Origin of the sequence: Kluyvera sichuanensis, from assembly GCF_040930405.1 — a bacterium.
Taxonomy (GTDB): Bacteria; Pseudomonadota; Gammaproteobacteria; order Enterobacterales; family Enterobacteriaceae; genus Kluyvera; species Kluyvera sichuanensis.
Map to the genome: position 1 here is coordinate 2,849,848 of NZ_CP162271.1, position 230,686 is coordinate 3,080,533.

Sequence of the window (230,686 nt, forward strand, 5' to 3'; positions counted from 1 at the left end):
ATGCGGCGTATCTTCCGGCGTAATCAGCGCCAATTGCGGGGCCGCTGGCGAGCTGTTCGCCACGGCGATGGTCACGGTGGCCGTTTCCTGATGTCCATCCGGGGTGGTGACGGTGTAGGTAAAGCTGTCTACGCCAGTGAAACCCTGCGGCGGCAGATACTGCACCGTGTTGTCGCTCAGCACCCGCACCTGCCCGCCCTGCGCCGTGATGCCAAACAGCGAACCCGCCACTGGCGTGCCCGCAGTCAGCGTCAGGCTGGCGTCCGGGGTCGTGAAAGTGTCATTGCCGAGCACCGGGATGATCGCCGGGTTATCCGAGTGAACGACGGTGTAATCGTTGAACGCATCCCCGACCGGCAGCACGCCAATGTTCAGCGTGCTGTGGGTGAGGCCGCCGTCGTTGCCGTCGGACACCGTAAATTGAATGGCCGGCACCGCACCATTCCAGTCGGCGGCCGGGGTGAAGGTCCAGCTGCCGTCGCTGCGCATGACCAGGGTACCTGCCGTCATGACGGCGGTTTGCCCGGCACTGTAGGTCACGTTGTCCACCGTGAACCGGGTGAGCGTCAGGGCATCGTTATCCGCGTCGCTGACCCGGTCCATCACGTTGCCACTCACCGGCGTATCTTCTGCAGTGGTCAGCGTGAAGTCGGCGGAGGTCGGCGGGGTATTGCGGATATCCACCGTGACGGTAGCCGTCTCCCGCACGCCGTTACTGAATACCGTATAGGTATAAGTGTCACTGCCGACATACCCGGCAACGGGGGTATAGCGCACCTCGCCGTTTTCAATCGTGACGGTGCCATGCGTCCCCTGGGTAACGGACTCGATGGCGCGCTGCGGGTTGCTGAAGGTGTCGTTCGCCAGCACATCGGTCAGCACCGATACCCCGGCGTGAGTGCTAACGCTGTCATTGAAGGCATCCTGCACCGGTTGCACGGTGATGCGCAGTCGGCTACTCACCTGGCCGTTGCTGTTGCCGTCGGTCACCCGGTAGGAGATTTCCGGCACCGAGCCATTCCAATCCTCCGCTGGCATAAAGGCGTAGTTGCCGTCCGCCTGCAGCATAAAGACGCCCACCCCGGCGAGGGTGACAAGCGTCCCCGGCTGGTAGTGAGTACCCTGCACGGTGAATCCCACCACCCGTAGGGTATCGCCATCCAGATCCTGGTCGTTGGTCAGGACGTTGCCCAGCACCCCGGTATCTTCTGCGCTGACGACCCAATCCGGCTGAGTCTGCGGCGGGGTGTTACGCACATCAATGGTGATGGTGGCCGTTTCACTGCGACCGCCGCTCATTACCGTATAAGTGAAACTGTCGGTCCCTACATAGCCCGCGTCCGGAAGGTAGATCACTTTCCCGTTCTGGATAGAAGCCTGGCCGTGCAGCGGGTTGCTCAGCGAGATAATGTGCTGGTCGGAGTTGGCAAAGCCGTCGTTTTTCAGCGCATCGATGATCAGCGGTTTTCCCGCATGCACCGACACCGCATCCGGGGCGATATCAACCACCGGCGTGACCGTCAGATCCAGGTGCCCGGTGACCAGCCCATTCTGATGCCCGTCGCTGACCGTAAAGGTGATGGTCGGCACGCTGCCGTTCCAGTCGGCGATAGGCACAAAGGTAAACTGTCCGTTAGCCCGCAGGGTGAAGGTACCCATCCCAGGGATCTGGTACGGCACACCAACGTTGCGCGGGAGCGTCTCTCCCGGCAGGTTCCAGCTCTCGACGTGGAGCACGTCGCTGGCATCAACGTCGCTGGCGTTACCCAATACCGATCCTAACAGCGGGGTATCTTCCGGCCCGCTGAGAGCGGTATCCGCCACCACCGGTGCGGTGTTGGTCAGCGTGATCAGGACCGTCGCCGTCTCCGTTACCCCACCGCTGGTCACGGTATAGGTGTAGGTATCCTGCCCAACGTAGCTGGAAACCGGGGTGTAGGTGACGGTGCCATCGGCGTTGATGGTGACCGAGCCGTGCTGACCCTGGGTCACGCTGGTCACTTTGCGGTCGCTGTTGGTGAAGGTGTCGTTGGCCAGCAGATCGCGGGTATCGCTCTGCCCGGCGTGCAGCGTCACGGTGTCGTTACGGGCATCGCTCACCGGTTTGACGATCAGCGTCAGCGTACCGTTAATCTTGCCGTTCTGGTTGCCATCGGTGACGATATAGGTAATAACCGGCACGGTGCCGTTCCAGTCAGCAATCGGGGTAAACTGCCAGCTGAGGTCAGCATTGACCTCCAGCGTCCCCACTCCGGCAATCGTCATGGTTTTGCTCGTATCGTTCCCCATCACCAGCTTTTGACCATCGGCGCTAAAGGAGACCACTCGCAGTACGTCGCCATCGGCATCTTTAGCGTTAAAACGTCCGCTCAGGCTACGGTCTTCTGACAGCGTCTGGCGGTCGTCGATAGTGCCTGGCCTGCTGTTGGTCACCAGAATGGTCACCGTCGCCGTCTCCACCACGCCGGTATAGCTGGTGACGGTGTAGGTGAAGGTGTCAGTGCCGACAAAATTGGCCGGCGGCTGATAGCGCACCGTATTATCGCTCTGCACCAGCAGTTGGCCGCCCTGATCGGAGGTACTCAGGTTCGATCCGGTAACCGGGTGCCCGGCCACGATCGTCACCTGTTGTTTATTGCTGAACAGATCGTTGTCGAGGATATCGATCACTATCCCGTCGTCGGCATGGGTGACCACCTGATCATTTACCGCATCCACCACCGGGATCACGCTGATGCGCAAATTGCTGGTGGTAAAGCCGGTGTTACTGTCGGACAAGGTGTAGGTCGCTAAAGGAACGGTGCCGTTCCAGTCCGCCGCCGGGGTAAACACCCAGCTGCCGTCCGCGTTCATGGTCAGCGTCCCCGCCTCCACCGTCGCGGTTTGTCCGGCAGCGTAAGATTTACCCTCAAGGGTAAAGCCGGTCAGCACCAGCGTATCGCCGTCTGCATCCGTCCCGCTAACCGTACCGTTCAACACGTGGTCTTCGTTGGTGGAGAGTGAAACATCGCGGGAAACCGGGGCGGTGTTGGTCATCGACACCACCACGGTGGCGGTTTCGGTGACGCCGCCGCTGGTGACGGTGTAGGTAAAGGTGTCGCTGCCGACATAGCCTGCCTGCGGGGTGTAGACCAGCTGATTGCCAACAATGCTGACGCTGCCGTGTTGCGGCGTAGAGGTGGCGGTAATCGCTTTGCCGTTATTCTTAAAGCTGTCATTCGCCAGCGCGTCGATAGTGATAGCTTTCCCGGCGTGGGTGGTGGCGGTGTCGTCGGCCACATCGACCACCGGCGTGACGGTGATATCCAGCAGCGCGCTATTGGTGCCGCCCAGATTGCCGTCGCTGACCGTAATGCTGATGGTCGGCACTTTGCCGTTCCAGTCGCTGACCGGGGTAAAGATGTAGTTGCCCGCCGCGTCGATAACAAAGGTGCCCGCACCCGCAATCGTCGCACGCTGCCCGGCGCTGTAGCTGGCGTTATTGACGGTGAAGCCGCTGACCGTCATCGGGTCGCCATCCGGGTCGCTGAGGGTGGTCAGGATATTTCCGGTGGCATTGACATCTTCCGGCGTGGTAGCAACGAAGTTGTCGGTACCCGGCACGGTGTTGGTCATGGTCACCGCCACCGTCGCCGTCTCCGTCACCCCCCCGCTGGTCACGGTGTAGGTGTAGCTGTCGGTGCCGACGTAGCCTTTTTGCGGCACGTACAGCACGGTGTTGTTGGCGGTGATGGTGACGCGACCGTGAGCCGGCTGCGTGACCGCCGTGACTTTATGATCCGGGTTGCTGAAGCTGTCGTTGCTCATCACGTCGCGATCGATCGACTGCCCGGCATGGGCGCTGTAAGCATCGTTCTGCACGTCCGCGACCGGGGCCACCGTCAGGGTAAAGGTACCCTGCGCCGTACCGCCCATGTTGCCGTCGGAAATCTGGTAGCCGATGTCCAGCTTGCCGTTCCAGTCGGCCACCGGGGTGTATTGATAGGTGCCGTCGGCGAGCACCTGCAGGGTGCCGCGGTTGCCCGGCAGCACCACCGTAGCGCCCGCCGTGTAGGCCACGCCGTTCACGGTAAACTGGGTTAAGGTCAGGGGATCGCCGTCGCCATCTCTGTCGTTTTTCAGCAGGTTGCCGTCGATGCGCGGGCTGTCCTCGCTGATGGTGCGCGTGTCGTTCACCGCCACCGGCCTGATGTTGGTGACATCGATATTGACGGTGGTGGTTTCGGTCACGCCACCGCTGGTGACGGTATAGGTAAAGCTGTCCGCACCGACGTAACCCCCGGTCGGGGTGTAGACGAAGGTGGTGCCATCAAAGGTCAGCATGCCATGAGCAGGCTGGGTATAGCCGGTGATCTTCTGGTCCGGGTTTTCAAACGAATCATTACCGAGCAGGTGCGCTGCGGTCAGCGTCAGCGCGCGCCCGGCGTGTATCGACTCACTGTCGCTGACAATATCCACCACTGGGGTGATCGCCACACCCAGCAGCGCCGTGCCCGACCAGTGATTAGTGGCGGTGGACCAGCTTGCGGCATAGTCATAGAAGTTCACCCGGGAGTAGAGCCCCGCCCCACCGACCAGTGACGGATCGTCGGAGTCAGCCACGCGAAGCTGCAAACCGCCGGTGACCGGGCCGTTGTAATCGGCGGTCTGGATAAAGCGCACCTGAGTATCGCGGCTCAGGATCAGGGCGCTGTCTGCCGTCAGGTTAGTCGGCAGGCGCTCCCAGGTGCCGTTATGCAGATATTCCCAGTGGCCTTTGGTCGGGTCGGTCGTGTCGCCATAAATGCCAACCAAAGTCAGCGGCTGGCTAGCATTTCCGCCCCCCGGCACCGAGGTCTGGTTATCCCGTTGGTCACTGTAGCTGCCATCCAGCAGCTGGCCTAGCGTCGTCGGCACGTTGCCATCTTCCGGGAAGGTCCAGGTCGCGCCGTTGAGCAGCGGGCTGTCGTTCACGTTGTTCACCGGCTGGCTGAGCTTAACCAGCTGATCGCTGAACAGCGAGGTGCCGCCATGCACCTGGGTGCTACCGCTGCTGCCGTTCATCGGCTCGGTCGCCGTGCTGGTGGTGTCGCCGTTGCTGTTGTTCTCTACCAGCCGTACGCTGAGCTGATTCGGATCGCCGAAGAAGTTGGCCGCCGGAACAAAGCGCAGCTGCGCCGCGCCGTTCAGGAACAGGGCGTTGTTCTCGCTGCGCGCCCCGACCGCCGTCCAGCTCTGGCCGCCATCGGTGGAGTACTGCCATTCGCCCTGCTTCGCATTCAGCGTCAGGCCGCTGATGGCGATACCCCAGAAGGCATCGCTGCGGCTGCCGTCGGCACCGCCATTCTGGCTGTTATCAACGGTGTCGCGGCTGTCGTCAAACAGCGGTCCAAACAGACTGCCCACCGTGGTGCCGCCAAGGTTTGCCGCCGCGGTATCTTCGCTAATCGCCGGGAGCGTCACCTGAGTGCCGGTAGCCACCGGCGCATCGTTCACCGGCTTCACGGTAAAGGTGAATTCGCGGGTGGTGATGATCGCCGCAGAGGTCAGGTCGGCGTAATTCGCCCGACCCGGATCGTCGGTACTGCTGGTCATGTTTGCCGGTAAGGTCGCCGGACGGCTGCCAGAAGATCCGTTGTCATTGACCGTCACCACCACGCCAAAGCTACCGTTCCAGTCTGCGGCGGTGGCGGTGCCTGCCACATCCGGCAGATCAACGGTGATAGCTGCCAGGCGGCTGTTAATTTCGGCGAGCGTGCCGGTCAAGCGCACGGTACTGCCACCCAGTCCCTGCACCTGCCCGCCGCTGCCGCCCATTTTCTCAATCACAAAACCTTGCGGCACCTGAACGCTGACCGTCAGAGTGTTGCTGCCAGCGTCAACATCGGTCACCACGATAGGAGGCAGGACGATGGTGCTGCTGCCTTCGTCAACCTCGATAGTCGGTTTATTCCCCAGCCGGATCTCAGCGGCATCGTTGACGGAGCTCTGGAATACCAGCGTTGAGGCGCTGCTGACGTTTTTCTCCAGTCCCGTTGCAATAACGCTGTAAGGATCAACTTCGGTCGTCGGGGTTCTCACCACATTGCTGTTGGTCGCATCGCTGTTCAGCCCACCGTTAGCCTTGCCGGTTGGATCACCCTTGGCGTCGCGCAGGCGATCGTCGGCAATCACCTCCACCCGGTAGAAGCTGTCCGCATCGTCGGTATCCAGCCCCGTTATCTTCACCTGTAACTGTGCGAGCCAGGCGTTGATCTGCGCCCGGGTCCCCTCAATCACGATCGGAGAACGATCGCCATCGGTCGGCGGGAAGCCGCTAGTGATAATGGTGACGCCGCTGTTGGTCGCCCCGGAGGTAATGGAAATTGCGGTGTTGCCGCGATAATCGGCAATCAGCAACGGCGTACCGTTCGGATCGGTGAGGCGCACGGTCACCCGCAGACGATCGGTTTCACCATCGGCGATCCCCCCGCTGTCGGTGAGATCCGGATCGTCCACCGAGAAGCCCGGCACGAGGGTAAAGCCATTGCCGACGGAGTTGTCCAGATGGATGACGCTACTGCCTGCGTTCACCACCGGCGTGTCGTTCACGGCCTCGATGTTCAGTGCAATATTAAGATCGGTCGGGGCGGTACCTTGCGGAGCGCCCACCGTGGAAGCCTGCGTGTCGAGACTGACGGTGAGCGTCACGTCGCCATCGGCGCTACCGTTCTGATCGTGGTTGGCATTGAGCGCGCTGAGGTAGGTTAACCCCAGCGTCGGATCGTTCAGCAGTGCCTGAATGGCGCTGGCCTTGCCGGTTAACACCAGCGTGCCGCTGTTATCACCGCTGATGGTCACGCCGTTCATTGCGCTCTGTACGCCATCGCCACCGATACCAAGCTGGCCCTGCGCGACGTGCAAAGTGACGGTCACCGGCAGGCCGAAGGCGTTCGACTCTACGTCGCTGACGACGAATTTGCCGCCAATAAATGTCATCTGATCTTCCCGAACGGTTATCGACGTGTCGCCCGTCAGGATACCGGGATCGTTAATGCTCGACGCCAGCAGGGTCACGGCGCTGGCCGCAATATTGCCGTCGTTCACCGGCACGCCATCGGTGTACCAGTTGTAATCTTTGCCGTCCACCGCGCCAGGTTTCTGACCAAACGCCGGGGAGATGACTTCATTCACCGGGCCACCGTTGGCGCTGCCGGTAAGATTGCCGCTGTTATCGCGTAGACGGTCATCGGTGATGACCTGAATCTGGTACACCGCGTTGTGATCGTCACTGAAAGCGACGGTCAGCCCCGCCAGCGCGCTGTTGATCTGCGCCACGCTGCCGGTCAGCACCAGCAGATCGCCGTTGCCACCCGCCACGCCAAGCCCGGTTACGTTCGTAATGCCAAAGACAACATCGTGGTATTCCGCCTGAGTAAAGGCCGAACCATCGGCATGAAGCAGGCGTACGGTGGTTTGCAGGCGTTCAGTGACGTTGGTCGCACCGCTGCTCAGATCCGGGTCGGCTACGGTAAACCCGGTAACCGGCGTGGCCCCCGCCCCTACCTTAATGACGCCGCCAGGGTCGCTTACCGTTGGCGCATCATTCGCGGGGGTAATGTCGATCACAAACCGATTGCCAGCCTGCTCTTTATCGCCGTCGGATATACGGAAGGTAAATCCATCCTGAGCGCTGCTGCGGTCAACGCCGTCGTTAAGATAATAGATGTAGCCGTTGGCGATATCCTGCTGGGTAAAGGAGGAGCCGCCGCCCAGCACGTTAAAGTTAACGCCGTCGGTGGAGCGCGCCAGGCGGCCAAAGGCCGGGGACTGGGTGACCGTATACTGTACCTGTTCCGCGCTGCTGTCAGGATCGTAAGCCTGTAACATCGCGCTGGTGATCTTCTCATAGCCGCTTTCACGTACCGTTAACGGATTATTGGCCGGTGTACCGCCCGCCATATTCGGTGATTCGGCGCTGACTACCGGGTCTGCCTCCGTCGGCGTGGTCGCAATTTGTGGGCCATCGTTGATGTTGGTGATCACCAACCCCACCGTCGCGGCGCTGAGCGACTGCGCGCCCCAGCGGTCAATTGCTACTACCGAGAAGCTGGTGTTGCGGATCTCGGAGCCGTCGCTGACGAAACGTAACCCGCTGCTGCTGTCATTGGTCAGCAGCGAGGCGTCCAGCTGTAAGGTATTGAGGTCGGACGCGGTGATGGTGACCCAACTGCTGCCGTTGAAATACTGCAACGTTCCGCCCGTCGGCAGGGTTTTAAAGACCATCTTCAGGGCGTTCGCGCCGGTCGCCTCATTATTGAGGGCGTAGTTGGTCTTGCCGTTCAGGGTGTTGCTGTTTTCATACGGCGCGCCGCTATCGGCATCATCCGGGTCACCGACCGAGAGCATACCGCGGGTGATGACCAGGGTTTCACCTTCTGCCAGCACATTGCTGGACGATCCGCCGATCGTCGGCACATCGTTCACCGGCGTAACGAAGACATTGACGCTGATACGCTCAACCACAGGCACCGGGTCACCGTTGGCATTCAGGGTGACCCGCCCGGCGGTAACGGTAAAGCTGGCATTGAAGGTAAAGGTCTCCCCGCCGTCGTGGGCAAAACGGATGTGGCCGTTGTTGACATCAGCCTGGGTGAAGGTCTCCAGCGGCAGTAGGGCAACCCAGGCACCGTTGACCTGTTTTTGTACCGACAGACTCCCGCTGACGTTGGCATCGCCAAGCCAGGTATAGATAACCTGGCTGGCATCAACGCCCTGTAAGGTGTAGCTCAACCCCGGCGTGGCATCGGTGATGTTGCCGGTGCCCGCCAGTACCAGCGTTCCCCCTTCGTTCAGGGTCCCGTGGGTCAGCGCATTGGGATCGTTAACGTTGGTACCGAACACTGGCGAAACCGTGGTCACAACGGGCTGATCGACGGTCGGTACGTTCCCCGGCAGCGGATTCGACGCTTTGTCAGCCAGCGCGATGTTAAAGCGGAATGCAGTCAGCGCGTAACCTGGCGCATCGCCATCATAGACGCCACCTTCACGAATGTTGGTTTTACCGTTAGCGTCCCAGTAGAGATTCAACGCGTGGTCAATCACCTGGAAGTCAAAGCTGTCCTGCTCGTTAGCCGCGGTGTCCCGGTACTGCACGTAGCTAACACGCCCGGCTTTAATATCCGCCACGGAAAAGGTATCGCCGTTCTGCATCCGCTGGCCGTTGAGGGTCAGGTAGCCGTGCGACAGGTTGTTGGTGTTAACCACAAAACTGATCTGGCCGTCGCTGGAGTCCACATCGGTGGCATTGAGCATCGCCGGGGTGAGCACCACGCTGCCGTGCGTCGGGTCGACGGTGGCGGTCTGGCTGCTGTTGTGGTCAAAGATCGGGTTATCGTTCACGCTATCAACCGTCAGCGTGATTAACCCGTCGCTGCTGGCAGGCGTACCGGTGCCGCCCCCCTGATCGGTCACGCGCACGCCGAAGGTATCCTGGTTAACGCCTTCGGTGCCGTCATTGCTGTAGGTCAGTTTGTTTTTATCGGCATAGCTGAAGCTAAACCCGGCTTGGATCGGCTTACCGTCAAAATAGAGCGCGCCGTGAGCAGGCAACTGGGTAATGGTCAGCGTCAGTTGGCTATCCTGCGGGTCATCACCGCTGGTTGCTTCAATATAACGCCCCACGTTGCCCGATAAATCGGCGTTCTGCGGCTGGCCTTCAAACACGATGCCGCTGCCACTCACGCTCGGAGGCTGGTTTTCCGGCTGGATATTGAGCGTTACCGTGACATTGCTCGATTGGTTCACCGGGGTGGCGCCGTCGTTCAGGCTGGCAGAAAAACTGTCGGCGGTATTCTGGTCAGCACCGGTAGCGGTATGAACATACTTCACCGCGCCGCTTATCACATCCTGCTGGGTGAAGACCGAACCGATGCCAACGCGCTGGCCGTTGAGGGTCAGGTAGCCATAGCGCGGCAGCGCCGTCAGGCTATAGACCATCTGCACTGGGGTCTGCGCCCCCACGGCCAGGTCGGGATCGCGGATCGCCAGCACCGAGGCATCAATAACCGTGCCGCTGCCGTTACGTTCCGGCACCAGCAGGCTGCTATCGCTGATAACCGCCGGGTCGTTTGCAGGCGTAATAATAATGCGCTGCGTCAGCCAGGTACTGCCACCGGAATCATTAAACACATAAATATCGACACCAGTGGTGTCGGTGTGATTCCCGAGTTCCCTGTCGGCGGCGGTAAAGGTGAGCTGGTTTAGCCACGCCTGCGCCTCGGCAGCGGTGCCGCTGAAGCTCAGGAAGTGATTGTCAGCAGGCTGAACGCCATCGGACAATGTGCCTTTGGTGCCATCCTGCAGGTAGAGGTTAAGAATCACCTCCGCGGACGGGTTGCTCTGGTCAATCGTCCAGCCGCTAAAATGTCCCACGTCTTTGCCGGGGGTGAGCACCGACGGCTCGCTGACGATCAGGTCGCCCCCGGCGTTTTTTAACGTCGGAGTCTCAAGCAGGCCAGCATAGTCCAGCGCCAGCGTGCGGGCCTCAACGGTACCAACGGACGTTTCCAGCGCCCAGTTCCCGCCTGCATCGCGACTCCCCGTCGCATCGGAGGATGCCGCAACATCGGCATGGGTTAAGGCGGCTAACTGGCTGACCAGCGCCGTGTCGTTGCGGGTAACGGAGCAACCGTAGAGCAGAATATCGCCGTCGGCCGTCAACTTGTCGCCCAGCGCCTGTAGCTGCGGCTGCAGCGTCGCGACATTCTGCGCGGTAATGATGTCACTGCCCAGGGTGATTTCGTCACTTTCACCGTGGCTATAGATATGTATTGCGGAGATCTGCTTTTCGTCCGCCAGCGCCTGGTTGAGCTGACTCAGACCAGAGCTGCCCTCGTGGATAACCACCACTTTGCTGTTTGGTGGTAACTGCGATACCAGCGATTGCCAGTTTTTGATCTGGCTGTCGATAACAAAGACCTCTTTGCCCGCCGCCGGCTGGGCGGAGGCGGCGTGATCGACCGTTACCGGATGGAAGGTATCATGGGCGGAATCATGTGCGGCATCGCTGCCCGTATCGGCATGCTGGGCCGTTTCAGCAATGGCGGCGCCATCGAATAGCTGACGAGCTTCAAGAGCGAAACGGTGTAAACGCGGGCGACGCAATGTACTGCTGGCATTTTTTTTCATATATCCACACGAAAAGCATAACCTGTAAAAATATATTACCCCAATGAATAAACCAGCATATAGCACTTTTTATCAAGCCCACTTAAATAATGGGGGGCTATTACTTAAACATGCATAATTTCATAAAAAAACCTTATAAAACAACCACAAATAAAAGTCATTGTATTTTTAATGGGAAAATATAAAAGACCTTAAAAACCGCCAACTTATTAATAGCCGACGAATGAAATGATATTTCAAAACATTGCATTCATGTAAATTTTACTTTTACTCTAGTCAATTCCTTTGGCATTAACAAAGATAGCGAATTCGATTAAAGATCGAACAAAAACAACCAAGTGAAATAGTCACGAACGTGAACACTAAATGTTAACGGTAACATTAGGCGGGATAGGTATTTATCTGTGATAACCATGACATAACGAAGCACCAGGAAGATTTCATACCGTATTGTTTTTTTACGCAACGCTAAAGAATTAACCACCTGTTTTTAATATCATTTTCGTATTAATGCAAATATTCTCGATTGCGCTACGCGAAAACCAACTCGGCTTTTTCTGAAGGAATTGGTGACAACTTCCGGTATCTGGGGGTTTATTCTTGTCGAATGGACTTATTGAGGCGAGCACTGCGCTTTTTAGAGTGGACGCTAAACCTCAAATAACCGAAAGTACCCAGGACAGAACATCCAGAGATTCACCTGATGATTATTTCAAAAACAGAGTGCTATAGTGGTTGATTGTTCAGGGAAAAATTGAGTTTGGTAGACTTCAGGAGAAGTGAGTCTGGAGCGGGCGAAGGGAATCGAACCCTCGTATAGAGCTTGGGAAGCTCTCGTTCTACCATTGAACTACGCCCGCAACGGTGTGCGAGGAGCATTATAAACGTTACGCCTCGCCTGGCAAGCCTTTAGGCAACTAAGTGATGATAAAATAACCGCTTAGCACTTCGGCTTGCTGCCCTGCGGCGGCAAGTAGCGCAGCGGGTCGATGGCCGTGGCGCGATAGCGAATCTGGAAGTGCAGCCTTACCGAATCGGCGTCTGAGTTGCCCATAGTGGCTATCTGCTGGCCAATTTTTACGTTTTGACCGTTGTTCACCATCAGCTTATCGTTGTGCGCGTAGGCGGTAATGTAATCTTCATCATGCTTAATCATCACCAGGTTGCCGTAACCGCGCAGCTGGTTGCCGACATAGACCACTTTCCCCGCCGCCGCCGCGTAGACCGGCTGACCACGGCTGCCTGCGATATCAATCCCCTTATTACCGCCTTCCGAGGTGGAGTAACGCATCACCACCTTACCGGTAGCCGGCCAGCGCCAGCAGCGTTGGCCCACTGCTGGCCATGAAGATTGCGGAACGGCGGAAGACGGCGTGACTTTCGCCGTTTGCGTCGAGCTGGATTTTTTGCTGCCGGAGGATTTCGCCGAGCCGTTCACCTTCAGCTTCTGGCCGACGTTGATGTTATACGGCGGCGAGATACCGTTAAGACGAGCCAGTTCCCCGACGCTGGTGCCCGTCATCCGCGAAATACGCGACAGCGTGTCGCCTCGCTTGACGGTGTAAACCGAGCCACTGTAGCTGCCTTCCGAATTGGATGATTTTCCAGCACAGCCAGACAGCGCAAGCCCGATAATCAGGCACATTAACAGACGTATTGGGGAAGAGAGTTGGCGTCCTGCTCGCAAAACGAATCCTCAGGTCATAAACGTTCGGGTGGCCTATAATAGCAGGCTCGCGCTGGATGCCAAACCATCAACCCTGGGTGTTAATGGGAAACGGGTAGCCTTCCGCCACCAGCTCCATCACCTGCGGGCACCAGTTTACCGCCGGGATTTTCACCATGGCCGGGTAGAAAATCTGCGGTGAGGGGAACACATCCACGACATAACAGTTCTTAAGCTTTTCAGCGCAGACCTCAGACGACGGCAGCAGCGTCGCGGCGGCAAGCCCCGACTCCAGCCAGTCGAGGATCACCCCCGGTTGGGTGATATGCATAATCACCTTGGGGTTCACGCCCGCTTTACGGAACAAGTCGATCAGCATCTCGTAGGTGCCGGAATCTTTCGCCCGATGCAGCAGCACCAGCGGCAACGCCCCCAGTGTGGCATAATCAAACGGATTGTCAGGCGGCTCTGGCAGACATGTTTTATTGATAACCGCCACCAGCTTCACCGGGTCAAACGACACGTAGTCAAACCCTTCACTGCGGTAGGGGCGCTGAATAAATGCCAGATCGATAGCCCCTTCATTGAGCAGCATCTCCAGATGACTGGAGTCGGTTACCGAGATATTAATTTCAATTTCCGGGTGACGTTGATACAGCGCCAGCAGCAGCGGTTTGAAATAGGACTGGAACAGATGGCTCATCCCAAAACGCAGCTGAAGCCGGTCTTTCTGTGCGATCTCCATCGTTTCCCTGGCGGTATCTTCCACCTGACGCAGAATCTCACAGGCTTTTCGATAGAGAAAAAAGCCCGCTTCGGTCGGCTCAATGCGGTTGCCGTGGCGTAAAAACAGCGGCGTTTGCAGTTCGTCTTCCAGCTCCTGGATACGCTTGCTCAGCGGCGGCTGTGCCATGTTCAGCACCTTTGCCGCCTGGCTTATCGACCCCTGCTCCACCACCCGGCAGAAATACCGTAATCGCTTTAAATCCATGCCGCCCTCGCTGTATATCCGCTTTGCTATAGTTTACCCACGAAGCCTGTTGTTGTAGCCACATCTTTTTGATCTTGCCTGACCAAGCGAAACGGTATTTGCCCCTTATTTCCGTAAGGAATAGGGTTAGCGCAGACATTATTTCCGATTATCAACAGGAACAAACCGTGAAAAATACAACAACCGTTCGCGACCTGCGCTCCGCGCTAGCGTTGCTGAAAACGCTGCCGGGCGAATACGTTGAAACCGATACTGAAGTGGATCCGCATGCGGAGCTATCCGGCGTATATCGTTACGTTGGAGCCGGCGGCACCTGCCAGCGCCCAACCCGCAAAAATGGCCCGGTGATGGTGTTCAACAAGATCAAAGGTTTTAACGACATCAGCGTGGCGATCGGCATCAACGGCTCCCGTAAACGTGTTAGCCACTTCCTGGACTGCCCGCCCGAAAGACTGGGCCATCTGCTGAAAGATTCCGTACAAAGCCCGATTCCACCGGTTTTGACCAATGAAAAAGCCGTGGCTCAGGAAGTGGTTCATCTGGCCACCGACACCGATTTCGACCTGCGTAAACTGCTGCCTGCGCCAACCAATACCGAAGAGGATGCGGGCCCGTACATCACCATGGGTCTGTGCTATGCCTCCGACCCGGAAACCCACGAATCGGATATCACCATTCACCGTCTGTGCGTCCAGAGCCGCGATGAACTTTCTATGTGGCTGACGCCAGGCCGTCATATCGATGCTTTCCGCATGAAGGCGGAAGAGATGGGGCAGCCGCTGCCGATCTCTATCAGCATCGGCGTTGACCCGGCGATTGAAATTGCCGCCTGCTTTGAACCACCAACCACCCCGCTCGGCTTTGATGAGCTGAGCATTGCGGGCTCGCTGCGCGGCCAGGCCGTCGAGATGGTGAAGTGCCTGACCATCAATGAAAAAGCGATTGCCCATGCGGAAATCATTATCGAAGGCGAGCTGCTGCCAAACGTGCGCGTTCGTGAAGACCAGAACACCAACACCGGCCGCGCGATGCCGGAATTCCCAGGCTATACCGGTGAATCGAAAGATGCGCTGCCGGTGATTAAAGTGAAAGCCGTCACCCACCGCCATAACCCCATCTGGCGCACCACCGTCGGTCCAGGTGAGGAACACGTCAACATGGCGGGTATCCCAACCGAAGCGAGCATTCTCGATATGGTTGGCCGCGCAATGCCTGGCAAACTGCTGAACGTCTTCGCCCACTCCGCAGGCGGCGGCAAGCTGCTGGCCGTCATGCAGTTTAAAAAATTCTCCCCGGCGGACGAAGGTCGTCAGCGCCAGGCGGCACTGCTGGCATTCTCAGCCTTCCCCGAACTGAAACATGTGATTCTGGTCGATGAGGACGTGGATATCTTCGACAGTGACGACGTGCTGTGGGCGATGCAAACCCGCTATCAGGGCGATGTCGATACCATCACCATTCCGGGCGTGCGCTGCCATCCGCTGGATCCGTCTCAGGTACCTGAGTACAGCCCAAGCATTCTCCAGCAGGGGATGTCCTGCAAAACCATCTTCGACTGCACCGTGCCGTTCCACCTGAAGCATCACTTTGAGCGCTCAAAATTCAAAGAAGTGGACGTAAAACGCTTTCTGCCGGACTTCGAGTAAGAGGAATAGACAATGACACCACGCATCATCATCGGCATCAGCGGCGCATCCGGCTTTCAGTATGGCGTTAAGGCGCTGGAACTCCTTCAGCCGCTTCCGCTAGAGGTTCATCTGGTCGTCTCCAAAGGCGCAGAAAAAACCTGTGAACTGGAAACGGACTTCCGTCTGGATGAGGTGATGGCGATGGCTGATGTTGTCCATCCCATCGGTAATCTGGGTGCCGCGATCTCCAGCGGTTCCTTTAAAACACTGGGGATGCTGGTCGCCCCCTGTTCGATGAGAACGCTGGGCGCGATTGCACATTGTCTTACCGATAATCTGCTGACTCGGGCAGCGGACGTGGTGCTCAAAGAGCGCCGCCGTCTGGTGCTGCTGGCGCGTGAAACACCGCTCAACCTCGGCCATATTCGCAACATGGCCGCCGTGACTGAAATGGGGGGGATTATCTTCCCGCCGGTTCCGGCTCTCTATCAGCGTCCGCAAACGGCGGACGACATTATTACGCACAGCGTAAATCGTGCGCTGGATCTGTTCGACATCGACGTGGACAACATTCCGCGCTGGGGCGAAGGATCACTGCGCCACGACGGCTAGTGCGACGAAGGAAAATGATCTCATGTTAATCGGTCCTTATGTAAATGGGTCTGCCGTGATTATCGGCGGACTGGTCGGCGCCATTGCCGGGGGAAAACTCCCGGACCGCGTGAAAACGGCGTTGCCAATGACCTTTGGGCTTTGCTCAGTAGGCCTGGGTATTACGCTGGTGCTGAAGGTGAAATATATGCCTGCGGTGGTGCTGGCGATGATCGTCGGCGCGCTAATTGGTGAGTTGCTGCATCTGGAAAGCGGTATTGGTAAAGCGGCTGGCTCTACCCGCGGCCTTATCAACAAAGTCTTTCCGCCGGTGCAGGGGTTAAGCCACGAAGAGTTCACCGAGAAGTTTGTGGCGATTCTGGTGCTGTTCTGCGCCAGCGGCACAGGTGTGTTCGGGGCGATGACCGAAGGGATGAGCGGCGATCCGTCGATTCTGTATATCAAAACCATTCTGGATCTGTTTACCGCCGGGATTTTCGCCACTCTGCTTGGCTTTGCAGTGATGACCATCGCCATCCCACAGCTGGTGATTCAGCTGGCACTGGCAATGCTAGCGGTATTCCTGATGCCGATGATCACCCCATCGATGATGGCCGATTTCTCCTGCGCCGGTGGGCTGCTGATGGTCGCCACCGGGTTGCGTATCTGTAACATTAAGCTTTTCCCGGTTGCTAACATGTTGCCAGGGCTTGTTTTGGTAATGCCTTTTTCCCATTTATGGGCTACGCTGGTTGCCTGAGTATATGGCCCGGCGGGTTTATGCCGGGTCATCATTCATTTTCAGGAGTCGTCATGACAGGCGAACACGTCATTTTGCTCGATGAGCACGATAAACCTTCAGGTATTCTGGAGAAGTACGCCGCTCATACCCTCTCCACTCCCCTGCATCTTGCTTTCTCTTGCTGGTTATTCAACGAACGCGGCCAGTTTCTGGCAACGCGCCGCTCCTTAAGCAAGGTCGCCTGGCCCGGCGTATGGACCAACTCGGTGTGCGGCCATCCGCAGCAGGGCGAAACCTTTGAACAGGCCATTATCCGTCGCTGCCGTTTTGAGCTGGGCGTTGAGATTGCCGACATCACCCCCGTCGCCACCGAATTCCGCTATCGCGCGGTGGCGCCAAACGGCATCGTGGAAAACGAAGTCTGCCCGGTCTATGCCGCGCAGGTAACAAGTGAACTACAGGTAAATAGCGACGAGGTGATGGACTACCAATGGTGTGAGCTTGAAAACATTTTACAGGGATTGCGCGCAACCCCTTGGGCATTCAGCCCCTGGATGGTCAAACTATCATCTCAGGATGCTGCACGCACTGCATTACTGAACTATTGTCGCCAATAATAAAACTAAGCGCGTATCAAAATAATTGATAAGCGCTTATCAAAGATATGCTGATGAATATTTACAGCTTCCTATTTATTCACCGATATCTTATTTATACCTCCACCTTATTAAACTTCATCTTACTCTGCATAAAATCAATCATACCTATTATGTGTAAATAATAGAATTGAGACCCCTCCCGATTTTCCACTCCAATATGATATATAAAATCATACCAACAGTTAAAAACTATTACTCATAACCTAAAAGAAAATCCAGTACAAAGACATTTATAAAAACAATAATATTTCACCCATAAATTAAGGCCGACATAATTAACGCATTTAATATATTTATTTAATCAATGTAAACAGGACGCAGGAGGTCTGATGAAAACATCTTCACCCTACAAGCCATTGTTGCTCACATTAGTCGCACTCAGCCTGACGGTGCTTCCTGCGCAGGCCGGAAAAGGACGCTGGCAGCAGCATACCGGCAAGGGATACCTGATGTGCGACGCCATGTTCAAAGAGCTTAAGCGCCATGATTTCTCAAAGACAAAGTCTGAAACAGCATGCGCCATTTACCAGGTACTCCCGCAGGCAAAATCATTCCGACGGCCGGAATGGAAAAAACTGGACCCGAACCAATACCGGCCGCTTCTGCGCCGTATCTTTGCCAGAGACTACTATCGGCTTGATTTACCAGAAAAAGATCGAGGGATGTTACGACTGTTCGATAATGACCTGTATCAGCCAGATAGTGTTTTGGACTCACTGACTGCTGAGCAAAAAGACAATATTGAGAAAAAAATTGATAGTTTTATCGCCAACGGAAGATATCTGCAGGTCTGGAGCATGCCCCTCCCCACCTGGCTTGAAGAGGAGGCTAAACGCCTTGATATATCCACCGCCCCATTAACCTTTGTGCAATACGCTGGCCCATTTCCAGAACCCGTGAAGAGCATAATTAAGGACGAATGTAAAAGCCTCAGGCTGCCCATGCCCGACATTCTGGCACAAGGACTTATCCTTGTTAACGACAGCCTGACAGGGCTTGAACCGAGAGCAATACGTTCCGAAAACAAACAGAACACGCTTCTTTCAGGTGCCATTCGACAGGCTGCCTGGAAGTCAGATATCTATTTATATAAAGGCACACCTTATTTTATCGATAACATAGAAATAAGTGCTTATAGCTTCAAATACAGGAAATGGTCGTTTAATCCAAATAGCAGTTGTGACATTTTTTATAACCATGGAATTAAATAATATAAGGAATTATTTATTATGACACTTAAATGGCATTCCATTAATAATTTTACTGATACTCTCTATACTATGCTCTTAAAGACGTGCTGATAACCATTCATATCTTAATGCTTTATAGGTTCCGTTTAGTCTTCCTGAATGTCATTCATAAACACAACTTATAAAACACTCTATTATTCCATAGGAAATCAATCATGCATATTATGCATAAATGAGAAAACAGAGACGCCCCACAGTTTTTCACCCTGACATGGAATATAAAATCATATCAACAGTTAAAAAATACTTATTCATAACCTAAAAACAAACTTAGGATAGCAATATTTATAAAAACAATAGTATTTCATCCATAAATTAAGGCCGACATAAATAACGCATTTAATATATTTATTTAATCAATGTAAACAGGACACCGGAGGTCTGATGAAAACATCTTCACCCTACAAGCCATTGCTGCTCACATTAGTCGCACTCAGCCTGACGGTGCTTCCTGCGCAGGCCGGAAAAGGACGCTGGCAGCAGCATACCGGCAAAGGATACCTGATGTGCGACGCCATGTTCAAAGAGCTTAAACGCCATGATTTCTCAAAGACAAAATCTGAAACAGAATGCGCCATTTACCAGGTACTCCCGCAGGCAAAATCATTCCGACGGCCGGAATGGAAAAAACTGGCCCCGAACCAATACCGGCCGCTTCTGCGCCGCATCTTTGTCAGAGACTACTATCGACTTGATTTACCAGAAAAAGATCGAGGGATGTTACAACTTTTCGATGATGACCTGTATCAGCCAGATAGTGTTTTGGACTCACTGACTGCTGAGCAAAAAGACAATATTGAGAAAAAAATTGATAGTTTTATCGCCAACGGAAGATATCTGCAGGTCTGGAGCATGCCCCTCCCCACCTGGCTTGAAGAGGAGGCTAAACGCCTTGATATATCCACCGCCCCATTAACCTTTGTGCAATACGCTGGCCCAATTCCTGAACCCGTGAAGAGCATAATTAAGGACGAATGTAAAAGCCTCAGGCTGCCCATGCCCGACATTCTGGCACAAGGACTTATCCTTGTTAACGACAGCCTGACAGGGCTTGAACCGAGAGCAATACGTTCCGAAAACGAGCAGAACACGCTTCTTTTTTCAGGTGCCATTCGACGAGCCGCCAGGAAGTCAGATATCTATTTATATAAAGGCACGCCTTATTTTATCGATAACATAGGAATGAGTACTTATAGCTTCAAATACAGGAAATGGTCGTTTAACCCAGACGCCAATTGTGAAATCTTCTATAACGATGGAATTAAATAACATAAGGAATTATTTATTATGACACTTAAATGGCATTCCATTAATAATTTTACTGATACTCTCTATACTATGCTCTTTGCACTAGAGGCTAAAAGTAATAAAGACCGTCTTAAAAGTCTTGAGTTAAGTGACGTAGACGGCCACCCGACCATTGGTGTAGGTTTCGATCTGTATGCCGGAGAAGATGATGTAAGATATGCTGTTTTGAAAGAAATGGGGTTAATATGGACTGATGATCAAGGTCAGTTAACGGCATCACAAAGAATCGAAAATGGTTATATTTCACGCCTCCGTGCGCTAATGATAGCTCGTACTACAAATGTCACAAGATATAATGACATTTTACAAGAACGGCACGACGACACTAACCCAGACTTCGCCCCCGCAGAACCTCGTCGTCTTGAGTTTAAATTTAATAATGAAAATGAATCCAAGGCAGCCTTCAGTTCACTCTGGAGTAGTGTTTATAGGGACCGATTGAGTGGGATAATTAATATTGATGATGAAAAATTTGCAAACTCCAAAGAACAACTGGTTCTTGCCAGCTGTGTATGGGGGAATTCAGGCCTCGTTGGCCCGCGCTTAAGAGAAGCAATTGATACCGGCAACCGCGCTGCTGCCTGGTATGAAATTCGTTACAATTCAAATGACCCCGATCAGACAGTTCGCCCCGGAATTGCTAAACGTCGATTTATGGAGTCGCAAATATTTGGCCTCTATGATAACCCTAAAAATGTCAGTATGGCAGAAGCGGAAAATATATTCCGAACCCTTCAGAAGAACAGAGATAAAATTCTGAGTTATGAAACTGAATTTGGCCATGCGCCGGATATTACTACGCCAACGCAAAATAAAATCGCCGCTGCAAACAAAGATTACAAGGATATATTATATTTAGCGCAAAATGTTTCAGGAGAGGAAGTCAGTGAACTTATTGAGATACTCATTCCTGCCAAAAATGAATTCATTGAGTCGCTCAAAAAACTCGGCTGTCCGGATGTTGATAAATGGTTTAAAGGTAGTGAATTAATACCCACAAACATTTATTTCGCTAGTGACAATACCAGCCAGGTTATCAATAGCAGTACATATCAGAAAGAAAACTTTGCAAGTGGCGTAGCAGATCTGATGATGGGCGGCAGCGGGGATGATAGCATTTCAAGCTCCGCAGGTAACGATGTACTAATGGGCGAAAGCGGCAATGATAGGCTGTCAGCAGGGGATGGAGACGATGTACTTTACGGCGGTATGGGCAGCGACACATTATATGGTGGTAAAGGAGACGATATTCTTTATGCCAAAGGTGGCTTCCCGTTAGGTAATCTCATACTAGATAATAAAAATACGGACGCGCTTTATGGTGGCACCGGTCAAGATATTTTGCATGGTGATGACGGTGATGACTATCTCAATGGAGGAGATCTATATTCACCCTTTGATGGTAATGCTGACACGCTTTACGGTGGTGCGGGATTCAACACGTTTGTCGTTGATAGTTCTGATACTATTCGCCTTACCGGCGAAGATGATATTAACGGTGCTGTTTTCTTATCTGACAGTAGCAATAAGCTCGTAGAGTTGAAAGAAGCCACACATTATATCGAAGACCCGGAAGATACCTATATTGATGCTGATGAAAATATATACACTTTTGACAGCGATACTCTGGTCGTAAATGACGGCCTCAGGATCGTAGATTTTAAAAAATGGGCAAAAGTCGAGATCGATCCATTGGGGATTGAGGCCTGGTCAGCATTGGGGATACTTCTCCTGAATTATGGGGGCCTCAGTAAATTATCGGGTGGTGATATTAATGCGAATACCCTGTTTGGCGGTAGGGGTGACGACATTCTATCTGGTTATGAAGGTGATGATACCTATCTATTTACTGCCGGTGGCGGCTCAGATGAGATTTTTGAACATAATCAATTCGCTGTAGAACCCCCTTATATTGAAGGTGAGGATGACATCAGCAGACAAGCCAGGTTTGAACGCTTCCTTGCGGAACGCGCAGGCGATGACACGCTTCGTTTTGGAATAGGGCTGTCCCCTGAACAAACTATACTCAGCCGGGAGGGTTTCAGTTTAGTTATCACTTTTATGGACAGAAGTGACAGCGTGAAGATAGCAATGTATTTCGCCCGAGATGAACATGTCGTTGAAAACCTGGTTTTTGCAGACGGTACCGTTTGGCATAAATCTGATGTAGAAGCCAAAGTACGCAACTCATGAGTTGTATTGTGCAAAGGTTGAAGCAGCAAACGTCATCGCCCAGCAAAGGTGTTATCACTCTACAACAAAAAACCCCGGCACATGGCCGGGGTTTGTTTTATCTCACGCTGTCGCGATTATTTCACCGGGCGCATGGCCGGGAACAGAATCACGTCGCGGATGGTGTGGCTGTTGGTGAACAGCATCACCATACGGTCGATACCGATGCCCAGACCCGCGGTCGGTGGCAGGCCGTGTTCCAGCGCGGTGACGTAGTCTTCGTCGTAGAACATCGCTTCGTCATCACCCGCTTCTTTGGCGTTAACCTGATCCTGGAAGCGCTGCGCCTGATCTTCTGCGTCGTTCAGCTCGCTGAAACCGTTACCGATTTCGCGGCCGCCGATGAAGAATTCAAAGCGGTCAGTGATTTCCGGGTTCACGTCATTACGACGCGCCAGCGGAGAAACTTCGGCTGGATATTCGGTGATGAAGGTTGGCTGAATCAGGTGCGCTTCCGCCACTTCTTCGAAGATCTCGGTCACGATACGGCCCAGACCCCAGCTCTTCTCAACGTGAACACCGATGCTTTCCGCAATGGCTTTCGCAGAGTCGAAGTTATCGAGATCGGCCATGTCAGTTTCCGGGCGATATTTCTTGATAGCTTCGCGCATGGTCAGTTTTTCGAACGGCTTGCCGAAATCGAAAGTCTGGTCGCCGTAAGGCACTTCGGTGTGGCCCAGAATATCCTGCGCCAGCGTGCGGAACAGAGATTCGGTCAGTTCGATCAGATCTTTGTAGTCCGCGTACGCCATATAGAGTTCCATCATGGTGAACTCTGGGTTGTGGCGAACGGAGATACCTTCGTTACGGAAGTTACGGTTGATTTCGAACACGCGTTCGAAGCCGCCAACCACCAGACGCTTCAGGTACAGTTCCGGCGCGATACGCAGGTACATGTCCATATCCAGCGCATTATGATGGGTGATGAACGGACGGGCAGACGCGCCGCCAGGGATCACCTGCATCATTGGGGTTTCCACTTCCATAAAGTTGCGGCCAACCATGAACTGACGAATGCCAGCCAGGATCTGGGAACGCACTTTGAAGGTGTTACGGGAAGTATCGTTGGAGATCAGATCCAGATAACGCTGACGATAGCGCGCTTCCTGATCCTGCAGGCCGTGGAATTTGTCCGGCAGCGGGCGCAGTGCTTTGGTCAGCAGACGCAGCTCGGTGCAATGGATAGACAGTTCACCGGTTTTGGTTTTGAACAGTTTACCCTTCGCGCCCAGGATGTCGCCGAGGTCCCATTTCTTGAACTGCTCGTTGTAAACGCCTTCCGGCAGATCGTCACGCGCCACGTACAGCTGAATACGGCCGCCAACGTCCTGTAAAGTCACGAAGGAAGCTTTACCCATAATACGGCGAGTCATCATACGACCGGCAACGGAAACTTCGATATTCAGCGCTTCCAGCTCTTCGCTGTCCTTGCTATCGAATTCAGCGTGCAGTTGATCAGAGGTACGGTCACGACGGAAATCGTTCGGGAACGGGATGCCCTGCTCACGCAGTGCAGCCAGCTTCTCGCGGCGTGCCTTCATTTCGTTATTAAGATCGACTACCTCGTCAGCGCCTTGTGCGTTTTGTTCAGACATGTTGGTTCCTCATAACCCTGCTTTCAGACTTGCTTCGATAAATTGATCCAGACTTCCGTCCAGTACCGCCTGCGTATTGCGGGTTTCAACCCCGGTGCGCAGGTCTTTAATACGGGAATCGTCCAGGACATATGAACGAATCTGGCTACCCCAGCCGATGTCGGACTTGGTGTCTTCCATCGCCTGTTTTTCTGCATTCTTTTTCTGCATTTCCAGTTCATAAAGCTTCGCTTTCATCTGCTTCATGGCCTGGTCTTTGTTTTTGTGCTGAGAACGGTCGTTCTGGCACTGCGTCACGATCCCGGTTGGGATGTGGGTGATACGCACCGCGGATTCCGTACGGTTAACGTGCTGACCGCCCGCGCCGGATGCGCGATACACGTCGATACGCAGATCCGCCGGGTTGATTTCGATATCGATATCGTCGTCAACTTCCGGGTAAACAAACGCGGAGCTAAAGGAGGTGTGGCGACGGCCGCCGGAGTCAAACGGGCTCTTACGGACCAGACGGTGAACGCCGGTTTCCGTACGCAGCCAGCCGTACGCGTAGTCGCCGGAGATTTTAATGGTCACGGATTTAATCCCGGCCACGTCCCCTTCGGACTCTTCAATAATTTCGGTTTTAAAGCCACGCGCTTCTGCCCAACGCAGATACATACGCTCGAGCATGCTTGCCCAGTCCTGCGCTTCAGTACCGCCAGAACCTGCCTGGATATCGAGATAGCAATCGGCGCTGTCATACTCACCGGAGAACATACGACGGAATTCCAGCTGTGCCAGCTTCTCTTCCAGGGTATTGAGTTCTGCAACGGCTTCGTTGAAGGTCTCTTCGTCTTCGGCTTCTACAGCCAGTTCCAGCAGGCCGGAGACATCTTCCAGACCCTGAGACATTTGATCGAGGGTGTCGACAATCGCTTCAAGTGAGGAACGCTCTTTGCCCAGCGCCTGCGCGCGTTCGGGTTCGTTCCAGACATCCGGCTGTTCCAGCTCGGCGTTTACTTCTTCCAGACGCTCTTTCTTAGCATCATAGTCAAAGATACCCCCTAAGAACGTCGGAGCGCTCCGTGAGGTCCTGAATGCGATTATTTACCGGGTTTATTTCAAACATGGTCTATTTTCTTTTAATGGACGAGAAAAATGCGGTTATAAGAGCGGAATCTTAGCGGATTCCCGCTCTTAATTACAGTATAAGCGATGCTAAATCGGCCAGAGATGATCGATGATAAGCTGCAGGGTTCGGTTGCCGCGATATTCGTTGATATCCAGACGGTACGCCAGCGTCACTTCGCGCACGCCGTTATCCGGCCAGACGGCGGTATCAACGTTAAACGCAATGCCGTCCAGCAGCGGGCCGCCGCCGACCGGTTCAACCATCACCTTAAGATGACGTTCACCAACCAGGCGCTGTTGCAGCAGGCGAAAACGCCCGTCAAACAGCGGTTCCGGGAACATCTGCCCCCACGGCCCGGCTTCACGCAGCATCTGCGCCATCTCCAGCGTCATCTCCTGCGGGCTCAGTTCACCATCGGAGAGAATCTCACCCTGCAACAGCGCCGGATCCAGCCACTCGGTGACCAGTTCGCCAAAGCAGCGCTGGAACTCTTCGAAGCGTTCTTCTTCGAGAGAAAGTCCTGCCGCCATCGCGTGGCCGCCGAACTTGAGCATCAACCCAGGGTGCAGCGTATCCAGACGCTCCAGCGCATCGCGCATATGCAGCCCCTGAATGGATCGTCCCGAACCTTTAAGCTGACCGTTACCCGCCGGGGCAAAAGCGATCACCGGCCGATGGAAACGCTCTTTGATACGCGACGCCAGAATGCCGACCACGCCCTGGTGCCACTCGGGGTGATACATCGCCAGCCCGCCCGGCAGTTCGGCGCGACTGCGCTCGAGCTGTTCGCACAGGGTCAGCGCTTCTGCCTGCATCCCCTGCTCTATCTCTTTACGCGTCTGGTTTAACGCATCCAGTTCGTTTGCCAGCACGCGAGCTTCGCCGAGGTTATCGCACAGCAGCAGCGCCACACCGACCGACATATCATCCAGACGACCGGCCGCGTTCAGGCGTGGACCGAGCGCAAAGCCAAGATCGCTTGCCACCAGCTTCGCCGCCTCGCGGTTAGCAATCTCCAGCAGCGCTTTAATCCCCGGGCGGCAGTAACCGGCACGAATGCGGCTCAGCCCTTGCCAGGTCAGGATGCGGTTATTGGCATCCAGCGGCACCACGTCGGCAACCGTCCCCAGCGCGACGAGATCGAGAAACTCGACGATCTTCGGCACGGGGATCCCGCGTTTTTCAAACCAACCTTTCTCTTTCAGGTGGTTACACAGCACCAGCATCAGATAAAAGGCCACGCCTACGCCCGCCAGGGATTTTGACGGGAACGGGCAGTCGACGAGATTAGGGTTAACCATCGCATCCGCCTTGGGCAGCGTTTCGCCCGGCAGGTGATGATCCGTCACCAGCACGCTGATCCCAAGGTCATGCGCATGATCGACCCCGGCATGGGAAGAGATCCCGTTGTCTACCGTCATGATCATCTGCGCGCCGCGAGCGTGGGCCTGATCGACCACTTCCGGGCTTAACCCGTAGCCGTCCTCAAAACGGTTCGGCACCAGGTATTCGACGTTATGGCAACCCATCGCCCGCAGGGCGAGCACGCTCAGTGCAGTACTGGTCGCGCCATCAGCATCGAAGTCGCCCACCACCATGATGCGCAGCTCTTTCTCAAACGCGTCATGCAGCATCTCGACGGCTTTTTCCACGCCCGTCAGCGAGCGCCAGTGCAGCATGCCTTTCAGGCCACGCTCCAGATCGTCCGGGGTTTTCACCCCGCGGCTGGCGTAAAGGCGACGCAGCAGCGGCGACAGTTCGCCCGGCAACACGATTGAATCATCCACCTCACGGCGGCGAAGTTGAGTCTGTGGTTTCACGCGAATTATTTACCGCCGGTCTGTTTCTGGTGTTCGTCGAGGAAGGCTTTCATCTCTTTCGGCCCCTGATAGCCCGGAACCACGTAGCCGTTGTTGAGCACGATAGCCGGAGTGCCGGTCACGCCGAACTGCACGCCGAGCGCGTAGTGGTTGGCAATGTCGATATCGCAGGTGGCGGCCTGAACGCCTTTGCCGTTCATCGCATCGTCAAACGCTTTGTTGCGGTCTTTGGCACACCAGATGGATTTCATATCCTGCTCAGCCTGGCTCTGGATCCCCTGACGCGGGAAGGCCAGATAGCGCACGGTGATCCCCAGTGCGTTGTAGTCTTTCATCTCTTCATGCAGCTTGTGGCAGTAGCCACAGGTGATGTCGGTAAAGACGGTAATCACATGCTTTTCCTGCGGCGCTTTGTAGACAATCATCTCTTTTTCCAGCGCGTTCAGATGGTTCATCAGCAATGCGTTGGTGACGTTCACCGGCTGTGCGCCGCTGACGTCATACATTGGCCCCTGAATAATGTGCTTACCGTCATCGGTGACGTACAGCACGCCGCTGTTGGTCAGGACGGTTTTCATCCCGGCCACCGGCGCCGGCTGAATATCGGTGCTCTGCACGCCCAGTTTCGCCAGCGACTGCTTGATAGCGGCATCGTCAGCGTGCGCCAGGCCGGAAAATGCCGCCGCCAGCAGGGTGAACATCATTAAACCTTGTTTCATAAACTGTCCTTTTAAATCAGCATCATGCTCGTGGATGGTGCTGTTGATGAAGTTGTCGCAGCCGCTCTGTCGCGACGTGCGTATAAATTTGTGTGGTCGACAAATCGCTATGCCCCAACAGCATTTGTACGACACGCAGATCCGCGCCGTGGTTCAGCAAATGCGTCGCAAAAGCGTGGCGCAACACGTGCGGTGACAGTTTTTCGCTGTCGATACCCGCCAACTGGGCATAGTGCTTAATGCGGTGCCAGAAGGTCTGACGCGTCATCTGCTGAGCACGCTGACTCGGGAACAGGACGTCAATCGCCACGCCGTTAAGCATCCAGGGGCGGCCATGCTCCAGCCAGTTCTCAACCCAATAAACGGCCTCTTCGCCGAGCGGAACCAGCCGCTCTTTATTGCCTTTACCGATCACCCGAACCACGCCCTGACGCAGGCTGATATCACTCATCGTCAGCCCCACCAGTTCGGAAACGCGCAGGCCGGTAGCATACAGCACTTCAAGCATAGCCTTATCGCGAAGCTCCAGCGGCTGATCGACCAGCGGTGCCTGTAGCAAACGCTCTACCTGCGCTTCGCTGAGATCTTTCGGTAGCCGCTGGGGGAGTTTCGGTGATGCCAGTTGGGCGCTGGGATCGTCCGGACGGAATTTTTCACGATACAGATGCTGGAAGAAGCGTCGCATGGCGCTCAGCAGTCGGGCGGTGCTGGTTGCTTTATAGCCCCCCTGCTGACGTTCGGCGAGCAAATTTTGCAGGTCGTCGCTTTGCGCTGTTTCCAGCGAGAGTTCGCGGTGCGCCAGCCACTCTACCACCATGGTCAAGTCACGGCGGTAGGCGCTAAGGGTATTTTCAGCCAGATTGCGCTCCAGCCACAGCGCATCGAGAAACTGTTCGATTCGTGCAAGATCCTTATCCACCTCGGCCCCTCTGCGTGTTAAATCAGCACCATTATGCCTGAATTAGCCCCCTTTCTGGTACACTGGGCGCATCATCATCGCAAGAATCGAGAGCAGTACGTCATGAATATCGGCCTTTTTTACGGTTCCAGCACCTGCTACACCGAGATGGCAGCGGAAAAAATTCGCGACATTATCGGTCCGGAACTGGTCACATTACATAACCTGAAAGATGATTCCCCCGCCCTGATGGAGCAATATGAGGTGCTCATTCTCGGCATTCCAACCTGGGATTTCGGTGAAATTCAGGAAGATTGGGAAGCGGTCTGGGAACAGCTCGACACGCTAGACCTGGAAGGTAAAATCATCGCGCTGTACGGCATGGGCGACCAGCTCGGCTACGGCGAGTGGTTCCTCGATGCGCTGGGTATGCTGCACGATAAGCTGGCGAGCAAAGGGGTGAAATTTGTCGGCTACTGGCCAACTGAAGGCTACGAGTTCACCAGCCCGAAACCGGTGATTGCTGACGGGCAGCTATTCGTCGGTCTCGCGCTGGATGAAACCAACCAGTACGATCTTAGCGATGAACGCATTCAGAGCTGGTGCGAACAGATTCTCGGCGAGATGGCCGAGCAGTTCTCTTAGTGCTTCGTGGGCGCGGGCTGCTGCAGAAGAATTCTCCGCAGGTCGCGCCACTCTTCAGGATTCATGCTGTCAGCCGCCAGCCACAGATGCTGACGACGGCCACCATTCAGGCGACGAATCCGTAGCATCATCCCCGAATTCAGCATCCACGGCGTACCAAGCAGTTCGTAATCCTGATTGCGCCAGCGCAGCCTTGCGTCCATCAACAGCTTAATCTCCCCCTGATGCGAGTGAATGCGTCGTTGGCTACGTACGCAGTCAAACACCACCAGCGACAGCAAAAGCAGCCAGAGCGGCGTGTAGCTCAACGGCCACGGCATCAGCAGCACGAAAGCCGCCACCAGGCCGTGGAGCAATAAAGAGAGCCACTGTGAGCGCCAGGAGACGCGTAAATCAGATTGCCACAGGACCACGTTCCCGATTCCGTGTTTGAATGAGTTGTACCATGCGCTCAAGGTTAGCGTCGTCAGGCTTGCCGTGGTTCATCAGCCAGTTGAAGAGGTCAGGATCGTCGCATTCAAGAAGACGAATGAAGACCGCTTTGTCTTCATCGCTGAGCGTGTCGTACTCGTGCTCAAAGAACGGCATGATGGAGATATCGAGTTCGCGCATACCGCGGCGGCATGCCCAGTGGATACGGGCTTTATTATTGATGTCCATAATTTCCTTCCAGCATTACGTTGTGACTAGTTTAACGTGTTTTTTGCCGTTACCTTACTGGAATATCACGTTTCACGCGTCATATTCCGAAAAAAGCCCTGAAATATGAAAGGGATTATTTTTCTTTCGAGCCGCTTCGCAGAACGCGCAGAGGGCACAAAACGCCCTGCAAAAGCGCTTGCAATGGCAGGCATCTCTTTTACCATGAGTGAATAAGTGCGTTCGCAACTCTATTCAGGACATCAATATGGCTTTTACTCCGTTTCCTCCACGTCAGCCAGGCGTCTCTGCCCGCTTACCGCTGACGCTGATGACGCTCGATGATTGGGCGCTGGCGACCGTGACCGGTGCCGACAGTGAAAAATACCTGCAGGGTCAGGTAACGGCAGACGTGGCGCAATTGACTGAGCATCAGCATCTGCTGGTCGCCCACTGCGATGCGAAAGGCAAAATGTGGAGCAACCTGCGCCTGTTCCATCGTCAGGATGGTTTTGCATTTATTGAGCGCCGCAGCGTCCGTGAAGCGCAACTGACCCAACTGAAAAAATACGCCGTCTTCTCGAAGGTGGTGATTGCGCCAAACGATGACGCGGTGCTGCTGGGCGTGGCCGGTTTCCAGGCCCGCGCCGCGCTGGCTAACCTGTTCGCGGAACTACCAAACGCCGAGAAACCGTGCCTGCAGGAGGGTGAAACCTCCCTGCTGTGGTTTGCCCATCCGGAAGAACGTTTCCTGCTGGTGACCGATGCCGCAACCGCTGAACGCATCACCGAAGCCCTGCGCGGCGAAGCCCAGCTTAACAACAGCCAGCAGTGGCTGGCGCTGGATATCGAAGCCGGTCTGCCGGTGATTGATGAAGCAAACAGCGCGCAGTTTATTCCGCAGGCAACTAACCTGCAGGCGCTGGGCGGCATCAGCTTCAAAAAAGGGTGCTATACCGGGCAGGAGATGGTCGCTCGCGCCAAATTCCGCGGGGCCAACAAACGCGCGCTATGGACGCTGGCAGGCAAAGCCGCTCGCGTACCGGAAGCCGGTGAAGACCTTGAGCTCAAGATGGGTGACAACTGGCGACGTACCGGCACCGTGCTGGCCGCCGTACAGCTGGAAGATGGTCAGATACTGGTGCAGGTCGTGATGAACAACGATATGGAAGCCGACAGCGTGTTCCGCGTGCGCGACGATGCCAATACGTTGAGCATTAAGCCGCTGCCGTATTCGTTAGACGAAGAGTAGTTGAGTTTCGTGCCTCCCCCGAGGTCGGCGTAAACGCCTCGCCCGGGCTACCGATCAACCGTAGCCCGGCCAAGCGCAGCGCCGCCGGGGTTGCACCGAATCTATGCGTGTTGCCCCACGTACAGATAAATGGCCAGAAAATGGCAGGCGCTACCGCCCAGCACAAACGCATGCCAGATAGCATGGTTGTAGGGAATGCGCTTACAGACGTAGAAAATCACCCCCAGCGAATAAACCACCCCGCCGACCGCCAGCAGCGTCACGCCGCCAATCGCCAGCTTCACCGCCAGTTGATAGACCACAATCAGCGACAGCCAGCCCATCGTCAAATAGGTCACCAGCGACAGAATTTTAAAGCGGTGCGCAATGGTCAGCTTAAACAGGATCCCCAGCAGCGCCAGGCTCCAGATAACAATCATCAGCCCTTTCGCCAACGGCGAGTCCAGCCCTACCAGCAGGAATGGCGTATAGGTACCGGCAATCAGCAGATAGATAGCGCAGTGGTCGAATTTTTTCAGCCACACCTTGGCCCGCTGTGACGGAATGGCGTGATACAGCGTGGAGGCCAGAAACAGCAGGATCATGCTGCCGCCGTAGAGGCTGTAGCTGGTGATCGCTGTGGCGTTGGCATTAGCGTCAACGGCCTGAACCAGCAGTAAAACCAGCCCGACAATCCCCAGGACAAAGCCAACGCCGTGGCTGATGCTATTGGCAATTTCCTCTGCCAGAGAATATCCCTGCTTGATGAGTGGTTTCTTATCCATTACGCGCTCCGGGCGAACGACAAATTAAGCAAACACCCTAGCGTAACTGAGAATGGTTCCAGTGAACACATGTAAGCTAAAATAAAAAAATGAATTTTTATAAACTCAAAATAATCAGTTAGTTAACAAATCCATTCAGCTAACAGGTGTACACGTTTTTATTCAACGCATTTAAATTCAATAACATAAAACAGGTTCTCGCCCGGATAGATATCCGCAATCACCTTTTTCAGCTCCGGCAGACTCATGTTTTCCTGCTCTGCATGGCGCTCGGTCAACGTATCCATCGTGACGGTAGAGGTTGCCACCACGCGGATGGTGCAGAAGTAACCATCATCTTCATAGCGGCCAACGCGCAGCACGTCCCCAACCTTAAAGTGTGACTCTGCAGCATCGCGCAGGGTGATCGTTTTGCGTCCTGAGAGAATGTCGTCCTGAAAGCGTTGAAAAAAGGTAATGTCGTTTGGCTGCATGTTATCATTCCTATCAGGTCATTATTTTTACGAGTATCCATCACCGTGAGCATGTTCTCCCACGCCGCCGTTGCCAGCCTCAATAATCTTGAGATGATGGTCTATCACTACGTCATTAAAAATCGCGACACGGTGATGTACATGACCATCCGGGAACTGGCCGACGCGGCGGGTGTCTCCACCACCACGGTGATGCGCTTTTGTAAAAAGCTCAACTGCGAAGGTTACTCGGAGTTCCGCGTACGCTTCAAATTATATTTAGAGCAGGATGAACCGCAGCAGGCCAATTTTGGCGCCAGCGAAATTATCAGTTTTTTCAAAAGCGTTAATAATGACGAGTTTGATAAACTGCTGGATGACGCGGTGGATATTATTCTCTCTTCCGAACGTATTATTTTTGTCGGTGCAGGAACCTCCGGTTCGCTGGCAAAATATGGCGCACGATTCTTCTCAAATATTGGTAAATTCAGTAACCATATTGATGACCCTTATTTCCCGGTCACCAATGACATGGCGAAAAACGCGTTGGCAATCGTGCTCTCGGTATCGGGAGAAACTGAAGAGATCCTGCGCTTTGCCGGGCAGTTCAGCCTGCATCGCTGCAAGGTCATGTCCATCACCAGCCATGAACACTCACGGCTGGCAAAGCTTGCTGACTTCAACCTCTCCTGGCATGTGCCACAAACCCGCATTGCCGGCGTTTACGATATTACAACGCAGATCCCGGTTATCTATATTCTGGAATCGTTAGGCCGTAAACTGGCGAAGAAATTAGCATAAAAATACAGGGTGTTTTTTCGATGTAACATATTCCCTGGAGTGGGATTTGTTATATCGTGACATTTATTATCTCTTTGTTAGACTCAGATTTATTAAGTCCAATAACTGAGCATAGCAACGATGAAAAAACTGACCTTACCGAAAGACTTTTTATGGGGTGGCGCGGTTGCTGCCCACCAGGTTGAAGGCGGCTGGAATAAAGGCGGCAAAGGCCCCAGCATCTGTGACGTGCTAACCGGCGGTGCCCACGGCGTACCGCGTGAAATTACCCAGCAGGTCGAACCGGGTAAATACTACCCGAACCACGAAGCCATCGACTTCCACGGCCACTACAAAGAAGACATCAAGCTGTTCGCCGAGATGGGCTTCAAGTGCTTCCGTACTTCTATCGCCTGGACCCGCATTTTCCCGAAAGGTGACGAAACGCAGCCAAATGAAGAAGGACTGAAATTCTACGATGACATGTTCGATGAACTGCTCAAGTACAACATCGAGCCGGTGATTACCCTCTCCCACTTCGAAATGCCGCTGCACCTGGTGCAGGAGTACGGCGGCTGGACCAACCGCAAAGTCGTTGATTTCTTTGTTCGCTTCTCGGAAGTCGTCTTTGAGCGCTACAAGAATAAGGTCAAATACTGGATGACCTTCAACGAAATCAACAACCAGCGTAACTGGCGTGCGCCGCTGTTCGGCTACTGCTGCTCCGGCGTGGTTTACACCGAGCATGAAAACCCTGAAGAAACCATGTACCAGGTGCTGCACCACCAGTTCGTGGCCAGTGCCCTGGCGGTGAAAGCCGCTCGCCGTATCAACCCTGAGATGAAAGTCGGCTGCATGCTGGCGATGGTGGCGCTCTATCCGTTCTCCTGCAAACCGGAAGACGTCATGTTCGCCCAGGAGTCGATGCGCGAACGCTACGTCTTTACCGACGTGCAGCTGCGCGGCTACTACCCGAGCTACGTGCTAAACGAGTGGGAACGCCGTGGCTTCAATATCAAGATGGAAGAGGGTGACGAGGCAATTCTGCGTGAAGGCACCTGCGACTACCTCGGCTTCAGCTACTACATGACCAACGCCGTGAAGGCAGAAGGCGGCAGCGGTGACGCGATCTCCGGCTTTGAAGGCAGCGTACCGAACCCGCACGTGAAAGCGTCAGACTGGGGCTGGCAGATTGACCCGGTTGGCCTGCGCTACTCGCTGTGCGAGCTGTACGAGCGCTACCAGAAACCACTGTTTATCGTGGAAAACGGCTTTGGCGCGTACGACAAAGTCGAAGCCGACGGCAGCATCAACGACGACTACCGCATTGATTATCTGCGTGCACACGTCGAAGAGATGATGAAAGCAGTTACCTATGATGGCGTGGATCTGATGGGCTATACGCCGTGGGGCTGCATCGACTGCGTGTCGTTCACCACCGGCCAGTACAGCAAACGCTATGGCTTTATCTATGTGAACAAGCACGACGACGGCACGGGCGATATGTCGCGTTCACGTAAGAAAAGTTTTGAGTGGTATAAAGCGGTGATTGCCAGCAACGGCGAGAGTTTGTAAGTCTGTTTCCCCTCAGAGGGAGAAAACCGGTCGGTCCCCTCTCCCCCATGGGGAGAGGGTTAGGGTGAGGGGCATACACCACACTACTTCCCACCCGCCAACTCAATAAAACTCCCCGTCACATACGACGCCTTCTCGCTCAGTAGCCAGACAATCGCCTGCGCCACCTCTTCCGGCTGGCCGCCGCGCTGCATCGGCAGCACGGACTTCACCCGGTCAACGCGCCCCGGTTCCCCGCCGTCGGCATGCATCTCGGTATAGATAAACCCAGGCCTCACGCCATTCACCCGAATACCCTGTGCCGCCACTTCCAGCGACAGCCCGGTGGTCAGCGTATCAATCGCCCCTTTCGAGGCGGCATAGTCCACGTATTCACCCGGCGAGCCCAGACGTGCCGCCGCCGAGGAGACGTTCACAATCGCGCCGCCCTGCCCGCCGTGCGGTATCGCCATCCGCTTTACTGCTTCCCGGCAGCAGAGAAAATAGCCGGTCACGTTGGTGGTCAATACCCGGTTGATACGCTCGGCGGTTAACGCCTCTACGCGGCTTTGGGTGAACAGCACGCCCGCGTTGTTAACCAGCGCCGTTAGCGGTTCGTCCTGCTGGTCGAGGCGGGCAAACATCGCTTCCACCTGCGCTTCATCGCCAATATCCGCCTGAACGGCAAAGGCCTTGCCGCCCTGCGCAATAATCGTGTTTACCACGTCATTGGCGGCGGCTTCGTTGCGGTGATAGTTCACCGCCACCGTATAGCCTTCCTGCGCCAGCTGTAACGCCGTCGCCCGCCCAATCCCCCGGCTTGCGCCGGTCACTAATGCCATTGCCATTCGCATCCCCCAAAAAATAAAGGCGCCGAAGCGCCTTTAAAAGATAGCCTAATCAGAGCATTACTGATATTCGCTCATCGGCACGCAGGAGCAGAACAGGTTACGGTCGCCGTAAACGTCGTCGAGGCGTTTCACCGTCGGCCAGTATTTGTTCGCCATGCCTGCCGGGAAAACGGCGATTTCGCGGCTATAGCCGTGGTTCCACTCCGCCACCAGCTCATTCTGGGTGTGCGGGGAGTTAACCAGCGGGTTGTCTTCAAGCGTCCACTCGCCCGCTTTCACGCGGTCGATTTCGCTGCGGATCGCCAGCATCGCGCCAATAAAGCGGTCCAGCTCGGCTTTGCCTTCGGATTCCGTTGGCTCAACCATCAGGGTACCGGCCACCGGGAAGGACATGGTTGGCGCGTGGAAACCGTAGTCAATCAGGCGCTTAGCAATATCCAGCTCGCTGATACCGGTCTCTTCTTTCAACGGACGAATATCCAGAATACATTCGTGCGCCACATGACCGTCACGGCCAGTGTAGAGCACCGGATAGGCATCTTTCAGGCGAGTCGCAATGTAGTTAGCGTTGAGGATCGCCACCTGGCTTGCCTGCTTCAGCCCTTCTGCGCCCATCATGCGGATGTACATCCAGCTGATTGGCAGAATGGAAGCGCTGCCGAACGGTGCCGCGGAAACCGCGCCCTGACGGGTCAGCATGCCTTCAATGTGCACCACGCTATGGCCCGGAACAAACGGCGCCAGGTGTGACTTCACGCCGATAGGACCCATACCTGGGCCGCCGCCGCCGTGTGGAATGCAGAAGGTTTTATGCAGGTTAAGGTGCGAAACGTCCGCGCCGATGAAACCTGGGGAAGTAATACCAACCTGGGCGTTCATGTTCGCGCCGTCGAGGTAAACCTGGCCGCCGAACTGGTGAATAATTTCGCACACTTCACGGATAGTCTCTTCGTACACGCCGTGGGTGGACGGGTAGGTCACCATGATGCAGGAAAGGTTGTCCGCATGCTGCTCCGCTTTCGCGCGCAGATCCGCCAGATCGATGTTGCCGTTCTTATCGCAGGCCACCACCACCACCTGCATCCCCGCCATCTGCGCGGAAGCTGGGTTGGTACCGTGTGCTGAGCTCGGGATCAGACAGATATCACGATGACCGTCGTTGCGGCTTTCGTGGTAGTGACGAATCGCCAGCAGGCCCGCATATTCACCCTGTGCGCCAGAGTTCGGCTGCATGCAGAGCGCGTCATAGCCGGTCAGTTTCACCAGCCACTCGGAGAGCTGACCGATCATCTGATGGTAGCCTTCCGCCTGATCAACCGGGCAGAACGGGTGCAGTTCAGCAAATTCCGGCCAGGTAATAGGCATCATTTCCGCCGCGGCGTTGAGCTTCATGGTGCAGGAACCCAGCGGGATCATCGCCTGGTTCAGCGCCAGATCTTTACGCTCCAGCGAGTGCATGTAGCGCATCATTTCGGTTTCGCTGTGATAGCGGTTAAACACCGGATGGCTCAGGATGGCGTCGTCGCGCAGCATCGCTTGCGGGATAGAGCGGCTGTCGAGCGCCACGTCTTTATCCAGCGCGTCGATGTCCAGACCGTGGTTGTCGCCCAGAATCACGCTAAACAGCGCCAGCACATCTTCACGGGTGGTGGTTTCGTTCAGGGTCACGCCGACCGCGTTGAGGATATCGCTGCGCAGGTTGATTTCCGCAGCCTGAGCGCGCGCCAGTACGGCGGCTTTATCCGCCACTTCCACGCACAGGGTGTCGAAGTAGTGCGCATGGCGCAGCTTCTGCCCTTTCTGCTGCAGACCGGCTGCCAGAATATCGGTCAGGCGGTGAATGCGGTTGGCAATACGCTTCAGGCCAACCGGGCCATGGAAGACCGCGTACAGGCTGGCAATGTTAGCCAGCAGTACCTGCGAGGTACAGATGTTGGAGTTCGCTTTCTCGCGGCGAATGTGCTGCTCGCGGGTCTGCATCGCCATACGCAGCGCGGTATTACCAGCGGCATCTTTCGATACGCCGATAATACGGCCAGGCATGGCGCGTTTGAATTCATCTTTTGCGGCAAAGAAGGCCGCGTGCGGGCCGCCGTAACCCATCGGTACGCCGAAACGCTGCGCAGAGCCGAAGACAATGTCCGCGCCTTGCTTGCCCGGTGCGGTTAACAGCACCAGCGCCATGAAATCGCCGGCAACGCTGACGACGACTTTACGAGATTTCAGTTCAGCAATCAGCTGGCTGTAGTCATGAACTTCACCAGTGGTCCCGACCTGCTGCAGCAGCACGCCGAAGACGTCCTGATGCTCCAGTGCTTTGTCAGCGTCGTCGACAATCACGTCAAAACCGAAGGTTTCCGCGCGGGTACGGACCACATCCAGAGTTTGCGGATGCACGTCGGCCGCCACGAAGAAGCGGTTGGCGTTCTTCAGTTTGCTCACGCGCTTGGCCATTGCCATCGCTTCAGCGGCTGCGGTGGCTTCGTCCAGCAGAGAGGCAGAGGCCATATCGAGACCGGTCAGATCCAGCGTCACCTGCTGGAAGTTGAGCAGCGCTTCCAGACGACCCTGAGAAACTTCTGGCTGATACGGGGTGTACGCGGTGTACCAGCCCGGGTTTTCCAGCATGTTGCGTTGGATAACCGGCGGCAGCTGTACCGGGGTGTAACCCATGCCAATGTATGACTTAAAGCGCTTGTTGCGACCGGCAATCACCTTCAACTCCGCCAGCGCGGCGAACTCGGTGGTGGCCTCGCCAACCTGCGGCGGCGTAGCAAGCTGGATATCTTTCGGCACGATCTGCGCAATCAGTGCGTTTAATGAATCCGCGCCAACTGTTTTGAGCATCTCTTGCTGCTGCTGGGCATCCGGCCCGATGTGACGTTCAATAAACGCGCCACGGTTTTCAAGCTGGCTTAAAGTCTGTGTCATGAGCGATGGTTCCTGAAACGTGCGGTGATTTTAAGATTTCCTCTTCGAAGAAGAGGTTTGGGGCGACGGCGTAAACTCGCCCTCACCCCGGCCCTCTCCCACAGGGAGAGGGAGCAAATCCTTATTCGTCTTCTAACAGGGCTTCGTATGCGGTCGCATCCAGCAGCGCGGCAACTTCCGCTTCGTCGCTGGCTTTGATCTTAAAGATCCAGCCGCCCGCGTACGGTTCGCTGTTCACCAGCTCCGGCGAGTCGCCCAGTTCGTCGTTCACAGCAACGATTTCGCCGCTGATCGGGGCATAGATGTCGGATGCCGCTTTAACGGACTCCGCCACGGCACAGTCGTCGCCCGCGCTAACGGTCGCGCCAACTTCCGGCAGGTCAACGAAGACCATGTCACCCAGTAATTCCTGCGCGTGCTCGGTGATACCAACGGTGTAGCTACCGTCAGCTTCTTTGCGCAGCCATTCGTGTTCTTTGCTGTATTTCAGTTCTGCTGGTACGTTGCTCATCAAAAAATCTCCAGAATAAAAAGGGCTTACGCGACGGCCTTGCCGTTACGCACAAAAATAGGTTTTGTCACTTTGACCGGCATTTCACGGTTGCGGATCTGCACGATCGCCGTCTCGCCAATCCCAGCCGGGACGCGAGCCAGCGCAATACTATGGCCTAAGGTTGGCGAGAAAGTCCCGCTGGTGATCACACCTTCGCACGCGTTGCCGCGGGCATCGGTAAAGCGCACCGGCAGTTCACCGCGCAGGACGCCTTTTTCGGTCATCACCAGGCCGACCAACTGCTCGGTACCTTTCTCACGTTCCAGCTCCAGCACGTCGCGACCGATAAAGTTGCGTTCGGCCGGTTCCCACGCGATGGTCCAGCCCATGTTGGCCGCCAGCGGGGAGATGCTTTCGTCCATCTCCTGACCGTAGAGATTCATCCCGGCTTCCAGACGCAGCGTATCGCGCGCGCCCAGACCGCAAGGCTTCACGCCAGCCTGAACCAGTTTCTGCCAGAAATCGGCGGCCTGCTCTTTTGGCAGGGCAATTTCATAACCCGCTTCGCCGGTGTAACCGGTGGTGGCGATAAAGAAGTCACCCGCCTGCACGCCAAAGAACGGCTTCATGCCTTCCACTGCGTGACGTTGTTCATCGGTGAACAGCGTGCCGGCTTTCGCCTGCGCGTTCGGCCCCTGTACGGCAATCAGCGACAGGTCATCACGGACGGTGATGTCGATGGCATAAGGTTCAGCGTGTTGGGTAATCCAGGAGAGGTCTTTTTCGCGGGTGGCGGAGTTAACGACGAGGCGGAAATAATCTTCGGTAAGGTAGTAAACGATCAGGTCATCAATCACGCCGCCCGATGCATTTAGCATACCGCTGTAGAGCGCCTTGCCGGGCTTGGTGAGCTTGGCAACGTCGTTTGCCAGCAGATAGCGTAGAAACTCTCGGGTCCGCGGCCCGTGGAGATCGACGATGGTCATGTGCGACACATCGAACATCCCGGCATCGGTACGCACCGCGTGGTGCTCATCAATCTGCGAACCATAGTGCAGCGGCATCATCCAGCCGTGGAAATCCACCATACGCGCGCCACATAACACGTGCTGGTCATACAAAGGCGTTTGTTGAGCCATCATGTCCTCGTTGAATATATCGCACCACAAAACCAAACGCCGACACCCATCTGGGCACCGACGCAAACGTTCTCTTTTCCCTGAACTTACCACCGAACATCGTGGTAAACCATCCTGAAAAAGGGGACATCACATTAGCTTATGACCAAAAGCCGCGAAAAAGCATACAGAGGAATTGACTGCAAAAAAGCGAAATACACCCCATTTTATTAACAACAATGGTTAACAATTCAGCATAAGATAATATTTTATGCGTAAAACAGGGCGCTTTTTCCGTAACATGAAAATGCATGGATTAATAAAACTAATGCGAAAAACGGCGTGAAATTAGAATTTTTCAAATGAGAGAGGAGACTCCCGGTAGAACCACCGGGAGTAAAAGTGTGAGCGACTTAACGAAGCCACTCTGGCAGGTCGTTCAGGCCCATTGCCTGACGAATCAGTTGCGGCTTCACGCCGGGTAGCGTATCAGCCAACGCAAGACCGAGATCGCGCAGCAGTTTTTTCGCCGGATTTTCGCCAGCAAACAGCTCGCGGAAGCCCTGCATTCCCGCCAGCATCAGCGCGGCGCTGTGTTTACGGCTGCGCTCGTAGCGACGCAGATAGAAATGCTGACCGATGTCTTTACCCTGCATATGCAAACGACGCAGCTCTTCAATCAGCTCGGCGGCGTCCATAAAGCCCAGGTTCACCCCCTGCCCGGCCAAAGGATGGATGGTGTGCGCTGCATCGCCGACCAGCGCCAGACGATGGGCGGCAAACTGACGTGCATAGCGCCCGGTCAACGGGTATACCTGACGTTCGCTCTCCACCTTGCACAACCCCAGGCGATTATCAAAGGCGATATTCAGCTTCTGGTTAAATTCAGCGTCATCGGCCTGCTGCATCCGTTCTGCTTCCTGCGGCGACAGTGACCAGACAATCGAACAAAGATGCGGATCGGAGAGCGGCAGGAAGGCCAGAATACCTTCACCGTGGAAGCTTTGGCGCGCCACCGCCTCGTGCGGCTCTTCGGTGCGAACGGTGGCGACCAGCGCGTGATGGCGATAGTCCCAGAAGGTCAGCGGAATATCCGCTTTACTGCGCAGCGAGGAGTTCGCGCCGTCCGCCCCCACGACCAGACGCGCGGTCAGCATATTGCCGTCTTTCAGCGTCAGAAACGCTTCATTCTCACCCCAGACCACCTGCTGCAGTTCAGCGGGCGCCATCAGCGTGACGTCGGAACTGCGCTCCGCTTTCTGCCACAGCGCGTGATGGATCACCGCGTTTTCAACGATATGGCCGAGATGGCTGTAACCCATGCTGCGGTCATCAAACGTAATACGACCGAAGCTGTCTTTATCCCACACTTCCATGCCGTGGTAGCAGCTGGCGCGCTGGGCAGTGATTGCCGACCAGACGTCCAGCCTGGTGAGCAGCTTTTCGCTGCCCGCATTGATGGCGGAGACGCGTAGCGCAGGTGGCGCATCGGCGGCAAGCGCCTGCGGTAGCGACTGTTCCAGCACGGCAACCCGCAGGCCGCTGCCCTGTAAACCGCAGGCTACCGCCAGCCCAACCATTCCACCGCCTACGATGGCAACATCAACACTTTGCACATTAACTCCTTAAACTGCTGATTAGCGGGCGACCCAGCCCAGCGTCCGCTGTGCCAGCACATCGCGTGCAGGGGTAAATAATTCCATCGTCATCAGGCCCACGTTGCGCCCGACTACCAGCGGAGCCCAACGGTTGGCGAACAGATGCACCAGCCCGTCGGTTACGCCAATCGTGGCGGCTTTATCTTCCGCACGCTGACGCTGGTAATGACACAGCAGCGAGTAGTCGCCGATATCCTGATTGGCATCGTGCGCGCCTGCCAGATGTTCCGCCAGCGTCATGACGTCGCGCATGCCGAGGTTAAAACCTTGTCCGGCAATCGGATGCAGCGTCTGCGCCGCGTTGCCCACCAGCGCCAGGCGGTGCGATACCGTCCGGGTTGCGGTGGTCAGCGATAACGGATACACGCTGCGCGCGCCAGCGTGGGTAATTCGGCCTAAACGCCAACCGAACGCTTTCTGTAGCTCACGGCAAAACTCAGCGTCTGACCAGTTGAGCACATCGTCATGACGCGCCAGCGGATGGCACCACACCAGCGAACAGCGGTTCTGAGACATTGGCAGCATGGCGATAGGGCCATGCTCGGTAAAGCGTTCAAACGCCCGCCCCTGATGCGCCACGGCGGTGGAGACGTTGGCAATCACCGCCACCTGATTATACGGCTCCTGCTGCCAGGCAATACCGCACTGCTCGCCGAGCGTGGAGCGCGAACCGTCGGCGGCAACCAGCAGTTTGCCGTGCAGCGTTTCACCACTATCCAGCGTCACGCTTACACCATCAGCCTGACGTTCAACCCGCGACACCCGTGATGGACAATGCAGCGTGACGCCGCGCGCATGGCGCAGCAGGCCAAACAGGCGCTGACCCACATCGTGCAGTTCCACCACATTGCCGAGTGCAGAGAGACGATAATCCTGAGCATCAAGGGTGACAAAACCGGCATGGCCGCGGTCGCTGACGTGAACGGTGGTAATCGGCGTCGCACAGTCGGCAATCGCCTGCCACAGGTTAATCTTCGCCAGCTGTTGGCAGGTACCAGCGGCCAGCGCAATCGCCCGCCCATCAAAGCCTGGATGTTCGGCGGCGTGAATATCCGCCGCCTCTATCAGGTGCACCGGAAGGCGGCCCGCCGTCAGCTGCGAGATAGCCAGCGCCAGCGTGGCGCCGGTCATGCCGCCGCCGACAATAATCACGCTCATAGCTGACGTGCCGCTGCCATCAACGCTTCAATGGCATCAGCATCCTTCACGACGCTCGCGGTGAGGTTCTCGTTACCGTCTTCGGTAATGAGAATATCGTCTTCAATACGAATACCGATACCGCGATATTCCGCCGGCACGTCCGCGTCTGGCGCGATGTACAGACCCGGTTCAACGGTCAGCACCATCCCCGGCTCAAGCACGCGGGAGCGGTCTGCGCCGTAGACGCCAACGTCATGCACATCCAGCCCCAGCCAGTGGCTCAGGCCATGCATAAAGTACGGACGGTGGGCGTTGTCGGTAATCAGCTGATCAATTTCCCCTTTGAGGATCCCCAGGCCGTGCAGGCCGGTCACCATGATGCGCACCACTTCACCGGTCACTTCCTGAATGGAGGTGCCAGGGCGATACAGCTCGAGGGATTTGTACAGCGAGGCAAGCACGATATCGTAGATAGCGCGCTGTGCCGGGGTAAATTTGCCGTTCACCGGGAAAGTACGGGTGATATCGCCCGCGTAGCCTTTATATTCGCAGCCCGCGTCAATCAGCACCAGCTCGCCGTCGCGCAGCTCAGATTCGTTCTCGGTGTAGTGCAGAATGCAGCCGTTTTCGCCGCCGCCCACAATGGTGTTATATGACGGGTAGCGCGCGCCGTGGCGAGAGAATTCGTGAAGAATCTCCCCTTCCAGCTGATATTCAAACATCCCCGGACGGCATTTTTCCATCGCGCGAGTATGGGCCAGCGCAGAAATTTCGCCCGCGCGACGCAGGATGTCAATCTCTTCACTGTCTTTGAACAGGCGCATTTCATGCACCATCGGACGCCAGTCGATCATCGCGTCCGGCGCAGTGAGATTCTGTCGCGACCCTTTACGCAGCTTATCCAGCGCGGTGAAGACGATGTCATCGGCAAAAGCGTATTCGCCCTGCGCGTGGTAGATAACGTCCAGGCCGTTCAGCAACTGGAACAGCTGCTGATTGATTTCGCTGAACGCCAGCGCGCGGTCAACGCCCAGTTTTTCCGGTGCGGCGTCCTGGCCCAGACGACGGCCAAACCAAATTTCAGCCGTCAGGTCACGAACGCGGTTGAACAGCACGCTGTGGTTGTGAGTGTCATCGCTTTTAATCAGCACCAGCAAGGCTTCAGGCTCGTTAAAGCCGGTGAAGTACCAGAAATCGCTGTTCTGGCGGTAGGGATACTCAGAATCCGCGCTGCGAGTCACCTCTGGCGCGGCAAAAATCAGCGCCGCGCTGCCTGGTTTCATTTGCGCCAGTAATGCCTGGCGGCGGCGGAGAAACGCTTGCTGTGTCATGACATCTCCTTTCAATCCCTTAGCGCTCCGTTTACCGGCCTTGCGCAGCAAGCGGAGCGGGCGTTGTGATTAGTGTAATGTTGGCTTTTGCACTTCAGGCGCGGTCGGCTGCGGGTGGGTGAAAGTATCGTGGCACAGCAGCGCCGCTACGCGAACGTATTCGATAATTTCTTCCAGCGACATCTCCAGCTCTTCCTGATCTTCATCTTCTTCATAGCCAAGTTGCGCAATATTTCGAAGGTCGTCAATGGCTTCGCCGGTTTCATCTCTCACTTTATCCAGTTTCGGCTGTACCATTCCCAGACCGAGCAGGAAATGGTTCACCCAGCCGGAGAGCGCATCGGCGCGGTCGAACACGCTGACATCGTCGCCTTCAGGCAGATAAAGCTGAAAAAGGAAGCCGTCGTCTTCCAGCGCATCGCTGGTTGCCGCATGCATGGAACGCAGCGACTCGGCAAGCTCGTGACCAAACGCCAGACCTTCGTTGGTCAGGTCGTGAACCAGCGGCTGCCAGGAGCTGTCCTTGTTTCCGCCGCAGAGCAATCCACTCAGCAGACCGTGCATTTCTGCAGGCGTCAGGCCTACCCCTTGTTGGTTTAACAGTTGGTTCATCACGGTGTAACCCGGCATTTCGTTCTGTATAGACATGCGCATTCGTCATTGTTGGGTGGAATTCATGATATGCTACCACTTTGGACCCTGGAGATACCAGAAAAGGGCTTGTATCTTCATACCAGGGTAGCTATAGTGTCGCCCCTTCACATCCTGAGAGTGAAGGAAGCGCAGTCAATCAGCAGGAAGGTGACATGTCTGCACAACCCGTCGATATCCAAATTTTTGGCCGTTCACTGCGAGTGAATTGCCCGCCTGAACAAAGAGATGCTTTGAATCAGGCAGCGGACGATCTGAATCAGCGGTTGCAAGATCTGAAAGAACGCACTAGAGTCACAAATACTGAGCAGCTGGTTTTCATCGCCGCGTTGAACATCAGCTATGAGTTAACTCAGGAAAGGGCAAAGACGCGCGACTATGCTTCCAGCATGGAACAGCGCATTCGGATGCTGCAACAGACCATTGAACAGGCATTGCTTGACCAGGGTCGCATATCCGATAAGTCAGCCCCAAAGTTTGAATAACACTTTGCAGTTTACTATGGTAGAGTGACTGTGAAGACAAAATTTCTCTGAGATGTTCGCAAGCGGGCCAGTCCCCTGAGCCGATATTTCATACCACAAGAATGTGGCGCTCCACGGTTGGTGAGCATGCTCGGTCCGTCCGAGAAGCCTTAAAACTGTGACGACGCATTCACCTTGAACCAAGGGTTCAAGGGTTACAGCCTGCGGCGGCATCTCGGAGATTCCCCTTCTACCTACCGGTCTTATGACGCATCCATCTGAGCAACAAAATTCCCGACAGCACATTCGCCAGCTAATCCGGCAACGTCGTCGTGCGCTCACACCCCAGCAACAAGCGCTTTACGGCGAGCAAGCCGCAGACCGCATGATGGCCTGGCCTCCCGTGGTGATGGCAAAAACCGTCGCGCTGTTCTTATCCTTTGACGGTGAGCTTGATACCCAACCCCTGATTGAACAGCTCTGGCAAGCCGGTAAGCGCGTCTACCTGCCCGTATTGCACCCGTTTAGTCCTGGGAATCTGCTGTTTCTGCATTACCATCCGCACAGCGAACTGGTGACGAACCGCCTGAAAATCCGCGAACCGAAGCTTGATGTGCGCGATGTGCTGCCGCTGGCGAATCTCGACGTGTTGATAACGCCGCTGGTTGCCTTTGATGAACAGGGCCAACGGCTGGGCATGGGCGGAGGCTTTTACGACCGTACGCTGCAAAACTGGCAGCAGCACGATATTCAGCCCGTCGGCTATGCGCACGACTGTCAGTTAGTCGACGCCCTGCCGGTTGAAGAGTGGGATATTCCCCTACCGGCCGTAGTCACACCGTCGAAGGTGTGGCAGTGGTAAGCATTTTCTGCTGATTGACATCGATTCTTTTTTGACCTAAATTCCTCGGTAAAGGGTGAGGGAGGCGAACCTCCCTCCTGCGTAAATCTTGTTAATAGGCTGGCCAAGCGATGATTAACAAAATCAGCAGTATGATGACGAGTCTCATCATTATCCCTTTCCTTTTAGAGCCCCTGCTTCGGTAGGGGCTTTTCCGTTTCAGCCCTATGCTGAACCCCTATCGTAAAATCCTTTTCCCCACACACAATGCGCGGCAGAATCTTTAATCACCGTTTGCGGCGAGGCTCGTAAATGCCATGTATGAGTTGCAGTACGGAAACAGAAAACAAAAACGGGCTGACCTTTGGCCTGCCCGTCTGGATGGAAAGAATAAAGATTAGTACAGCAGACGCGCGCGAACGGTGCCCGGAATCGCCTTCATGCTCAGCAGCGCTTTCTCAGCGACATCCTCTTCCGCTTCAATGTCGATAACCACATAGCCCATCTGCGGCGTGGTTTGCAGGTACTGTGCGGCAATGTTCACGCCCTGCTCGGCGAAGATTTGGTTGAGCGCCGTCAGCACGCCAGGACGGTTTTCGTGGATGTGCAGCAGACGACGACCGCCGTGCAGCGGCAGAGATACTTCCGGGAAGTTGACCGCGGAGAGCGTAGAGCCGTTGTCGGAGTACTTAATCAGTTTGCCAGCCACTTCCAGGCCGATGTTTTCCTGCGCTTCCTGGGTAGAGCCACCGATGTGCGGCGTCAGGATAACGTTGTCGAACTCGCACAGCGGCGAGGTGAACGGCTCGCTGTTGGTAGCAGGTTCGGTTGGGAAGACGTCGATCGCCGCCCCGGCCAGGTGCTTACGCGCCAGCGCATCACACAACGCAGGAATTTCAACAACCGTGCCGCGCGAGGCGTTAATCAGCAGCGCGCCCGGCTTCATCAGCGCCAGCTCTTCTGCGCCCATCATGTTCTTGGTTGACGCATTTTCCGGCACGTGCAGGCTGACCACGTCGCTCATGTTGAGCAGGTCAGAAAGATGCTGCACCTGGGTAGCGTTACCTAGCGGTAGCTTATTTTCAATATCGTAGAAGAAAACGTGCATCCCCAGCGATTCCGCCAGAATGCCGAGCTGGGTACCGATGTGGCCGTAGCCAATAATACCCAGCTTTTTGCCACGCGCTTCATAAGAGCCCGCCGCCAGTTTGTTCCACACGCCACGGTGCGCTTTGGCGTTCGCTTCCGGGATACCACGAAGCAGCAGCAGCAGTTCACCGATCACCAGTTCCGCCACGGAGCGAGTGTTAGAGAATGGCGCGTTAAATACAGGAACGCCGCGTTTGGCCGCCGCTACCAGGTCAACCTGGTTGGTACCGATACAGAAGCAGCCCACCGCCACCAGCTTCTCTGCGGCAGCAAAAACCTCTTCCGTCAGGTGAGTACGGGAACGCAGGCCGATGAAATGGGCATCACGGATCGACTCTTTCAGCTGTTCGCTATCCAGCGCACCCTTGTGAAACTCGATATTGGTGTAGCCTGCCGCGCGCAGACTATCCACCGCCTTCTGGTGCACGCCTTCAACCAGCAGAAATTTAATTTTCTCTTTTTCCAGTGATACCTTAGCCATTTCCCCGTCCTGTCTTTGTTTTACTAATGTTGTGGTGAACGAAAGTTCACCTAAGCAACATATCAAAAAAAATTATTGCGGCAATATGAACGTTTGCGTCGGGGTGATGAGGAAATGTCATGCAGCGGGAAATGCCAGCATAAAATGCTAAGTGGAAAGATAAACGTGGGATGTTAATAATGTGTGACGCAAAAATGTGACACAAGTCACCGAATTTAGCCCACATAAAAAAAATGGGGGAAATTGTATTTTCCCCCCGGCCAGATCATTTCACGATGGTTTTCACGCCGTCGGCGGTACCAATCAGCGCGACATCCGCGCCACGGTTCGCGAACAGACCCACGGTGACCACACCTGGAATGCCGTTAATCGCGTTTTCCAGTGCGATAGCATCGAGAATTTCCAGGCCGTGCACATCAAGGATCACGTTGCCGTTATCGGTCACGACGCCCTGACGGTACTCTGGACGACCGCCCAGTTTTACCAGTTCACGCGCCACAGCGCTGCGAGCCATTGGGATCACTTCAACCGGCAGCGGGAAGTTACCCAGGATATCAACCTGCTTGGAAGCATCAGCGATACAGATAAATTTGTCCGCAACGGAGGCAATGATTTTTTCGCGCGTCAGCGCTGCGCCGCCGCCTTTGATCATCTGCATGTGGCCGTTGATCTCATCAGCACCGTCCACGTAGATGCCTAAACGGTCGACTTCATTCAGATCGAAAACGGTAATGCCGAGGCTTTTCAGCTTCTCGGTAGAGGCATCTGAGCTTGATACCGCCCCTTCGATTTGTCCTTTCATCGTGCCCAGCGCGTCAATAAAGTGCGCCGCAGTAGACCCCGTGCCCACACCGACAATCGTACCCGGCTGTACGTATTGAAGTGCTGCCCAGCCTACTGCTTTTTTCAGTTCATCCTGCGTCATGATCGTTTCGCCTGTGGTGTCATCAACTGCCGCGCATTATAGAACATAACCCTGGAACAATTCGAGCAACCGGGAAACCTCAGGCCGGGTGCGATAAAGCAGATGCCCAACACGTGACCTCTATCACAGTAAACTGCAAACCATTTTCGTCTGTATATCGGGTAAATTTATGTCATAGTGCAGATAACACCTATAGGGGAGTACCTCAGAGCAATGAAACGTCCGGACTACAGAACACTACAGGCGCTGGATGCCGTTATCAGGGAACGTGGGTTTGAGCGCGCCGCGCAGAAACTGTGCATCACTCAGTCCGCCGTTTCCCAGCGCATTAAGCAGCTGGAGAACATGTTCGGTCAGCCGTTGCTGGTGCGAACCGTGCCGCCGCGCCCAACGGAACAGGGGCAGAAGCTGCTGGCGCTGCTGCGTCAGGTTGAGCTGCTGGAAGAGGAGTGGCTTGGCGATGAGCAAACCGGCTCCACACCGCTGCTGCTCTCTCTGGCAGTCAACGCCGACAGTCTGGCAACCTGGCTGCTGCCGGCGCTTGCCGACGTGTTGGCCAACTCCCCTATTCGTTTGAATTTACAGGTCGAAGATGAAACCCGGACCCAGGAGCGTTTGCGCCGTGGTGAAGTGGTTGGCGCGGTGAGTATTCAACCACAGGCGCTGCCAAGCTGTCTGGTCGATCAGCTCGGAGCGCTCGACTATCTATTTGTCGGGTCAAAAGCGTTTGCTGAGCGCTATTTCCCTAACGGAGTAACCCGCTCTGCGCTGCTGAAAGCGCCGGCCGTGGCCTTCGATCATCTGGACGATATGCACCAGGCCTTTTTGCAGCAAAACTTCGATCTGCCGCCGGGCAGCGTACCGTGCCATATCGTAAACTCGTCAGAAGCGTTTGTGCAGTTGGCCCGTCAGGGGACGACCTGCTGTATGATCCCGCATTTGCAGATAGAGAAAGAGCTGGCAAGCGGGGAACTGATTGACTTGACGCCTGGGCTGTTCCAGCGTCGGATGCTTTACTGGCACCGGTTTGCGCCGGAGAGTCGAATGATGCGGAAGGTAACGGATGCGTTGCTGGCTTATGGCCATAAGGTGCTGCGTCAGGATTAAGCTTTTTCCTTTATTGAGCGGATACAGGGAGCGGGCAAGCACCGCCGCCCCCTGCACCCTACCCGTTATTTAGCAGCAGGCGCTGGAGCTGCGGCTGGAGCCGCAGGAGTCGCAGCCTGCTCAGGCTGGAGCTGGAACACCACATCCACCTGATCATCAAACTGGATGGTCGCCTGCTCGTAAGTTTCCTGCGCGGAAACCGGTGCCGCATCCGCCTTCATCATCCGCACCATCGGGCTCGGCTGATAGTTAGAGACGTGGTAACGTACGCTATATACTGGCCCCAGCTTGCTATGGAAGCCCGCCGCCAGAGATTGCGCTTGATGAATCGCATCTTCAATTGCCGCTTTACGCGCTTTATCTTTATAGGCATCCGGCTGTGCCACGCCCAGCGACACAGAACGGATTTCGTTCAGCCCTGCTTTCAGCGCACCATCCAGCAACGAGTTCAGCTTATCCAACTGACGCAGCGTCACCTCTACGGTACGCACCGCACGATAGCCTTTCAGCACGCTTTTACCGTTCTGGTAGTCATAATCTGGCTGAGTACGCAGGTTCGCGGAGCTGATGTCTTTTTTCGCTACGCCGTTTTGCTCGAGGAAGGAGAGATATTGCGCGACGCGCTGGTCGGCCTGTTTTTTCGCGCTCGCGGCATCCTTGGCAGCTATGTTGACTTCAATGGCAAGCGTCGCGATATCCGGAACCGCATCCACGCTCGCCGTACCCGATGTCACGATATGTGGGCTGTCCGGCAATTCATTTGCCTGTACCGCCATTGCGCTAAACCCAACTACTGCAGCCAGAGCCATCACTTTAAACTTCACTGTTGTATCTCCTTGGTTATCACCCGACAACGGGGTCTTGCCTGCAAGCTTAGCCGTTGCCAGGGGAAAGTCCATCAGATGAGACCTAGTTCAGCAACGCATGCAGATGCCCGACGCCCTCTTTTGCCAGCTGAAATGCAATAAACCACATCACTACGCCGACAACGAGATTAATAATACGCTGTGCTTTGGCGGTACGTAAACGTGGAGCAAGCCAGGCTGCCAGCAGCGCTAACGCGAAGAACCACAGGAAAGAGGCGCTAACCGTGCCCAGCGCAAACCAGCGTTTTGGTTCCTCTGCCAGTTGGCCACCGAGGCTGCCTAGAACCACAAAGGTATCCAGATAGACGTGTGGGTTAAGCCAGGTCACCGCTAACATGGTGGCGATAATTTTCCAACGTCCCTGCTTCATCACTTCGGCAGTCGCCAGTTCGATATTACTGCCCATCGCGGTTTTCAGCGCCCCAAAGCCATACCACAGCAGGAACGCGACGCCGCCCCAGGTCACTAGCGCCAGCAGCCATGGCGAAGCCGTCAGCAGCGCGCTACCGCCAAAGATCCCAGCGCAGATCAACAGCAGATCGCTAACGGCGCAAAGTAAGGCGATCATCAGGTGATATTGACGACGGATCCCCTGGTTCATGACGAAAGCATTTTGCGGCCCCAACGGCAGGATCATCGCAGCACCGAGCATAAGCCCTTGAAAATAGTAAGATATCACGATAGTTTTCTTCAGATAGTTCAGGAATGGCGCTGACTATAACGCGATAAAATCATTAGCGGAAATTGATATTTTTAATCAGTAATAAATTTAACTAATAATTTTTTAAGCTATGCGTACCAATATAGGCAGGATAAGACGTTTACGCCGTCCATAAAAAAGCCGGGCATCTGAACTGACCCCATAATGTTGGACGGTTTATATTAAGCGGCTATCAGGGCCTGGGTTCGGTACTCTACCGGACTCAGGCCTTTTAGTTTCTGTTTGATTCTTTCATGGTTGTAATAGTGGATATAGTCATCGATAGCCATGCGCAACTCGCTGATATCTCTATGGTCTGACAGGTAAAAACATTCAGATTTCAGCGTACCAAAGAAGCTTTCCATGACCGCATTGTCGTGACAGTTCCCCTTTCTTGACATGCTCTGTTTCAGACCACCTTCCTCAAGTCGCTTCTGATAATGCGCCATCTGGTACTGCCAGCCCTGATCTGAATGCAGTAGTGGGTATTCGTCTTTTCCCAGTATCGACATCGCTTTCGACAGCATCTCATCCACCATCGGCAACAGAGGCCGGGACGCCATCTCATACGCAACTATTTCTCCGTTATACAGATCCAGAACCGGAGACAGATACAGCTTTTCTCCATTGATTTTAAATTCTGTGACATCTGTTACCCACTTCTGATTGGGCTTATCCGCACTGAACTGCCGGTTCAGCACATTACCCGCAACTTTCCCGTACCGGCCTCTGTAAGAGTTGTATTTCTTCCTTCTGATACAGCTGGTTAAATCTAACTCCTTCATTAGCCTCTGAACCGTTTTATGGTTCAGTAAGCTACCTTCCCGACGGCTCGCCAGCGTGATCCGCCGGTATCCATAACGTCCTTTATGTTTATGAAACAGCGTTAAAATACGCTGCTTATCACCGGCATATTTGTCTGGTTTTTTACCGCTGGCCTGTTGCCAGTAGAACGTGCTTCTCGCCAGCCCTGCCGCTTTTAACAGACGTATAAGGGAGAACTCCGGCCTTAACTCATTCACGATCTGCGCTTTATCCCGCGTTTTGACGTGTCTCTTTCCCTGAGTAAGGCTTGCAGCTTTTTTAGATATGCCACTTCAGCACGCAGTTGTTCAAGCTCCTCTCGCTCATCCGGGGCAAGAGGGACCTGCAAAGGAGGGACAGGGTGATTCTCAGGGTGTTCTGGCATCGTTTTTTTCCTGCGTCGGCTGTCAGTAAGGGCTTCTAATCCGCCTTCATCATACAGTCGTTCCCACTGTCGAACAGTGGAAAAGGCAGGGATAGTGAATTTTGCACAGATTTCGCGAACAGAAAGCCGGTGTTCACGCATATGAAGGATAACGGACTCTTTAAAGGCAGGAGAATAGGTGAAATGCCGGGTTGTCAGCCCGGCTTCGCCATGAATCTTCCAGGCTGCAGTCCACTTACGAACGGCACTGTGATCGATACCAAAACGCTTTGCAGTCGCTTGCTGCCCTTCCTGACCAGAAAGATAGTGCTGCACAACTTCAATCTTAAAGCTGAGAGAATACTTGCTCATAAAAAACTGCACCTTACTTCGTTGGGTGTCCAACTTTTGGGGTGCAGTTCACATCAGCCCGGCCTTATTACCGCATGGAAGCGATTACTGCTGAGCAGCATTCTCCGGCTTCATATGCACGTCTAGCTGCGGGTAAGGAAAGCTAATGCCGTTGGCATCGAACTCACGCTTAATTTGCTCAAGCACGTCCCAGTAGACGTTTTGCAGGTCGCCGCTCAGGCTCCAGGCGCGCACGACAAAATTCACTGAAGACGGCGCCAGTTCATTTAAGCGCACGGTAATATCGCGGTCTTTTAGAATGCGGTTGTCCGCTTCAAGAATGCGGGTCAGGATCTGCTTAACCTTATCAATATCCGCATCGTAAGAGACGCCAATAATGAACTCATTACGGCGCGCAGGCTCACGGGAGAAGTTGATAATATTGCCCGCAATAATTTTACCGTTCGGAATCACGATAATTTTACCGTCAACGGTACGCATGGTGGTCGAGAAAATCTGCACGCTGAGCACGGTACCGGCAACGCCGCCGAGATCAACGTATTCACCCGCGCGGAACGGACGGAACATCACCAGCAGTACGCCAGCAGCCAGGTTGGAGAGCGAGCCCTGCAGCGCCAGACCTACGGCTAAACCGGCGGCACCCAGTACGGCAATCACTGAGGCGGTCTGCACACCGACACGGCCCAGCGCGGCAATCAGCGTAAAGGCGATAATCGCATAGCGTACCAGCGCGGAGAGAAAGTCCGCTACGGTGGCATCAATTTTACGCGCCAGCATCAGGCGGTTGACGGTGCCAGAGACAATCCTCGCCACAATCATCCCGACGATAAGGATTGCAATCGCCGCGACGATATTGACGGCGTAGCTCAGCAGGAGCTCCTGGTTGCGCACCAGCCAGGAGCCAGCGTCGTTTATGCTATCGACAACGTTTAAATCTTCCATTCAATATTCCTTATGGATACCCGGATGGGAAACTAAAAACGACCCGTAAAAGTACAGGCAGGTATAAAGGGTAAACAAAAAATCAGTATTTTGCCAAGCCGGTCACACTTTCATACCAGCCCATCATATTGAAAAGGCAATAAAAAAGCCCGCTATGCAGCGGGCTTTGGTCAAGAATCAGGTTTATCTTACAGAACGTCTTTCGCGTTCAGTTCAGTGAAAGCCTGTTCCAGACGAGCGATCATGGACGCCTGAGCTGCACGCAGCCATACGCGTGGATCGTAGTATTTCTTGTTCGGCTGGTCTTCGCCTTTCGGGTTGCCCAGCTGGCCCTGCAGGTAAGCTTCGTTGGTTTTGTAGTACTGCAGGATACCGTCCCAGGTTGCCCATTGGGTGTCGGTATCGATGTTCATTTTCACTACGCCATAGCTTACGGAGTCTTTGATTTCCTGAGCAGAAGAACCGGAACCGCCGTGGAAGACGAAGTTCAGGCTGTTGTGCGGCAGGTTGTGTTTCTTAGAAACGTATTCCTGAGAATCACGCAGGATAGTTGGGGTCAGAACCACGTTACCTGGTTTGTACACGCCGTGTACGTTACCGAAGGAAGCTGCGATGGTGAAACGTGGGCTGATTTTGCTCAGTTCGGTGTAAGCGTAATCAACGTCTTCTGGCTGAGTGTACAGTGCAGAAGCGTCCATGTGGCTGTTGTCCACGCCGTCTTCTTCACCGCCGGTGCAACCCAGTTCGATTTCCAGAGTCATGCCCATTTTGGACATGCGCGCCAGGTATTTGGAGCAGATTTCGATGTTTTCGTGCAGGGACTCTTCGGACAGGTCGATCATGTGGGAAGAGAACAGTGGTTTACCGGTAGCCGCGAAGTGTTTTTCACCCGCGTCCAGCAGACCGTCGATCCACGGCAGCAGTTTCTTAGCGCAGTGGTCAGTGTGCAGGATTACTGGAACACCGTAGTGTTCAGCCATCTGGTGTACGTGGTGTGCACCGGAGATAGCACCCAGGATTGCAGCGCCCTGAGGAACGTCAGTTTTCACGCCTTTACCTGCGATGAACGCAGCGCCACCGTTGGAGAACTGAACGATAACCGGTGCTTTAACTTTTGCAGCGGTTTCCAGAACGGCGTTGATGGAGTCAGTACCAACGCAGTTAACTGCTGGCAGAGCGAAGTTGTTTTCTTTTGCTACCTGGAAAACTTTCTGTACGTCATCACCGGTGATAACACCTGGTTTTACGAAATCAAAAATTTTAGACATGTTACGTAGTCCTGTATCTTCGGCCGTTAGAAAAGGTGCGAGCTCTATAAAGCGCGCTGAAAATGGGGCAGGTTTCCCTGCCCTTGAATGGCTTACTTCTTAGCGCGCTCTTCGAGCATTGCTACTGCTGGCAGGACTTTGCCTTCCACGAATTCGAGGAATGCGCCGCCGCCAGTGGAGATGTAGGAGATTTTGTCAGCGATACCGAACAGGTCGATAGCTGCCAGGGTGTCGCCGCCGCCTGCGATGGAGAACGCTTCGCTGTCTGCGATAGCGTTAGCAACGATTTCAGTACCTTTGCGGAAGTTCGGGAATTCGAACACGCCAACCGGGCCGTTCCACAGGATGGTTTTGGCGTTTTTCAGGATTTCTGCCAGTTTTTCTGCAGACGCGTCGCCCAGGTCCAGAATCTGCTCTTCATCTTTGATGTCGTTTACAGATTTCAGGGTTGCTGCCGCAGTTTCGGAGAACTCGGTCGCTACGCGAACGTCAGTTGGGACTGGGATATCGCAGGTCGTCAGCAGACGTTTAGCTTCGTCAACCAGGTCAGCTTCGTACAGGGATTTACCCACGTTGTGGCCTTGAGCAGCAACGAAGGTGTTCGCGATACCACCACCAACGATCAGCTGGTCAGCGATTTTAGACAGGGAGTCCAGAACGGTCAGCTTGGTAGAAACTTTAGAACCACCAACGATAGCCACCATTGGGCGAGCAGGTTCTTTCAGTGCTTTACCCAGCGCGTCCAGTTCAGCTGCCAGCAGCGGGCCTGCGCACGCAACGTCAGCAAATTTGCCGATACCGTGGGTGGAAGCCTGTGCACGGTGTGCAGTACCGAATGCGTCCATTACGAATACGTCGCACAGTGCAGCGTATTTTTTGGACAGTGCTTCGTCGTCTTTCTTCTCGCCTTTGTTGAAGCGAACGTTTTCCAGAACAACCAGCTCACCGGCAGCAACTTCTACGCCGTCCAGGTAATCTTTAACCAGACGAACCGGAGCAGACAGTTTGTCTTTCAGGTAATTAACTACCGGCAGCAGAGAGAATTCTTCGTTGTACTCGCCTTCGGTCGGACGACCCAGGTGAGAAGTCACCATCACTTTCGCACCCTGTTTCAGCGCCAGCTCGATAGTTGGCAGTGAAGCACGGATACGTGCGTCGCTGGTTACTTTCCCTTCTTTAACTGGTACGTTCAGGTCCGCACGGATGAAAACGCGTTTACCAGCCAGATCCAGATCGGTCATCTTAATTACAGACATGGTGAATCCTCTCGTTGATACTTAAAGTTTTGTCGACGCTCAAGCGTCGAGCCTGAAACCAATAGCGGCCATTGCTAACGTGGTGTCGAGCATTCGGTTAGCAAAACCCCATTCGTTATCACACCAGACCAGCGTTTTGATCAGATGCGCCCCACTCACCCGCGTCTGCGTGCCATCGACAATGGCGCTGTGCGGATCGTGGTTAAAATCAGTTGAGACCAACGGTAATTCCGTATAGTCAACTATACCATGAAATGCACCCTGTGCTGCTTTTTGCAGCAACTGGTTGACTTCATTTGCTTTTACTGGCTTTTTCACCGTCACGCTCAGGTCAATTGCCGTCACGTTAATGGTCGGTACTCGCACCGCAATCGCCTCGAAGCGGTCACCAAACTGCGGGAAAATACGGGTAATTCCCGCGGCGAGCTTAGTATCTACCGGAATAATCGACTGGCTTGCTGCGCGCGTACGGCGTAAATCGGGATGGTAGGCGTCAATCACCTGCTGGTCATGCATCGCGGAGTGGATGGTCGTGACCGTGCCCGATTCAATGCCATAAGCATCATCTAACAGTTTGATGACGGGAATGATGCAGTTCGTGGTGCAGGAGGCGTTGGAGACAATACGGTGCTCCGCACGCAATTCGTGCTGATTGACCCCAAACACCACGGTGGTGTCGAGATCGTTGCTGCCAGGATGTGAAAAGAGCACCTTCTTCGCGCCAGCGGCAATATGGGCTTCGCCGTCATGGCGACTGCCGTATACGCCGGTACAGTCTAGCACGACATCAACCGATAGCTCTTTCCAGGGCAGCGCTTCAATAGTGCGCTCATGCAGAAGACGGATGGCGTCATCGCCGACGAAAAGCTGTTCACGCTCCTGGCGAACATCCCAGGCAAAGCGCCCGTGACTGGTGTCATATTTCAACAAGTGCGCGATGCCCGCAGCATCTGCCAGCTCGTTGATTGCCACCACGGTGATTTCCGCACGGCGTCCGGATTCATACAAAGCACGAACCACGTTACGTCCAATGCGACCGAAGCCATTAATCGCTACGCGTACGGTCATAGGTCTCCTGCAAGGTTATCCCGATGCAAAGTGGCAAACAGAGTAATGCAGCCAAACGCTTTGGGAAACCTCACCCGCCACAAACAGTGACTGATTGGTTAAATGTCGAACAATTCATCGACTGAAACGCTTCAGCTAGAATAAGCGAAACAAGGAATAAAAGGAATGATTGTCCAGACAGAGACGCCTAATATCTGACATGCATCACATTTTGATTGGAATAATGTGCAAAGAAATTCCAGAGAAAAACAAAAAGGGCCGCCGAAGCGACCCTTTCATTTCAGAGAAAACGCAGATTACAGCAGGGATTTCGCTTTCGCGAGCACGTTCTCAACGGTGAAGCCGAACTCTTTGAACAGCAGATCCGCTGGCGCAGACTCACCGAAGGTGGTCATGCCGACGATTGCGCCGTTCAGGCCCACGTATTTGAACCAGTAGTCCGCGATGCCCGCTTCGATAGCGACGCGTGCAGAGACCGCTTTCGGCAGTACGGATTCACGGTAAGCCGCGTCCTGCTTGTCGAATGCGTCGGTAGACGGCATGGACACCACGCGCGCCTTCACGCCTTCTGCGGTCAGTTTTTCGTAAGCGGCAACGGCCAGCTCAACTTCGGAACCGGTCGCAATCAGGATGATTTGCGGCTGGCCGTCGCTGTCTTTCAGCACGTAACCACCACGCGCCACGTTCGCCAGCTGCGCTTCAGTACGTTCCTGCTGCGCCAGGTTCTGACGGGAGAGGATCAGCGCGGTTGGGCCGTCGTGACGCTCTACGCCATATTTCCACGCAATCGCGGATTCAACCTGGTCACATGGGCGCCAGGTGCTCATGTTCGGGGTCACGCGCAGGGAAGCGATCTGCTCTACCGGCTGGTGAGTTGGGCCATCTTCGCCCAGACCGATGGAGTCGTGGGTGTAGACCATCACCTGGCGTTTCTTCATCAGCGCTGCCATACGCACCGCGTTACGGGCATATTCAACGAACATCAGGAAGGTAGAGGTGTACGGCAGGAAACCACCGTGCAGGGAGATACCGTTGGCAATGGCGGTCATACCGAATTCACGCACGCCGTAATGGATGTAGTTACCCGCGATATCTTCGTTGATAGCCTTAGAGCCGGACCAGATGGTCAGGTTAGAAGGTGCCAGGTCAGCGGAGCCGCCGAGGAATTCAGGCAGCAGAGGACCGAAGGCTTCGATAGCGTTCTGGGAAGCTTTACGGCTGGCGATTTTCGCCGGATTAGCCTGCAGCTTAGCGATGAATTCGTTCGCTTTCGCGTCGAAGTCAGACGGCATGTCACCTTTCATACGACGGGTGAATTCTGCTGCTTCCTGTGGGAAGGCTTTAGCGTAAGCCGCGAATTTGTCGTTCCATGCGGCTTCTTTCGCCTGACCTGCTGCTTTCGCATCCCACTGCGCGTAGATGTCAGCCGGGATTTCAAACGGACCGTATTTCCAGCCCAGTTTTTCGCGGGTCAGCGCCACTTCGGCTTCGCCCAGCGGCGCACCGTGGGAGTCGTGGGTGCCCGCTTTGTTTGGCGAACCGAAACCGATAACGGTTTTGCACATCAGCAGGGATGGCTTGTCGGTCACTTTACGCGCTTCTTCTACTGCACGTTTAATCGCTTCTGGATCGTGGCCATCGATGCCACGGATCACGTGCCAGTGATAAGCTTCGAAACGTTTAGCCGTGTCATCGGTGAACCAGCCTTCAACGTGGCCGTCGATGGAGATGCCGTTGTCATCATAGAACGCGATCAGTTTGCCCAGTTTCAGGGTACCGGCCAGGGAGCACACTTCGTGAGAAATGCCTTCCATCATGCAGCCGTCGCCCATGAACGCATAGGTGAAGTGGTCAACGATGTCGTGACCAGGGCGGTTGAACTGCGCCGCCAGCGTTTTTTCTGCAATCGCCATACCTACGGCGTTGGCGATGCCCTGGCCCAGCGGGCCGGTAGTGGTTTCAACACCAGCGGTGTAACCCACTTCCGGGTGACCTGGGGTTTTGGAGTGCAGCTGACGGAAGTTTTTCAGCTCTTCGATCGGCAGATCGTAACCGGTGAGGTGCAGCAGGCTGTAAATCAGCATGGAGCCGTGGCCGTTAGACAGCACAAAGCGGTCACGGTCAGCCCAGGACGGATTCTGCGGGTTATGGTTCAGAAAATCACGCCACAGGACTTCGGCAATGTCAGCCATACCCATTGGGGCACCCGGGTGACCGGAATTGGCTTTCTGTACTGCGTCCATGCTCAGCGCACGAATAGCATTAGCAAGCTCTTTACGTGAGGACATTTTGACTCCAGTTCGGACTGTTGAAGGCAACCCTAACGTCACGAGAGGCGCACGTTACGGGCTTTGCCAGAAAAAAGTGTCAACAATGTAACCTATGCGACAAAGCATGTACATGGAGCATCCTTTTGCTACTTCAGAAATCTCTGGAACAGAGGTTAACAAGATGTAATCCCCTCGCCCGTAAGCCGCGATATTCTTTATACTTAGCCTAACTCTGGCGGCGCAGTTCCAGGGCATTTTCAGATAAACGACTTTGGAAGCAATCTCATGAAAAAACGGGCGATGGTTCTGGCGTTTGGCGCAACTTTACTGCTGAGCGGCTGCCAGAATATGGATTCAAATGGTTTATTAAGCTCGAGTACCGGTGCCTTGCAGGCATTTTCGTTGAGCGATCAGCAGGTTCAGGCGCTGAGCGACCAGGCCTGTAAAGATATGGACAGTAAGGCTACCATTGCGCCAGCAAACAGCGCTTATGTACAGCGACTCAATAAGATAGCGGCGGCGCTCGGCGATAACATTAACGGCCAGCCGGTGAACTACAAAGTCTACGTGGCGAAAGACGTCAACGCCTTCGCCATGGCCAACGGCTGCATCCGCGTATATAGCGGCCTGATGGATCTGATGAACGATAATGAAGTCGAAGCGGTTGTCGGCCACGAAATGGGCCACGTTGCGCTCGGCCACGTGAAGAAAGGGATGCAGGTGGCGATTGGCACTAACGCCCTGCGCGCAGCGGCGGCTTCCGCTGGCGGCATCGTCGGCAGCCTGTCGCAGTCCCAGCTTGGCGATCTTGGCGAGAAGCTAGTGAACTCGCAGTTCTCCCAGCGTCAGGAGTCGGAGGCGGACGACTACTCTTATGACCTGCTGCGCAAACGCGGGATCAACCCGACCGGGCTTGCCACCAGCTTTGAGAAACTCTCTAAGCTTGAAGATGGCCGTCAAAGCTCGATGTTTGACGATCACCCGGCCTCGCAGGAGCGCGCCCAGCACATTCGCGATCGCCTGCAGGCGGACGGCATTAAATAATTATTTAGGGGGGCAATATTGTCCCCCTTGCTTTGATAAGCAAAAAATATTAATAATGGCTAAACGGCATTAATTGATAATTTAAGCGCACAAACCGTTAAATATACGTAGATGTCGCCCCGGTCAAATATATAAGCCAACACCGCAGCGCTCGAACATTTATTCTGAATATTAAATAAAAAATATACTATTTACCTTTCAGGAAGTTCTTTTACCTTATTTTTAAATAGTCCATAGCTATTCACGAGATCCAGGCGCTACGCACCCTGTAGCACGATCCATCGCGACACATCCATTCATACAATGATTGCTTTCGACACTTTTTCAGGCGACTATCCGAACGGTAACAACACAATTCGACCGTCAGATAAACAGAGAAGTTCCCTCCGTGAAAAATAAATTAACGTTAATTGCTTTAAGTATTATTGCCTCTGCGCCAGCTTTCGCAAGCCAACAATCCGACAGCCAGGGTTTTATTGATGACAGCCATCTGGATCTCTTTTTACGTAACGCCTATATCAAACGCGACTATCGCGATGGGCTGCATGATAAGAGCGAATGGGGCCAGGGCTTTATCGCGACCTTTGAATCCGGCTTCACCCAGGGCCCTATCGGTTTCGGCGTAGACGGTATCGCTCAGTACGGCGTGCGCCTGGACGGCGGTCGCGGTAACAGCGGCGCTGGCGGCATCGACTTTTTCGCTCAGGATAACGACGGCCGTGCGAAATCTGATTTAGCCAAATTCGGCGCGACCGCTAAAATGCGCTTCTCCAATACCGTGCTGAGCTACGGCAACCAGCGCCCAACGCTGCCAATTCTCTACGCCGACGATTCTCGCCTGCTGTATGAAACCTTCACCGGGACCATGCTGACCTCTAAAGAGATCGCCGGTCTGGAAGTGAACGCCGGTTACTTCACCGACGAGCAGCGTAAAAGCGACGATAGCCACAACAGCGGCCTGCAGAGCATTACCTTCGGCGGCGCGAGCTATCAGTTTAACGACCAGTTGAGCGGTGCGCTTTACGCCTCCCACGTTGAAGAGGTGCTGAACAAGCAATATCTCGGTCTGAACTATGCTCAGCCGCTGGCGGCAGACCAGAAGCTGGTCTTCGACTTCAACGGCTATAACTCTCGTCTGGAGCAGGAATACGCCGACTCGCTGGATACCGGCCGCAGCAACAGCATCTGGAGCCTGGCCACCAGCTACATCTGGGATATTCACACCTTCAAAATTGCTTACCAGCAGAGCAGCGGCAGCACCGGCTATCACTACGGCAGCTACCAGGATCAAGGCGGCGTCGGTGACGGCGGCAATACCATCTGGCTGGCGAACTCTTACTGGTCTGATTTCAACGGTGAAGATGAGCGTTCATGGCAGGCGTCCTACGCGCTGGACTTTGGCGGGCTGGGTTTACCAGGTCTGAGCTGGACCACGGCGTACGTTCGCGGCGATAACATCAAGACGGCGGAAACCAATAACGGTAAAGAGCACGAGTGGTTTAACCAGGTACAGTACCAGGTCCAGAACGGCCCGGCGAAAGATCTGAAGTTTAAAGTTCGCTACTCGGTGCTGCGCGTTTCCAGCAACGCCAGCGACTATAACGTCAGCGGTAATGAAGTACGCGTTTACGTCGAGTATCCGTTTAACGCGTTTTAATCGTTGAGTGGTTCCCGGCGTCGCTGCGCTCGGCCGGGCTACATGTCAATCGTAGCCCGGCCGAGGCGTTTACGCCGACGCCGGGGAACCTCCGCGAAGGTCTTACTCGCCCTTCTTCGCCGCCTGGATGTACAGCATTTCCAGCGCCAGCGTCGCCGCCGCCAGTGCGGTGATCTCAGATTGATCGTACGCCGGTGCGACTTCTACCACGTCCATACCGACGATGTTCAGATCCTTCAGGCCGCGCACCAGTTTAATGGCGCGATCGGAGGTCAGGCCGCCGATTACCGGTGTACCGGTACCCGGTGCAAACGCCGGATCCAGACAGTCGATGTCAAAGGTCAGGTAGACCGGCATATCGCCAACGATCTGCTTAACCTGCGCGATGATATCGTCCACGGTGCGATCGTTCACCTGGCCTGCATCCAGTACGGTGAAGCCGTTGTCTTTGTCGAACTCGGTACGGATACCAATCTGTACGGAATGGTTCGGGTCGATCAGACCTTCGTTCGGCGCGGTGAAGAACATGGTGCCGTGGTCGAACTCGCAGCCATTGGCATAGGTATCGGTGTGGGCATCGAAGTGCACCAGCGCCATTTTGCCAAAATGCTTCGCGTGCGCACGCAGCAGCGGCAGCGTCACGAAGTGGTCGCCGCCGAAGGAGAGCATGCGTTTACCGGCCGCCAGCAGTTTTTCCGCGTGCGCCTGCAGTTTTTCACTCATCTCACGGGCGTCGCCGAAGGCGTAAACCAGGTCACCGCAATCCACGACGTTCAGGCGTTCACGCATGTCGAAGTTCCACGGGAAGCGGTTGTGCTCCCAGGCCAGGTTAGTGGAAACCTGGCGAATAGCCGCCGGGCCGTGACGGCCACCGGCACGACCTGAGGTCGCCATATCAAACGGTACGCCAGTAATGACCCAATCCGCGTCGCTGTCGTACGGCATGAAGTTCATCGGCAGACGAAGAAAACCAAACGCGTTGGAAACCAGGGAGTTATCGTATTGATGACCTAAGGTGCTCATATGCTGACCTCTTTTAAAATCGCTGTAAAAAAAATCCCCTCCGCGTCGTTAGGCCCGACGAGGAAGGGATTGATTTGGTAACTGTATATTTGCGGCGGATTATCGCCGTTAATTTGTACGGATTCAAGCGCAGCGGAGACCGTGCGCCTGGTGCCCTCACCCCGGTCCTCTCCCTGAGGGAGAGGGTTAGGGTGAGGGGCCCCGTAAACTTACTCGTCTTCCAGATAAGTATAGCCGTACAGACCTGCTTCAAACTCTTCCAGGAACTGCTGCTGCAGCTCGGCGTCGAGATCGGTGTTTTTCACCTGGTCACGGAACTGCGTCAGCAGGGTGTTCGGATCCAGCTGCACGTATTGCAGCATGTCCGCCACCGTATCGCCTTCATCAGACAGCTCAACTTCCACGCTGCCGTCAGGGAAGACGAACACGTCAACCGCTTCGGTATCGCCGAACAGGTTGTGCATGTTGCCGAGGATCTCCTGATACGCCCCTACCATAAAGAAGCCCAGCATCGGCGGGTTCTCCGGGTCGTATTCCGGCATTGGCATGGTGGTCGCAATCCCGTCGCCGTCGACGTAGTGGTCGATAGCACCGTCGGAGTCACAGGTAATATCCAGCAGCACCGCGCGGCGCTCTGGCACCTGATTCAACCCTTCCAGCGGCATCACCGGGAACAGCTGATCGATACCCCACGCATCCGGCATCGACTGGAACAGCGAGAAGTTGACGTAAATCTTATCCGCCATACGCTCTTGCAGCTCGTCGATAATTGGACGGTGTGCGCGGTTGCTCGGGTCGAGCTGCTTCTGCACTTCGTGACACATGTTCAGGTAGAGCTGCTCGGCCCACGCGCGCTCGTGCAGGCTAAAGGAGCCTGAAGAGTAGCCGACGTGAATATCGTGCAGGTCCATCTGGCTGTCGTGCAGCCATTCGCGCAGCGAGCGGCGGTTGCCCGGCTCGTGCATCTCCTGCCAGGTTTCCCACATGCTTTGCAGCGCGCGTGGCGCATCATCAGCAGGCGGTGTTGCTTCGGTATGTTCGCTACGTTCAACGCCGATAATGTTAGACACCAGCACCGTGTGGTGCGCGGTCACCGCACGACCGGACTCGGTAATCACCGTCGGGTGCGGCAGGCCGTGCTCTTCACACGCATCGCCAATCGCCCAGATGATGTTGTTGGCGTATTCGTTCAGGCCGTAGTTCACGGAGCAGTCGGACTGCGAGCGGGTACCTTCGTAGTCCACACCCAGGCCACCGCCCACGTCGAAGCACTGAATGTTGACGCCAAGTTTGTGCAGCTCAACGTAGAAACGGGCGGATTCACGTACGCCGGTCGCGATATCGCGAATGTTCGCCATCTGCGAACCGAGGTGGAAGTGCAGCAGTTGGATGCTATCCAGACGACCGCGTTCACGCAGGATTTCCACCAGTTGCAGAACCTGGTTTGCCGCCAGGCCGAACTTGGATTTTTCACCGCCGGAGGACTGCCACTTACCGGAACCCTGAGAAGCCAGACGCGCACGCACGCCAAGGCGTGGCACCACGTTCAGGCGCTCGGCTTCTTCCAGCACGATGGCAATTTCAGACATCTTTTCGATGACCAGATAGACCTTGTGGCCCATCTTCTCGCCGACCAGCGCCAGACGAATGTATTCGCGGTCTTTATAGCCGTTACAGACGATCACGCTACGGGTCATGCCCGCGTGCGCCAGCACGGCCATCAATTCAGCTTTAGAACCGGCTTCCAGCCCCAGCGGTTCCCCGGAGTGGATCAACGATTCAATCACGCGGCGATGCTGGTTAACCTTAATTGGGTAAACCAGGAAGTAGTCGCCGTTATAGCCGTAAGATTCACGCGCACGTTTGAACGCCGCGTTAATCGAACGCAGACGATGCTGCAGGATCTGCGGGAAGCAGAACAACGCAGGCAGACGTTGCCCCTGTGCTTCACGGGCTTTTACCAACTCGGCGAGGTCAACGCGTGCTTCCGGTACATCCGGGTCTGGGCAGACGCTGATGTGGCCAAGCTCGTTGACGTCGTAGTAGTTATTGCCCCACCAGGCAATGTTGTATGTGCGTAGCATTTTGCTGGCTTCCTGGGAGCTCATCGCAACCTCCTGCATGGAACGTAGTACACCGCGTTCGCCTGCTGACGAATGCGAATCGAATGAAATGTCGTCAGACATAGCGAACCTCAATTATTTATAACAAGTGTAAAACAGTTAACTACTATCGCAGCGTGACGTTGCGATAACAACCCATATACAGCCTGAATAGGCAGCAGAACCTGCTGACGCTCCGACTGTGCGACCGGTTTCTTATTCATATCATTATAAAACAAGCACCTGAACACATTATGACGGTTCAGAGAAACCACGAGAAAACTCTTGTTGTGACAAGAGCGCCCTTGTTCAGTGTTCCGTTACCTACCGGCTCGGGAGTCCTGAGTAGCGCCGAAATGGGTATAACATCGGCTGGTATGCAAAGCAGAATGGGGGGTTGCGGGGAACATCGTCGCGCCAGGACGGCACGGTAGAATCAGCAGAATACAACGGTTCATTATCTCGTATCACCTCCACGGCCGCCCCGAAAGACGAACCTCAAGCCAAAGCAAAAGTCTTAGCCCGGCTGGAAGTGGCAACACGAAAAATGACGTGTGCTTTTTTGTATGAGCCGCGCGCGGCGTTTTATACCGATAACCCACCTAAAATGCAAAATATAAATGTGCAGCTTGCCGCCGGTGTCAGGAAAAATTTCCAATCTCAGTTGCAGCAGAATGCGAGCTATCTCAAAAAAAACTGGCAATGAGGTGAAGATGTGACCTAAAATAGCCGTCCAGATGTTAATCCATCTATACCGATTAACACTCAGACTGCCAGTGACGGCAACCATTAAGTCCGTGGTATAATCTTCCATCGTGATTATTCAAAACAACAGTTTGAGCTAACCAAATTCTCATTGGGTGATATTAAATATGGCAAAACACCTTTTTACGTCCGAGTCTGTATCTGAAGGGCATCCTGACAAAATCGCTGACCAAATTTCCGACGCCGTGCTGGACGCCATCCTTGAACAGGATCCGAAAGCGCGCGTAGCGTGTGAAACCTACGTCAAAACCGGTATGGTGCTGGTCGGTGGTGAGATCACCACCAGCGCATGGGTTGATATCGAAGAGATCACCCGTAATACCGTTCGCGAAATTGGCTATGTGCATTCTGATATGGGCTTTGATGCCAATTCTTGTGCCGTACTGAGCGCTATCGGTAAGCAGTCTCCGGACATCAACCAGGGCGTTGACCGTGCCGATCCGCTGGAACAGGGCGCGGGCGACCAGGGCCTGATGTTTGGTTATGCCACCAACGAAACCGACGTGCTGATGCCAGCGCCAATCACCTACGCACACCGTCTGGTGCAGCGTCAGGCTGAAGTGCGTAAAAACGGCACCCTGCCTTGGCTGCGTCCTGACGCGAAAAGCCAGGTCACCTTCCAGTACGACGACGGTAAAGTGGTGGGTATCGATGCCGTCGTTCTGTCTACTCAGCACGCCGACAGCATCGACCAGAAATCACTGCAAGAAGCCGTGATGGAAGAGATCATCAAGCCGGTTCTGCCTACCGAGTGGCTGAACGCGTCGACCAAATTCTTTATCAACCCAACCGGTCGTTTCGTTATCGGCGGCCCAATGGGTGACTGTGGCCTGACCGGTCGTAAAATCATCGTGGATACCTACGGCGGCATGGCCCGTCACGGTGGCGGCGCGTTCTCCGGTAAAGATCCTTCTAAAGTTGACCGTTCTGCAGCCTACGCAGCACGCTATGTGGCGAAAAACATCGTTGCCGCAGGCCTGGCTGACCGCTGTGAAATCCAGGTTTCCTACGCTATCGGCGTGGCTGAACCGACTTCCATCATGGTGGAAACCTTCGGTACCGAGAAAGTGCCTGCTGAACAGCTGATTGGTCTGGTTCGCGAGTTCTTCGACCTGCGTCCATACGGCCTGATTCAGATGCTGGACCTGCTGCACCCGATCTACAAAGAGACGGCGGCTTACGGTCACTTCGGTCGCGAAACCTTCCCATGGGAAAAAACCGACAAAGCAGCTCAGCTGCGCGAAGCGGCTGGCCTGAAATAAGGTTTAGCCGTTTTGTTGAAAGCCAGCCTTGTGCTGGCTTTTTTTATGCCTGTAGCTTTGGGAGCTGTTCCCGGCGTCGCTGCGCTCGGCCGGGCTACAGACAGACGCCCATCCCGTAGCCCGGCCGAGCGCAGCGACGCCGGGGAAATCCCCGCACAACAGCATTCATCTCTTTTACGTAACAATTTACAGTTCCACACAATTTTGTGAAAGCGATTACATTAATAGTGCCTTGCGGCACAAGCCCTGCCTTAACGCCATGAAACAGCTTTTCATAATAATGCTTTGTGTTTCAGTAAAGTCTCATTATCGATCTTTTTACTTTATCTGAAACAGCATTAACACCATGATTAAATTGATATTTAACTGATACGTAACTTACACATCAGTGTAACCGATTACACAGTCGTGATTGTAATCACATTTTTTTGCGACATACTCTCCTACCCTAAGCATCGATAGAATCAATGACTCAATTGGAGAGCATCATGCCTAACAATAAAAAACAGGGTCGCTCGAACAAGACAATGACCTTCTTTGTCTGCTTCTTAGCGGCGCTGGCCGGACTGCTGTTTGGCCTTGATATCGGCGTTATTGCCGGTGCATTGCCCTTTATTACAACCGATTTCCAGCTCAGCCCGCATACGCAGGAGTGGGTGGTCAGTTCCATGATGTTTGGCGCCGCAGTCGGGGCAGTCGGCAGCGGCTGGCTCTCCTTCAAGCTGGGCCGTAAGAAAAGCCTGATGATCGGTGCGATCCTGTTCGTCGCCGGTTCCCTGTTCTCCGCCGCCGCGCCAAACGTGGAAATACTGCTGCTTTCCCGCGTACTGCTTGGCCTGGCTGTCGGCGTAGCCTCCTACACCGCCCCGCTGTACCTGTCTGAAATCGCGCCGGAGAAAATCCGCGGCAGTATGATTTCCATGTACCAGCTTATGATTACCATCGGTATTCTCGGCGCATACCTGTCCGATACCGCCTTCAGCTATAGCGGCGCATGGCGCTGGATGCTGGGCGTGATCATCATTCCAGCGGTCCTGCTGCTGATTGGCGTATTCTTCCTGCCGGACAGCCCGCGCTGGTTTGCCGCGAAACGTCGCTTTAACGATGCCGAGCGCGTGCTGATGCGTCTGCGTGATACCAGTGCAGAAGCCAAACGCGAGCTGGATGAAATCCGTGAGAGCCTGAAGGTGAAACAGAGCGGCTGGGCGCTGTTCAAAGAGAACAGCAACTTCCGTCGCGCGGTGTTCCTCGGCGTGCTGCTACAGGTGATGCAACAGTTCACCGGTATGAACGTCATCATGTATTACGCACCAAAAATCTTCGAACTGGCGGGCTACACCAACACCACCGAACAGATGTGGGGGACCGTTATCGTTGGCCTGACCAACGTGCTGGCCACCTTTATCGCGATTGGTCTGGTTGACCGCTGGGGTCGTAAACCAACCCTTATCCTCGGCTTTATCGTCATGGCCGTGGGTATGGGCGTGCTGGGCTCAATGATGCATATCGGTATCCACTCCGCCGTTGCCCAGTACTTCGCCGTACTGATGCTGCTGATGTTTATCGTTGGCTTCGCTATGAGCGCCGGTCCGCTGATTTGGGTACTGTGCTCTGAAATCCAGCCGCTGAAAGGCCGCGACTTCGGGATCACCTGCTCTACCGCCACCAACTGGATTGCGAACATGATCGTCGGGGCAACCTTCCTGACCATGCTGAACTCGCTCGGCAGCGCCAATACCTTCTGGGTATACGGTGGCCTGAACGTGCTGTTCATCTTCCTGACCTTGTGGCTGATTCCGGAAACCAAAAACGTCTCTCTGGAACACATTGAACGTAACCTGATGCAGGGCCGTCCGCTGCGCGAAATCGGCGCTCGCGACTAACCGTCATCCCGCTTCCTCCCGCCTGGGAGGAAGCTTCCTCTTGCACCGCCCCGCTTCACGCTCTATCCTCAGCCGTTATGAAAACCCCTCGAATTCCTATCGCCGTCCAGCAAAACGTCATGCGCAGCCTGCGGGAAAAACTCGCTCAGGCCAACCTGGCGCTGGGGCGTAACTACCCTGAACCAAAGCTGGTTTATCAGCAGCGCGGCACCTCTGCCGGTACCGCCTGGCTTCAGCAGTATGAAATTCGCCTCAATCCTGTGTTGTTACAGGAAAATCAGCAGGCGTTTATTGATGAAGTAGTGCCACACGAACTGGCGCACCTGCTGGTCTGGAAACACTTTGGCCGGGTCGCGCCGCACGGCAAAGAGTGGAAGTGGATGATGGAGAGCGTGCTTGGCGTTCCGGCGCGGCGTACTCATCAGTTCGAACTGGAGTCCGTGCGCAAAAATACCTTCCCCTATCGCTGCCGTTGCCAGCAGCACCAGCTTACCGTTCGCCGTCATAATCGCGTGGTGCGCGGTGAAGCCACCTACCGCTGCGTCCACTGCGGCGAACCATTAGTTGCCGAAATGTAACTAACGGAAATATCTGGAAGTTTTCTGACCTGACTGATTGCATCTGACAACCACATTGGTTACGTTGCGGGCTCGTTTTGAGATGGAGTTCGTGATGTACCGTAATTTGTCTTTTGCCGTGGCATTTGTCGCGGCGGCACTCTCTGGGCAGGCGCTCGCCGAGGGTATTAACAGCTTTTCCCAGGCGAAAAGCGCAGGCGTAAAAGTGAATAGCGACGTTCCCGGCGATTTCTACTGCGGCTGTAAAATTAACTGGCAGGGTAAGAAAGGCGTTATCGATCTGGAATCCTGCGGCTATAAAGTGCGTAAAAATGAGAACCGCGCCAGCCGGGTCGAGTGGGAGCACGTTGTCCCGGCGTGGCAGTTCGGCCATCAGCGCCAGTGCTGGCAGGATGGCGGGCGGAAGAACTGCGCCAAAGACCCGGAATACCGCAAGATGGAGAGCGATATGCATAACCTGCAGCCCGCCGTCGGCGAGGTGAACGGCGATCGCGGCAACTTCATGTACGGGCAGTGGAACGGTGGTGAAGGCCAGTACGGCCAGTGCGCGATGAAGGTCGACTTTAAAGAGAAAGTCGCCGAGCCGCCGGAGCGTTCACGCGGTGCCATCGCCCGTATCTACTTCTATATGCGCGACCGCTATCAGTTGACGCTCTCCCGCCAGCAAACCCAGCTATTCAACGCCTGGGACAAAATGTATCCCGTCAGCCAATGGGAGTGCGAACGCGACCAGCGCATCGCTAAAATTCAGGGCAACCATAATCCATATGTGCTGCAGGCTTGCCAGGCGCAAAAGAGCTAACCTACACTAGCGGCAATTGTAATTTTGCCCTGCCCTCTCCCCGGCGGAGAGGGCGTAGCCACAGATGGAATTCAGACTATGCGCATCCCTCGCATCTATCACCCAGAATCACTCACCGTCGGCACGCAGGTTGCCCTATGCGAAGATGCGGCGAACCACGTCGGGCGCGTTTTGCGCATGGGCAAAGGCCAGGCCATTCAGCTGTTTGACGGCAGCAATCACGTCTTTGAGGCCGTTATCACCGATGCCGGTAAAAAGAACGTGACGGTTGAAATCCAGAGCAGCACCCTCGACGACCGCGAATCCCCTATCCATATTCACTTAGGCCAGGTGATGTCGCGCGGCGATAAAATGGAATTCACCATCCAGAAATCGATTGAACTGGGTGTAAGCCTCATTACGCCACTTTTTTCCGAGCGCTGCGGCGTTAAACTGGATGCCGAGCGTCTGAATAAGAAGATTCAGCAGTGGCAAAAAATCGCGATTGCCGCCTGTGAGCAGTGCGGTCGCAACCAGGTTCCGGAGATTCGACCGGCGATGGACGTTGAGGCATGGTGCGCCGAGCAGGATGATGCACTGAAGCTCAATCTGCATCCGCGCGCCAGCGCCAGCATCAACACGCTGCCGCTGCCGGTGGAGCGCGTACGCCTGCTGATTGGCCCGGAAGGCGGCCTGTCAGCGGATGAAATTGCCATGACCGCACGCTACCAGTTTACTGATATTCTGTTGGGGCCTCGCGTTTTGCGCACAGAGACTACCGCACTCACCGCCATCACCGCACTGCAGGTGCGCTTTGGTGATTTGGGTTAAAGGAGAACAATAATGATCAAGCTCGGCATCGTGATGGATCCCATCGCAAGCATCAACATCAAGAAAGACACCAGCTTCGCTATGCTGCTGGAAGCACAGCGTCGCGGCTATGAACTCCACTATATGGAGATGAACGATCTTTATCTGATCAACGGCGAATCCCACGCCCGTACGCGTCTTCTGAGCGTTGAGCAGAACTACGATAAATGGTACGAGTTCGGCAGCGAGCAGGATATTAAACTCGCCGACCTCGACGTTATCCTGATGCGTAAAGATCCGCCGTTCGACACCGAATTTATCTACGCAACCTATATTCTGGAGCGCGCGGAAGAAAAAGGGACGCTGATCGTCAACAAGCCGCAGAGCCTGCGCGACTGTAACGAGAAGCTGTTTACCGCCTGGTTCTCCGACCTGACGCCAGAAACGCTGGTCACCCGCAACAAAGCCCAGCTGAAAGCGTTCTGGGAAAAGCACGGCGACATCATCATGAAGCCGCTGGACGGCATGGGCGGCGCCTCTATCTTCCGCGTGAAGGAAGGGGATCCGAACATTGGCGTGATTGCCGAGACCTTGACCGAACTGGGCAGCCGCTACTGCATGGCGCAGAACTATCTGCCCGCCATCAAAGACGGCGATAAGCGCGTACTGGTGATCGACGGTGAGCCGGTGCCTTACTGCCTGGCGCGTATCCCGCAGGGCGGCGAAACCCGTGGTAACCTGGCTGCCGGTGGTCGTGGCGAGCCGCGTCCGCTGAGCGAAAGCGACTGGGCCATCGCCCGTAAAGTCGGCCCGACGCTGAAAGCCAAAGGTCTGATCTTCGTTGGCCTCGACATCATCGGCGATCGTCTGACGGAAATTAACGTCACCAGCCCGACCTGCGTGCGCGAAATCGAAGCGGAATATCCGATTTCTATCACCGGTATGCTGATGGACGCAATTGAAAAACGCCTGCAAAAATAAGCTATTGCCCTTAAACGGCGGGAGGGAACCCGCCGCCAATCAGGCCTTTCGCCCCCACCGTAAACGGGCAAGCCTGGTGACAGCCGTGTACTTTCCCCGCATACTGGGCATCGCTGCGTATTGAAACAGGACAAGAACCTCTGATAATGAATTTACAGCATCATTTCCTTATTGCTATGCCATCCCTTCAGGATCCTATCTTCCGCCGTTCCGTGGTTTACATCTGCGAATACAACGACGATGGCGCGATGGGCATCATCATTAATAAACCTCTGGAAAATTTGCAGATCGAGGGCATCCTCGAGAAGCTGAAGATCACCGCCGAACCGCGCGATCCCGCTATTCGACTGGATAAACCCGTGATGCTGGGCGGCCCGCTGGCCGAAGATCGCGGCTTTATCCTGCACACGCCGCCGGCGTCGTTCTCCTCAAGCATCCGTATCTCCGATAACACCATCGTCACCACCTCTCGCGACGTACTGGAGACGCTGGGTACCGCGCGTCAGCCAAATGACGTGCTGGTTGCGCTGGGCTATGCCTCCTGGGAGAAAGGACAGCTGGAGCAAGAGATCCTCGATAACGCCTGGCTGACCGCGCCTGCGGATCTCAATATTCTGTTTAAAACGCCGATTGGCGAGCGCTGGAAAGAAGCGGCTAAGCTTATTGGTATCAATATTCTGACCATGTCTGGCGCTGCGGGGCACGCATAATGAGTAGTGGAACACTGCTGGCTTTTGATTTCGGCACGCGCAGCATCGGCGTGGCCATTGGTCAACGTATCACCGGAACGGCACGCCCGCTGGCCGCGCTGAAAGCACAGGACGGCACGCCGGACTGGAATCTGATTGCTCGCCTGCTGAAAGAGTGGCAGCCGGAAACGGTGATCGTTGGTTTACCGCTCAATATGGACGGCACCGAGCAACCGCTGACCGCCCGCGCGCGCAATTTTGCCAACAAGATCCACGGCCGCTTTGGCGTCGCGATCACGCTGCATGACGAACGATTAAGCACCGTTGAGGCTCGCGCAGGGCTGTTTGAACACGGGGGATTTCGCGCGCTGGACAAAGGTAGCGTCGACTCAGCGTCTGCGGTGGTGATTCTGGAAAGTTATTTCGACCAGGGTTTCTAGCGCGGCCGCCCCCGGGAAATCAATTCCCGGGAACAGACCTGTGATACGCGGCTGAGGCTCATCGCACAGCCCACGCATTGGCCATCTGATGTCAGGATATTAGTGACGCAGATTTTCGTTTGCCCAGCTTACCGCCTGAGTTCTGTTTTTCACGCTGAGTTTGCGGAAAACATTATACAGGTGCGTACGCACGGTATTTTCACTGATGAACAATGCGCGAGCAATATCCATATTGGTCGCACCGTGGCGTAATTCATTCAGAATTTCGCATTCACGTTCCGTCAGTGGAACACTATCATGAGTTTCTTCTGTATGTTCAACAGCATACATTGCCGGGTGCATCACGCTCAATTCAGCCGTCTGCTCGCCGTTTAAGACCGCTTTGACGCCCTCAATTAAGCGCGATTCCTCGTCGTCATGACGGAAAACGCCGTACAATGCTGGCCATTGTGCCATTTCGTATAATTCGTACTTCTGTGCGCTATTAATAATAAGCAGGCGCGGAGAGTCGAACTGAGTACGAATAATATCGCGCCAGATACCGTTCAACTTCTTGTTGGAAACAGCGATGTCGAACAACACCACGGTGCCTTTGCTCAGGCGCTGCATCAGCGGCTTGTTGATGTTATGCACATCGACAGAAACCGACAGTAATTCAGCAAGGTAGTTGGCAAATGCGTTGGCTTGTACTGACGGATGGGTGATAAGAATAATCTTGCGGGAATTAGATGCACTCTCTGTTACTTCAAACATTTTGAAACTCTCCATAGTCTATTTCCACCATCATGGTGTTTTATAAGTCAAAGCAAAGGTAAACCTAATACCATTAATAATAAGGATTACTCATGAAGTGAAATAATATTTCATAAGATTAGTCCTAATTACATAAATAGAATAGAACGAAGAGCTAAGAAGTGTCAAAAGAATATCAACCTTTTTTTGTAAGCCTACGCAACATAATGTAATCGAACCATTACAAATAACTCATCCTAATGGCTTAGAGATTATTACTCTATTAGAATAAAAATCGTAGTAAGTTATAAAAATGTTTTGTGCATTATCACGTAGAAACCACAAAAAAATACATTCGCGCAACAGGATAAATAATTATATTTACAAACGCTATTTAAAATATAATCACTTAAAATGTACTTATTGAAAAACAGGAATTACATCACATTATTAATGTATACATTGTGGTAGGAAAAATGTTTCAGCGCCGGGGCTGATTTATCTGTTGGTTGCCAGCGTGAAAAGTATACTCCCTTCACAACGTTATAGCATCCCGGCTTTCACCCGCTGCTGATAGCTCTGGCTGAAAGTCTGCATCCCGCTCTGCAGACCGGTCTGCATCACCCCTGCCAGCTGGTGCGTCTTCCCTTCGCGGATCAGGTTACCCACGGCAGGGGTGTTGATCAGCATTTCAAACAACGCCACCCGCCCGCCGTGCTTATCCGGCTGTAGCTTTTGCGACAGCACCGCGCACAGGCTGCTTGCCAGCTGATGACGCACCGGATCTTTTTCCTGTGCGGGAAAAACGTCAATAAGCCGCTCAATGGCCTGCGCTGCCCCCCGCGTATGCAGCGTTGCCAGTACCAGGTGCCCGGTTTCTGCTGCCGTTAGCGCAAGACGAATGGTGTCGCTATCACGCAATTCTCCCAGCAGGATAACGTCAGGGTCCTGACGCAGAGCGGCCCGCAGTGCTGCGGAAAATGACGCCGTGTGAGCCCCGACTTCACGCTGATGAATTAAACAGCTAGCGCTTTCGTGCACAAACTCCACCGGGTCTTCGAGCGTTACAATATGCCCCTCCAGTTGATGGTTGAGGTGATCAACCATTGCCGCAAGGGTCGTCGATTTACCACTCCCCGTCGCTCCCGTCACCAGGATAAGCCCGCTATCTTCCCGTAGCAGCTCCGCCAGCGCCACCGGCGTATGCAGCGCCGCAAGCGTTGGACACGCTACAGGCAGCAGTCGCAGCACCAGAGAGATGCCCTTGCTGTGCGTAAAGGCGCTGGCACGCAGGCGCGGACAGCCAGGCAGCGAGAGCGCAAAATCCAGCTGATGGCGCTGCTGCCATTCGCGCTTTTGCGCTTCATTGAGCCAGCTCGCCAGCAGCATTTGCGGGTCCGGCGAGGAAAACGGCGCGATCAAAAGCTTTCCGGCCTGGCGCCAGCGTGCCGTCCTGCTGCTACATAGGTGTAGATCCGATACGTTATGCTTTACACTAAGCGACACCATTTCTTGTATATCCATAGACCCACCAGCACATATGAACGATATTGCGCATAACCTGGCACAGGTCAGGGAGAAAATCTCAGCGGCAGCAGTACGTTGCGGCCGTGATTCAGAAGAAGTTACGCTGCTTGCAGTCAGTAAAACCAAACCTGCGAGCGCCGTCGAAGAAGCGGTCGCTGCCGGGCAGCGGGCATTTGGCGAAAACTATGTTCAGGAAGGGGTGGATAAGATCCTCCACTTTCGGGAAAAAGGTATCACCTCGCTACAATGGCACTTTATCGGCCCGTTGCAGTCCAACAAAAGTCGTCTGGTCGCCGAGCATTTCGACTGGTGTCATACCGTCGATCGCCTGAAGATCGCGACACGCCTGAGCGAGCAGCGTCCGGTAGAAATGCCGCCGCTTAACGTGCTGATTCAAATCAACATCAGCGATGAACAGAGCAAATCCGGTATTTCGCTGGGCGCACTGGATGCCCTGGCCGCCGACATTGCCGCGTTGCCAAACGTCCGCCTGCGCGGCCTGATGGCCATTCCGGCTCCGGAAACCGAGTACGAGCGACAACTTGTCGTCGCTCAACAGATGGCAGCCGCGTTTGCGCGGTTGAAAGCAGACTACCCAACCGTCGACACATTATCTCTGGGTATGTCTGACGATATGGAAGCCGCCATCGCGGCGGGTAGTACAATGGTACGCATTGGCACCGCGATTTTCGGTGCGCGTGATTACACAAAAAAATAAGGAACCTCAAGGAACGCCATGAAGACGTTGACCTTCCTGCTCGCTACAGTTCTCGAACTGTACACAATGGTGCTACTGCTGCGCGTCTGGATGCAGTGGGCGCGCTGTGATTTCTACAACCCGTTCTCTCAGTTCGTGGTGAAAATAACCCAGCCTATCGTTGGGCCGCTGCGCCGTATTATTCCGCCAATGGGGCCGCTGGACAGCTCCTCGTTGCTGCTGGCGTTTATCCTGTGCTTTATCAAGGCCATCGTGCTGTTTATGGTGGTGACCTTCCAGCCGATTATCTGGATCTCAGCGGTGCTGATCCTGCTCAAGACGATTGGTCTGCTGATCTTCTGGGTACTGTTGCTGATGGCTATCATGAGCTGGGTCAGTCAGGGCCGCAGCCCGGTGGAATTTGTGCTGATGCAGCTGGCCGAGCCACTGCTGCGCCCAATCCGCCGCCTGCTGCCGTCCATGGGGGGCATCGATTTCTCTCCAATGGTTCTGGTTCTGCTGCTGTACGTGATTAATATGGGCATCGCAGAAGTCCTGCAGGCCACCGGCAATATGCTGCTGCCAGGGCTGTGGATGGCGCTATGAGTGCCGTCACGCCCTGCGATGACGGGCTGGTTCTACGGCTATACATTCAGCCAAAGGCCAGCCGTGACGCGATTGTCGGGGAGCATGGCGACGAGTTAAAAGTCGCCATCACCGCCCCACCCGTTGATGGGCAGGCCAATGCCCATCTGGTGAAGTATCTCGCCAAACAGTTTAAGGTCGCCAAAAGCCAGGTCATCGTCGAGAAAGGCGAACTGGGGCGGCATAAACAGGTTAAAATTATTCATCCGCAACATATTCCTGCGGGCATTGCAGCCCTGACAAATTAGGATATCCCATGCAAAAAGTTGTCCTCGCTACCGGTAACGCCGGTAAAGTGCGCGAGCTCGCCTCGCTGCTCGCTGATTTTGGTCTTGATATCGTCGCCCAGACCGAGCTTGGCGTGGAATCCGCTGAGGAGACCGGGCTGACCTTTATTGAGAATGCGATCCTCAAAGCGCGTCATGCCGCTCAGGTAACCGGCTTACCGGCGATTGCCGACGACTCCGGCCTTGCCGTTGATGTACTCGGCGGCGCGCCAGGTATCTACTCTGCCCGCTATTCCGGCGTGGACGCCACCGACCAGCAGAACCTCGAAAAGCTGCTGGTGACGCTGAAAGACGTTCCGGACGACCAGCGTCAGGCGCAGTTCCACTGCGTGCTGGTGTACCTGCGTCACGCCGAAGATCCCACGCCGCTGGTGTGCCACGGCCGCTGGCCTGGCGTGATTACCCACGCACCGGCGGGTGAAGGCGGTTTTGGCTACGATCCTATCTTCTTCGTACCGTCGGAAGGCAAAACCGCCGCCGAACTCACGCGCGAAGAGAAGATTGCCATCTCTCACCGCGGTCAGGCGCTGAAGCAGTTACTGGAAGCGATGCGCAATGGTTAATCTGCCTCCGCTGAGTCTCTACATTCATATCCCGTGGTGCGTGCAGAAATGCCCGTACTGCGACTTTAACTCGCACGCGCTTAAGGGCGAAGTGCCGCACGACGACTACGTACAGCATCTGCTGAGCGATTTAGATGCGGACGCCGCCTGGGCGCAAGGACGTGAAGTAAAGACCATCTTTATTGGCGGCGGTACGCCGAGCCTGCTTTCGGGCCCGGCGATGCAGACCTTGCTCGACGGCGTGCGTGCGCGACTGAACCTGGCAAGCGACGCGGAAATCACCATGGAAGCCAACCCTGGCACCGTAGAAGCTGACCGCTTTGTGGAGTATCAGCGCGCGGGGGTGAACCGCATCTCCATCGGCGTACAGAGCTTTAGCGACAGCAAGCTGCAACGACTGGGGCGCATTCACGGGCCGGAAGAAGCGAAGCGCGCTGCGCGTCTGGCGAGTGGGCTGGGGCTACGCAGCTTCAACCTCGACCTGATGCACGGGCTGCCGGATCAATCGCTGGAAGAGGCGCTGAGCGACCTGCGTCAGGCGATTGAGCTTTCACCGCCGCATCTCTCCTGGTACCAGCTAACGATTGAGCCTAATACCCTGTTCGGCTCTCGCCCGCCAGTGCTGCCGGACGACGACTCGCTGTGGGATATCTTCGAGCAAGGCCATCAGCTGCTGACCGCCGCGGGCTATCAGCAGTATGAAACCTCGGCTTACGCCAAACCGGGCTACCAGTGCCAGCACAACCTCAACTACTGGCGCTTTGGTGACTATCTCGGCATCGGCTGCGGTGCACACGGTAAGGTGACCTTCCCGGATGGGCGCATTCTACGCACAGCCAAGACTCGCCACCCGCGCGGCTATATGGAAGGACGCTATCTGGAACGTCAGCACGACGTTGAAAACGCGGACAAACCGTTCGAGTTCTTTATGAACCGTTTTCGCCTGCTGGAGCCAGCGCCACGCGCGGAATTCAGCGCCTACACCGGCCTCGATGAAAGCGTGATCCGCCCGCAGCTTGATGAAGCACTGGCACAGAACTACCTGACCGAGTGCGAGGCGTACTGGCAGATCACCGAGCACGGCAAGCTATTTTTGAATTCGCTGCTGGAATTATTCCTTAGCGAATAATGCAACTTATATATTTGCCGTTATTAATAACGGCAAATATATACCTCATTTATTCCGATCTATCTAAATTAATTTTAACGAATAATACCCACATAAATATTTCAATAAAATATTAATAACTAGTGATGGATATTAAATAAATATAACCCAGCACACAAAAATCGCATTTAACGTATAGCCAGGTTAAAAATGTGAGAGCGTTAGCGTGAAGTTGTCTGACAACCAAGATAATATGTCATACAGAAACACAGACTATCCCGACAGATATAAACCACGATAATTAATGTGCATGGAGCCTATTAATGAAACCTCTCTCTTTTAGCAAAACGCTGATGTGCGCTTCTCTGCTCGCGTTACTTTCCACCGGGGCAACCGCTGCAGAAAAAGTGACGCTTAAGCTCGCGCACAATCTCGAGCGCAGCCACGTTGTTCACCAGGCCTTCGAGGAAATGGCGAAAGAAGTTAAGCAGCTGTCTGACGGCAAAATGACGCTCCGCATCTACCCAAGCAGCCAGATGGGCAGCGCGCGTGAAACCATGGAGCTGTTGCAAAACGGGGCGCTGGATTTAACTAAAGGCTCTGCCAGCGATCTGGAATCATTTGATAACGTGTACGCCATTTATAATCTGCCATTCCTGTTTAAAGACCAGAACCATTTTAATAAGGTCGTCTTTGGCGAAGCCGGTAAAGAAATTATGGAATCCACCAAAGAGAAAGGATTCTTTGCACTTTCGGCTTATGTTGCTGGTACCCGTAGTTTTTACGCCAAACAGCCTATTACTAAACCTGAAGATTTAAAAGGGCTGAAAATTCGCGTTCAGGCCAGCCCAACGACGATTAAAATGGTGGAATTAATGGGTGGGTCACCAACGCCTATTTCGTTCGGCGAAGTCTATACCGCCATGCAGCAAGGCGTCGTCGATGGTGCAGAAAATAACGTGCCGTCGTGGGTACAAACGCGCCATATCGAAATTGCGAAAGTCTTCTCTGAAGATGAGCATGCCTCCATTCCAGACTTCCTGGTGATTTCAACAAAAACCTGGGACAAGCTGACCCCGGAGCAGCAGCAGATTCTCGCTAAAGCGGCCAAAGCCTCAGAAGCCTATCAGCAGAAGTTGTGGGATCAGGTCGATGCCGACACCCGCGCACAGGCTAAAGCGATGGGCGGGGAGATCGTCAAAGTCGACAAAGCGCCGTTCCGTGCCGCCGTTCAGCCGCTGTTCGATGATTTCAGCAAAGATCCAAAACAGGCCGCGCTGCTGGCCAAATTTGAAGCCGCCGCAGAATAACCCCTTGCGGGCCAGCCCCTGGCCCGCCTTCACCAGGATAATAAACGATGATTTTTACCCGCACTAAACAGGCGGTGGACCGCACGATCGCCGCGTTCTCCGTCGCGGTCATGATCGCGCTGGTTATATGCGTCGTCTGGCAGGTTTTTAGCCGCTATGTGTTAAGCCAGCCCAGCACGCTTACCGACGAACTGGCACGCTTTCTGATGATTTGGGTTGGTCTGCTCGGGGCCGCCTATACCGTCGGCGCGCAGCGCCATCTGGCGATTGATTTACTGGCGATGACGCTGAAACCGCAAAAACAGAAGCTACTCAGCATCGTGATTAACTTGCTGATTTTTCTCTTTGCCGGTTCGGTGATCGTCACCGGCGGCCTGAAGCTTATCGATAAAACGCTCGCCACTTCGCAGGTGTCCGCTGCGATGCAGATCCCGATGGGCTACGTCTATCTGATCCTGCCATTAACCGGTCTCATCATGATGTTTTACGCCTTATGGTTCATCGTTAACGGCTTACTGAGCCTGAAAAATTCCACGCAAGGAGCGTGCTAATGGACGGGTATATTGCCTTAACGCTGTTTGGCGCGTTCTTCGTGCTGGTGTTTATCGGCGTGCCGATTTCGTTTTCCATCGGTATTGCCACCGTCGCCTCCATGCTATTGATGTTCCCATGGGATATCGCGGTGATTACCGTTTCCCAACGCCTGGCGAACGGACTCGATAACTTCGCCCTGCTGGCGATCCCGTTCTTTATTTTTGCCGGTACGCTGATGAACAGCGGCGGCATTGCGATACGGTTGATCAACCTCGCACAGGTGATGGTTGGCCGCGTGCCCGGCTCGCTGGGCCACGTCAACGTACTCGCCAATATGATGTTTGGATCCATTTCAGGTTCAGCGGTTGCAGCGGCGGCAGCCGTCGGTGGGACGCTGCATCCGATCCAGACCAAAAAAGGTTACGATCCGGCATTCTCTACGGCGGTTAACGTCTCTTCCTGCATCACCGGCTTGCTGATCCCGCCGTCGAACGTGCTTATTGTCTTCTCCCTTACCGCAGGCGGCGTTTCTGTCGCTTCGCTGTTTATGGCGGGCTACCTGCCCGGCATTTTGATGGGCCTGGCTATCATGATCGTCTGCGCGATTATTGCCAAACGCCGCGGCTATCCGGTTTCTGAGCGCCCAACCTGTGCGCAAGCAGCAAAAGCCTTCCTCGACGCGCTGCCAAGCCTGCTGCTGGTCTTTATCGTGATGGGCGGTATCCTCGGCGGGATTTTCACCGCCACCGAAGCCTCTGCCATTGCGGTAGTTTATACCTTTATCCTGTCGGTGCTTATCTACCGCGAGGTGAAGTGGCGCGACCTGCCTAAGCTCATCCTTGAGTCGGTGGTGACCACCTCCATCGTTCTGCTGCTGATCGGTTTTTCTGTGGGCATGTCATGGGCAATGACCAACGCCGATATCCCTTATATGATCAGTGACACGCTGATGGGGATCTCAGACAACCCGCTGGTCATTCTGCTGCTGATTAACATCGTGCTGCTGATCGTCGGTATCTTTATGGACATGACGCCTGCGGTGCTGATCTTCACACCAATCTTCCTGCCGATCGCTCAGGATCTGGGGATGGACCCGGTACATTTCGGGATCATGATGGTGGCGAACCTGTGCATCGGGTTGCTGACGCCGCCGGTAGGCAGCGCTCTGTTTGTCGGCTGCTCAATCTCTGGGGTGAAAATCCAACAGTTGATCAAGCCGCTGCTTCCTTTCTATTTCGCCCTGTTGGTTGCGTTGATGATGATTACCTATATCCCGCAGATTTCCCTGTTTATTCCGCAGGTTCTGGGGCTGATGTAAGGTTTCACGCTCGTAAAGGGAGGCTCGCCTCCCTTGTATCTTGTATTACGGAATCACGCCCTCTTTACGCAGCTTCGCCGTCCCTTCCTGCCAGATCTTATCGTTACGCTCAAGGTCATTAATACTGAACGACACCTCCATCATCTGTTCATACAGCGCCTGACGCTCTTTCTGCAGCGGTGCCAGTTGTTTATCTTTTTCCGCCATCTCAGCAGTCAGTTTGTCCCGCAACTGGATATGCTGGCGGTAGTACTCCTCTTTTGTTTTCTCTAGCACCACGTCACGGGCTGCGTGAATGGGAGCGCTATCGCAACCCGCTTTTTTCTGGCAGGCCGCCAGCGCTGGTTCATAAACGTTGAGATAGTACTGAGACTCAAATTTGGCAAAGCTATTTTTACGATCGAGTTCATTCAACTGTTGGACTTGCGCTCGTTGAAGCGCGCCACGATCGAGCTGCTTACCGTTTTCATCTGTTCCCCATGAACGTTTGATCTTTTCATCCTGAGCATCGAGCTTTTTCTTTAGCGCTTCATACTCTGCCTGCTGTTTCTGGATAAGCGTCTTACTGGCGGCGAACTGCGCGTCTATTCTGGCAAACTGCGCCATATAGCCGCTGTCGTTAACCACCAGCGCCCTGGAGAGATCTTTCTCGTGGCTAAAGGGGCGTCCCACGCTTTTGGCGGCCATTTGCATTGAGAAAAATTCGGTTTTCCAGCCTGAAGCCCTGGTTCCAACGGCAGTCATCATCGCCGAAAATTTTACCGGCTGGTCTTTTTTCCAGGTCCGTTCGTAGAAAAGGTAGTCGCCAGCTGCGCCAAGAATACCGTAGAGATCGTCGTTAGACGCAATATCGCCCTCGACCATGTAGGTCGCGCGATTGCCTACCGATTCTAGCGGACTAAGCTTCAGTGCCCCAAGATGCATCAAGCCATCAGAGTGTTCGGCGAACTGCTGCTTAATAACATCATCAGTTGGCGTGTTGTCATCGGCAAAAGCGTGAAGGGAGATACTACTTAGCAGGAGCAGCCCGCATTTCCAGGCGAGTGTCATCGGCAAATTCCTTTTTATGAGTGAGGGTGCATCATACGGAATCTGCGAAGGGAAGAAGGATAAACGAAATCTGATTCTGACTACCGGCGAAAAGCAGGTAGCCAGTTAAGAAGGGGTTACTTCAGGGTGCCAACCAGCGCTTTGCGGCTCTCTTCCAGCGACACCACGCGACCACAAACGTCTTTACCGAAAGCCTGGAAATCCGCCTCCTGGTTTTTCCATTCGTTCTGAATGGCCGTTTGTAGACCGCCTAAGCTCCCCAGCACGCCCTGAAGCGGGTTACCGCCGCCTTTCAGCACGGCCTTGGCGCCCATTTCGTTGATGCTGTCCTGGAGAATACCGCCCATCGCCTGGTTCACCAACTGCTGGCCATCGGCACGAACTTCGTCGATAGCTTTGTAGTGGAAGGTCAGGCCGTCGGTGCGGTGTTCAATAATGCGGTTCATCTGTGCTTTGAGCTGCGCATCGAGCTTGGTCAGACGCCCGCGCATGTTGCTGCTCTCGCCCACTTCTTTAGCGATGATTTTATCCAGCGCCACGCGACCTTTTTCAACGCGGCTACGTGCGCCATCGTCAATCCACGGCAGCGCGCTACGCAGTTCGGTCTGGTAGTCTTTCGCCTGCTCGCGCTGGGCGGCACTCAGCGTATAGACCTTACCGTTGTAGGTCACATCGCCGGTTGGGGTAATCACCAGGTTGCCGTTTTCACCTTTCACCTGCACGGTTTTCGGGCTAAGCACAACATCATCGCGGGGGGTTACGCTGCACTGGTAGTCAGCATGGGCGGACATCGCCGTGAAGGTTAAAACTGCCGTCAGCAGCGTTTTACGCATCATCACTTTCCCTTAATATAAATCGGGCCAGCAAATGCCGGCCCCTTATACACTTCATCCTTCAAGCTGCCTCTGCGTTGGCTGCGTTCACTCACCCCAGTCACGTACTTATGTACGCTCCTGGGGATTCGCTCTCTTGCCGCCTTGATGCAGCTTGAATGATTTCGTGTATATAGACTATTAGTCCCACCAAACGTCGAAAAGTTCGCTGGTGCGGACCTCTTCGTACTTGCGGTCTTCCAGCCACTTACGGACCAGCGCCTGGTGTTCTTCGGTGCATTTACCGATTTCCTGGGTGCAAATCAGACCTTCCCAGGCCAGATAGCCGCTGCCGTCAAAGGCCAGTTTGTTCGGCTCGATCACTTCATCGATAAACTGGTCGACTTGCTGATCAATCTGCTCTGCGCTGGTGCCTTCCGGGAAGCGCCATGCAACGGAGAAACCAATTTCCTGAAACTCTTCGATGTGCATCTTTTTACGCAAACGACGGCTACGATTCTTTGCCATTTTATTTCACCCTCTCGAACATTAAGTCCCATACGCCGTGGCCAAGACGATGACCACGCTGTTCAAATTTGGTTACCGGGCGCGATTGTGGGCGCGGTACATAGTCTTTACTTTCAGACAGGTTCTGATATCCGTCAATGGAGGACATCACTTCCAGCATGTGTTCGGCATAGGCTTCCCAGTCGGTCGCCATGTGGAACACGCCGCCCAGCTTCAGTTTGCTTTTTACCAGCTCAGCAAACGTCACCTGAACGATACGGCGTTTATTATGACGCGCTTTGTGCCATGGGTCAGGGAAAAAGAGCTGAACCATGTTCAGGGAGTTGTCCGGGATCATCTTGTGCAGCACTTCGACCGCATCGTGGCACATCACGCGCAGGTTATCGACACCTTCTTCGTGAGCGGATGCCAGGCACGCGCCCACGCCCGGTGAATGCACTTCAATGCCGAGGAAGTTCTGCTCCGGGCGCGCTTTGGCCATCGCCACCAGCGAAGCGCCCATCCCGAAACCAATCTCCAGCGTGACCGGTGCTTCGCGGCCAAACAGGGCGGCGAGGTCGACAGGCTCTTCGCTGAATTCAACGCCCATCACCGGCCAGTAGTTTTCCAGCGCGTGTTCCTGCCCTTTTGTCAGTCGCCCCTGGCGACGAACAAAACTACGAATGCGGCGCAGTGGGCGGCCGTTTTCATCAAATTCCGGTGAAATGACGTCGTTCTTCATAAAAATTAAGTCTGCTTGTGAGAGTGTTCGGGAAACGGGCATTATCCAAAGTTAGTTGCCGGATGCAAGCACCGGAAAGTTCCTGTTTACAGCATAGTACCGCTGTGCTGCAATCTGGCCCCTGAATAGTACGATACTGGAAACATAGCTTTGACCATGCAAGCGTCTCAATTTTCAGCCCAGGTGCTGGAGTGGTACGACAAATACGGGCGTAAAACCCTGCCCTGGCAAATTGAAAAGACGCCTTACAAAGTATGGCTGTCCGAGGTAATGCTGCAACAAACGCAGGTTACCACCGTCATTCCTTACTTTGAACGGTTTATGGCACGTTTTCCGACCGTGACCGATCTCGCCAACGCGCCGCTCGATGACGTGCTACACCTGTGGACCGGGCTTGGCTACTACGCCCGCGCGCGTAACCTGCATAAGGCCGCACAGCAGGTCGCTACGCTCCACCAGGGACGCTTCCCGGAAACCTTCGATGAAGTGGCCGCGCTGCCTGGCGTAGGGCGTTCCACCGCCGGGGCGATTTTGTCACTGTCGCTCGGCAAGCATTTCCCGATTCTCGACGGCAACGTCAAGCGCGTGCTGGCACGCTGCTACGCCGTGGGCGGCTGGCCGGGGAAAAAGGACGTTGAGAAAAAACTGTGGGATATCAGCGAGCAGGTCACCCCTGCGGTTGGCGTATCACGCTTTAACCAGGCAATGATGGATCTCGGCGCGATGGTCTGCACCCGCTCTAAGCCGAAGTGTTCGCTCTGCCCGCTGGAGAACGGCTGCATCGCCACAGCGAATAGCAACTGGGCGCAGTATCCGGGTAAAAAGCCCAAGCAGACCATCCCGGAACGCACCGGCTATTTCCTGATGATGCAGAACGACCGCGACGTCTTTCTCCAGCAGCGTCCGCCTAGCGGACTGTGGGGCGGCCTATACTGTTTCCCGCAGTTTGAGACCGAAGAAGCGCTGCGAGACTGGATCGAGGCACGGCACATCCCTGCTGATACGCTGACCCAGCTAACCGCGTTCCGCCACACTTTCAGCCATTTCCATCTGGACATTGTGCCAATGTGGCTTACTGTGTCCTCATTCACGTCATGCATGGATGAAGGCAGCGCTCTCTGGTATAACTTAGCGCAGCCGCCCGTCGTTGGGCTGGCCGCACCGGTTGAGCGCCTGTTGCAGCAGTTACGCGCCGATTCACTCGTTTAGCGAGCGGCGACATAAGAGGATTGATTATGAGCAGAACCATTTTTTGTACTTTCCTGCAGCGCGAAGCCGAAGGACAAGATTTCCAGCTCTACCCAGGCGATCTGGGAAAGCGTATCTATAACGAAATCTCGAAAGAGGCCTGGAAGCAGTGGCAGCAGAAGCAGACCATGCTCATCAATGAAAAGAAACTGAACATGATGAACCTGGAGCACCGTAAGCTGCTGGAAGAGGAAATGATCAATTTCCTGTTTGAAGGCAAAGATGTGCACATTGAAGGCTACACGCCGCCTGAAAAACAGTAAGGGCCCGACGGGCCTTTAAGACATCAACAACACGCGCTCCCGGAATAATGAAAAAATTACTCGCTCTGGCACTCATTGCGCCGCTGCTGGTCTCCTGTTCCTCAAAAAATAAAGGCGATACCTATAACGAGGCGTGGGTCAAAGACACCAACGGTTTTGACATTCTGATGGGGCAGTTCGCCCATAACATTGAAAACATCTGGGGCTTTAACGAAGTTCTGATAGCGGGCCCAAAAGACTACGTTAAGTATTCCGACGGCTACCAGACCCGTAGCCACATCAACTTCGACGATGGTACCATCACCGTTGAAACCATCGCTGGCACCGATCCCGCCGCGCGTCTGCGCCAGGCCATCGTCACCACGCTATTAATGGGCGATGACCCCGGCTCGGTTGACCTTTACTCCGACGCCGACGATATCCAGATTTCCAAAGAGCCGTTCCTCTACGGCCAGGTGGTCGATAACACTGGCGAAGCCATTCGCTGGCAGTGGCGCGCCGAGCGCTTTGCCGACTACCTGCTGCAAACGCGGATGAAAAAACGCACCAGCGGCCTGCATATTATCTACAGCGTGACCATTAATCTGGTGCCAAACCACCTGGATAAACGTGCGCATAAATATCTGGGCATGGTGCGTCAGGCATCCCGTAAATACGGCGTCGACGAGTCGTTGATTCTGGCGATTATGCAGACCGAATCCTCCTTCAACCCGTATGCGGTCAGCCGTTCCGATGCGATGGGGCTGATGCAGGTGGTGCAGCATACCGCCGGGAAAGACGTGTTCCGTTCGCAGGGGAAATCCGGCACGCCAAGCCGTAGCTTCCTATTCGACCCGGCCAGTAACATCGACACCGGTACCGCCTATCTGGCGATGCTGAGTAACGTCTATCTGGGCGGTATCGATAACCCAACGTCGCGTCGCTATGCGGTGATCACCGCCTATAACGGCGGCGCGGGCAGCGTGCTGCGCGTCTTCTCCAACGATAAAGTTCAGGCGGCGAATATTATCAACAGCATGGCCCCGGGCGACGTTTATCAGACCCTGACCACGCGCCATCCGTCTGCGGAATCACGTCGCTATCTGTATAAGGTGAATACCGCGCAGAAGAGCTATCGTCGCAAGTAATCATTCTCACACCATCGGATACGCTCATCCCGGACTCACCGGGGTGAGCGCACCTTTCCACCGCCCTTCCCCATAAAAATGTTACTTTTGTCACTAAATCGTTTTGCAAAGTAAAAATAATTGCAAAATTTTGCGGCGCTTAACAATGTCCCATCATCAGCGTTGATAGAATCAGCTCAAATAACGCCTCTGAATGTTATCCAAGTAACACACCACGCCAAATTTTGTGAGGAAAGCAACATGAATTTAAAGCTGCAGCTTAAGATACTGTCGTTCCTGCAGTTCTGTCTTTGGGGGAGCTGGCTCACCACGCTCGGCTCATACATGTTTGTCACGCTTAAATTCGACGGCGCATCTATCGGCGCGGTTTATAGTTCCCTCGGTATCGCTGCCGTCTTTATGCCAACGCTGCTCGGCATCGTGGCGGATAAGTGGATCAGCGCCAAATGGGTTTACGCCTTCTGTCACCTGGTTGGGGCCGGTACGCTGTTTATGGCGGCCGAAGTCACCACGCCGAGCGCGATGTTCTTCGTTATCCTGCTCAACTCGCTGGCCTATATGCCAACGCTGGGCCTGATTAACACCATCTCTTACTACCGCCTGAAAACGGCCGGTCTGGATATCGTTAACGATTTCCCACCAATTCGTATCTGGGGCACTATCGGCTTTATTCTGGCGATGTGGGCGGTGAGCTTCTCCGGCTTCGAGCTGAGCCATATGCAGCTGTATATCGGTGCCGCGCTGTCGGTCGTGCTGGTGCTGTTTACCCTGACCCTGCCGCATATTCCGGTCTCTAACCAGCAGCAGAAACAGAGCTGGACCAGCATGCTGGGGCTGGATGCGTTTGCGCTGTTTAAAAACAAGCGCATGGCAATCTTCTTTATCTTCTCCATGATGCTGGGCGCAGAGCTGCAGATCACCAACATGTTCGGCAACACCTTCCTGCACAGCTTCGATAAAGATCCGCTGTTTGCGACCAGCTTTATCGTGCAGCACGCGTCGGTGATGATGTCGATTTCGCAGATCTCTGAGACCCTGTTCATCCTCACCATTCCGTTCTTCTTAAGCCGCTACGGCATCAAGAACGTGATGCTGATTAGTATCTTCGCATGGATGCTGCGCTTCGGCCTGTTCGCCTACGGCGACCCAACGCCATTCGGCACCGTGCTGCTGGTCCTGTCGATGATTGTTTACGGCTGCGCCTTCGACTTCTTCAACATCTCCGGTTCGGTGTTCGTTGAGAAAGAGGTTCGCCCGGAAATTCGCGCTAGTGCGCAGGGCATGTTCCTGATGATGACCAACGGCTTCGGCTGTATCCTCGGCGGTATGGCGAGCGGTAAAGTGGTTGAGATATATACCGTGGACGGCATCACCGACTGGCAGAGCGTATGGCTGATTTTCGCCGCGTATTCTCTGGTTCTGGCGGTGGCGTTTGTTGGGCTGTTTAAATACAAACATGAGCGTACGCCTGCCGGTGTGCAGACGGTTGCCCACTAAGGCACGGCCCCCTCACCCCGGCCCTCTCCCCACGGGGGAGAGGGAGAAAAACGTCCCGGATTCTGTTGTTAATCACTACTTCTAACAGTCCCCTCTCCCCCATGGGGAGAGGGTTAGGGTGAGGGGAAATCCCACTCCCTACTTCAAAACATACCCATACAACCGACTAATCCCGTCAGCATCCTTCTCGCTGTAAACCCCCTGAAGCTCCGGCGAAAAGCCCGGCAGCAGGTTCACGCCCTCTTCCAGCGCCAGGAAGTAGCGCTGTACCGCACCGCCCCACACCTCGCCCGGCACCACGCATAGCACGCCCGGCGGGTACGGCAGCGCCCCTTCGGCAGCAATGCGCCCTTCCGCTTCGCTGATACGCACCAGCTCAACGTTGCCGCGAATAAACTCACTGTTGGCATCCTGCGGGTTCATCACTACCGCCGGCAGGCTGGCTTTGCGGAACATTGCCTTTTGCAGATCCTTCACGTCGAAGCTGACGTACAGGTCGTGCATCTCCTGACACAGTTCACGCAGGGTGTAGTCGCGATAGCGCACCGGGTATTTGTTGTAGATGGTCGGCAGCACGTCGGCCAGCGGCGTATCGTCTTCAATATGCTGTTCGAACTGACCGAGCATCGCTACCAGCTGCGCCATTTTCTCGGCGGATTCCGCAGGCGTCAGCAGGAAGAGGATCGAGTTAAGATCGCACTTCTCCGGCACAATGCCGTTTTCACGCAGGTAGTGCGCGAGGATCGTCGCCGGGATGCCAAACTCGGTGTACTCGCCGGTTTGTGCATCAATGCCCGGCGTAGTCAGCAGCAGCTTGCACGGATCGACGAAGTACTGATCCTGCGCGTAACCGTCAAAACCGTGCCATCGTGCGCCCGGCGCAAAGCTGAAGAAACGACGTTCGCTGGCGATAGTTTTGGTCGGATGATCCTGCCACGGGCGGCCATCGACGATCGGCGGGATAAACGGCTGGATCATCTTGCAGTTCGCCACAATCGCTTTACGCGCTTCAATGCCCAGCTCAACGCACTCCGCCCACAGGCGGCGGCCGCTCTCCCCTTCATGGATTTTGGCGTTCACGTCCAGCGCCGCAAACAGCGGGTAGAACGGGCTGGTTGAAGCGTGCAGCATAAAGGCGTTGTTCAGCCGCTTGTGCGGGCAGAAACGTGCCTGGCCGCGAATGTGATTGTCTTTCTTGTGGATCTGCGAGGTCTGCGAGAACCCGGCCTGCTGTTTGTGCACCGACTGGGTGACAAAAATCCCCGGATCGTTTTCGTTAAGATCCAGCAGCAGCGGCGAGGTGTCCGCCATCATATCGATAAACTGCTCGTAGCCCACCCACGCGGAGTCGAACAGGATGTAGTCGCAGAGGTGGCCGATTTTATCCACCACCTGACGGGCGTTGTAAATCGTGCCGTCATAGGTGCCAAGCTGGATGATCGCCAGGCGGAACGGACGCGCGTCATCGGCTTTCTCTGGCGCCACGTCGCGGATCTGCTCGCGCAGGTAGCTATCGTCAAAGCAGTGGTCGTCAATACCGCCGATAAAGCCGAACGGGTTGCGCGCCGCTTCCAGGTAGACCGGGGTTGCCCCAGCCTGAATCAACGCGCCGTGGTGGTTGGATTTGTGGTTGTTGCGGTCGAACAACACCAGATCGCCGCGAGTGAGCAGCGCGTTGGTCACGACCTTGTTAGCCGCCGAAGTGCCGTTCAGCACAAAGTAGGTTTTATCGGCGTTAAAGACCTTCGCCGCAAACTTCTGCGCGTGCTTGGCGGAGCCTTCGTGGATCAGCAGATCGCCGAGCTTCACGTCGGCATTGCACATGTCAGCACGAAACACATTCTCACCGAAAAAGTCATAGAACTGGCGGCCCGCCGGGTGCTTTTTAAAGAACGCGCCGTGCTGATGACCCGGACAGGCAAAGGTGCTATTGCCCATTTCAACGTACTGGGTCAGGGTGTCGAAGAACGGCGGCAGAAGATCTTCTTCGTAGCGACAGGCTGCCGTTTCCAGCTCCAGCCACTCCTGCTCTTTTCCGCTAATCACCGCATTCACGCCTTCCGGCGCGCCGATCGCGTCCGCCGTCAGCACGAAGACCGGCAGGTTAAAGCCAGTACGTTTGAGTAATGCCAGGATGCCGCTGTGGCTATCCGCCACCGTAATGACGACTGCTGCCACATCGGTAAAGTCGGTGCCGTCCAGCGCTACCACGCTGCGATGGGTGGAGAGACGGGAGACCAGTTCGCGACTGGCAGCAATGTGCATTGATTTCATAAGCGCAACGACCCACTCAGGGAGAGTAAAAGCCCCGGACAAAGCCTCTGGCTTTGCCCCATAAAGCGTCTGGGTGCAACTGGGTTACAGCTCCGACCGCCAGACATCAGTAAAAGCAGACATGGTCTAATCTTACTGTTGTCCTGCAGTGAGCGTGCGTTGGCTTCACCGCATGGTGAGCAATGAGAAAGGGGCAGACCTTCGCGAGCAGGCGAAGTGGCATTGGCGATGTAATGGCAAAGATGTCATTGCAGGCGGCCCCGATTCAGGAAAGGAGAAAATTCGCGCAATCATGGCACCATTCCCCAGGGGGTGCAAGACGAAATTTTTATGCACTTATACCACGGAGAAACAAGCACTGAACCGATTAATCAGTCCATAATAATGCAGGACTTATCGATAAGTAACAGGAGTTAACGTGGTAATAGGCCCATTTATTAATGCCGGCGCGGTGCTGGTCGGCGGCTTGATCGGTGCGCTGCTCAGCCAGCGTTTACCCGAGCGTATTCGCATTTCAATGACCTCGATTTTTGGCCTTGCCTCGCTGGGGATTGGCCTTCTGCTCGTTATCAAATGCGCCAATATGCCGGTGATGGTGCTCGCAACGCTGGTCGGCGCGCTGATTGGTGAGTTTTGCTTTCTGGAAAAAGGCATCAATAAAGCCGTTTCCAGCGTACAAAATCGGATGCTCAAGCCGGGAAAAAGCAGCCAGCACGAGAACTTTATTCAAAGCTTCGTGGCGATTATCGTGCTGTTCTGCGCCAGCGGGACGGGGATTTTCGGGTCGATGCATGAAGGCATGACCGGCGACCCGACCATTCTTATCGCCAAGTCGTTTCTCGATTTCTTCACCGCGATGATCTTTGCCTGCTCGCTCGGTTTTGCCGTCTGCGCCATCAGCGTGCCGATGCTTATCATCCAGCTCTCGCTGGCGTTCTGCGCCTTCCTGATCCTGCCGCTGACCACCCCCGCCATGATGGCCGACTTCACCGCCGTCGGCGGCCTGTTGCTGCTGGCTACCGGGCTGCGCATCTGCGGGATTAAGATGTTTGCGGTGGTGAATATGCTGCCTGCGCTGCTGCTGGCGATGCCGATTTCTGCGGCCTGGACGGCATTTTTTGCCTGACCCAGCGTGCAAAACGGGCAAAGTGGTGATAGATTGTGCAACTCGCCGCAAATTTTATAAATTTCGTTGACGAGTCGAGGCGATTACGGTTTAATGCGCCCCGTTGCCCGGATAGCTCAGTCGGTAGAGCAGGGGATTGAAAATCCCCGTGTCCTTGGTTCGATTCCGAGTCCGGGCACCACTATTTAAAGAACCCAGCCTATGGCTGGGTTTTTGCTGTTCAGGGATATCACAACGCGTTCAATCCCCCCTCCTTCACCGCTTTTACCATGTTCTTCATCTGCTTAATCTCTTCGCGCAGCGCTTTCATTTCATCGTTATCCGGAATCAGCACAATGCAGTCTCCGACAATCTTCATAAGGAATTTTTTCAGGAGACCAATCCTGGCGCCTCAATTTGCAGGTGCTCACGAGCGATACCGAATTTGGTTAGTAGCACCAAGAACTCATCTCATCCATGCTTTATGTACGGTCAAAATCTGGCGTTCGAAGATAGTCTTCAGGTATAGTTATTTATATGATTTAACTTCAGAGAAAGAGAAACGACTATGGATTTTCTAACGAGTACCATTTTGTCGGGGTTGCTTTATGACAGTTTAAAGACTGGCGTAACGATTAGTGCGGTCTGGTTAAAAGATAACCTTAGAAACTGGCTGATTGATGATAATACGGCTCAAATAATATCGGATAAAATTACTCAACTGGGCATAAATGATGATCTAAGTGGGAAAGCAATAAAAACCAGAATTGATAATGACCCTGAGTTATTGAGACTGTTAATGGAAATTAAAACTGCACCGCAGACCATTAATCATGTTAGTACCCATCATGGTAGCGGCGATATCGTGCATGGTAATAAAATCATCAATAACTAAAATTAAGGTCATCAGGCATGAATAACGAATTACGCTCTTCACATTACGGTTCTGGTGACATTATTCTTGGTAACAAAATAACATACCCATCAGAGCTTACTCCTGAAAACTTACTATCTATTGCAGAAGACATATTTAGAAAGATACGTAACAATGATATATCCACGGCTAAAACCATTCTAGCCGCTATAAAAAAATTACCTGCCACACCTGCCGCCAGAAAATTTTTAGATGTTTTAAACACGGCAATACTTGCTTCAGAAAACGCTGTATCCTCTGAATTTGATGAACTGTATACTCTTGCCAAAGAAGATGAGTTATCAGATAAGCTAAGAGATGTCATTTTTTCAGTGATTATGCTCATAGAGTTTAAAAATAACAATCATGAAAATCTTTTAGCTATATACTCATTGTCTCCAAAGAAAAAATACTCACATATGTTTTATCTTCAGTGCCTTGCAAATGAAGATGAAATCAATGAGTTCTGGAACCAGAACCGACCTCTGATTGGTGAGGATGAACTTTATGCAATATCAATAGGTTTCAGTCGAGTAAATAATCAAGCATCAGCCAAGAAAATTGCAACAATCTTAGTAGAAAAGACACCAACACCTACGAATTCGATTCTTCTCAATTATATTACTGTGCTGGAACTTACAGAAAAATATCATAGTATAGATTTACTTTCTCTGGATAAAGACATCTATGACCAAGTAATCAACTGTATTAATGATACGATCTCATTTTCAGAAAAACATCTAGACAACAAATGGTTGCTTTACTCTTTAAGTAATTTAGTCATTTTGGTTAAAGCAAATCATTATCAGCTTATTCAAACAATAGCTAAATATAAGGATAAAATATCAGTTATTAATCCATCAGTTACTGACTTTGTTGATAAACTATTCTCTATTGATGAAACAGCCCCCCTCACTTTGCGGGATATTAAAGAAGACAATGATTTAACATCAGACGCTCTGATTGTATTATTAGAGGCTGCAGCAAATGGAATGTATATTAAGGAGAGTATAAAGCAGCTTATTCTGAATGCTGATTTAAAAAAAGATGATCATATTGAAAATTTACTTTTTAACTACCAACTAATATCGTCTAAAGCTAAGTTGTTATTAAATGATAGTAATGATCACATTAATAAAAAAAGAATCAAAGAAGATCTTGCTATTTTCATTCCATTTGCACATAAAAATAAAACATATCTTCCCGGCAATGGTTTAGTTAATTTATGTGATGATTTACTCTGGTTAGACCTTGCTAAAGAGAGCTGTGATCTTCTTGAACCTCATTTACCTGAAAATTTATGGCCGTCACGCTTAGTTATAGCCTATTTTGAGTCACTTATTCGTGCAGAAAAGCTAACTACATTAACAGAATGCCTGAGCAAGATAGGTAAAACATTATGGGATCACTACACATGGATCTTCCAGGCCAGAATAGATATTGCGTATAACTGTTGGCCTCAAGCAATAATAGCCTTGGAAGAGGCAATTAAGAAAAATGATGATAATTCATATCCTTGGCTTCTACTAATTCGTTGTACCTTAAAAACTGCTCCATCTACAGCCATTAAAATTCTAGACAGAATACCAAAAACTATTTTTCATCTTTCGATGCTCATACTTTACCATTATTGACATTTATATCAAATAAATTAGATCCTCATTTTTCAGAAAAAATAATTTCAGAGAGATTTATTAACTCACCACAAAAATTCGCACCTATTCTTTTACAAATACATTTTTCATCTTTAACAGGTCATCAAGCTAAAAAAGCTAATGAATTAAACACACAATATCCAGATAAAGTTATAAGAGCTATAAAACTGCTCCGTAATGGAGTGGAAGAAGAGAGAGTTATTCTTGATATAACACCTGATAAAGAACAAGGTGCCTTATTATCTGCTCACACTGAATATGGGGATCTTCTTGCTAATTTAGCTATAGATGAGGAAGATATTTATGTCATGGACAGAGTAAAAATAATAGAAGAATTAAATCCTTATCATGTAATATTCAGATATGCACTAAATATTATATCTGAAAAACCAGATGTAACCTTCCCGATAAAACAGATTGAAGTTCCCTCAGACTCTGAGTTAATGTTTAAAAAAATAAAAGATGAATTTTCACAATATGATATTCAATCTAGAGAAGAACACATTATCAATTGTCAGAATGTACCTTTATACCTTAAAGCTCATGAGCTTGATAAAGGGAAACCTGTAAAATCCATTTTACAGCTATTAACCTCTCAGATAGTCAACAGGTCTATATCTTTCCCTGAGGGAGAAGTAGAGAATCCAGAAAAATTCATTGCGGATATTCATGGCATTATTTATTTAGCTCTAACTCGTGCAGACATAAAATTATGTAAGAGCAGCTCCAAGCTAATAATTACAAATGAGACAAAAGCTTGTATTGATAATTGGTTAATTGAAGTTGAAAATCCTTCTTATCTATCTATCGGTGTACGTAATGATCATCTTTTCAAGATAACAGCAGAAGACATTCAAAGCTCAACAGCATCCATTCGCGAAGCTCTGAATAACTTACTTAGATACAGTGAGGTTCACCCAGTTCCAGTAGAGAATACGCCAGACATCCTATTAAATGCAAAAGAATTTTTGGATACATCTGTCTACTCTACTATAAAATATGTTCTATTCACAAAAACGCCTTATTTTATTATTGATGATGCCTTTAGTGCCCTTACAAAGTCTTTAGACCCTGAAATAAAGATAGTAAATTCGATTGTATTTATATCTCATCTTTTAGAACATCTACCACTACCTATAAAATTAAACAATTTCCAATACCATATAGAAACTTATCTTCCTATACATATAAGCTACAAGGATTGTATTGCACTGGCAAATTCAGATGATGGAAAGCATGTCACTTTAGTGACCAAAATACTTCAAATGCACCCCAATCCATTTAATAACTTTAAAAATCTATGTTCATTTTTCGCACATATTATCTCTTTGCCATTATTTTCAACTTATATCAACCATCATAAGAAAAGAAGACAATCATCTCTGGACAATGCTGTAATCACATTATTTAATACTTGCTGCCAAGGTATAGTTAATGCTTCAGATGGACGTACCGCAGAGGAACGATTAGTAGCCTTCACTAAACTTATCATTGATGACAATATATACCCCCAAGAATTCATTTCATTTATTTTTTCAATTTTCAATTTATTTGCACAAGGACACTTTCTTGACATTAATTATATGAATAAATTATTAAATAACATTGAAAAAAAATAACCTCTCACAGTCAACCCAAGTATAAAAAATTAAGCAAAAAACTAAAGTAAAATCTTTCAATAAAAAAAATAAAAAACATAGTAGATATATAAATAGCTGCTATGTTTCATTAATTATAATGAAAAAGGTATATACTCTACTGATACTATTTATATCACAAATCAGGAATAAACCCTTCTTCCCTCAGAACCTTAATCACTCCACGTATCAGATACGAGTTAGAAAACTTCGCCGTGTAAGTACGAGCACCCTCTTCTATTGGCTGGAGCAACCCCCGCTCAATCAATTTACCAAGCTGGTAAGTCACCTGCGTCGGTTTCAGATCGGGCAAAACTGAGCGTAGATCGCCCGCTTTTATCGTCCCCAACTCGACAGCGCGTTTCAGTACCTTCGATTCCAGCAGATTTATCAGCCCTCTTTCCGACGAAAAATCGATAGCCGGATACAGGATCTTTTCACTCAGGAAAGCGTGGTTTGTCAGTTGATCGACTTTCTTCAGCTCAGAAGAGATCCCCGAAAGGACATATAAGCACCATTCTTCCAGCCCCTGCTCTGTTCCCTTATCGGCTAACGAAAGCATGGCGTAGTAACGCTCACGATCGTTACAGAATACCGCTGTCGGATTGAGAACCCGCCCGCCAGCCTGAACATTAAAACCATACTTGATCAGCAACGCATAGGTCAGCAATCTGACCGTTCTGCCATTACCGTTGCCAAAGGGATGTATCCAGCCAAAGCGGTGATGCACCAGTGCAATCTTCATCAGATCGTACTTTGGCTTATCGGCACGGTTAATAAAGGCGGTCAGTTCTGCCATATAATCAGCAACGCGGATGTGATCCGGCGGCAAATGGTCAGACTGAGCAATGCTGACGTTATGTTGTCGATATGCGCCGGGCGTTCTGTCGCCTTCCTGTTGCAACCCGACCACCGCCAGACTATGCAACTCGCGGATAAAATATTCCGTTATGTCGTCGCCATGGTTCAGGTACTCGTCGATATACTCCATCGCCGCTTCAATATTGTTGATTTCTTTGAGCTGATCCGTCGAACTCTGCGTTCCTTCAACCTTGCTTTCAACATAGTCGGCAAGCGTGGTGTGGTTTCCCTCAATCCTTGCAGAACCGAGACTTTCCAGCATGTGGAAAACCGCCTTCAACTGCGCAAACAGGATAGGGTGAACATCAGTTTCCAGTCGCAGGTGCCGGAGTAACTCCAACTCCGTCAGCGCATCGACCAAAGGGGAGTCAAAGCTGGGATTCAGAAGCGACAGTTCAAAGTGATTAAATTGAGCCATGATGTTTAGTTATCTCAACTGGTGCATGACGGTATCTCAAAAGTATAGAAAAAATACTAATAGAATCTATAAATTAGAAATAACATCGTTTCTGATTATCTCAAAAACCATTATTCAAACATATCAAATGTAAGTTTGAAAGATGTTCAATGCGAAGGGGGATGGAGTTTTGCCTGCGTAATGCAGCATGGATTTTTTAGCGCCGCTATGTGTGGACCCCGAACCGTTATGTGTGGAGTTCCAGCCACTATATGTGGACCTCAGGTCGTTATGTGTGGACCTAACTCCACACATAGCGAAGCCCCATTCGCTAAACGCCGATTTTTCGTGATAACCATCACAAAAATAAAGCGATTTTTTATGGGGGCCTTCGTGGGGGCGCTGTTTGTAAGAAATACCAATGAAACCAATAACAAACAGAGTGTTAGTCGTGGATATGATTCCGAGTCCGGCACCACTATTTAAAGAACCCAGCCTATGGCTGGGTTTTTGCTTTTCAGGGATATCACAACGCGTTCAATCCCCCCTCCTTCACCGCCTTTACCGCTTGCTTAATCTCTTCGCGCAGTGCTTTCATTTCATCGTTGTCCGGGATCAGCACAATGCAGCCTCCGGCAATCTTCACCGTGACGCCTGTTCCCGTGTCGAAACCGACCTCTTTTAGCCATTTTCCGCTGAGATTCAGGGAGGGCGTGCTGGTATTGCCTTGCTGAGGGACGTAGCTGACGGTGTAGCGGCGCTCGGTTTTTATCGGTGTGGCGGATGATGGGTGAGTCTGGGTAGGGATCGTAGCCATAAGGGGCAACCTCCAACAAGCAGTCAATAATGCCGCCATCGGAGAGGCTAATCCCGGCACCTGATTTTGCAGATGCCAGGCAAAGGTACTGCTATCACTTACAGGCCGCAAGCGGTTTTCATACGCTAATCAAATCATCACGTTAATCTTGAATTCGCCTCGCAAAACGTAGCGACTCCTCTCCCTCATTGATACACAAACGTCACCCCAATAATCGACTGCACGTTCCCCGCCGTCACCTGACCGCTGGTTCGCGCGTAGTTGGCCGTTAACCCCAAGCTGACGGCAGACGTCGTCACCGTGCCAAGCGACACCGTGCTATTAGCCGGAAGTACGCTGCCGTTGCGCGTAAGCTGCACGCCAATCCCTTGTGCCGGTGAGGCCGACGCGGTGTTGGTGAAGATGGAGTTCGCCGCATCCGCCGTGGTGCCTGAAAGGTAGTAACCCAACTTCTGACTCTGCGCACAGTAAACCGTCAGTGGAATGGCCGTGGAGCCGGGGTAATCCGGTAGCGTCACCGTTACGTTGCGCGAGGAAACATCGCAGCCGCCGGTCGGCACCACCACGTTATTGTTGGCGTAGATATTCCAGATAAACTGAAAATCATCGCTGTTCTTATTGTTGGTCTGGCGCAAGATCATCCTCGCAATCAGCGTGCCGGCGCTAATTGCCACACCACCGGCGGAGCTAATTGGCGTCAAATAGAGCACCGTAGGCCAGGGCTTGTCGGTCCTGGAGTTATAGATCAGGCGCGATGTTTCCGTGGTGGTGGGAAACGGGTAGCTGGTACCGTTATATTTCACGGTGCCGGAAAAGCTCGACAGCACCCCGCCGTAGGCCGAGCCGCGCTGCAGCGTCACATAGTCGGTGATAGTCTCCGGGTAGTCGTTATGACAAAAAATCTGCGTCGAGAGATCGACCACCAGGTTTTGCCCCACGTTTACCGCAGGCGCAAGATCCACATAAACGTTAGCGCTGCCGCCGCCGATGGGGATGGTCGTACCGTTCGCCGTCTTACAGGCAAACGACCAGGCGTTAAACGACCAACCAGCCAGCAGCAGCGTTGTCAGTAGGGCTATCACGTTTTTCATTACTCTCTTCTCCTGGTCAGGCGTAGGTATAGGTGACGTTGATGACCGTCTTAATGGTGCCCTGGGTTGCACCGCCGTTCACCGACAGCGCCCTCACCTGCAGCGGGAAATGCGCAGACTGCGATGCTTCGTCCACCGTCACCGTCGTGGTAGCGCCGGTGTTCAGCGTGTTTCCGCCGTTGTCCTGGAGCTCAAGCTGGATGTTTTTGGCGGTGCCCTGATTCTGGTAGTAGCCAGTGGCGTCCGCCGTGCCGCTAAAGCTGGCGATCACCCTTGATGTGCCGACAGGGCAGTTGCTGAGTTCAAGCGCCACGCTGTGCCACGCGGAAGCTGAGCCCGCGGAAAGCAGGCTAAAGGTATAGAGGTCACCAAGCTCGACGCTGGCGTTGGTGGTCGATACCGTGCAGGGCTTCGCCACCACTTTGCCGTTGACGGTAATGGTGACATCGGCGGCCCATGACGCCGGAGAGACCGCCGCCAGCGCGAACGCCCATAGCCAGCCGTAATAAAACCGTTTCATTTGCGCCTCCGCTTACTGAAATTCAAGAGTGAACGTCGCCGTGGCGTTAACGTGGCCCGGGGTGACCGGCACCTGCGTCGCCATCAGACGGGCGTAAAAGTTCAGCGTGTTAGTCTGGCCGGGGGTGAGCGTCGTCCACGGAATGGTCGACGATGCAGCGTTAATCGGCAGCGTGGTCTGCTGCCCGTTGAGGATCTGCACCCCCATTCCTGCCGCGGCAGACGCGCCACTGCCCAGCTTTAACAGGCTGGTATTGCCGTTATCCGCCACGCCGGTAAATCCCACCTTCACTGCGCTGACTGCACCGCCGCACGGCGAGAGCACGATGCGAAACGGGACGGCGGGCGTAGTTGCGCCAACGGCGTCGAACTGTTTAGCGGCGTTATTCATCAGGTCAACGGTAAAGTCTTTTGATTCCCCCGCCACGGCGCAGCCGTTATCCCTGACGTTGCCGGTAATGGTTATTGTGCTATCCGCCGCCAGCGTGCAGGTAGCCGTCAGCGCCAAGCACACGCTGAGCAGATAAAAGGAAGTTCTCATTCTTCTGTCCTTAGCGGCACACGGCCGATAGCTGAATCAGCGTCTGTTCCTGACTCTCATTCGGTATGTGGTAATCTGCCACGCAGCGGGCATCGTCGCCTTCGCCCCATACCACCTGAACCTTCCCGGCAAGCGGCATACCGCTCAGGTAAACGAGGCCGTTATCCGCCACGATGCTGCTGTTCTGATTGTCTGCCGAGGTCACCATCGCGCCGAAAGGCACCAGCTTGCCGCGATGTGTGAGCGTCATCAGCAGCTTCATCCCTACCCGCGTTTTAAATTTCGCCCGCACAATCGCCCCGTGAGTGGGCACCACGTTGACCACCGCGTCGTCTAAATCGACGTTATCCGCCAGCGAGTTGGTGTCGAGCGCCACGCGGTTTTCACGATACTCGGTGGCATACGGCAGGACGGCGTAGCCGCGCCAGTCGGTGCGCACCCCGGTCTGGTTTTCAATTCTTGTGCCTTCCGCACCCGGCGCGCTCACCAGCACAACCGTGTCGTTCAGCGGTTGGCTTAGCGTCACGCCATTGGCATGCGCCAGCACGCCGCCGCTCATGCCGTAATAGAGCTGCTTCAGGCTGTCGCTGTGGCTGTAACCGACGTTGGCGTTACCATAACCGCCGCGATAGTTCAGTGCCGCATAGCCGGTGCTGCCGCTAGAGCCTTCCCCGCCGCTGGCGTAGCCGGTCTGCACGCTGTAGCTCAGGTTGTTATCTTCCAGCAGCGTGCCGTACAGCCCGGCCAGGTTGCTCATGCGACCGTTAAGATCGTCAGACATGCTGTAGCTGGCGCTGGCGTGTCGCCAGACGGACTGGCTGTCGGAACGCAGCCAGTGGCTGAATGGAATGTTGACGTTCACGGCCAGCATCTGGTCACGCCCATCCTGCCAGGCGTTTTTGGTCAGGCTGTAGCTCAGCGTCCAGTTGATGTCACTGACGGCGGTATTCAGCCCGACCTGGAACTGTTCATCCGCGCTGTCGGTTCCCCAGTAGCTTTGGCGGCTACCGCTTACGTAAAGGGTGGCGGTACGGCCTAGCTGCTGGGTCACGCTCACCTGCACCTTGCCCCGTTTGCTATAGGCCAGGTTGTAGTAGTCGGTGAATTTCGGCTTCACGTAAACCGGCCCGTCCTCGGTCACTACGCTATGGCCGCTCATGCGCTGGTAGGTGGTATCGGCAAAGCTGTAGTAGCCCTGCGTGGAGTAGCGGTAGCCCACCAGTTGAATATTGGTACCCAGTTCACTGAGTGATTTGTTATAGAGAAATCGTACCGACTGGCCCTGCTGTTCGCTGTCATCGGGCAGCATCGCGTTGGCCTGGGTGATATCCACCGACAGCGCGCCCAGATCGCCCATATTTTTCCCGACGCCCAGGTTAAAGGCACGATAGCGGTCTGCCAGTTGGGTACCGCCATAAAGCGTCCATCCTGCCGGTAGCCCGTGCATCAGCGTGCTTTGAAAGAAGGTAGGATCTTCCTGGAGATCGTTGCCGCTGCGGTATTTCCCGGCAGTCAGCGCGTAGCGGGTGTGGCCTTCACGCTGCAGGACCGGAACCGAAGAGTACGGCACGGTGAAGCTCTGAACGCTGCCGTCCGCCTCTTTGATAGCGACCTGAAGATCGCCGCCGTTGCCCGCCGCATAGAGATCGTTAATCGTGAAGGGGCCCGGCGGCACCGTGCTGTGGTATATCTCATAGCTGTTTTGCTTGATAGAGACCTGCGCCGTACCACGAGCAATACCGTGAATGACCGGCGCAAAGCCTTTCTGGCTATCCGGCAGCATATTGTCATCGGATGCCAGCTGCGCTCCGCGAAAGTTAATGCCGTCAAAGACGTCGCCGTTGGTGTAGCTGTCGCCAAGCGTCAAGCGTGAGCGAAACGGCGTGATATCACGTTCCAGCCAGGTGTTGACGTGTTGCCATTTATTCTCGCTGGTCGAACCGCTGCTGTAGCTCCAGGTGCTGTTATCACGCAGCCGCCACGCGCCAACGTTTAGCCCGCTTTGCAGGTTTAAATAGGCGTACTGGCTGCTGCCGCCAACGCGGTTTTGTACGTTATTACCGGTGAAGTTGTAGTTCAGCAGCCCGGCGGTGATCCCGTTATCCCACAGCTCTGGCGAAATATAGCCGCGCGCCTGATTTCCCATATAGGCCTGAGGAATGGTCAGGTACAGACGCTGCTGGCCGACGTCCAGGCGGATGGTCGCATCCTTGATCATCTCCGTAAACGGTATGCAGGCGTCAGGCTCCAGCGCGTCCATTCCCTTAATCGCCGCCGTGTTAAGCCCCATGCTGGCAAGCTGGCCACGCGTCAGGCACGGCATCAAACCGTGGCCATTTTCACCGGCGCTGAAGGTGACATCACGGGTGGTCATAAAACCATCGTTCAGATAGATATCCATACGATAGGTACCCGGCGGTAGCTCCTGCCCCTTCTCAAAGCTAGAAAGATCCGCAACGGCAGCCGGGTCGTCGGCCAGAAAACGCGGGTTAAAGTAGAGCTCCGCCTGAGCGAGAAAGGCCGGTGAGGCGAGCAAAGTCGCAACGGAGAGTTGCGTCAGCCGTATACGTCGGGCCTGCAAATGGTCGAGGCCAAATTTCAGATATGACATAGTCCCTCCGGTTCGATATCGCCCGGCAGTCCGTTCTTATTCTGTTCAAGGGATACGGGAAACTCCCGTTGTTTAACGCATCACGCCGATGACGCGCGGCGTCAGTGCACCGTAGTCATTAATAGTTCTGTAGGTAATCTCGCCGCTCGCCTCATCCGGAATTTTCACGCTGGTTTCGCCCAGCGGTGGCACCAGCGCGTTTTCCAGCCCACGCGTGCCCACGCTAAGTTCGGTAACCGTCAGGTAATAGGGCGAAGGGTTGATAAGCGTGAGCTTGCCGGCGTTGCGACGAAACGTCAGTTTCTGAGCAGCCTCTTCCGGCGGCATGGCAAGCTTAGCCGGGCGGTAGTAGAGCTTGATGCGGCTGATAATCGCCAGTTGCAGGGTGTTGTCGTTAAGCTTAGATTTGTCCATCGCCGGAATGGCTTTGACGTTCATCCAGAACAGGCTTTCTCTGTCCTGTGGCAGCTGGTTATTGGAGGCGTCGAGAATACGTAAGGTGTTCTCTTTTTTTCCCTGCATCGCAAACAGCGGCGGCGTCACCACAAAGCGTCCGTCTTTGGTGCCCGCAGCATTCTCCACCCATGACTGGATCAGGTAGGTGCCGTTTTCATCGGTGTTGGTGACCGCCAGCGGAACCTGCTTTTGCCCTGCCGGGTAAATCACGCGGGTCGCCCCCAACGCCACGCCCGCTTCCGCGCGCGAAACCAGCCCGGTTGCCGCCATCAGCAGCCCGAACACCATCATCAACGTTCTTTTCATGTTTACCCTTGTTGTACTCACCGTCATATCCTGCGTTCGGTTCATTACTGGTAGGTCAATGCAAACCAGGCCTGCGCATTGGCCGTACCGCCGACGACCTGCCGAGCGGTCGATCGGTACTTCGCCACAAAGTGCAACGTGGTCGGCCCGTCGTGGAGCCGCACCCAGCGCACGGGATCGTCGTTCAGCGCAATTCGCCCGCCCTGATCATCAAACAGCGCGATACCAATACCGGTAGCAATCCCCGCGCCTTCGCCCACCGAGAGCACGTTCGGGTCTTTGCCATCAGCCACACCCTGAAATGACACGCCGACGTGTTGACTGACTTCGGTGTTGCAATCTTCAAGATGGATATCAAAAGCAATCGGGTTGGACTCTTCGCCTACCGCATGAAAACGATGACTGCTGACCTGACCCATTTTTACCGTCATCAGGCGATCCCCCGCCGCGACGCTACAGGCCTCGGCGACGACGACGCCCTGAAAGCGCATATTTCCGCCGGGTACCGTCACGTTCCAGTGATTTCCAGCCAGCGCCACGGCTGGCGACATGGCAACCAGCAGACCCCATTTCATCCATTGCATCGTTATCATCTCCGTTCCTTCACGGATAACTGGGCCCCCCTGGCCCCGAACGTCGTCCCTGCCGAAGGGGTTACTCGTACTGCACTTTGAAGGTGGCGTCAGCGTTCGCTGCACCCGCGGTTGCCACACCGGTAGCGTAGTAACGCGCCTGGAACGGAATCACGTTGGTGCCATCGTTCAGCGTGGTCGCGCTGCTGAAGGTGGCGCCGTCTAATGCTAGCGGTTTGCCTTTGTTGTCGAGGATCTGAATACCGACGTTAGACGCGCCGCCAGAAGCTGAACCTTGCAGTGCCAGAACGGTGGTATTGGTGGTATCAATCGCCGTGCCGGAGAAGGCCACTGATGCCTTGGTAGAGACGCTGGTATCGCAGTCGTTCAACTGAATGTTAAAGCCCACTGCGGAGCTGGTGCTGCCCGCCGTCGCCAGTTTTGCGGAACGAACCTGGCCCATCTGCACGGTCTGGTCGATAGAACCGGCATCGACGGCGCAGGCCGCGTTAACGACTTCACCTTTAAAATGAACGGTACCGCCATTTACGGTCGTGGTATCCGCCGCTGTGGTATCCGCCGCTAATGCAGCCGTTGAAGCCATAGACAGCGCAGAGATAATAACCAGCGCGACTTTATTAATTCCCATAAAACCTACTCCTTATTAATAGAGAATCTTATTCTCATTTTGTTAAAAACAGCGATGAGGGGTGATAGCGGAAGCATCACCAGACACGTTTTTTATTACTTAAGTGAAATTTCCTTGCTCATGGCAATAGTGCCATTGCTGACCACCAGCAATGGCACTACCACCGTCGATTGAGCTTAGAAATATCGAGATAAAAAGAGAGCGCCGCAGCATTATTTCCGCGCAGGCCAAACATCCTTTTAGTTTTCTGCCTCACATAATAAATATGTTTCTCACTGAACCCTGCTAGCTTATTTATTTGGGATACTGAATATCCTTCGCATAGATAGCGAAAAACAGTCAGCTCTTTCTCAGAGAAATCTCTCCGATCGTAAATAGATTTACCCGCCTTATACAGGCATGAGTAAAGATCGGAAAAGCCTATTTTTTCAGAGACTAGCCAAGGAAAAGGCCCCTGAAAATCGCCCCCGGAAGACGCTTCCATCTTGTATAGCAGTACAATTCGACAACGAGAAGTCGGTGAAGCCAATAAACTAAGAATCCGATGTCGCTCTACAACATCAGAAATATAAACAACGAAGATATCTCGAACCGATGTGCTTAAGTAGCACTTCGACCGCAATTGCCGAGAGTGGATCGTTGAAACGTTGCCATCCTGGATAACATCATCATCCTGTAATGCCAAAAGAAAAAAACTGTTATCCGAGATAATACATTGCCTCATATATTACCCCAACGTCCTGGTCTGAGTTTTTATCTAATATCCGTAGTTCCTGATTCTATAAATCTGTTTGCTAAATTTCGGTTTAATTATATACACAGTGAATATATATCGTCAAAAACGATCAATTAATTATTATTGATAGATATAATCAATTGATTAAAGGAATATAGATCGTCTTAATCGATCAATTATTTAATAAAAACAAGTAGATCAATGAAATAGATAATCGTGTTTTAGGATTTTTCCATTAATAAGATTTTGCTCGTACTGATACGTCCGCGACTCAATTTGTAATTTTATGTAAAGAGCGTGTTCAGATTCATAATTTAACTTATTTTTCACATTCAAATAAATTGATCCAAATCAATTAACGACAAATAAACAAAAATACAATTATTGATTCACAGCAATTTAAGCCGCTCAATTTAATCCATTTTGGGGAGTCATTACGGTAATAAAACGCCCCAATGAGAGTATAGGCGCGGCTTTTCGACAGGGAGGAATAGAAGACGGTGGGAATGAACAACGACCTCAGGCGCAGCATCTCATAAGAGGCGCTGCGCCATGGCATAGATTCAACATGCTATTTCAGGCTTTCAACGACGGCATCCGCCAGTGTTTCCGGGCAGGCAAACCCTGACTCCACGCGATGCGTCAGCAGTTTAGAACCGTACTGGCGGGTAATCTGCGGCAGGCAGGCATCGTGAAACGCTTTAAGATCGGCAAAATAGTCCAGCGTATATTCGCTCTCCCCCGCCCGGCCACGCGCCATGCAGGCGTTAAAGCACGACTCCACGTCCCGGTCGACGTAAACCACCAGGTCAATCTGCGGGTAGCACTTCAGGTAATGCTTTATTTGATAGAAATAGGACATATAGCGGGCCGATGGCTGTTCGGTCATCAGGAAGTTAACGTGGCAGAACACGATATCGCTAAACAGCGAACGCTCAATTACGTAATTGCCGTCTGGAATATCCTGTAAAAGCGCCTGTCGGCTGCGGGTAATATAAAGCTGGAAAGCCACCCTCGCATCCGCATCGCGGGGGTTTTCGACGAAGACCTGCAGCAGCTCGAGAAACACAGGGTCTTCATCCACCGGCTCTCGAATGACTTTCCAGCTGACGCCCGTTTTCTCGGATAGCGCCTGAGCCAGGGGTTCAAGCAGCGTGGTTTTTCCTGCGGCAATATTGGCCTCAATAGCGACAATCTTCATGTCAGTACCCTGATGATTTAACGAATTGATGCAGCGTCAGCATGACGCTCCGTGTGACTTGCGGGGCACTCTGGTCCTTCGCAGTAGAGATATTCCTGATATTCGGCAACGTGGAGTAAAGGCTGTTCGCGGCAGCACTCCTGCTCGCCGTAATCGACTCGCGTCGACGCGTTTGTGAAGAATGTCAGCATGGCGTTTTACACTATCGGGAGGGCTTCCCCATCAACGCTGATGGGGAAGCGGCAGGGTTAGGATTTTTTCGCGCTGTAGACTTCGTCACCGGAGAATTCAGGTTCGGCCCAGAAGTTGATGTTGAACTGCGCATCGTCGGTCATCTCGATACGGTGCCAGTACTGTGGCGGGCTGGTCGCGAAGCTACCGGCATTAATCACCACTTTAACCTCCGGCTCGGTGGCCTCGCCATTGGCGAAACCGTAGTAGGTCACCGTCCCTTCCATCACGCAGAGCTGACCAAAAATACCGGCGGCGGTGTTGTGGTGGCTGAGCAGCGCAGCAGGCACGTTGTCTTTCGTAAAGAATGGGGTGGAACGTTTGATGGTCCAGTTTTTTGGAATTCTGAGATGGCTCATAATAACCTCCGCTTCATAAGATGCATTTAAAATACATCTTTAAGATTTCACTGTAAAGGCATTATTGCGAATAAATCTCATTACCATGAGGCGATGCTATCGTTACAAACGACAAAACCAGCCTGACGGCTGGTTTTGAGAGGACGGTCTGCGCGACCTATGCTTTGGTTATTAGTACCGGCACGCTCTTATAAGCGGGCGTCAGACTTTTCGTGTCCACCGCATCCAATGAGAGCAGCACATTCGCTTCCGGCAGATAGGCTCCAATCGAACCGCTCGCCATGCTGTAAACCACCACCGTCAGGCCGAGCATCGCGCGGCCTTCGCTCGGCTTGCCGTTATCGTCCAGCGCCTGAATATTAATCACATCGCCTTCCACCAGCTCTCGCGCGTCGGCTTCCGCCTGGCTTAAGAAGGCGACGTCGCGGCGCCCGGTGATCCCACGATAGCGGTCGTTCATGCCATAAATGGTGGTGTTGTACTGATCGTGGCTGCGTAATGTTGCCAGCACCAGCGCATCGGCGGGCTGCTGCTCGCGCTCCACGGCGCGCTGGCGGCTCACCACAAAGTTGGCCTTGCCGGTAGACGTTTTCCACTCACGCCGTGAGGCAGGCGTATCCATGCGGAAACCGCCCGGCTCGGCAATGCGGGCGTTATAGTGGGCAAACGCCGGGATCACGTCGGCAATCGCGTCGCGGATCAGCGCATAGTCACCCGCCATCACTTCCCAGTTCACCGGGGAGTGTGGCAAAGTGGCGCGCGCCATCTCCGCTACAATCGCTGGTTCAGACTTCAGCCAGCGCGAGGCCGGTTTCAGCGCCCCGCAGGAGGCGTGCACCATCGACATCGAATCTTCCACGGTTATCGACTGAATCCCGCTAGCCTGCATATCGCGCTCGGTTCGACCCAGCGCTGGCAGCAGGTAGTTGTGCTTAGCCATCAGCAGATGCGAACGGTTTAGTTTGGTGGCGACGTGTACCTGCAGGTCGAGCTTTTTCATCACCTCAAAGGTGCGCTGCGGCTGCGGCATCGCCACTGCCAGGTTACCGCCCATGCAGATAAGCGCTTTGGCGTCGCCACGTTCGATGGCGCGAATGCTCTCCACGCTGGAGCGACCGTGTTTGCGAGAGACGCTGATGTTAAAGCGCCCTTCGAGCCGCAGCAGAAATTCCTCTGACGCCGCTTCATTAATTCCTACCGAGCGGTCGCCCTGCACGTTAGAGTGACCGCGCAGCGGGCAGATCCCCGCCCCTTTCTTGCCCATATTGCCTTTCAGCAACAGCAGGTTCACCAGCTGCTGCACGTTCTCCGTGCCGTTCTTGTGCTGGGTGATGCCCAGCCCGTAACAGATGATGGTGGCGTTCGATTTGTCGTAACGGTCGGCGAGGTCTTCCATCTGGCTGCGAGTCAGTCCGGAGTCCTGTTCCAGCTCCGCCCAGCGACAACGGTGCAGGTCGTCATACAATTCCTGATAGCCGTGGGTATGCTCAGCCAGAAACGCGCGGTCGAGGCACGGTTCCTGGCCAAGCAAAATACGGGCTTCATCCATCTCGATCAGCGCTTTCATGATCCCTTTGAGCAGCGAGGCATCGCCGCCCATTTTCACCTGGTAGTATTCGTTGCTGAGAGTGGTGGCGTGGCCTTTGAGCATATCCGTTGGGCTTTGTGGGAAGCTAAAGCGTTCAAGCCCCCTTTCCGCCAGCGGGTTGATAGAGATGATGCGAGCGCCACGCTGCGCCACTTCACGCAGCGTGGTGAGCATACGTGGATGGTTGGTACCAGGGTTGTGGCCGATGCAAATCACCAGGTCGCAGTGTTCAAAATCGTCGAGTTCGACGGTGCCTTTCCCCAGGCCAATAGAGGGCGTCAGGCCCGCACTGGTCGGCCCATGGCACATATTGGAGCAGTCCGGGAAGTTGCTGCTGCCATATTCGCGGGCAAACAGCTGGTAGAGGAACGCCGCTTCGTTGGAGGTACGCCCGGAGGTATAAAACTCTACCTGTTCCGGGGAGGCCAGGCCGCGCAGCTGCTCACCGATTTCCGCGAAAGCTGTCTGCCACTCCACCGCCTGCCAGGTGTCAGTTGCGGCGTCATACTTCATTGGGTGAGTCAGGCGGCCAATGTTTTCCAGCGCATAGTCGCTGTAATGCCACAGTTCAGCCACCGTATGCTGGCGAAAAAATTCCGGAGAGGCTTTCTTACTGGTCGTCTCCCAGGAAACGGCCTTCACGCCGTTTTCGCAAAGCTCCATGGGTGAACGGTGGCCAGGGTCAGGCCAGGCGCAGCCGGGGCAATCAAAACCTTTGACCTGGTTCATGCGGAACATCGCGATGATGTCACGCGCGACGGCCTTTTGTGAAAACACCGAGGCGGTCACCGCTTTGACCGCACCCCATCCACCCGCTGGCCCCTGATAGCCGCTTACACCTGGAACGACATTGCTCATTTTTACCGCTTATTTTGTACCCAATTTCAATGGGGAATACGGTAGCAAGTTCACTGGCGTAAAGATTTCCTCTTCACGAGGTACGCCCGCCCTACAATGAACGGGTTAGATGGTGGTTCCCTTCTGGTAGCAGATAGCGCTCTTATCCGGGTGGATTGCAGCGGAGAAATGCGCCACGTTAAAACGAAAATCTGCGGCTTAAGTTAAATCAGACATTATCTTTTGCCCGTTAACATCATCAGGATTTCATCTGATAAAGACCCCAGGAAAAAGTAGTTGATCTGATAAGCGCTAGCTCTTATTTTCTTCTGAGTTTTCTAATAGGGTCCTACGATGTCTACCATTACAGCCAACAGTATTAGTGAAGCGAAAGAATTAATTACCTGCGGGAAATATAAGGAAATTATTCTTAATTTCGATATTGATGCCGACAGTTTTTTTACCCTCGCCAGCGCCCCGCATGATATTAAAATAACTCTCACGGATAGAAATAATCACGCTGCGGAATTAGCAGAATAATAAGAAGAATAATTCGGGATATGGGTATGTTGTTATTTATGGGTGCCGCGGCGGCGGCCTTTCTGGCCTCGCTAATGCTTATCTGGGTTGATGACCGGATGGCTGACCAGGAATAAGAGAAGTGACTCCGCGCTAACGTTCAGCGCGGAGTAAGAGCAGATTACAGTGATTTCGCCAGGCGTTCCACGGCGGTCATCAGCCCTTCCTGTGAGACCGTCGAGTACGACAGACGCAGGGTACGGGTATCCGGATTATCGTTGTAGAACGCTTCACCCGGCACATACACCACGCCGTTTTCCAGCGTTTTTTCCAGCCACTTCATGGTGTCGAACGGGTAGCGGAAGCGCGCCCACAAGAACATCCCGCCCTTCGGACGGCTGAACTCGATATGCTCGCCCAGACGGCTTTCCAGCGCATCGGCCAGCGCATCACACTTCTTACGGTAGTCTTCGCGGATAAGCGCAATCTGGTTTTCCAGGCGGCCCAGACTCAGGTATTCAGCGGTTATCACCTGCGACAGCATATTGGTGTGCAAATCAGCAGCCTGCTTGACGATCACCGTCTGCTGCGCCAGCCAGTCCGGCATCACAATCCAGCCAATGCGCATGCCCGGCGCCAGAATTTTGGAGAAGGTTGAGGTGTAGACCACCTGATCCTCACAGCCTAGCTCCACCGCGTGCTGGTACAGCGGGCGCTGCACTTCATCGGTAAAGCTGATTTCACCGTACGGGTCGTCTTCGATGATGACGAAATCATGCTGTTTCGCCAGTTCCACCAGGCGACGGCGACGATCATCACTCAGGGTTTTACCACCAGGGTTGCCGAAGGTAGGCACCAGGTAAACGGCCTTCACGCGGGTGGTGGAAAGCAGTTCGGCAAGCTGCTCTACCAGCATGCCGTTGTCGTCGGTATCGACGCTCAGAATATTGGCCTGCGCCAACTGGAAGACCTGCAGCGCCGCCAGGTAGGTTGGGCGTTCGACGACAATCGCATCGCCCGGGTCGAGCAGCGTACGGGCCACGATATCCAGCGACTGCTGCGAGCCAGAGGTGATATACACATGGCTTGCCTGGCAAGCCACACCGCGCGCCTGACACAGTTCGCTGACGGCCTGACGCAGCGGCGGGTAGCCTTCGGTCAAACCGTACTGGAATGCGTCGTTAAAGCGTTCGCTCATCACCTTCTGCACCGCCAGCTCCAGCCCCTCGGTATCAAAAAGCTCCGGGGCTGGAATGCCGCCACCGAGAGAAATCACGCCGGGCAGTTTACTGTGTTTTAAGAGTTCGCGGACGGCGGAGGGCTTGAGTTCACCCGCGCGCACGGCGAGTCGCCGATCGTGCATGTTCATTTCCTTTTCTGTCTTGTTGTTGTGTTTATTGCAGGCTTTCTTTTCCGTAGCCCGGCCGAGCAACCCGACGCCGGGAACATCCCCGGAGTCGGCGTGTTTAACGCCTCGTCCGGGCTACTCGCCTTTATTCTTTATCTTTTATTACCACCAGCGGCTCAATATCGCTCTCTTTTTTAATCACCAGAGATTCGTCACCGCGTAAACAGGTGCCGCCATAATTACCACCGACGGTAAAGGTACATACCTGAATATATTTTCCTGCGACGTTTGGCAAGCACCAAAGTTGCTGGTAAATATTTTTTCTATCAACAAATTTACCGCTGGTTTGATCCAGTAACCGATCGTTCCCGCTGACCAGGTCGATATTACTGCCGCAGCGACCGGAAATAGGCTTAATCGCATAACCCGTTTTTGCCAGGTGTTCGCTGACTTCGAAATCGGTATCCAGCAGATACGGATGGTTCGGGAACAGCGACCACAGCACCGGCAGAATCGCCTTGTTGCCTGGGATAACGGTCCACAGCGGCTCAAAGACCATCACTTCCGGGCGCAGCAGCACGTCAATCAGACGCACTTCATTATCCGGATTACCGGTGCGAATCGGCACGGCGGCATATTCGTCTTCGTCGACCTCGCGCACCTGTTCGATGGCGGTTTCCCACGCCCAGGTTTTCCACACGCAGTTCACCAGACGACCATCACCGTCAATCAGCTGACCGGCGGCATCCCAACGCAGCTCGTCCAGACCATAGAGGATTTTGCTCTCAAAGCCCGCCTGTTCAAGGGCGCGCTGCATAAACTGAGCGTGATAATTCTCTTCCAGATCGTTGTCCTGCATGATGTGCACGAACGGTCGCGCCTGGCTGTGTTTCCACGCCCCCACCAGCTCGCCCAGCAGATCTTCCGCTGGGTTGTGGCCATTACCGCGATAGCCGGTTTTCAGCCACTGTTCGAGGATCAGGCCACCTTCGGTGTGGCAGGAGGCGGAGTCAGCGTTGTACTCGTAAACCTTCAGCCCACGTTCGTCCATGCAGAAGTCCATGCGCCCGGTGATCATGTCGTGGCGACGGCGCTGCCAGGAGAGGCGCAGGCGCGGCCAGAGGATTTTCGGGATGTCGAACAGCGCCAACAGGTTGTCGTCACGCATCACTTTGTCGGTGGCGTGGAGATACATCAGGTGCATCTCGTTGGTCGCTTTGATCAACTCCTGCTCAGCGCTTTCGGTCATGGTGAAGTACTGATACGGATCGGCGTTAATCACGTGACCGTTGGCGGCAATATAGGCCTGCTGGAGCGAATCTTTTTCATCCAGCCATTTGCCCTCAAACTGACCGTTGTTCTCCAGTCGCGCCCCGCCAAGCTTCAGTGCTTCACCGGCAATTGCCGGTTGCGGCAGGCCGTAGCGTGCGTCGTCAGTCTGAATCATCCAGCCCAGAATAGTGGTGTCGTCAAAGGTGTCCTGCAGCGTGTAGTGACCATCTTTGACCTCAAGCGTCAGCTCACGGGTCCACTGCTGGCCTGCGGGCAGCGGCGAGTGCAGTACGTTCTGCTCCGCAATGCGCACCTTATTGCCCAGCAGTTGCGTCACCACCGCCACGTGGCCGGTTTCATTAAACTCACCGCCCTTTTGCCAGATCAGCAAAGAGCCGACGAGCGGCGCGCGGCGGGAACCGTTGGCAAACGCCTGAAGCGGGAGAATCGCGTCGTTCACCACCTGGCGCAGATAGCGCAGCGAGAAGATTTCGTAGGCCATGCCCACATCGGTGAAGACAAATCCGTAGTTGATAAACAGGAAACGGCGGGCGAACTCGACGCACTGCCACTTGTGGCCCATGTATTCGTTGTCGATATAGCTACGAAACGATGCGTCATCAGGCATGTCGCCCGGTTTTAAGCTGCTGTAATTTGAAGAGTAAATCGCTACGCCACCCGGCGCATACCCCAACAACGTGCCAAATGGGGCGTCACTATTGGTACTTCCCTTGCTCATGAACCTTCCTCAAACATACCGTGCGATTTTCTCGCCCGCACGTTGAAATTAATCCAACAAAAGTGGATTAATCATACACCCGTGTATGCGAGGATGACCCATCGGGGGCAAAAATATTCATCCGAAAAATGCACACTTAACCATCAGGAGTCCACATGAGTTTACAGGCACAACCGCTGGTCTGGGGCCACGGCGCACGCACGTTTGAGGTGTTCCTGGAGCCAACCTGCCCGTTTTCCGTTAAGACTTTCAACAAGCTGGACGCGCTGCTGGAGCTCGTCGGCGAAGAGAACGTCAGCGTCAAAATTCGCTTACAGTCACAGCCGTGGCATCTTTTCTCCGGGGTGATTGTGCGCTGCATTCTGGCCGCTTCCACGCTGCCTGACGGCAAAAGCGCAGCGCACAAGGTGATGAAAGCGGTCGCCGACCATCGCGAAGAATTTGAGTTTACCGACCACTGCAGCGGGCCGAATATGGACACCACGCCGCGGGAAATTATTACCCGCATTGAACGCTATAGCGGTGTGCTGCTCGCCGACGCCTTTGCCGAGCCGGAGTTGCAAAAAGAGATTAAGTGGCATGCACGTTATGCCCGCCAGAACGGCATTCACGTCTCCCCAACCTTTATGGTTAACGGCCTGGTCCAGCCAGACCTGGGCAGCGGCGACGATGTCAGCGTCTGGGCGGCACGGATTTTTGCCTGAAGCTGCTAAACTTCACTACCTCAACACATCATCAAAATAAGGCGAGCGATTATGTCAGAGAACACCTATCAGCCACCCAAAGTCTGGGAATGGAATCAAAGCAACGGCGGCGCATTTGCCAACATCAACCGCCCCATTTCCGGTGCCACTCATGAACAAGCGCTGCCGGTAGGCCATCATCCTCTCCAGCTTTACTCCCTGGGCACGCCAAACGGCCAGAAAGTGACGATTATGCTGGAAGAGCTGCTGGCGGCGGGCGTAACGGAAGCAGAATACGACGCGTGGCTGATTCGCATTGGCGAGGGCGATCAGTTCTCCAGCGGCTTTGTGGAAGTGAACCCGAACTCGAAGATCCCGGCCCTCAGCGACCACTCCACCACGCCGCCAACCCGCGTGTTTGAGTCCGGCAATATCCTGCTCTATCTGGCGGAGAAATTTGGTCACTTCCTGCCAAAAGATCCGGCCGGGCGTACCGAAACCCTGAACTGGCTGTTCTGGCTGCAAGGCTCAGCCCCGTTCCTCGGCGGCGGTTTTGGGCACTTCTATAACTACGCGCCGGTGAAGATTGAGTACGCCATCAACCGCTTCACCATGGAGGCAAAACGTCAGTTAGACGTGCTGGATAAGCAACTGGCGCGCGGGCGCTACGTGGCGGGTGAAGAGTACACCATCGCCGATATCGCTATCTGGCCGTGGTACGGCAACGTGGTGTTGGGGAATGTGTACGGGGCAGATGAATTCCTGGATGCGCAGAGCTACAAAAACGTGATGCGCTGGGCGCAGGACATCGCCAGCCGTCCGGGCGTGAAGCGCGGTCGTATCGTCAACCGTACTAACGGCCCGCTGAACGAACAGCTGCACGAGCGTCATGACGCCAGTGACTTCGATACCCATACCGAAGACAAGCGTCAGCAATCATGATGAAAAGCCGGGTGCCTGGCACCCGGTTTTATTGACCTTCCAGCCGATAGCCCGCCATAAAGTAGCGAACGGTAGTGCTGGAATCATGCTCTTTGAAGAAATCCATCACCATCTCTTTATCCAGCCCGTAGCGGCGCGTCAACACCCCCGCTTCCCAGGCGCTCAGCTGACGGTCACCGGTTTTCTCAAACATACGGTGCGAAAAGCCCAGCACAAAACCACGCTTATAGTCGGTGCAAAAGCCGACCACTTTCTGCGCGCTGTCGGCATAAGGCGCCTTCAGTCCCGCGATTAACCCTTTGCCAAAATGGTTGTCCATCTCTACACCCCCAATCGTTATATATAAAATTATATAGCGATTTTTTGAGCGGTGGCTAGCGCTATTTAAGGGCTACCCCTAAAGAGGAATAAAGCGCGTATTTTTCATCCTCATCTATGACAGTGTGATCGGCACAACGGGCGTGCATCACAAAAAAAAGTACGCTGGGAACAGTGTTTCAAAATAAAAAGAGAAGGAGACCTTATGGCCTGGCAAGCAAACCCAGCCCGTTACCAACAGATGCAGTATCGCTACTGCGGCCGCAGCGGTTTACAGCTTCCGGCACTGTCCCTCGGCCTATGGCACAGTTTCGGCCATATCAGCGCCCTCGACGGCCAGCGCGCGCTGCTGCGTAAAGCCTTTGACTGCGGCATCACCCATTTCGATCTGGCGAATAACTACGGGCCGCCGCCGGGCAGCGCCGAGGAGAACTTTGGTCGCCTGCTGCGGGAAGACTTTGCCGGGTATCGCGATGAGCTGATTATCTCCACCAAGGCCGGTTACGACATGTGGCCAGGGCCTTATGGCTCCGGTGGTTCCCGTAAATATCTGCTGGCAAGCCTCGACCAGAGCCTACAGCGCATGGGGCTGGAGTACGTGGATATCTTCTATTCCCACCGTGTCGATGAGAAAACGCCAATGGAAGAGACTGCCGCGGCGTTAGCGCAGGCGGTGCAGAGCGGGAAAGCGCTCTACGTGGGCATCTCTTCCTACTCTTCCGAACGCACCCAGGCGATGGTTGAGCTATTGCGCGAGTGGAAGATCCCGCTGCTGATCCATCAGCCTTCCTATAACCTGCTTAACCGCTGGGTGGATAAGAGCGGCCTGCTGGATACCCTTGAGCACAACGGCGTTGGCTGCATTGCCTTTACCCCGCTGGCGCAGGGGCTGCTGACCGGTAAATACCTGAACGGTATTCCGGAAGGTTCCCGTATGCAGACGGAAGGGAAAAAGGCGCGCGGCCTGACGGAAAATATGCTGAGCGAGAGCAATCTCAACAGCCTGCGTTTGCTCAACGCGATGGCGCAGCAGCGCGGTCAGTCGATGGCGCAGATGGCGCTAAGCTGGCTGCTGAAAGACAGCCGCGTGACCTCGGTGTTGATTGGCGCAAGCCGCCCGGAACAAATTGAGGAGAACGTGAAGGCGCTGGAAAACCTGAGCTTCTCGGCAGAAGAGCTGGCGCAGATTGATAGGCATGTCGCCGATGGGCAGTTGAATTTGTGGCAGGCGTCGTCAGATAAGTAATGGAAGACCCCGGGGTCGGCGTTAACGCCTCGCCCGGGCTTGTATGATTACCTCGTCAGAAAGAACCGGCCAGTTCTCTCTGATGGCGGTCCGGATGCCGTGCCCGGGCTTAGGCTTTCACGCCTGTACCGTAGATATTCTGCACCGGTCCGCCGTTCTTTCTCATGTGACAAACCGGACAGTATCATGGACCGGTTTTTACCGGTAATCCGCATTCGCAAGGTGGGTTTCACTATGGAATATGAACTGTACTTCATCGGCATTGATGTCGCTAAAACTAAACTTGATGTTGATATCCTTCGCCCTGATGGCCGCCATCTCTGTAAAAAGTTTGCCAATACTCCCCCGGGCTATGAGGACCTGGTCCGCTGGCTTCGTAGCCATGAGGTGAGCCATGCTCATGTCTGCATGGAGTCTACCAGCACCTACATGGAAGACGCTGCCGCCCATCTGAGCGATGCCGGGTATACCGTCTCCATCATCAACCCTTCCCTGAGCGCTGCCTTTGCCCGCAGTGAAGGGCTGCGCAACAAAACCGACAAAGTGGACGCTCGTATGCTGGCTCACTTCTGCCGGGAGAAAAAGCCGCCAGCATGGGAAGCGCCGCACCCGACAGAGCGGGCCCTGAAAGCGCTGGTGCTACGACATCAGTCGCTGACAGAGATGCAGACTCAGGAGAAAAACCGCCAGGAAACTGCACCGGAAGTACAGCTGGAGAGCATTGATGTTCTCCTGCAGTGTCTGGGAGCAGAGCTGAGGCGCATTGAAAAACAGATAAAAGACCTGACGGACAACGACCCCGATATGAAACAACGGCGGAAGCTGCTGAGCAGTATCCCGGGGATAGGAGAGAAAACCGCCGCGGTGCTGCTGGCGTACACGGGACTGAAGCTGAGGTTCGCCACTGCGCGGCAGTTCGCAGCGTATGCAGGACTGACGCCGAAGCAGCATGAGTCGGGGAGCAGCGTGATGCGAACAAGCAGGATGAGCAAAGCAGGACCGGTTCATCTGCGCGGAGCATTATATATGCCGGCGATGTCAGCGTTGTATCACACGGCATGGGGAAAAGCGTTCAGGGAAAGGCTGGAAGGTAACGGGAAGCGACCGAAAGTGATAATAGGTGCAATGATGCGTAAGCTGGCGCAGGTGGCCTATGGGGTATTAAAGTCAGGAAAAACGTTCGATGCGTTGCAGCATGGGATGCCTGTAGTATAAAGGCGGACGGGGAAGTGATAACAGCGCCAGAAGGCGCTGTTAAAGTTATGCCTGCAATCCGGGAAGCAACGGTGAAAAGGAGTTGCTGCCGCTCACAGTATCTACATGCATCTCTCGTAGCCCGGCCAAGCGAAGCGCCGCCGGGGTTTTTGCAGGCTATTTTTTCCCGCGAGTCAGGCTATCCAGATAGCCCATCACAAACGCCGACAGCACAAACGTCAGGTGGATAATCACGTACCACATCAGCTTGTTGTCCGGCACGTTTTTGGCGTCCATAAACACGCGCAGCAGGTGAATAGAAGAGATAGCCACAATCGACGCGGCAACCTTGTTCTTCAGCGAGGTGGCATCCATCTTACCCAGCCAGTTGAGCTTCTCTTTGTGCTCGCTGATATCCAGCTGCGACACAAAGTTTTCATAGCCGGAAAACATCACCATCACCAGCAGCCCGCCCACCAGCGTCATATCCACCAGCGACAGCAGCGTCAGGATAAGATCCGCTTCCGCCATACTGAAGATATTCGGCAGAACGTGAAGGATCTCCTGAAAGAACTTCAGGGATAACGCCAGCAGCGCCAGCGAAAGACCAAAGTAGACCGGGGCCAGAATCCATCGCGATGCGTACATCGCATTTTCCAGAAAACGTTCCATAATGTCCTGTTCGTCAGTCAAATTCGGCCTAGTATATCGCAACTATGCAACATCATAACAACAGATGTAATCACACATCATGGGGACGAATAAACGGACGCCGATAGTCAGGCCACACCAACCCCACCAGTTCCGGATAAGCTTCGTGAGCGAACTCCTGGTAACACTGCTTTAAGCTCTCCACCACTGGATCGACCGGCGCAACGCGCTCGCCTTTGAGGCAGCGACGTTTGATTTCATCATAATACTCATACACCGCGCCGTTGAGGTTGCGGCAGCGATCCTGCGCTTCGAACAGCCCAGGCGTCTCTTTTAACTCGTCTATCGACATGCGCTTGATGGTGGATTGCAGGAAGTCGATATACTCATGATTAATACGCCAGTACCACACCGGGGTGATACTGCTCATCAGGCTGGCGAAATGATTTTCACCTTCATCTTTGCTGAGTGGCGCAGGGGCCAAAGGCGTAACGGTTTCATTATTGGTATCAGACGATTCGTTATTTTGACCATACAGAAAAATTAAAATAACGGCGGTGAGTAGCAGCAACACCATCACAAAATAAATAATACCGCTCATGGTTTTCTCCACTTTTTTTGATTTTAAAAGTGCACCATGATAATGTCAACGAACCTCACTATAATAAAAAACACTTTCCAGCCATTCGAAAGATGACAGGTATATGATCGCTGAAACCCTTATCCCAGCCCGCTTCTGTATCTCTGCCGTAGACGGCGAGCCTCAGGAGGTAAAGGCCAGCACGCAGGCAGAGCCGGAAAAGGCTTCGCTGGCAGACTGGCAGGATGAGATATTGATAAGCGGTGGTCAATCACGTAACCCATTGCTGGAAGAGCGCGATCGTCATATTAAGGACAGATTATATCGCGTTGCAAAAATTGAAGCCTTTGCCCTTATGCTAAATAACCTGGTTGTTCAGGGGGAGATCTCCTCACTGGAGTTAAGTCAAATTATTGAGTTAAAAACCCAGGAGATAAATGATAATGGCAATGAAATTTGGCTTAATTTAATGACGCAGGAAAAAGTCACGCCGCTGTTTTATAATTTAACGGATAAGTAAGTATGAAACTTGTCGATGTTAATCAGGCTAATATATCGTTAAGCCAACCGGTAAGCGACGAAACGCTCCTGCAGCGTAACCTTCAGGCCCTGCGCGATGACAAAAACGCCGAGGGTCGCCGCATCTCCAACCCTTCCGTGCCGCTCACCGCCGCGCTGGTCAAAATGAAGTGGAAGAATCGCCGCGACATCTACGCCTATCAGGTCAAAGAAGAGATCTTTGGCGCCGCGCTGTGTGAAGTGATGGAGCGTTACCCGCACCTGCGCGATAAAATCCTCGCCCACACCGAAGCCAGTTACCAGCATGTGCTGCACCGCGAAACCGCGACCCTTGAAATCAGCCGCGGCCTCGCCGATGGCGACTACCGGACTTCCAACGTCATCCTTAAACTCGATAAAGATGACGAGCAACGCCCGGATCAGCCGGTAATATCCGTCGCAAAGTAGTCAAACCCACAAATTCCCTGCGATGCCGCGGCTTCCAGCGTCAGCGCGACAAGACCTACTTTGGCCCCCACCCATTTACCTTTGCCCGCCGCAAACGGGGGTGTCACCGACTGCCAGCTTCCCTCAGGCTCACGCCAGGCGAAGCGGCAGATACCGCCTCGGGTCACGCTGACCTTTAGCTCGCAGGTCCCAACGTTCAGCGGCGCGATAACCTGACGGCTTTCCCGCACAATACCGGCATCGCTCATCCATCCCGTCACCCAGAGCAGCTGATGCTGCCCGTCCCGTTTCTCCAGCAGCAGCGCCGCGTAGCGCTCGCCGTAGATAATCAGACCGCCCGCATCACCGTTTTTCGCCGCGTTCAACGTCAGCGACGTCCGGGCGATAAACTGCCAGGCGGGGAATTTTTGCAGCAGCAGGTTGGGTAGCCAGTAAAAGTTGCCTTTATCCTCACCCTGCGGCAGCGGACAGCAGCGTAAATTGAGGCGGTCATTGCCCGGCAGCAGCCACTCTGCATGCGGGTTAGCCTGCCATTGCCATTGCAGGCCCGGTACGCCGTGCGTGAAGCTATCGTCAGTTTGCGGCAAGCAACGCGGCGATGGCGGCAGGCTTGCCGGACGCGCCCAGCGCATCACCGGCTGCCCTTCCCCTTCATCGCCCATCGGCTCGCCGATACGCGGCCAGCCATCCTGCTCCCAACGCATCGGCTGCAGGTGAACAATCCGCCCATAGAGGTGAGCATCCTGGAAGTGCACAAACCAGCATTCACCGTCGTCCAGCTCCACCCAGCCTCCCTGATGCGGGCCATTCACCGGCGTGTCGCCCTGGAACAGGACGTTTCTGGCCTCCCACGGGCCGGTCATACTGCTGGCGCGCAGCACGGTTTCCCAGCCCGTCTCCACGCTGCCCGCTGGAGCGAAAATGTAGTACCAGCCGCCGCGCTTATAGACTTTCGGCCCTTCCAGCGTCGGCTGATCGGAGCTGCCATCATAGATAATGCGCCCTTCGCCCAGAAGAGAAGTACCGTCAGGCGACATGGCAAACAGCTGCAGCTTATGCTTGATGCCGCTGCGGCTATGGGCAAAAGCATGCACCAGCCAGGCGTCGCCGTTGTCATCCCAGAACGGGCAGGGGTCAATCCAGCCTTTCGCAGGCTGCACGCAGTGCGGCGCGCTCCATTGACCCCAGGGATCGTCGGTCTGGCACATGAAAATGCCTTCATCCGGCGTGCTGAAGAACACCCACAGCTTATCGTCATGCCAACGAATTGACGGAGCCCATACGCCTTTTCCCGGCTGATACTCGTCGTAGCCCGGCAGCGGCAGCGCGTCGAAAACGTGGTTGATAATCTGCCAGTTGACCAGATCCGTCGAATGCAGAATTGGCAACGCGGGCATATGGTTAAAACTGGAGGAGACCATAAAGAAGTCATCCCCGACCCGGACGATATCCGGGTCCGAATAGTCTGCGCACAGAATCGGGTTCTGATATTCAGATTGCGTCATCTCACCCTCCTCAGGCTTTACTCAATTCGCCGTCAACCGCTTGCGGCTCTGCGGCTGTCGTCGGGGAACCTGCCTGCTGGCGGGCAGAGAGGTCACGTTGAATCATCGCCATTTTCTGGTCGTCGAGTTTATAGAAGCGGGACAACCACCACAGCACCAGGTAAGAGAGCGATGGCCCAAGCGTCAGCAGGCCAACGATGCCCATCGTCGCCATCGGCGTTTGTTCGCTGACGCCCGCCTGATAGCCAAACAGCCCCAGCGAGAAACCGACTACCGCGCCGGCTACCGCCATGCCCATTTTCAGCGCAAACAGGTTGCCGGAATAGGAAAGACCGGTAATGCGGCGGCCAAACTTCCACTCGCCGTAGTCGGCGGCGTTGGCCATCATGTTCCACTTAAACGGTTGATACATCTGGTGGAAGAAGCCGACGAGGAAATAGAGCGGGAACACCACCGGCAGCCAGGTTGGCGGCACAAAGAACATCACCACGCCCACCGCCACCAGCAGCAGGTTGATATTTTTGAACAGCGAAACCGCGCGATAACGCTTCGCCAGCCAGCCGGCGGCGATGCTGCCAATAATGGTACCGACCACGCTGGTCGAAACAAAGGCCGACTTCATCGCCGTACCTGCCGCGGACTCCACGCCGCCCATCATCAGGTAGGTAGCGTAGTAGAGCGTGGCGGCGCTGCGCATCACGCCCGCCATACTGGAGAAGAAGGTAATGATCGCCACGATCCGCCACTGATCGTTGGCCAGCAGCGAACGCAGATCTTCACGGATGCTCCCCTGCTGCTCAACCGCAGGCGCCACGCGCTCTTTGGTAGAGAAGAAGCAGAATGCCAGCATCACGATAGCAATCACTCCCATAATCCCCATGGTGGCCTGGAAGCCGAACTGCTTGTCCTCTTTGCCCAGATAATCGACCAGGAACAGCGTTGCCACCGAGACCATCAGCCCGGCAATTGAAGAGATGGTGAAGCGGTAAGACTGCGCCGACAGACGATCTTTTTCATCCCGGGTGATCACCCCGCCCAGCGCGCAGTAAGGAATATTGATAAAGGTGTAGCACAGCATCAATAAGGTGTAGGTCAGGTAGGCGTAAACCAGCTTACCCGAAGCGCCAAAGGCGGGCGTGGTGAAGGTCATCACCGCCAGCACCGCGTAGGGAATAGCAAACCAGATAAGCCACGGGCGGAAGTGGCCCCAGCGGGTTTTAACCCGGTCGGCGACGATGCCGGTCAGCGGGTCGGTGATGGCATCAAGCACGCGGGTCACCAGGAACATCACCCCTACCGCCGCAGCGGAGAGGCCGTAAATATCCGTGTAAAACCAGGTCAAAAACATCGTTACAGAAGAGTAGACGATGCCGCAAGCGGCGTCGCCCATGCCATATCCCAGCTTTTCTGCGATAGACAATTTGCTGTCATTTGCCACGAGAATATCCTCCGGAATTGAAGAGGCTTCAATGTAGGAGGATGCCTAAGACAATCATATTGTCATTTTTCGTACTGGTATTACGTTTTCTGGCAACTGCGGAAGTTGTCACATAACTGGATGATTTATCATACCACTTTCATTTTTGTGACCTTACACCAGGCGGAAAACGGAAATCGCCGACTTCAGTTCGCCGGTATGACGCTGCTGTTGATGCGCCACCTGAATGGTTTGGGCCACGTGCTGGATATTCTCCTGCACGCTGGCATCGATGGTGGCAATGCTGCCTTTCATCTGCAGCACGCTGGTTTTCTGCTGGTCACTCATCGAGAACAGCACATCGACGCAGGACTGCAGGCTGTCGATATTGCTGATAATCGACGCCATCGTTTTCCCCGCCCGTTCAACCTGCTCTGCCCCTTGATGGGTGCGCTCGACGGAGGTGGCAATCATCTGGCGGATATCGCGGGCCGCCTCTTCGCAGCGCAGCGCCAGCGTACGCACTTCGGCAGCCACCACCGCGAAGCCTTTGCCATGCGCCCCCGCCCGCGCCGCCTCGACGGAGGCGTTCAGCGACAGAATATTGGTCTGGAAGGCTATGCCGTCGATAAGCTCAAGAATGCCGTTGATTTTCAGCGATTCGTCGCGGATATGCGCCATTGATGCCATCGCCGAGCGAATATTCTCCCCGCCCTCCTGCGCTACGCCGCTCGCCTGCTCCGCCAGCGTCCGCGCTTCGCTGGCCTTCTCGCTGGTGAGCGACGCCGCCCCGGCGAGTTGTTCCATGGCGCTGGCGGTGACCGCTAGCGAACGCGCCTGGTTATCCGTACGCTCAGAGAGCGCAGTGTTGCGCTGAAGTAGCGTTTGCGAGGCCTCCAGCAGTTCAGAGACATTGCCGCTAACCTGCTCAAGGGTATTTCGCATCGCATCCAGCGTCAGGCTAAAGGTACGGGCAAACGGAGAGCGACTAGTTTTGCTGTCACGCTCAAGCGTCAGGAAGCCCGACTCGCGGTTAATCACCGAGGCCAGTTTCGCCACTTCGCTGGCCGAGCGGGCATCCTGCTCCATCCGCACCGCCAGCAGCACCAGAAATATCGTCTGCGCGACCACATACAGCCCGTGCATCACCACCATTTCCAGCCCGGTATGCATGAATACGGTAATATTAAACAGGCCATATTCCTGTAAATAATTAAACACCAGATGATGTACGGCAATAACGGCCGCGCCCATAATTAATGGCCGCCAGTCTCGCCATGCCAGCAGCGCAGAGAGCAATACAAACACCGAGAAGTGGTATTCGGTTTCACCACCGCCAAGTTGAATAAGCAGCGCAGAATAGGCCATCATAATAAAGGCGTAGACCAGCCGGGTAATTAATCTGCCGGGAAAAAGGAGCGTCATCAATGTGCCCAGCACCGAAAGCAACGTAGCCGCCAGCAGCGCCAGGCTGAGGTTATCGTTCATCGCCCCGACGCCTAGTGAAACGCCCCACATCACCCAGGCCAGCGCCATCAGCAGACGGTCCGCTCTGCGGCGAATGGAGGATAAAGAGAACAGATCCTGAGACAGCCCGTTGGGCTGCCAAAACGTCATTATTGCCATGATATATTCCGCCCGCGCAGGTTTCATTTCACGTCATATTATTGTTAGCGTTCAGGATTAAGCGTAGAGGGGTTATTTCTTGCTAGCCACTATATTGTTAAAAATATATCGCTAAGATTAAGTTGTACTTAATTTTATTTAACAGCGAGTTGGAATATATAAGACTTAAGGGAAATATTATATTACTGGGGGAATAATAACGGATGGCGCAGAACGCGCCATCCGGGATGCTTATTTTTTCGCGACGGTTTCTTCGCCAACGAGGCCAATCTTCAGATAGCCCGCCTGGTGCAGGGTATCCATGACCTTCATCATCGTTTCGTAGTCCACGGTTTTATCCGCGCGGAAGAAGATGGTGGTATCTTTCTTGCCTTCCGTGAGCGTATCAATCGCCGTCACCATATTATCGTCGGTGACCGGGTCATTGCCTAGGAACATCGATTTGTCCGCTTTCACCGACAGATAGACCGGTTTATCCGGGCGAGGCTGCGGTTGGCTGGACGAAGCTGGCAGATTCACTTTGACATCGACGGTCGCCAGCGGCGCGGCAACCATAAAGATAATCAGCAGTACCAACATGACATCGATAAACGGCGTCACGTTGATATCATGCATTTCGCCATTATCGTCCAGATTTTCATTAAGACGCATTGCCATGGGGCATTAACCTACTCGTAATTTCTGGGCGGTACGCACCGGATGAACGCCGCTGGCGCTGAGGTCCAGATCACGGCTTTGCAGCAGCAGAACCTGCGCCGCAACGTCGCTCAGGTTGGCTTTAAAGCCGCCAATCAGACGCGCAAAGATGTTATAGATGACCACCGCAGGAATCGCGGCGAACAGGCCAATCGCGGTCGCCAACAGCGCTTCTGCGATACCCGGCGCCACAACCGCCAGGTTAGTGGTCTGGGTCTGGGCGATGCCGATGAAGCTGTTCATGATACCCCATACGGTACCAAACAGGCCGACGAACGGGGAGATAGCACCGATGGTCGCCAGGAAACCGTTACCACGGCCCATATGACGACCCACGGCCGCCACGCGACGTTCCAGACGGAAGCCGGTACGTTCTTTAATGCCTTCGTTATCTTCCGAACCCGCAGAGAGCTCCAGCTCGTTCTGCGCTTCGTTGATTAACTGCGTGCTCAGGCTGCGGGCATCGAATGCAGCCGCAATTTCATTCGCCTGATTCAGGGAACGCGCTTCGCCTAACAGTTTCTGTTCGCGCTTGAGGCGGCGCTTATGGGAAAGGAGCTCAGCACCCTTGCTGAAGAAAATAGCCCAGGTGACGACGGATGCCAGTATCAAGCCAATCATGACCACTTTAACCACGATGTCGGCATGATGATACATACCCCAAACGGAGAGATCCGCCTGCATCAAATTATTACCCACTGTGTATCTCCAGGACATAAATCACAAATTCTGAGCACAATAATATCAAAACATCGTCGAATTGATAGTAGTTCTCATTAGTATTTACATATTGACCCAAATCACACTTATTTTCCTTGCGCTTACGCAGTAAAAAAGTTTTCAGCCGGTTTTTTGGCAAAATTTTCTGCTGTTCGCGCAGGTAACGGTAGATCCCACGCGCAATCGTGTTAATTTAGCCATCCAGACGTATAAAAATAGGCAGATAAAAAATGGCAGACAAGCACCTCGATACCGCGCTGGTTAACGCCGGACGCAGCAAAAAATACACTCAGGGATCGGTGAACAGCGTCATTCAGCGCGCCTCCTCGCTGGTGTTCGACACCGTCGCCGCCAAAAAACATGCGACCCACAACCGCGCTAACGGCGAACTGTTCTACGGCCGTCGCGGCACCCTCACCCACTTCTCATTGCAGGAAGCGATGTGTGAACTGGAAGGCGGCGCTGGCTGCGCGCTTTTCCCATGCGGCGCGGCAGCGGTCGCCAACACCATTCTGGCGTTTGTGGAACAGGGCGATAACGTGCTGATGACCAACACCGCCTATGAGCCAAGCCAGGACTTCTGCACCAAAATTCTCGGTAAGCTGGGCGTGACCACCAGCTGGTTCGACCCGATGATCGGCGAAGGGATTACCGCGTTGATCAAGCCCAACACCAAAATTGTGTTCCTGGAATCCCCTGGTTCTATCACCATGGAAGTGCACGATATTCCGGCCATCGTTGCCGCCGTGCGCCGCGTTGCGCCTGAAGCAATCATCATGATCGACAATACCTGGGCGGCGGGGGTTCTGTTTAAAGCGCTCGATTTCGGTATCGATATTTCTATTCAGGCTGGCACCAAATACCTGATTGGCCATTCGGATGCGATGGTCGGTACTGCGGTATCTAACGAACGCTGCTGGGCGCAACTGCGCGAAAACGCCTACCTGATGGGCCAGATGCTCGACGCCGATACCGCTTATATGACCAGCCGTGGCCTGCGTACGCTGGGCGTGCGCTTACGTCAGCATCATGAAAGCAGCCTGAAGGTTGCCGAATGGTTGGCACAGCAGCCGCAGGTTGAGCGCGTTAACCACCCTGCACTGCCGGGCAGTAAAGGGCATGAATTCTGGAAGCGTGATTTTACCGGCAGCAGCGGTCTGTTCTCGTTCGTGCTCAAAAAACACCTCAATGATGAAGAGCTGGCAAACTACCTCGATAACTTCTCGCTGTTCAGCATGGCCTACTCCTGGGGCGGATTTGAGTCGCTGATTCTGGCGAATCAGCCGTCCGAGCTCGCCAGCATTCGTCCGGAAGGAAAAATCGATTTCACCGGTACGCTGGTACGCGTCCACATCGGTTTAGAAAACGTTGACGATCTGATTGCGGATTTAGCGGCAGGATTTGCCCGCATCGTGTAACATGGCCTCAGCCCGGTAGCCCAGGCTATCGGGTGGGTTAGTACTGTTTTTGATGCGTCGGTCAGGCGCGTCACCGATGTTGAGAACAGTCGGTCCCCGAAGTGATTGACCACCGTCGGCGTAAACCGTTTCCGCGTTGTTGTCAGTAAATCAGGACAGCGCGGCTTCATTTGTTGCGCACGCGATCAAGGTGTTCTTAATCTTTCGGGCGTACAATAAGCGAAAACGCTGTTCCACAGGAATGTTCATGGTCGTTATTCAAGATATTGTCGCCGCGCTTTGGCAGCACGATTTTGCTGCTCTGGCGAATCCGCACGTCGTGGGGGTCGTTTATCTGGTCATGTTTGCCACTCTGTTTCTGGAAAATGGCCTGCTTCCCGCTTCATTCTTACCCGGCGATAGCCTTCTGCTATTGGCGGGCGCGCTCATTGCAAAGGGCGTGATGGGCTACGTCCCTACCATTGCCATTCTGACCGCGGCCGCCAGCCTCGGCTGCTGGCTGAGCTATATTCAGGGTCGTTGGTTGGGTAATACCCGCGTGGTGAAAGGTTGGCTGGCGCAGTTGCCGGATAAGTACCACCAGCGCGCAACCTGTATGTTTGACCGCCACGGTCTGCTAGCGCTGCTGGCGGGGCGTTTCCTGGCGTTTGTGCGTACCCTGCTGCCAACGATGGCGGGTATCTCCGGCCTGTCGAATCGCCGTTTCCAGGTGTTTAACTGGCTGAGCGCGCTGCTGTGGGTAGGCGTGGTGACGAGCTTAGGCTATGCCATTAGCATGATCCCGTTTGTAAAACGTCATGAAGATCAAGTGATGACCTTCCTGATGATCCTGCCCATCTTCCTGCTGGTTGCCGGGCTTCTGGGCACGGTGATTGTGGTGATTAAGAAGAAGTATTGCGACGCATAATATTGTGTAGCCCGGCCGAGCAACGCGACGCCGGGAATGGATTCCGAGCTACCCCGGGGTCGGCGTAAACGCCTCGCCCGGGCTACAAATTACATTCCCCGCAGCCTTGCCGCATCCTCTCCCGGCGTCATGCCGAAATAGCGCTTAAACTCCCGGCTAAACTGCGACGCGCTTTCGTATCCCACCTGCATCGCCGCGGCGCTGGCCTTCAGCCCGTCGTGCACCATCATCATCCGCGCTTTATGCAAACGGTAGGTCTTCAGATACTGTAGCGGCGAGGTGCTGGTCACCGACTTAAAGTTGTGGTGAAACGCCGACAGACTCATATTGGCCTCGGCAGCGAGCTGATCCACGCTGAGCGTTTCGGTGTACTGACTCTCGATACGCTTGAGCACCCGACTAATCTGGCTGAAATGAGTCTGGCGGCTAACCAGCGCCATTAACGCACCACCTCGCGGCCCGGTCAGCACGTGGTAGAGCATCTCACGGATAATCTGTTTTCCCAGAATGCGGGCGTCCAGCGGGCGCTCCATCACGTCCAGCAGGCGTTCCGAGGCGCAGAGAATCTCTTCGGAGAGCGTGGCCGAGTTAATCCCGCTTTCCGCCATCGACGACGGATGGAACAGCGGGTCTTCACCGATATCCATCAGCAACTCCTGTAGCTGCAGAATATCCACATCCAGGCGCAATCCGGCCAGCGGCGCGTCCTCGGTCGCAAAAGTTTCACATTCGAAGGGTAAAGGTACTGTCAGCAGCAGATATTCGTTGGCATCGTAGCGGAAGGTGCGCTCGTTGATATAGCCAATCTTATAGCCGGAAAAGAGAAACACGATGCCCGGGCGATACATCACCGGCGTGCGCCCGCTTGGCTGAGTACCATAGATAAGCTGAATATCCGGCAGCAAGGTTCTCAGATTTTGTTCGTTATTTTTCAGCTGCTTAATCTTTTCTGTCAGCAGCGCACAGATCTCTTCACGGTTCATCAACAAGGGCTCCAGGTACCTTTTCCAACGCTGTCATTGTGGCTTTGTTTAACGTATTTCTCCAGAGCTATGGAGAAATGGGCAAGACAATCGCAGAAATGTGCATTGAGAGGTACGACGACGAAGACCACAATGATGTCATTCGGCGATGACCCCTCACCGCCCTCTTTTTCCACCCACACTATAGGGAACGAGCAATGTTTAATTTTGATCTTCATACCCCAACCCGCATTCTGTTCGGTAAAGGTGCTATCGAAAACCTGCGCGCTCAGATCCCCGCTGACGCTCGCGTACTGATTACCTACGGCGGCGGCAGCGTGAAAAAAACCGGCGTGCTGGACCAGGTGCTGAGCGCACTGCAAGGTCTGGACGTGCTGGAGTTCGGCGGTATTGAGCCAAACCCATCTTATGAAACGCTGATGAATGCGGTGAAAATCGCCCGCGAAGAGAAAGTCACCTTCCTGCTGGCCGTTGGCGGCGGTTCCGTACTGGACGGCACTAAGTTTATCGCTGCCGCCGCACACTACGATACCAGCATCGACCCGTGGGAAATTCTGGAAACCTACGGCAGCAACGTCACCAGCGCTATCCCAATGGGTTCCGTACTGACGCTGCCTGCGACCGGTTCCGAGTCCAACAAAGGTGCCGTTATCTCCCGTAAAACCACCGGTGACAAACGCGCCTTTATGTCCCCACACGTTCAGCCGCTGTTTGCAATTCTGGATCCGGTTTACACCTACACCCTGCCGCCGCGTCAGGTTGCTAACGGCGTTGTGGATGCGTTCGTTCACACCGTAGAGCAGTACGTCACCTACCCGGTTGACGGCAAAATTCAGGACCGCTTCGCGGAAGGCATTCTGCTGACGCTGGTTGAAGATGGCCCGAAAGCGCTGCAGGAACCGGAAAACTACGCCGTTCGTGCCAACATCATGTGGGCTGCCACTCAGGCGCTGAATGGCCTGATTGGTGCGGGCGTGCCGCAGGACTGGGCAACTCATATGCTGGGCCACGAACTGACCGCAATGCACGGTTTGGATCACGCACAAACGCTGGCTATCGTGCTGCCTGCTCTGTGGAATGAAAAACGTGATACCAAACGCGCCAAACTGCTGCAGTACGCAGAACGCGTCTGGAACATTACCGAAGGTTCTGACGATGCACGCATCGATGCCGCTATCGCCGCGACCCGCAACTTCTTCGAACAAATGGGCGTGCCAACTCGCCTGTCCGACTACGGTCTGGACGGCAGCTCTATCCCTGCGCTGCTGAAAAAACTCGAAGAACACGGTATGACCAAACTGGGTGAAAATCAGGATATTACCCTGGACGTGAGCCGCCGTATTTACGAAGCGGCACGCTAAGAGCCCTCCGTTTCTTGCGCTAAGGATTTCGAGCTGCAGAAAGGCGTCAAGACATCGAATCCCCAGGAGCTTACATCAGTAAGTGACTGGGGTGAGCTGGCGCAGACAACGCATCTGCGGCTTGAAAGACGACGAGCAAGCTTTCGTTTTTGCATATTTCGACCAGACTTAATCCTACAAACCTTATCGGGGCATTGCCCCGATAAGCTCGTAAAAAGGAGAAATGCATGACACATCCAACCGTGATTAAACTGCACGATGGCAATGTAATGCCGCAGCTCGGCCTCGGGGTATGGCAGGCCACGAATGAGGAAGTCGTCACCGCGATTCATAAAGCGCTCGAGGTGGGCTACCGTTCCATTGATACCGCCGCCGCATATAAAAATGAGTCGGGAGTCGGTAAAGCGATTAAGAGCGCGGGCGTTGCTCGTGAAGATCTGTTCATCACCACCAAGCTGTGGAATGACTCTCATCTCCGCGCGGCGGATGCCCTACAGGAGAGCCTGGAGCACCTGCAGCTGGACTATCTCGACCTGTATCTGATCCACTGGCCGGTTCCCGCAACCGATCACTATATCGATGCGTGGAACAGCCTGATTGAACTGCAAAAACAGGGGCTGATTAAGAGCATCGGCGTGTGTAACTTCCAGGTGCCTCACCTGCAGCGACTGATTGATGAAACCGGCGTCGCACCGGTCATCAACCAGATTGAGCTGCATCCGCTGATGCAGCAGCGTCAGCTGAACGCCTGGAACGCCACGCATAAAATCCAGACCGAGTCCTGGAGCCCGCTGGCACAGGGCGGTGAAGGGGTGTTTGACCAGAAAATTATCCGTGCTCTGGCGGATAAATACGGTAAGACACCAGCGCAAATCGTCATTCGCTGGCACCTCGACAGCGGCCTGGTGGTGATCCCGAAATCGGTCACGCCGTCGCGCATTGCCGAAAACTTTGCCGTCTGGGATTTCCGCCTGGATAAAGATGAGCTGAGCGAGATTGCGAAGCTGGATCAGGGTAAGCGTTTAGGCCCGGATCCGGACCAGTTTGGCGGTTAAGTGAAGCAGTATGAATGTCAAAAGCCCGGCGAATTGCCGGGCTTTTTTTATGGCTTAAGTGCTGTCCCGGCGTCGCTGCGCTCGGCCGGGCTACCGCCAAATGTAGCCCGGGCGAGGCGTTTACGCCGACCCCGGGTTAAGCGCTTAGCGGGACGCGGGTTTAGGACGCTTTTTGATGCCGTTTGGCGTCTGACGCTGGTGCGCCACCGGCGTGTGCTTGGTCAGCGCCGGGCGTGTATTGCGGTTCTGGCGACGTGCTTCGCGCATCTCGTCCAACGTTGGCGCAGGCACCAGGCAGTCACGACGGCTGCCGATCAGATGTTTTTTACCCATCGTCTCCAGCGCCGTACGGATCAGCGGCCAGTTAGCCGGATCGTGATAGCGCAGCAGCGCTTTGTGCAGACGACGCTGCTTATCGCCTTTCGGGATCACCACATCTTCACTCTTATAGCCAATTTTACCCAGCGGGTTCTTGCCGGTGTAATACATGGTGGTCGAGTTCGCCAGCGGCGACGGGTAGAAGTTCTGCACCTGATCCAGGCGGAAGCGGTGCTGCTTCAGCCACAGCGCCAGGTTCACCATATCTTCATCACGCGTCCCAGGGTGGGCGGAGATAAAGTACGGAATCAGATACTGCTCTTTACCCGCCTGCTTCGAATAGGTGTCGAACAGCTCTTTAAAGCGGTGATAGCTGCCCATCCCCGGCTTCATCATCTTCGACAGCGGCCCTTCTTCAGTGTGTTCAGGCGCAATCTTCAGATAGCCGCCCACGTGGTGGGTTGCCAGCTCTTTGATATAGCGCGGGTCTTCCACCGCCAGGTCGTAACGGACGCCGGAGGCAATCAGGATCTTCTTGATACCTTTCAGGTCGCGGGCGCGACGGTAGAGGTTAATCGTCGGCGTGTGGTCGGTATCCATATGCGGACAGATTTCCGGGTACACGCAGGAGAGACGACGGCAGGTCTGCTCCGCACGCGGCGACTTACAGCGCAGCATGTACATGTTGGCCGTTGGGCCACCCAGGTCGGAGATAATGCCGGTAAAGCCCGGCACCGTGTCACGAATGGCTTCGATTTCGTTGATGATCGAGTCTTCGGAGCGGCTTTGAATAATACGACCTTCGTGCTCGGTGATAGAGCAGAAGGAACAGCCGCCGAAGCAGCCGCGCATGATGTTGATAGAGAAACGAATCATCTCATACGCCGGGATACGCGCCTTGCCGTATGACGGGTGCGGGATACGCTGGTACGGCAGCGCGAACACGCTGTCCATCTCTTCGGTGGAGAGCGGGATCGCTGGCGGGTTAATCCAGATATAGCGGTCGCCCTGCTTCTGCATCAGCGCACGGGCGCTGCCCGGGTTGGTTTCATGGTGCAGAATACGGGAAGCGTGGGCATACAGCACCTTGTCGCCTTTGACCTTTTCAAAGGACGGCAGCAAGACGTAGGTTTTCTCCCACGGCTTAGGGCGCGGCGGCTGTACGGTAACGACTTTGGCTTCCTGCTTTTTCGGTGCCACCGGTTTGTTGTCGGCACACGGCAGATCTTCACCGTACGGATGCGGAATCGGGTCGATTTTCCCCGGGGTGTCGATGCGGGTTGAATCAACACCAGACCAGCCCGGCAGCGCTTCTTTGACGATGATAGCGGTGTTACGCACGTCGCGGATCTGCGCGATTAGCTCGCCTGCCGCCAGACGGTGCGCCACTTCAACCAGCGGACGCTCGCCGTTACCGAACATCAGCATGTCGGCCTTGGCGTCAATCAGCACCGAGCGGCGCACGGTATCGGACCAATAGTCATAGTGCGCGGTACGACGCAGGCTGGCTTCGATGCCACCGAGGATAACCGGCACATCTTTCCACGCTTCTTTACAGCGCTGGGTATAAACCAGCGTCGCGCGGTCAGGGCGTTTGCCCGCGACGTTATCCGGCGTATAGGCATCGTCATGGCGCAGCTTGCGGTCTGCGGTATAGCGGTTGATCATCGAGTCCATGTTGCCGGCGGTGACGCCGAAGAACAGGTTCGGTTTACCCAGACGCATAAAGTCGTCTTTGCTGTTCCAGTCTGGCTGGGCGATGATCCCCACGCGGAAGCCCTGCGCTTCCAGCATACGGCCACAAATCGCCATCCCGAAGCTCGGGTGATCAACATAGGCGTCGCCGGTTACCAGAATGATGTCGCAGCTATCCCAGCCAAGTTGATCCATCTCTTCACGTGACATTGGCAAAAACGGAGCCGGCCCAAAGCAGGCGGCCCAGTACTGCGGCCAGGAGAAAAGGTCGCGATCCGGTTGGATCAGGGAGATAGCGCTCATATTGCTTCCGAAAAAAATTGGCAAAAAAATAGACAAAGGCCGGGGATTATAAGCCCGTTCGCCTTACTAATGAAGTGGGAATTTTTAACGTGGTGCGGGTCCCGGCGTCGCTGCGCTCGGCCGGGCTACCATAAGCGCAGCGACGCCGGAGGTTCTTGATTACGGCGCCGGGTTCACCAGAATCTGCCCGATAGAACCACGGTCGGCAAGCTCCAGCGTCTGGCTGGAGAACTGGAACGGGAAGTGCGGCCATGACGGCTGTGAGTAATAGACCAGCAGCTCAACCTGACCGTCAATCCAGACCGTATCTTTCCACCCCCGATCTTCCGGCAGCGGCGTCGCACCGTTGACGTTGCGAACCTGGAACATCACCCCTTCAATATGGAACGACTGCGGCGCATCGGCACGAACCGTCCAGCGCTCCCAGGTGCCCTGTTGCGCGGTGATATCAATGCGCTGCGGGTCCCACAGTTGGCCGTTGATACCCGGATCGTCGCCGAGCAGAATGTCGCGGCTGCGAATCGGCGTGCCGCTCAGCACTTCCGTTGGCAGTATGCGCATCGGTAAGTTATCGGTCACTAACGGCAGCAGCCCCGTTGGGCGCAGGGTCAGCACCAGCGTGGAGATCAAAATGCTCGATGGTTCGAAGAAGCCGCGAATACGCTCCATGATGCTGGCGGACTCACCGCAGGTAATCGACACTTCATCGCCGTTGGTCATATCCACCAGCACTTCGCGACGCTCACCCGGCGCCAGCGAAATTTGCGTGGTGGAGACCGGTGCAGGCAGGAAGCCCTGATCGCTGGAAATCACGTGCAGCGCGCGGCCATCGCTCATCCGCAGCGAGTAACGGCGAGAGTTAGAGGCGTTCAGCAGGCGCAGACGCACCCAGCCGCGCGATACTTCAACATAGGGCCCCTGGACACCGTTGACCAGCAGCGTATCGCCAACAAAGCCACCGCTGCCCGGTTCGTCGTATACCGGCGCGCCAAAGTTATCCAGACGCTTATCCTGGATAATGACCGGGAAGTCGTCGACGCCGTAGTGGTTAGGGAATGGTAAGGACTTACTAACTTCATCTTCCACCAGCCACATTCCCGCCAGGCCGTTATACACCTGCTGGGCCATGTGGTTTGGCGTATTGGCCTGATACCACAGCGTTGACGCGTTCTGGCGAATTGGCAGCACCGGCGCCCAGTCGGCGTTTGGCGTCATCATGCGCGCCGCGCCGCCAATCAACGGCCCCGGCACCTGCAAACCGCGCACGGTCATGGCGACGTTTTCCGTCAGACGGTTGCTGTAGATGAGTTTGACATCGTCACCCTTCCAGACGCGGATCGTCGGCCCAAGATAGCGGCCGTTGACGCCCCAGACGGAGGCGCGCGTGCCCTGGGTAAACGACCAGTGCGCCCGCTGCAGCGTTAAGAATAGCGGTTGCCCACGGCGAGACTCCAGCAGAGGAGGCACCGGCAATGCGGGTTGCTTCCCTGCGGCCTGTGCCCTCAGCGGCACGGTGCCGGCACAAAGCGCAACGCCCGAAGCCTGAATAAACTGACGCCGACTGAGTGACATATAAGCTCCATCAAAACTGACAAATCAAACGCGGGAAATCATTTTCCCAACAGCAATACAGCCGCGACGCGGGCATTCACCCACGCCGTCAGCAGAAATTACGCTTTACCCGCAGACTCACGCTGGGCCACTTCCTGGTCCAGCTCGTCTATTTTGGCCTTCATGACTTCGCGGCAGTGTTTTGCCAGGTCGCGAACCTGATCTTTACCCCACGCGCTGGTGTCGATAGGCTCCAGCATTTCCACAATCACCAGACCATTATTCCAGCGGTTGAGTTTAATCTTATTGGAAGTATTCGACACACACACCGGGATAATTGGCACACCGGCAGCGATAGCCGCGTGAAATGCACCGGTTTTAAACGGCAGCAGGCCACGGCCACGGCTGCGGGTACCTTCCGGGAACATCCAGATGGAAATTCTGCGTTTCTTAAAGGCATCTGCCACTTCCGCAATGGTACTGTGCGCTTTCGCTCGGTTGTTGCGGTCGATCAGCAGGTTGCCGGTCAGCCAGTACAGCAGACCAAAGAACGGCACCCACACCAGGCTCTTTTTACCGACCGTCACGGTTGGCGGCTGAACGATATTCGCCGCTGTCACCATATCGTAGTTGTTCTGGTGGTTGGCGATATAAATCGCGTTGCCATAGCGCTCCGCGTCAGCCGGTTTGCGGGTTTCAACCTTTAAACCGAACACCGGCGCCATACGGCCAAACATATGGCCAAAGGTGGCGACGTGTTTTGGGTTACGCGGACTGAACAGGCAATAGATGCAGCCAAAGATGCATACCAGGATGCAATAAATGACGACAATAATGACACGTAAAATAAATAGCATAGCGTCCTCTGAACCCTGAACCACTTAGAATGATACCGATCAGACGGGTGCTGACAGGATATATAGACCGGACAGGGCTTTGTTACTTGCAGACCCCTGCAAAGGGGTATTGTTAATCGCAACGGCTGAATTAACAACGGTTTCACGGTAATTTTTCCCCCGCCTGACGACGGGGGAATATATTACTCTTCGCTGTCGCCCGCCGAGGCGCGCTGCGGTGAATCAATCTCAACGCGATCGATTTTTTGCAGGCCGCGCATCAGGGTGCCGCGACGACCGCGTTCACCCGTCACTTTTTGCAGCTCTTCCGGGCGCAGTTTGATCTTACGTTTGCCTACGTGGAAGGTCAGCGTGCTCTGCGGCGGCAGTACGTAAAGGTGCGCAAGGCTATCGACACCGCTGGCGGCTTCCGCTGCCGGGATGTTGATAATCTTGTTGCCCTTACCTTTCGACAGCTGCGGTAGATCGCTCAGCGGGAACATCAGCATGCGGCCTGCGGAGGTGATCGCCAGCAGCATGTCGCTCTCGTCTTCAATCACCACCGGCGGCATCACGTGTGCGTTATCCGGCAGTGAAATCAGCGCCTTACCGGCACGGTTACGTGCGACCAGGTCGTTGAAGGTACACAGGAAACCGTAGCCCGCGTCGGAAGCCATCAGCAGCTTGGTATCGTCGCCTTCCATCAGCATGTGCTCGACGGTCGCGCCCGGCGGTAACGTCAGCTTGCCGGTCAGCGGCTCGCCCTGCCCACGGGCGGACGGCAGCGTAATCGGGTCGATGGCGTAGCTGCGGCCGGTGGTATCGACAAACACCACCGGTTGGTTGCTTTTGCCTTTCACCGACGATTTCCAGCTATCGCCGGACTTATAGTTCAGCCCCTGAGCGTCAATGTCATGGCCTTTCGCGCTACGTACCCAGCCCATCTGCGACAGCACGATAGTCACCGGTTCAGACGGCAGCATGTCATGGTCGCTCATCGCTTTCGCTTCTTCGCGCTCGCGCAGCGGAGAACGACGATCGTCACCAAAGGCTTCGGCATCGGCCTGCAGCTCTTTCTTCAGCAGGTTACTCATCTTGCGTTCGGACGCCAGGATCGCCTGCAGATGATCACGCTCTTTAGCTAAATCATCCTGCTCGCCGCGGATCTTCATCTCTTCGAGCTTCGCCAGGTGGCGCAATTTCAGCTCGAGGATCGCTTCCGCCTGGGTTTCGCTGATGCCAAAGCGCGACATCAGCGCCGGCTTCGGCTCATCTTCGTGACGGATTATCTCGATCACTTCATCGATGTTGAGGAACGCCACCAGCAAACCTTCGAGGATATGCAGGCGTTTGAGCACTTTCTCGAGGCGGTAGTTCAGGCGACGACGGACGGTGTCGCGGCGGAACGCCAGCCATTCGGTGAGGATTTCCAGCAGGTTTTTCACCGCCGGACGACCATCCAGCCCAATCATGTTCAGGTTGATGCGGTAGCTCTTTTCCAGATCGGTGGTGGCAAACAGGTGGTTCATCACCTGATCCATGTCCACGCGGTTGGAACGCGGCACGATAACCAGACGGGTCGGATTTTCGTGGTCAGATTCGTCGCGCAGGTCATCGACCATCGGCAGCTTTTTGTTACGCATCTGGGCCGCGATCTGTTCCAGCACTTTGGCGCCGGAAACCTGATGCGGCAGCGCGGTAATCACTACCGCACCGTCTTCTTTATTCCACACCGCGCGCATGCGCACGGAGCCACGGCCGTTCTGGTAAATTTTGCGGATTTCCGCGCGCGAGGTGATGATTTCCGCCTCGGTCGGGTAGTCCGGGCCCTGAACGATATCCAGCACCTCGTCGAGCGTGGTCTGCGGTTTTTCAATCAGGGTAATCGCGGCTTTCGCCACTTCGCGCAGGTTGTGCGGCGGAATGTCCGTCGCCATACCTACGGCGATACCGGTGGTGCCGTTCAGCAGGATGTTAGGCAGGCGCGCAGGCAGCATTTTCGGCTCCTGCATGGTGCCGTCAAAGTTCGGCACCCAATCAGCCGTGCCCTGCCCCAACTCGCTTAACAGCAGCTCGGAATATTTCGACAGGCGGGATTCGGTATAACGCATCGCCGCGAACGATTTCGGATCGTCCGGTGCCCCCCAGTTCCCCTGGCCATCGACCAGCGGGTAACGGTAGGAGAACGGCTGCGCCATCAGCACCATCGCTTCGTAACAGGCGCTATCGCCGTGCGGATGGTACTTACCCAGTACGTCACCAACGGTACGGGCGGATTTTTTAAATTTTGCGGTGGCGTTCAACCCCAGTTCCGACATTGCGTAAACAATGCGGCGCTGCACCGGTTTCAGGCCATCGCCAATAAACGGCAACGCGCGATCCATGATGACGTACATGGAGTAGTTTAAGTAGGCGTTTTCCGTAAATTCATGTAGCGCAAGGCGCTCTGCCATATCGCTCATTAACAGTGGATCCTCAATCTGCATGCTGACCGTTCGGACGGCAATATTGCCGCAGATAATACCCTATCTCACGGTCTGAGTCACAAACCGTGAGATAGGTTGGGAGCCGGTTAACGAAGCGGTAAATAAATATCCGTCAGCAGCGCATGTTCCGGCACCTCATGGACAAAGTTGAGGTACTGGAAAAAGACCGGGAAGTCGCGCGGCGTCTCGCCGCTACCCGGTAACCACTCGCGGAACAGAGACCAGACGCTGTCAGACAGCGAATCCAGTGAGCCCTGATGACGCAAGACCGCGCAGCGCCCGCCAGGAATCTCAGCGTTGACCACGCCAAATGCGTTCTCCGGTATTGGTTCACCGACGCTGCCGCAGATATCAAAGCGAAACTGCTCCGGTGGCGTGGTCTGCGGGTCGTGCCAGGCAATGCCGTAGGTCTGGCTGCTCGCCACCGGCGAAAGCCCGGTGGTGCGTCGCCACTCAATAAAGATTGCCGCGCTGTCGTTCACCCGATCCGGATGCCCCTGATGGGTCAACATGGCGACGTTGGTTTGCGGAAATTCAACGATTTTCACGTCCATTACGTGCTGCTCCTGTAAAGCCAGTTTAGGAACGCGCTGGTGCCAGGCCGCCCAGTCCGGGGTTTGTCGGAACTGGCGTGGGCTTTGGCCAAACGCGGTTTTAAAGGCACGAGTGAACGACTCCGGGTTCTGAAACCCGGCATCCAGCGCAATATCGATAACCTTATCCTGCGGGTTGAACGCTAGCCGCCACGAGGCGCGACGCAGGCGTAACCACTGGATATAGCGATACAGCGGCAGGCCGCTCCAGGCGGTAAATTGCCGATGGAAATGAAAGGGCGAACTGTGCGCCATCCGGCTTAACGCCTCGAGCGAGAGAGGCTCATCCAGATGACGCTCAATGTGGTCGCAAACGCGCCGCAGGCGTTCGGAATAAGCCGCGCTTAATAAGTCACTCATCACTGCCTCCTTGCGGGACATTCTGCCCACCTGGCCGCAGTGAATCCTGACCGATCTTGCGCAGTCTTAGGGGATTATGGATTCACTTTGCGGATCTGCTTCACGTCGATTTCAACGGAGTTCCAGTCTTTATCCACTTCGCCCTGGATTTCAACCACATCCTGCGGGGTGATGGTCTGGCCGTTCCAGCGCTTGTGATCAATATCCACATTCACGGTGCCGCTGGCATCTTTAAAAATATACAGATCGTCAGATACACGCTCAATGATGTTGCCACGAAGCGTAACCCAGGTGTCATCACGCATGGTTTTGGCGTTCGCCGCGGTAGTCACGGTGCCGTTAGGGCCAACGAAGCCGCCGGTCTGCGTCGTCGTGGTGGTAGACGGGCCGGAAAACCCGCCCTGAGTGGCGGCAAATGCGGGTGCAGAAGCTAGAGCCAGGATAGCGGCGATAGCAGCAAGTTTCTTCATGATTTGTTCTCCCTTTTGTGGTGTATGAGCACTATTACACCCGCCATTTCTTAACAACTTCTTAAGGCAAAAAAAGATTTATTATTGCTGTACATAGGCAGTACAGGCGCGCTTTACTTGGTAGACAGAGCAGCAGGCAAGGAGTAGCAGATGCGCATTTTATTAGTGGAAGATGACAAGCTTATCGGCGACGGCATCAAAACCGGGCTCGGCAAAATGGGCTTCAGCATCGACTGGTTTACCCGCGGTGAAGAGGGCAAAATCGCGCTCTATAGCGCCCCTTACGACGCGGTGATCCTTGACCTGACGCTGCCCGGCATCGACGGGCTGGACATTCTGCGCGAGTGGCGCGAAAAATCCCGCCGCGAACCGGTACTCATCCTGACCGCCCGCGATGCGCTGAGCCAGCGCGTCGAAGGGCTGCGCTTAGGCGCTGACGACTATCTCTGCAAACCGTTCGCACTGATTGAAGTCGCCGCCCGTCTGGAGGCGCTGATTCGCCGCGCCCACGGCCAGCCAAGCAGCGTGCTGCGCCACGGCGAGGTGGAGCTTGATCCAAATCGTCTGACCGCCACCTTGAACAACGAACCACTCATACTGAAGCCGAAAGAGTTTGCCCTGCTGGAGCTGTTGCTGCGTAACGCCGGGCGCGTGTTGCCGCGCAAGCTGATTGAAGAGAAGCTCTATAGCTGGGATGAAGAGGTCACCAGCAACGCCATTGAAGTGCACGTCCACCATCTGCGCCGCAAGCTCGGCAGCCACTTTATCCGTACCGTCCACGGTATCGGCTACACGCTGGGTGACCAATGAACCTGTTCCGCCGCCTGAGCCTGCGCGTTCGCCTGACGCTGCTGTTTATGCTGCTCTCCGCCGTGGCCTGGTGTTTTGCCAGCGTCATCGCCTGGAAGCAGACCACCGACAAGCTGGATAAGCTGTTCGACACTCAGCAAATGCTGTTTGCCAAACGCATCAGCGCGATGGACTTCGCCGACCTGCCCGCCTCACGCCAGTGGATTCGCGCGCCAAAGAAGGTCAAACACGGGCATCTTGATGATGACGCGCTGGCGTTCGCCATCTACACCGTCGACGGCAAGATGGTGCTGCACGACGGTGAGAACGGGCCGTACATCCCCTATAACTATCGCCGCGAAGGTTTTGACGATGGCCCGCTGAGCAACGATGACGATAGCTGGCGCTTTTTATGGCTGACCACCGCCGATAAAAAATACCGCATCGTGGTCGGCCAGGAGTGGGATTACCGCAAGGAGATGGCGCTGGATATCATCACCAGCCAGCTGACGCCGTGGCTGATTGCCCTGCCGGTCACCTTTTTGCTGTTGATTCTGTTGATTAGCCGCGAGCTGGCGCCGCTCAAAAAAATAACCCGCACCCTGCGCCAGCGCCACCCAGACTCCGGCGAGCCGCTGGATACGCACGGCGTGCCAAACGAAGTTCGTCCGATGTTAGATGCGCTCAACCTGCTGTTCCGCCGTATCCACGATATGCTGACTCGCGAGCGCCGCTTCACCTCCGATGCCGCCCATGAGCTGCGCAGCCCGCTCACCGCACTGCGGGTGCAGGCCGAAGTGGCACAGCTGTCGCAGGACGATCCGGAAAGTCAGCAAAAGGCGCTGATGCAGCTGCATGCGGGCATCGACCGCGCCACGCGCCTGGTTGAGCAACTGCTGACCCTCTCCCGCCTTGATTCGCTGGAGCAACTAGCGGACGTGCAGCCGGTGAATCTCGGCGATCTGCTGCAATCCTCAGTGATGGACATCTACCACACGGCGCAAAAAGCGGGCATCGAGATTCGCCTGCACCTGAACGCGCCGCAGGTCACCCGCACCGCCCAGCCGCTGCTGATGAGCCTGCTGGTACGTAATCTGCTGGATAACGCCGTGCGCTACAGCCCTTCGGGCAGCGTGGTGGACGTAACGCTCGACAGCCACGGTTTCAGCGTCCGCGATAACGGGCCGGGCATCAGCCCGGAAGCGCTGGCGCGCATCGGCGAACGTTTCTATCGCCCGCCGGGGCAGGATGAAACCGGCAGCGGACTCGGGTTGTCGATTGTGCAGCGCATTGCCACGCTGCACGGCATGACGGCGACGTTTGCTAACGCCCCCGGCGGCGGCTTTGAAGTGATCATTCGTGGGTAGTTTATTATTGCTAATTCAGCAAAAGACTTTGCACATTTTGCACATTTAATCGTTACAGCAAGGCGAGTATCATGCCCCTCAAAAGCCAACTTTTGAGGATTGATAATGAGCAACATTCTGATTGTTAACGGTGCGAAAAAATTCGGCCATTCTAACGGCCAGCTGAACGACACCCTGACTGAAGTCGCGGAGACCTACCTGCGCGACCTCGGGCATGATGTTAAAGTGGTTCGCGCGGACGGCGACTATGACGTCAAAGCCGAAGTCCAGAACTTCCTGTGGGCCGACACCGTGATCTGGCAGATGCCAGGTTGGTGGATGGGCGCACCATGGACCGTGAAAAAATATATCGATGACGTATTCACCGAAGGTCACGGTTCTCTGTACGCCAGCGATGGCCGCACCCGCTCCGACGCCAGCAAAAAATATGGCTCCGGCGGTCTGATTCAGGGCAAAACCTACATGCTGTCCCTGACCTGGAACGCCCCAATGGAAGCCTTTACCGATAAAGATCAGTTCTTCCACGGCGTGGGCGTTGACGGCGTTTACCTGCCGTTCCACAAAGCCAACCAGTTCCTGGGAATGGAAGCGCTGCCGACCTTTATCACCAACGACGTGATTAAAATGCCTGACGTTCCACGTTATGTTGCAGAATACCGCGAGCATCTTGGGAAGATTTTTGCTTAACTGTTAGCCTGGAATTAGAAGGAGTTAATCATGTTGACCATTATTGCTGAAATCCGTACTCGTCCAGGACAACATCACCGTCAGGCGGTGCTGGATCAGTTCACCAAAATTATCCCAACCGTGCTGAAAGAAGACGGCTGCCACGGCTACGCGCCGATGGTTGATCACGCCGCAAACGTGAGCTTCCAGACCACCGCACCGGACTCTATCGTGATGGTTGAAGTGTGGGAAAGCGTGGCGCACCTTGAAGCGCACCTGCAGACGCCGCACATGAAAGCCTGGAGCGAAGCGGTGAAAGCCGATGTGCTGGATACGACCATTCGTATTCTGGAGTCAGGCGTTTAAGACTGACGCATCAACGTAGCCCGGCCGAACGTAGTGACGCCGGGGAATTCCCGGCGTCGGTGCTTACGCACCTCGTCCGGGCTACGTGTTAAAGGTAGTTATCGATTTACCAGTACAGCTTCCAGCTCTGCGTCATGCGCACCAGCGCTTCCACATAGAAATAATCCCCCCAGCTACAGCATTCATCCACGCCCTTATCGCTCGCGAAGTGATACACCGAATGTTTCAGCACGCCGGTACCCGGTTCGTCCACGCCCATCAGATAGTGTTTCGACAGCGATGACATCATCCCCATCGCCCACTGCTGATAGCGCTCGCGGTCTGGATCGGTGGTCGGCAGATGCTTAACCAGCTCCAGCAGGCCACACACCGCGATCGCCGCCGAGGATGAATCGCGCAGCGCATCGGTGCCGACCAGCGCCAGATCCCAATGACAGACGTAGTCTTCCGGCAGGCGGTTGAGGAAGTAGTTCGCCAGCTTTTTCGACAAGCTAATCAGCTCCTTGTCGCCGGTATACAAGAAGCTCAGCATAAAGCCGTAAATGCCCCACGCCTGCCCGCGCGACCAGCAGGAGTCGTCGGCATAGCCCTGCTGGGTTTTACCAAAGCGCGGTGCACCGGTCTGCACGTCCATGTAGTAGGTGTGGTAGGTCGAGGCGTCTTCACGCACCAGATATTTCGCCGACTGGCGCACGTGAGCGCGCGCGGCATCGGCAAATCGCGGATCGCCGGTCTGTTCCGTCGCCCAGTAGAGCAGCGGCAGGTTCATGGTGCAGTCGATAATCATGCGCCCTGCTTGCTCCGGGTCGGTGAGTACGCCCCAGGCCTGAATAATTTCCGCTTTACGATGGAAGCGCTCCAGCAGGGCTTCCGCCGCCTGCAAAGAGAAGCCGCGCGCATCGCGATTACCGGTCAAACGCCAGGCCGACACGCAGGAAAGCGTGTACAGGAAGCCCAGGTCATGCGTGTTGGTGTCACAGCGCCCGGCAATACGCAGGCCAAACGAGCGCACGTGTTTTTCCGCCAACGCCCGGTATTTCTCCTCACCGGTCATCTCCCAGGCCAGCCACAGCTGCCCGGTCCAGAAGCTGGTTGTCCACTCGACGTTTTCGGTCAGCGGATAGTAGCCGTCCACACAGGCTTCGCCCGGGAATTTATCACCGAAATCCGTTAAATGACGGCTAATCAGCTTAAGGACGTGGCTACGCGCCGAGCACAGCTCATCGTTAAACGTCTGAAGATTAACGGGAGCACCCGGAAATTCGCGCAGGGTTTCCTCAACGATAGGGTTTAACATATTCGGTTCCTTCATTCAGTAAGGCTTATTTAGAAATACCATTTTCAGCGACATCAAGTGCAGGCTGGCGATGATTCTGACGTTTACAGGCAGATAACGTGAATGCTGAAATCAGCGTAAAGAACAGCGCAATTCCCCCCATAATGATATAGGTCTTTTCGAATCCAATGCGGTCGTATAATAAACCTGCTGGTGAAGAGACCACGACATTACCGATATACAACATGGCCTGGTAACCCAATAAATACATGGTAGCGTTGACGCGTTTATCGAAATGCTCAGCAATATATTTAAATACCGAGACCAGCAGCAGACAAATTTCCAGGCCGTACAGCGGTTTAATCACGGAAATCAGCAGATGCGACTCGCACAGACCGGAAATCACCAGTCGCGCGCCCACCAGCACACCCACAATAATCAGACCGCGTTTCGCGCCGATATAGTTGACGAACATCGGCATAAAGATATACATCACGAACTCGGTGCCGGACTGCACGGTACCCAGCAGGCCAAAGAGGGTGTTACCTTCGTGCACATCGCTAAAGAAGGTCACGAAATAGCGCGAGAACTGCTGCTCAGCGACAAACATCATCCACGCCACGCCAGCCACATACAGGCAGAATGCCCAGAACTTGCTGCTTTTCAGCAGGTCGAAAACGTCTTTCAGTACAATCTTATCCTTTGAAATAACCGCGCTGGCGTTGCTGGTTGCAGTATCTACTTTCAGGCTGATTAACACCGCCAGCATGACCAGCGATGCCACGCTGCCGAGGATAAAGTTGTAGGCCGGAGAGATATTAAACAGCAGGCCGGAGAAGGACGATGCCACCGCCCAACCGAGCGAACCCCACATACGAATCTGACCAAACTCCATGCTGTTCAGGCGGCTGTAGCGATCGGCATAAGATTCACAGGCCGCCACGCCGGCATACCACGCGAAGCTCAGATAAATAGCACCAACAATAATCCCCACGGTGGTGTAGGAAAGCAGCAGCGGCTGGTAAACATAAATAAAGAACGGCGCCATCAGGGCGGACATCACCACTACAAAATAGAGCAGATATTTACTCATGCCAATTTTATCGAGAATATAACCGTAAATAGGCTTGAGAATAACGGAGAATATGCCGTTTACGGCAAAAACGGTGCCAATCACCGCGCCGCTGAGTTCTGCTTTTTGCCCAAGCCAAATCGCAAATAAGCCAATACTGGCTGACCAGGTAAAAAAGTACAAAAATATAAACGAGCTTATTTTGTAATATTCCAGTCTGTTTGTAGACGATATTTTTTCCATACGGTCCTCGACAAAACGATGTAGGGGTACAGACTCTGCATCATAATGATGCAGAGTCTGTCAGGAGGTATTCCGGTTTATTGTTGTATCCGGAGAGTTAAAAATTCAGCGTTGTTATTTTCCCGCTGACGTTATCCGTCACGTTCAGCGTATTATTTTCAATGTGCAGTATGGGTAATGCTGGCAAGGTTGCGTTGTGGTGACCGCTTGCCACTACCGCGCAGCACAGCCAATGTTCGCCGGGCGCTATCTCACCCGTTAGCGTCGGAATCGCCGCGCACTCGGCAAACATCACGCTGCTGTTCGGCGGGGTAATCACACTGTCGGCAAGACGCACGGCGTGAGGCGAGAGATCCGCCACCGCGCTCATCCCGTTGGCAGCATTCACCCGACTCTGGCGCACGGTCAGTTGCGCATCGGCTTTCATCACCGCAAAGCCGCCCTCCACCGTCTGCAAGCGACGCGCCGTATTCACCCGGTGCACGCGCACGTGCCAGTCGCCGCATGGGATAAGCCAGGTATCAACCTGCACGTCGTGCCACGGCAGCCAGCGCGAGTAGATGGCGCCGTCCAGCATCTCAACGCTCTCGCATTCGCGGCGGCCGCGCCAGTAATTGTCGTTATCCGACAGCAGCAGCATCGAGTCACAGGCCGCGTGCTTAATGCCGTAGCGCCCCCGCTCGATGGTGAAGCCAAAGCGCGTAGAATAGGCAAATTTGGTGTACTTAGCCTCGGTGTTCACATAGTTGTTCAGCTCGAGCTGGCCGGAGGTGAGCATCACTACGTGCTGCGAGTTTTCGCTGTGCTGTAGGATCTGCTGGGCGGGTACAATCGCATGTACCGGTGCCAGGCTCGGCAGCGGCATCTCTTCCGCCTGCCAGAAGGGGTGGGCCTCCGGCAGCGCCATGATCAAAAACACCTTCAGCGCCCAGTACGGTGAGCCCGGCGAGTTGTAGTCTTCGCACATCGCCAGGTTCGGATAGGCGAAGCCTAGCGTCAGAATACCGTCGCGGTCAAAAATCGGTTGATCCAGCCACCAGCGCAGGTGGCGCAGGATAATGCCTTTCACTACGCCCGGCGAGAAGACGTCCAGCCCGGCGAAGGCCACGCCGCTCCAGAATGCCACCATCGCAAAGCGGTAGGTCAGGCTGCGGCCAAACGGCACTGAAGCCCCGTCGGCGGCGGAAAGATAGATAAAGTCTTTGGCAAACAGGCAGGCACGTTCACGCAGCGTCGCGGCGCGCGTTGGGTCATCGTCCCCGTTCAGCGTGGCGTAAATCAGGCCGTAAAAGTGGAACGCCATCGAGATGTAGTAATCTTTCGGGCGGCCCGGGCCATCGGAGTACCAGCCGCCGCCAAGATAGTAGGCTTCCATCATCGTGAAGCGGCGGTCGATAGCGGCCTGGTCGTACGGCAGCCCGGCGCGCTTAAAGCCCAGCTGTACGATAATCGCAAAGTAGTTCCAGTTGCTGTCCGGCATCTGGGCATCGGTGATTTGGTTCAACCAGCAGTGCAGGTTTTCCAGTTCAGCAGTGCTGAAATGGCTGGTCAGCTTGTCCTGCAACAGGGCCAGGCCGAGACCGTAGGCCGCCATCTCAACCAGACGCTGGTCGTACGGCCCGGTTTCTCCCCAATAGGATGGGCTTTGCGGGTCAGTACCCAGCTTAATCGCGGTGAGATATTTGTCGCTAAACGGCACCGCTTCCCCACCCGCCAGCAGCGGGAACAGACCCCAAAGCGCTCTCGATAAGCCCTCCATTTCCGCAATATCCGTGCTGTAGTGCGCGCAGGTTTTACCCAGCGAGAACTGCGCGACGTTGTCGGGAAACTGTTTATCGAGAGCGCTCAGCATTGCCGTCAGCGTCTGCGCTACGTCCTGTCGTGATGACAATATTTTTGATATTTCCGCCACTGTCCTGCCCCCTGATTTACCCATCCTCGAAAGTGGCTAAAGCATAGAGAATCGGGGTGGCTGAGAAATGTTAACCCGGTCACAACTGATACCATTCGATGAACCGCCGCTTGATAAAATTTAAAACAGTGGTTTAGTAGTAAGATTAACCCGGTAAAAATTTAAATTTATTGCACATGACTTCGTCCTGGAATGCCGAGCATCTGGAGCTGATCACCCTGAATGACGCCGTGGCGTCGTTTAGCCGCCTTTTTGCCAATACCGTGCGCTACCAGCACTGGCATCAGTGTCTGGAAATTCTCTATGTCGAAGAGGGGTTTGGCGTGGTGATCGTCGATAATCGCCAGTACACCATGCGCCCCGGCAGGCTCTTTTTCTTCCCCCCGTTCACGCTGCATAAAATCATGGTCGATGAAAAAGCGCAGGATAGTTATCGGCGGACGATTATCCATGTCGATCAGCACGCCATCGCGACGTTGCTGCGCCACTTCCCGGAAAATCATCAGCGCTTACAGGCAGTTTCAGCCCGTGGCCGCCCGGCATTCGTGGCGGATTTAGCCGACCAGCACGCGCATATTGATCACCTGTTCGGCCTGTATGCCCGTATGTCCAACGCCTCCGGTCTCAGCACCGAGCAGATAACCTGCATGCTGATGACGCTGTTCAATATGCTGCCGCCCACCCAGGAAAAGATGCCGGAAGCCGGACGCAGTATCGCCAGTTCAGTGATGTTCTGGATTGATGAGAACTATCGGCAGAAATTCAGCCTCGACGCGCTAGCGCAGGAGTTAGGGAAATCGCGCAGCTATCTGTCGCGCCGTTTTCACGCTGAGACGGGCGAGAATATTCACGATTATCTCAATACTATTCGGCTACGACGCGCCTGCGAACTGCTGCTACACAGCGTACTGCCGGTGAGCGAGATTGCCGCACAGGTCGGGTTTTCTGAGGTGACTTACTTTATTAGCTCATTTAAAAAGGGGATCGGTGAGACCCCCTTGCAGTATCGAAAAAATCACGTCGCCCAGGCTTAGTGGAAACGCCCTGGCAGCCACAGTGACAGCATCGGAATATAGGTGATAGCAACCAGCACCAGGAACAGCACGCAATAGAACGGGATCATGGCCTTCACCACCGTCTCAATTTTCTGCCCGCTCACGGCGCTCGCCACGAACAGCACCGAACCCACCGGCGGCGTGATAAGGCCAATCCCCAGGTTCATCATCATGATGATGCCGAAGTGCACCGGGTCGATGCCAAGCTCAACCACCACCGGCAGCAGAATCGGCGTCAGGATCAGAATCAGCGGCGCCATGTCCATCAGACAGCCCAACAGCAGCAGCATAATGTTGATAATCAACAGGATGACGTACTTGTTATCCGACAATGACAGTAGCGCAGCGGAGATCTCCTGCGGCAGGCCCACCAGCGTCATCACCGAGCCAAACGCGGCGGCGAAGGCAATCAGCACCATCACCATGGTGACGGTTTTGATGGTACGGTGAATCAGTTTTGGGAAGTCCTTCAGCTTGTATTCGCGGTAGACAAAGAAGGTGACAAACATCGCCCACACGCAGGCAATTGCCCCGGACTCCGTCGGCGTGAAGAAACCGGAGAGAATACCGCCGGAGATGATCACAATGGTAATCAGCCCCCAGATGGCGTCTGAGGCAATCTTTATCTTGCGCTTAAGTTCGACGCGTTCCTCTTTCGGGTAGTTGTTTTTACGCGCGGCAATCAGACACATGACGATAAGCGTCAGGCACAGCACCAGCGTCGGGATGATCCCGGCGAGGAACATCGCCGGAATAGTGACCGCCGCGGTGTTAGCCACGATAGCAAACAGCACCGAGTTATGGCTCGGCGGCACGAGGATCGCCTGCACCGAGGCACTGGCGGTCAGCACCGCACCGAATGAGCGCGGGTAGCCTTTGCGCTCCATTTCCGGGATCAGCACCGATCCGATCGACGCGGTATCCGCCACCGACGATCCGGAAATCGCACCAAACAGCGTCGAGGCGAGGATGTTCACCAGCGACAGGCCGCCACGGATCCAGCCAACAAACAGCCCGGCGAAATCCACCAGCCGTCGCGCCATCCCCCCTTCCGCCATAATCGCCCCGGCAAAGACAAAGAACGGAATGGTCAGCAGGTTAACGTTATCGGTACTGTGGAAAATGGTGATGATAAGCCCGTCGAGGGAGAAGTCGGCGAAGGCGGTGACCACCACGGCGGTCAGGCCGACAGCATAGGCCACTGGCATACCAATCGCCATCAGCGTCACGAAAGTGACGACAAAAATAATCAGCGTTAAGTCCATTGCGTTCGCTCCTTAGTGACCGACTTTCGGCGAGCCAAACTGCACCAGTTCACGGTGCGTTTGTGGGCCGCACAGCATTTTTTCGACCACGAACAGCAGCGTAAAGAACGATCCCAGCGGAATCGGCAGGTGGGTGATCCCCGAGGTCAGGAACGGCAGCGACGGCACCACGTCCTCCCAGGCATCCATACAGCCAATGATCCCCCAGTGAATGATAAACAGGCAGGTGGCGAGCATCGCCAGATCGACAAACACCGCCAGCCCTTTTTTCATTGTCGGGTTGATATGATCGACCAGCATGGTGATCGCAATATGGCTGCCTGCCCGATAGGCCGCCGCCGCCCCCACAAAGGAGAAGGTGATCATACAGATCTGCGACAGCGGCTCCGGCCAACTGGTTGAGGCGTGCGGCAGAAAGTCCAGCCAGGCGGGAAGATCGGGACGAAAGCGAGCGTAGATCCCCACCAGATAGATAAACGTCATAAATAACAGGCTGATCCCTGACAGCCAAATGCAGATCCGATACACGCCATCCATGACCAGGACATAGAAATTTTTCATTGTTATCCCCAGATCAAAACGGGCGGGCCAGCCCACGCTGGCCTGCCGCGAAGTGGATTATTTGGTGTCCTGAATTTGCTGCATTAAGTCGCTGAACTGCTTACCGTATTTCTCACGAACCGGTGCAGTGGCGTCGACAAATGGCTTTTTGTCGACCGGAAGGAATTTGACGCCCTGGCTTTGCAGGCGCTGCTTGGATTTCTCCACGTAGTCCGCCCACAGCACGCGCTCTTCAGCCTGCGCTTCTTTCGCCAGCTTCATGATCAGCGCCTGATCGTCCGCCGAGAGCTTGCTCCATTTACGCTTTGAGAAGGCGAGCACTTCCGGGATCATAAAGTGTTCGGTGAGATCGAAATATTTGGTCCCGGCCACCACGTAGTTTTCGGTATCAAAGGTCGGCTCGTTGTTTTCCGCCGCATCGATCACCCCGGTTTGCAGGCTGGCAAAGACATCGCCCACCGGCAGGACGATCGGGTTTGCCCCTAGCGCTTTAAAGGTATCGAGGCCGATTGGATTGTTTTGCAGACGGATCTTCACCCCTTTCAGATCGTCGAGGCTGGTGATCGGTTTTTTAGTGATCAGACTACGCGAACCCGCATCCATCCAGCCAAGGAAGACCAGGCCGAGGTTGCTGTCGGAGATCTCTTTGGCCAGCGTGTTACCAATATCGCCATCCAGCACCTTGTGCTGATGGTCGGTATCGCGGAACACAAACGGCATGTTGAAGACGCTCACCTGAGGAAGGATACCGCCGACCGGGGCCATCGAAACGCGCAGGATATCAATGGCACCCGCACGGGTTTTCTCGAGCGTGGTGCTCTCATCGCCCATCTGCCCGCTTGGGAACATGCGGATGGACAGTCGCCCGTCGGTTTGTTGGCTGAGTTTTTCACCCATGTGAATCACCGCCGCCGTGGTCGGATAGTCAGCCGGGTGTACATCTGAAGCGATGAACACCGTTTTTGCCATCGCCGCCGCAGACCCCATCAGTAACGAGAAAGATAAAACGCTTACTGCCAGTTTTCTTCTTAACATAGACGATTCTCTTTTGATTAAAGATAAAATTCACCATGCGAATCAATTGCCAGCACAGATTGACGTCCATGTTCAGAAGTATGTTTTATATCCAGCGCAAGAATATGGTAGAAGTCATACAACTAAACTGTGACCTGTCATACCAAATTTTAAAATGGCATTTCAGAAAGCGTAGAAATTAGAATTGAATCGATTAATTAAGCGGCGGTTGTGGCAATAAAAAAGGAGACGCAAGCGTCTCCTTTTCAATCGTAGGCCGGGTAAGCGAAGCGCCATCCGGCAAGGTGTTAGGCTTCCAGCTCCGCCATATCGCCTTTCTCCTGCAGCCAGTTACGGCGATCTTCCGAGCGCTTCTTGGCCAGCAGCATATCCATGGTGGCATCAGTCTGCTGTTCATCTTCATCGGTGATGTACAGCTGCACCAGGCGGCGGGTGTTTGGATCAAGCGTGGTTTCGCGCAGCTGCATCGGGTTCATTTCACCCAGACCTTTAAAGCGCTGTACGTTCGGCTTGCCTTTCTTGCGCTTAAGCTGCTCCAGCACGCCCGCTTTTTCCTCTTCGGTCAGAGCATAGTAAACCTCTTTGCCCAGATCGATACGGTACAGCGGCGGCAGCGCCACATAGACGTGACCTTCTTTCACCAGCGCGCGGAAGTGCTTCACGAACAGCGCGCACAGCAGCGTTGCGATGTGCAGACCATCGGAGTCAGCATCCGCGAGGATACAGATCTTGCCGTAGCGCAGCTGGCTCAGATCCGAACTGTCCGGATCGATACCGATCGCCACGGAAATATCGTGCACTTCCTGCGAGGCCAGCACTTCATCAGAAGAGACTTCCCAGGTGTTGAGGATCTTACCTTTGAGCGGCATGATCGCCTGGAATTCACGATCGCGCGCCTGCTTGGCAGAACCGCCTGCGGAGTCACCTTCGACGAGGAACAGTTCGGTGCGGGCGAGATCCTGCGCGGTACAGTCGGCCAGTTTACCCGGCAGCGCCGGGCCGCTGGTGAGCTTTTTACGCACCACTTTTTTCGCCGCGCGCAGACGACGCTGGGCGCTGGAAATCGCCATTTCGGCCAGCAGCTCGGCGGCCTGGACGTTCTGGTTCAGCCACAGGCTGAAGGCATCTTTCACCACGCCAGAGACAAACGCCGCGCACTGACGGGAAGAGAGACGCTCTTTCGTCTGCCCGGCGAACTGCGGATCCTGCATCTTCACCGACAGCACGTAGGCGCAGCGGTCCCAGATATCTTCCGCCGACAGCTTCACGCCGCGTGGCAGAATGTTGCGGTATTCACAGAACTCGCGCATCGCGTCAAGCAGACCCTGACGCAGGCCGTTGACGTGCGTTCCGCCCTGCATGGTCGGGATCAGGTTGACGTAGCTTTCGGTCAGCAGCTCGCCGCCTTCCGGCAGCCATAGCAGCGCCCAGTCCACCGCTTCGGTTTCGCCGGAGAAATTACCGACAAACGGTTTTTCCGGCAGCAGCGGCAGGCCGTTCACGGCTTCGCAAAGATAGTCGTTCAGACCGTCGGCGTAGCACCAGGTCTGCTCGGTGTCGTTCACTTTGTCTTTAAAGACGATTTCAACGCCGGGGCAGAGTACTGCTTTCGCTTTCAGCAGGTGGCTTAAGCGGGAAACGGAAAAACGCGGGCTGTCGAAGAAGCTTTCGTCCGGCCAGAAGTGGACGCTGGTCCCGGTATTACGTTTACCGCAGGTACCGGTGACGTGCAGATCTTCCACCTTGTCGCCGTTTTCAAACGCAATGGTGTAAACCTGACCATCACGGCGAACGTTGACCTCAACGCGCTTCGACAGGGCGTTTACTACCGAGATCCCTACGCCGTGAAGGCCGCCGGAGAACTGGTAGTTTTTGTTGGAGAACTTACCGCCCGCGTGCAGACGACAGAGGATCAGCTCAACGGCCGGTACTCCCTCTTCCGGGTGGATATCGACGGGCATGCCGCGACCATCGTCGATCACTTCCAGTGATTGATCGGCATGAAGAATAACCTCAACACGCTTCGCGTGTCCGGCAAGCGCTTCATCCACACTGTTATCAATCACTTCCTGACCAAGGTGGTTCGGACGTGTGGTATCTGTGTACATCCCCGGGCGGCGGCGAACCGGCTCAAGCCCGGTGAGTACCTCAATGGCATCAGCGTTATAAGAAGATTGCGTCATGATCTATTCGTAGGTAGTTGGCGCTGCTTAATGCAACCCCAGAAAATCGATAATCTGTGTGAAGTGATCTTCAAAGCCGATAAATGCGTGATTACCGCCCTCCTCTACCGTTTGTCGGCAGGAGGCGAAATAGTTCACGGCCTGGCGGTAATCAAGCACTTCGTCGCCGGTCTGCTGAAGCAGCCAGATAAGATCCGGTGCCTCCAGTGGGTCAATTTGCATGACTTTGAGATCGTAAATATGGCGTGACTCTAGCACATATTGCTGCCCGGTGTAGGGATTCTCATTCGGCCCAAGGAAATTCACCAGCAGCTCAAACGGGCGTATCGCCGGGTTCACTACCACCGCTGGCAGCATGAAACATTGGGACAGCCAGGTCGCGTAATAGCCGCCTAATGACGACCCTACGATACCCAGCGGTTCACCGCCGTGTTTCAGCACCAGCGCTTCCAGCATCTCCGCCGCTTCCGCCGGATAGGCTGGCAGCTGCGGAATCAGCATATTCACGTCGGGATAGTGCTCCGCCAGCCACTGCTTAAGCGCCGTGGCCTTTGCTGACAGCGGGGAGCTGTTGAATCCATGCAGATAAAGAAGCGTCGACATCAATAGCCTTCAGATGCGGTATCAGGATGGAATTCGCACCCGGCAAGGCGGCAGACTTCGGTGGTTAATGAACCATCGTCATGCAGCTCAAGCCAGCGCCATCCAGGGGAAACGGTATCCAACGTGAAGTTGGCACAGTGCGGTTTAAACTGCACGCAGGTTGACGGCGTCGCCATGATGCGGCGGCCGTTCCAGTCGACGTCCAGCTCCTGATGAATGTGGCCACAAAGCAGGTTTTTTACGCGCGGGTAGCGCACCAGCACATTATCCAGCGCCCCTGCGTTACGCAGGCTGTGCTGATCGAGCCAGCTGCATCCCGCCGGCAGCGGATGATGGTGCAGCAACAGCAGCGTGTGCCGGTCCGGCGCTTCCACCAGCCGTTTTTCCAGCCACTCAAGCTGGAACTCGCTCAGCTCGCCGTGTGGCACACCGAACACCTGACTATCCAGCAGGAGGATCTGCCAGTTTTCGCCCACCAGTACGCGCTTGGCCGGGGAGATCCCCGCGTCCTGAAGCGTGCTGTACATGGATGGCTGGAAGTCGTGATTCCCCGGCAACCAAACGCAGGGTGCAGCGAAACTCGCGATGCCGTCAGCAAAGTGCTGATAGGCCGCGGATGAATGATCCTGCGCTAAATCGCCCGTCGCCACCACCAGGTCAACGTCACGCGCCGAGGCATGAATAGCCTGCAAGACGGCGTGATAGCTTGCCCAGGTGTTCACGCCTAACAGCGTTTCATCTTTTTCCGCAAACAGGTGAGTATCAGTGATTTGCAGTACCCTGACACTGGCCCCACCAGCCAGAGGAAGGTTTAAAAGGCTTTCCAAATGGTGTCCTTAGGTTTCACGATGCAAACATACACATCATCCTTTCATGCTGCGTCATCGCTGGCAGCGTCCCAGATACAGCCTGAAAGGTGCTATGTACAAACCGGAATCGCCATCGCTCCATGTGCTAAACAGTATCTTAGCCAATCAGCTAAAAACTGATTAATTTGATGCTTTTCGTCGCGTTGATGCAACTTTTTATTTGGATAATCATATCGCGCTTTGAAGCGAAAGATCTGCTGACTTGAACACACTTCAGCCACCATCGCATCATGATACAGCCGCACGCTCATCGACGGCAGGCTCCAGTAGCTCACCGCCGGGTACGTCTGCTCAACCGTTACCAGCGTAGTGTAGCGGGTTGATTCTGTTATCGTTAACCGATATTGCGCATTGGCCACCTGATAGTTCACCGTTTCGCCGGCTTCATCAACGCGCGGCAGTAAGCGACGTAATTGTGCGAAATTGGTCTCGCACAGGCGCATCATTTCTGGGAAGTCAGGCGTGTAACGCTTCATTTGGTCCACTCTTTTCGTAAGTCCTGATAATGCAGCTGTAGCCATTGCAAAGCGATGACAGAGGCTGCGTTGTCAATTTTTCCCTCTTCTACACATTGATAAGCGTACTCCCGGCTTACCACATGAACCCGGATATCTTCGTGTTCATCCGCCAGGCCATGAATACCTTTGGCCGTTGTTGCATCCACTTCGCCCACCATAATGGTCAGGCGCTCGCTGGTGCCGCCAGGGCTTGCCAGATAACTCAGACACTCTTTTACCCGGCCGAGTTCAAGCCCGGCCTCTTCCTGTGATTCTCGACGCGCCACATCCTCTACGCTTTCACCCTCTTCAATCATGCCGGCTACCATCTCCAGCAGATAAGGGGTTTCGCTGGTGTCATAGGCCGCAATGCGAATTTGCTCAATCAGCACCACTTCGTCACGCACTGGGTCAAAGGGTAGCAAGACTGCAGCGTGACCGCGCTCAAAAATTTCGCGCCGGACTTCACCGCTCATCTCGCCGTTGAACAGACGATGGCGAAAACGGTACACATCAATCGAAAAAAAACCGCGATATACCGTTTCTCGTGCAATAATTTCTACATCGTTTTTCGAGAGGGTAACCACTGGGTTACGTGATTTTGTCATGGCCTTGCCTATGCTGTAATTATGATGAAATTGTGGATTTAAAATCCGTTTATCTTAGGATCCACTCTCTCTGTGGTAGATTGGTGCAAATTAACGCCAGATGGCACATTACGACAACTTTTTAACGTGGCAGACTCTGGTACAATCGGCGAATATTTTTTCTGTGAATTAGATCAGCGCTAAGCTTCACAACAAGGAATGCAAATGCAAATGAAGAAATTGCTCCCCATCCTTATTGGTCTGAGCCTTACGGGTTTCAGTACAATGAGCCAGGCAGAGAACCTGTTACAGGTCTATCAGCAGGCACGTACCAGTAACCCAGATCTCCGTAAATCCGCAGCAGACCGCGATGCCGCATTCGAAAAGATCAACGAAGCGCGTAGCCCGCTGTTACCGCAGTTAGGTTTGGGTGCCGATTATACCTATACCAATGGCTTCCGCGACAATAACGGCGTGAACTCCAACGCGACCAGCGGCTCGCTGACGTTAACGCAAAGCCTGTTTGATATGTCCAAATGGCGTGCTCTGACCCTGCAGGAAAAAGCGGCAGGCATCCAGGACGTGACCTATCAGACCGATCAGCAAACGCTGATCCTGAATACCGCCACGGCGTACTTTAACGTGCTGAGCGCGATTGACTCGCTCTCCTACACCGAAGCGCAGAAACAGGCGATTTACCGCCAGTTGGATCAAACCACTCAGCGCTTTAACGTGGGCCTCGTGGCGATTACCGACGTGCAGAACGCCCGTTCACAGTACGATACCGTGCTGGCGAATGAAGTGACCGCGCGTAACAACCTCGACAACGCCGTTGAAGCGCTGCGTCAGGTGACCGGTAACTACTACCCAGAGCTGGCGTCTTTGAACGTCGACAGCTTTAAAACGGACAAACCGCAGGGCGTTAACTCGCTGCTGAAAGAAGCGGAAAACCGTAACCTCTCCCTGTTGCAGGCTCGCCTGAACCAGGACCTGGCGCGTGAACAGATTCGCCAGGCACAGGACGGCCATCTGCCGACGCTGGATTTGAACGCCTCTACCGGGGTGTCAAACACCTCCTACAGCGGCTCTAAAACCCACAGTTCCCAGTACGATGACAACGACGCCGGCCAGAACAAAATTGGCCTGAGCTTCTCCCTGCCGCTGTACCAGGGCGGGATGGTTAACTCGCAGGTGAAACAGGCGCAGTACAACTTCGTCGGCGCCAGCGAGCAACTGGAAAGCGCGCACCGCTCCGTCGTACAGACCGTGCGTTCTTCCTTCAACAACATCAACGCCTCTATCAGCAGCATCAACGCCTACAAACAGGCCGTGGTCTCTGCGCAGAGTTCATTAGACGCGATGGAAGCGGGTTACTCCGTGGGTACGCGTACTATCGTTGACGTGTTGGATGCCACCACCACGCTGTACAACGCGAAGCAGCAACTCTCCAGCGCGCGTTATAACTACCTGATCAACCAGCTGAATATTAAAAATGCGCTGGGTACGCTCAACGAGCAGGATCTGATTGCGCTGAACAATGCGCTGGGTAAAAACGTCGCGACCTCTACCGACAGCGTTGCGCCGCAGAACCCGCAGCAGGACGCTTCAGCGGACGGCTACACCTCTCCGGCGACCAGCAAAGCGCGTCTGCGCTAAGGCCTCTCGCCGTACTGAAAAGGGTCCGCTTTATGCGGGCCCTTTTTTCATTCTCTTGCGCTAACGTAAGGCAACGTAAAGATCCGCCGCTTTACGCCCTTCTTCGCTTCATTTTCAACCACTCATCCACTATCCTGAGCGTTATTGCAATACCACTCTACTGGGTCCAGGAAGAACACAATGAAACGGACGAACAATATTCAACATGCCGCCTTCCGTAAAAGCTGGGGCGCGCGTCACCTCACGCCGGTCGCCTTAGCCGTTACCGCAGTATTCATGCTGGCAGGCTGTGAAAAAACTGACGAAACCGTCACGCTCTATCAGAACGCGGACGACTGCTCTGCAGCGAATCCGGGCAAAAGCGCCGAATGTAAAACCACCTTCGATAACGCGCTGAAAGAAGCCGAACGTACCGCGCCGAAGTACGCCAGCCGTGAAGACTGCGTAGCTGAATTTGGCGAAGGCCAGTGCCAGCAGGCACCGGCGCAGGCCGGTATGGCACCTGCCAGCGGTGAAAACCAGGCGCAAGCGCAAAGCAGCGGCAGCTTCTGGATGCCGCTGATGGCGGGCTACATGATGGGCCGTATGATGAGCGGCGGCATGGGTGGCTACCAGCAGCAGCCGGTCTTCACCTCGAAGAACCCATCCAGCCCGGCCTACGGTAAATACACCGATGCCGGCGGTAAAAACTACGGCGCAGCGCAGCCGGGCCGTTCGATGAACGTACCGAAAACCGCGATGGCACCAAAACCGGCAACCACCAGCACCGTGACTCGCGGCGGCTTCGGTGAGTCCGTGGCGAAACAGTCCACCATGCAGCGTAGCGCGTCGGGCACCACCACCCGTTCAATGGGCGGCTGATGACCATGGAAAGAATCAGCATTACTGAGCGCCCGGACTGGCGTGAAAAGGCAACGGAGTACGGCTTCAACTTTCACACCATGTACGGCGAGCCGTACTGGAGTGAAGAGGCTTACTATAAGCTGACGCTGGCGCAGGTTGAAAAGCTGGAAGAGGTTACCGCTGAACTGCATCAACTGTGTCTGAAAGTGGTTGAACGCGTCATCGCCAGCGATGAGCTGATGGCGAAGTTCCGCATTCCAAAGCACACCTGGACCTTCGTGCGCCAGTCATGGCAAACGCAGCAGCCGTCGCTCTACTCGCGCCTCGATCTGGCGTGGGACGGCACCGGTGAACCGAAGCTGCTGGAAAATAACGCCGATACCCCAACGTCACTGTACGAAGCGGCGTTCTTCCAGTGGATCTGGCTCGAAGATCAGATCAACGCGGGCAACCTGCCGGAAGGCAGCGATCAGTTCAACAGCCTGCAGGAAAAGATCATCGAGCGTTTCAACGTGCTGCGCGAACAACACGGCTTCCAGTTGTTGCATCTGACCTGCTGCCAGGACACCGTGGAAGATCGCGGTACCGTGCAGTATCTGCAGGACTGCGCCGCTGAAGCTGGCGTAGCGACCGAGTTCCTCTACATTGATGAGATTGGTCTGGGTGAAAAAGGACAGTTTACCGATCTGCAGGATCAGGTGATCAGCAACCTGTTCAAGCTCTATCCGTGGGAATACATGCTGCGCGAGATGTTCTCCACCAAGCTCGAAGACGCTGGCGTGCGCTGGCTGGAACCAGCCTGGAAGAGCATCATTTCCAACAAAGCGCTGCTGCCGCTGCTGTGGGAGATGTTCCCGGATCACCCGAACCTGCTGCCAGCCTATTTTGCCGAAGACAGTCATCCAGAGATGGACAAATTCGTGGTGAAGCCGATCTTCTCCCGCGAAGGTGCCAACATTTCGATCGTCGAGAACGGTAAAACCATCGAGCAGGTGGAAGGGCCGTACGGCGAAGAAGGGATGATCGTGCAGCAGTTCCATCCGCTGCCGAAGTTTGGTGATAGCTACATGTTGATTGGCAGTTGGCTGATTAACGACGAGCCTGCCGGAATTGGCATTCGTGAGGACAGAGCGCTGATCACTCAGGATCTGTCACGCTTCTATCCCCACATTTTCGTCGAATAATCGTTAACCGATTAGCACCGACAGCATACTCAAGGAGCCCATTTCGATACCGTCTACCGGGATCGTGATGGGCTCTTCGCCATCCCAGGCACCCAGCACATAAAGCAGCGGCAGGAAGTGATCCGCCGTTGGGTTCGACAGCGAACCGCCCTCATGCGCCAGATAGTTCACCAGCGGATGCTGTTCAACCGGCCCTTTCCAGCTTAGATTCGCCTTCACATAATCGTTAAACGACGTGGCCCACGGGTAAGGCGTTGAATCGCCGTGCCATTTCGCCGTACGCAGGTTGTGCACCACGTTACCGCTCGCCACCAGCATAATGCCTTCATCGCGCAGGCTTGCCAGCTTACGACCGATCTCAAAGTGCCATGCCGCTGGCTTAGTGCTGTCGATGCTCAACTGCACCATCGGGATGTCCGCATTCGGGTACATCTTAATCAGCACGCCCCAGGACCCGTGGTCAAAGCCCCAGGCCTCTTTATCAAGCGCCACCGGAACCGGTGCCAGCAGTTCAACCAACTGTTGCGCCAGCGCCGGGGACCCCGGAGCCGGGTAATGGGTATCGTACAGCGCCTGCGGGAAGCCGCCGAAATCGTGGATCGTCTTCGGGGTTTCCATCGCCGTCACGCCCGTGCCGCGAGTGAACCAGTGCGCGGACACCACCACAATAGCTTTTGGGCGTGGCAACGTTTCACCCAGATGCCGCCAGGTACGGGTATAGAGGTTATCTTCCAGTACGTTCATCGGGCTACCGTGACCTAAAAACAGTGCTGGCATTCGGCTACGAGACATGATGTTATCCTTCCAGAGGGCATAATTTAATAACACCACATTAACCCGTTTTGAGTGAGGATAAACTCAGATAAGCGTGATGATGATCTTCAGAAAATTTGAATGTAAGGATGAAGTAAAGAATAGCGTCGCCTCTCGCCATGGCTGACGATTTTCAATATCATGAATGATAATCATTATCATAAGGAGTAAGCGATGTCGGTACCGCTGATTCTGACATTACTGGCAGGAGCTGCCACCTTTATCGGCGCCATACTCGGGGTGATCGGGCAAAAGCCGTCCAACCGGGTACTCGCCTTTTCGCTCGGCTTCGCCGCCGGCATTATGCTGCTGATCTCATTAATGGAGATGCTGCCCGCCGCGCTCGGTACGCCGGGAATGTCGCCGGTGCTGGGCTACGGGATGTTTGTCGTCGGCCTCATTGGTTATTTTGCACTCGATCACATCCTGCCGCATGCGCATCCGCAGGATCTGATGCAGAAAAACACCCAGCCGCTGCCGCGCAACATTCGCCGCACCGCCGTGCTGTTAACCCTTGGCATCAGCCTGCACAACTTCCCGGAAGGTATTGCCACCTTCGTCACCGCCAGCAACAACCTTGAGCTGGGCTTCGGCATTGCGCTCGCCGTGGCGCTGCACAATATTCCTGAAGGGCTGGCGGTTGCCGGGCCGGTCTACGCCGCCACGGGCTCAAAGCGCAAAGCGGTATTCTGGGCGGGAATTTCAGGCATGGCGGAAATACTGGGCGGCGTGCTGGCGTGGGCGATCCTTGGCAGCATGGTGTCACCGGTGCTGATGGCCTCGATTATGGCGGCGGTCGCCGGGATTATGGTCGCCCTTTCCGTCGATGAACTGATGCCGTTGGCCAAAGAGATTGACCCTAACAACAACCCCAGCTACGGCGTGCTGTGCGGCATGTCGGTCATGGGGATGAGCCTGGTGGTGTTACAGTCGATGGGCATTGGCTAACGTCAGGCAATAAAAAAGCCCGGTGCGTATCGCAAACCGGGCTTCATCACGTAGGCCGCTGGATTAGCTGGCTTTACGCTCGTGCTCACGACGGTAGGCTACCAGATCTTCGATGGTCACCAGCGCCATGTTATGTTTCTTCGCAAACTCGATGCACTCTGGCGCGCGCGCCATGGTGCCGTCGTCGTTGGTCAGTTCACACAGCACGCCTGCTGGTTTAAAGCCTGCCAGCGTCACCAGATCGATAGTCGCTTCGGTGTGACCGCCACGGGTCAGCACGCCACCCGCCTGCGCGCGCAGTGGGAAAACGTGGCCAGGACGGTTCAGATCGGAAGGTTTCGCGTTGTCGGCAATCGCCGCGCGAACGGTGGTCAGACGGTCAGCGGCAGAAACGCCGGTGGTCACGCCATGAGCCGCTTCGATAGTGACGGTAAAGCCGGTGCCGTAAGCGCTGGTGTTGTTTTCTACCATCATTGGCAGTTCCAACTGTTTACGACGTTCGTCGGTGAGACACAGACAAACGATGCCGCTACCGTGACGGATAGTCAGCGCCATTTGTTCAACGGTCATGTTTTCGGCGGCAAAGATCATGTCGCCTTCGTTCTCGCGATCTTCGTCGTCCAGCACCATCGCACCGCGACCTTCGCGCAGAGCAACAAGCGCGTTTTCAACGCGTTCGAACGGAGTACCAAAAGAGGAAAGTAGCGTCTGATTCATGGTAAAAAAACCTCATTAATATTATGGTTACCAGAATCAGGGCAGTCTTAGGAGTGCCGATATAACGGCAAATAGATAACGCGAGCGGGTGCTTAACCCAACTGAATCGTTACTCTCTCCCATCCGGACTCTAACCGTCGGCCCCGGAATTACACCGGATCTGCTGACCTTCAGAAAACATCTGAAGCGCTCGCGGGCTTTCAGCCGTAGCTGATTTACCGCCGGTGGGGAATTTCGCCCCGCCCTGAGAATAAGCGTACTTACTATAACGCCAATGACTATCTTCGGCAATGCATAAGCTTCGAACAATTCTGGTTTATCGCACCGGGATAAGACACTACAATAGCCTTCATGCCGACAGAATCAGGGAACAAGAGATGATCGACCCGAAAAAAATTGAACAAATCGCCCGCCAGGTCCACGAGTCTATGCCGAAAGGTCTGCGTGAGTTCGGTGATGATATTGAGAAGAAAGTTCGCCAGGTGATCCAGTCGCAGTTGACGCGCCTTGATGTGGTGAGCCGTGAAGAGTTTGACGTGCAGACTCAGGTTCTGCTGCGTACGCGTGAGAAGCTGGCGCTGCTGGAACAGCGGATTAGCGAGCTGGAAAACCGCCAGTCCGTTGAAAATGTCAGCCCCGCTCCGGTAGAGCCAAAGTAAAACTAAAGCGGGCCGTACGGCCCGTTTACACATTTCCTGATTTCAGTACGCTCCGGAAAGCACTATGGAGCTGTGTATAATGCACATTCCCCTCTCACCACGCACGTACTTCCCCACGAAATCTGAGGGGGAAAAATCCCTTTCCGGATTAAACGATCCGGCCAGAATATGCTATCGTGACACGCTATAAGAACAAGAGAAAAACCATCGCCCAGGGAAATCTATTGCAGGGGGAATGAAGCATGATTTTATTAACGGAATATAATAGTCCCTACCTGTTTGCACTAACATTTGTTCTTCTTATCGGCGTAATTGAAATAATCTCATTGGCCTTTGGCCATTATCTCTCTGGCGCACTCGATGCCCATCTCGATAATTATGATGCTTTGTCATCTGGTAATATCGGACAGGTGATTCATTTTCTGAATATTGGGCGTATTCCGTTATTAGTTGTGCTCTGTTTATTGGCCGGTTTTTTCGGGCTCTTCGGCATCCTTTTCCAGCATGGCTGGGTCATGCTCCTGGGAGCGCCCCTCAGCAACCTACTACTCACCCCAGCATGTTTTATTATTTCACTCTTCGCCGTGCATTACAGCGGAAAAATCATTGCTCCGTGGCTCCCCCGCGATGAAAGCTCCGCCCTCGCTGAGGATGATTATATCGGCTACATGGCGATAATTACCGGGCATTCCGCGATTGCCGGCACACCCTGCGAGGGCAAATTTACCGATAAATTCGGACAAACTCATTACCTATTGTTAGAACCTGAAGAAGGATACGCGTTTAAAAAAGGAGACAAGGTACTGATTCTCGACCGACTTTCCGCAACGCGTTATTTGGCCGAACGTAATCCCTGGCCGAATATTTTGTAATTGTATTTTGACCTTAAGAGACCGACATAATGGATGATATTTTTGGCATGCTACCTTCATGGATGTTTACCGCCGTTGTCGCGGTTGTCGTCTTATTGATTATCGGGATTATTTTTGCCCGTCTTTATCGTCGCGCCTCCGCAGAGCAAGCATTTGTGCGAACCGGGCTTGGCGGACAGAAAGTGGTGATGAGCGGCGGCGCAATTGTGATGCCAATCTTCCATGAAATTATTCCCATCAACATGAATACCCTCAAACTTGAGGTTAGTCGTTCTACCGTCGACAGTCTGATCACCAAAGATCGTATGCGAGTTGATGTGGTTGTTGCCTTTTTCGTCCGCGTTAAACCGTCGGTTGAAGGCATTGCCACTGCCGCACAAACGCTGGGTCAGCGCACGCTGTCTCCGGAAGATTTACGCGTGTTGATCGAAGATAAGTTCGTTGATGCCTTACGCGCCACGGCCTCGCAGATGACAATGCATGAGCTGCAGGATACCCGTGAAAACTTCGTTCAGGGTGTGCAGAATACCGTCGCGGAAGATCTGTCAAAAAATGGCCTGGAGCTGGAGAGCGTCTCGTTAACCAACTTTAACCAGACGGAAAAAGTGCATTTCAACCCGAACAACGCCTTTGACGCCGAAGGTCTGACAAAGCTGACTCAGGAAACAGAGCGTCGTCGTCGCGAACGTAACGAAGTCGAGCAGGACGTGGAAGTTGCGGTAAGAGAGAAAAACCGCGATGCGCTATCGCGCAAGCTGGAAATCGAACAACAGGAAGCCTTTATGACGCTTGAGCAGGAACAGCAGGTGAAAACCCGCACTGCCGAGCAGAACGCCAAAATTGCCGCCTTTGAAGCTGAGCGCCATCGCGAAGCGGAACAGACGCGTATTCTTGCCGAACGCCAGATCCAGGAAACGGAAATTGAGCGCGAGCAGGCCGTTCGTTCGAGAAAAGTTGAGGCCGAGCGTGAAGTTCGGATTAAAGAGATCGAACAGCAGCAGGTAACGGAAATTGCTAATCAGACGAAATCCATCGCTATCGCCGCGAAATCCGAACAGCAGTCTCAGGCAGAAGCACGCGCCAACGATGCGCTAGCCGAGGCGGTTCGCGCTCAGCAGAATGTAGAAACCACCCGTCAGACGGCAGAAGCGGATCGCGCCAAACAGGTTGCGCTGATTGCCGCCGCACAGGATGCTGAAACAAAGGCAGTTGAACTGACCGTACAAGCAAAAGCCGAGAAGGAAGCTGCGGAATTACAGGCGGCGGCAATTGTCGAACTGGCGGAGGCGACGCGTAAAAAAGGGCTGGCGGAAGCCGAAGCGCAGCGCGCGCTGAACGACGCTATCAACGTGCTTTCCAACGAACAAACCAGCCTCAAATTCAAGCTGGCGTTATTGCAGTCTCTGCCTGCCGTCATTGAGAAGTCCGTTGAGCCAATGAAGTCTATCGACGGCATTAAGATCATTCAGGTTGATGGCCTGAATCGCGGCGGCGCGGTGGGTGAAGTCACCGCAGGCAATGGCGTAAGCGGTGGCAATCTGGCAGAGCAGGCGCTGTCTGCCGCCCTCTCTTATCGTACCCAGGCACCGCTGATCGATTCGCTGTTAAACGAGATCGGCCTTTCCGGCGGTTCGCTTAATACTCTGACCACACCGTTAAATTCACCGACTGCGCACGAAAAAGAAGCCTAGTCGCATCCTCGCAAAGCCGTTACACACCTCATCCCTGGCCCTAAAAGCCGGGGATTTTTTTATCCCAGACGCGCCCTTTCAGCGCCACAGATTCGCTGTTTTTGCGCGGACGCTCCAGTAATAAAAAAATAGAGAGGGGTAACTCTTGTACCAGTCAGGGCGTTCGCAAACAATCGCGCTGTCAGCAAGGAGCTGAAACGGGAAAGCCCCTCCCGAAGAAGGGGCTTTAATAAGGAAAGGGTTATGATGAAGCTCGTCATCATACTGGTTGTGCTGTTACTGATAAGTTTCCCAGCTTACTAACAGTCAATCAGAGGGGGGAGATATCCCCTCTCACCCTTATTCCTTTACTTTAGGTCGAAAAAACAGCAGCGTCAACCACGAGGAGCGCGGAAAAACGGAATGTTCGATGCGCCTCCCGCATTCACGATTTATCGCTGTCCTGCTGAATCTTCTTGATAATATTGGTGGTAGAACAACCATCTTCAAAGTTCAGCACCAGCACTTCACCACCGTTCGCCCACACTTCTTCGCTACCGGCAATTTGCTCTGGCTTATAGTCACCGCCTTTGACCAGACGATCCGGCAGGATCCCGGCAATCAGGCGCTGTGGTGTATCTTCTTCAAACGACACCACCCAGTCGACGGACTCCAGCGCGCCCAGCACGATCATGCGCTGATCCAACGGGTTAACCGGGCGGGTTTCGCCTTTCAGGCGCTTGGTTGACGCATCGCTGTTCACCGCGACGATCAGACGATCCCCCAGCTTGCGTGCATTCGCCAGATAGGAGACGTGCCCCGCGTGCAGAATGTCGAACACGCCGTTGGTCATCACCACTTTCTCACCGCGACGACGGGCAGCGGCAACCGCCTGCTTCAGCTCTTCTTCGCTCATCACACCAAAACCGGTATCCGCGCGACCGCGCACGGCGTTTTCCAGTTCGATAGGTGAAACGGTAGACGTACCCAGTTTACCCACCACCACGCCCGCTGCGGCGTTGGCAAAGAAGCACGCCTCTTCCAGGGTTTTGCCGGAGGCCAGCGTCGCTGCCAGCACACCAATAACGGTATCGCCCGCACCGGTCACATCGTACACTTCCTGCGCCTGCGTCGGCTGATGCAGCGGTGCTTTGCCCGGCTGCAGCAGCGTCATGCCCTGCTCGGAGCGCGTCACCAGCAGCGCGGAGAGATCGTAATCAGCAATCAGCTTCATGCCACGCTCAACGATTTCAGCTTCGTCTTTGCACTTACCGACCACGGCTTCAAATTCAGAAAGGTTTGGCGTCAGCAACGTTGCGCCACGATAGCGTTCGAAATTGGTGCCTTTCGGGTCGATCAGCACCGGCACGTTCGCTTTGCGCGCGAGCTGAATCATCTGCTGTACGCTTTCCAGCGCCCCTTTGGCGTAGTCGGAGAGCACCAGCGCGCCAACGCTCGGCAGACCGCTTTGAATACGATCGTGCAGCGGCTGTGGATCCACGCCGGCAAAACCTTCTTCAAAGTCCAGGCGGATCAGCTGCTGGTTGCGCGACAGCACGCGCAGCTTGGTGATGGTTGGGTGGGTCGGTACCGAAACGAAATCACACTTCACGTTAACGTCGGCCAGCGCTTTGTTCAGCGCACGCGCCGCATCGTCAATGCCGGTCAAACCAACAAGACGCGAACCCGCCCCCAGGGACGCAATGTTCATCGCCACGTTTGCCGCGCCGCCAGGACGTTCTTCGATAGTTTCCACCTTCACCACGGGAACCGGGGCTTCCGGGGAAATACGGCTGGTTGGGCCATACCAATAGCGATCCAGCATGACGTCGCCAACCACCATCACTCCTGCGCGTTCAAATTCCGGCAGCGTTACTTTCATTCTTGTCTCCTGGGAGAATCAAAATTTTGGCGCGATAATAGCACATTTCACGGTTGAACCAGCCACTTCTGCCAGCTGGCGCTGACCAGTTCACGTTCCCGAACGAAGCTTGATAAATCGACATTTCCCGGCAACTCCTGAAGCGCCAGATGATGCAACGCATCGCGCAACGTGGTGTAGGCGCGGGTGAGCGCCTGTGCTTCGTGCTCGTCCATAATGTCGTTTTGCGCCAGCAGTTCGAGAATACGCACGTTATCCGACCAGCGGGTCAGCTTCGGCTTCTCGTGGGCATAGCGCAGCACCAGGTACTGGGTAATAAACTCAATATCGGTGATCCCACCGGCGTCGGTTTTGATATCAAAACGATCGCGCTGTTTACCGCCGAGATGAGCACGCATTTTTTCTCGCATCTCGCGCACTTCGGTTTGCAGCGCGCTGCCTTCCCGCGCGGTAGTCAGGATCTGTCGGCGAATGTCGTCGAACTGCTGCTGCAGTTGCGGGTCACCGTAGACCACGCGGGCGCGCACCAGCGCCTGATGCTCCCAGGTCCACGCTTCGTTTTGTTGATAATCAGCGAATGATTCGGCGGTGGTCACCAGCATGCCCGCCGCGCCGGACGGACGCAGACGCGCATCAACTTCATACAAAATGCCGGACGACGTGCGGGTGCTGAACAGGTGCATAATGCGCTGCGCCAGACGCAGATAGAACTGACGGCCATCGATTTCTCGTTCGCCGTCGGTCATCGCATCCATCGGGCAGTCATGCAGGAACACCAGATCCAGATCCGAACTGTAGCCCAGTTCCCAGCCGCCAAGCTTGCCGTAGCCAATGACCGCAAAACCGCGACCATGGCGCTCTCGCAGGTGCGTTGGCTGGCCATAGCGCGCCACCATCTGCACCCACGCCTGCTGGACAACGGCATCGATCATCGCTTCTGCAAGCCAGGTTAAGTGGTCACTGACCTTCATCACCGGCAACGTACCAGCAATATCAGCGGCAGCAATGTGCAGCAGTTGTGCCTGCTTAAACTGGCGCAAGGCTTCCAGCTGCTGCTCTTCATCCTCTTCCGGCACGCGCAGCAGATATTGACGCAGCTCATCACGATAGGCATCGGTCGCCGTCGGCTGGTAAAGCGTGTTGGGGTCGAGCAGCTCATCCAGCAGCAGCGGGTAGCGCGCCAGTTGGCTTGCCACCATCGGCGACGCGGCGCACAGGCGGATAAGATGCTTTAGGGTGCCGGGATATTCGCTTAATAATTCGAGATAGGTAGTACGCGTGACGATGCCGCTCAGCAACGGGGTAATGCGCGTGAGCAGCACCGTGGCATCTTCACGCGAGCACACTTCGCTCAACAGATGCGGCATCAGCGAGTCCAGTACCTGGCGCCCGCGCGGGCCAATGGTGCGTTTATCCAGCTCTTTACGGAAATCGGCAATTTGCGACAGCACGCGATGGCGGTCATCACTGCTGAGGTGCACCAGCCCCGATGGAGAATCATCTTCCTGCAGGGTGTCCTGCCACAGCTCGCGCCAGGATTCCGAAAGCTGCTCTTCCTGCGACGGCTCTTCATCATCGCCGATCAGTTCGTTAAAGACGCGGCGGACTTCGGCCATCAGCGTATCCAGACGCGCGGTCATCATGGCCCAGTCGGCAAAATGCATCCCCCACGCCAGACGGGCGCGGTTGAGGTCGTCGCCGGGCAGCGTCTGCGTCTGTTCGTCGTTGATACTTTGCAGCAGGTTTTCGAGCCGACGTAAAAACAGATACGCTTCACGCAGCGCCTGCGCGTCGGTTTCCGACAGCAGATTCAGGGTTTCAATGGCTTTAAGGGTTGGCAGCAGTGAGCGGCTTTGCAGCATCGGCTCTCGCCCGCCGCGGATTAGTTGAAAGACCTGGACGATAAACTCGATTTCGCGAATCCCGCCCGCACCGAGCTTGATGTTGTCCTTCAGGCCACGGCGACGCACTTCGCGGGTGATCATCCCTTTCATATTACGCAGAGACTGGATCACGCTGAAGTCGATATAGCGGCGGAAGACAAACGGTCGCAGCATCGCCCGCAGTTCGCTGGTGTAAACACCGTCGTCGTCGCCCATGATCCGCGCTTTGACCATCGCATAGCGCTCCCAGTCTCGCCCCTGCTCCTGGTAATAATCTTCCAGCGCCGCAAAGCTCAGCACCAACGGGCCGCTGTCGCCAAACGGCCGCAGGCGCATATCAACGCGGTAGACGAAGCCATCCTGCGTCGGCTGGTCCAGTACCTTAATCAAACGCTGGCCGAGACGGGTAAAGAACTGCGCGTTATCCAGCTCACGACGGCCGCCCTGGGTGCTGCCATGTTCTGGCCAGGCAAAGATCAGGTCAATATCGGAGGAGAAATTAAGCTCTCCGCCACCCAGCTTGCCCATCCCGAGGATCAGCAGCGGCTGCGGTACGCCTTCGGCACTGCACGGCGTACCCCAATCGCGGCAGCAGGCCTCGTAGAGCCAGTTGCGCGCGCTGACGATCAGCGTTTCTGCCAGGTGGCTTAGCTGCTGTAGCGTATCTTCTTCAGATACCTGCGACAGCGCCTGCGCCCAGGCAATCCGCACCATCACCCGGCGGCGGAATAGCCGCAGGGCGCGCATTAGCGCCGTTTCATCATAGACTTCTGCCAGCTCCGCCTGGAGCCAACCCGCATATTGCCGCCACTCATCCGCCTGCGGCGGGTCGCTTTCCAGCGACGCCAGCCACTCAGGATGCGCCGTTAAACTTTGCTGAACAAAATCACTAAAGGTGAAAACAGCCTGTGCTTCACGACCGAGCGCCTCGAGAGGAAAATCCTCCGGGGCACGCTCAACGAGCGTTTGCCAGTGCTGCTGTAACTGCGAAGAAAGCGGCGTCATACGCGGGTTCCCTGAAGTTAATTAACGTTTTCCGCTGTGTAGCCAGAACGGCTCAACCGACAGAGCTTCATTGCGGAAATGTTCAATTTCAATGTGCTGGCGGGTTTCGATAGCGTGGCGCAGCCCCTGCCAGTTCGCCAGCCAGCGATCGGCCTGCTCGGTATCGTAATAGCCGGCCAGCAGCTGAACGGTATTAATATCACGCTTCAGGCGCGGCAGTTGATCTGCGTAAGCATCGCCCAGCGGGTAGGCAAAGACGGTGCGCAGTTCAGCGGCCTGACGAGACAGATGAATATCGGCGAAGCGTTTAAAGGAGTCCGCCAGTTTGGCCTCTGCTTTGGCATCGAGGAACGCCTCCCAGCCGCGCAGCACCAGCCATTCGGTATAGGCAAGCTTCGTCAGCGCGGTTTCACGGCTGAACACCGCATCGTGTGCGGACGCATCGCTCGCCATCAGCGCATCAACCTGGGTCAGGCCATCACGCAGCGCGGCGCTCGCCTTACGCGGCACAATACCGCCGAACAGCGTCAGGATATGGCGAACCAGACCCTGGGCATTCAGCACTTCAACTTTTGCCTTTTTGTTGCCGCGCAGCCACAGCTCCTCGTGGTACTGCCAGTGGGCAAGCGCTTTTTCCAGCGCCGCTTCCAGCGCCTGGCCTACCGTCGCTTTCGGCGGCAGTGAGAGAATGGTCAGCGGTTTGATAACACGGTCTTCATTGCCCTGCGCGAGATGATATCCGCGCGCAGCTTTGCTCAGGCTGCCCTGGCGCAACAGGCCGGTTTCCGCCAGCTGTTTCGCCAGCGTCAGCACATCAGCGGTTTCACCGCTCAGCAGTTCAAGCTCCAGCTCGCAGATGGCTTCCTGATGCTCACCGGCCTTGACGTCACCCAGATCCAGCGCGACCTCAATGCGGCTTTTCCCCTGCGCTATCACCCACTTCTCGCGGAAGAAATCGGTGCTGAACAGCGGCTGAACCTGCTCCGCCAGCCCTTCCGGCATCTCGCCGTTCGGCCAGACTTCCGCAGGCAGTTTGTCGAGCGCCAGTTCAGGCGTGCTGATATCAATATTGTATTCAGGACGTTGATGCAGACCGCCCACGGTGCGCCCGGCGATTTTCATCGTCATCTCATAGCGACCGTTATCGCCCCGAATACGCAGCCCCATATCGTGGCGACGCAGCCAGTTATCGGCGGTTTCATAATAGATATTCAGCAGCTGAGCCGGTGGTGTGTGCTCGGCGTTGAGGGTCTGAAGGTGGTTACGCAGCGTCTCGACGCCAGCGTTATCGACGATAAATTTTAATTCGATTTCTTGAGCCATGATTGAATTCTTGTGGTTTCGTTGCCCGGAAATACCTTTGCGGCGAACTTACAGGTATTCTTTTTGTCAGTAGATAGTATTTTGCGACAAATTGCCATGCAATGCGCAATTTGTCGGGCTAATCGCTGATGGCGTTTTTTCCTCCTGGAGGATTCTGATTGCCGCAGAATGCTTTGCGTCGTCAGACTGTTGCCACTACTATCGTTCCACTTTTATGACAAAAACGATGATCTGATGCCAAAATTACGCTTAATTGCCATTACTTTACTGACACTTACCGCTTCAACCATTGCTCACGCTGATGAAAAGCGCTACGTTTCCGACGAATTGAACACCTGGGTCCGCAGCGGCCCGGGTGATAACTACCGTCTGGCAGGCTCCCTGAACGCGGGCGAAGAAGTCACCCTGCTGCAGACTAATGACACTACCCAGTACGGCCAGGTGCGCGACAGCAACGGCCGCACCGCGTGGATCCCGCTGAAAGAACTGACTGCCACGCCAAGCCTGCGTATTCGCGTGCCGGATCTGGAAAATCAGGTCAAAACCCTGACCGACAAGCTTAATAATATCGACACCACCTGGAACCAGCGCACCGCAGAAATGCAGAAAAAGGTCGCTGAGAGCGATAGCGTGATTAATGGTTTAAAAAATGAAAACCAGAAGCTGAAAAATGAGCTTATCGTCGCGCAGAAAAAAGTGAATGCCGCCAACCTGCAGCTGGACGACAAGCAGCGCACCATCATTATGCAGTGGTTTATGTACGGCGGCGGCGTGCTGGGTGTTGGCCTGCTCCTCGGTCTGGTGCTGCCGCACATCACCCCAAGCCGTAAGCGTAAAGATCGCTGGATGAACTAACCCCGATTCGCGTTCTCTGTGCTTCTTTCGTATCATCATCAAAGATAAGAGACGAGGAGAAGCGTGGCGTGAAGAGTTATCTGGTCGGTGGTGCAGTTCGGGACGGGTTGTTAGGGCTACCGGTCAAAGATAAAGATTGGGTGGTGGTCGGCGCCACGCCGCAGCAAATGCTCGACGCGGGCTACCAGCAGGTAGGCCGCGATTTTCCTGTTTTCCTGCACCCTGAAAGCCACGAAGAGTATGCGCTGGCCCGAACCGAGCGCAAATCAGGCTCGGGCTATACCGGTTTTACCTGCTATGCCGCCCCGGACGTCACGCTGGAGCAGGATTTGCTGCGCCGTGATTTAACCGTCAACGCCCTGGCTCAGGATGCCGACGGTACTATTATTGACCCTTACGGCGGTCAGGCCGACCTTCAACAGCGCATTCTGCGCCACGTCTCCCCTGCTTTCGGTGAAGACCCGCTGCGCGTGCTCCGCGTGGCGCGCTTTGCCGCGCGCTATGCCCATCTGAGCTTCCGTATTGCCGATGAAACCATGACGCTGATGCGTGAGATGACCAACGCCGGTGAACTGGCGCATCTCACGGCGGAGCGCGTGTGGAAAGAGACGGAAAACGCGCTCGGCACCCGCAATCCTCAGGTTTTCTTCCAGACGCTGCGCGACTGCGGCGCGCTGAAAGTCCTGTTCCCGGAAATTGATGCGCTGTACGGCGTCCCGGCGCCGGAAAAGTGGCACCCTGAAATTGATACCGGCGTCCATACGCTGATGACGGTGACCATGGCGGCAATGCTGAGCCCAGAGATTGATGTGCGCTTTGCAACGCTGTGCCACGATTTAGGTAAAGGCTTAACGCCAAAGGAGTTCTGGCCTCGCCATCACGGCCACGGCCCGGCGGGCGTGAAGCTGGTTGAACAGCTTTGCCAGCGCCTGAAGGTACCAAACGAAATGCGCGACCTGGCGAAGCTGGTTGCCGAGTTCCATGACCTCATCCATACCCTGCCGATCCTGCAGCCCAAAACCCTGGTGAAGCTGTTTGACTCCATCGATGCCTGGCGCAAGCCACAGCGGGTAGAGCAGATTGCGCTGACCAGCGAAGCAGATGTGCGCGGTCGCACCCACTTTGAAGCCTGCGACTATCCGCAGGGCCGTCTGCTGCGTGAAGCCTGGCAGGTGGCGAAAGCGGTGGGCAACAAAGAGGTTATCGACGATGGCTTTAAAGGGCCGGAGATTCGTGAAGAGCTGACGCGTCGGCGAATTCAGGCGGTTGCGGACTGGAAGGAAAAACGTTGCCCTCAGCCCAAAGACTGAGGGCAGTTCATCAGAAGAAGACCACGTAGACAGCGGCGGCCACGATGAAGCGGTAGATAGCGAACGGAATAAACGAAATTCGTTTCACCAGCTGCAGGAAGGTTTTGATAGCCACCAGGGCGACCAGGAAAGCCATCACGAAGCCCACCGCGAACATCGGAATATCGGCAGCGGTCAGGAAGTGCCAGCTCTTATAGAGATCCAGCACCGTCGCGCCCATCATCATTGGCACCGCCAGCAGGAACGAGAACTCAGAGGCCGCGTAGCGGCTCACGCCCATCAGCATACCACCAGAAATCGTCGCCCCGGAGCGGGAGAAGCCCGGCCACAGCGCCAGACACTGGAAGCAGCCAATCGCGAAGGCCTGACGATAGCTCATATCATCAATGCCCACCGCGCTAGGCTTTTTCGGCTTCAGCAACTCGGCTGCGATTAACAGCAGGCCGCCCACGATCAGGGCGTACATCACGTTAACCGGGTTGAACAGCGATTTGATTTTATCGTGCAGCACCAGCCCCAGCACCACGGCGGGGATCATGCCAAGCAGAATATGAATCAGCGATAAACGCCCGGAACCTTCACCTTCGTGAACCGGTGGACGCCCAAAGTTGATGCCAATCAGCCCAAACAGGCGACGCCAGAACATCACCACCACGGCCAGAATCGAGCCCAACTGGATAACCACTTCAAAGGTATCCGCTGTTTCACCTTCAAACCCCAGCAGATGGCCTACGATAATCATATGACCGGTACTGGATACGGGGAGAAACTCCGTCAATCCTTCGACCACACCCAAAATTGCCGCGACCAGCAGCGAGTGTATATCGCTCATTAATAAGCCCTTAAAAAGTAAACAATAAAATAAACCCGGCACTAAGACCGGTATAAATCATTTTGGTTTAAATAATATGACGACTGATACTTTTATTTCGGATTATGGCCACGCTCAATGATAACACCCACGTTGGCCGCGCGGGCAACCGCCCCCGGCTTACTGACTTTGATACGCACCCACGGGGAGTTAAAGCGAGACATCAGCAGTTCCGCCAGCTCTTCCGCTACGCGTTCAACCAGCGCAAAGCGACTACCCTCAACGTGATTAACGACCGCTTCGCTGATATCAGCATAGCTCAGGCAGTCCTCCACGTTGTCACTGGCGGCGGCTTTGCGGTTATCCCAGCCTAATTCGATATCGAGCACTAGCTTCTGTTCAATGGTTTGTTCCCAATCATAAACACCGATAGTGGTGATTACCGAAAGTTGCTCTATAAATACAATATCCATCACGACCTGCTTGGTTTTTAGGCTAAACCGGATACCACTCCCGGCGAATTATGCGTATTATCCACAGATGCAGAGAATACTTCGACATTTTCAAAATGGAACAGCGTTATGAGTGCAATCGAGCCTGGCATGATCCTTCTTGCCTACCTTTGCGGCTCAATTTCCAGCGCCATTCTGGTCTGCCGCATCGCGGGGTTACCCGATCCTCGCGACAGTGGTTCCGGTAACCCCGGTGCCACGAATGTGTTACGCATCGGCGGAAAAGGCGCAGCCGCAGCCGTTCTGATTTTCGACGTCCTGAAAGGGATGCTGCCCGTTTGGGGCGCTTACGCCCTTGGCCTCTCCCCATTCTGGTTAGGCCTGGTGGCGATCGCCGCCTGTCTGGGCCACATCTGGCCAGTATTTTTCCATTTCCAGGGCGGTAAAGGCGTTGCCACCGCGTTTGGCGCCATTGCGCCTATCGGCTGGGATCTCACCGGCGTCATGGCCGGAACCTGGCTACTGACCATTTTGCTCAGCGGCTATTCGTCTCTCGGCGCCATCGTCAGCGCACTGGTCGCACCGTTCTACGTCTGGTGGTTTAAACCCCAGTACACTTTCCCGGTATCGATGCTCTCATGTCTGATTCTGTTGCGTCATCATGACAATATTCAGCGCCTATGGCGACGTCAGGAGACAAAAATCTGGGCGCGTTTGAAAAAGCGTAAGCAGAAGAAAGAAGAAGAGTAACAAAGGAATTGACGTAGCCCGGCCGAGCGAAGCGGCGCCGGGACAGCCCCGGGGTCGGCGAAAACGCCTCGCCCGGGCTACCCTCTGTCATATCTTACGCGGCAGGCAGTTCAGCCAGCGGCCAGCGCGGGCGAACGGTCACACCCAGCGACTCATTCACGCCGGTTTTCAGGCGCACCATCCCCGCATAGGCAATCATCGCGCCGTTGTCGGTACAAAATTCCGGGCGCGCGTAGAACACTTCACCACGACGTTTTTGCATCATCTCCGCCAGCTTCGCACGCAGCGTACGGTTGGCACTCACGCCACCTGCCATCACCAGACGTTTGAAACCGGTTTGATCCAGCGCGCGTTTGCACTTGATCATCAGCGTATCCACCACCGCATCTTCAAATGCACGGGCGATATCGGCACGGGTTTGATCGTCAGCGTCGTTATTGCGGATAGTATTGGCGGCAAAGGTTTTCAGGCCGGAGAAGCTGAAGTCCAGCCCTGGGCGGTCGGTCATTGGACGTGGGAAGACGAAGCGCCCTTCCGTGCCCTGCGAGGCCAGCTTCGACAGCATTGGGCCACCTGGGTAATCCAGGCCGAGCAGCTTCGCGGTCTTATCAAAGGCTTCACCGGCTGCGTCGTCAATCGACTCGCCGAGCAGGGTGTACTCACCAATGCCGGTGACGCTAATCAGCTGCGTGTGGCCGCCGGAGACCAGCAGCGCCACAAACGGGTATTCAGGCGGATTATCTTCCAGCATTGGCGCCAGAAGGTGACCTTCCATATGGTGTACCGGAATGGCCGGCACGTTCCAGGCAAACGCCAGCGAGCGCCCCACGGTTGCGCCAACCAGCAGCGCACCGACCAGACCCGGCCCTGCGGTATAGGCAACGGCGTCGATATCTTTCGCCGTCAGATTGGCCTCTTTTAAGGCTTCCTGAATCAGGGGCACCGTTTTACGCACGTGATCGCGCGAGGCCAGTTCAGGCACCACGCCGCCGTAGTCAGCATGTAATTTCACCTGACTATACAGTTGGTTGGCTAACAGACCTTTTTCATCATCATAAATTGCGATGCCGGTTTCATCGCAGGATGTTTCAATACCCAGTACACGCATGGCTATATTTACCTCGTTTCAATACCGCGCAGTTTAGGTTTTCTATCCCGGCTTGTAAAACATTGTTCGCCCCAGGAAGCAGGCTCGTGTATACTCCTCACCCTTAAAAAGTTCATTTCAAAAAAGGCTCCGGTGCTTTACAAAGCAGCAGTAGTTGCAGTAAAATTCCGCACCATTTTGAAATAAGCTGGCGCTGATGCCAGCAGCAAACCGAATTAATCAAAGGTGAGAGGCACATGCCGGTAATTAAAGTACGTGAAAACGAGCCGTTCGACGTAGCTCTGCGTCGCTTCAAGCGTTCCTGCGAAAAAGCAGGTGTTCTGGCGGAAGTTCGTCGTCGTGAGTTCTATGAAAAACCGACTACCGAACGTAAGCGCGCTAAAGCTTCTGCAGTGAAACGTCACGCGAAGAAACTGGCTCGCGAAAACGCACGCCGTACTCGTCTGTACTAATCTCTTGAGAGCATCGGCTCTCAATTGTCAGACCGAGTTGTAGTTGCAAGGCCGTGCTTCCGAAAGGAATGCGCGGCTTGTTTTCGTTTATAAATCAGCATTTACACAAAATCATTCATGCTGTATCAAGGCGGCAAGCGAGTGAATCCCCGGAGCTTACATCAGTAAGTGATAGGGGTGAACGAACGCAGCCAACGCAGAGACAGTTTGAAGGATGAAGTGTAAATAAACGGGGCTTATGGCTGGACGAATCCCACGCGTATTCATCAATGACCTGCTGGCACGCACCGACATCATCGATCTGATTGATGCCCGAGTGAAGCTGAAAAAGCAGGGCAAGAATTACCATGCGTGCTGTCCGTTCCATAACGAGAAAACCCCCTCTTTCACCGTGAACGGTGATAAGCAGTTTTACCACTGCTTCGGCTGCGGCGCGCACGGTAACGCCATCGACTTTTTGATGAACTACGACAAGCTCGAGTTTGTTGAAACCGTTGAAGAACTGGCGGCCATGCACAATCTTGAAGTGCCGTATGAAGCCGGAACAGGCCTGAGCCAGATAGAACGTCATCAACGACAGAATCTCTATCAACTCATGGAAGGATTAAATGATTTTTATCAGCAATCCTTCACGCAACCCATCGCCGAGCCTGCACGCCAGTACCTGGAGCAACGTGGCCTTAGCGCCGAGATTGTCCAGCGTTTTGCTATTGGTTTTGCACCCCCAGGCTGGGATAACGCCTTAAAACGTTTCGGCGGTAATGTCGACAACAGAAAGCTGCTGCTCGATGCCGGAATGCTGGTCAACAACGACCAGGGAAGAACGTACGACCGTTTCCGCAATCGCGTGATGTTCCCGATTCGCGACAAACGAGGCCGGGTGATTGGATTTGGTGGCCGCGTATTAGGTAACGATACGCCGAAATACCTCAACTCCCCGGAAACCGATATTTTCCATAAGGGTCGTCAGCTTTATGGCCTTTATGAAGCCCAGCAGCATAGCGCGGAACCCCAGCGCCTGCTGGTTGTCGAAGGTTATATGGATGTCGTCGCCCTGGCGCAATACGGTATTAACTATGCCGTCGCTTCGCTGGGTACATCGACCACGGCCGACCACATGCATATGCTGTTCCGTGCGACGAATAACGTGATTTGCTGTTACGACGGCGACCGCGCCGGACGCGATGCCGCATGGCGAGCGCTGGAAACGGCCATGCCTTACATGACCGACGGTCGTCAGCTACGCTTTATGTTCCTGCCCGACGGTGAAGACCCGGATACGCTGGTACGTAAAGAAGGCAAAGAGGCTTTTGAAGCCCGGATGGAGCATGCACAACCGCTCTCCGTGTTCTTGTTCAACAGCCTCTTACCGCAGGTTGACCTGAGTACGCCAGACGGCAGCACCCAGCTCGCAGCGCTGGCGCTACCGTTAATCAGCCAGGTACCTGGCGATGCGCACCGTATTCAGTTGCGTCAGACGCTGGGCCTGAAGCTCGGCATTTTTGATGACGCACAGCTTGATCGTTTAATGCCAAAACAGGCAGAAAGTGGTGTTGTACGCCCGACCCAGCAGATAAAACAGACGCCTATGCGTATACTGATAGGACTGCTGGTGCAAAACCCAAATCTGGCACCACTTGTCCCCCCAATGCATGGGGTGAGTCAGACGAAGCTACCAGGGCTCAACCTGTTCACCGAGCTCGTAAGTCTATGCGTTGCGCAGCCGGGCCTGACAACGGGCCAACTGTTAGAGAATTATCGTGGCACAAGTGAATACTCAACACTTGAAAAACTCTCAGCCTGGAACGATATAAAGGATGAGAACGTTGAAAAAATGTTCACCGACACGCTCAACCGAATTTTTGATTCAATGCTTGAACAGCGACAGGAAGAGTTGATAGCTCGCGATCGCACGCACGGTTTAAGCAGTGAAGAACGCAGGGAGTTCTGGGAAATCAGACAGGCCCTGGAAAAAAAATGAATTCAACGGCTTAAGTGCCGAATACCGATCGGGAAGCCCCCGACAGCCGCTCGAGGCGCAGCGGCACTAATATAAGTACGCCCTCGCTTTAAATGTTGGCGGTTCGTTCGCCGACCGACACCAATCAAATGAATTAAGTGTGGATACCGTCTTATGGAGCAAAACCCGCAGTCACAGCTCAAGCTTCTTGTCCAACGTGGTAAGGAGCAAGGCTATCTGACCTATGCCGAGGTCAATGACCATCTGCCGGAAGATATCGTCGATTCAGATCAGATCGAAGACATCATCCAAATGATCAACGACATGGGCATTCAGGTGATGGAAGAAGCGCCGGATGCCGATGATCTGTTGCTGGCTGAAACCTCCAACAACACTGATGAAGACGCAGAAGAAGCGGCTGCACAGGTTCTGTCCAGCGTGGAATCTGAAATCGGACGTACCACCGACCCGGTGCGCATGTACATGCGCGAAATGGGTACGGTAGAACTGCTGACCCGTGAAGGCGAAATCGACATCGCTAAACGCATCGAAGACGGGATCAACCAGGTTCAGTGTTCCGTTGCCGAATACCCAGAAGCCATTACCTATCTGCTGGAACAGTACGATCGCGTTGAAGCTGAAGAAGCACGTCTGTCTGACCTGATCACCGGTTTCGTTGACCCGAACGCTGAAGAAGATATGGCGCCTACCGCCACTCACGTCGGTTCCGAACTGTCTCAGGAAGAGATGGACGACGACGATGAAGACGAAGACGAAGATAGCGACGACAGCAGCGACGATGACAACAGCATCGACCCTGAGCTGGCACGTGAGAAATTTGGCGAGCTGCGTACTCAGTACGAGATCACTCGCGACACGATCAAAGCAAAAGGCCGTAGCCACGCCAGCGCTCAGGAAGAGATCCTGAAGCTGTCTGAAGTGTTCAAGCAGTTCCGTCTGGTACCGAAGCAGTTCGACTACCTGGTAAACAGCATGCGTACCATGATGGACCGCGTGCGCACCCAGGAACGTATCATCATGAAGATGTGCGTTGAACAGTGCAAAATGCCGAAGAAGAACTTCATCACCCTCTTCACCGGCAACGAAACCAGCGAAACCTGGTTCAACGCGGCTATCGCGATGAACAAGCCGTGGTCTGAAAAGCTGCACGACGTGAAAGAAGACGTTATGCGTAGCCTGCAGAAACTGCAGCAGATTGAAGAAGAAACCGGCCTGACCATTGAGCAGGTTAAAGATATCAACCGTCGTATGTCCATCGGTGAAGCGAAAGCCCGCCGTGCGAAGAAAGAGATGGTTGAAGCAAACTTACGTCTGGTTATTTCTATCGCTAAGAAATACACCAACCGTGGTCTGCAGTTCCTTGACCTGATTCAGGAAGGCAACATCGGCCTGATGAAAGCGGTAGATAAGTTTGAATACCGTCGCGGCTACAAGTTCTCCACCTACGCAACCTGGTGGATCCGTCAGGCGATCACCCGTTCTATCGCAGACCAGGCGCGCACCATCCGTATTCCGGTGCATATGATTGAGACCATCAACAAGCTCAACCGTATCTCCCGCCAGATGCTGCAAGAGATGGGTCGTGAACCGACGCCAGAAGAGCTGGCCGAGCGCATGCTGATGCCAGAAGATAAAATTCGTAAGGTGCTGAAAATCGCCAAAGAGCCAATCTCCATGGAAACGCCAATCGGCGACGATGAAGATTCGCATCTGGGTGACTTCATCGAGGATACCACCCTCGAGCTGCCGCTGGACTCTGCGACCACCGAGAGCCTGCGCGCTGCCACCCACGACGTTCTGGCTGGCCTGACCGCCCGTGAAGCAAAAGTCCTGCGTATGCGTTTCGGTATCGATATGAACACCGACCACACGCTGGAAGAAGTGGGTAAACAGTTCGACGTTACCCGTGAACGTATCCGTCAGATCGAAGCGAAGGCGCTGCGTAAACTGCGTCACCCAAGCCGCTCTGAAGTGCTGCGTAGCTTCCTGGACGATTAATCGCCCCAGTAAAAAACGTAAAAAGCTCCCTGATGGGAGCTTTTTTTTGCCTGCTAATCCGGAGCGCTACTCCGGCCTGTAGCCCGGCCAAGCGCAGCGCCGCCGGGATCGTCTCAACGCCTATAACCCGCGCGCCTTCAACGCCACGTCCAGTTCCTGATACGCCGCTACCAGCTTATCCAGCGTAATTCGGCTCAGCCCGCTCGGGTTCGGCAATACCCACACCTCGGTATCACCAATCATGTACGTTTGCTTGCCCCACGTCGCCCCGCGCTGCCCTAAGCCGCGTTCAAAGGCCTGCTTGCCTAAAACGGCTAATGCGGCAGGTTTGTAATGCTCAACCTTCTCAATCAACTCCTGCCCGCCGCTGCGCAACTCCTGCAGGGTAACTTCGCTCGCTTGCACCGTCGGGCGTTCAACCAGCTTGGTCACGCCACAGCGGAATGCCAGCATCTGCTCAGCCTCTTCCGGCTTCAACTGGTGTTCAGTAAATCCCGCAAGATGCAGCACTTTCCAGAAGCGGTTCGCCGGATGGGCAAAGGGATAGCCCAGAGAAGAAGATGACAGCCCCGGGTTAATGCCGCAGAACAGTACCCGCAGCCCCGAATCAATAATATCCTTAACCATAATTTTCTCGACCAATACATCGTGAGAACAGTATAACGAATTGAAAATGCATTGTTTATAAAAACAGCATGTGCGCGCTTAACGCTGGATTGGCGCCCGTTGTTACTTTATAATCGTCCGCTACCTGGCCCCTTAGCTCAGTGGTTAGAGCAGGCGACTCATAATCGCTTGGTCGTTGGTTCAAACCCAACAGGGGCCACCAGATACCGCAAGGGCCGGAGAGAAATCTCCGGCCCTTTTGCTTTTTACGGGGATACCTCGGGGATACTTTGCATAGGGATGCTCCGTGATTTATGGATACCAGATGCATTCGCACGACGGATGAAGCAATGCAGAAAATTAAAATAAGCATGGCCATATCCCCACTAAGCACCATTGAAGTTCGTAACAATAGTGGGCCATCAGTTGTGGCAACCACCCACCGAAATGAAAACCATATTTACCACGGCGTAAGGACACATTTTCTATGAAATGGACAGTTCCAGTGGCAGTGCTCATGCCGCTGTTCGCAGGGAATGTTTATCTGTAGAATGTGGCAGCAATCCGGTTTAATAAAGAGGTCAATGTTTTGCAAGATAACGGCGAAGATAACCTGGATTAACGGATATGATGAAATTAACAAAAAAGCCCTTTTAGAGATAATTAATAAATTATAATTAAAATACGAATTAACGTTCACTTTCAGGTTCTCACACCTGCATCTTGATGTTTATTGGGTATATACATTAATCGTTAAAGTGTTACGCGTAGCGAATTAGATGCACTGGAATTTGCCCACTTTCTCCGGAATATTGCACAATTGATTACCGCCGTTTTTATCTCGCACGCCTGAATTTTATTGTCATTTGCTAGCACAGCGCCCTGTGACGTTTTCATCTTCTCTTCCCGTTTAATTTTGCCATCATGGGAAATGACACATCGGTGATATTCCCGTTGCGATAATTTTCGCCGCGTGCTGAAGCGCAGTCGTATAGCGCCAACGCGGCCGGATGTTTTTTTGCAAATGTCCTGGGGGATTGTATTCGTCAGACTACTAGCTGAGGACTCCCTACTCCCAGCCCTTGATGATGCCCTGCTACCACGCACTTATGAGCCCCAAACCAGTCTCCTGGCGCAACTGAGCAGGCCGTGCTGGCCTACGACTGCCGTTTTACATTTTCTTAAATTTATACTCAAGTGACCGAACCACTGGCCGATAACACGTGTAGGAATATTCTCATGACTGTCAATACGATAAATTTTCAGAAATAGAGTATCCCAGGCTTAAAGGGATATTTTATATCTCCATATGGATGACAATTTTATGTCAACACACAGTAACGGTACGGCACCGATAAGACCGTCGTTATCTCAGCCAGATGGCGACGAGGATGGTAAGAAAAATAGACTGAGAGACCCAAGATTTACTCTCGATAAAGATGTCATTTTATCCCAGAGCACTCGCTCATCTCTTGATGAATGCATGGCTCGTCTGCGTTTTCATCACACGATTTACCAGGAGTGGAATTTTTCTGTCGTTGACCCGATGGGATCGACCGCGATACTGAATTTTTACGGCCCCCCCGGCACCGGGAAAACGCTTTGCGCAGAGGCGCTGGCTGGACAGTTACGGATGCCCTTTATTGCGCTTGGTATTGCAGAACTGGAAAGCAAGTTTATGGGAGAAACGGCTAAAAATATCCAGGCTGCTTTCGCGCAGGCTAAGGAAACCGGAGCGCTGCTCTTTTTCGATGAAGCTGACACGTTACTGGGGAAACGACTCTCTTCTGTCACACAAGGCGTTGATAACGAAGTTAATGCAATGCGCTCTACGTTACTGATCGAGTTGGAGCGTTTTGACGGCACTGTGGTTTTCGCGACTAATTTCGCACGCAACTATGATGAGGCGTTCCGCAGCCGTATTGGCTATCACGTTGAATTTACGCTACCCGACCTTACAGCCCGCTACCATCTCTGGGACAAATTCCTGGTTGCTGAAATTCCCCTCGCCGAAGAAAGAGAAAGTCTTCTCACCGCCGCAAGCGAACTATCCGAAGGGCTGGCAGGACGAGAGATCCGCACCTGTATGCGTCTGGCATTACCTAAAGTGCTGCTGGAAGCAGAACGTACCGGAGAGGCCGCACAACTTAACATCGCTCATTTACGGAGTGCGATAGAACAAGTTTTGGCCTCCCACCAGGCGATAGCCACTCATTCTGGACGCACAGACAGTGAAGTCAACACAGCAAAAAAACTATTAGGCATCCAATAAAAACAACAGGAGAAAATTATGGGTTTCTGGTCAAGTGTCGGCAGTTTTTGCAGCAGCGTAGCAAGTGCAGTGACAAGCACGGCTAGCCGGGTATGGGATGGTATTAAAGAAACTGCAGCTAAAACCGTTTCCTGGATGGCAGAGAAAGCGGAGACCTTTGTGGGAAGCGTCAAGAGCGTCTGGGAAAAGGTGAAGCCGTTTATCAGTAATGTCATTCGCCCTATCGTGCAAAACGCCGCAAAGTTAGCTGAAAAGGTGTTGCCACAATTCCCGTGGGTGGGTGGCGCGTTGAAAGCGCTGGATAAAGCGTTGGGACTGCTGGTCGAGTGGGATAAAAGTGACCTGGCGAAGCGTGTTGGTGAGGCCATTGCGTGGGCGATTAATAAAGCCAAACAACTTAAAGACTTGTTTCTTACGCCAGAAGAAATGGATAAAGCCAAAGAGCATGAACAAGCCCTACGCGAAGCGCGTAATCAGATGCGCGGGGAAGCAGCAAGTGCCGTTGATCTGGCGAGCCTGATTACCTTATATGCCCAACTCTCAACGCGTATTAAGGACGTTCTGGATAATATTCAGATCAACGATTTCGAACACTATCTGCGGTTACGCGCGTCGCAGAAGTTGTTAAAAGATACTGAGCAACATCTTACGCGTGCGCAGGACATTGATGCGATCGCCGATGACGACCTGTTTCTTATTGAAATCGGGAACGAATTGCTAAAACCCAACCCTCAGTTGAGTGATGACGTAACGCAACGTCTGGATCGTGTCGTGATGGCGCGTTTTGGCAAGAAGCTCATCCCCTTCGTGTTCGAAGAGATGATAATGGCCTGGGGATATAACCTGCAGGATATGGAAAATGAATGGAAATCGCTGAATGACGGACTCTCCAAAGAACAGGTACTTCTGCGACGTCTACAGATTGGTCAGCGCCTTGGCGATCTTCATGGAGATGAAGTCTCAATGCTCAACGAGCTAGAAGCTCGTTTACCAGTGCAACAGGCTGAAATGGAAGCAAAACGCAAACGAACCAATGAAATGCGTAACTATGTTTTTGCCGCTGAAGGATTTCTGCAAATGCTCGAAAAAGAGCCTGGAGAATTTGCGGGCCAGGAATATTTGATGGAAGACAGCAGTACGGTTGGAATGATTATTATTGAATGCGCTCAGTTTGGTAAGCGTTGGGAAGAACTGAATACCGAGCAACAAAGTTTAATTATCGATTTTGCCAATATCTTTGAAAAAGCCAGCCGCGCGCGCGCAAGCAAGCTTGTCGAGGTGGCAGCATGACGCTTCATGAATTTTTTGCCTTTATTTTGCCGGAATCCGACGTCATTCAGTTACTGTTTGGCGGCACAATGCTTTTTTTGGTTTTACTGACGCTTGGTTTATTGCCCTGGCAGGCAAATCAGCGCTATTGGGGCAAAAAATGGCAAGGTGATGCGCTGAATAATGGGGCCAGCCATCTCGACGTTGAGCATGGTTCAGTCAACGAAATCAGCGCAGCTGTTGCCAGTCCCGCAGAAAAAATGGCCGACATTATGCCGGGCATTTTGTTAATTTTAGGGTTGCTAGGCACCTTTCTCGGTCTGGGAATTGCCCTTAATAAAGCATCGGATATTTTGATTGATGCTAACGCCGCAGGCATGGATAACGCCATGTCGAATCTGATGGGGATGATGGAAGGGCTGGGGACGAAATTTAAAACGTCGACATGGGGGATTATAGCGTATCTGTTCCTTAAAGCCTGTACGGCCGGGTTAGGATACGACGAGAAGCGTTTGCGCTGGTGCGCACAGCAGATGAAACAAGTGTTCGACCAGTCACGAGAACAAAAGCGTGCTGAACATCATGAGACCCAGTTGAAGTATCTGACAGCTTTACAGGGTTTGAACGACAGAATGCAGGTGGAAAGCGAAGCCACACGACAGTCGCTGAACACCCTCTCTTCAGGTATGGCGTCGTTTTTACAACCCCTGATGGATCAAAGCCATGCTGCAGTACAACAGCGAAAAATACAGGAAACCTATCTGGAACAATTGACAGATATATCCCGTCGAACTCAGCAGCAACATATCGATGAATTGCGGCAGGTATGCAACATTATTCGCGAGGAAAGCGAAAACTCCCGGCAGACTAACTATTCACACCATGCTGAAGTCGCCGCGATCTATACGAGGATCGCCGATCAGGGTGATAACGCTGAACACCAGCGTATTAAACAGAGTGAGCAACTGATAAAACTGCAAGACCTCTTGCACGTCATTCAAAACGATATTGTTAAGGGTACCAAAGATCGGTCTGCGCAAGGGCAGCAACAGATAACAGAGTTAACGACAACCCGAGAATCGTTGCAGCACTTCATTAATACCAACAGTAGTAACCTGTCCGCCATTCAACATTCAGCCGAAAAAATGTCATCTGCTGCGCAAGAAATGGGTCATTCCGCAGGCGATCTACAACAGGTTATCGGCGATTTCCGGATGGGCATTACCGATATGTTAGGCACGGTTAAAACCGATCTTGGTTCCACCATCTCCCAAATGGGTGAAAGTTTTAGCCGGAATATGGAATCGATATCCACCAGTATGGCGAATGCAACAGCTGGCATTTCCAGTGCAGTGACCGACCTTTCTCATAACGTTGGCACCACAATGAGTGACGTTCGTATTTCCATCGATCAGTCGATGAAAACGCAGCGTGATGCACAGCGTGAATTTATGATCACCAGTGAAACGTTAAATGAAAAAGTGATCGCTATGACAAAACTGGTTGATGATTTGCGCGAGCAAATAGTTAACGGGTTAGCAGCGGTTTCCAGCAGCAATCGGCAAGTCGCGAGCCTGAACAACCGTTATGCGGAGATGACGACATCAGGCGAAAGAAATGCAAATGCGATTGAAACGCTGGTGAATCAACTTCAGCTCATGCAAAAAGAGAGCCCTCTTCAGCCAGCAATGGACAGGGTTACTGCTGGTGTCGGTAAACTGGTTCACAGCATTGAATCATTGCGTGATGAAATGCTGAGTAATACTGATGCTTCTGCCGCACTTTCTTCGCTCGATGACAGATTGTTCCGTTCTCTGGAAGAGCTGGAGGGGATTCGTAAAATGCTGTCACCAGAACGGAATCTCCTGGTTCAGCAAATTGAAAAAAGCCTGACGCCGCTTGCTATTACATTGCAACACATTGACCAAACGTTATCGACAATGAACATTGTTAATGATGCAGTCTGAGGGGCTCACTCATGAAAGATAAACCTAATGAGTGGGTCTCGATCTCCGACCTGATGTCAGGAGTAATGGCTGTCGTTATGCTGCTGCTGGTGATGTCGGTGCTTCAGAAAACATGGTCAGATATTAAGCATAAGCAGGAAATGGAACAGGGAATCAATACCCAGCGAGCCCGGGTCGGGGAAATGTTGGGAAGTATTAAAACCACGCTTGATGGAACGGCGAATGAAGGTTTAGTTGCGCTGGATGTCAACTCGCAAAAAATCACGTTGCGTGATGGCGTTTTCAATCGCGGCAGCGCCTGCATTGCCTCTCAGGCAAGCCAGGCGTTAGCGACGATTGAAACGCAGGTTGTCAGATTTCTTAGCGAATTCAGAAGCGGACAAGTTTATATCGAAGGCTATACGGATAATCTTCCCGTTACCCGTCCGGTGACAAACTTTGACGTTTTCTGCACCGTCTATGACGATAATTTTACCTTATCGGCAGCGCGGGCTAGAGAGGCGCGTAAATTTATCGTTGGCGATCTTGCTCCGGCTTTTGCACGTCGGGTAATCGTTGCCGGATATGGCGACTCGCAGCCGATTCCTGGCGTGGCGCCAGAAGATGCGCGTCAGCGGCGCATTGAGGTTCGGTTCGTGTTACCAGAAAAATAGTATTATCTGGCGTGATATTCATCGAGGTACTTGCTCAAAAAGGGGGAGTCCGCGTATTGCCGTATCCATTAAATGCGCGGCCCCTTCATCACCTGTCATTTTCGCGTATTTATGCGGGCAAAAAAAAGGACCACTTAGTGGTCCTTTTCCATTTTTACTGCGCTCCTCGCGCTTCGGTAAAATCATACAGCGAGTAACGTTTCTGCAAGGCCTGGCCACCATCACGCGTTAGCGGTACCCAGTTGAAGCCAGCACGAGTGTTGGTCGGGCTAGTGCTCAACAGATCCAGAGGAATCGAAATGTAGAACCCTTTGGTGAAGCTACCTTCGCCGTAGTCATGAGAGGAGACGTTGGTCAGTGTCGCAAACGCACCGGCGGTGATCCCGCTGGCAAAACGGCGTGAAATATCAACCGTACCGCCTTTGTCGCCAGCCAGATAGCGGCCAACGCTCACTTTCACCAGGAACTCATCGGCAAACCATGGTTGCCAGTAGCCGGTGAGGTTGCCCGTCGTGACGCTGTAGTCTGCCATTTTCATCGGGTCATTCCAGTCACGCTGTTTGACCCAGTTGACGTCGGCGCCAATCGCCCACTGTTTATCCAGTGGACGGTAAATCAACTCGCTCCCGACCCCGGCAAACATCATTTCCAGATAACCGCCATAGTTCTGCATATACCAGCCATCACCCAGAGTACCAATACGGGTGGCCTGGAGGTTGGTCAGATACAGATCGCTGTTATCAACATATTCACGAATATGGGTGCGCACCTGTGGGATATGACTGTCCGGAGGTGGCGCGGTGAAGTTGAACTTATCGTAGTTGTTATACAGGTTAAGCAGCACGCCACCGCCTAGCGTCCAGTTATCGGTCATCTGGTAGTCAACTCGCCCACTGACCGCCATCTGGTACATGTAGAACGATTCTGGCCCGCCGATAGACTGGTTTAATACCGGCGACCAGTCGAAGCTGAACGCCGATTTTTTATCTGCCGCTTCGGCCTGCACGTGCTGCGGCTGTTGAGGTTCCTGGCGGACGTCGACGTTATCCGGCGGCGTGGCCCCCAAAGGCACGCCGCTGAAAGTCTGATCCAGCGCGGCCACATCGCTACGATGACTAATCAGCGGGAGCGATTGGTTTTTCTCCGTCACCACAATCTGACGAGTCCCTTCAGGCAGGTTGTTCATCATGATACGGTTTGCGCGCTCAACACCTTCAGCGCGATCGCGGTAATCGGTTTGCTCGCCGGAAACGTAAACCGTATCCCCATCACGTTCGATAGACGGCGATGACAAGCCAGCATTATCACGCAACGCCGTAAGTTGAGCCTTCACGACCTGAGGGTCAAGATTTGCGGGTTGCGTGTCAGGGTTATAAGCCGGTTTTGACGGTTTCTGCGCCAGGCTGCGTACCGTTTCAAAGTTGGTTTTCAGCGTCACGCCGAACGTCAGCGTATTCCCGCGCTCATAGCCGAGGTTAACATCACCCCAATCGCCCAGACGGTACAGCATGCCGACGTTAATGGGCGTACTTTGCACAAGGGTCCCCGCACGGTCATTACGGTAGTTATTGCCGTCATATTCCACCTTAAAGCGCAGCGGTTGCCACGGCGTCTGGTACTCCACGCCGCCGAACAGCGCTGAAGGCCCACGGAAGAAGCGTTCGGAATCGATATTCCCGCCGCTGCCGCTGTAGCCTTCATCACGATGGCAAAAACGATCGCTCGCTTTACAGAATGGGTTCGTCACATTACCGCTGTTACCGACATATCCCCAACCCATCCCCAGCGTGAAATCAAAAGGCCCTGCCGCTTTGGTGGCCACCAGATATTCACTGTCGAACAGACCGGTCCCGCCGATATCACGGAATCCTAATGAGATATCCGGCGTCCAGCGAGTTTCCTGCCACAGACGCGCTTTAAGATCGATCCCCTTATCTTTATAGGTCTGGTCACCGCTGAAATCTTCCGCGCCGTAACGTAGGGTACGCACATCCGTATAACGAATGGTACTTTCCAGCCACGGCATTAATTGCAGTGAAAGTGACCAGAAACGGTATTGATCGTTATCGCGATAGTTCACATTGAACTCACCAGAGGGCGCCATTCGCGCGGTTGGCGTTTGCAGCAAGCCGACGCCACCAAAGTCAGACTGTGAAGGGGTGACATAAGGGGTATACAACGGCGTACCCCAGTCTGCATTGGCAACAGAACTAAAGCCGCCGAGCGACAGCGCGATCATTGAACTGAGTGTAGTGAGCTTCATGGCGCGACAGTCCGTTGTGTGAGCAATTGGATGATGTCCTGGTTCAGAGTCTGATACCCCTCAGGCAACGCAGAGGTTTGCAGGTTTAGCCAAATTTGGCTGCCAGGTTGCGGTTCATGGTAACGACGATTCCAGTAACCCGTGGGGACCGTTTCCGTGGTGCCATCAGGCGCAATAACGGTAACCGTATCCGCGTCAATCCCCGGCTGTTGCTGATCAACTTCGACATAGGCAGAAGTCTGCTTACCCGCAACAAAGGTGGACACGGTGCGCGAACTGTTCCACAACGTGATATCCGGCTGCGAACGGGTGCTGACATACAAGCGATAGTCACCCTCCAGCGGCGGCGAATATTCTGGCTTAAGGCGCACATGATCCGGGTCAAGCGAGAGAGGATAGGCCCCCACCACCTGCAGGTGTTCAATTCGCTGACGCAGGACATTGATACGCTGCATCTGGATATATTCCCCCTGTTGCTGCAACTGGCTCGCCAGAGCGGTCAGCTTCGCCACAATGTGCTGCTGATTTTGCTGCTGCAATGCATCACTCGCAGGTGTAGAGATCTTCGCCGTTTGCCAGTCGATACCTGTCGGCAGCGCCGGGTTCATGACTAAATCGCTAAGGGTATGAGCAGCGATCTGCGTGGTTGAACAGGCGGGCTCGCAAATAAGGGTAATCTGCCCCTGGCTGTAACTCAGCGGGGCTATCGCCATCAGAGTGGCGGTTAGCAAAAGAGGTTTCATCATCAGGAGTAGGGCTTCAGTAAAGTGAGAGACCACATCGGGCCATGAGGATGCAGGTTTTGTTCGCTATGCACGACCTTGCCCGTTTGCGCATCAACCCAGTAACGTTGGACGTACGTCGCACCGTCCTGTTCTGCCGTTACGTGCTCTTCCAGCAGGCGATAATTACGCGAGGTGTCGAGAATGGTGAAGTTCTGGGTACCTGCCCAATGGAAACGAGAAGTCACCGTGGCCGAGTGGAAAGTCCCACTATTCCACTGCATCTGTACGCGCCACTGCTGCCCTTCCTGGATGCTTAGCGGACTGGATAACGGATCTGGTTTATCACTTTCAAGCTTGAGTAAGTTATCCTGGAAACCAATGGTTTTAATGATGCGCCCATTTTGCGTTGAAACCATTTTGGAGTCAGCGGTCAGCCACTTTTGTGTATTGTGTTCATTCCACGCCAGTACAATAAATGCCAGCGGGCCATCATCCACCGTCAGTGACATTGAGGCATAAGGGATACTGGCAACTTTGGTATTGTCGATCACCGCATCCTGCGAGGTAAAAGTCTGCTTGAATGTGTCTGAAATGATACCAGGACGTTGTTGGTTGCAAGCGCAAAGTAAAATAACCGCGCTGGCCAGGCATATTTTTTTATACATATTAGTCGCCGTAAGCAGGCAGAAGAATGGGGCTCAATAAGAACCCCATGATAAGGAAAGCGAATTAACGCGTAGACGTTGTGGTGCTGGTGCTGGTGCCACCGTTGCTGTTGCTATTGCTAGCAACGGCAACGCCAACAGCAACAGCGCCAACGACGCCCGCACCGATTGCGACGGTAGTCCCGGTTGCTAAACCAGCTGCCGTTGCAGCAGTACCCGCTGCAGTCCCTGTCGCGCCGCCGGCCGTGGTTGCTGCTGCGCCAGCAACAACTTCTTCAGCGGCCATAGACGCCATAGGTGCAGCCAATACACACAGCATCAGTACACTTACTTTGTTTAATTTCATTAAGAGCCTCTTTTATTGTTTCATTGGTGTATTTCTCTGGCGGAATGCCCCCGCACAGGGAAAATCGAGTGAATATAAAATAATAAATCTAGCTAGCACTTGTTCGTTATGACAAATAAATAAAACACACACCTATAACAAACAATTAGTCCATGTGATAATTTGGCAAGAAAATACAAAGCAGTTTTTTTACGATTTAAATCACCCCAGCCTTCCCTGGTACCGTCAACAATACCAGGGAGACCTGACATGAAATAAACCGAAGATTCCCAGGAAAGGAATATTTGAAATCAAGAACGCCTCAACCTCTTATTTTAAGATCGAAACACTCTTATTCATAATAGTTATATGCACCATACTCATAGTAATTAGCTGTGCGTTTTTCAACACCGTTAAATATTACACCACTAATATTTAGTTTATTTTGTTCGAAGCGTTTCGCGGCCACTTCGATTTCTTTCAGGGTGTTTTTCTGGAAGCGAGCTACCAGCATAATTGTTCCTGCATACCTGGCAGCAATGCATGCATCGCTTACGGCTAAAATAGGTGGCGTATCGATAATAATAAGATCATATCTCTCAGTAGCCCAATCCATTAGTTTTTTGAAATTAGCATTCATCAACAATTCGGATGGGTTTGGTGGGATTTGACCCCGTGAGATAAAGTCTAAATTTTCAATCTCAGTTGTTTTAACAACATCATCAATACTGTTACTGCCGCTTAGAATATCAGAAAGACCTATTTTCTCTTTGCAATTAACAACGTAATGCATTTGTCCTTTGCGTAGGTCCGCATCAATTAACAATACTTTCTTATCAGATTGGGCAATTACCGCCGCCAGGTTGGAACTGACAAATGTCTTACCTGCCTCCGGGGTCGCGCCAGAAATCAGTAAAATATTATTAGTTGCTTGCATCATAGCAAAATGCAAACTCGTACGTAGACTTCTGATTGCTTCCACGGATAAATCAGTAGGATTATCTTTTGCCAGAAGATTCACTGAACGGACATTTTTATGTTTTTTCTTTGTCAGTTTAAGGTTTTTGTCTCTTAGCCATTTCGAATTAGGGATCGAAGCATAAACATTGAGACCAAGGCTCTCAATATCTTCACTGCTCTCGATTCCGTTATGCAGTATTTTCTTTAAGAAACAAAATGTTATTGATGATAATACGCCAATAATAAGACTAATGTATATAATTATAGCTTTTTTAGGCGCAACCGGTTTGGTTTCCGCCATTGCCGTATCAATAATGCGAACATTACCCACCGTGCTCGCCTTATTAATACTCAACTCTTGTTGCTTATTTAAAAGCAACATGTACACTTCCTGACCAGACTGCACATCTCGGGTTAAACTTAAAATTTCCTGCTGCGTTTTTGGCATATTGCCAATGCGAGCATTTAGCTTGTCTCGCTCTTTCAGTAATAACGCTTTTTTCTCCAGCAGCGTGCGATACGCTGGGTGATCGCGAGTATACAGTTTGGAGATCTCTGCCTCTTTAAATGTTAACTCATTGATCTGAGTTTCCAAAGAGACGGTGGTATCCAGTACTGATTTAGCTTCTAAAGATAAATCAACGGATTCATTTTTCTGACGGTATTGGTTTAATCGGTTTTCGGCATCATCCAGTTTAGCGCGTACTAGAGGCAATTGTTCCTTAAGAAAATCGAGGCTTTTAGCAGCTTCTTCAGACTTACGACCTACGTTTTGCTGCAGATAGTTATTACTGATGCTATTTAGAATCTTGATAGCATCAGTGGCACTTTCTGCCTTATACGTTAATTGCAGCATGCCGCTATCTTTACTTAAGTCGGCAACAGATAAGTTTTCTAATAGGTTGTTAATCGCTGTTAATTTTTCCAGTTTAACCATTGTAAATGTAGTATCAACCGGGGCATTAATTTCACTAACAAGAAGATTAATACCATTTTTATTGAGCAGTTCGCCAATTCGACCTGGATAAGTGACGTCATTTACCACGAGTTCATAGCTATTTGGCGAGACAACCTTAAGAACCATTGGAATATCTAATAGCTCATTTGGAACAACTAACCTGGATACGGCAATTTGACCATCAGGGGTTCCCAGTAATCGGGCTAAGCCTTTGCCAATCATCGGGAAGTGTTTTTCGGTAACGACGGTATCTAAAGCGAGTTCATCAACCGTTTTTCCCAATACCATGCGGGAATTGATTAAGCTGATCTCAGTTTGTGATTCAGGCTTACTATCAGGCATAATATCAGAGAGTTTACTTAATACACTACTGCCAGCACTTTGCTCGACTTGTATTAATGCACTAGCGCGATAAATGGGGGTCGCCATAAATGCATAAATAATTCCAAGACATGTAAAGATCGCTGTAATAATTACGATCTTCCATTTATTATCGAGTAGCACACCGAACAGTTCATTTAGCTCAATCTTATCGTCATTATTACCAATGTTCGAATTTTGTTCTGACATTTAATTAAATCTCTGTTCTTAATTATTGCTTTAACGCCAGGACCCAGCGCGCGGTGCTTTGGGCTAATTGTGTATAAACCAGCTGATACATTTCACGGCTTTTCCTGTACGGGTCGCCGATCTCCATCTGGTTTTGCCAGTGACCAAACAGCATGGTTTTACCACTGACTTCCGGGTAGCTTTTCTTGATCCGTTCGAGATGGGATTTTTCCATCACCAGGATCAGATCGTATTGCATCGCCAGACTTGAAGAGAACGCCTGCGCGCAATGGTTTTCAAGGGATAACCCGTGCTCAACAGCAACGTCAGCGGCCATTTCGTTAGCCTCTTCGCCAACCAGCGCTCCTAAGCCTGCGGAATCAATCTTTTTGCCTGGCAGAGACTGGCGAAGCAAACGCTCCCCGGTCGGGGAGCGGCAAATATTGCCAACACAAACCACTAAAATAGAATCAAACATAATTACCACTGCTTAATCATGCGAACGGATTCCGTCATGTCATTAATGCCCGTAATAGTAGGGGCTAACTGACTCAGGACGCGGTTCCAACGGGTGACTGGTGCGGTAGTGACATAGACGATGTCGTACGGCTGAAGTTTGAACTCCGTCCCCATCACTAGCGCAGTGGCATCAGAAACATTTAACTGATACACATTTGCCACTTTGCCACTGTTATCTTTGCCTCGAGTCGAACGAATAACAAAGATACCGGTTGCATCAGCGCTCATCTGGTCAATACCCTCAGCATTCCCTAATGCTTCGGTCAACGTCATCCCGCTGCGGTCCATCTTCAGGGTGGTCTGTTTTTTAACTTCCCCCATCACAAACACTTTCAGGTCATCGTTGCGTGGCACATACAGAATGTCGCCGTTATAGAGCATTCGGTTTTGGGTCAGGTCGCCATTTTTCATCAGCGCCTGAAGGGAGATGCGCTCATCTTTGCCGTTATGGGTTAATACCGCGTTGTTCCAGTCCGCGTTTTCCGCAAGGCCGCCGGCCTGGTTTATCGCATCCATAATGGTTAAAGGCACGTTGGTGATCGCTTGCTGACCCGAACGGACCACTTCACCGGTGACGTAGGCTTTTTGTGAGCGGAACGCGGCAACGCTGATGTCGATTTGTGGCGATTCGATATAGGTGGCTAGCTTGCTGGTCAACTCTTCGCGCAGTTGAGGCAGGGTACGACCAACCACGTTTACCTTCCCGGCGTAGGGGTAGAAGATCGTGCCGTCAGATTGTACCCAGTTACCGGTGTCGGATGCGCTACGATATTGACCCGCAGGCGTCGTCAGTTCCGGGTGATCCCACACGGTGACCATCAATATGTCGCCGACGCCAATATGGTACTGGTAATCCTGAATATCGTCAGCAAGTTGCGGGTTTGGACGTGCAACGACCGGGGTCGGGTTCAGTGACTCAATCAGTTTCGGAGTGACGGTATAGACGTTAACTTTGTCATTGATATTCGCGCTATCGTCTTTATTGACGACGGTTTTACCAAAAGTAGTGAGATTACTGCCCGGAACGATAGTACAGCCACTCAATAAAACAGCTGAAATGAAGAGCGGTACAGCTGCTAATTTTACAGTCATCATGTTGGTCACTTGGATCGTTGAAATTGAAAAACCCAGCAGCGCTGGGTTATTTGATTAATACAATATAGAGATGCTAGCGGCTGCCGGTTGCGACATCGGCACCTGCAGCCATATCCTTTGGTTTGCTTCGTTGTGCTCTAGGGTCTGGATTGCGTTTTTGCAGTTTATTATTCGTTATCCAATAACCGGCAAACAAACTCAGAAATGCAATCAAAGAGAGCCACTCTGCGATACCCTGCTGGGAAAGCAGAATTCCCAGACTCGCAAATGCAGCCGTCAGCGCAGTCATCACCAGTACCGTCTGGCGGGCCGTTAATCCACTGCGCATCAAAATATGGTGTAGATGATCGCGATCGGCATGGAACGGGCTCTGCCCACGGCGCATGCGGCGCACCATGACGGTCACCATATCCATCAACGGCAGGGTTATCACCCACAGCGCCGTCACGGGTGACATCACCGCGCTTCTGCCCTGACTGCCGAGTATCACCAGCCACAGCACGGTAAATCCAATCACCATGCTGCCGGCATCACCCATAAAAACTTTTAAACGCTTGCCGCCGATCAGACCCATGTTCAACATTAAGTAAGGGATCAGAGCAACGATCATCAGCAGACACCACATTGCTCGCGTCGACGATCCCGCCAGCAAGAACACCACCATCAGCGCCGCAAAGGTTGCGCCAGAGACAGAACCGAGCAAGCCGTCAACACCATCAACCATATTGAATGCATTGATTGCCGCCCAGGAGGCAAACAACGTGACGACATAGCCAACCGGGCCAAGTATCAGTTCATTGTCACCCAAAACATAGCCAAGCGTATGCAGGTAGAAGCCGTTAGCCATGATAATCACGGCGGACAATGCCTGAATAAGAACACGGGGGATAACCGGCAGATCAAAGCGGTCATCAGCAATGCCGACGCACAACAGTAAAGAGATGCTCAGCAAGTAGGGAAGAAAATGCGCGTCACCGTGTGGCAGCACTTCCGGCCAGAACAGGTAAAACAGCACGATTGCGCAGTAGAATGAGATCCCGCCGACAAGGGGAATCTCTCCGCTGTGCTGCTTACGTCCACCAGGCTTGTCAACCAGACCGCATTTCAAGGCCATCACGCGAGCGATAAGGAGGACTATCATCGCTGTTGAAAACATGATGAGAATTTCTTTACTCATGGTAATACCTTTTGTTTTGGCGACGCTACCGCCCATGGCGAATGCGGATATAACCACATACCATCGAGGATATTGATTTTGCGCACACGGAAGATGCTGTGCTAATACAGCCTATCGGATATAAGGAAAATCCTAAGAGCTCGCATTCTATTACTTATGATTTTGCGTGTCAAAATTACATCACTTTTTACACACTGACTTGGAATATGTTTTCACATGTTAACAAAAATACAATAATTAATAAAAAAATACATATAAATCAACAGGTTAATAATTCACATTTTAATCATTAAAAAACGAAATCGAGTTTATTTTTTTAACAAAAGTGTGTCATTATTAGTTTTATTGTGTACTTGACTTCCTATTACATATATTTTAATTATGCCAACCTTATTAATAATTTTATTTACCGAGAATTTTCACATCTTTCTTACATAAATTAAATTTAGATTATAAAAACATCCATATAATAACGGAACTAATTTAGTATTTTCTCGGCAGCCCATGTAATCATGTAGTTCAAGGTATTTTAAGTCTTTTTTGCATCATAAAAATTTGACAAAATGCAGTGCATAGTTACTCATGGCAGTGGTTCAACAGGCTATCACAAAAAATTTGCAAGACAGATCAAGGCAATAAGAAAAGTCTCAATAACACCAGATTAAGGCGCCCATTTATCTTTTTTTGACAGTCGAAACGTTTCACCTCCTTCATCATGGATAATCACGCATCACATTGATATTAAAGAAGTTTAATACCAAAAGCCAAAACGAAAAAATGGAGAAAATAATAATTTTCTTATTTTTAAATGTTTTTACATATCCGCACTCATTTTCCAGAAGCCTTGAATGAATCATATAAATGATTTATTCAAGGCTTCATCAACCGCCATCCTCATTTTATTACACCGCACAAGCGAAGCGGCAAACCTTAATTTATCTCGATATTCCAGCATGTTATGCTTATGCGCCAGGCACGGCTAGACCGAACATCATCACGTCTATTTAAAAGCCAACAAGCCTAATTCCGAATACAGAACCGCCCCTATTTTGTGATGGTTCAACATAGTCGACCCGGTAGTAAGCGCGGCGAATGTAGAGACTGATGCAATGAGAGGGGTTTATTTATATTTTTTAACTTTTCACTAAAAATGGGGGGTAAATACTGGCTTGTTGAGTAAACCAACAACGAACGCTCAAACAGCGCGACTCTATCCTGAGTGTCAGACATTGTTGATCGACCAGGGATGCGGCACCCGATAGTCGTGGTCATCCGCGCGGCGCCCCCCTGAGAGGGCCGATAATGCAGCGCATAAGCAAAGCGCGTTAACATCAGCTCAAAAATGCTAATCCCTTGTAATACTTCATATCTGCTCATCAACTTACCCACCGGAGAAACCGGGAATCCTCTGCAGATGGCATCGATGACTGGCACGCGCTACGACCATAATGCGTTGGCTGAGGCAGAATCAGACCAACGTCCGGCATGGCAATCAACTCGCCCCTATAGAGGTTATCTGGCTATCTATACCGTCAACCCACTCTGTCAGGGGTCAATGCGGACGTAAAACAATCCCCAGCCTGCCGTTGCGCTCAGGCCCAATTGCAAACCAGCAAAAACATGCCACTAGCGTGGATCAAAATCACCTGTTTATCGGTTCAATCCCAACTGGATTGCGGCTGGAGTTTTCAGCGCTGTTCTTTTCTACCGCACTTCCCCATGCGCTCTCCTCCTCGCCGCAATACTGAAGTATATTTCACGCTTATCAAATACCGCCATACCGCCGAAAAATATATCCCCAGAATCTATACCTTGCGTCTAATTTATTTATCCGGGAACGCTATAAAATTCGTAGGCACCTTCATTATCAATGTATAAATAAATAACTATACAATTATCCAATAATTAAAAAATCACCCTCCGCCGTTCAAAAAATCGATGATTAAAATCAATGAAGCAGAATAATAAATAATCTATACCTGTTTTCATACCAAATACCTCGAGGGATTGAAGAATGAAAAAAATAAATATAGCCACATGCACGCTGTCGGTACTCCTGCTGGCGGGATGCGTAGCGAAACCGCCTATCGCCACGGAAAGCGAAGTCCGGGATGCCGCCTCTTTTGCATTGAACGTCGATGCATCTCAGGTGACCATTTCGGATATTCGCCAGGAGGGCGTAAAGACCAATTTTGTTGCGACCATCGGCACGACCACTCACCGTTGTTACGTTACAAAAGCCGCTGAACCAAAATTGTATGGCGTGATATCGCTGGGTGGCAGCAGTACGGTATCCGATGCCATTTGCGCAGGTGGAAATGCGGGTTCGAATACCAGAACCTGTGATGCGTTATCGAAAAAAGCGGGTCGCTGTTAATTAAAAAAATAAGCGCTATCGGAAAGGATAGCGCTTATTTAACTGTTCACGTTACGCGTTATTATTCTACCAATAAAAATATTTAACGCTCAGCCAGTCTGTAAATCATGCCGCCGGATCGTCGAGCGTGGTCAGATCCCCCGGATCGCGCCCTTCGCAAATGGCCGGAATCGTACTTCGTAGCATCTTTCCCGATCGCGTTTTCGGCAGCGGCCCGTCGATCACCAGCATCCCCTTCTCGTTGACCGCGCAGGGTTCAGCGGTGACTTCGTTAAGCAACTGGACGTTAGCACGAGCAGTTTCGCCAGGACCTGTTTTATCGCCTGAGCATTCTGCGGCTGAAGCTATCGCCGCCGCGCGATATCTGGGGGTGAGCTGCACCACCTTCTGGCGCAGGTTAAAAGCCGAAAATTAGGGATCGGGATAAGGGCTGATCTCACGATCGGCCTCCTCCCACACCACCGTACATACGGGTCCGTATACGGCGGTTCGGTTATGTTGAGCGTCCCCTGCCTACATCTCTGGCAGGCCCACCTTATTGGGGAGGGCTATATTCAGCGCCGGACTACAGCTCATCCTCCACTCTTTATGGCAACTTCCCACTGTTTGCGCTGCAAGCTCTTTGCTTACTCCCCTACTGCGCAGCGCTTTGAAGCGCCTGCTGCCCGTTTTCCACTGTTTCCACAGCACACTTCGCAGCCTGCGCCTTATCCACCCGCTCAGTTCACGCATCAGCGATGGCCATTGGTTCAGCCTATAGTAACTTTTCCAGCCCGTCAGATATCGCTTTAACGGCTCGATTAGCTGCTCCAGGCTCCTGCCCATGTTACGCCCCGTCAGTTCTCTTATCCGCGTTTTGAACCGTTTTATCGAGTCCGGCGACACGACACACCATACCTGCCTGCCCCTCCTGAAGCTGTAACCCAGGAACTTACGCGTTTCGGGATGCGCTACCGCACTCTTCTTCACGTTGACCTTCAGCTTCAGCTTGCGGCTCAGCCAGCCTGTCAGCCCCGCCATCACTCGATTACCCGCTCGTTCGCTTCTCACATACACGTTGCAGTCGTCTGCGTAACGAGCGAACTTCAGCCCGCGTTTCTCCAGTTCCTTATCGAAGTCATCCAGCAACAGATTCGATAACAACGGCGACAGCGGGCCGCCCTGCGGCGTTCCTTCCGTCACCGGCCTTACCAGACCCGCTTCCATCACCCCCGCATTCAGGAACCTGCGGATTAGCAACAGCACCCGCTTATCCGACACCCGTTTTGCTATCCGGCTCATCAGCACATCGTGGTTTACCCGATCGAAGAACTTCTCCAGATCGAGATCGACCTCCCAGTGGCATCCCGACCCGATATAGCTATGAGCCTGTTTCACCGCCTGATGGGCCGAGCGTCCGGGGCGGAACCCGTAGCTACTGTCACTGAACGACGCATCCCACTGCGCCTGCAGCACCTGCATCATCGCCTGCTGGATGAAGCGCTCCACCACCGTCGGGATGCCCAGCAGGCGTTCGCCGCCGCCGGGCTTCGGGATGGTCACTCTTCTTACAGGGGATGGGCGGTACCTGTCGGACAGCAGTTGCGCTTTTAGCTCCGGCCAGTTGTGTTTCAGGTGGCCCGGCAGTTCGCTTACGCTCATGCCGTCGGCTCCCGCCGCACCTTTATTGGCCTTCACTCTTTTCAGGGCTTGCCTGAGATTGACTGGTTCACAAATGGCCTCCATCAGCCATACTGCTGACGACGGACTTTCTCTCGTCGTCGGTGCCCGTACGGTTTCAGCCCCCCTGAGAACCGGCTTCCGGGACTTCACCCCGTATTCGGGCTTCAGGGCCGCGATGCGTTTTCTGCTGCATGACCGTTCAGAACCTCCGCTGATACTCGTCACTCATTACCGTTCGGGCCTTCAGACGTTACGTCCTACTATGCCCTCTGCTGACTCCTGTCCGCCGATCAGCACACCTTACGATATGCTCAGTTCTGAATGCAGAACAACGAACAGGCCTCCCGGGGTAAGCTCAGCCGCTTTCACCACACACCTGCCCAATCTACCACCCCGGCTCTTGATGGTTATGGCCTTCGCAATCAATGGCTTGCTCCGCCAGCCGGGTAGGCCTCATATTGGGTTTCTGTTCGTCAGGTCATGGTTTTGCTTCACGCTTCCTTCAGACCCCGCCTCACGACGACGCCCTTGCGCTTTGCTAGTCCTTCGCCACCATCAGGCTGGACAGGGGACTTTCACCCCCGAACTGCTGAGCATGCCCGGCACACCATAAAAAAGCCCCACCGAAGTGGGGCTAAAATACGTTCAAAAGAATTAGGCACATATAAAAAAAACAAACTAATGAGAGTTTGCTACCTGAATTAGAACTGGTAGGTAGCGCCCAGTACGGTCTGATCGTCGGTCGCTAAACCGAGATTGTTACCATCTTTCAGCAGGTTGATTTTGTATGCTGCATCAACCGCAAAGTTTTTGTTGAAGTAGTAGGCTGCGCCCAGCTGAACATATTTAACCGCGTCGAAAGAGTGACCGGCAAGTTCCGCACGCTGCTGTACGTAACCAACGGTAGGCTGCAGACCGAAGTCAAAGGTGTAACCTGCGATAGCTTCAAACGCTTTAGATTTATCGGTGAAGAACGGATATGAGTCGTCTTCTCCTTTCACCTTCGCGGTCAGCGGGGTCATGTTGTGAGTTTCGGTGTACATTGTTGCCAGCATAATGCTGTTAGCATCGTACTTCGCACCCACGGACCAGGCTTCTGCGGTATCGCCGAATACTGGGTGGTAAGAAATATCATTCCCTTTGAATTCGCCTTTGAAATTCTGATCGGTCGTTTTCGCACGGCTGTATGCTGCGCCCAGGGTCACGCCTGAATCAGGAATTTCGTACTGGAGGGAAGTGCCGAAGCCTTCACCATTGGATTCCAGCGGATCGCGTTTATCTTCGTTAGCGCCCTGGTACTGCAGACCCAGCGCCAGACCGTCAACCAGACCGAAGAAGTTTTTGTTACGATAGGTCAGAACACCGGTGGTGCGCTGGTTCATGTAGTTGTCGACGTTCTGGAAAGAGTCGCCGCCGAATTCGGTCAGCACGTCAGTGTAAGAACCGATGTCGTACTGGATACCGTAGTTACGGCCGTAGTCGATAGAACCGTAGTCGCCCAGATCCAGACCAGCAAACGCCAGACGGGTGGATTCAGTCTGCGAACCTTCTGCCTGGTAAGCGTTGAACTGGTGTTCAAACTGACCATAACCCACCACGCCGTTGGCGATCTGAGTTTCACCTTTGAAGCCCAGACGAGCATAGGTCGCGTCAGAGTTGCCAACGGAAGAGGTGAAGTCGTGCTCTGCCTTCACTTTGCCGTACAGATCAAGTTTGTTGCTGTCTTTGTTATAGATTTCAGCAGCGTGAGCGGTGGATGCCAGCGCCACGAGACCGATCAGAATTGCCAGCTTGCTTTTCATCATTTTTTTATGTTCCTTTGATTATTATTCCCCGTAGGGATTTGCCCGGTAATCCAGGCTTTTTTAATGGCTCGCGAGGCTATCGCGCGTCATTAAAAAAGCCCTCCCGCAAGGGAGAGCCTAAGGCTGATTACCGAATTCAAAGGATGAGCTGGCTTCCGAGCATCCCGCGATGCAAGCGGGATTCAGAATCGATTTGACGTATGCCGAACGAACGTGCAGAGGCTATCGTGCTCCGCATAGAACCATTCCGTATCATTTTGCCACTCATCAATTAACAAATAATGGATCTTCAAAAAACACCACATCTGCTTTTGCAGTTTTTATTACGGTATTTTTTGTTACGCACTCGTTATCGGTGCTTTTATTTCTTTTCAACGCAGAAATAACCGGCCTTCAGATAGGTGTGAAAGCGTTTACTTCTGGTCGTAAATTTGTGTAAAGCCTAATATTTAAAATATAACTCCGTCAACATGAATTAATTGTTAAACAACATCTCTAAAATAAGTAACGAATGGCAGCAAAGCCTCATACCAGGTAGGTTTCACCCCATACCCACTGTACCTTAAGCATAAATCATCAGCATGATTTGTTGACTAAAATCAAATTTCAATGGTAAATGTTAATAAATCCGCAATGATTCTTTAATCATCACAGCTGCTTTCGCAAATCAAAATAATGTAATCGGTTAACCTTGATAGCAATTTATTCATAATTATTTAATTTAAGATGATGAAAAAAAATAATAGCGACAAGAAAGGTTAAATTTCTTGATAGGAAAAATACGATGAAAATAAACACCGAAATAAATAGCCTGGTAATAAAATCACTGCTAATAAATAAAATATTTAAAATGCTTAAAATAAATACGTGATGTGATTTTAATTTCGCCACACGTAATACCAGCATCGCGGAGGGAAAAAAGCGAATATTGCAGGGTTGGAAAATGAAGGGCACAAACAAAGAAAGGATGCTCTCACGCTGAAGGTGAAAGCATCCGGGATCGGTTATTGCGGTTTATACAGGATTAGCTCACACCAGTGAGCGAAGCTCTTCACGCATGTAGGAAGAGAAGAATTCAGGGTTCTTAATCACCATATGCTCGCCGGACTCAACCTTGTCGGCCCATCCTGCGACTTTATCGGTAAATCCGTCGCTCCAGCCTTCCTGATGGCCGCGTTCAGCCACATCGGCAGCGCTTGCCGGAGTACCTAATTCTTTCAAATATTTCAGAATTCCCTTTGCCGTACTTTCATCCATGGACTGTGGTACTGGCTCAGACGTGTTCATACCACCAATAAAATCCAACGCTTTATCAATGACTGCTGGCATATGCTTGTCCTTAAAATTAACCACGTAGTAATCAAGTCTATACTATGGACCGGAATCCGCCGCAATTTCAAAGGAACCGCTCACGTTATTGCACTTATTCTCGATCAAAAATCACGTTTTATGGCTGTTTTGCGCAAAAAACAGAGCACGCTGCGCAAAAAAAAGCCGGTACAGCATGTACCGGCTCAGCAGTCAGAACGGGATTACGCGTTGCTGACTGGCTTTTGCTCCGCGCTGGATTTGGCGTTTTCCAGCATCCGGCGAACCGGCACAATCAGCACGCACAGCACCGCCGCACAAATCAGCAGCGCGATAGAACAGCGGGCGAACAGATCCGGCAGCATATCCAGCTGGTCAGCCTTCACGTGGCCACCGATCAGACCCGCCGCCAGGTTACCCAGCGCACTGGCGCAGAACCACAGCCCCATCATCTGGCCGCGCATTCTCTCCGGTGCCAGCAGCGTCATGGTCGCCAGACCAATCGGGCTCAGGCACAGTTCGCCGAGCGTCAGCATCAGGATGCTGCCCACCAGCCACATTGGCGATACGCCAGCGCCGCCGTTACTCAGCACGTTTTGCGCCGCCAGCATCATCAGGCCAAAGCCTGCCGCCGCACACAGAATACCGATAACGAACTTGGTGATACTGCCAGGACGGACGTTTTTACGCGCCAGCGCTGGCCAGGCCCAGCTAAAGACCGGTGCCAGCAGGATGATAAACAGGGCGTTAATCGACTGGAACCACACCGCAGGGATCTCAAAATCACCGATCATGCGGTTGGTATAGTCGTTAGCAAACAGGTTAAAGGACGTTGGCTTCTGCTCGAAGGCCGACCAGAAGAACGCGGCGGAGACCAGCAGAATAAAGCACACCAGCAGACGCGCGCGCTCTTTACGGCTCAGGCCCGCGAAGGCAAACAGGTAGATGAAGTACAGCGCAACGGACGCCGCAATCACGTACACCAGCACGCTGGCAACCGCCACCGGGTTAATCACAATGATGCCCTGGGCAATCAGGGTGATAATCACCGCCACGCCCACCGCTAACGCCAGCAGCCACGCGCCGACGCCGTTTTTCTTCGCCACCGGACTGTTCCAGGTGGAGTCGAGGCCGACTTCACTGTCGTAGCGTTTCATCGCCGGTACGGCGAACACGCGGAAGATAACCAGCGCCACCAGCATCCCGATACCACCGATGCCAAAGCCCCAGTGCCAACCGTGGGATTTAATCAGCCAGCCGGAAATCAGCGGCGCGATAAATGACCCCATGTTGATACCCATATAAAACAGCGAGAAGCCGCCGTCACGACGGGCATCGCCCTTTTTATACAGTGTACCAACCATGACCGAGATACAGGTCTTGAACAGACCAGAGCCCAGCACGATAAACATCAGGCCGATAAAGAACAGGTTGTCACCCATAAAGGCCGACAGCGCGATCGACAGGTGGCCGAGCGCAATCAGAATGGAGCCGTACCACACTGCCTTTTGTTGGCCAAGCCAGTTATCGGCCAGCCAGCCGCCCGGCAGCGCCGCCAGGTACATGGTCCCCGCGAAGATCCCTACAATCGCCGAGGCGTTTTCACGCGCTAAGCCCATGCCGCCGTCATAGACGGTTGCCGCCATAAACAGAATCAGTAACGGGCGGATACCGTAAAACGAGAATCGCTCCCACATTTCGGTAAAGAACAGCGAACCCAATGGGTACGGATGACCGAAAAAGGTTCGGCTTTCGTTTTTATTAACAGAGGAATGCATAGTTTCTCCAGAAGGTGCGTCGTAACGCAGGTAAGTCGTGTATACCCGTCATACTTCAAGTTGCAGGTGCGTTGGCTGCGTTCGCTCACCCCAGTCACTTACTAGAGTAAGCTCCTGGGGATTCACTCCCTTGCCGCCTTCCTGCAACTCGAATTATTTAGGGTATATGCGGGCTAACCATTTTTTAATTTTGTCGATGAATAACATCTGACACGGTATTTTTTAACCATTTGATAACCATTAAGTGGTCGTGTCTAGCCCTTGACCCGGTATTTTTAGACGAAAAGTCGACAAAGTTCTAGTTTTACAGATTTTGTATTGGAAAACCCAATGTAGTGATTGACATCACATAACCATAGGTTTAAGTGGTAATAATCATTTTAAAACAATCAATTAGATAAAAATCAATCGCTAAATAAAGCCCTGATAATCGTGCAAAATAATCGTATAAAAAGTATGGAAAACGGGGTGTTCATCATAATGATGATGGGAGATCTGGATAAATCATGGGAAGAGAGATGGCAGGATGGGGGTCGCGCTATCACGTCATCGTATAGCGCAACCGGAATGCGGTTATTTCGCGTGCCAGTAGGCGCTTGATCGCACCAGCTGCGGGTCGATAGCGTCGGTCACAAAACCATCGGTCAGGTTTTTTACCACCTTCCCTTCACCGCTCAGCCAGATAAAGTAATCCGACGCCGGCACCGTGAGCTGTGCCAGCCGCGCGGCAACGGTGGCTGCATCGTAGCCGGAGATCCACTCGATATTGAAACCATCAAACCCGGCCAGATAGGCTTTATCCGCTTCGTCTTTTACCATCACCAGCGCCGTTACCTGCGGGCGCTCCGCTAGCGTTTGCAGCGCTTCCAGACGGCGACGCAGCGCTGGCATACCGGTTTCATCGCAAACATACAGCTGCCAGGCATAATCTTCCGGCACCACCAGTGAACCGCGCGGGCCGCCGATAAGCAGCGTATCGCCTGCTTTTGCCTCCATTGCCCACTGGCTGGCAACACCGCCATCGTGGATAAAGAAATCGTAGGCCAGCTCATGGCGCTCGGCGTTATAGAGCGGCGTATAGTCGCGGGCCTGCGGGCGTACACCGTCTGCCCACACAATGCCCTCATCGGTCATCGTCGGTGGTGTCAGGGTGCTACCTGCCTGCGGGAAAAACAGCTTGGTGTGATCGTCAAAGCCACGCGAACTAAAACCATCCAGCGCCTCGCCGCCCAGCACCACGCGCTGGAAAGCGTCGCCAATGCGCTCAACGCGCAGGACGGTCAGTTCACGGAAACGGAGTTCATTGCGCACGCGCTGTGGGTATTTGTTCTCTTTCATTCGGCGTCTCTCTCACAAATAGATATATCTAAATCATTTGCAAATGATAATGATTGCCAACTAAGCAGAAAGCAAGCTATTTTTAAGATATATGAATAACGGCGCACAAAAAATTCACCATTAAAATTAAAATCATTAAATATCAATGTATTAATAAATTTCTCATTTTCGATATTGCTAAAGACATAACTTTAGATATAAATTAGATATATCTAAACAACGTAAGGATAAACATCATGAGACCTTTCTCTGATTCTGAACATCGTGGCCGTGGTGGTCGCGGACATCGCGGCGAGCACGGTGAGTGTGAACATCGTGGCGGGCGTGGTGAAGGCCACGGCAGCGGCGGACGTCGCCAGCGCTTCTTCGGCCACGGCGAACTGCGCCTGGTGGTCCTCAACATCCTGAAGGATAACGCCAGCCACGGCTATGAACTGATTAAAGCCATTGAGGCGCTAACCCAGGGCAACTATAGCCCAAGCCCGGGCGTTATCTACCCGACGCTAGACCTGCTCCAGGACCAGGGGCTGATTACCGTGCATGAAGAGGACGGCGGGCGTAAAAAAATCGCCATTACCGCAGAAGGCATCCAGACGCTGAAAGAAAATCAGGAACCGCTGGAGCATATTCAGGCACGGCTGAAGTCCAGGATGGTCGGACATGAGCTGCGCAAAAACCCGCAGATGAAGCGGGCGCTGGATAACTTTAAGGCGGTGCTCGACCTGAAGGTAAATCAGGGCGAGATCGGCGACGCGCAGCTGAAGCAGGTGATTGGCATTATCGACCGCGCGGCGCTGGAGATCTCGCAGCTGGATTAATGCAGTACGGTGACCGCATCCTGTAAACGGCTGGCGCGGTGTTTTACCATCGCTGACACGTTGGCGCTTTCCGCCACCAGTCCGGCGTTTTTCTGGGTGATCTCATCCAGCTTCGCCACGGCACGCGTTAAATCAGACAGCCCCGTGGCCTGTTCAGACGTAGATTGACTAATCTGCGCAATCAGTTGGGTGACATTTTGTACCTGCGAGACAATGTCATCCATCGTGCGCCCGGCAGCGTGAACCTGCTCGGAGCCCGACTGCACCTTGCTGGCGCTGGCCTCAATCAGCTGACGAATTTCGTTTGCCGCCGTCGCGCTACGGCTCGCCAGATGGCGAACTTCCCCGGCGACCACGGCAAACCCTCTCCCCTGCTCGCCCGCGCGCGCCGCTTCAACGGCGGCGTTCAACGCCAGGATATTGGTCTGGAACGCGATATCGTTAATCAAGGTCGTGATAGAACCGATGCGCTGCGTGCTGTCAGCGATATCTTCCATGGTCTGCACCACCCGGTGCATCGCCTGGCCGCCCTGCGCCGCCGCGCCGCTGGCCGCCAACGAAAGCTTATCGGCCTCGGCGGCCGTCTGAGAGTTATTCTGCACCGACGCCGCCATCTGGCTCATGGTCGCCACCGTTTGCTGCACGTTGACCACCGTTTCCTGAGTGCGCTGATTCAGATCTTCATTACCTCGGGCTAGCACATCGCTGCCGTCGCTCACGCTATTCACCTGCGTCGAGACATCGTTTATCAACCAGCGGCACATCAACCCGAGCTGGCCAACCGCGCGTAGCGTTAGGCCCAGCTCATCGCTGCGCGGCAACGGATCAACGCTGTTACGTTCACCGGTTGCCACGCTAAGCGCCTGTCGCGCCACATTTTCCACCGGGCGAACAATCTGCCACTCCAGTACCAGCGTGGTCAGTAAGAGGATCACCGCCGACGCCAGCACCGGCAGAATCGGTGCGCTCAGGGCCAGCAGGCTCATCGCAAGCAGCAGGTAGAACCCCAGCATAATGCTTCTGACCCGCCAACGCAGCGGGATAGCCGACAGCTTGCCCCACCAGCGTTTACTGATAGCACGACCTTTATAGAGACGCTTATTGCTGCGTTCTTCGCGAAGCGCCTGATACAGCGGCTCAACCGCCGCCACCTCTTCCTCGCTGGCTTTGGTACGAATCGACATATAGCCAATCGTTTTGCCATTACGCACCTGGGGGATGGCGTTCGCACGCACCCAGTAATGGCCGCCGTGTTTCGGGCGATTTTTGACGATACCGCTCCACGGCTCGCCCTGCTTCAGAGTACGCCACATATCGGCGAAAGCAGCTTTTGGCATATCAGGATGGCGCACCATGTTGTGCGGCTGGCTCAGCATCTCGTGGCGGCTATAGCCGCTCACCTTTATAAAGGCATCGTTTACGTGGGTGATATAGCTGTTGAGATCGGTGGTGGACATCAAAGTGGTGTGGTCGTCCAGAAGCGATTCGGACGAATTCAGGTCGGGCAGGGTAGACATACGAACATCCTTTTCAGGTGCAAAGAGAAATGTATTACAATTGTTATATCGGAGGATATTAAATTAACCTTAATTGTTAATTTTGCGTTAGATCGCAAAATCGACAAAAGCCCTACTTTCCCCACGTCATTCTTTGCTGCTCAGTCGTGGCGCAAAACCTGCCCTTTTGTAGGGCAATACGCCCAACCACAACGCACCTCTGCGTGACCGCTTTCACACTCTCCCGTTTCGCTGGACGATTAAATATTGTACAAGTGCGATTTCCCCTGGCGTTTATCCCGATTTTTACCGTCAACGCTGAGGTGGCGTAATCCCTGCAATACTTAAATCAGTATCGTGTGATACGTGATCCCCAGGAGCTTATTTTGAACAGGTTACCTTCCAGCGCATCGGCTCTGGCCTGCAGCGCACACGCACTGAATCTCATTGAAAAGCGAACGCTTGATCATGAGGAGATGAAAGCTCTTAACCAGGAGGTCAGGGAATACTTCAAAGAACATGTGAATCCGGGGTTTTTAGAGTACCGAAAATCTGTAACTGCCGGTGGGGATTACGGAGCCGTAGAGTGGCAAGCGGGAGGGTTAAATACGCTTGTCGACACCCAGGGTCAGGAGTTTCTCGATTGCCTGGGCGGTTTTGGTATTTTCAACGTGGGGCACCGTAATCCAGTGGTGGTTTCCGCCGTACAGAATCAACTCGCAAAACAACCGCTTCACAGCCAGGAACTCCTCGACCCGCTACGGGCGATGCTCGCCAAAACGCTGGCGGCACTGGCGCCGGGCAAGCTGAAGTACAGCTTCTTTAGCAACAGTGGCACCGAGTCGGTAGAGGCGGCGCTGAAGCTGGCGAAAGCCTACCAGTCGCCGCGCGGCAAGTTCACCTTTATCGCCACCAGCGGCGCGTTCCATGGCAAATCGCTTGGGGCGCTGTCGGCCACCGCCAAGTCAACGTTCCGCAAGCCGTTTATGCCGCTGCTGCCGGGCTTCCGCCACGTGCCGTTCGGTAATCTCGACGCCATGCGCACGATGCTGAGCGAATGCCAGAAAACCGGCGATGACGTGGCGGCGGTGATCCTCGAGCCCATCCAGGGTGAAGGTGGCGTCATTCTGCCACCGCAAGGCTACCTGCCCGCCGTGCGTAAGCTGTGCGATGAGTTTGGCGCGCTGCTTATCTTCGACGAAGTGCAAACCGGCATGGGGCGCACTGGCAAGATGTTCGCCTGCGAGCATGAGAACGTTCAGCCGGACATTTTATGCCTGGCGAAGGCGCTCGGCGGCGGCGTGATGCCGATTGGTGCGACCATCGCCACCGAAGAGGTGTTCTCGGTGCTGTTCGACAACCCGTTCCTGCACACCACCACCTTTGGCGGTAACCCGCTGGCCTGTGCGGCCGCGCTGGCGACCATCAACGTGCTGCTGACCGAAAACCTGCCCGCTCAGGCGGAGCAGAAAGGCGATATTCTGCTGGACGGCTTCCGCAGCATGGCGCGCGAATATCCGGATCTGGTCCGTGAAGCGCGCGGCAGAGGCATGCTGATGGCCATTGAGTTTGTCGATAACGAAATCGGCTATCACTTTGCCAGCGAGATGTTCCGCCAGCGCGTGCTGGTTGCCGGGACGCTCAACAATGCCAAGACCATCCGCATCGAACCGCCGTTAACCTTAACGATGGAACAGTGCGACCAGGTGCTTAAAGCCGCGCGTAAAGCGCTGGCGGCCCTGCGTGTCAGCCAGAGTCAGGTTGCCACCGAGCAGTAAACTCACGCCCCCTACCCTTTGGTGGGGGGGCGTTCTTTGAATCCCATCACAATCATCGCATTCCCCTTTTCCCTTTTTCCCGCCGACGGCTAAATTAGTAACTCATCCGACCACATAACAATAATTTCACATACTGGACATCCTTATGAGCTATCCGTCGCTGTTTGCCCCGCTCGATCTTGGTTTTACCCAGTTGAAAAACCGCGTGCTGATGGGTTCCATGCATACCGGGCTGGAAGAGTATCCCGATGGCGCCGAGCGTCTGGCGGCGTTCTACGCGGAACGTGCGCGTCACGGCGTGGCGCTGATCGTCAGCGGCGGCATCGCACCGGATGCTACCGGCGTAGGGATGGCCGGCGGCGCGATGCTGAACGATGTCAGCCAATTGCCGCACCACCGCACCATTACCGATGCCGTCCATCAGGAAGGCGGCAAAATTGCGCTGCAGATCCTGCATACCGGGCGCTACAGCTACCAGCCAAACCTGGTCGCCCCTTCCCCACTTCAGGCCCCCATCAACCGCTTTACGCCGCGCGAACTCACCCACGAAGGTATCCTCGCGCTGATTGACGACTTCGCCCGCTGCGCCCAGCTGGCGCGGGAAGCAGGCTACGACGGCGTGGAGGTGATGGGCTCGGAAGGTTACCTGATTAACGAATTTCTCGCCGCGCGCACCAACCAGCGCGACGATCAATGGGGCGGCAGTTATGAGAACCGCATGCGCTTCGCGGTAGAAGTGGTGCGCGCCGTACGCCAGCGTGTCGGGAATGACTTTATTATTATCTATCGCCTGTCGATGCTTGATCTGGTAGACAACGGCGGCACCTTTGATGAAACCGTACGTCTCGCTCAGGCGATCGAAGCCGCGGGCGCAACGATCATCAACACGGGGATCGGCTGGCACGAAGCGCGGATCCCAACCATCGCCACGCCGGTACCGCGCGGTGCGTTTAGCTGGGTGACACGAAAATTAAAAGGTGTGGTCACCGTTCCGCTGATTACCACTAACCGCATTAACGATCCGCAGGTGGCGGACGATATTCTGGCACGCGGCGATGCCGATATGGTGTCGATGGCCCGTCCGTTCCTTGCCGATGCCGAGCTGCTGTCAAAAGCTCAGTCGGGACGCAGTGATGAGATCAACACCTGTATCGGCTGCAACCAGGCCTGTCTGGATCAGATCTTTGTTGGCAAGGTAACCTCATGCCTGGTCAACCCGCGCGCCTGTCACGAAACCAAAATGCCGATCCTTCCAGCGACCACGCGCAAAAACCTGGCGGTCGTCGGCGCAGGCCCGGCGGGGCTGGCGTTTGCGATCAACGCCGCCGCGCGCGGCCATCAGGTGACGCTGTTCGACGCCAGCGCGGAGATCGGCGGGCAGTTTAATATCGCCAAACAGATCCCCGGCAAAGAAGAGTTTTACGAAACGCTGCGCTACTACCGCCGGATGATCGACGTCACCGGCGTGGCGCTGAAGCTCAACCAGCGCGTCAGCGCCGGCGATCTTCTCGGCTTTGATGAAGTGATCCTATCTACCGGGATCGCGCCGCGTACCCCACCGATCGACGGCATCGATCACCCGAAAGTGCTGACCTATCCGGACGTACTGCGTGACAAGACGCCGGTGGGGCAGCGCGTGGCGATCATCGGCTGCGGCGGCATCGGTTTTGATACGGCGATGTACTTAAGCCAGCCAGGCGAGCCAACCAGCCAGAATATCGCGGAGTTTTGCGCAGAATGGGGCATTGATACCAGCCTGCAGCAGGCGGGCGGCCTGCGCCCGGAAGGGCCGCATCTGGCCCGCAGCCCGCGGCAGATTGTGATGCTGCAGCGTAAAGCCAGCAAGCCGGGCGAAGGGTTGGGCAAAACCACCGGCTGGATCCACCGCACCACCCTGCTTTCACGCGGCGTGAAGATGATCCCGGCGGTCAGCTATCAGAAGATAGACGACGAAGGGCTGCACGTTGAGATAGGCGGTGAAGCGCAGGTGTTGGCGGTTGATAACGTGATTATTTGTGCCGGTCAGGAACCAAACCGTGCGTTGCAGGAACCATTACAGGCGGCAGGTAAGACGGTACATCTTATCGGTGGCTGTGATGTGGCCAGTGAGCTGGATGCTCGGCGGGCGATTGCGCAGGGGACGAAGCTGGCGCTTGGAATTTAACATGCCCCCGGCGTTGCATTCGCTCGGCCGGGCTACATCGATGGTAGCCCGGCCGAGCGAACGCGACGCCGGGAAAGCTCGATCTCATTAACGACGACGGCCCAGCTTCACCGCCTTCAGGATCACAAACTTGTTGTTGGTGGCGATGGTTTCGCAGTTACCAAAAATCTTCTTCAGTTTGTGGAAATAGTCCAGGTGACGGTTCGCCACGATATACAGCTCGCCGTTAATTTTCAGGCAACGACGGGCGTGGTGGAACATCTCCCACGCGATGTTATCGGTCAGCGCATGCTTCTGGTGGAACGGCGGGTTGCAGAACACCGCGTTAAAGCGGAACGGTTCTACGCCGGAGAGCGCGTTGTTAATCATAAACTCGCTGCGATCCAGCGCGTCTGGCAGGTTGATTTCCACGTTCAGGCGGCTGGAAGCGACCGCCATCGGCGATTCATCAACAAACACCACGCTGGCTTCTGGGTTCTTTGCCAGCAGCGTCATACCCAACACGCCATTGCCGCAGCCGAGATCGACAATCTCGCCTTCCAGGTTTTCCGGCAGATGCTCCATAAAGAAGCGCGCGCCGATATCCAGCCCGGTACGGGAGAAGACGTTCGCGTGGTTGTGGATAGTCCAGTCGGTGCCTTCCAGCTTCCAGCTCAGGGTCTGGGCCGTTTCAGCCAGCGCCGGTTTGGTAAAGGTGCCGTTAATCAGGCGCGCCTTTTTCCATGCCAGCGTGGTGGTGGTTGGGCCCAGCACTTTTTCAAACAGCTCAAGCGTAGACGTATGGATATCACGCGCTTTTGCACCGGCAAGAATGCGCGTTTCTGGCGTGACCACGTCGCGCAGCGCACGCAGTTGCTGCTCCAGCAGCGCCATGGTTTTCGGCAGCTTAATCAGCACGACGCCCGGCGCCTGCGGGTATTCTGCGGTGCTGTCGAGGAACTTCACGCTCGACTCGGCAATGTCGTTGTGGCGCAGGTTTTCACGCGTCGCCAGCTCGCTTAAGTAAGAGTCGCCGATGCTGTACGGCGTATGCTCCGCCAGCGCGCAGGCCAGCGCACCGAAGGTATCATTCAGGATAAGCACCGGGCCGCGAATCTCAGTATCGTCCAACTGTTGCAGCAGATATTCATCGGCTGCTTCCCACGCCAGCAGTGGGTTAACGTCGTCCGTCTCCGGGAAACGTTTAAGTGTCAGTGAACGGAAACCGTTGTCTGTGTGGCTCATCGGCCCTCCTGAATGGTAAAATTTCGGCGTATCCCTGAAAAGGGTGCGTGAGTATACACTTTTTATGATTGGCATGGGCAAAGATGAACCAACTAACTTACCTCCAGGGCTACCCGGAACATTTGCTTTCTCAAGTGAGAACGCTGATTGCTGAACAGCGTCTGGGGGCGGTACTGGAAAAACGCTATCCGGGCACCCACGATTTCGCCACCGATAAAGCCCTCTGGCAGTATACCCAGGATCTGAAAAGCCAGTTCCTGCGTAACGCGCCGCCGATCAATAAAGTCATGTACGACAATAAGATCCACGTGCTGAAGAACGCGCTCGGGCTGCACACGGCGGTATCCCGCGTGCAGGGCGGCAAGCTGAAGGCCAAAGCTGAGATCCGCGTGGCGACCGTATTCCGCAGCGCGCCGGAGGCTTTTTTGAAGATGATCGTGGTACACGAGCTGGCGCACCTAAAAGAAAAAGAGCACGACAAAGCGTTCTATCAGCTGTGCTGCCACATGGAGCCGCAGTACCATCAGTTGGAGTTTGATACCCGTTTGTGGCTGACGCACCTTTCGTTAAAGGAATCTGCGTAGTCGCCCACTGGCAATGTCATAAAGGCGTGTTACATTGACGAAAGAATCCCTTTATGGAGCCAGAAGGCGTTTATGATACGTTTCGCAGTGATTGGGACAAACTGGATCACCCGCCAGTTTGTCGATGCCGCGCATGAGACCGGCAAGTACAAGTTGACCGCCGTCTATTCCCGCAGCCTTGAGCAGGCGCAGACCTTCGCCAACGATTATCCCGTCGAACATCTGTTTACGTCGCTGGACGCCATGGCGCAAAGCGAAGACATTGACGCGGTGTATATCGCCAGCCCGAACTCGCTCCACTTCCCGCAGACAAAGCTGTTTTTACAGCATAAAAAGCATGTGATTTGCGAGAAGCCGCTGGCCTCCAACCTGCATGAAGTCGAGCAGGCTATCGCCCTTGCGCGGGAAAATCAGGTGGTGCTGTTCGAAGCGTTCAAAACCGCCAGCCTACCCAACTTCCAGATTTTGCAGCAGTCGCTGGAGAAAGTGGGCCCGGTACGTAAGGCGTTTATCAACTACTGCCAGTACTCCTCGCGCTACCAGCGCTACCTGGACGGCGAAAATCCAAATACCTTTAACCCGGCCTTCTCCAACGGCTCGATTATGGATATCGGTTTCTACTGTCTGGCCTCTGCGGTAGCCCTGTGGGGTGAGCCGAAGCAGGTACAGGCGTCTGCCAGCCTGCTGGATAGCGGCGTTGATGCGCACGGTATCGCGGTGCTCGACTACGGCGATTTCAGCGTGACGTTGCAGCACTCTAAGGTCAGCGACTCTACCCTGCCGAGTGAAATTCAGGGCGAAGCCGGTGCGCTGGTGGTGGAGAAAATCTCCGAGTGCCAGAAGGTCTCCTTCATCCCACGCGGCAGCAAAGCGCAGGATCTCAGCCAGCCTCAGCATATTAATACTATGCTGTATGAAGCCGAGGAGTTTGCGCGCCTGGTCGAAAACAACGAAGTGGACCATCCCGCCCTTGAAGTGAGCCGTATCACCGCGAAGGTTCAGACGGAAATTCGTCGCCAGACCGGCGTTGTTTTCCCGGCGGATGTCCCTGCCGCGTAAAACAACGTAAAGCACATGTTACAGGCCATTGACGAAATCAATGGCTTGTCATATTTTGTTACGTGCAAAGGGGAGTAACTTCCTTGTCGGTGGATCGTCATTACGATACGTGCAAAACCGTATCCGGTCGCCGAGCAACGGAAAACGAATGCGCCACCGCATTCGTTTTTAGTTGTAAGTGAGACCTTGCCGGAAGGCGAGGTCTATGCATAAAAAAGCAGCGGCTATCGTCTTCTGACGTTAGCCGTTTTTTTTATGCGTAAGGAAAAATTCTATGAATACAGTCGGCACACCGTTGCTGTGGGGCGGATTCGCTGTCGTCGTGGTGATTATGCTCGCTATCGACCTGTTCCTGCAGGGCCGTCGCGGCGCGCACACCATGTCCATGAAACAGGCGGCAGCCTGGTCGCTGGTGTGGGTCACCCTCTCGTTACTGTTTAACGCCGCGTTCTGGTGGTACCTGGCGGAAACTCAGGGCCGCGCGGTCGCTGACCCGCAGGCGCTCGCCTTCCTCACCGGCTACCTGATCGAAAAATCGCTGGCGGTAGACAACGTCTTCGTCTGGCTGATGCTGTTTAGCTACTTCTCGGTGCCTGCGGCGCTGCAGCGCCGCGTGCTGGTCTACGGCGTACTGGGCGCGATCGTGCTGCGTACTATCATGATCTTCGCGGGAAGCTGGCTTATCTCCCAGTTCGAATGGCTGCTGTATCTCTTCGGGGCGTTCCTGCTGTTCACCGGGGTTAAGATGGCGCTGGCGAAGGAAGATGAAGGCGGAATTGGCGACAAACCGTTGGTGCGCTGGCTGCGCGGGCATCTGCGGATGACCGACAAAATCGAGAACGAGCACTTCTTTACCCGTAAGAACGGCGTGCTGTTTGCCACGCCGCTGCTGCTGGTGTTGATTCTGGTGGAGTTGAGCGATGTTATCTTCGCGGTCGACAGTATTCCGGCTATCTTTGCGGTCACCACCGATCCGTTTATCGTGCTGACCTCTAACCTGTTCGCGATCCTTGGTTTGCGTGCGATGTACTTCCTGCTGGCGGGCGTGGCAGAGCGCTTCTCGATGTTGAAGTACGGGCTGTCGGTAATCCTGGTGTTTATCGGTATCAAGATGCTGATCGTCGATTTCTACCATATCCCAATCTCGGTATCGCTGGGCGTGGTCGGCGGGATCCTGGCATTCACCCTGATCCTCAACGCCTGGGTTAACCACTGTAACGATCTGAAAAAGCAGAAAATGTAACCCGTAGCCCGGCCGAGCGTAGCGACGCCGGGAGTGGCACCGAGCCTCCCCGGGGTCGGCGTGAACGCCTCGCCCGGGCTACTTTCATACTTCAATCTACGTCACACAATGTAAATTATTAGTTAAAAAATATGATGTGTGGCGTAAATTCCAGCATTTTACACTTCCCCAAACCACGACTTTCCTTATACTCGATCTAGCAAACACTTTTTTACATCCAGACATAAACGTAACAAATAATACGTCGCTGGAAAGACACAACTCATCACGTTAAGGAATGCAATGATGACACAACAACCCGCATCATCTGGCTTCATGCGTCTTCTGACCCGGGGTAGTCTGGTTAAACAGATCCTGGTTGGACTTATCCTCGGTATTCTTCTGGCGCTGGTTTCGAAACCTGCCGCTATCGCTACCGGCCTGCTCGGTACGCTGTTCGTCGGCGCGCTGAAAGCCGTTGCCCCAGTGCTGGTATTAACGCTGGTCATGGCCTCGATAGCCAACCACCAGCAGGGTCAGAAAACCAATATCCGCCCCATTTTATGGCTCTATCTGTTCGGCACCTTTGCCGCGGCGCTAACCGCCGTTGTCGTGAGCTTTATCTTCCCTTCCACACTGCAGCTTTCTACTAGCGCAACGGATATCACGCCACCAACCGGTATTGTGGAAGTCATGCATGGCTTGCTGATGAGCATCGTCGCTAACCCAATCCACGCGCTGATTAACGCCAACTACATCGGCATTCTGGTGTGGGCGGTCGGTCTGGGCTTCGCGCTGCGCCACGGTAATGAAACCACGAAGAATCTGGTCAATGACCTGTCAGACGCGGTCACCTTTATCGTGAAGGTCGTTATCCGTTTTGCCCCGATTGGTATTTTCGGTCTGGTCTCTTCGACGCTTGCCACCACGGGTTTCTCCGCACTGTGGGGTTACGCGCAGATTCTGCTGGTGCTGGTTGGCTGTATGGCGGTAGTCGCGCTGGTGATTAACCCGCTGCTGGTCTATTTACAGATTCGCCGCAACCCGTATCCGCTGGTGCTGATGTGCCTGCGCGAAAGCGGCGTGACCGCCTTCTTTACCCGCAGCTCGGCGGCGAACATTCCGGTCAACATGTCACTGTGTGAGAAGCTGAATCTGGACCGCGACACCTATTCGGTCTCTATTCCGCTGGGGGCAACGGTCAATATGGCGGGTGCAGCGATTACCATCACCGTACTGACGCTGGCGGCCGTACATACGCTGGGAATCGCTATCGACCTGCCAACCGCGCTGCTGCTGAGCGTCGTAGCCTCGCTCTGCGCCTGCGGCGCTTCCGGCGTGGCGGGCGGTTCACTATTGCTGATCCCGCTGGCCTGTAACATGTTCGGTATCCCGAACGAGATTGCCATGCAGGTGGTGGCGGTCGGGTTTATTATCGGCGTGCTGCAGGACTCGTGCGAAACCGCAATTAACTCCTCTACCGACGTGATGTTCACCGCTGCCGTATGTCAGGCAGAGGATGCACGTCTGGCGAAGAACGCCCTACGTAGCTAACGCTCTGACCCCTTCGCCATCAGGCGGAGGGGTTCTCTTCCTGTACCTTCTTCTCGACCTTAAACGGGTCAATTCCCTTACGCTGCATCCGCCAGAAGCGAATGATGTTCAGGCCGTTCATCACCAGGAAGCTGCCCTCAATCATCGTGCCGCCAATTGAGCCAAGCCAGAAGTTATGGATAACCCAGCAAAGCGTGGAACACCACATCACGCAGCGTACCGTCAGCCCTTTACAGCGGAACAACGCCCAGGTACTGGCTACCGTGCCGGCGATCGGCAACAGCTCCATAGCATGGTGCAATTTGCTTAGCCCAAGAATCAGCGTCAGCGCAATAAAGACGAACATCACCCAGATCCGGCGCGTGTAGACCGAAATAATGGTTCGGATAACGTTCAGCTCGGCGCTCATCCCGGCGGGAATCGCCCCCATCAGGAAGAAGTGCACGCCAATGGTGGCGCTGTAGAGGGAGAGCTGGAACTTAAAGCGCCGTTCATCGCGGTTGATGAAGGTAGTGATACCGATGATAAATGCCAGAACGCCAACGCCCTGGGCCAGCCAATACGCCGTCATGAGAGGTCCTTGTTAAACAGCATAAAAAAACGGCGTTTCACACAATGAAACGCCGTTTTATCGTATCAGATCACATTTTTATTACAACGTGACGCCGCTCTTAAAGATGGCCAGTTCACGGAAATCATTGCGCTCGTTGCAGGTCTGTTTGCCGTTGGCGAAGTCGACGATAACGTCAACAAACTCTTCCAGCAGCTGAGGCATCGCTTTGCCGTGAATCAGTTGGCCAGCATTGAAGTCGATCCAATGTTTCTTCTTCTCAGCCAGCTCGCTGTTGGTGGCAATTTTCACCGTCGGCACAAAACCACCGTAAGGGGTACCACGACCGGTGCTGAACAGCACCATATGGCAGCCCGCGCCCGCCAGGGCACTGGTCGCCACCGCATCGTTACCCGGTGCGCTGAGCAGGTTCAGACCGTGCGTCTTCAGGCGTTCACCGTAGCGCAGAACGTCAACCACTTTGCTGGAGCCCGCTTTCTGCGTGCAGCCCAGTGATTTATCTTCCAGCGTGGTGATACCACCCGCTTTGTTGCCCGGCGATGGGTTCTCGTAGATTGGCTGGTCGTGGGCAATGAAGTACTGCTTAAAGTCATTGACCATGGTCACCAGCTTGCCGAAGGTTTCTTCGTCACGGCAGTGGCTCATCAGCAGCTGCTCGGCGCCGAACATTTCCGGCACTTCGGTCAGCACGGTGGTGCCGCCGTTGGCAATCACGTAGTCGGAGAAACGACCCAGCATCGGGTTGGCGGTAATGCCGGACAGGCCATCAGACCCGCCGCACTCCAGACCAAACTTCAGCTCGCTCAGTTTACCCGGCTCGCGTTTGTCATTGCGCATCACGTTGTACAGCTGATGGAGATGTTCGATCCCTGCTTCCACTTCGTCTTCCTGGTGTTGGCAGACCATAAAGTGAACGCGTTCAGGATCGAACTCCCCTAAGGTTTCGCGGAACGCATCGACCTGGTTGTTTTCACAACCCAGGCCAACCACCAGCACCGCACCCGCATTCGGGTGACGCACCATGTTTTGCAGCATGGTGCGGGTGTTGATGTGATCGTCGCCGAGCTGCGAACAGCCGTAGGTGTGACTGAAGAGATGAACGCCGTCGATACCTTCGGCATCGTTGGTCTCTTTCAGGAAACGGTTCTGCATCTGACGAGCCATGGCGTTCACGCAGCCCACGGTCGGCAGGATCCAGAGTTCGTTACGCACGCCCACGTCACCGTTCGCCCGGCGGTAGATCTGCACGTCACGATCGACGGGCTGGGCAACCTCTGCCTGGAAATCAGGTTGGTAGCTATACGTGTCCAGATCGCTCAGATTGGTGCGCGTGTTATGAGCATGAATATGCTCGCCCGCCGCCACATCCACCAGCGTGTGACCAATCGGTAAACCGTATTTAATGACGTTTTCACCCTTCGCGATATCGCGTAAGGCGAACTTGTGGCCACGCGTGACCGCCTGACGCAGGGTAATCACCTGCCCATCAACGGTGACGTCGGTTCCTTCGGCCAAATCAGCGAGCGCGACTGCGACGTTATCCAGCGCATGGATCTTGATGTATTGCATACCAACCCCAGACTTTAGTTCAGTTCAATGGCGAAGTAGTCACGCGCATTGTTAAAGCAAATGTTTTTCACCATCTCACCCAGCAGCTGGATGTCAGCAGGCGCTTCGCCCGCAGCAACCCAACGGCCAATCATCTGGCACAGAATACGGCGGAAGTATTCGTGACGGGTGTAAGACAGGAAGCTACGGCTATCGGTCAGCATGCCGACGAAGCGGCTCAGCAAGCCCAGCTGTGCCAGTTGAGTCATCTGACGTTCCATACCGTCTTTCTGATCGTTGAACCACCAGCCGGAACCGAACTGCATCTTGCCCGGCATACCTTCACCCTGGAAGTTACCGATCATGGTGCCCAGCACTTCGTTATCGCGTGGGTTCAGGCAGTACAGAATGGTTTTTGGCAGCAGATTCTGTTCGTTCTGTTTGCTCAGGAGCTTAGACAGCTCTTCCGCCATTGGGCGGTCATTGATGGAGTCGAAGCCGACGTCCGCACCCAGCAGTTTGAACTGACGCAGGTTGTTATTACGCAGCGCGCCGATGTGGTACTGCTGTACCCATTCGCGACGTGCGTATTCAGCGCCCAGGAAGACCAGTACGGCGGTTTTGAACTGGGCGACTTCGTGCTCGCTCAGGGTTTCACCGGCCAGACGGCGTGCCAGGATGCTATCCAGTTCCGCTTCGTTAGATTCCGCGAACAGGACAACGTCCAGCGCGTGGTCAGAGACTTTACAGCCGTGCGCGGCGAAGTGATCCAGACGCTTGGTCAGCGCAGTCTGCAGGTCAGCAAAGCGACGGATGTCGGTGTCAGACACTTCACCCAGTTTCGCCATGTAATCGTTGAAGGTTGCCAGTTCAATGTTGAACGCTTTATCCGGGCGCCAGCTCGGCAGCACTTTCACGTCAAAGGAACCGTCTTTCGCGACGGCCGCATGATGTTCCAGAGAATCGATCGGGTCATCGGTGGTGCCGACCATTTTCACGTTCATCTGCTTCATGATGCCGCGCGCGGAGAATTTGTCCTGAGCCAGCAGCTCGTTGCACTCATCCCAGATTTCGCCAGCGGTAGACGGTGAAAGCAGTTTACCGGTGATGCCGAATGGGCGACGCAGTTCGAGGTGAGTCCAGTGGTATAACGGGTTGCCGATGGTGTGCGGCACGGTGGCAGCCCACGCGTCAAACTTCTCGCGGTCAGACGCATCGCCGGTGCACAGGCGTTCCGCTACGCCGTTGGTACGCATTGCGCGCCACTTGTAGTGATCGCCTTTCAGCCAGATGTCATACAGGTTTTTAAAACGATAGTCTTCCGCAACCTGCTGTGGTGGCAGGTGGCAGTGATAGTCGAAAATCGGCTGATCTTTTGCGTAGTCGTGGTACAGACGGCGGGCAAATTCGGTGTCTAACAGAAAATCTTCAGTCATGAACGGGGTCATTATCGTCTTCCTCTCAACGAGTGGGTCAGATGTTTATCTGTAATGCTGTCAAAGTTATCACACCAATTTCGTTCAACCGAAGATTTTTTCGTGAGTTAGATCAATAAACCTTGACAAAAAATGACAGAAAAAATGAAGAAACACCCCTGCAAGCCGCGCCGCGCCTGGCCTGGCCTATCTACCCCTTAAACCGTACGGAAAATACCTCTTTTGTGACGGTATTCACCTTTTAAAGTTGTATGACAAGTTATCTTGCACCCCGTCGAAACACATTGAACGACGGAATGCAGTCGACGTGGTCGATACAGACACCTGATTGAGCGGTACGGATACCGAATTCAGCACGCGTACTTACTGGCAAGTTCGGGCCGTACCGGGAAGTTTACTCCGGTAAGCCCCTTCGAGAATGACATCTTCCGGCAACACGGGAGGATGGCTGCAGGACTCGCAGTTATAACAACACGATGAGGTTTACATGCGTAAAATTAAAGGGTTACGTTGGTACATGATCGCACTGGTGACAATGGGCACCGTGCTGGGCTACCTGACACGTAATACCGTGGCGGCAGCTGCGCCGACTCTGATGGCTGAGCTGCACATTTCCACACAACAATACTCTTACATCATCGCTGCTTACTCTGCAGCTTATACCGTGATGCAGCCGGTTGCCGGCTACGTTCTGGACATTCTGGGCACCAAAATCGGTTACGCCTTCTTCGCCATTGCCTGGGCTGTTTTCTGTGGCGCGACTGCGCTGGCAGGCAGCTGGGGTGGTCTGGCCATCGCACGTGGTGCGGTCGGCGCGGCTGAAGCGGCAATGATCCCTGCGGGTCTGAAAGCCAGCTCCGAGTGGTTCCCGGCGAAAGAGCGTTCTATCGCGGTAGGTTACTTTAACGTTGGTTCGTCTATCGGCGGCATGATTGCGCCACCTCTGGTGGTCTGGGCTATCGTGATGCACAGCTGGCAGATGGCGTTCATTATCTCCGGCGCGCTGAGCTTCATCTGGGCAATGTCCTGGCTTATCTTCTACAAACACCCACGCGATCAGAAAAAATTAACTGACGAAGAACGTGAGTACATCATTGGTGGTCAGGAAGCACAGCACCAGACCAACAACGCGAAGAAAATGTCTCCATGGCAGATCATTCAGACCCGTCGCTTCTGGGGTATCGCCCTGCCGCGCTTCCTGGCTGAACCAGCATGGGGTACCTTCAACGCCTGGATCCCACTGTTCATGTTTAAAGTCTACGGCTTTGACCTGAAAGAAATCGCCATGTTTGCGTGGATGCCAATGCTGTTCGCTGACGTAGGCTGCGTGCTGGGTGGCTACCTGCCGCCGCTGTTCCAGCGCTGGTTCGGTGTGAACCTGATTGTTTCCCGTAAAATGGTTGTCACCATGGGCGCCCTGCTGATGATTGGCCCAGGGATGATCGGTCTGTTCACCAGCCCATACGTTGCTATCGCCCTGCTGTGCCTTGGTGGCTTTGCTCACCAGTCTCTGTCCGGCGCGCTGATTACGCTCTCTTCCGACGTCTTTGGTCGTAACGAAGTGGCTACCGCGAACGGTCTGACCGGGATGGCGGCGTGGATGGCGAGCACCATGTTTGCACTGGTTGTTGGTGCGCTGGCTGATACCATCGGCTTCAGCCCACTGTTCGCCGTACTGGCTATCTTCGACCTGTTAGGTGCGGTGGTTATCTGGACCGTGCTGCAGAATAAGCAGGCAGACGACGGTCAATCCGGTGCGAATAGCCCTACGCAGCAGGCCACGCAAAACTAATCTGTAACGGATGTCTGTTTTCCCAAAAGCCGCCTTGTTCCAGGCGGCTTTTTTCATGTCATAATGTGGTTAGCTGCTCGTAAAAGTGGTATAACAAATTTAATCTGCCGTACCCTGCCTGGAGAGCATATGGAAATCGCCGACGCACGTCGCTTGTATCAGCAACTGGCCGCTGAGCTAAAAGAACGCATTGAGCAAGGCGTATACCTAGTGGGCGATAAACTGCCTGCGGAGCGCTTTATTGCCGATGAAAAGAGCGTCAGCCGCACCGTGGTTCGCGAAGCGATTATCATGCTGGAAGTCGAAGGGTATGTTGAAGTCCGTAAAGGCTCCGGCATTCACGTCATTTCCAATCAGCCGAAATACCACCAGATGCCGGACGAAACGCTGGAGTTTGCCAACTACGGCCCGTTTGAGCTGCTGCAGGCACGTCAGCTGATTGAGAGCAACATCGCGGAGTTCGCCGCTACCCAGGTCACCAAGCAGGACATCATGAAGCTGATGGAGATCCAGGAAAACGCACGCAAAGAGCAGTGCTTCCGCGACTCCCAGTGGGATCTCCAGTTCCACGTGCAGGTTGCTCTGGCGACGCAAAACACCGCGCTTGCGGCCATCGTTGAGAAAATGTGGACCCAGCGCGTGCACAACCCGTACTGGAAAAAACTCCACGACCATATCGACGCTCGCACCGTAGATAACTGGTGTGACGATCACGACCAGATCCTGAAAGCGCTGATTCGCAAAGATCCGCATGCGGCAAAAATTGCCATGTGGCAGCATCTGGAGAACACCAAGCTGATGCTGTTCAACGAAACCAGCGATGATTTTGAGTTCAACGCCGACCGCTACCTGTTTGCGGAAAACCCGGTAGTTCACCTCGATACGGTCGCTATCGGCGGCAAATAAGCGCCCTTGTCACTTATTAAGGCTTACCTGACTTTTCACGTGGGTAAGCCTTTGTAAATCCCCTAGCCACTCCCCGCCCGAAACCGCAAAATCGTTCTGCAACAAATTGCAATTTCTATGACGGAAAACCGCGCCATTTGTTACAATTGCATGCATTTTGCCTTTTTGTTGTTCAGCAGTAGATTATTTTGCCAAAACAGGGACTGTTCAGCGCGTATTTACCGCGATGCTATTAAAATAGAAACAAGCAAAGACCGTCGCAGCGCGTTCAGGCATTACGTTAATCGATGTACCAGGAATCGTGAATGGAACTACTAACCCAACTCTTAAATGCCTTGTGGAGCCAGGATTTCGAAACCCTCGCTAATCCGTCCATGATCGGTATGCTCTATTTTGTCTTATTTATGATCCTGTTCCTTGAGAACGGTTTGCTGCCGGCTGCATTTTTACCGGGCGATAGCCTGCTGGTGCTGGTCGGCGTACTGATTGCTAAAGGCGCAATGGGCTTCCCGCAAACGGTCCTTTTGCTGACCGTCGCCGCCAGCCTCGGCTGCTGGCTTAGCTATATTCAGGGCAAGTGGCTGGGCAATACGCGTATCGTCCAGAACTGGCTTTCACATCTTCCCGCCCACTACCACCAGCGCGCGCACCATCTGTTCCATAAGCACGGCCTCTCAGCGCTGCTGATTGGTCGCTTTATTGCGTTCGTGCGTACCCTGCTGCCGACCATTGCCGGAATTTCAGGCCTGAACAACGCGCGCTTCCAGTTCTTCAACTGGATGAGCGGCCTGCTGTGGGTACTGATTCTGACCACCCTTGGCTATCTGCTGGGTAAAACCCCGGTATTCCAGAAATACGAAGACGCGCTGATGTCGTGCCTGATGCTGCTGCCGGTGGTACTTCTGGTCGTCGGCCTGATTGGTTCACTGGCCGTGGTGTGGAAGAAGAAATACGGTAATCGAGGCTAACGATGGTGGCAAACCGTATTCTGCTACGTCGATTTGCCGTTAGTCTGGGCATGATGCTGATGCTATGCATCATGCTTTGGCTATGGGCCGCACTGCAGCGCGAAGAGTCTACGCTGGCCATTCGCCCGATGAATCAGGCCAGCATGCCCGACGGCTTCTCCATTTCTCATCATCTGGATGCTAACGGCATTCGCTTTAAGAGCATCACGCCGAAGGATGATGCCTTATTGATTACCTTTGAATCCAGCGAGCAGAGCGCCGCGGCGAAGCGCGTGCTGGATAACACCCTGCCGCACGTCTACGTGATAGCGCTGCAGGATGAAGATAACAACCCGGCAAGCTGGCTGTCCCTTCTTCGTGACACCTCGCATCGATTTGGTTAGCCACTTCCAGGAATCCGAATACTTTCACCCGCTTTGGTGATTTTGTATTTTACTTACTATGCTTAGTATTGTGGGTGACGCAGCGGCGCTGCCCACATACCGGAAAAAGTACATGCCGATGTACTACGCACAATGGAAGGTTCATACATGAAATACCGCATCGTTCTTGCTCTTGCCCTCGCGTCTCTTAGTGCGAGCGCAGCAGCAACATCACTGTGTCAGGAAAAAGAGCAGGACATTCAGCGTGAGATTGGCTATGCCGAGAAGCATAACAATCAGCACCGTATTGACGGCCTGAAAAAGGCGCTGAGCGAAGTCCAGGCACACTGTACTGACAGCAAGCTTCGCGCCGATCATCAGGAAAAAATTGCGGAACAGAAGGACGAAGTTCGCGAGCGCGAGCAGGATCTGAAGGAAGCAGAACAGAAAGGCGATGCGGATAAAGTGGCAAAACGCGAGCATAAGCTGCAGGAAGCCAAAAAAGAACTTAACGCGCTGGAATCCCGCGCATATTGAGTGGAAATCCTTAAAGGAGAGATACGATGGCTAAAGATTCGACATCAGATCAGTTACGCGCAGAGCTGAAGGCCCTGTCCGATACCCTGGAAGAAGTCCTGAATGCTTCCACCGACAAATCCAAAGAGGAGATGAGCAAACTGCGCAGTAAAGCAGAGAGCGCGCTCAAAGAGAGCCGTGATCGTCTGAGTGAAGCAGGTGAAGTGCTAACGAAGCAAACGCGTGAAGCAGCGGCGAAAGCCGATGGCTACGTGCGTGAAAATCCGTGGACAGGCGTCGGTATTGGTGCAGCAGTCGGGCTGGTGCTGGGCGTTCTGCTGACGCGTCGCTAAGCATGAGTCAATCTCAACACGCGCCGGGGCCGGGAAAGAACATTCTCGGCATTGGCCAGCGCATAGTTACCCTCGTGGTTCAGATGGTCGAAACGCGACTGCGCTTAGCGGTCGTCGAACTGGAAGAGGAGAAAGCCAACCTCATCCAGATCCTGTTAATGGCCGGGCTTACCCTGCTGTTCACCGCTTTCGGCCTGATGAGCCTGCTGGTGCTGATCATGTGGGCCGTTGACCCGCAGTATCGCCTTATCGTAATGGTCGCCACTACGGCAACCCTGCTGCTGCTCGCGATCGTTGGTGGGATATGGACCCTGCGCAAAGCCCGCCGCTCCACCCTGCTGCGCCATACTCGCCACGAACTGGCTAACGATCGCGCCCTGCTGGAGGATGACGAACCATGAGTCCACGTCAGGAGCGAGAGGAACGCAAAGCGTATCTGCTGCGGCAGATTCAACAGCAACGGCTGGATATGAGCGCCAGCCGTCGCGACTGGCTGGAGGCCACGCAGCCCTACGATCGCGGTTGGGACCGCCTGGTAAGTCTGCGTTCATGGGTGATGGTCGGCAGCAGCGTGATGGCGGTGGTCTCTTTGCGCCATCCGCGTTTTCTGGTGCGCTGGGCCCGCCGCGGCCTGGGCGTCTGGAGCACCTGGCGCATGGTCAGGAATATTCTGCGCCGCTCCGCTTAGCCTTCCCCCCCCCTCTGCTTTTTTCACTGCCATACATCGTTGCTCAGATTCTTTGAAGAACTTCAACAGTTTTCCTTGCTAACAATTGTTATACGTCACAGTTATATTTCTCTCCATCGACAGCAGCTACGCGCTATCAACGTGTAAACGCTCAATAAAACGGTTTAACTGCCCGCAAGGTTCTCTGGAGAGAAAGATGAAAAAATTAGAAGATATTGGTTTCCTGGTCGCACGTATTCTGATGCCGATTCTGTTTATCACCGCAGGC

202 protein-coding genes, 3 tRNA genes, 1 other RNA gene, 2 pseudogenes and 1 riboswitch (2 of these 209 running past the window's edge) are annotated in these 230,686 nt (G+C 54.0%); of the genes and pseudogenes, 97 read left to right on the plus strand and 111 right to left on the minus strand.

The features are described from left to right. From AB2B48_RS13775 to AB2B48_RS13790, 4 genes are all read right to left on the minus strand, one after another. Window positions 1-11,148, minus strand: the 5' portion of a protein-coding gene (locus AB2B48_RS13775; RefSeq protein ID WP_368299419.1) for an Ig-like domain-containing protein. Its footprint begins 3,573 nt before the window's first position; only the first 11,148 of its 14,721 coding nucleotides appear in the window; it begins with the start codon at window positions 11,146-11,148; the stop codon falls past the left edge of the window. 786 nt (window positions 11,149-11,934) lie between these two features. Next, a tRNA-Gly gene (locus AB2B48_RS13780) sits at window positions 11,935-12,008 on the minus strand. Window positions 12,009-12,088: 80 nt separating this feature from the next. After that, window positions 12,089-12,793, minus strand: coding sequence for an amidase activator ActS (gene actS, locus AB2B48_RS13785; protein WP_368301965.1), 705 nt, complete (start codon window positions 12,791-12,793; stop codon window positions 12,089-12,091). A gap of 109 nt (window positions 12,794-12,902) precedes the next feature. Beyond that, window positions 12,903-13,805: a LysR family transcriptional regulator gene (locus AB2B48_RS13790; protein ID WP_368299420.1), complete on the minus strand. Its 903-nt coding sequence runs from the start codon at window positions 13,803-13,805 to the stop codon at window positions 12,903-12,905. Window positions 13,806-13,972: 167 nt separating this feature from the next. Between AB2B48_RS13790 and AB2B48_RS13795 the strand changes: the two genes are divergently transcribed. From AB2B48_RS13795 to AB2B48_RS13825, 7 genes are all read left to right on the plus strand, one after another. Beyond that, window positions 13,973-15,451, plus strand: a complete 1,479-nt coding sequence (locus AB2B48_RS13795; protein WP_368299421.1) for a UbiD family decarboxylase — start codon at window positions 13,973-13,975, stop codon at window positions 15,449-15,451. Window positions 15,452-15,463: 12 nt separating this feature from the next. Then, the gene (locus AB2B48_RS13800; protein WP_185670154.1) at window positions 15,464-16,045 is read left to right on the plus strand and encodes a UbiX family flavin prenyltransferase; all 582 of its coding nucleotides are present in this window, start codon (window positions 15,464-15,466) and stop codon (window positions 16,043-16,045) included. Between the two features lie 22 nt (window positions 16,046-16,067). Continuing rightward, window positions 16,068-16,784, plus strand: coding sequence for a DUF554 domain-containing protein (locus AB2B48_RS13805; RefSeq protein ID WP_185670155.1), 717 nt, complete (start codon window positions 16,068-16,070; stop codon window positions 16,782-16,784). A gap of 53 nt (window positions 16,785-16,837) precedes the next feature. Next, entirely contained in the window at window positions 16,838-17,383 is a 546-nt protein-coding gene (gene idi, locus AB2B48_RS13810; RefSeq protein ID WP_185670156.1) for an isopentenyl-diphosphate Delta-isomerase, read from the plus strand. Between the two features lie 371 nt (window positions 17,384-17,754). Continuing rightward, complete coding sequence (locus tag AB2B48_RS13815) at window positions 17,755-18,636, plus strand: hypothetical protein (RefSeq protein ID WP_368299422.1); 882 nt, start codon at window positions 17,755-17,757, stop codon at window positions 18,634-18,636. 423 nt (window positions 18,637-19,059) lie between these two features. Beyond that, a complete protein-coding gene (locus tag AB2B48_RS13820; protein ID WP_368299423.1) occupies window positions 19,060-19,944 on the plus strand; it encodes a hypothetical protein in 885 nt (294 codons plus the stop codon). An 18-nt stretch (window positions 19,945-19,962) separates the two neighbouring features. Continuing rightward, window positions 19,963-22,176 carry a calcium-binding protein gene (locus AB2B48_RS13825; protein WP_368299424.1) on the plus strand — a complete coding sequence of 738 codons (2,214 nt, stop codon included), beginning with the start codon at window positions 19,963-19,965 and terminating at the stop codon, window positions 22,174-22,176. Window positions 22,177-22,292: 116 nt separating this feature from the next. Here the strand turns inward: AB2B48_RS13825 and lysS are convergent, their stop codons facing one another. The 5 genes from lysS to xerD all read right to left on the minus strand — a co-directional run bounded on the left by lysS (window position 22,293) and on the right by xerD (window position 28,379). Further along, window positions 22,293-23,810 carry a lysine--tRNA ligase gene (lysS, locus tag AB2B48_RS13830; RefSeq protein WP_220439507.1) on the minus strand — a complete coding sequence of 506 codons (1,518 nt, stop codon included), beginning with the start codon at window positions 23,808-23,810 and terminating at the stop codon, window positions 22,293-22,295. Window positions 23,811-23,819: 9 nt separating this feature from the next. Then, window positions 23,820-24,918 (minus strand): peptide chain release factor 2 gene (gene prfB / locus AB2B48_RS13835; protein ID WP_115073720.1). Its coding sequence is split into 2 segments (ribosomal slippage): window positions 23,820-24,842 and window positions 24,844-24,918, totalling 1,098 coding nucleotides; the frame shifts between segments, so codons are not numbered across the junction. A gap of 89 nt (window positions 24,919-25,007) precedes the next feature. Next, window positions 25,008-26,741, minus strand: a complete 1,734-nt coding sequence (gene recJ / locus AB2B48_RS13840; RefSeq protein ID WP_368299425.1) for a single-stranded-DNA-specific exonuclease RecJ — start codon at window positions 26,739-26,741, stop codon at window positions 25,008-25,010. A 5-nt stretch (window positions 26,742-26,746) separates the two neighbouring features. Then, window positions 26,747-27,460 (minus strand): bifunctional protein-disulfide isomerase/oxidoreductase DsbC, encoded by a 714-nt coding sequence (gene dsbC, locus AB2B48_RS13845; protein ID WP_368299426.1) that lies wholly within the window; start codon window positions 27,458-27,460, stop codon window positions 26,747-26,749. A gap of 22 nt (window positions 27,461-27,482) precedes the next feature. Then, window positions 27,483-28,379: a site-specific tyrosine recombinase XerD gene (xerD, locus tag AB2B48_RS13850; RefSeq protein WP_185669859.1), complete on the minus strand. Its 897-nt coding sequence runs from the start codon at window positions 28,377-28,379 to the stop codon at window positions 27,483-27,485. Window positions 28,380-28,481: 102 nt separating this feature from the next. Between xerD and fldB the strand changes: the two genes are divergently transcribed. After that, complete coding sequence (gene fldB, locus AB2B48_RS13855; protein ID WP_185669860.1) at window positions 28,482-29,003, plus strand: flavodoxin FldB; 522 nt, start codon at window positions 28,482-28,484, stop codon at window positions 29,001-29,003. Here the strand turns inward: fldB and AB2B48_RS13860 are convergent. Together AB2B48_RS13860 and sdhE are read right to left on the minus strand one after the other, a co-directional pair. Next, window positions 29,000-29,416: a protein YgfX gene (locus AB2B48_RS13860; protein WP_185669861.1), complete on the minus strand. Its 417-nt coding sequence runs from the start codon at window positions 29,414-29,416 to the stop codon at window positions 29,000-29,002. The genes fldB and AB2B48_RS13860 overlap by 4 nt on opposite strands. Then, a complete protein-coding gene (gene sdhE / locus AB2B48_RS13865; protein WP_185669862.1) occupies window positions 29,397-29,663 on the minus strand; it encodes an FAD assembly factor SdhE in 267 nt (88 codons plus the stop codon). Before sdhE ends, AB2B48_RS13860 begins: the two co-directional genes overlap by 20 nt. A gap of 247 nt (window positions 29,664-29,910) precedes the next feature. Between sdhE and ygfZ the strand changes: the two genes are divergently transcribed. Then, a complete protein-coding gene (ygfZ, locus tag AB2B48_RS13870) occupies window positions 29,911-30,894 on the plus strand; it encodes a tRNA-modifying protein YgfZ (protein ID WP_333011322.1) in 984 nt (327 codons plus the stop codon). A gap of 101 nt (window positions 30,895-30,995) precedes the next feature. Here ygfZ and AB2B48_RS13875 read toward each other — a convergent pair whose 3' ends face one another. Then, window positions 30,996-31,658, minus strand: a complete 663-nt coding sequence (locus AB2B48_RS13875; RefSeq protein WP_333496558.1) for a PAQR family membrane homeostasis protein TrhA — start codon at window positions 31,656-31,658, stop codon at window positions 30,996-30,998. A 158-nt stretch (window positions 31,659-31,816) separates the two neighbouring features. Beyond that, window positions 31,817-32,131, minus strand: coding sequence for a N(4)-acetylcytidine aminohydrolase (yqfB, locus tag AB2B48_RS13880; RefSeq protein ID WP_368299427.1), 315 nt, complete (start codon window positions 32,129-32,131; stop codon window positions 31,817-31,819). Window positions 32,132-32,182: 51 nt separating this feature from the next. Here yqfB and AB2B48_RS13885 point away from each other — a divergent pair, with 51 nt between their 5' ends. Beyond that, a complete protein-coding gene (locus AB2B48_RS13885; RefSeq protein WP_185669882.1) occupies window positions 32,183-32,911 on the plus strand; it encodes a MurR/RpiR family transcriptional regulator in 729 nt (242 codons plus the stop codon). A gap of 120 nt (window positions 32,912-33,031) precedes the next feature. Then, window positions 33,032-34,465: a 6-phospho-beta-glucosidase BglA gene (bglA, locus tag AB2B48_RS13890; protein WP_368299428.1), complete on the plus strand. Its 1,434-nt coding sequence runs from the start codon at window positions 33,032-33,034 to the stop codon at window positions 34,463-34,465. Between the two features lie 83 nt (window positions 34,466-34,548). Here the strand turns inward: bglA and AB2B48_RS13895 are convergent, their stop codons facing one another. The 8 genes from AB2B48_RS13895 to AB2B48_RS13930 form a co-directional block, all read right to left on the minus strand. Next, on the minus strand, window positions 34,549-35,292 hold the full coding sequence (locus tag AB2B48_RS13895) for an SDR family oxidoreductase (RefSeq protein WP_368299429.1): 744 nt from the start codon (window positions 35,290-35,292) through the stop codon (window positions 34,549-34,551). 60 nt (window positions 35,293-35,352) lie between these two features. Next, window positions 35,353-38,226, minus strand: a complete 2,874-nt coding sequence (gcvP, locus tag AB2B48_RS13900; protein ID WP_368299431.1) for an aminomethyl-transferring glycine dehydrogenase — start codon at window positions 38,224-38,226, stop codon at window positions 35,353-35,355. Window positions 38,227-38,347: 121 nt separating this feature from the next. Further along, the gene (gene gcvH / locus AB2B48_RS13905) at window positions 38,348-38,737 is read right to left on the minus strand and encodes a glycine cleavage system protein GcvH (RefSeq protein ID WP_052281990.1); all 390 of its coding nucleotides are present in this window, start codon (window positions 38,735-38,737) and stop codon (window positions 38,348-38,350) included. Between the two features lie 26 nt (window positions 38,738-38,763). Beyond that, entirely contained in the window at window positions 38,764-39,858 is a 1,095-nt protein-coding gene (gcvT, locus tag AB2B48_RS13910; protein WP_368301966.1) for a glycine cleavage system aminomethyltransferase GcvT, read from the minus strand. A gap of 392 nt (window positions 39,859-40,250) precedes the next feature. Further along, entirely contained in the window at window positions 40,251-41,453 is a 1,203-nt protein-coding gene (gene ubiI / locus AB2B48_RS13915; protein WP_368299432.1) for an FAD-dependent 2-octaprenylphenol hydroxylase, read from the minus strand. A 21-nt stretch (window positions 41,454-41,474) separates the two neighbouring features. After that, the gene (gene ubiH, locus AB2B48_RS13920) at window positions 41,475-42,653 is read right to left on the minus strand and encodes a 2-octaprenyl-6-methoxyphenyl hydroxylase (RefSeq protein ID WP_368299433.1); all 1,179 of its coding nucleotides are present in this window, start codon (window positions 42,651-42,653) and stop codon (window positions 41,475-41,477) included. Then, on the minus strand, window positions 42,650-43,966 hold the full coding sequence (gene pepP, locus AB2B48_RS13925) for a Xaa-Pro aminopeptidase (protein ID WP_185669871.1): 1,317 nt from the start codon (window positions 43,964-43,966) through the stop codon (window positions 42,650-42,652). Before pepP ends, ubiH begins: the two co-directional genes overlap by 4 nt. 69 nt (window positions 43,967-44,035) lie before the next feature. After that, window positions 44,036-44,614 carry a YecA family protein gene (locus AB2B48_RS13930; RefSeq protein WP_185669872.1) on the minus strand — a complete coding sequence of 193 codons (579 nt, stop codon included), beginning with the start codon at window positions 44,612-44,614 and terminating at the stop codon, window positions 44,036-44,038. A gap of 158 nt (window positions 44,615-44,772) precedes the next feature. Here AB2B48_RS13930 and zapA point away from each other — a divergent pair, with 158 nt between their 5' ends. The 3 genes from zapA (at window position 44,773) to AB2B48_RS13945 (ending at window position 45,943) form a co-directional block, all read left to right on the plus strand. Further along, window positions 44,773-45,102 (plus strand): cell division protein ZapA, encoded by a 330-nt coding sequence (gene zapA, locus AB2B48_RS13935; RefSeq protein WP_185669873.1) that lies wholly within the window; start codon window positions 44,773-44,775, stop codon window positions 45,100-45,102. A 41-nt stretch (window positions 45,103-45,143) separates the two neighbouring features. Next, window positions 45,144-45,327, plus strand: a non-coding RNA gene (gene ssrS / locus AB2B48_RS13940) — 6S RNA. A 19-nt stretch (window positions 45,328-45,346) separates the two neighbouring features. Continuing rightward, window positions 45,347-45,943: a 5-formyltetrahydrofolate cyclo-ligase gene (locus AB2B48_RS13945; protein WP_368299434.1), complete on the plus strand. Its 597-nt coding sequence runs from the start codon at window positions 45,347-45,349 to the stop codon at window positions 45,941-45,943. Between the two features lie 91 nt (window positions 45,944-46,034). Here AB2B48_RS13945 and AB2B48_RS13950 read toward each other — a convergent pair whose 3' ends face one another. From AB2B48_RS13950 to rpiA, 3 genes are all read right to left on the minus strand, one after another. Further along, complete coding sequence (locus tag AB2B48_RS13950) at window positions 46,035-46,094, minus strand: type I toxin-antitoxin system Ibs family toxin (RefSeq protein ID WP_185669884.1); 60 nt, start codon at window positions 46,092-46,094, stop codon at window positions 46,035-46,037. Between the two features lie 225 nt (window positions 46,095-46,319). Continuing rightward, window positions 46,320-47,552 (minus strand): phosphoglycerate dehydrogenase, encoded by a 1,233-nt coding sequence (serA, locus tag AB2B48_RS13955; protein ID WP_185669875.1) that lies wholly within the window; start codon window positions 47,550-47,552, stop codon window positions 46,320-46,322. A gap of 265 nt (window positions 47,553-47,817) precedes the next feature. Continuing rightward, window positions 47,818-48,477: a ribose-5-phosphate isomerase RpiA gene (gene rpiA / locus AB2B48_RS13960; RefSeq protein WP_047347933.1), complete on the minus strand. Its 660-nt coding sequence runs from the start codon at window positions 48,475-48,477 to the stop codon at window positions 47,818-47,820. 213 nt (window positions 48,478-48,690) lie between these two features. On the opposite strand from rpiA, the gene argP reads away from it, so the two are divergent. After that, window positions 48,691-49,584, plus strand: coding sequence for a DNA-binding transcriptional regulator ArgP (gene argP, locus AB2B48_RS13965; RefSeq protein ID WP_035896251.1), 894 nt, complete (start codon window positions 48,691-48,693; stop codon window positions 49,582-49,584). Window positions 49,585-49,649: 65 nt separating this feature from the next. On the opposite strand, the gene AB2B48_RS13970 is transcribed toward argP, so the two are convergent. The 8 genes from AB2B48_RS13970 to tkt form a co-directional block, all read right to left on the minus strand. Further along, the gene (locus AB2B48_RS13970) at window positions 49,650-50,408 is read right to left on the minus strand and encodes an oxidative stress defense protein (protein WP_185669876.1); all 759 of its coding nucleotides are present in this window, start codon (window positions 50,406-50,408) and stop codon (window positions 49,650-49,652) included. Window positions 50,409-50,493: 85 nt separating this feature from the next. After that, a complete protein-coding gene (gene argO / locus AB2B48_RS13975) occupies window positions 50,494-51,129 on the minus strand; it encodes an arginine exporter ArgO (RefSeq protein ID WP_220439517.1) in 636 nt (211 codons plus the stop codon). Window positions 51,130-51,332: 203 nt separating this feature from the next. Then, window positions 51,333-52,690 (minus strand): IS3 family transposase gene (locus tag AB2B48_RS13980; protein ID WP_368299435.1). Its coding sequence is split into 2 segments (ribosomal slippage): window positions 51,333-52,228 and window positions 52,228-52,690, totalling 1,359 coding nucleotides; the frame shifts between segments, so codons are not numbered across the junction. 84 nt (window positions 52,691-52,774) lie between these two features. Then, window positions 52,775-53,632, minus strand: coding sequence for a small-conductance mechanosensitive channel MscS (locus tag AB2B48_RS13985; RefSeq protein ID WP_368299436.1), 858 nt, complete (start codon window positions 53,630-53,632; stop codon window positions 52,775-52,777). 188 nt (window positions 53,633-53,820) lie between these two features. Then, window positions 53,821-54,900: a class II fructose-bisphosphate aldolase gene (gene fbaA / locus AB2B48_RS13990; protein WP_185669879.1), complete on the minus strand. Its 1,080-nt coding sequence runs from the start codon at window positions 54,898-54,900 to the stop codon at window positions 53,821-53,823. Window positions 54,901-54,992: 92 nt separating this feature from the next. Then, window positions 54,993-56,156 (minus strand): phosphoglycerate kinase, encoded by a 1,164-nt coding sequence (gene pgk / locus AB2B48_RS13995; RefSeq protein ID WP_185669880.1) that lies wholly within the window; start codon window positions 56,154-56,156, stop codon window positions 54,993-54,995. A 39-nt stretch (window positions 56,157-56,195) separates the two neighbouring features. Further along, window positions 56,196-57,224, minus strand: a complete 1,029-nt coding sequence (gene epd / locus AB2B48_RS14000; protein ID WP_220439520.1) for an erythrose-4-phosphate dehydrogenase — start codon at window positions 57,222-57,224, stop codon at window positions 56,196-56,198. Window positions 57,225-57,520: 296 nt separating this feature from the next. Next, the gene (gene tkt, locus AB2B48_RS14005; RefSeq protein ID WP_220439521.1) at window positions 57,521-59,512 is read right to left on the minus strand and encodes a transketolase; all 1,992 of its coding nucleotides are present in this window, start codon (window positions 59,510-59,512) and stop codon (window positions 57,521-57,523) included. 267 nt (window positions 59,513-59,779) lie between these two features. Between tkt and AB2B48_RS14010 the strand changes: the two genes are divergently transcribed. Together AB2B48_RS14010 and AB2B48_RS14015 are read left to right on the plus strand one after the other, a co-directional pair. Further along, the gene (locus AB2B48_RS14010) at window positions 59,780-60,538 is read left to right on the plus strand and encodes a M48 family metallopeptidase (RefSeq protein WP_220439522.1); all 759 of its coding nucleotides are present in this window, start codon (window positions 59,780-59,782) and stop codon (window positions 60,536-60,538) included. Between the two features lie 388 nt (window positions 60,539-60,926). Further along, a complete protein-coding gene (locus tag AB2B48_RS14015; protein WP_368299437.1) occupies window positions 60,927-62,195 on the plus strand; it encodes an OprD family outer membrane porin in 1,269 nt (422 codons plus the stop codon). A 102-nt stretch (window positions 62,196-62,297) separates the two neighbouring features. Here AB2B48_RS14015 and speB read toward each other — a convergent pair whose 3' ends face one another. From speB to yqgB, 3 genes are all read right to left on the minus strand, one after another. Beyond that, window positions 62,298-63,218: an agmatinase gene (speB, locus tag AB2B48_RS14020; RefSeq protein WP_123652553.1), complete on the minus strand. Its 921-nt coding sequence runs from the start codon at window positions 63,216-63,218 to the stop codon at window positions 62,298-62,300. A gap of 209 nt (window positions 63,219-63,427) precedes the next feature. Continuing rightward, complete coding sequence (speA, locus tag AB2B48_RS14025; protein ID WP_185668312.1) at window positions 63,428-65,404, minus strand: biosynthetic arginine decarboxylase; 1,977 nt, start codon at window positions 65,402-65,404, stop codon at window positions 63,428-63,430. An 8-nt stretch (window positions 65,405-65,412) separates the two neighbouring features. Continuing rightward, window positions 65,413-65,544, minus strand: coding sequence for an acid stress response protein YqgB (yqgB, locus tag AB2B48_RS14030; RefSeq protein ID WP_185668313.1), 132 nt, complete (start codon window positions 65,542-65,544; stop codon window positions 65,413-65,415). 173 nt (window positions 65,545-65,717) lie between these two features. On the opposite strand from yqgB, the gene AB2B48_RS14035 reads away from it, so the two are divergent. The 9 genes from AB2B48_RS14035 (at window position 65,718) to ruvX (ending at window position 73,509) form a co-directional block, all read left to right on the plus strand. Then, a complete protein-coding gene (locus tag AB2B48_RS14035) occupies window positions 65,718-66,026 on the plus strand; it encodes a hypothetical protein (RefSeq protein ID WP_255581259.1) in 309 nt (102 codons plus the stop codon). A 166-nt stretch (window positions 66,027-66,192) separates the two neighbouring features. Beyond that, window positions 66,193-67,347, plus strand: coding sequence for a methionine adenosyltransferase (gene metK, locus AB2B48_RS14040; RefSeq protein WP_220439526.1), 1,155 nt, complete (start codon window positions 66,193-66,195; stop codon window positions 67,345-67,347). Window positions 67,348-67,835: 488 nt separating this feature from the next. Further along, window positions 67,836-69,230: a sugar porter family MFS transporter gene (locus AB2B48_RS14045; RefSeq protein ID WP_185668316.1), complete on the plus strand. Its 1,395-nt coding sequence runs from the start codon at window positions 67,836-67,838 to the stop codon at window positions 69,228-69,230. A 77-nt stretch (window positions 69,231-69,307) separates the two neighbouring features. Beyond that, the gene (locus AB2B48_RS14050; RefSeq protein WP_074398731.1) at window positions 69,308-69,808 is read left to right on the plus strand and encodes a SprT family zinc-dependent metalloprotease; all 501 of its coding nucleotides are present in this window, start codon (window positions 69,308-69,310) and stop codon (window positions 69,806-69,808) included. Window positions 69,809-69,902: 94 nt separating this feature from the next. After that, entirely contained in the window at window positions 69,903-70,610 is a 708-nt protein-coding gene (endA, locus tag AB2B48_RS14055) for a deoxyribonuclease I (RefSeq protein WP_064542663.1), read from the plus strand. A 78-nt stretch (window positions 70,611-70,688) separates the two neighbouring features. After that, entirely contained in the window at window positions 70,689-71,420 is a 732-nt protein-coding gene (rsmE, locus tag AB2B48_RS14060) for a 16S rRNA (uracil(1498)-N(3))-methyltransferase (protein WP_185668318.1), read from the plus strand. 12 nt (window positions 71,421-71,432) lie between these two features. After that, entirely contained in the window at window positions 71,433-72,380 is a 948-nt protein-coding gene (gshB, locus tag AB2B48_RS14065; protein WP_035892023.1) for a glutathione synthase, read from the plus strand. Window positions 72,381-72,526: 146 nt separating this feature from the next. Then, a complete protein-coding gene (locus AB2B48_RS14070) occupies window positions 72,527-73,090 on the plus strand; it encodes a YqgE/AlgH family protein (protein WP_185668319.1) in 564 nt (187 codons plus the stop codon). Next, window positions 73,090-73,509 carry a Holliday junction resolvase RuvX gene (gene ruvX, locus AB2B48_RS14075; RefSeq protein WP_035892025.1) on the plus strand — a complete coding sequence of 140 codons (420 nt, stop codon included), beginning with the start codon at window positions 73,090-73,092 and terminating at the stop codon, window positions 73,507-73,509. Before AB2B48_RS14070 ends, ruvX begins: the two co-directional genes overlap by 1 nt. A gap of 99 nt (window positions 73,510-73,608) precedes the next feature. Here ruvX and AB2B48_RS14080 read toward each other — a convergent pair whose 3' ends face one another. Together AB2B48_RS14080 and AB2B48_RS14085 are read right to left on the minus strand one after the other, a co-directional pair. Next, window positions 73,609-74,262, minus strand: a complete 654-nt coding sequence (locus AB2B48_RS14080; protein ID WP_185668417.1) for a LuxR C-terminal-related transcriptional regulator — start codon at window positions 74,260-74,262, stop codon at window positions 73,609-73,611. Between the two features lie 522 nt (window positions 74,263-74,784). Continuing rightward, a complete protein-coding gene (locus AB2B48_RS14085; protein WP_368299438.1) occupies window positions 74,785-75,765 on the minus strand; it encodes a type IV pilus twitching motility protein PilT in 981 nt (326 codons plus the stop codon). A gap of 16 nt (window positions 75,766-75,781) precedes the next feature. Between AB2B48_RS14085 and AB2B48_RS14090 the strand changes: the two genes are divergently transcribed. The 8 genes from AB2B48_RS14090 to AB2B48_RS14125 all read left to right on the plus strand — a co-directional run bounded on the left by AB2B48_RS14090 (window position 75,782) and on the right by AB2B48_RS14125 (window position 82,230). Then, a complete protein-coding gene (locus AB2B48_RS14090; protein WP_368299439.1) occupies window positions 75,782-76,486 on the plus strand; it encodes a YggS family pyridoxal phosphate-dependent enzyme in 705 nt (234 codons plus the stop codon). 18 nt (window positions 76,487-76,504) lie between these two features. Then, the gene (locus tag AB2B48_RS14095) at window positions 76,505-77,071 is read left to right on the plus strand and encodes a YggT family protein (RefSeq protein WP_220439532.1); all 567 of its coding nucleotides are present in this window, start codon (window positions 76,505-76,507) and stop codon (window positions 77,069-77,071) included. Further along, window positions 77,068-77,358 (plus strand): DUF167 family protein YggU, encoded by a 291-nt coding sequence (gene yggU, locus AB2B48_RS14100; RefSeq protein WP_185668323.1) that lies wholly within the window; start codon window positions 77,068-77,070, stop codon window positions 77,356-77,358. The genes AB2B48_RS14095 and yggU overlap by 4 nt, the downstream gene beginning before the upstream one ends. 8 nt (window positions 77,359-77,366) lie before the next feature. Next, window positions 77,367-77,960, plus strand: a complete 594-nt coding sequence (locus AB2B48_RS14105; protein ID WP_368299440.1) for an XTP/dITP diphosphatase — start codon at window positions 77,367-77,369, stop codon at window positions 77,958-77,960. Beyond that, window positions 77,953-79,089, plus strand: a complete 1,137-nt coding sequence (gene hemW / locus AB2B48_RS14110) for a radical SAM family heme chaperone HemW (RefSeq protein WP_368299441.1) — start codon at window positions 77,953-77,955, stop codon at window positions 79,087-79,089. The genes AB2B48_RS14105 and hemW overlap by 8 nt, the downstream gene beginning before the upstream one ends. 302 nt (window positions 79,090-79,391) lie before the next feature. Next, entirely contained in the window at window positions 79,392-80,378 is a 987-nt protein-coding gene (locus tag AB2B48_RS14115; protein ID WP_368299442.1) for a TRAP transporter substrate-binding protein, read from the plus strand. Window positions 80,379-80,425: 47 nt separating this feature from the next. Then, window positions 80,426-80,929 carry a TRAP transporter small permease gene (locus AB2B48_RS14120; RefSeq protein WP_220439534.1) on the plus strand — a complete coding sequence of 168 codons (504 nt, stop codon included), beginning with the start codon at window positions 80,426-80,428 and terminating at the stop codon, window positions 80,927-80,929. Next, window positions 80,929-82,230 carry a TRAP transporter large permease gene (locus AB2B48_RS14125; RefSeq protein WP_185668328.1) on the plus strand — a complete coding sequence of 434 codons (1,302 nt, stop codon included), beginning with the start codon at window positions 80,929-80,931 and terminating at the stop codon, window positions 82,228-82,230. Before AB2B48_RS14120 ends, AB2B48_RS14125 begins: the two co-directional genes overlap by 1 nt. Window positions 82,231-82,275: 45 nt before the next feature. Here the strand turns inward: AB2B48_RS14125 and AB2B48_RS14130 are convergent, their stop codons facing one another. The 4 genes from AB2B48_RS14130 to trmB form a co-directional block, all read right to left on the minus strand. After that, window positions 82,276-83,280 carry a DUF1202 family protein gene (locus tag AB2B48_RS14130; RefSeq protein ID WP_368299443.1) on the minus strand — a complete coding sequence of 335 codons (1,005 nt, stop codon included), beginning with the start codon at window positions 83,278-83,280 and terminating at the stop codon, window positions 82,276-82,278. Window positions 83,281-83,396: 116 nt separating this feature from the next. After that, entirely contained in the window at window positions 83,397-84,116 is a 720-nt protein-coding gene (locus tag AB2B48_RS14135; protein WP_220439537.1) for a DUF2884 domain-containing protein, read from the minus strand. A 177-nt stretch (window positions 84,117-84,293) separates the two neighbouring features. Continuing rightward, the gene (locus AB2B48_RS14140; RefSeq protein ID WP_185668331.1) at window positions 84,294-84,620 is read right to left on the minus strand and encodes a YggL family protein; all 327 of its coding nucleotides are present in this window, start codon (window positions 84,618-84,620) and stop codon (window positions 84,294-84,296) included. A gap of 1 nt (window position 84,621) precedes the next feature. Then, the gene (gene trmB / locus AB2B48_RS14145) at window positions 84,622-85,341 is read right to left on the minus strand and encodes a tRNA (guanosine(46)-N7)-methyltransferase TrmB (protein ID WP_368299444.1); all 720 of its coding nucleotides are present in this window, start codon (window positions 85,339-85,341) and stop codon (window positions 84,622-84,624) included. 156 nt (window positions 85,342-85,497) lie between these two features. Between trmB and mutY the strand changes: the two genes are divergently transcribed. The 4 genes from mutY (at window position 85,498) to AB2B48_RS14165 (ending at window position 89,476) form a co-directional block, all read left to right on the plus strand. Further along, window positions 85,498-86,550, plus strand: a complete 1,053-nt coding sequence (mutY, locus tag AB2B48_RS14150) for an A/G-specific adenine glycosylase (RefSeq protein WP_368299445.1) — start codon at window positions 85,498-85,500, stop codon at window positions 86,548-86,550. 26 nt (window positions 86,551-86,576) lie between these two features. After that, window positions 86,577-86,852, plus strand: coding sequence for an oxidative damage protection protein (locus AB2B48_RS14155; protein ID WP_185668334.1), 276 nt, complete (start codon window positions 86,577-86,579; stop codon window positions 86,850-86,852). 47 nt (window positions 86,853-86,899) lie between these two features. Continuing rightward, window positions 86,900-87,979 carry a membrane-bound lytic murein transglycosylase MltC gene (mltC, locus tag AB2B48_RS14160; protein WP_220439538.1) on the plus strand — a complete coding sequence of 360 codons (1,080 nt, stop codon included), beginning with the start codon at window positions 86,900-86,902 and terminating at the stop codon, window positions 87,977-87,979. 240 nt (window positions 87,980-88,219) lie between these two features. Next, entirely contained in the window at window positions 88,220-89,476 is a 1,257-nt protein-coding gene (locus AB2B48_RS14165; protein WP_368299446.1) for a nucleoside permease, read from the plus strand. 138 nt (window positions 89,477-89,614) lie between these two features. Here the strand turns inward: AB2B48_RS14165 and AB2B48_RS14170 are convergent, their stop codons facing one another. Continuing rightward, the gene (locus tag AB2B48_RS14170; RefSeq protein ID WP_368299447.1) at window positions 89,615-91,750 is read right to left on the minus strand and encodes an ornithine decarboxylase; all 2,136 of its coding nucleotides are present in this window, start codon (window positions 91,748-91,750) and stop codon (window positions 89,615-89,617) included. A gap of 418 nt (window positions 91,751-92,168) precedes the next feature. On the opposite strand from AB2B48_RS14170, the gene AB2B48_RS14175 reads away from it, so the two are divergent. Both AB2B48_RS14175 and AB2B48_RS14180 read left to right on the plus strand, forming a co-directional pair. Next, window positions 92,169-92,876, plus strand: coding sequence for a DUF554 domain-containing protein (locus tag AB2B48_RS14175; protein WP_368299448.1), 708 nt, complete (start codon window positions 92,169-92,171; stop codon window positions 92,874-92,876). Between the two features lie 105 nt (window positions 92,877-92,981). After that, a tRNA-Phe gene (locus tag AB2B48_RS14180) sits at window positions 92,982-93,057 on the plus strand. A gap of 48 nt (window positions 93,058-93,105) precedes the next feature. Here AB2B48_RS14180 and AB2B48_RS14185 read toward each other — a convergent pair. Further along, complete coding sequence (locus tag AB2B48_RS14185; protein ID WP_368299449.1) at window positions 93,106-93,234, minus strand: hypothetical protein; 129 nt, start codon at window positions 93,232-93,234, stop codon at window positions 93,106-93,108. A gap of 189 nt (window positions 93,235-93,423) precedes the next feature. On the opposite strand from AB2B48_RS14185, the gene AB2B48_RS14190 reads away from it, so the two are divergent. The 3 genes from AB2B48_RS14190 to AB2B48_RS14200 are packed head-to-tail and all read left to right on the plus strand — an operon-like array spanning window position 93,424 to window position 97,042. Continuing rightward, on the plus strand, window positions 93,424-93,750 hold the full coding sequence (locus AB2B48_RS14190; protein WP_368299450.1) for a hypothetical protein: 327 nt from the start codon (window positions 93,424-93,426) through the stop codon (window positions 93,748-93,750). A gap of 17 nt (window positions 93,751-93,767) precedes the next feature. Continuing rightward, on the plus strand, window positions 93,768-95,402 hold the full coding sequence (locus AB2B48_RS14195) for a hypothetical protein (protein WP_368299451.1): 1,635 nt from the start codon (window positions 93,768-93,770) through the stop codon (window positions 95,400-95,402). Continuing rightward, window positions 95,399-97,042 carry a PIN domain-containing protein gene (locus AB2B48_RS14200; protein WP_368299452.1) on the plus strand — a complete coding sequence of 548 codons (1,644 nt, stop codon included), beginning with the start codon at window positions 95,399-95,401 and terminating at the stop codon, window positions 97,040-97,042. Before AB2B48_RS14195 ends, AB2B48_RS14200 begins: the two co-directional genes overlap by 4 nt. Window positions 97,043-97,196: 154 nt before the next feature. Here AB2B48_RS14200 and AB2B48_RS14205 read toward each other — a convergent pair whose 3' ends face one another. Next, complete coding sequence (locus AB2B48_RS14205) at window positions 97,197-98,339, minus strand: Fic family protein (RefSeq protein ID WP_368299454.1); 1,143 nt, start codon at window positions 98,337-98,339, stop codon at window positions 97,197-97,199. Between the two features lie 230 nt (window positions 98,340-98,569). On the opposite strand from AB2B48_RS14205, the gene AB2B48_RS14210 reads away from it, so the two are divergent. Next, a complete protein-coding gene (locus AB2B48_RS14210; protein ID WP_368301967.1) occupies window positions 98,570-98,623 on the plus strand; it encodes a hypothetical protein in 54 nt (17 codons plus the stop codon). A gap of 221 nt (window positions 98,624-98,844) precedes the next feature. Here the strand turns inward: AB2B48_RS14210 and AB2B48_RS14215 are convergent, their stop codons facing one another. The 11 genes from AB2B48_RS14215 to AB2B48_RS14265 all read right to left on the minus strand — a co-directional run bounded on the left by AB2B48_RS14215 (window position 98,845) and on the right by AB2B48_RS14265 (window position 110,853). After that, window positions 98,845-99,135 carry a SymE family type I addiction module toxin gene (locus AB2B48_RS14215; protein ID WP_368299455.1) on the minus strand — a complete coding sequence of 97 codons (291 nt, stop codon included), beginning with the start codon at window positions 99,133-99,135 and terminating at the stop codon, window positions 98,845-98,847. Window positions 99,136-99,320: 185 nt separating this feature from the next. After that, window positions 99,321-100,226, minus strand: a complete 906-nt coding sequence (locus AB2B48_RS14220; RefSeq protein ID WP_368299456.1) for a fimbrial protein — start codon at window positions 100,224-100,226, stop codon at window positions 99,321-99,323. A gap of 16 nt (window positions 100,227-100,242) precedes the next feature. Continuing rightward, window positions 100,243-100,746, minus strand: a complete 504-nt coding sequence (locus AB2B48_RS14225) for a fimbrial protein (RefSeq protein WP_368299457.1) — start codon at window positions 100,744-100,746, stop codon at window positions 100,243-100,245. Window positions 100,747-100,758: 12 nt separating this feature from the next. Beyond that, complete coding sequence (locus tag AB2B48_RS14230) at window positions 100,759-101,286, minus strand: fimbrial protein (RefSeq protein WP_368299458.1); 528 nt, start codon at window positions 101,284-101,286, stop codon at window positions 100,759-100,761. A gap of 10 nt (window positions 101,287-101,296) precedes the next feature. Beyond that, window positions 101,297-103,897: a fimbrial biogenesis usher protein gene (locus AB2B48_RS14235; protein WP_368299461.1), complete on the minus strand. Its 2,601-nt coding sequence runs from the start codon at window positions 103,895-103,897 to the stop codon at window positions 101,297-101,299. A gap of 72 nt (window positions 103,898-103,969) precedes the next feature. Next, window positions 103,970-104,680, minus strand: coding sequence for a fimbria/pilus periplasmic chaperone (locus AB2B48_RS14240; RefSeq protein ID WP_368299462.1), 711 nt, complete (start codon window positions 104,678-104,680; stop codon window positions 103,970-103,972). A gap of 23 nt (window positions 104,681-104,703) precedes the next feature. After that, window positions 104,704-105,243 carry a fimbrial protein gene (locus tag AB2B48_RS14245; RefSeq protein WP_220439550.1) on the minus strand — a complete coding sequence of 180 codons (540 nt, stop codon included), beginning with the start codon at window positions 105,241-105,243 and terminating at the stop codon, window positions 104,704-104,706. A gap of 70 nt (window positions 105,244-105,313) precedes the next feature. Continuing rightward, window positions 105,314-105,880, minus strand: a complete 567-nt coding sequence (gene fimA / locus AB2B48_RS14250) for a type 1 fimbrial major subunit FimA (protein ID WP_333011288.1) — start codon at window positions 105,878-105,880, stop codon at window positions 105,314-105,316. Window positions 105,881-107,187: 1,307 nt separating this feature from the next. Continuing rightward, window positions 107,188-107,817 carry a deoxynucleoside kinase gene (locus AB2B48_RS14255; RefSeq protein ID WP_368299463.1) on the minus strand — a complete coding sequence of 210 codons (630 nt, stop codon included), beginning with the start codon at window positions 107,815-107,817 and terminating at the stop codon, window positions 107,188-107,190. A gap of 248 nt (window positions 107,818-108,065) precedes the next feature. Further along, entirely contained in the window at window positions 108,066-108,407 is a 342-nt protein-coding gene (locus tag AB2B48_RS14260) for a DUF1971 domain-containing protein (protein ID WP_035892065.1), read from the minus strand. A gap of 157 nt (window positions 108,408-108,564) precedes the next feature. Next, window positions 108,565-110,853 carry an FdhF/YdeP family oxidoreductase gene (locus AB2B48_RS14265; protein ID WP_368299464.1) on the minus strand — a complete coding sequence of 763 codons (2,289 nt, stop codon included), beginning with the start codon at window positions 110,851-110,853 and terminating at the stop codon, window positions 108,565-108,567. A gap of 333 nt (window positions 110,854-111,186) precedes the next feature. Between AB2B48_RS14265 and AB2B48_RS14270 the strand changes: the two genes are divergently transcribed. After that, a complete protein-coding gene (locus AB2B48_RS14270; RefSeq protein WP_185668348.1) occupies window positions 111,187-111,372 on the plus strand; it encodes a hypothetical protein in 186 nt (61 codons plus the stop codon). Between the two features lie 160 nt (window positions 111,373-111,532). Here the strand turns inward: AB2B48_RS14270 and AB2B48_RS14275 are convergent, their stop codons facing one another. Both AB2B48_RS14275 and gss read right to left on the minus strand, forming a co-directional pair. Beyond that, window positions 111,533-112,714, minus strand: coding sequence for a PLP-dependent aminotransferase family protein (locus tag AB2B48_RS14275; RefSeq protein ID WP_333011281.1), 1,182 nt, complete (start codon window positions 112,712-112,714; stop codon window positions 111,533-111,535). Window positions 112,715-112,844: 130 nt separating this feature from the next. Then, window positions 112,845-114,710 carry a bifunctional glutathionylspermidine amidase/synthase gene (gene gss, locus AB2B48_RS14280; protein WP_220440972.1) on the minus strand — a complete coding sequence of 622 codons (1,866 nt, stop codon included), beginning with the start codon at window positions 114,708-114,710 and terminating at the stop codon, window positions 112,845-112,847. A 155-nt stretch (window positions 114,711-114,865) separates the two neighbouring features. Here gss and AB2B48_RS14285 point away from each other — a divergent pair, with 155 nt between their 5' ends. Then, window positions 114,866-115,414: a DsbA family protein gene (locus tag AB2B48_RS14285; RefSeq protein ID WP_368299465.1), complete on the plus strand. Its 549-nt coding sequence runs from the start codon at window positions 114,866-114,868 to the stop codon at window positions 115,412-115,414. Between the two features lie 51 nt (window positions 115,415-115,465). Beyond that, window positions 115,466-116,335, plus strand: coding sequence for a glutathione-dependent disulfide-bond oxidoreductase (gene yghU / locus AB2B48_RS14290; protein WP_185668352.1), 870 nt, complete (start codon window positions 115,466-115,468; stop codon window positions 116,333-116,335). 28 nt (window positions 116,336-116,363) lie between these two features. Here the strand turns inward: yghU and AB2B48_RS14295 are convergent, their stop codons facing one another. Further along, on the minus strand, window positions 116,364-116,654 hold the full coding sequence (locus AB2B48_RS14295) for a DUF2623 family protein (RefSeq protein ID WP_185668353.1): 291 nt from the start codon (window positions 116,652-116,654) through the stop codon (window positions 116,364-116,366). Window positions 116,655-116,858: 204 nt separating this feature from the next. Here AB2B48_RS14295 and AB2B48_RS14300 point away from each other — a divergent pair, with 204 nt between their 5' ends. Beyond that, complete coding sequence (locus tag AB2B48_RS14300) at window positions 116,859-117,899, plus strand: aldo/keto reductase (protein WP_368299466.1); 1,041 nt, start codon at window positions 116,859-116,861, stop codon at window positions 117,897-117,899. Between the two features lie 234 nt (window positions 117,900-118,133). After that, window positions 118,134-119,114 (plus strand): IS110 family transposase, encoded by a 981-nt coding sequence (locus AB2B48_RS14305; protein WP_368301891.1) that lies wholly within the window; start codon window positions 118,134-118,136, stop codon window positions 119,112-119,114. Between the two features lie 156 nt (window positions 119,115-119,270). On the opposite strand, the gene AB2B48_RS14310 is transcribed toward AB2B48_RS14305, so the two are convergent. Next, entirely contained in the window at window positions 119,271-119,765 is a 495-nt protein-coding gene (locus AB2B48_RS14310; protein WP_185668355.1) for a TIGR00645 family protein, read from the minus strand. A gap of 70 nt (window positions 119,766-119,835) precedes the next feature. Next, the gene (locus AB2B48_RS14315) at window positions 119,836-120,345 is read right to left on the minus strand and encodes an ESA_00282 family adhesion-associated protein (protein ID WP_185668356.1); all 510 of its coding nucleotides are present in this window, start codon (window positions 120,343-120,345) and stop codon (window positions 119,836-119,838) included. A gap of 103 nt (window positions 120,346-120,448) precedes the next feature. Here AB2B48_RS14315 and AB2B48_RS14320 point away from each other — a divergent pair, with 103 nt between their 5' ends. After that, complete coding sequence (locus tag AB2B48_RS14320; RefSeq protein ID WP_185668357.1) at window positions 120,449-120,844, plus strand: hypothetical protein; 396 nt, start codon at window positions 120,449-120,451, stop codon at window positions 120,842-120,844. Window positions 120,845-120,846: 2 nt separating this feature from the next. Next, window positions 120,847-121,290 (plus strand): cytoplasmic protein, encoded by a 444-nt coding sequence (locus tag AB2B48_RS14325; RefSeq protein WP_368299467.1) that lies wholly within the window; start codon window positions 120,847-120,849, stop codon window positions 121,288-121,290. Here AB2B48_RS14325 and AB2B48_RS14330 read toward each other — a convergent pair. From AB2B48_RS14330 to exbB, 5 genes are all read right to left on the minus strand, one after another. Continuing rightward, window positions 121,263-122,795 carry a glycoside hydrolase 43 family protein gene (locus AB2B48_RS14330; protein WP_368299468.1) on the minus strand — a complete coding sequence of 511 codons (1,533 nt, stop codon included), beginning with the start codon at window positions 122,793-122,795 and terminating at the stop codon, window positions 121,263-121,265. The genes AB2B48_RS14325 and AB2B48_RS14330 overlap by 28 nt on opposite strands. 10 nt (window positions 122,796-122,805) lie before the next feature. Further along, complete coding sequence (locus AB2B48_RS14335; RefSeq protein ID WP_368299469.1) at window positions 122,806-124,233, minus strand: glycoside-pentoside-hexuronide (GPH):cation symporter; 1,428 nt, start codon at window positions 124,231-124,233, stop codon at window positions 122,806-122,808. Window positions 124,234-124,386: 153 nt separating this feature from the next. After that, complete coding sequence (locus tag AB2B48_RS14340) at window positions 124,387-125,829, minus strand: methyl-accepting chemotaxis protein (RefSeq protein ID WP_333011431.1); 1,443 nt, start codon at window positions 125,827-125,829, stop codon at window positions 124,387-124,389. A gap of 240 nt (window positions 125,830-126,069) precedes the next feature. Further along, the gene (exbD, locus tag AB2B48_RS14345; RefSeq protein WP_185668362.1) at window positions 126,070-126,495 is read right to left on the minus strand and encodes a TonB system transport protein ExbD; all 426 of its coding nucleotides are present in this window, start codon (window positions 126,493-126,495) and stop codon (window positions 126,070-126,072) included. A 6-nt stretch (window positions 126,496-126,501) separates the two neighbouring features. Further along, window positions 126,502-127,233, minus strand: coding sequence for a tol-pal system-associated acyl-CoA thioesterase (gene exbB / locus AB2B48_RS14350; protein ID WP_220440979.1), 732 nt, complete (start codon window positions 127,231-127,233; stop codon window positions 126,502-126,504). Between the two features lie 251 nt (window positions 127,234-127,484). Here exbB and metC point away from each other — a divergent pair, with 251 nt between their 5' ends. Together metC and yghB are read left to right on the plus strand one after the other, a co-directional pair. Then, on the plus strand, window positions 127,485-128,672 hold the full coding sequence (metC, locus tag AB2B48_RS14355; protein ID WP_368299470.1) for a cystathionine beta-lyase: 1,188 nt from the start codon (window positions 127,485-127,487) through the stop codon (window positions 128,670-128,672). Window positions 128,673-128,919: 247 nt separating this feature from the next. Beyond that, window positions 128,920-129,579 carry a DedA family general envelope maintenance protein YghB gene (yghB, locus tag AB2B48_RS14360; RefSeq protein WP_185668365.1) on the plus strand — a complete coding sequence of 220 codons (660 nt, stop codon included), beginning with the start codon at window positions 128,920-128,922 and terminating at the stop codon, window positions 129,577-129,579. A gap of 89 nt (window positions 129,580-129,668) precedes the next feature. On the opposite strand, the gene AB2B48_RS14365 is transcribed toward yghB, so the two are convergent. Beyond that, the gene (locus AB2B48_RS14365; RefSeq protein WP_220440981.1) at window positions 129,669-130,562 is read right to left on the minus strand and encodes an AraC family transcriptional regulator; all 894 of its coding nucleotides are present in this window, start codon (window positions 130,560-130,562) and stop codon (window positions 129,669-129,671) included. 197 nt (window positions 130,563-130,759) lie between these two features. Here AB2B48_RS14365 and yqhD point away from each other — a divergent pair, with 197 nt between their 5' ends. Together yqhD and dkgA are read left to right on the plus strand one after the other, a co-directional pair. Next, window positions 130,760-131,923, plus strand: coding sequence for an alcohol dehydrogenase (gene yqhD / locus AB2B48_RS14370; protein WP_368299471.1), 1,164 nt, complete (start codon window positions 130,760-130,762; stop codon window positions 131,921-131,923). A 227-nt stretch (window positions 131,924-132,150) separates the two neighbouring features. Further along, window positions 132,151-132,978, plus strand: a complete 828-nt coding sequence (gene dkgA, locus AB2B48_RS14375; protein WP_368299472.1) for a 2,5-didehydrogluconate reductase DkgA — start codon at window positions 132,151-132,153, stop codon at window positions 132,976-132,978. Between the two features lie 144 nt (window positions 132,979-133,122). On the opposite strand, the pseudogene AB2B48_RS14380 reads toward dkgA, so the two are convergent. The 6 genes and pseudogenes from AB2B48_RS14380 to AB2B48_RS14405 form a co-directional block, all read right to left on the minus strand. Beyond that, a pseudogene (locus tag AB2B48_RS14380) lies at window positions 133,123-135,365 on the minus strand (YgiQ family radical SAM protein). Between the two features lie 88 nt (window positions 135,366-135,453). After that, window positions 135,454-136,866, minus strand: coding sequence for a cell division protein FtsP (gene ftsP / locus AB2B48_RS14385; protein ID WP_333011259.1), 1,413 nt, complete (start codon window positions 136,864-136,866; stop codon window positions 135,454-135,456). 98 nt (window positions 136,867-136,964) lie between these two features. Beyond that, a complete protein-coding gene (plsC, locus tag AB2B48_RS14390; RefSeq protein ID WP_185668371.1) occupies window positions 136,965-137,702 on the minus strand; it encodes a 1-acylglycerol-3-phosphate O-acyltransferase in 738 nt (245 codons plus the stop codon). Window positions 137,703-137,884: 182 nt separating this feature from the next. Further along, window positions 137,885-140,143, minus strand: a complete 2,259-nt coding sequence (gene parC, locus AB2B48_RS14395) for a DNA topoisomerase IV subunit A (RefSeq protein ID WP_333498770.1) — start codon at window positions 140,141-140,143, stop codon at window positions 137,885-137,887. A 110-nt stretch (window positions 140,144-140,253) separates the two neighbouring features. Further along, window positions 140,254-141,120 carry an AraC family transcriptional regulator gene (locus AB2B48_RS14400; protein WP_368299473.1) on the minus strand — a complete coding sequence of 289 codons (867 nt, stop codon included), beginning with the start codon at window positions 141,118-141,120 and terminating at the stop codon, window positions 140,254-140,256. 74 nt (window positions 141,121-141,194) lie between these two features. Next, the gene (locus tag AB2B48_RS14405; protein ID WP_185668374.1) at window positions 141,195-141,590 is read right to left on the minus strand and encodes a YgiW/YdeI family stress tolerance OB fold protein; all 396 of its coding nucleotides are present in this window, start codon (window positions 141,588-141,590) and stop codon (window positions 141,195-141,197) included. Between the two features lie 150 nt (window positions 141,591-141,740). On the opposite strand from AB2B48_RS14405, the gene qseB reads away from it, so the two are divergent. The 4 genes from qseB (at window position 141,741) to AB2B48_RS14425 (ending at window position 144,778) form a co-directional block, all read left to right on the plus strand. Then, the gene (qseB, locus tag AB2B48_RS14410; protein WP_185668375.1) at window positions 141,741-142,400 is read left to right on the plus strand and encodes a quorum sensing response regulator transcription factor QseB; all 660 of its coding nucleotides are present in this window, start codon (window positions 141,741-141,743) and stop codon (window positions 142,398-142,400) included. Further along, entirely contained in the window at window positions 142,397-143,746 is a 1,350-nt protein-coding gene (gene qseC, locus AB2B48_RS14415; RefSeq protein WP_368299474.1) for a quorum sensing histidine kinase QseC, read from the plus strand. The genes qseB and qseC overlap by 4 nt, the downstream gene beginning before the upstream one ends. A 105-nt stretch (window positions 143,747-143,851) precedes the next feature. Next, window positions 143,852-144,433 (plus strand): NAD(P)H-dependent oxidoreductase, encoded by a 582-nt coding sequence (locus AB2B48_RS14420; RefSeq protein ID WP_220440988.1) that lies wholly within the window; start codon window positions 143,852-143,854, stop codon window positions 144,431-144,433. Window positions 144,434-144,463: 30 nt separating this feature from the next. Further along, window positions 144,464-144,778 carry a putative quinol monooxygenase gene (locus AB2B48_RS14425; RefSeq protein WP_185668378.1) on the plus strand — a complete coding sequence of 105 codons (315 nt, stop codon included), beginning with the start codon at window positions 144,464-144,466 and terminating at the stop codon, window positions 144,776-144,778. A 106-nt stretch (window positions 144,779-144,884) separates the two neighbouring features. On the opposite strand, the gene AB2B48_RS14430 is transcribed toward AB2B48_RS14425, so the two are convergent. The 3 genes from AB2B48_RS14430 to AB2B48_RS14440 form a co-directional block, all read right to left on the minus strand. Beyond that, window positions 144,885-146,075, minus strand: coding sequence for a glycoside hydrolase family 88 protein (locus AB2B48_RS14430; RefSeq protein WP_368299475.1), 1,191 nt, complete (start codon window positions 146,073-146,075; stop codon window positions 144,885-144,887). Window positions 146,076-146,100: 25 nt separating this feature from the next. Further along, the gene (locus AB2B48_RS14435) at window positions 146,101-147,369 is read right to left on the minus strand and encodes an oligosaccharide MFS transporter (protein ID WP_185668380.1); all 1,269 of its coding nucleotides are present in this window, start codon (window positions 147,367-147,369) and stop codon (window positions 146,101-146,103) included. Window positions 147,370-147,466: 97 nt separating this feature from the next. Beyond that, a complete protein-coding gene (locus tag AB2B48_RS14440) occupies window positions 147,467-149,221 on the minus strand; it encodes a DUF2264 domain-containing protein (protein WP_368301968.1) in 1,755 nt (584 codons plus the stop codon). 236 nt (window positions 149,222-149,457) lie between these two features. Between AB2B48_RS14440 and AB2B48_RS14445 the strand changes: the two genes are divergently transcribed. Further along, window positions 149,458-150,315 (plus strand): helix-turn-helix transcriptional regulator, encoded by an 858-nt coding sequence (locus AB2B48_RS14445; RefSeq protein ID WP_368299476.1) that lies wholly within the window; start codon window positions 149,458-149,460, stop codon window positions 150,313-150,315. On the opposite strand, the gene AB2B48_RS14450 is transcribed toward AB2B48_RS14445, so the two are convergent. From AB2B48_RS14450 to nudF, 8 genes are all read right to left on the minus strand, one after another. Further along, window positions 150,312-151,601 carry a TRAP transporter large permease gene (locus tag AB2B48_RS14450; RefSeq protein ID WP_333496156.1) on the minus strand — a complete coding sequence of 430 codons (1,290 nt, stop codon included), beginning with the start codon at window positions 151,599-151,601 and terminating at the stop codon, window positions 150,312-150,314. The two genes, AB2B48_RS14445 and AB2B48_RS14450, sit on opposite strands and share 4 nt — an antisense overlap. A gap of 12 nt (window positions 151,602-151,613) precedes the next feature. Further along, entirely contained in the window at window positions 151,614-152,162 is a 549-nt protein-coding gene (locus AB2B48_RS14455; protein ID WP_185668384.1) for a TRAP transporter small permease, read from the minus strand. Window positions 152,163-152,219: 57 nt separating this feature from the next. Next, the gene (locus AB2B48_RS14460; RefSeq protein ID WP_185668385.1) at window positions 152,220-153,197 is read right to left on the minus strand and encodes a TRAP transporter substrate-binding protein; all 978 of its coding nucleotides are present in this window, start codon (window positions 153,195-153,197) and stop codon (window positions 152,220-152,222) included. A 287-nt stretch (window positions 153,198-153,484) separates the two neighbouring features. Continuing rightward, window positions 153,485-155,380 carry a DNA topoisomerase IV subunit B gene (gene parE, locus AB2B48_RS14465; protein WP_220439158.1) on the minus strand — a complete coding sequence of 632 codons (1,896 nt, stop codon included), beginning with the start codon at window positions 155,378-155,380 and terminating at the stop codon, window positions 153,485-153,487. 27 nt (window positions 155,381-155,407) lie between these two features. Continuing rightward, the gene (gene yqiA, locus AB2B48_RS14470) at window positions 155,408-155,983 is read right to left on the minus strand and encodes an esterase YqiA (protein ID WP_368299477.1); all 576 of its coding nucleotides are present in this window, start codon (window positions 155,981-155,983) and stop codon (window positions 155,408-155,410) included. Continuing rightward, window positions 155,983-156,810, minus strand: a complete 828-nt coding sequence (gene cpdA, locus AB2B48_RS14475) for a 3',5'-cyclic-AMP phosphodiesterase (RefSeq protein WP_368299479.1) — start codon at window positions 156,808-156,810, stop codon at window positions 155,983-155,985. The genes yqiA and cpdA overlap by 1 nt, the downstream gene beginning before the upstream one ends. A 92-nt stretch (window positions 156,811-156,902) precedes the next feature. Then, complete coding sequence (locus tag AB2B48_RS14480; RefSeq protein ID WP_333496160.1) at window positions 156,903-157,328, minus strand: DUF1249 family protein; 426 nt, start codon at window positions 157,326-157,328, stop codon at window positions 156,903-156,905. Further along, window positions 157,325-157,957, minus strand: coding sequence for an ADP-ribose diphosphatase (nudF, locus tag AB2B48_RS14485; RefSeq protein WP_220439148.1), 633 nt, complete (start codon window positions 157,955-157,957; stop codon window positions 157,325-157,327). The genes AB2B48_RS14480 and nudF overlap by 4 nt, the downstream gene beginning before the upstream one ends. A 210-nt stretch (window positions 157,958-158,167) precedes the next feature. Between nudF and tolC the strand changes: the two genes are divergently transcribed. The 3 genes from tolC (at window position 158,168) to AB2B48_RS14500 (ending at window position 161,619) form a co-directional block, all read left to right on the plus strand. Beyond that, window positions 158,168-159,592 carry an outer membrane channel protein TolC gene (gene tolC, locus AB2B48_RS14490; RefSeq protein ID WP_333011239.1) on the plus strand — a complete coding sequence of 475 codons (1,425 nt, stop codon included), beginning with the start codon at window positions 158,168-158,170 and terminating at the stop codon, window positions 159,590-159,592. A gap of 180 nt (window positions 159,593-159,772) precedes the next feature. Beyond that, window positions 159,773-160,453: a DUF1190 family protein gene (locus AB2B48_RS14495; RefSeq protein ID WP_185668391.1), complete on the plus strand. Its 681-nt coding sequence runs from the start codon at window positions 159,773-159,775 to the stop codon at window positions 160,451-160,453. Window positions 160,454-160,458: 5 nt separating this feature from the next. Further along, window positions 160,459-161,619 carry a glutathionylspermidine synthase family protein gene (locus tag AB2B48_RS14500; RefSeq protein WP_333011430.1) on the plus strand — a complete coding sequence of 387 codons (1,161 nt, stop codon included), beginning with the start codon at window positions 160,459-160,461 and terminating at the stop codon, window positions 161,617-161,619. Window positions 161,620-161,622: 3 nt separating this feature from the next. Here the strand turns inward: AB2B48_RS14500 and ygiD are convergent, their stop codons facing one another. After that, window positions 161,623-162,411, minus strand: a complete 789-nt coding sequence (gene ygiD, locus AB2B48_RS14505) for a 4,5-DOPA dioxygenase extradiol (RefSeq protein WP_333011238.1) — start codon at window positions 162,409-162,411, stop codon at window positions 161,623-161,625. 195 nt (window positions 162,412-162,606) lie between these two features. Here ygiD and zupT point away from each other — a divergent pair, with 195 nt between their 5' ends. Continuing rightward, window positions 162,607-163,380 carry a zinc transporter ZupT gene (zupT, locus tag AB2B48_RS14510; RefSeq protein WP_185668393.1) on the plus strand — a complete coding sequence of 258 codons (774 nt, stop codon included), beginning with the start codon at window positions 162,607-162,609 and terminating at the stop codon, window positions 163,378-163,380. 63 nt (window positions 163,381-163,443) lie between these two features. On the opposite strand, the gene ribB is transcribed toward zupT, so the two are convergent. After that, the gene (gene ribB, locus AB2B48_RS14515; RefSeq protein WP_185668394.1) at window positions 163,444-164,097 is read right to left on the minus strand and encodes a 3,4-dihydroxy-2-butanone-4-phosphate synthase; all 654 of its coding nucleotides are present in this window, start codon (window positions 164,095-164,097) and stop codon (window positions 163,444-163,446) included. A 107-nt stretch (window positions 164,098-164,204) separates the two neighbouring features. Then, window positions 164,205-164,353, minus strand: a riboswitch (FMN riboswitch). A gap of 121 nt (window positions 164,354-164,474) precedes the next feature. On the opposite strand from ribB, the gene ubiK reads away from it, so the two are divergent. From ubiK to AB2B48_RS14535, 4 genes are all read left to right on the plus strand, one after another. After that, window positions 164,475-164,756: a ubiquinone biosynthesis accessory factor UbiK gene (gene ubiK, locus AB2B48_RS14520; RefSeq protein WP_185668395.1), complete on the plus strand. Its 282-nt coding sequence runs from the start codon at window positions 164,475-164,477 to the stop codon at window positions 164,754-164,756. 242 nt (window positions 164,757-164,998) lie between these two features. Continuing rightward, window positions 164,999-165,628: an OB-fold-containig protein gene (locus AB2B48_RS14525; RefSeq protein WP_368299482.1), complete on the plus strand. Its 630-nt coding sequence runs from the start codon at window positions 164,999-165,001 to the stop codon at window positions 165,626-165,628. A gap of 29 nt (window positions 165,629-165,657) precedes the next feature. Continuing rightward, the gene (locus tag AB2B48_RS14530; RefSeq protein ID WP_220439145.1) at window positions 165,658-167,319 is read left to right on the plus strand and encodes a flotillin family protein; all 1,662 of its coding nucleotides are present in this window, start codon (window positions 165,658-165,660) and stop codon (window positions 167,317-167,319) included. Window positions 167,320-167,562: 243 nt separating this feature from the next. Continuing rightward, window positions 167,563-167,622 carry a type I toxin-antitoxin system Ibs family toxin gene (locus AB2B48_RS14535; RefSeq protein WP_185668420.1) on the plus strand — a complete coding sequence of 20 codons (60 nt, stop codon included), beginning with the start codon at window positions 167,563-167,565 and terminating at the stop codon, window positions 167,620-167,622. Between the two features lie 121 nt (window positions 167,623-167,743). Here the strand turns inward: AB2B48_RS14535 and hldE are convergent, their stop codons facing one another. The 3 genes from hldE to AB2B48_RS14550 are packed head-to-tail and all read right to left on the minus strand — an operon-like array spanning window position 167,744 to window position 173,391. After that, window positions 167,744-169,180: a bifunctional D-glycero-beta-D-manno-heptose-7-phosphate kinase/D-glycero-beta-D-manno-heptose 1-phosphate adenylyltransferase HldE gene (hldE, locus tag AB2B48_RS14540; RefSeq protein WP_333011231.1), complete on the minus strand. Its 1,437-nt coding sequence runs from the start codon at window positions 169,178-169,180 to the stop codon at window positions 167,744-167,746. 47 nt (window positions 169,181-169,227) lie between these two features. After that, window positions 169,228-172,068 carry a bifunctional [glutamate--ammonia ligase]-adenylyl-L-tyrosine phosphorylase/[glutamate--ammonia-ligase] adenylyltransferase gene (gene glnE, locus AB2B48_RS14545; protein ID WP_368299484.1) on the minus strand — a complete coding sequence of 947 codons (2,841 nt, stop codon included), beginning with the start codon at window positions 172,066-172,068 and terminating at the stop codon, window positions 169,228-169,230. 21 nt (window positions 172,069-172,089) lie between these two features. After that, entirely contained in the window at window positions 172,090-173,391 is a 1,302-nt protein-coding gene (locus AB2B48_RS14550; protein WP_368299485.1) for an inorganic triphosphatase, read from the minus strand. Between the two features lie 234 nt (window positions 173,392-173,625). Between AB2B48_RS14550 and AB2B48_RS14555 the strand changes: the two genes are divergently transcribed. Continuing rightward, window positions 173,626-174,246: a TIGR04211 family SH3 domain-containing protein gene (locus tag AB2B48_RS14555; RefSeq protein ID WP_368299487.1), complete on the plus strand. Its 621-nt coding sequence runs from the start codon at window positions 173,626-173,628 to the stop codon at window positions 174,244-174,246. A gap of 68 nt (window positions 174,247-174,314) precedes the next feature. Beyond that, window positions 174,315-175,556, plus strand: coding sequence for a multifunctional CCA addition/repair protein (locus AB2B48_RS14560; protein ID WP_368299488.1), 1,242 nt, complete (start codon window positions 174,315-174,317; stop codon window positions 175,554-175,556). 10 nt (window positions 175,557-175,566) lie between these two features. Here AB2B48_RS14560 and bacA read toward each other — a convergent pair whose 3' ends face one another. Next, window positions 175,567-176,388 (minus strand): undecaprenyl-diphosphate phosphatase, encoded by an 822-nt coding sequence (gene bacA, locus AB2B48_RS14565; protein WP_035893692.1) that lies wholly within the window; start codon window positions 176,386-176,388, stop codon window positions 175,567-175,569. 92 nt (window positions 176,389-176,480) lie between these two features. After that, complete coding sequence (gene folB / locus AB2B48_RS14570) at window positions 176,481-176,840, minus strand: bifunctional dihydroneopterin aldolase/7,8-dihydroneopterin epimerase (protein ID WP_368299490.1); 360 nt, start codon at window positions 176,838-176,840, stop codon at window positions 176,481-176,483. 108 nt (window positions 176,841-176,948) lie between these two features. On the opposite strand from folB, the gene plsY reads away from it, so the two are divergent. After that, window positions 176,949-177,569 carry a glycerol-3-phosphate 1-O-acyltransferase PlsY gene (gene plsY / locus AB2B48_RS14575; RefSeq protein ID WP_368299492.1) on the plus strand — a complete coding sequence of 207 codons (621 nt, stop codon included), beginning with the start codon at window positions 176,949-176,951 and terminating at the stop codon, window positions 177,567-177,569. A gap of 94 nt (window positions 177,570-177,663) precedes the next feature. On the opposite strand, the gene tsaD is transcribed toward plsY, so the two are convergent. Further along, a complete protein-coding gene (tsaD, locus tag AB2B48_RS14580) occupies window positions 177,664-178,677 on the minus strand; it encodes a tRNA (adenosine(37)-N6)-threonylcarbamoyltransferase complex transferase subunit TsaD (RefSeq protein WP_333011224.1) in 1,014 nt (337 codons plus the stop codon). Window positions 178,678-178,913: 236 nt separating this feature from the next. On the opposite strand from tsaD, the gene rpsU reads away from it, so the two are divergent. The 3 genes from rpsU to rpoD all read left to right on the plus strand — a co-directional run bounded on the left by rpsU (window position 178,914) and on the right by rpoD (window position 183,108). Beyond that, on the plus strand, window positions 178,914-179,129 hold the full coding sequence (gene rpsU / locus AB2B48_RS14585; RefSeq protein WP_001144069.1) for a 30S ribosomal protein S21: 216 nt from the start codon (window positions 178,914-178,916) through the stop codon (window positions 179,127-179,129). A gap of 238 nt (window positions 179,130-179,367) precedes the next feature. Continuing rightward, window positions 179,368-181,110, plus strand: a complete 1,743-nt coding sequence (gene dnaG / locus AB2B48_RS14590; protein ID WP_368299494.1) for a DNA primase — start codon at window positions 179,368-179,370, stop codon at window positions 181,108-181,110. A gap of 153 nt (window positions 181,111-181,263) precedes the next feature. Continuing rightward, window positions 181,264-183,108 carry an RNA polymerase sigma factor RpoD gene (gene rpoD / locus AB2B48_RS14595; RefSeq protein WP_185668407.1) on the plus strand — a complete coding sequence of 615 codons (1,845 nt, stop codon included), beginning with the start codon at window positions 181,264-181,266 and terminating at the stop codon, window positions 183,106-183,108. A 120-nt stretch (window positions 183,109-183,228) separates the two neighbouring features. Here rpoD and mug read toward each other — a convergent pair whose 3' ends face one another. Continuing rightward, complete coding sequence (mug, locus tag AB2B48_RS14600; protein WP_368299495.1) at window positions 183,229-183,735, minus strand: G/U mismatch-specific DNA glycosylase; 507 nt, start codon at window positions 183,733-183,735, stop codon at window positions 183,229-183,231. Between the two features lie 126 nt (window positions 183,736-183,861). On the opposite strand from mug, the gene AB2B48_RS14605 reads away from it, so the two are divergent. The 5 genes from AB2B48_RS14605 to AB2B48_RS14625 all read left to right on the plus strand — a co-directional run bounded on the left by AB2B48_RS14605 (window position 183,862) and on the right by AB2B48_RS14625 (window position 189,875). Then, window positions 183,862-183,937: transfer RNA gene (locus AB2B48_RS14605), tRNA-Ile, on the plus strand. 1,101 nt (window positions 183,938-185,038) lie between these two features. Further along, window positions 185,039-185,986, plus strand: coding sequence for an ATP-binding protein (locus AB2B48_RS14610; RefSeq protein WP_368299496.1), 948 nt, complete (start codon window positions 185,039-185,041; stop codon window positions 185,984-185,986). A gap of 18 nt (window positions 185,987-186,004) precedes the next feature. After that, on the plus strand, window positions 186,005-187,276 hold the full coding sequence (locus AB2B48_RS14615) for a hypothetical protein (RefSeq protein ID WP_368299497.1): 1,272 nt from the start codon (window positions 186,005-186,007) through the stop codon (window positions 187,274-187,276). Beyond that, window positions 187,273-189,222, plus strand: coding sequence for a hypothetical protein (locus tag AB2B48_RS14620; protein ID WP_368299498.1), 1,950 nt, complete (start codon window positions 187,273-187,275; stop codon window positions 189,220-189,222). The genes AB2B48_RS14615 and AB2B48_RS14620 overlap by 4 nt, the downstream gene beginning before the upstream one ends. A gap of 11 nt (window positions 189,223-189,233) precedes the next feature. Further along, on the plus strand, window positions 189,234-189,875 hold the full coding sequence (locus AB2B48_RS14625; protein ID WP_368299499.1) for an OmpA/MotB family protein: 642 nt from the start codon (window positions 189,234-189,236) through the stop codon (window positions 189,873-189,875). Window positions 189,876-190,029: 154 nt separating this feature from the next. On the opposite strand, the gene AB2B48_RS14630 is transcribed toward AB2B48_RS14625, so the two are convergent. The 8 genes from AB2B48_RS14630 to wecA all read right to left on the minus strand — a co-directional run bounded on the left by AB2B48_RS14630 (window position 190,030) and on the right by wecA (window position 199,111). After that, entirely contained in the window at window positions 190,030-192,138 is a 2,109-nt protein-coding gene (locus AB2B48_RS14630) for a YjbH domain-containing protein (protein ID WP_368299500.1), read from the minus strand. Then, the gene (locus AB2B48_RS14635; RefSeq protein ID WP_368299501.1) at window positions 192,135-192,884 is read right to left on the minus strand and encodes a capsule biosynthesis GfcC D2 domain-containing protein; all 750 of its coding nucleotides are present in this window, start codon (window positions 192,882-192,884) and stop codon (window positions 192,135-192,137) included. Before AB2B48_RS14635 ends, AB2B48_RS14630 begins: the two co-directional genes overlap by 4 nt. After that, window positions 192,884-193,414 (minus strand): YjbF family lipoprotein, encoded by a 531-nt coding sequence (locus tag AB2B48_RS14640; protein WP_368299503.1) that lies wholly within the window; start codon window positions 193,412-193,414, stop codon window positions 192,884-192,886. The genes AB2B48_RS14635 and AB2B48_RS14640 overlap by 1 nt, the downstream gene beginning before the upstream one ends. 178 nt (window positions 193,415-193,592) lie before the next feature. Then, window positions 193,593-193,874 carry a hypothetical protein gene (locus AB2B48_RS14645; protein WP_368299505.1) on the minus strand — a complete coding sequence of 94 codons (282 nt, stop codon included), beginning with the start codon at window positions 193,872-193,874 and terminating at the stop codon, window positions 193,593-193,595. 331 nt (window positions 193,875-194,205) lie between these two features. Beyond that, a complete protein-coding gene (locus AB2B48_RS14650; protein WP_368299506.1) occupies window positions 194,206-196,341 on the minus strand; it encodes a polysaccharide biosynthesis tyrosine autokinase in 2,136 nt (711 codons plus the stop codon). A 22-nt stretch (window positions 196,342-196,363) separates the two neighbouring features. Then, a complete protein-coding gene (locus AB2B48_RS14655; protein ID WP_368299508.1) occupies window positions 196,364-196,798 on the minus strand; it encodes a protein tyrosine phosphatase in 435 nt (144 codons plus the stop codon). Window positions 196,799-196,800: 2 nt separating this feature from the next. After that, a complete protein-coding gene (locus AB2B48_RS14660) occupies window positions 196,801-197,934 on the minus strand; it encodes a polysaccharide export protein (protein ID WP_368299510.1) in 1,134 nt (377 codons plus the stop codon). A gap of 73 nt (window positions 197,935-198,007) precedes the next feature. Beyond that, on the minus strand, window positions 198,008-199,111 hold the full coding sequence (gene wecA / locus AB2B48_RS14665; RefSeq protein ID WP_368299511.1) for a UDP-N-acetylglucosamine--undecaprenyl-phosphate N-acetylglucosaminephosphotransferase: 1,104 nt from the start codon (window positions 199,109-199,111) through the stop codon (window positions 198,008-198,010). Between the two features lie 1,414 nt (window positions 199,112-200,525). Between wecA and AB2B48_RS14670 the strand changes: the two genes are divergently transcribed. Together AB2B48_RS14670 and AB2B48_RS14675 are read left to right on the plus strand one after the other, a co-directional pair. Beyond that, window positions 200,526-200,678, plus strand: a complete 153-nt coding sequence (locus AB2B48_RS14670; RefSeq protein WP_368299512.1) for a hypothetical protein — start codon at window positions 200,526-200,528, stop codon at window positions 200,676-200,678. A gap of 519 nt (window positions 200,679-201,197) precedes the next feature. Further along, window positions 201,198-201,488, plus strand: a complete 291-nt coding sequence (locus AB2B48_RS14675; protein WP_368301969.1) for a hypothetical protein — start codon at window positions 201,198-201,200, stop codon at window positions 201,486-201,488. 105 nt (window positions 201,489-201,593) lie between these two features. On the opposite strand, the pseudogene AB2B48_RS14680 reads toward AB2B48_RS14675, so the two are convergent. The 6 genes and pseudogenes from AB2B48_RS14680 to AB2B48_RS14705 all read right to left on the minus strand — a co-directional run. After that, window positions 201,594-201,698: pseudogene (locus AB2B48_RS14680) on the minus strand (hypothetical protein); the annotation flags it as partial. A gap of 303 nt (window positions 201,699-202,001) precedes the next feature. Then, window positions 202,002-203,129, minus strand: coding sequence for a group II intron reverse transcriptase/maturase (ltrA, locus tag AB2B48_RS14685; protein WP_368299513.1), 1,128 nt, complete (start codon window positions 203,127-203,129; stop codon window positions 202,002-202,004). Between the two features lie 722 nt (window positions 203,130-203,851). Further along, window positions 203,852-204,955 carry a porin gene (locus AB2B48_RS14690; protein ID WP_368299514.1) on the minus strand — a complete coding sequence of 368 codons (1,104 nt, stop codon included), beginning with the start codon at window positions 204,953-204,955 and terminating at the stop codon, window positions 203,852-203,854. A 1,029-nt stretch (window positions 204,956-205,984) separates the two neighbouring features. Then, window positions 205,985-206,284, minus strand: coding sequence for a DUF1889 family protein (locus tag AB2B48_RS14695; RefSeq protein WP_191092061.1), 300 nt, complete (start codon window positions 206,282-206,284; stop codon window positions 205,985-205,987). 203 nt (window positions 206,285-206,487) lie between these two features. Then, window positions 206,488-208,041, minus strand: a complete 1,554-nt coding sequence (locus AB2B48_RS14700) for a peptide MFS transporter (RefSeq protein WP_185667889.1) — start codon at window positions 208,039-208,041, stop codon at window positions 206,488-206,490. A 573-nt stretch (window positions 208,042-208,614) separates the two neighbouring features. After that, window positions 208,615-209,379, minus strand: coding sequence for a siderophore-interacting protein (locus tag AB2B48_RS14705; protein WP_368299516.1), 765 nt, complete (start codon window positions 209,377-209,379; stop codon window positions 208,615-208,617). 236 nt (window positions 209,380-209,615) lie between these two features. Between AB2B48_RS14705 and AB2B48_RS14710 the strand changes: the two genes are divergently transcribed. Beyond that, the gene (locus AB2B48_RS14710; RefSeq protein WP_368299517.1) at window positions 209,616-210,197 is read left to right on the plus strand and encodes a PadR family transcriptional regulator; all 582 of its coding nucleotides are present in this window, start codon (window positions 209,616-209,618) and stop codon (window positions 210,195-210,197) included. On the opposite strand, the gene AB2B48_RS14715 is transcribed toward AB2B48_RS14710, so the two are convergent. Further along, a complete protein-coding gene (locus AB2B48_RS14715; protein WP_368299518.1) occupies window positions 210,194-211,714 on the minus strand; it encodes a methyl-accepting chemotaxis protein in 1,521 nt (506 codons plus the stop codon). The two genes, AB2B48_RS14710 and AB2B48_RS14715, sit on opposite strands and share 4 nt — an antisense overlap. Before the next feature lie 365 nt (window positions 211,715-212,079). On the opposite strand from AB2B48_RS14715, the gene ygjG reads away from it, so the two are divergent. Together ygjG and AB2B48_RS14725 are read left to right on the plus strand one after the other, a co-directional pair. After that, window positions 212,080-213,471 (plus strand): putrescine aminotransferase, encoded by a 1,392-nt coding sequence (gene ygjG / locus AB2B48_RS14720; protein ID WP_368299520.1) that lies wholly within the window; start codon window positions 212,080-212,082, stop codon window positions 213,469-213,471. Window positions 213,472-213,616: 145 nt separating this feature from the next. Beyond that, window positions 213,617-215,635, plus strand: a complete 2,019-nt coding sequence (locus tag AB2B48_RS14725; RefSeq protein WP_368299522.1) for an FAD-dependent oxidoreductase — start codon at window positions 213,617-213,619, stop codon at window positions 215,633-215,635. Between the two features lie 87 nt (window positions 215,636-215,722). On the opposite strand, the gene rlmG is transcribed toward AB2B48_RS14725, so the two are convergent. Continuing rightward, window positions 215,723-216,859: a 23S rRNA (guanine(1835)-N(2))-methyltransferase RlmG gene (gene rlmG, locus AB2B48_RS14730; RefSeq protein WP_368299523.1), complete on the minus strand. Its 1,137-nt coding sequence runs from the start codon at window positions 216,857-216,859 to the stop codon at window positions 215,723-215,725. Window positions 216,860-216,942: 83 nt separating this feature from the next. Here rlmG and AB2B48_RS14735 point away from each other — a divergent pair, with 83 nt between their 5' ends. From AB2B48_RS14735 to sstT, 4 genes are all read left to right on the plus strand, one after another. Continuing rightward, on the plus strand, window positions 216,943-217,443 hold the full coding sequence (locus AB2B48_RS14735) for a YgjP-like metallopeptidase domain-containing protein (protein ID WP_185667882.1): 501 nt from the start codon (window positions 216,943-216,945) through the stop codon (window positions 217,441-217,443). Window positions 217,444-217,515: 72 nt separating this feature from the next. Further along, the gene (locus AB2B48_RS14740) at window positions 217,516-218,502 is read left to right on the plus strand and encodes a Gfo/Idh/MocA family protein (protein WP_185667881.1); all 987 of its coding nucleotides are present in this window, start codon (window positions 217,516-217,518) and stop codon (window positions 218,500-218,502) included. 274 nt (window positions 218,503-218,776) lie between these two features. Then, a complete protein-coding gene (locus AB2B48_RS14745) occupies window positions 218,777-219,745 on the plus strand; it encodes a TerC family protein (RefSeq protein ID WP_368299524.1) in 969 nt (322 codons plus the stop codon). Window positions 219,746-220,027: 282 nt separating this feature from the next. Then, window positions 220,028-221,278 (plus strand): serine/threonine transporter SstT, encoded by a 1,251-nt coding sequence (sstT, locus tag AB2B48_RS14750; RefSeq protein ID WP_368299525.1) that lies wholly within the window; start codon window positions 220,028-220,030, stop codon window positions 221,276-221,278. A 19-nt stretch (window positions 221,279-221,297) separates the two neighbouring features. On the opposite strand, the gene AB2B48_RS14755 is transcribed toward sstT, so the two are convergent. The 3 genes from AB2B48_RS14755 to uxaC all read right to left on the minus strand — a co-directional run bounded on the left by AB2B48_RS14755 (window position 221,298) and on the right by uxaC (window position 224,845). Continuing rightward, entirely contained in the window at window positions 221,298-221,849 is a 552-nt protein-coding gene (locus AB2B48_RS14755; RefSeq protein ID WP_333498718.1) for a YgjV family protein, read from the minus strand. An 81-nt stretch (window positions 221,850-221,930) separates the two neighbouring features. Beyond that, window positions 221,931-223,418 carry a UxaA family hydrolase gene (locus AB2B48_RS14760; RefSeq protein ID WP_220440912.1) on the minus strand — a complete coding sequence of 496 codons (1,488 nt, stop codon included), beginning with the start codon at window positions 223,416-223,418 and terminating at the stop codon, window positions 221,931-221,933. 14 nt (window positions 223,419-223,432) lie between these two features. Beyond that, the gene (gene uxaC / locus AB2B48_RS14765) at window positions 223,433-224,845 is read right to left on the minus strand and encodes a glucuronate isomerase (RefSeq protein ID WP_185667876.1); all 1,413 of its coding nucleotides are present in this window, start codon (window positions 224,843-224,845) and stop codon (window positions 223,433-223,435) included. Window positions 224,846-225,320: 475 nt separating this feature from the next. On the opposite strand from uxaC, the gene AB2B48_RS14770 reads away from it, so the two are divergent. From AB2B48_RS14770 to AB2B48_RS14810, 9 genes are all read left to right on the plus strand, one after another. Beyond that, window positions 225,321-226,625 carry an MFS transporter gene (locus AB2B48_RS14770; protein ID WP_368299527.1) on the plus strand — a complete coding sequence of 435 codons (1,305 nt, stop codon included), beginning with the start codon at window positions 225,321-225,323 and terminating at the stop codon, window positions 226,623-226,625. Window positions 226,626-226,754: 129 nt separating this feature from the next. Further along, window positions 226,755-227,531, plus strand: a complete 777-nt coding sequence (exuR, locus tag AB2B48_RS14775; RefSeq protein ID WP_185667874.1) for a transcriptional regulator ExuR — start codon at window positions 226,755-226,757, stop codon at window positions 227,529-227,531. A gap of 305 nt (window positions 227,532-227,836) precedes the next feature. Beyond that, window positions 227,837-228,499 carry a DedA family general envelope maintenance protein YqjA gene (yqjA, locus tag AB2B48_RS14780; protein WP_333496213.1) on the plus strand — a complete coding sequence of 221 codons (663 nt, stop codon included), beginning with the start codon at window positions 227,837-227,839 and terminating at the stop codon, window positions 228,497-228,499. 2 nt (window positions 228,500-228,501) lie between these two features. Then, window positions 228,502-228,882: an EnvZ/OmpR regulon moderator MzrA gene (gene mzrA, locus AB2B48_RS14785; RefSeq protein WP_185667872.1), complete on the plus strand. Its 381-nt coding sequence runs from the start codon at window positions 228,502-228,504 to the stop codon at window positions 228,880-228,882. A 147-nt stretch (window positions 228,883-229,029) separates the two neighbouring features. Beyond that, window positions 229,030-229,398 carry a DUF1090 domain-containing protein gene (locus AB2B48_RS14790; RefSeq protein WP_185667871.1) on the plus strand — a complete coding sequence of 123 codons (369 nt, stop codon included), beginning with the start codon at window positions 229,030-229,032 and terminating at the stop codon, window positions 229,396-229,398. Window positions 229,399-229,424: 26 nt separating this feature from the next. Beyond that, window positions 229,425-229,730 carry a DUF883 family protein gene (locus tag AB2B48_RS14795; protein WP_368299528.1) on the plus strand — a complete coding sequence of 102 codons (306 nt, stop codon included), beginning with the start codon at window positions 229,425-229,427 and terminating at the stop codon, window positions 229,728-229,730. Window positions 229,731-229,732: 2 nt separating this feature from the next. After that, window positions 229,733-230,131, plus strand: coding sequence for a phage holin family protein (locus AB2B48_RS14800; protein WP_368299529.1), 399 nt, complete (start codon window positions 229,733-229,735; stop codon window positions 230,129-230,131). Continuing rightward, window positions 230,128-230,418 carry a YqjK-like family protein gene (locus AB2B48_RS14805; RefSeq protein ID WP_368299530.1) on the plus strand — a complete coding sequence of 97 codons (291 nt, stop codon included), beginning with the start codon at window positions 230,128-230,130 and terminating at the stop codon, window positions 230,416-230,418. The genes AB2B48_RS14800 and AB2B48_RS14805 overlap by 4 nt, the downstream gene beginning before the upstream one ends. 196 nt (window positions 230,419-230,614) lie before the next feature. Beyond that, window positions 230,615-230,686: the beginning of a DoxX family protein gene (locus AB2B48_RS14810; protein WP_064542109.1), read on the plus strand. 321 nt of this gene lie beyond the right edge of the window; 72 of the gene's 393 nt are visible here — the first part of the coding sequence; the start codon lies at window positions 230,615-230,617; its stop codon lies beyond the right edge, outside the window.

Bases quoted from the DNA above. Each gene is read 5' to 3' on its own strand.
- actS (WP_368301965.1), bottom strand. From the start codon at position 12,793: ATGTGCCTGATTATCGGGCTTGCGCTGTCTGGCTGTGCTGGAAAATCA.
- AB2B48_RS13790 (WP_368299420.1), bottom strand. From the start codon at position 13,805: ATGGATTTAAAGCGATTACGGTATTTCTGCCGGGTGGTGGAGCAGGGG.
- AB2B48_RS13800 (WP_185670154.1), top strand. From the start codon at position 15,464: ATGACACCACGCATCATCATCGGCATCAGCGGCGCATCCGGCTTTCAG.
- AB2B48_RS13805 (WP_185670155.1), top strand. From the start codon at position 16,068: ATGTTAATCGGTCCTTATGTAAATGGGTCTGCCGTGATTATCGGCGGA.
- idi (WP_185670156.1), top strand. From the start codon at position 16,838: ATGACAGGCGAACACGTCATTTTGCTCGATGAGCACGATAAACCTTCA.
- AB2B48_RS13815 (WP_368299422.1), top strand. From the start codon at position 17,755: ATGAAAACATCTTCACCCTACAAGCCATTGTTGCTCACATTAGTCGCA.
- AB2B48_RS13820 (WP_368299423.1), top strand. From the start codon at position 19,060: ATGAAAACATCTTCACCCTACAAGCCATTGCTGCTCACATTAGTCGCA.
- AB2B48_RS13825 (WP_368299424.1), top strand. From the start codon at position 19,963: ATGACACTTAAATGGCATTCCATTAATAATTTTACTGATACTCTCTAT.
- lysS (WP_220439507.1), bottom strand. From the start codon at position 23,810: ATGTCTGAACAAAACGCACAAGGCGCTGACGAGGTAGTCGATCTTAAT.
- dsbC (WP_368299426.1), bottom strand. From the start codon at position 27,460: ATGAAACAAGGTTTAATGATGTTCACCCTGCTGGCGGCGGCATTTTCC.
- fldB (WP_185669860.1), top strand. From the start codon at position 28,482: ATGAATATCGGCCTTTTTTACGGTTCCAGCACCTGCTACACCGAGATG.
- sdhE (WP_185669862.1), bottom strand. From the start codon at position 29,663: ATGGACATCAATAATAAAGCCCGTATCCACTGGGCATGCCGCCGCGGT.
- ygfZ (WP_333011322.1), top strand. From the start codon at position 29,911: ATGGCTTTTACTCCGTTTCCTCCACGTCAGCCAGGCGTCTCTGCCCGC.
- AB2B48_RS13875 (WP_333496558.1), bottom strand. From the start codon at position 31,658: ATGGATAAGAAACCACTCATCAAGCAGGGATATTCTCTGGCAGAGGAA.
- yqfB (WP_368299427.1), bottom strand. From the start codon at position 32,131: ATGCAGCCAAACGACATTACCTTTTTTCAACGCTTTCAGGACGACATT.
- AB2B48_RS13885 (WP_185669882.1), top strand. From the start codon at position 32,183: ATGTTCTCCCACGCCGCCGTTGCCAGCCTCAATAATCTTGAGATGATG.
- bglA (WP_368299428.1), top strand. From the start codon at position 33,032: ATGAAAAAACTGACCTTACCGAAAGACTTTTTATGGGGTGGCGCGGTT.
- AB2B48_RS13895 (WP_368299429.1), bottom strand. From the start codon at position 35,292: ATGGCAATGGCATTAGTGACCGGCGCAAGCCGGGGGATTGGGCGGGCG.
- gcvP (WP_368299431.1), bottom strand. From the start codon at position 38,226: ATGACACAGACTTTAAGCCAGCTTGAAAACCGTGGCGCGTTTATTGAA.
- gcvH (WP_052281990.1), bottom strand. From the start codon at position 38,737: ATGAGCAACGTACCAGCAGAACTGAAATACAGCAAAGAACACGAATGG.
- gcvT (WP_368301966.1), bottom strand. From the start codon at position 39,858: ATGGCTCAACAAACGCCTTTGTATGACCAGCACGTGTTATGTGGCGCG.
- ubiH (WP_368299433.1), bottom strand. From the start codon at position 42,653: ATGAGCGTGATTATTGTCGGCGGCGGCATGACCGGCGCCACGCTGGCG.
- pepP (WP_185669871.1), bottom strand. From the start codon at position 43,966: ATGACACAGCAAGCGTTTCTCCGCCGCCGCCAGGCATTACTGGCGCAA.
- AB2B48_RS13930 (WP_185669872.1), bottom strand. From the start codon at position 44,614: ATGTCTATACAGAACGAAATGCCGGGTTACACCGTGATGAACCAACTG.
- zapA (WP_185669873.1), top strand. From the start codon at position 44,773: ATGTCTGCACAACCCGTCGATATCCAAATTTTTGGCCGTTCACTGCGA.
- AB2B48_RS13945 (WP_368299434.1), top strand. From the start codon at position 45,347: ATGACGCATCCATCTGAGCAACAAAATTCCCGACAGCACATTCGCCAG.
- serA (WP_185669875.1), bottom strand. From the start codon at position 47,552: ATGGCTAAGGTATCACTGGAAAAAGAGAAAATTAAATTTCTGCTGGTT.
- rpiA (WP_047347933.1), bottom strand. From the start codon at position 48,477: ATGACGCAGGATGAACTGAAAAAAGCAGTAGGCTGGGCAGCACTTCAA.
- argP (WP_035896251.1), top strand. From the start codon at position 48,691: ATGAAACGTCCGGACTACAGAACACTACAGGCGCTGGATGCCGTTATC.
- AB2B48_RS13985 (WP_368299436.1), bottom strand. From the start codon at position 53,632: ATGGAAGATTTAAACGTTGTCGATAGCATAAACGACGCTGGCTCCTGG.
- fbaA (WP_185669879.1), bottom strand. From the start codon at position 54,900: ATGTCTAAAATTTTTGATTTCGTAAAACCAGGTGTTATCACCGGTGAT.
- pgk (WP_185669880.1), bottom strand. From the start codon at position 56,156: ATGTCTGTAATTAAGATGACCGATCTGGATCTGGCTGGTAAACGCGTT.
- epd (WP_220439520.1), bottom strand. From the start codon at position 57,224: ATGACCGTACGCGTAGCGATTAATGGCTTCGGTCGCATTGGACGTAAC.
- tkt (WP_220439521.1), bottom strand. From the start codon at position 59,512: ATGTCCTCACGTAAAGAGCTTGCTAATGCTATTCGTGCGCTGAGCATG.
- AB2B48_RS14010 (WP_220439522.1), top strand. From the start codon at position 59,780: ATGAAAAAACGGGCGATGGTTCTGGCGTTTGGCGCAACTTTACTGCTG.
- speB (WP_123652553.1), bottom strand. From the start codon at position 63,218: ATGAGCACCTTAGGTCATCAATACGATAACTCCCTGGTTTCCAACGCG.
- speA (WP_185668312.1), bottom strand. From the start codon at position 65,404: ATGTCTGACGACATTTCATTCGATTCGCATTCGTCAGCAGGCGAACGC.
- yqgB (WP_185668313.1), bottom strand. From the start codon at position 65,544: ATGAATAAGAAACCGGTCGCACAGTCGGAGCGTCAGCAGGTTCTGCTG.
- metK (WP_220439526.1), top strand. From the start codon at position 66,193: ATGGCAAAACACCTTTTTACGTCCGAGTCTGTATCTGAAGGGCATCCT.
- AB2B48_RS14045 (WP_185668316.1), top strand. From the start codon at position 67,836: ATGCCTAACAATAAAAAACAGGGTCGCTCGAACAAGACAATGACCTTC.
- AB2B48_RS14050 (WP_074398731.1), top strand. From the start codon at position 69,308: ATGAAAACCCCTCGAATTCCTATCGCCGTCCAGCAAAACGTCATGCGC.
- endA (WP_064542663.1), top strand. From the start codon at position 69,903: ATGTACCGTAATTTGTCTTTTGCCGTGGCATTTGTCGCGGCGGCACTC.
- rsmE (WP_185668318.1), top strand. From the start codon at position 70,689: ATGCGCATCCCTCGCATCTATCACCCAGAATCACTCACCGTCGGCACG.
- gshB (WP_035892023.1), top strand. From the start codon at position 71,433: ATGATCAAGCTCGGCATCGTGATGGATCCCATCGCAAGCATCAACATC.
- AB2B48_RS14070 (WP_185668319.1), top strand. From the start codon at position 72,527: ATGAATTTACAGCATCATTTCCTTATTGCTATGCCATCCCTTCAGGAT.
- ruvX (WP_035892025.1), top strand. From the start codon at position 73,090: ATGAGTAGTGGAACACTGCTGGCTTTTGATTTCGGCACGCGCAGCATC.
- AB2B48_RS14080 (WP_185668417.1), bottom strand. From the start codon at position 74,262: ATGTTTGAAGTAACAGAGAGTGCATCTAATTCCCGCAAGATTATTCTT.
- AB2B48_RS14085 (WP_368299438.1), bottom strand. From the start codon at position 75,765: ATGGATATACAAGAAATGGTGTCGCTTAGTGTAAAGCATAACGTATCG.
- AB2B48_RS14090 (WP_368299439.1), top strand. From the start codon at position 75,782: ATGAACGATATTGCGCATAACCTGGCACAGGTCAGGGAGAAAATCTCA.
- AB2B48_RS14095 (WP_220439532.1), top strand. From the start codon at position 76,505: ATGAAGACGTTGACCTTCCTGCTCGCTACAGTTCTCGAACTGTACACA.
- yggU (WP_185668323.1), top strand. From the start codon at position 77,068: ATGAGTGCCGTCACGCCCTGCGATGACGGGCTGGTTCTACGGCTATAC.
- AB2B48_RS14105 (WP_368299440.1), top strand. From the start codon at position 77,367: ATGCAAAAAGTTGTCCTCGCTACCGGTAACGCCGGTAAAGTGCGCGAG.
- hemW (WP_368299441.1), top strand. From the start codon at position 77,953: ATGGTTAATCTGCCTCCGCTGAGTCTCTACATTCATATCCCGTGGTGC.
- AB2B48_RS14115 (WP_368299442.1), top strand. From the start codon at position 79,392: ATGAAACCTCTCTCTTTTAGCAAAACGCTGATGTGCGCTTCTCTGCTC.
- AB2B48_RS14120 (WP_220439534.1), top strand. From the start codon at position 80,426: ATGATTTTTACCCGCACTAAACAGGCGGTGGACCGCACGATCGCCGCG.
- AB2B48_RS14125 (WP_185668328.1), top strand. From the start codon at position 80,929: ATGGACGGGTATATTGCCTTAACGCTGTTTGGCGCGTTCTTCGTGCTG.
- AB2B48_RS14130 (WP_368299443.1), bottom strand. From the start codon at position 83,280: ATGACACTCGCCTGGAAATGCGGGCTGCTCCTGCTAAGTAGTATCTCC.
- AB2B48_RS14135 (WP_220439537.1), bottom strand. From the start codon at position 84,116: ATGATGCGTAAAACGCTGCTGACGGCAGTTTTAACCTTCACGGCGATG.
- AB2B48_RS14140 (WP_185668331.1), bottom strand. From the start codon at position 84,620: ATGGCAAAGAATCGTAGCCGTCGTTTGCGTAAAAAGATGCACATCGAA.
- trmB (WP_368299444.1), bottom strand. From the start codon at position 85,341: ATGAAGAACGACGTCATTTCACCGGAATTTGATGAAAACGGCCGCCCA.
- mutY (WP_368299445.1), top strand. From the start codon at position 85,498: ATGCAAGCGTCTCAATTTTCAGCCCAGGTGCTGGAGTGGTACGACAAA.
- AB2B48_RS14155 (WP_185668334.1), top strand. From the start codon at position 86,577: ATGAGCAGAACCATTTTTTGTACTTTCCTGCAGCGCGAAGCCGAAGGA.
- mltC (WP_220439538.1), top strand. From the start codon at position 86,900: ATGAAAAAATTACTCGCTCTGGCACTCATTGCGCCGCTGCTGGTCTCC.
- AB2B48_RS14165 (WP_368299446.1), top strand. From the start codon at position 88,220: ATGAATTTAAAGCTGCAGCTTAAGATACTGTCGTTCCTGCAGTTCTGT.
- AB2B48_RS14170 (WP_368299447.1), bottom strand. From the start codon at position 91,750: ATGAAATCAATGCACATTGCTGCCAGTCGCGAACTGGTCTCCCGTCTC.
- AB2B48_RS14185 (WP_368299449.1), bottom strand. From the start codon at position 93,234: ATGAAGATTGTCGGAGACTGCATTGTGCTGATTCCGGATAACGATGAA.
- AB2B48_RS14190 (WP_368299450.1), top strand. From the start codon at position 93,424: ATGGATTTTCTAACGAGTACCATTTTGTCGGGGTTGCTTTATGACAGT.
- AB2B48_RS14195 (WP_368299451.1), top strand. From the start codon at position 93,768: ATGAATAACGAATTACGCTCTTCACATTACGGTTCTGGTGACATTATT.
- AB2B48_RS14205 (WP_368299454.1), bottom strand. From the start codon at position 98,339: ATGGCTCAATTTAATCACTTTGAACTGTCGCTTCTGAATCCCAGCTTT.
- AB2B48_RS14215 (WP_368299455.1), bottom strand. From the start codon at position 99,135: ATGGCTACGATCCCTACCCAGACTCACCCATCATCCGCCACACCGATA.
- AB2B48_RS14220 (WP_368299456.1), bottom strand. From the start codon at position 100,226: ATGAAAAACGTGATAGCCCTACTGACAACGCTGCTGCTGGCTGGTTGG.
- AB2B48_RS14225 (WP_368299457.1), bottom strand. From the start codon at position 100,746: ATGAAACGGTTTTATTACGGCTGGCTATGGGCGTTCGCGCTGGCGGCG.
- AB2B48_RS14230 (WP_368299458.1), bottom strand. From the start codon at position 101,286: ATGAGAACTTCCTTTTATCTGCTCAGCGTGTGCTTGGCGCTGACGGCT.
- AB2B48_RS14235 (WP_368299461.1), bottom strand. From the start codon at position 103,897: ATGTCATATCTGAAATTTGGCCTCGACCATTTGCAGGCCCGACGTATA.
- AB2B48_RS14245 (WP_220439550.1), bottom strand. From the start codon at position 105,243: ATGCAATGGATGAAATGGGGTCTGCTGGTTGCCATGTCGCCAGCCGTG.
- fimA (WP_333011288.1), bottom strand. From the start codon at position 105,880: ATGGGAATTAATAAAGTCGCGCTGGTTATTATCTCTGCGCTGTCTATG.
- AB2B48_RS14255 (WP_368299463.1), bottom strand. From the start codon at position 107,817: ATGAAGATTGTCGCTATTGAGGCCAATATTGCCGCAGGAAAAACCACG.
- AB2B48_RS14260 (WP_035892065.1), bottom strand. From the start codon at position 108,407: ATGAGCCATCTCAGAATTCCAAAAAACTGGACCATCAAACGTTCCACC.
- AB2B48_RS14265 (WP_368299464.1), bottom strand. From the start codon at position 110,853: ATGAGCAATGTCGTTCCAGGTGTAAGCGGCTATCAGGGGCCAGCGGGT.
- AB2B48_RS14270 (WP_185668348.1), top strand. From the start codon at position 111,187: ATGTCTACCATTACAGCCAACAGTATTAGTGAAGCGAAAGAATTAATT.
- AB2B48_RS14275 (WP_333011281.1), bottom strand. From the start codon at position 112,714: ATGCACGATCGGCGACTCGCCGTGCGCGCGGGTGAACTCAAGCCCTCC.
- gss (WP_220440972.1), bottom strand. From the start codon at position 114,710: ATGAGCAAGGGAAGTACCAATAGTGACGCCCCATTTGGCACGTTGTTG.
- AB2B48_RS14285 (WP_368299465.1), top strand. From the start codon at position 114,866: ATGAGTTTACAGGCACAACCGCTGGTCTGGGGCCACGGCGCACGCACG.
- yghU (WP_185668352.1), top strand. From the start codon at position 115,466: ATGTCAGAGAACACCTATCAGCCACCCAAAGTCTGGGAATGGAATCAA.
- AB2B48_RS14295 (WP_185668353.1), bottom strand. From the start codon at position 116,654: ATGGACAACCATTTTGGCAAAGGGTTAATCGCGGGACTGAAGGCGCCT.
- AB2B48_RS14300 (WP_368299466.1), top strand. From the start codon at position 116,859: ATGGCCTGGCAAGCAAACCCAGCCCGTTACCAACAGATGCAGTATCGC.
- AB2B48_RS14305 (WP_368301891.1), top strand. From the start codon at position 118,134: ATGGAATATGAACTGTACTTCATCGGCATTGATGTCGCTAAAACTAAA.
- AB2B48_RS14310 (WP_185668355.1), bottom strand. From the start codon at position 119,765: ATGGAACGTTTTCTGGAAAATGCGATGTACGCATCGCGATGGATTCTG.
- AB2B48_RS14315 (WP_185668356.1), bottom strand. From the start codon at position 120,345: ATGAGCGGTATTATTTATTTTGTGATGGTGTTGCTGCTACTCACCGCC.
- AB2B48_RS14320 (WP_185668357.1), top strand. From the start codon at position 120,449: ATGATCGCTGAAACCCTTATCCCAGCCCGCTTCTGTATCTCTGCCGTA.
- AB2B48_RS14325 (WP_368299467.1), top strand. From the start codon at position 120,847: ATGAAACTTGTCGATGTTAATCAGGCTAATATATCGTTAAGCCAACCG.
- AB2B48_RS14330 (WP_368299468.1), bottom strand. From the start codon at position 122,795: ATGACGCAATCTGAATATCAGAACCCGATTCTGTGCGCAGACTATTCG.
- AB2B48_RS14340 (WP_333011431.1), bottom strand. From the start codon at position 125,829: ATGACGTTTTGGCAGCCCAACGGGCTGTCTCAGGATCTGTTCTCTTTA.
- exbD (WP_185668362.1), bottom strand. From the start codon at position 126,495: ATGGCAATGCGTCTTAATGAAAATCTGGACGATAATGGCGAAATGCAT.
- metC (WP_368299470.1), top strand. From the start codon at position 127,485: ATGGCAGACAAGCACCTCGATACCGCGCTGGTTAACGCCGGACGCAGC.
- yghB (WP_185668365.1), top strand. From the start codon at position 128,920: ATGGTCGTTATTCAAGATATTGTCGCCGCGCTTTGGCAGCACGATTTT.
- AB2B48_RS14365 (WP_220440981.1), bottom strand. From the start codon at position 130,562: ATGAACCGTGAAGAGATCTGTGCGCTGCTGACAGAAAAGATTAAGCAG.
- yqhD (WP_368299471.1), top strand. From the start codon at position 130,760: ATGTTTAATTTTGATCTTCATACCCCAACCCGCATTCTGTTCGGTAAA.
- dkgA (WP_368299472.1), top strand. From the start codon at position 132,151: ATGACACATCCAACCGTGATTAAACTGCACGATGGCAATGTAATGCCG.
- ftsP (WP_333011259.1), bottom strand. From the start codon at position 136,866: ATGTCACTCAGTCGGCGTCAGTTTATTCAGGCTTCGGGCGTTGCGCTT.
- plsC (WP_185668371.1), bottom strand. From the start codon at position 137,702: ATGCTATTTATTTTACGTGTCATTATTGTCGTCATTTATTGCATCCTG.
- parC (WP_333498770.1), bottom strand. From the start codon at position 140,143: ATGAGCGATATGGCAGAGCGCCTTGCGCTACATGAATTTACGGAAAAC.
- AB2B48_RS14400 (WP_368299473.1), bottom strand. From the start codon at position 141,120: ATGAGTGACTTATTAAGCGCGGCTTATTCCGAACGCCTGCGGCGCGTT.
- AB2B48_RS14405 (WP_185668374.1), bottom strand. From the start codon at position 141,590: ATGAAGAAACTTGCTGCTATCGCCGCTATCCTGGCTCTAGCTTCTGCA.
- qseB (WP_185668375.1), top strand. From the start codon at position 141,741: ATGCGCATTTTATTAGTGGAAGATGACAAGCTTATCGGCGACGGCATC.
- qseC (WP_368299474.1), top strand. From the start codon at position 142,397: ATGAACCTGTTCCGCCGCCTGAGCCTGCGCGTTCGCCTGACGCTGCTG.
- AB2B48_RS14420 (WP_220440988.1), top strand. From the start codon at position 143,852: ATGAGCAACATTCTGATTGTTAACGGTGCGAAAAAATTCGGCCATTCT.
- AB2B48_RS14425 (WP_185668378.1), top strand. From the start codon at position 144,464: ATGTTGACCATTATTGCTGAAATCCGTACTCGTCCAGGACAACATCAC.
- AB2B48_RS14430 (WP_368299475.1), bottom strand. From the start codon at position 146,075: ATGTTAAACCCTATCGTTGAGGAAACCCTGCGCGAATTTCCGGGTGCT.
- AB2B48_RS14435 (WP_185668380.1), bottom strand. From the start codon at position 147,369: ATGGAAAAAATATCGTCTACAAACAGACTGGAATATTACAAAATAAGC.
- AB2B48_RS14440 (WP_368301968.1), bottom strand. From the start codon at position 149,221: ATGCTGAGCGCTCTCGATAAACAGTTTCCCGACAACGTCGCGCAGTTC.
- AB2B48_RS14445 (WP_368299476.1), top strand. From the start codon at position 149,458: ATGACTTCGTCCTGGAATGCCGAGCATCTGGAGCTGATCACCCTGAAT.
- AB2B48_RS14450 (WP_333496156.1), bottom strand. From the start codon at position 151,601: ATGGACTTAACGCTGATTATTTTTGTCGTCACTTTCGTGACGCTGATG.
- AB2B48_RS14455 (WP_185668384.1), bottom strand. From the start codon at position 152,162: ATGAAAAATTTCTATGTCCTGGTCATGGATGGCGTGTATCGGATCTGC.
- AB2B48_RS14460 (WP_185668385.1), bottom strand. From the start codon at position 153,197: ATGTTAAGAAGAAAACTGGCAGTAAGCGTTTTATCTTTCTCGTTACTG.
- parE (WP_220439158.1), bottom strand. From the start codon at position 155,380: ATGACGCAATCTTCTTATAACGCTGATGCCATTGAGGTACTCACCGGG.
- yqiA (WP_368299477.1), bottom strand. From the start codon at position 155,983: ATGTCGACGCTTCTTTATCTGCATGGATTCAACAGCTCCCCGCTGTCA.
- AB2B48_RS14480 (WP_333496160.1), bottom strand. From the start codon at position 157,328: ATGAAGCGTTACACGCCTGACTTCCCAGAAATGATGCGCCTGTGCGAG.
- nudF (WP_220439148.1), bottom strand. From the start codon at position 157,957: ATGACAAAATCACGTAACCCAGTGGTTACCCTCTCGAAAAACGATGTA.
- tolC (WP_333011239.1), top strand. From the start codon at position 158,168: ATGAAGAAATTGCTCCCCATCCTTATTGGTCTGAGCCTTACGGGTTTC.
- AB2B48_RS14495 (WP_185668391.1), top strand. From the start codon at position 159,773: ATGAAACGGACGAACAATATTCAACATGCCGCCTTCCGTAAAAGCTGG.
- AB2B48_RS14500 (WP_333011430.1), top strand. From the start codon at position 160,459: ATGGAAAGAATCAGCATTACTGAGCGCCCGGACTGGCGTGAAAAGGCA.
- ygiD (WP_333011238.1), bottom strand. From the start codon at position 162,411: ATGTCTCGTAGCCGAATGCCAGCACTGTTTTTAGGTCACGGTAGCCCG.
- zupT (WP_185668393.1), top strand. From the start codon at position 162,607: ATGTCGGTACCGCTGATTCTGACATTACTGGCAGGAGCTGCCACCTTT.
- ribB (WP_185668394.1), bottom strand. From the start codon at position 164,097: ATGAATCAGACGCTACTTTCCTCTTTTGGTACTCCGTTCGAACGCGTT.
- ubiK (WP_185668395.1), top strand. From the start codon at position 164,475: ATGATCGACCCGAAAAAAATTGAACAAATCGCCCGCCAGGTCCACGAG.
- AB2B48_RS14525 (WP_368299482.1), top strand. From the start codon at position 164,999: ATGATTTTATTAACGGAATATAATAGTCCCTACCTGTTTGCACTAACA.
- AB2B48_RS14530 (WP_220439145.1), top strand. From the start codon at position 165,658: ATGGATGATATTTTTGGCATGCTACCTTCATGGATGTTTACCGCCGTT.
- hldE (WP_333011231.1), bottom strand. From the start codon at position 169,180: ATGAAAGTAACGCTGCCGGAATTTGAACGCGCAGGAGTGATGGTGGTT.
- glnE (WP_368299484.1), bottom strand. From the start codon at position 172,068: ATGACGCCGCTTTCTTCGCAGTTACAGCAGCACTGGCAAACGCTCGTT.
- AB2B48_RS14550 (WP_368299485.1), bottom strand. From the start codon at position 173,391: ATGGCTCAAGAAATCGAATTAAAATTTATCGTCGATAACGCTGGCGTC.
- AB2B48_RS14555 (WP_368299487.1), top strand. From the start codon at position 173,626: ATGCCAAAATTACGCTTAATTGCCATTACTTTACTGACACTTACCGCT.
- bacA (WP_035893692.1), bottom strand. From the start codon at position 176,388: ATGAGCGATATACACTCGCTGCTGGTCGCGGCAATTTTGGGTGTGGTC.
- folB (WP_368299490.1), bottom strand. From the start codon at position 176,840: ATGGATATTGTATTTATAGAGCAACTTTCGGTAATCACCACTATCGGT.
- plsY (WP_368299492.1), top strand. From the start codon at position 176,949: ATGAGTGCAATCGAGCCTGGCATGATCCTTCTTGCCTACCTTTGCGGC.
- tsaD (WP_333011224.1), bottom strand. From the start codon at position 178,677: ATGCGTGTACTGGGTATTGAAACATCCTGCGATGAAACCGGCATCGCA.
- rpsU (WP_001144069.1), top strand. From the start codon at position 178,914: ATGCCGGTAATTAAAGTACGTGAAAACGAGCCGTTCGACGTAGCTCTG.
- dnaG (WP_368299494.1), top strand. From the start codon at position 179,368: ATGGCTGGACGAATCCCACGCGTATTCATCAATGACCTGCTGGCACGC.
- rpoD (WP_185668407.1), top strand. From the start codon at position 181,264: ATGGAGCAAAACCCGCAGTCACAGCTCAAGCTTCTTGTCCAACGTGGT.
- mug (WP_368299495.1), bottom strand. From the start codon at position 183,735: ATGGTTAAGGATATTATTGATTCGGGGCTGCGGGTACTGTTCTGCGGC.
- AB2B48_RS14610 (WP_368299496.1), top strand. From the start codon at position 185,039: ATGTCAACACACAGTAACGGTACGGCACCGATAAGACCGTCGTTATCT.
- AB2B48_RS14615 (WP_368299497.1), top strand. From the start codon at position 186,005: ATGGGTTTCTGGTCAAGTGTCGGCAGTTTTTGCAGCAGCGTAGCAAGT.
- AB2B48_RS14620 (WP_368299498.1), top strand. From the start codon at position 187,273: ATGACGCTTCATGAATTTTTTGCCTTTATTTTGCCGGAATCCGACGTC.
- AB2B48_RS14625 (WP_368299499.1), top strand. From the start codon at position 189,234: ATGAAAGATAAACCTAATGAGTGGGTCTCGATCTCCGACCTGATGTCA.
- AB2B48_RS14630 (WP_368299500.1), bottom strand. From the start codon at position 192,138: ATGAAGCTCACTACACTCAGTTCAATGATCGCGCTGTCGCTCGGCGGC.
- AB2B48_RS14635 (WP_368299501.1), bottom strand. From the start codon at position 192,884: ATGATGAAACCTCTTTTGCTAACCGCCACTCTGATGGCGATAGCCCCG.
- AB2B48_RS14645 (WP_368299505.1), bottom strand. From the start codon at position 193,874: ATGAAATTAAACAAAGTAAGTGTACTGATGCTGTGTGTATTGGCTGCA.
- AB2B48_RS14650 (WP_368299506.1), bottom strand. From the start codon at position 196,341: ATGTCAGAACAAAATTCGAACATTGGTAATAATGACGATAAGATTGAG.
- AB2B48_RS14655 (WP_368299508.1), bottom strand. From the start codon at position 196,798: ATGTTTGATTCTATTTTAGTGGTTTGTGTTGGCAATATTTGCCGCTCC.
- AB2B48_RS14660 (WP_368299510.1), bottom strand. From the start codon at position 197,934: ATGATGACTGTAAAATTAGCAGCTGTACCGCTCTTCATTTCAGCTGTT.
- wecA (WP_368299511.1), bottom strand. From the start codon at position 199,111: ATGAGTAAAGAAATTCTCATCATGTTTTCAACAGCGATGATAGTCCTC.
- AB2B48_RS14670 (WP_368299512.1), top strand. From the start codon at position 200,526: ATGGCATCGATGACTGGCACGCGCTACGACCATAATGCGTTGGCTGAG.
- ltrA (WP_368299513.1), bottom strand. From the start codon at position 203,129: ATGAGCGTAAGCGAACTGCCGGGCCACCTGAAACACAACTGGCCGGAG.
- AB2B48_RS14690 (WP_368299514.1), bottom strand. From the start codon at position 204,955: ATGATGAAAAGCAAGCTGGCAATTCTGATCGGTCTCGTGGCGCTGGCA.
- AB2B48_RS14695 (WP_191092061.1), bottom strand. From the start codon at position 206,284: ATGCCAGCAGTCATTGATAAAGCGTTGGATTTTATTGGTGGTATGAAC.
- AB2B48_RS14700 (WP_185667889.1), bottom strand. From the start codon at position 208,041: ATGCATTCCTCTGTTAATAAAAACGAAAGCCGAACCTTTTTCGGTCAT.
- AB2B48_RS14705 (WP_368299516.1), bottom strand. From the start codon at position 209,379: ATGAAAGAGAACAAATACCCACAGCGCGTGCGCAATGAACTCCGTTTC.
- AB2B48_RS14710 (WP_368299517.1), top strand. From the start codon at position 209,616: ATGAGACCTTTCTCTGATTCTGAACATCGTGGCCGTGGTGGTCGCGGA.
- AB2B48_RS14715 (WP_368299518.1), bottom strand. From the start codon at position 211,714: ATGTCTACCCTGCCCGACCTGAATTCGTCCGAATCGCTTCTGGACGAC.
- AB2B48_RS14725 (WP_368299522.1), top strand. From the start codon at position 213,617: ATGAGCTATCCGTCGCTGTTTGCCCCGCTCGATCTTGGTTTTACCCAG.
- rlmG (WP_368299523.1), bottom strand. From the start codon at position 216,859: ATGAGCCACACAGACAACGGTTTCCGTTCACTGACACTTAAACGTTTC.
- AB2B48_RS14735 (WP_185667882.1), top strand. From the start codon at position 216,943: ATGAACCAACTAACTTACCTCCAGGGCTACCCGGAACATTTGCTTTCT.
- AB2B48_RS14740 (WP_185667881.1), top strand. From the start codon at position 217,516: ATGATACGTTTCGCAGTGATTGGGACAAACTGGATCACCCGCCAGTTT.
- AB2B48_RS14745 (WP_368299524.1), top strand. From the start codon at position 218,777: ATGAATACAGTCGGCACACCGTTGCTGTGGGGCGGATTCGCTGTCGTC.
- sstT (WP_368299525.1), top strand. From the start codon at position 220,028: ATGATGACACAACAACCCGCATCATCTGGCTTCATGCGTCTTCTGACC.
- AB2B48_RS14755 (WP_333498718.1), bottom strand. From the start codon at position 221,849: ATGACGGCGTATTGGCTGGCCCAGGGCGTTGGCGTTCTGGCATTTATC.
- AB2B48_RS14760 (WP_220440912.1), bottom strand. From the start codon at position 223,418: ATGCAATACATCAAGATCCATGCGCTGGATAACGTCGCAGTCGCGCTC.
- uxaC (WP_185667876.1), bottom strand. From the start codon at position 224,845: ATGACCCCGTTCATGACTGAAGATTTTCTGTTAGACACCGAATTTGCC.
- AB2B48_RS14770 (WP_368299527.1), top strand. From the start codon at position 225,321: ATGCGTAAAATTAAAGGGTTACGTTGGTACATGATCGCACTGGTGACA.
- exuR (WP_185667874.1), top strand. From the start codon at position 226,755: ATGGAAATCGCCGACGCACGTCGCTTGTATCAGCAACTGGCCGCTGAG.
- yqjA (WP_333496213.1), top strand. From the start codon at position 227,837: ATGGAACTACTAACCCAACTCTTAAATGCCTTGTGGAGCCAGGATTTC.
- mzrA (WP_185667872.1), top strand. From the start codon at position 228,502: ATGGTGGCAAACCGTATTCTGCTACGTCGATTTGCCGTTAGTCTGGGC.
- AB2B48_RS14790 (WP_185667871.1), top strand. From the start codon at position 229,030: ATGAAATACCGCATCGTTCTTGCTCTTGCCCTCGCGTCTCTTAGTGCG.
- AB2B48_RS14795 (WP_368299528.1), top strand. From the start codon at position 229,425: ATGGCTAAAGATTCGACATCAGATCAGTTACGCGCAGAGCTGAAGGCC.
- AB2B48_RS14800 (WP_368299529.1), top strand. From the start codon at position 229,733: ATGAGTCAATCTCAACACGCGCCGGGGCCGGGAAAGAACATTCTCGGC.
- AB2B48_RS14805 (WP_368299530.1), top strand. From the start codon at position 230,128: ATGAGTCCACGTCAGGAGCGAGAGGAACGCAAAGCGTATCTGCTGCGG.